The organism is Nocardiopsis sp. iso_237, assembly GCF_056173345.1.
Genome location: NZ_CM149669.1, coordinates 458,154 through 684,206, shown reverse-complemented (window position 1 = coordinate 684,206; position 226,053 = coordinate 458,154). Strand labels below are relative to the sequence as shown.

198 protein-coding genes, 1 tRNA gene, 1 pseudogene, 1 CRISPR repeat array and 1 riboswitch (2 of these 202 running past the window's edge) are annotated in these 226,053 nt (G+C 71.9%); of the genes and pseudogenes, 84 read left to right on the top strand and 116 right to left on the bottom strand.

Translation table 11 applies throughout. The annotated features are described in order from the left end of the window. Positions 1-366, top strand: partial view of a glucose-6-phosphate dehydrogenase gene (gene zwf / locus AC0VYM_RS03240; protein WP_475458763.1) — the 3' portion only. 1,056 nt of this gene lie to the left of the window's left edge; the window shows 366 of its 1,422 coding nt (coding positions 1,057-1,422); the start codon falls outside the window, past its left edge; its stop codon occupies positions 364-366. 140 nt (positions 367-506) lie between these two features. Here zwf and groL read toward each other — a convergent pair whose 3' ends face one another. The 3 genes from groL to thrC all read right to left on the bottom strand — a co-directional run bounded on the left by groL (position 507) and on the right by thrC (position 4,907). Then, positions 507-2,138, bottom strand: coding sequence for a chaperonin GroEL (groL, locus tag AC0VYM_RS03235; protein ID WP_378737781.1), 1,632 nt, complete (start codon positions 2,136-2,138; stop codon positions 507-509). A 457-nt stretch (positions 2,139-2,595) separates the two neighbouring features. Beyond that, a CRISPR array of direct repeats spans positions 2,596-3,051; the repeat unit is 29 nt; unit sequence GGGTCCATCCCCGCGTGCGCGGGGAGCAG. Between the two features lie 273 nt (positions 3,052-3,324). After that, a complete protein-coding gene (locus AC0VYM_RS03230; RefSeq protein ID WP_378737787.1) occupies positions 3,325-3,603 on the bottom strand; it encodes a ubiquitin-like small modifier protein 1 in 279 nt (92 codons plus the stop codon). Positions 3,604-3,647: 44 nt separating this feature from the next. After that, a complete protein-coding gene (gene thrC, locus AC0VYM_RS03225; RefSeq protein ID WP_475458760.1) occupies positions 3,648-4,907 on the bottom strand; it encodes a threonine synthase in 1,260 nt (419 codons plus the stop codon). Positions 4,908-4,920: 13 nt separating this feature from the next. Then, positions 4,921-5,061: riboswitch (SAM riboswitch) on the bottom strand. Positions 5,062-5,331: 270 nt separating this feature from the next. Between thrC and AC0VYM_RS03220 the strand changes: the two genes are divergently transcribed. After that, a complete protein-coding gene (locus AC0VYM_RS03220) occupies positions 5,332-6,777 on the top strand; it encodes an alpha,alpha-trehalose-phosphate synthase (UDP-forming) (RefSeq protein ID WP_475458758.1) in 1,446 nt (481 codons plus the stop codon). A gap of 188 nt (positions 6,778-6,965) precedes the next feature. Then, the gene (locus AC0VYM_RS03215; RefSeq protein ID WP_475458756.1) at positions 6,966-7,877 is read left to right on the top strand and encodes a MerR family transcriptional regulator; all 912 of its coding nucleotides are present in this window, start codon (positions 6,966-6,968) and stop codon (positions 7,875-7,877) included. Between the two features lie 127 nt (positions 7,878-8,004). Here the strand turns inward: AC0VYM_RS03215 and AC0VYM_RS03210 are convergent, their stop codons facing one another. The 3 genes from AC0VYM_RS03210 to AC0VYM_RS03200 all read right to left on the bottom strand — a co-directional run bounded on the left by AC0VYM_RS03210 (position 8,005) and on the right by AC0VYM_RS03200 (position 10,815). After that, positions 8,005-8,607, bottom strand: a complete 603-nt coding sequence (locus AC0VYM_RS03210; protein WP_475458755.1) for a GrpB family protein — start codon at positions 8,605-8,607, stop codon at positions 8,005-8,007. A gap of 114 nt (positions 8,608-8,721) precedes the next feature. Further along, a complete protein-coding gene (locus tag AC0VYM_RS03205; RefSeq protein WP_475458753.1) occupies positions 8,722-9,513 on the bottom strand; it encodes a class I SAM-dependent methyltransferase in 792 nt (263 codons plus the stop codon). A gap of 141 nt (positions 9,514-9,654) precedes the next feature. Further along, entirely contained in the window at positions 9,655-10,815 is a 1,161-nt protein-coding gene (locus tag AC0VYM_RS03200) for a S8 family serine peptidase (protein ID WP_475458751.1), read from the bottom strand. 229 nt (positions 10,816-11,044) lie between these two features. On the opposite strand from AC0VYM_RS03200, the gene AC0VYM_RS03195 reads away from it, so the two are divergent. Both AC0VYM_RS03195 and otsB read left to right on the top strand, forming a co-directional pair. Then, the gene (locus AC0VYM_RS03195; protein WP_475458749.1) at positions 11,045-11,329 is read left to right on the top strand and encodes a DUF3263 domain-containing protein; all 285 of its coding nucleotides are present in this window, start codon (positions 11,045-11,047) and stop codon (positions 11,327-11,329) included. A gap of 102 nt (positions 11,330-11,431) precedes the next feature. Continuing rightward, positions 11,432-12,277, top strand: a complete 846-nt coding sequence (gene otsB / locus AC0VYM_RS03190; protein WP_475458747.1) for a trehalose-phosphatase — start codon at positions 11,432-11,434, stop codon at positions 12,275-12,277. Here the strand turns inward: otsB and AC0VYM_RS03185 are convergent. Then, positions 12,246-13,277: a serine hydrolase domain-containing protein gene (locus tag AC0VYM_RS03185; RefSeq protein ID WP_475458745.1), complete on the bottom strand. Its 1,032-nt coding sequence runs from the start codon at positions 13,275-13,277 to the stop codon at positions 12,246-12,248. The two genes, otsB and AC0VYM_RS03185, sit on opposite strands and share 32 nt — an antisense overlap. Positions 13,278-13,525: 248 nt before the next feature. Between AC0VYM_RS03185 and argJ the strand changes: the two genes are divergently transcribed. After that, positions 13,526-14,686: a bifunctional glutamate N-acetyltransferase/amino-acid acetyltransferase ArgJ gene (gene argJ, locus AC0VYM_RS03180; RefSeq protein ID WP_475458743.1), complete on the top strand. Its 1,161-nt coding sequence runs from the start codon at positions 13,526-13,528 to the stop codon at positions 14,684-14,686. Between the two features lie 86 nt (positions 14,687-14,772). Here argJ and AC0VYM_RS03175 read toward each other — a convergent pair whose 3' ends face one another. Beyond that, positions 14,773-16,383 carry an MFS transporter gene (locus AC0VYM_RS03175; protein WP_475458741.1) on the bottom strand — a complete coding sequence of 537 codons (1,611 nt, stop codon included), beginning with the start codon at positions 16,381-16,383 and terminating at the stop codon, positions 14,773-14,775. Between the two features lie 166 nt (positions 16,384-16,549). Here AC0VYM_RS03175 and AC0VYM_RS03170 point away from each other — a divergent pair, with 166 nt between their 5' ends. Together AC0VYM_RS03170 and AC0VYM_RS03165 are read left to right on the top strand one after the other, a co-directional pair. After that, entirely contained in the window at positions 16,550-17,188 is a 639-nt protein-coding gene (locus tag AC0VYM_RS03170) for a TetR/AcrR family transcriptional regulator (protein WP_475458739.1), read from the top strand. After that, positions 17,178-17,513, top strand: a complete 336-nt coding sequence (locus AC0VYM_RS03165; protein WP_475458736.1) for a glyoxalase superfamily protein — start codon at positions 17,178-17,180, stop codon at positions 17,511-17,513. Before AC0VYM_RS03170 ends, AC0VYM_RS03165 begins: the two co-directional genes overlap by 11 nt. A 208-nt stretch (positions 17,514-17,721) precedes the next feature. On the opposite strand, the gene ptsP is transcribed toward AC0VYM_RS03165, so the two are convergent. The 6 genes from ptsP to AC0VYM_RS03135 form a co-directional block, all read right to left on the bottom strand. Further along, a complete protein-coding gene (ptsP, locus tag AC0VYM_RS03160; RefSeq protein ID WP_475458734.1) occupies positions 17,722-19,410 on the bottom strand; it encodes a phosphoenolpyruvate--protein phosphotransferase in 1,689 nt (562 codons plus the stop codon). A gap of 89 nt (positions 19,411-19,499) precedes the next feature. Beyond that, the gene (locus AC0VYM_RS03155; RefSeq protein WP_475458732.1) at positions 19,500-20,540 is read right to left on the bottom strand and encodes a zinc-dependent dehydrogenase; all 1,041 of its coding nucleotides are present in this window, start codon (positions 20,538-20,540) and stop codon (positions 19,500-19,502) included. 76 nt (positions 20,541-20,616) lie between these two features. Beyond that, positions 20,617-21,057 (bottom strand): PTS mannitol transporter subunit IIA, encoded by a 441-nt coding sequence (locus tag AC0VYM_RS03150; protein WP_475458730.1) that lies wholly within the window; start codon positions 21,055-21,057, stop codon positions 20,617-20,619. Next, positions 21,047-21,355 (bottom strand): PTS lactose transporter subunit IIB, encoded by a 309-nt coding sequence (locus tag AC0VYM_RS03145; RefSeq protein WP_475458727.1) that lies wholly within the window; start codon positions 21,353-21,355, stop codon positions 21,047-21,049. Before AC0VYM_RS03145 ends, AC0VYM_RS03150 begins: the two co-directional genes overlap by 11 nt. A 41-nt stretch (positions 21,356-21,396) precedes the next feature. After that, on the bottom strand, positions 21,397-22,509 hold the full coding sequence (gene mtlA / locus AC0VYM_RS03140) for a mannitol-specific PTS transporter subunit IIC (RefSeq protein ID WP_475458724.1): 1,113 nt from the start codon (positions 22,507-22,509) through the stop codon (positions 21,397-21,399). Positions 22,510-22,608: 99 nt separating this feature from the next. Beyond that, positions 22,609-23,370 carry a DeoR/GlpR family DNA-binding transcription regulator gene (locus AC0VYM_RS03135; RefSeq protein WP_475458722.1) on the bottom strand — a complete coding sequence of 254 codons (762 nt, stop codon included), beginning with the start codon at positions 23,368-23,370 and terminating at the stop codon, positions 22,609-22,611. Positions 23,371-23,733: 363 nt separating this feature from the next. On the opposite strand from AC0VYM_RS03135, the gene pfkB reads away from it, so the two are divergent. Both pfkB and AC0VYM_RS03125 read left to right on the top strand, forming a co-directional pair. Then, complete coding sequence (pfkB, locus tag AC0VYM_RS03130; protein ID WP_475458719.1) at positions 23,734-24,675, top strand: 1-phosphofructokinase; 942 nt, start codon at positions 23,734-23,736, stop codon at positions 24,673-24,675. Positions 24,676-24,752: 77 nt separating this feature from the next. Then, positions 24,753-25,022 (top strand): HPr family phosphocarrier protein, encoded by a 270-nt coding sequence (locus AC0VYM_RS03125; protein ID WP_378737825.1) that lies wholly within the window; start codon positions 24,753-24,755, stop codon positions 25,020-25,022. A 36-nt stretch (positions 25,023-25,058) separates the two neighbouring features. Here AC0VYM_RS03125 and AC0VYM_RS03120 read toward each other — a convergent pair whose 3' ends face one another. Next, positions 25,059-26,690 (bottom strand): AMP-binding protein, encoded by a 1,632-nt coding sequence (locus AC0VYM_RS03120; protein ID WP_475462917.1) that lies wholly within the window; start codon positions 26,688-26,690, stop codon positions 25,059-25,061. Between the two features lie 150 nt (positions 26,691-26,840). Continuing rightward, positions 26,841-27,596, bottom strand: a complete 756-nt coding sequence (locus tag AC0VYM_RS03115) for an SDR family oxidoreductase (RefSeq protein WP_475458717.1) — start codon at positions 27,594-27,596, stop codon at positions 26,841-26,843. A 628-nt stretch (positions 27,597-28,224) separates the two neighbouring features. Between AC0VYM_RS03115 and AC0VYM_RS03110 the strand changes: the two genes are divergently transcribed. From AC0VYM_RS03110 to AC0VYM_RS03095, 4 genes are all read left to right on the top strand, one after another. Continuing rightward, the gene (locus AC0VYM_RS03110; protein ID WP_475458715.1) at positions 28,225-31,017 is read left to right on the top strand and encodes a PEP/pyruvate-binding domain-containing protein; all 2,793 of its coding nucleotides are present in this window, start codon (positions 28,225-28,227) and stop codon (positions 31,015-31,017) included. Between the two features lie 9 nt (positions 31,018-31,026). Continuing rightward, positions 31,027-31,686, top strand: coding sequence for a TetR/AcrR family transcriptional regulator (locus AC0VYM_RS03105; protein WP_475458713.1), 660 nt, complete (start codon positions 31,027-31,029; stop codon positions 31,684-31,686). 123 nt (positions 31,687-31,809) lie between these two features. Next, positions 31,810-33,081, top strand: a complete 1,272-nt coding sequence (locus tag AC0VYM_RS03100) for an MFS transporter (protein ID WP_475458711.1) — start codon at positions 31,810-31,812, stop codon at positions 33,079-33,081. A 73-nt stretch (positions 33,082-33,154) separates the two neighbouring features. Further along, on the top strand, positions 33,155-34,171 hold the full coding sequence (locus AC0VYM_RS03095; RefSeq protein WP_475458709.1) for a nitronate monooxygenase: 1,017 nt from the start codon (positions 33,155-33,157) through the stop codon (positions 34,169-34,171). Here AC0VYM_RS03095 and fes read toward each other — a convergent pair. Beyond that, positions 34,168-35,511, bottom strand: coding sequence for an enterochelin esterase (fes, locus tag AC0VYM_RS03090; RefSeq protein WP_475458708.1), 1,344 nt, complete (start codon positions 35,509-35,511; stop codon positions 34,168-34,170). The genes AC0VYM_RS03095 and fes overlap by 4 nt on opposite strands. A 35-nt stretch (positions 35,512-35,546) precedes the next feature. On the opposite strand from fes, the gene fepB reads away from it, so the two are divergent. After that, positions 35,547-36,533 carry a Fe2+-enterobactin ABC transporter substrate-binding protein gene (fepB, locus tag AC0VYM_RS03085; protein WP_475458706.1) on the top strand — a complete coding sequence of 329 codons (987 nt, stop codon included), beginning with the start codon at positions 35,547-35,549 and terminating at the stop codon, positions 36,531-36,533. Positions 36,534-36,604: 71 nt separating this feature from the next. Here the strand turns inward: fepB and AC0VYM_RS03080 are convergent, their stop codons facing one another. The 5 genes from AC0VYM_RS03080 to AC0VYM_RS03060 form a co-directional block, all read right to left on the bottom strand. Continuing rightward, positions 36,605-37,405 carry an ABC transporter permease gene (locus AC0VYM_RS03080; RefSeq protein ID WP_475458703.1) on the bottom strand — a complete coding sequence of 267 codons (801 nt, stop codon included), beginning with the start codon at positions 37,403-37,405 and terminating at the stop codon, positions 36,605-36,607. Further along, entirely contained in the window at positions 37,402-38,376 is a 975-nt protein-coding gene (locus AC0VYM_RS03075) for an ATP-binding cassette domain-containing protein (RefSeq protein ID WP_475458700.1), read from the bottom strand. Before AC0VYM_RS03075 ends, AC0VYM_RS03080 begins: the two co-directional genes overlap by 4 nt. Positions 38,377-38,429: 53 nt before the next feature. Beyond that, positions 38,430-38,639, bottom strand: a complete 210-nt coding sequence (locus AC0VYM_RS03070; protein WP_475458698.1) for an MbtH family protein — start codon at positions 38,637-38,639, stop codon at positions 38,430-38,432. A 67-nt stretch (positions 38,640-38,706) separates the two neighbouring features. Continuing rightward, positions 38,707-49,032 (bottom strand): amino acid adenylation domain-containing protein, encoded by a 10,326-nt coding sequence (locus tag AC0VYM_RS03065; protein WP_475458696.1) that lies wholly within the window; start codon positions 49,030-49,032, stop codon positions 38,707-38,709. A gap of 308 nt (positions 49,033-49,340) precedes the next feature. Beyond that, positions 49,341-49,553: a hypothetical protein gene (locus AC0VYM_RS03060; RefSeq protein ID WP_475458694.1), complete on the bottom strand. Its 213-nt coding sequence runs from the start codon at positions 49,551-49,553 to the stop codon at positions 49,341-49,343. A gap of 313 nt (positions 49,554-49,866) precedes the next feature. Between AC0VYM_RS03060 and AC0VYM_RS03055 the strand changes: the two genes are divergently transcribed. Then, complete coding sequence (locus tag AC0VYM_RS03055; protein WP_475462916.1) at positions 49,867-52,380, top strand: penicillin acylase family protein; 2,514 nt, start codon at positions 49,867-49,869, stop codon at positions 52,378-52,380. Between the two features lie 41 nt (positions 52,381-52,421). Here the strand turns inward: AC0VYM_RS03055 and AC0VYM_RS03050 are convergent, their stop codons facing one another. After that, positions 52,422-53,294: an oxidoreductase gene (locus AC0VYM_RS03050; protein ID WP_475458691.1), complete on the bottom strand. Its 873-nt coding sequence runs from the start codon at positions 53,292-53,294 to the stop codon at positions 52,422-52,424. 80 nt (positions 53,295-53,374) lie between these two features. Here AC0VYM_RS03050 and AC0VYM_RS03045 point away from each other — a divergent pair, with 80 nt between their 5' ends. Continuing rightward, entirely contained in the window at positions 53,375-53,971 is a 597-nt protein-coding gene (locus AC0VYM_RS03045) for a TetR/AcrR family transcriptional regulator (RefSeq protein ID WP_475458689.1), read from the top strand. A gap of 36 nt (positions 53,972-54,007) precedes the next feature. On the opposite strand, the gene AC0VYM_RS03040 is transcribed toward AC0VYM_RS03045, so the two are convergent. After that, the gene (locus tag AC0VYM_RS03040) at positions 54,008-54,676 is read right to left on the bottom strand and encodes a DUF899 domain-containing protein (protein ID WP_475458687.1); all 669 of its coding nucleotides are present in this window, start codon (positions 54,674-54,676) and stop codon (positions 54,008-54,010) included. 426 nt (positions 54,677-55,102) lie between these two features. Here AC0VYM_RS03040 and AC0VYM_RS03035 point away from each other — a divergent pair, with 426 nt between their 5' ends. Next, positions 55,103-55,288 (top strand): hypothetical protein, encoded by a 186-nt coding sequence (locus AC0VYM_RS03035; RefSeq protein WP_475458686.1) that lies wholly within the window; start codon positions 55,103-55,105, stop codon positions 55,286-55,288. Here AC0VYM_RS03035 and leuE read toward each other — a convergent pair. The 7 genes from leuE to AC0VYM_RS03000 form a co-directional block, all read right to left on the bottom strand. Beyond that, on the bottom strand, positions 55,275-55,934 hold the full coding sequence (leuE, locus tag AC0VYM_RS03030) for a leucine efflux protein LeuE (protein ID WP_475458684.1): 660 nt from the start codon (positions 55,932-55,934) through the stop codon (positions 55,275-55,277). The genes AC0VYM_RS03035 and leuE overlap by 14 nt on opposite strands. 134 nt (positions 55,935-56,068) lie before the next feature. After that, the gene (locus AC0VYM_RS03025) at positions 56,069-56,800 is read right to left on the bottom strand and encodes a hypothetical protein (RefSeq protein ID WP_475458682.1); all 732 of its coding nucleotides are present in this window, start codon (positions 56,798-56,800) and stop codon (positions 56,069-56,071) included. Between the two features lie 95 nt (positions 56,801-56,895). Beyond that, a complete protein-coding gene (locus tag AC0VYM_RS03020) occupies positions 56,896-57,837 on the bottom strand; it encodes a M56 family metallopeptidase (RefSeq protein ID WP_475458679.1) in 942 nt (313 codons plus the stop codon). Beyond that, positions 57,834-58,214 carry a BlaI/MecI/CopY family transcriptional regulator gene (locus AC0VYM_RS03015; protein WP_475458677.1) on the bottom strand — a complete coding sequence of 127 codons (381 nt, stop codon included), beginning with the start codon at positions 58,212-58,214 and terminating at the stop codon, positions 57,834-57,836. Before AC0VYM_RS03015 ends, AC0VYM_RS03020 begins: the two co-directional genes overlap by 4 nt. Positions 58,215-58,270: 56 nt before the next feature. Further along, positions 58,271-59,542 (bottom strand): PQQ-binding-like beta-propeller repeat protein, encoded by a 1,272-nt coding sequence (locus tag AC0VYM_RS03010; protein WP_475458674.1) that lies wholly within the window; start codon positions 59,540-59,542, stop codon positions 58,271-58,273. Beyond that, the gene (locus AC0VYM_RS03005) at positions 59,532-60,497 is read right to left on the bottom strand and encodes a cytochrome c biogenesis CcdA family protein (protein ID WP_475458672.1); all 966 of its coding nucleotides are present in this window, start codon (positions 60,495-60,497) and stop codon (positions 59,532-59,534) included. The genes AC0VYM_RS03010 and AC0VYM_RS03005 overlap by 11 nt, the downstream gene beginning before the upstream one ends. A 5-nt stretch (positions 60,498-60,502) precedes the next feature. Next, positions 60,503-61,207, bottom strand: a complete 705-nt coding sequence (locus AC0VYM_RS03000) for a DsbA family protein (protein ID WP_475458670.1) — start codon at positions 61,205-61,207, stop codon at positions 60,503-60,505. A gap of 204 nt (positions 61,208-61,411) precedes the next feature. On the opposite strand from AC0VYM_RS03000, the gene AC0VYM_RS02995 reads away from it, so the two are divergent. After that, on the top strand, positions 61,412-61,855 hold the full coding sequence (locus AC0VYM_RS02995) for a hypothetical protein (protein WP_475458668.1): 444 nt from the start codon (positions 61,412-61,414) through the stop codon (positions 61,853-61,855). Positions 61,856-61,908: 53 nt separating this feature from the next. On the opposite strand, the gene AC0VYM_RS02990 is transcribed toward AC0VYM_RS02995, so the two are convergent. After that, on the bottom strand, positions 61,909-62,115 hold the full coding sequence (locus tag AC0VYM_RS02990; protein ID WP_475458665.1) for a hypothetical protein: 207 nt from the start codon (positions 62,113-62,115) through the stop codon (positions 61,909-61,911). A gap of 185 nt (positions 62,116-62,300) precedes the next feature. Here AC0VYM_RS02990 and AC0VYM_RS02985 point away from each other — a divergent pair, with 185 nt between their 5' ends. Beyond that, positions 62,301-62,495, top strand: a complete 195-nt coding sequence (locus AC0VYM_RS02985) for a DUF1918 domain-containing protein (RefSeq protein WP_475458663.1) — start codon at positions 62,301-62,303, stop codon at positions 62,493-62,495. Positions 62,496-62,616: 121 nt separating this feature from the next. Here AC0VYM_RS02985 and AC0VYM_RS02980 read toward each other — a convergent pair whose 3' ends face one another. From AC0VYM_RS02980 to AC0VYM_RS02950, 7 genes are all read right to left on the bottom strand, one after another. Then, on the bottom strand, positions 62,617-65,421 hold the full coding sequence (locus tag AC0VYM_RS02980; protein ID WP_475458661.1) for a PQQ-dependent sugar dehydrogenase: 2,805 nt from the start codon (positions 65,419-65,421) through the stop codon (positions 62,617-62,619). A gap of 155 nt (positions 65,422-65,576) precedes the next feature. Beyond that, positions 65,577-66,464 carry a sugar phosphate isomerase/epimerase family protein gene (locus AC0VYM_RS02975; protein ID WP_475458658.1) on the bottom strand — a complete coding sequence of 296 codons (888 nt, stop codon included), beginning with the start codon at positions 66,462-66,464 and terminating at the stop codon, positions 65,577-65,579. Further along, positions 66,461-67,720, bottom strand: coding sequence for a dihydrodipicolinate synthase family protein (locus tag AC0VYM_RS02970; protein WP_475458656.1), 1,260 nt, complete (start codon positions 67,718-67,720; stop codon positions 66,461-66,463). Before AC0VYM_RS02970 ends, AC0VYM_RS02975 begins: the two co-directional genes overlap by 4 nt. Then, a complete protein-coding gene (locus AC0VYM_RS02965; RefSeq protein WP_475458654.1) occupies positions 67,717-68,877 on the bottom strand; it encodes a Gfo/Idh/MocA family protein in 1,161 nt (386 codons plus the stop codon). The genes AC0VYM_RS02970 and AC0VYM_RS02965 overlap by 4 nt, the downstream gene beginning before the upstream one ends. 47 nt (positions 68,878-68,924) lie before the next feature. After that, on the bottom strand, positions 68,925-69,758 hold the full coding sequence (locus AC0VYM_RS02960) for an ABC transporter ATP-binding protein (RefSeq protein ID WP_475458652.1): 834 nt from the start codon (positions 69,756-69,758) through the stop codon (positions 68,925-68,927). Positions 69,759-69,760: 2 nt separating this feature from the next. Beyond that, complete coding sequence (locus tag AC0VYM_RS02955) at positions 69,761-70,816, bottom strand: ABC transporter substrate-binding protein (protein WP_475458650.1); 1,056 nt, start codon at positions 70,814-70,816, stop codon at positions 69,761-69,763. 141 nt (positions 70,817-70,957) lie between these two features. Then, positions 70,958-71,797: an ABC transporter permease gene (locus tag AC0VYM_RS02950; RefSeq protein ID WP_475458647.1), complete on the bottom strand. Its 840-nt coding sequence runs from the start codon at positions 71,795-71,797 to the stop codon at positions 70,958-70,960. Between the two features lie 162 nt (positions 71,798-71,959). On the opposite strand from AC0VYM_RS02950, the gene AC0VYM_RS02945 reads away from it, so the two are divergent. Beyond that, positions 71,960-73,009 carry a LacI family DNA-binding transcriptional regulator gene (locus tag AC0VYM_RS02945; protein WP_475458645.1) on the top strand — a complete coding sequence of 350 codons (1,050 nt, stop codon included), beginning with the start codon at positions 71,960-71,962 and terminating at the stop codon, positions 73,007-73,009. Positions 73,010-73,180: 171 nt separating this feature from the next. On the opposite strand, the gene AC0VYM_RS02940 is transcribed toward AC0VYM_RS02945, so the two are convergent. Further along, entirely contained in the window at positions 73,181-74,227 is a 1,047-nt protein-coding gene (locus tag AC0VYM_RS02940) for a LacI family DNA-binding transcriptional regulator (protein WP_475458643.1), read from the bottom strand. A gap of 204 nt (positions 74,228-74,431) precedes the next feature. On the opposite strand from AC0VYM_RS02940, the gene AC0VYM_RS02935 reads away from it, so the two are divergent. Beyond that, a complete protein-coding gene (locus tag AC0VYM_RS02935) occupies positions 74,432-75,199 on the top strand; it encodes a cupin domain-containing protein (RefSeq protein WP_475458640.1) in 768 nt (255 codons plus the stop codon). 263 nt (positions 75,200-75,462) lie between these two features. Beyond that, on the top strand, positions 75,463-78,453 hold the full coding sequence (locus AC0VYM_RS02930) for a 3-keto-alpha-glucoside-1,2-lyase-like domain-containing protein (RefSeq protein WP_475458638.1): 2,991 nt from the start codon (positions 75,463-75,465) through the stop codon (positions 78,451-78,453). Positions 78,454-78,484: 31 nt separating this feature from the next. On the opposite strand, the gene AC0VYM_RS02925 is transcribed toward AC0VYM_RS02930, so the two are convergent. Continuing rightward, complete coding sequence (locus AC0VYM_RS02925; protein ID WP_475458636.1) at positions 78,485-79,201, bottom strand: MerR family transcriptional regulator; 717 nt, start codon at positions 79,199-79,201, stop codon at positions 78,485-78,487. Positions 79,202-79,232: 31 nt separating this feature from the next. Continuing rightward, positions 79,233-80,783, bottom strand: a complete 1,551-nt coding sequence (locus AC0VYM_RS02920) for an alpha/beta hydrolase (RefSeq protein ID WP_475458634.1) — start codon at positions 80,781-80,783, stop codon at positions 79,233-79,235. 320 nt (positions 80,784-81,103) lie between these two features. On the opposite strand from AC0VYM_RS02920, the gene AC0VYM_RS02915 reads away from it, so the two are divergent. Both AC0VYM_RS02915 and AC0VYM_RS02910 read left to right on the top strand, forming a co-directional pair. Then, a complete protein-coding gene (locus AC0VYM_RS02915) occupies positions 81,104-82,081 on the top strand; it encodes a phosphotransferase family protein (protein WP_475458632.1) in 978 nt (325 codons plus the stop codon). A gap of 333 nt (positions 82,082-82,414) precedes the next feature. Further along, positions 82,415-84,502, top strand: coding sequence for a prolyl oligopeptidase family serine peptidase (locus AC0VYM_RS02910; protein WP_475458629.1), 2,088 nt, complete (start codon positions 82,415-82,417; stop codon positions 84,500-84,502). A gap of 59 nt (positions 84,503-84,561) precedes the next feature. Here AC0VYM_RS02910 and AC0VYM_RS02905 read toward each other — a convergent pair. Continuing rightward, a tRNA-Thr gene (locus AC0VYM_RS02905) sits at positions 84,562-84,634 on the bottom strand. 144 nt (positions 84,635-84,778) lie between these two features. Between AC0VYM_RS02905 and AC0VYM_RS02900 the strand changes: the two genes are divergently transcribed. Next, positions 84,779-85,126 carry a PadR family transcriptional regulator gene (locus tag AC0VYM_RS02900; RefSeq protein WP_475458627.1) on the top strand — a complete coding sequence of 116 codons (348 nt, stop codon included), beginning with the start codon at positions 84,779-84,781 and terminating at the stop codon, positions 85,124-85,126. Positions 85,127-85,257: 131 nt separating this feature from the next. Then, entirely contained in the window at positions 85,258-85,815 is a 558-nt protein-coding gene (locus AC0VYM_RS02895; RefSeq protein ID WP_475458625.1) for a hypothetical protein, read from the top strand. Positions 85,816-86,206: 391 nt separating this feature from the next. Here AC0VYM_RS02895 and rlmB read toward each other — a convergent pair whose 3' ends face one another. Together rlmB and cysS are read right to left on the bottom strand one after the other, a co-directional pair. Further along, the gene (gene rlmB / locus AC0VYM_RS02890; RefSeq protein ID WP_475458622.1) at positions 86,207-87,181 is read right to left on the bottom strand and encodes a 23S rRNA (guanosine(2251)-2'-O)-methyltransferase RlmB; all 975 of its coding nucleotides are present in this window, start codon (positions 87,179-87,181) and stop codon (positions 86,207-86,209) included. 167 nt (positions 87,182-87,348) lie between these two features. Beyond that, on the bottom strand, positions 87,349-88,752 hold the full coding sequence (cysS, locus tag AC0VYM_RS02885) for a cysteine--tRNA ligase (RefSeq protein WP_475458620.1): 1,404 nt from the start codon (positions 88,750-88,752) through the stop codon (positions 87,349-87,351). Between the two features lie 414 nt (positions 88,753-89,166). Between cysS and AC0VYM_RS02880 the strand changes: the two genes are divergently transcribed. Then, the gene (locus tag AC0VYM_RS02880; RefSeq protein WP_475458618.1) at positions 89,167-91,083 is read left to right on the top strand and encodes a DUF2637 domain-containing protein; all 1,917 of its coding nucleotides are present in this window, start codon (positions 89,167-89,169) and stop codon (positions 91,081-91,083) included. Positions 91,084-91,856: 773 nt separating this feature from the next. On the opposite strand, the gene ispF is transcribed toward AC0VYM_RS02880, so the two are convergent. From ispF to phoU, 3 genes are all read right to left on the bottom strand, one after another. Beyond that, positions 91,857-92,327 (bottom strand): 2-C-methyl-D-erythritol 2,4-cyclodiphosphate synthase, encoded by a 471-nt coding sequence (gene ispF / locus AC0VYM_RS02875; protein ID WP_475462915.1) that lies wholly within the window; start codon positions 92,325-92,327, stop codon positions 91,857-91,859. Between the two features lie 31 nt (positions 92,328-92,358). After that, the gene (locus tag AC0VYM_RS02870) at positions 92,359-92,841 is read right to left on the bottom strand and encodes a CarD family transcriptional regulator (RefSeq protein ID WP_026129182.1); all 483 of its coding nucleotides are present in this window, start codon (positions 92,839-92,841) and stop codon (positions 92,359-92,361) included. Between the two features lie 354 nt (positions 92,842-93,195). Continuing rightward, entirely contained in the window at positions 93,196-93,858 is a 663-nt protein-coding gene (phoU, locus tag AC0VYM_RS02865) for a phosphate signaling complex protein PhoU (RefSeq protein ID WP_378737916.1), read from the bottom strand. 124 nt (positions 93,859-93,982) lie between these two features. Between phoU and AC0VYM_RS02860 the strand changes: the two genes are divergently transcribed. Together AC0VYM_RS02860 and AC0VYM_RS02855 are read left to right on the top strand one after the other, a co-directional pair. Beyond that, the gene (locus AC0VYM_RS02860) at positions 93,983-95,176 is read left to right on the top strand and encodes a sensor histidine kinase (RefSeq protein ID WP_475458615.1); all 1,194 of its coding nucleotides are present in this window, start codon (positions 93,983-93,985) and stop codon (positions 95,174-95,176) included. Beyond that, entirely contained in the window at positions 95,173-95,871 is a 699-nt protein-coding gene (locus tag AC0VYM_RS02855; RefSeq protein ID WP_475458613.1) for a response regulator, read from the top strand. Before AC0VYM_RS02860 ends, AC0VYM_RS02855 begins: the two co-directional genes overlap by 4 nt. 242 nt (positions 95,872-96,113) lie before the next feature. Here the strand turns inward: AC0VYM_RS02855 and pdxR are convergent, their stop codons facing one another. Then, a complete protein-coding gene (pdxR, locus tag AC0VYM_RS02850) occupies positions 96,114-97,643 on the bottom strand; it encodes a MocR-like pyridoxine biosynthesis transcription factor PdxR (protein WP_475458611.1) in 1,530 nt (509 codons plus the stop codon). 67 nt (positions 97,644-97,710) lie between these two features. Between pdxR and AC0VYM_RS02845 the strand changes: the two genes are divergently transcribed. After that, positions 97,711-98,349: a pyridoxamine 5'-phosphate oxidase family protein gene (locus tag AC0VYM_RS02845; RefSeq protein ID WP_475458609.1), complete on the top strand. Its 639-nt coding sequence runs from the start codon at positions 97,711-97,713 to the stop codon at positions 98,347-98,349. 55 nt (positions 98,350-98,404) lie between these two features. Here the strand turns inward: AC0VYM_RS02845 and dtd are convergent, their stop codons facing one another. Further along, positions 98,405-98,830 carry a D-aminoacyl-tRNA deacylase gene (dtd, locus tag AC0VYM_RS02840; RefSeq protein ID WP_475458607.1) on the bottom strand — a complete coding sequence of 142 codons (426 nt, stop codon included), beginning with the start codon at positions 98,828-98,830 and terminating at the stop codon, positions 98,405-98,407. A gap of 47 nt (positions 98,831-98,877) precedes the next feature. After that, positions 98,878-100,728: a DUF2207 domain-containing protein gene (locus AC0VYM_RS02835; protein ID WP_475458605.1), complete on the bottom strand. Its 1,851-nt coding sequence runs from the start codon at positions 100,726-100,728 to the stop codon at positions 98,878-98,880. A 213-nt stretch (positions 100,729-100,941) separates the two neighbouring features. Here AC0VYM_RS02835 and AC0VYM_RS02830 point away from each other — a divergent pair, with 213 nt between their 5' ends. The 3 genes from AC0VYM_RS02830 (at position 100,942) to AC0VYM_RS02820 (ending at position 105,482) form a co-directional block, all read left to right on the top strand. Continuing rightward, positions 100,942-101,826, top strand: coding sequence for a neutral zinc metallopeptidase (locus AC0VYM_RS02830; RefSeq protein WP_475462914.1), 885 nt, complete (start codon positions 100,942-100,944; stop codon positions 101,824-101,826). Beyond that, on the top strand, positions 101,823-102,890 hold the full coding sequence (locus tag AC0VYM_RS02825) for a neutral zinc metallopeptidase (protein WP_475458603.1): 1,068 nt from the start codon (positions 101,823-101,825) through the stop codon (positions 102,888-102,890). The genes AC0VYM_RS02830 and AC0VYM_RS02825 overlap by 4 nt, the downstream gene beginning before the upstream one ends. Positions 102,891-102,965: 75 nt before the next feature. Next, on the top strand, positions 102,966-105,482 hold the full coding sequence (locus AC0VYM_RS02820) for a hypothetical protein (protein WP_475458601.1): 2,517 nt from the start codon (positions 102,966-102,968) through the stop codon (positions 105,480-105,482). A 74-nt stretch (positions 105,483-105,556) separates the two neighbouring features. Here the strand turns inward: AC0VYM_RS02820 and AC0VYM_RS02815 are convergent, their stop codons facing one another. The 3 genes from AC0VYM_RS02815 to AC0VYM_RS02805 all read right to left on the bottom strand — a co-directional run bounded on the left by AC0VYM_RS02815 (position 105,557) and on the right by AC0VYM_RS02805 (position 107,323). Then, a complete protein-coding gene (locus AC0VYM_RS02815; protein ID WP_017544166.1) occupies positions 105,557-105,856 on the bottom strand; it encodes a DUF2516 family protein in 300 nt (99 codons plus the stop codon). Positions 105,857-106,010: 154 nt separating this feature from the next. Then, positions 106,011-106,955, bottom strand: a complete 945-nt coding sequence (locus tag AC0VYM_RS02810; RefSeq protein WP_475458598.1) for a M56 family metallopeptidase — start codon at positions 106,953-106,955, stop codon at positions 106,011-106,013. Between the two features lie 5 nt (positions 106,956-106,960). After that, positions 106,961-107,323 carry a BlaI/MecI/CopY family transcriptional regulator gene (locus AC0VYM_RS02805; RefSeq protein WP_352387983.1) on the bottom strand — a complete coding sequence of 121 codons (363 nt, stop codon included), beginning with the start codon at positions 107,321-107,323 and terminating at the stop codon, positions 106,961-106,963. Between the two features lie 618 nt (positions 107,324-107,941). On the opposite strand from AC0VYM_RS02805, the gene AC0VYM_RS02800 reads away from it, so the two are divergent. From AC0VYM_RS02800 to AC0VYM_RS02790, 3 genes are all read left to right on the top strand, one after another. Continuing rightward, on the top strand, positions 107,942-109,186 hold the full coding sequence (locus tag AC0VYM_RS02800; RefSeq protein WP_475458595.1) for a YcaO-like family protein: 1,245 nt from the start codon (positions 107,942-107,944) through the stop codon (positions 109,184-109,186). Positions 109,187-109,408: 222 nt separating this feature from the next. Further along, positions 109,409-109,846 carry a hypothetical protein gene (locus AC0VYM_RS02795; RefSeq protein WP_352387985.1) on the top strand — a complete coding sequence of 146 codons (438 nt, stop codon included), beginning with the start codon at positions 109,409-109,411 and terminating at the stop codon, positions 109,844-109,846. Positions 109,847-109,848: 2 nt separating this feature from the next. Then, the gene (locus tag AC0VYM_RS02790) at positions 109,849-110,004 is read left to right on the top strand and encodes a hypothetical protein (RefSeq protein ID WP_352387987.1); all 156 of its coding nucleotides are present in this window, start codon (positions 109,849-109,851) and stop codon (positions 110,002-110,004) included. A gap of 57 nt (positions 110,005-110,061) precedes the next feature. Here AC0VYM_RS02790 and AC0VYM_RS02785 read toward each other — a convergent pair whose 3' ends face one another. Beyond that, a complete protein-coding gene (locus tag AC0VYM_RS02785) occupies positions 110,062-111,372 on the bottom strand; it encodes a cryptochrome/photolyase family protein (protein WP_475458591.1) in 1,311 nt (436 codons plus the stop codon). Between the two features lie 87 nt (positions 111,373-111,459). Between AC0VYM_RS02785 and AC0VYM_RS02780 the strand changes: the two genes are divergently transcribed. The 5 genes from AC0VYM_RS02780 (at position 111,460) to AC0VYM_RS02760 (ending at position 116,358) form a co-directional block, all read left to right on the top strand. After that, on the top strand, positions 111,460-112,431 hold the full coding sequence (locus AC0VYM_RS02780; protein ID WP_475458589.1) for a YbgA family protein: 972 nt from the start codon (positions 111,460-111,462) through the stop codon (positions 112,429-112,431). A gap of 171 nt (positions 112,432-112,602) precedes the next feature. Continuing rightward, on the top strand, positions 112,603-113,598 hold the full coding sequence (locus AC0VYM_RS02775) for an alpha/beta hydrolase (RefSeq protein ID WP_475462913.1): 996 nt from the start codon (positions 112,603-112,605) through the stop codon (positions 113,596-113,598). A gap of 120 nt (positions 113,599-113,718) precedes the next feature. After that, positions 113,719-115,017, top strand: coding sequence for a D-inositol-3-phosphate glycosyltransferase (gene mshA / locus AC0VYM_RS02770; RefSeq protein ID WP_475458587.1), 1,299 nt, complete (start codon positions 113,719-113,721; stop codon positions 115,015-115,017). Positions 115,018-115,051: 34 nt separating this feature from the next. Further along, complete coding sequence (locus AC0VYM_RS02765; protein WP_475458584.1) at positions 115,052-115,564, top strand: type III secretion system chaperone family protein; 513 nt, start codon at positions 115,052-115,054, stop codon at positions 115,562-115,564. A 47-nt stretch (positions 115,565-115,611) separates the two neighbouring features. Beyond that, positions 115,612-116,358, top strand: coding sequence for a phosphoglyceromutase (locus AC0VYM_RS02760; RefSeq protein WP_475458582.1), 747 nt, complete (start codon positions 115,612-115,614; stop codon positions 116,356-116,358). 64 nt (positions 116,359-116,422) lie between these two features. On the opposite strand, the gene AC0VYM_RS02755 is transcribed toward AC0VYM_RS02760, so the two are convergent. Further along, on the bottom strand, positions 116,423-116,785 hold the full coding sequence (locus tag AC0VYM_RS02755; RefSeq protein ID WP_475458580.1) for a DsrE family protein: 363 nt from the start codon (positions 116,783-116,785) through the stop codon (positions 116,423-116,425). Between the two features lie 13 nt (positions 116,786-116,798). Then, complete coding sequence (locus AC0VYM_RS02750) at positions 116,799-117,566, bottom strand: hypothetical protein (RefSeq protein WP_475462912.1); 768 nt, start codon at positions 117,564-117,566, stop codon at positions 116,799-116,801. 245 nt (positions 117,567-117,811) lie between these two features. Between AC0VYM_RS02750 and AC0VYM_RS02745 the strand changes: the two genes are divergently transcribed. Both AC0VYM_RS02745 and ygfZ read left to right on the top strand, forming a co-directional pair. Next, positions 117,812-118,357: a nitrobindin family protein gene (locus AC0VYM_RS02745; RefSeq protein ID WP_475458578.1), complete on the top strand. Its 546-nt coding sequence runs from the start codon at positions 117,812-117,814 to the stop codon at positions 118,355-118,357. 333 nt (positions 118,358-118,690) lie between these two features. Beyond that, positions 118,691-119,710: a CAF17-like 4Fe-4S cluster assembly/insertion protein YgfZ gene (gene ygfZ, locus AC0VYM_RS02740; RefSeq protein ID WP_475458576.1), complete on the top strand. Its 1,020-nt coding sequence runs from the start codon at positions 118,691-118,693 to the stop codon at positions 119,708-119,710. A 62-nt stretch (positions 119,711-119,772) separates the two neighbouring features. Here the strand turns inward: ygfZ and AC0VYM_RS02735 are convergent, their stop codons facing one another. From AC0VYM_RS02735 to AC0VYM_RS02720, 4 genes are all read right to left on the bottom strand, one after another. Further along, positions 119,773-120,687, bottom strand: coding sequence for an NADP-dependent oxidoreductase (locus AC0VYM_RS02735; RefSeq protein ID WP_475462911.1), 915 nt, complete (start codon positions 120,685-120,687; stop codon positions 119,773-119,775). 91 nt (positions 120,688-120,778) lie between these two features. Continuing rightward, positions 120,779-121,492 carry a type 1 glutamine amidotransferase gene (locus tag AC0VYM_RS02730; protein WP_475458574.1) on the bottom strand — a complete coding sequence of 238 codons (714 nt, stop codon included), beginning with the start codon at positions 121,490-121,492 and terminating at the stop codon, positions 120,779-120,781. A 13-nt stretch (positions 121,493-121,505) separates the two neighbouring features. Continuing rightward, positions 121,506-122,762 (bottom strand): MurT ligase domain-containing protein, encoded by a 1,257-nt coding sequence (locus AC0VYM_RS02725; RefSeq protein ID WP_475458572.1) that lies wholly within the window; start codon positions 122,760-122,762, stop codon positions 121,506-121,508. An 86-nt stretch (positions 122,763-122,848) separates the two neighbouring features. Next, positions 122,849-125,080: a hypothetical protein gene (locus tag AC0VYM_RS02720; protein ID WP_475458569.1), complete on the bottom strand. Its 2,232-nt coding sequence runs from the start codon at positions 125,078-125,080 to the stop codon at positions 122,849-122,851. A gap of 614 nt (positions 125,081-125,694) precedes the next feature. Between AC0VYM_RS02720 and AC0VYM_RS02715 the strand changes: the two genes are divergently transcribed. Next, positions 125,695-126,204 (top strand): hypothetical protein, encoded by a 510-nt coding sequence (locus AC0VYM_RS02715; protein ID WP_475458567.1) that lies wholly within the window; start codon positions 125,695-125,697, stop codon positions 126,202-126,204. Between the two features lie 79 nt (positions 126,205-126,283). On the opposite strand, the gene AC0VYM_RS02710 is transcribed toward AC0VYM_RS02715, so the two are convergent. From AC0VYM_RS02710 to AC0VYM_RS02685, 6 genes are all read right to left on the bottom strand, one after another. After that, positions 126,284-126,589, bottom strand: a complete 306-nt coding sequence (locus tag AC0VYM_RS02710; protein WP_475458564.1) for a DUF1416 domain-containing protein — start codon at positions 126,587-126,589, stop codon at positions 126,284-126,286. Next, positions 126,586-127,431: a sulfurtransferase gene (locus AC0VYM_RS02705; protein WP_475458562.1), complete on the bottom strand. Its 846-nt coding sequence runs from the start codon at positions 127,429-127,431 to the stop codon at positions 126,586-126,588. Before AC0VYM_RS02705 ends, AC0VYM_RS02710 begins: the two co-directional genes overlap by 4 nt. A gap of 372 nt (positions 127,432-127,803) precedes the next feature. Next, positions 127,804-127,890, bottom strand: coding sequence for a putative leader peptide (locus tag AC0VYM_RS02700; protein ID WP_355267795.1), 87 nt, complete (start codon positions 127,888-127,890; stop codon positions 127,804-127,806). Between the two features lie 116 nt (positions 127,891-128,006). After that, positions 128,007-128,330 carry a TlpA family protein disulfide reductase gene (locus AC0VYM_RS02695; protein WP_475458560.1) on the bottom strand — a complete coding sequence of 108 codons (324 nt, stop codon included), beginning with the start codon at positions 128,328-128,330 and terminating at the stop codon, positions 128,007-128,009. After that, positions 128,330-129,028 (bottom strand): LmeA family phospholipid-binding protein, encoded by a 699-nt coding sequence (locus AC0VYM_RS02690; protein ID WP_475458558.1) that lies wholly within the window; start codon positions 129,026-129,028, stop codon positions 128,330-128,332. Before AC0VYM_RS02690 ends, AC0VYM_RS02695 begins: the two co-directional genes overlap by 1 nt. A gap of 242 nt (positions 129,029-129,270) precedes the next feature. Continuing rightward, positions 129,271-130,425: a putative quinol monooxygenase gene (locus AC0VYM_RS02685; protein ID WP_475462910.1), complete on the bottom strand. Its 1,155-nt coding sequence runs from the start codon at positions 130,423-130,425 to the stop codon at positions 129,271-129,273. A 241-nt stretch (positions 130,426-130,666) separates the two neighbouring features. Here AC0VYM_RS02685 and AC0VYM_RS02680 point away from each other — a divergent pair, with 241 nt between their 5' ends. Next, on the top strand, positions 130,667-131,473 hold the full coding sequence (locus AC0VYM_RS02680; RefSeq protein WP_475458556.1) for an HAD family hydrolase: 807 nt from the start codon (positions 130,667-130,669) through the stop codon (positions 131,471-131,473). An 82-nt stretch (positions 131,474-131,555) separates the two neighbouring features. On the opposite strand, the gene AC0VYM_RS02675 is transcribed toward AC0VYM_RS02680, so the two are convergent. Beyond that, positions 131,556-132,236: a hypothetical protein gene (locus tag AC0VYM_RS02675; protein ID WP_475458553.1), complete on the bottom strand. Its 681-nt coding sequence runs from the start codon at positions 132,234-132,236 to the stop codon at positions 131,556-131,558. Between the two features lie 118 nt (positions 132,237-132,354). On the opposite strand from AC0VYM_RS02675, the gene AC0VYM_RS02670 reads away from it, so the two are divergent. After that, positions 132,355-132,840 carry a MarR family winged helix-turn-helix transcriptional regulator gene (locus AC0VYM_RS02670; RefSeq protein ID WP_475458551.1) on the top strand — a complete coding sequence of 162 codons (486 nt, stop codon included), beginning with the start codon at positions 132,355-132,357 and terminating at the stop codon, positions 132,838-132,840. A gap of 15 nt (positions 132,841-132,855) precedes the next feature. Here the strand turns inward: AC0VYM_RS02670 and AC0VYM_RS02665 are convergent, their stop codons facing one another. From AC0VYM_RS02665 to AC0VYM_RS02645, 5 genes are all read right to left on the bottom strand, one after another. Continuing rightward, the gene (locus tag AC0VYM_RS02665; RefSeq protein ID WP_475458549.1) at positions 132,856-133,791 is read right to left on the bottom strand and encodes an NAD-dependent epimerase/dehydratase family protein; all 936 of its coding nucleotides are present in this window, start codon (positions 133,789-133,791) and stop codon (positions 132,856-132,858) included. 229 nt (positions 133,792-134,020) lie between these two features. Then, positions 134,021-134,119 carry a 30S ribosomal protein bS22 gene (locus AC0VYM_RS02660; protein ID WP_013155353.1) on the bottom strand — a complete coding sequence of 33 codons (99 nt, stop codon included), beginning with the start codon at positions 134,117-134,119 and terminating at the stop codon, positions 134,021-134,023. Between the two features lie 220 nt (positions 134,120-134,339). Then, a complete protein-coding gene (locus AC0VYM_RS02655) occupies positions 134,340-134,975 on the bottom strand; it encodes a histidine phosphatase family protein (RefSeq protein WP_475458546.1) in 636 nt (211 codons plus the stop codon). A gap of 31 nt (positions 134,976-135,006) precedes the next feature. After that, positions 135,007-136,308, bottom strand: a complete 1,302-nt coding sequence (hemL, locus tag AC0VYM_RS02650) for a glutamate-1-semialdehyde 2,1-aminomutase (protein ID WP_475458544.1) — start codon at positions 136,306-136,308, stop codon at positions 135,007-135,009. A gap of 255 nt (positions 136,309-136,563) precedes the next feature. Further along, complete coding sequence (locus AC0VYM_RS02645; RefSeq protein WP_475458542.1) at positions 136,564-137,226, bottom strand: phosphatase PAP2 family protein; 663 nt, start codon at positions 137,224-137,226, stop codon at positions 136,564-136,566. A 271-nt stretch (positions 137,227-137,497) separates the two neighbouring features. Between AC0VYM_RS02645 and rraA the strand changes: the two genes are divergently transcribed. Next, positions 137,498-137,980, top strand: coding sequence for a ribonuclease E activity regulator RraA (gene rraA / locus AC0VYM_RS02640; protein WP_475458540.1), 483 nt, complete (start codon positions 137,498-137,500; stop codon positions 137,978-137,980). On the opposite strand, the gene AC0VYM_RS02635 is transcribed toward rraA, so the two are convergent. Further along, positions 137,977-138,693 carry a hypothetical protein gene (locus AC0VYM_RS02635; protein ID WP_475458538.1) on the bottom strand — a complete coding sequence of 239 codons (717 nt, stop codon included), beginning with the start codon at positions 138,691-138,693 and terminating at the stop codon, positions 137,977-137,979. The genes rraA and AC0VYM_RS02635 overlap by 4 nt on opposite strands. A 202-nt stretch (positions 138,694-138,895) precedes the next feature. Between AC0VYM_RS02635 and AC0VYM_RS02630 the strand changes: the two genes are divergently transcribed. Together AC0VYM_RS02630 and AC0VYM_RS02625 are read left to right on the top strand one after the other, a co-directional pair. Further along, positions 138,896-140,167 carry a sensor histidine kinase gene (locus AC0VYM_RS02630; RefSeq protein WP_475458536.1) on the top strand — a complete coding sequence of 424 codons (1,272 nt, stop codon included), beginning with the start codon at positions 138,896-138,898 and terminating at the stop codon, positions 140,165-140,167. Beyond that, entirely contained in the window at positions 140,164-140,811 is a 648-nt protein-coding gene (locus AC0VYM_RS02625) for a response regulator (RefSeq protein ID WP_475458533.1), read from the top strand. The genes AC0VYM_RS02630 and AC0VYM_RS02625 overlap by 4 nt, the downstream gene beginning before the upstream one ends. Positions 140,812-140,867: 56 nt before the next feature. Here AC0VYM_RS02625 and AC0VYM_RS02620 read toward each other — a convergent pair whose 3' ends face one another. From AC0VYM_RS02620 to AC0VYM_RS02585, 8 genes are all read right to left on the bottom strand, one after another. Continuing rightward, positions 140,868-141,479 (bottom strand): bifunctional DNA primase/polymerase, encoded by a 612-nt coding sequence (locus AC0VYM_RS02620; protein ID WP_475462909.1) that lies wholly within the window; start codon positions 141,477-141,479, stop codon positions 140,868-140,870. A 138-nt stretch (positions 141,480-141,617) separates the two neighbouring features. Next, positions 141,618-142,616: a porphobilinogen synthase gene (gene hemB, locus AC0VYM_RS02615; protein WP_475458531.1), complete on the bottom strand. Its 999-nt coding sequence runs from the start codon at positions 142,614-142,616 to the stop codon at positions 141,618-141,620. A 62-nt stretch (positions 142,617-142,678) separates the two neighbouring features. Beyond that, positions 142,679-144,370 carry a bifunctional uroporphyrinogen-III C-methyltransferase/uroporphyrinogen-III synthase gene (locus tag AC0VYM_RS02610; RefSeq protein WP_475458529.1) on the bottom strand — a complete coding sequence of 564 codons (1,692 nt, stop codon included), beginning with the start codon at positions 144,368-144,370 and terminating at the stop codon, positions 142,679-142,681. Positions 144,371-144,600: 230 nt separating this feature from the next. Continuing rightward, positions 144,601-145,572, bottom strand: coding sequence for a hydroxymethylbilane synthase (hemC, locus tag AC0VYM_RS02605; RefSeq protein ID WP_475458527.1), 972 nt, complete (start codon positions 145,570-145,572; stop codon positions 144,601-144,603). After that, positions 145,569-147,080 carry a glutamyl-tRNA reductase gene (locus tag AC0VYM_RS02600; RefSeq protein ID WP_475458525.1) on the bottom strand — a complete coding sequence of 504 codons (1,512 nt, stop codon included), beginning with the start codon at positions 147,078-147,080 and terminating at the stop codon, positions 145,569-145,571. The genes hemC and AC0VYM_RS02600 overlap by 4 nt, the downstream gene beginning before the upstream one ends. 142 nt (positions 147,081-147,222) lie before the next feature. Continuing rightward, positions 147,223-147,915 (bottom strand): redox-sensing transcriptional repressor Rex, encoded by a 693-nt coding sequence (locus AC0VYM_RS02595; RefSeq protein ID WP_475458523.1) that lies wholly within the window; start codon positions 147,913-147,915, stop codon positions 147,223-147,225. Positions 147,916-148,361: 446 nt separating this feature from the next. Then, the gene (locus AC0VYM_RS02590) at positions 148,362-148,628 is read right to left on the bottom strand and encodes a glutaredoxin family protein (RefSeq protein WP_475458520.1); all 267 of its coding nucleotides are present in this window, start codon (positions 148,626-148,628) and stop codon (positions 148,362-148,364) included. Positions 148,629-148,662: 34 nt separating this feature from the next. Then, positions 148,663-148,920, bottom strand: a complete 258-nt coding sequence (locus AC0VYM_RS02585) for a MoaD/ThiS family protein (protein ID WP_475458518.1) — start codon at positions 148,918-148,920, stop codon at positions 148,663-148,665. 109 nt (positions 148,921-149,029) lie between these two features. Here AC0VYM_RS02585 and AC0VYM_RS02580 point away from each other — a divergent pair, with 109 nt between their 5' ends. The 14 genes from AC0VYM_RS02580 (at position 149,030) to AC0VYM_RS02515 (ending at position 164,506) form a co-directional block, all read left to right on the top strand. Further along, positions 149,030-149,827, top strand: a complete 798-nt coding sequence (locus AC0VYM_RS02580; RefSeq protein ID WP_475458515.1) for a winged helix-turn-helix transcriptional regulator — start codon at positions 149,030-149,032, stop codon at positions 149,825-149,827. 229 nt (positions 149,828-150,056) lie between these two features. Continuing rightward, the gene (locus AC0VYM_RS02575; protein ID WP_475458513.1) at positions 150,057-151,082 is read left to right on the top strand and encodes a hypothetical protein; all 1,026 of its coding nucleotides are present in this window, start codon (positions 150,057-150,059) and stop codon (positions 151,080-151,082) included. 120 nt (positions 151,083-151,202) lie between these two features. Beyond that, positions 151,203-152,180 (top strand): mycothiol synthase, encoded by a 978-nt coding sequence (mshD, locus tag AC0VYM_RS02570; protein ID WP_475458511.1) that lies wholly within the window; start codon positions 151,203-151,205, stop codon positions 152,178-152,180. 282 nt (positions 152,181-152,462) lie between these two features. Next, positions 152,463-153,428: a phosphate ABC transporter permease subunit PstC gene (gene pstC, locus AC0VYM_RS02565; protein WP_475458508.1), complete on the top strand. Its 966-nt coding sequence runs from the start codon at positions 152,463-152,465 to the stop codon at positions 153,426-153,428. Further along, complete coding sequence (gene pstA, locus AC0VYM_RS02560; RefSeq protein ID WP_475458506.1) at positions 153,425-154,504, top strand: phosphate ABC transporter permease PstA; 1,080 nt, start codon at positions 153,425-153,427, stop codon at positions 154,502-154,504. The genes pstC and pstA overlap by 4 nt, the downstream gene beginning before the upstream one ends. Positions 154,505-154,519: 15 nt before the next feature. After that, positions 154,520-155,299, top strand: a complete 780-nt coding sequence (gene pstB, locus AC0VYM_RS02555) for a phosphate ABC transporter ATP-binding protein PstB (protein WP_475458504.1) — start codon at positions 154,520-154,522, stop codon at positions 155,297-155,299. A 103-nt stretch (positions 155,300-155,402) separates the two neighbouring features. Next, complete coding sequence (gene cas3, locus AC0VYM_RS02550; protein WP_475458502.1) at positions 155,403-157,889, top strand: CRISPR-associated helicase Cas3'; 2,487 nt, start codon at positions 155,403-155,405, stop codon at positions 157,887-157,889. Between the two features lie 31 nt (positions 157,890-157,920). Beyond that, entirely contained in the window at positions 157,921-158,280 is a 360-nt protein-coding gene (locus AC0VYM_RS02545; protein ID WP_475458500.1) for a hypothetical protein, read from the top strand. 136 nt (positions 158,281-158,416) lie between these two features. Beyond that, a complete protein-coding gene (gene casA / locus AC0VYM_RS02540; protein WP_475458498.1) occupies positions 158,417-160,090 on the top strand; it encodes a type I-E CRISPR-associated protein Cse1/CasA in 1,674 nt (557 codons plus the stop codon). 1 nt (position 160,091) lies between these two features. Next, positions 160,092-160,670 (top strand): type I-E CRISPR-associated protein Cse2/CasB, encoded by a 579-nt coding sequence (casB, locus tag AC0VYM_RS02535; RefSeq protein WP_475458496.1) that lies wholly within the window; start codon positions 160,092-160,094, stop codon positions 160,668-160,670. A 50-nt stretch (positions 160,671-160,720) separates the two neighbouring features. Then, positions 160,721-161,998, top strand: a complete 1,278-nt coding sequence (gene cas7e, locus AC0VYM_RS02530; RefSeq protein ID WP_475458494.1) for a type I-E CRISPR-associated protein Cas7/Cse4/CasC — start codon at positions 160,721-160,723, stop codon at positions 161,996-161,998. A gap of 5 nt (positions 161,999-162,003) precedes the next feature. Next, complete coding sequence (gene cas5e, locus AC0VYM_RS02525) at positions 162,004-162,768, top strand: type I-E CRISPR-associated protein Cas5/CasD (RefSeq protein ID WP_475458492.1); 765 nt, start codon at positions 162,004-162,006, stop codon at positions 162,766-162,768. After that, a complete protein-coding gene (cas6e, locus tag AC0VYM_RS02520; protein ID WP_475458490.1) occupies positions 162,759-163,463 on the top strand; it encodes a type I-E CRISPR-associated protein Cas6/Cse3/CasE in 705 nt (234 codons plus the stop codon). Before cas5e ends, cas6e begins: the two co-directional genes overlap by 10 nt. A gap of 77 nt (positions 163,464-163,540) precedes the next feature. Continuing rightward, positions 163,541-164,506, top strand: a complete 966-nt coding sequence (locus AC0VYM_RS02515) for a nucleoside hydrolase (RefSeq protein WP_475458488.1) — start codon at positions 163,541-163,543, stop codon at positions 164,504-164,506. On the opposite strand, the gene AC0VYM_RS02510 is transcribed toward AC0VYM_RS02515, so the two are convergent. The 3 genes from AC0VYM_RS02510 to AC0VYM_RS02500 form a co-directional block, all read right to left on the bottom strand. Further along, the gene (locus AC0VYM_RS02510; RefSeq protein ID WP_475458486.1) at positions 164,493-164,906 is read right to left on the bottom strand and encodes a PaaI family thioesterase; all 414 of its coding nucleotides are present in this window, start codon (positions 164,904-164,906) and stop codon (positions 164,493-164,495) included. The genes AC0VYM_RS02515 and AC0VYM_RS02510 overlap by 14 nt on opposite strands. A gap of 82 nt (positions 164,907-164,988) precedes the next feature. After that, on the bottom strand, positions 164,989-165,432 hold the full coding sequence (locus AC0VYM_RS02505; protein WP_475458484.1) for a GreA/GreB family elongation factor: 444 nt from the start codon (positions 165,430-165,432) through the stop codon (positions 164,989-164,991). 64 nt (positions 165,433-165,496) lie between these two features. Next, positions 165,497-166,756 carry an NAD(P)/FAD-dependent oxidoreductase gene (locus tag AC0VYM_RS02500; RefSeq protein WP_475458481.1) on the bottom strand — a complete coding sequence of 420 codons (1,260 nt, stop codon included), beginning with the start codon at positions 166,754-166,756 and terminating at the stop codon, positions 165,497-165,499. Positions 166,757-166,904: 148 nt separating this feature from the next. Between AC0VYM_RS02500 and AC0VYM_RS02495 the strand changes: the two genes are divergently transcribed. Next, positions 166,905-168,452, top strand: coding sequence for a PucR family transcriptional regulator (locus AC0VYM_RS02495; protein WP_475462908.1), 1,548 nt, complete (start codon positions 166,905-166,907; stop codon positions 168,450-168,452). Positions 168,453-168,524: 72 nt separating this feature from the next. Here AC0VYM_RS02495 and AC0VYM_RS02490 read toward each other — a convergent pair whose 3' ends face one another. After that, positions 168,525-169,142: a DUF47 domain-containing protein gene (locus AC0VYM_RS02490; RefSeq protein ID WP_357756546.1), complete on the bottom strand. Its 618-nt coding sequence runs from the start codon at positions 169,140-169,142 to the stop codon at positions 168,525-168,527. A 452-nt stretch (positions 169,143-169,594) separates the two neighbouring features. On the opposite strand from AC0VYM_RS02490, the gene AC0VYM_RS02485 reads away from it, so the two are divergent. The 3 genes from AC0VYM_RS02485 to purM all read left to right on the top strand — a co-directional run bounded on the left by AC0VYM_RS02485 (position 169,595) and on the right by purM (position 172,798). Next, positions 169,595-170,059 carry a sterol carrier family protein gene (locus AC0VYM_RS02485; RefSeq protein ID WP_475458479.1) on the top strand — a complete coding sequence of 155 codons (465 nt, stop codon included), beginning with the start codon at positions 169,595-169,597 and terminating at the stop codon, positions 170,057-170,059. Positions 170,060-170,103: 44 nt separating this feature from the next. Continuing rightward, the gene (purF, locus tag AC0VYM_RS02480; RefSeq protein WP_475458476.1) at positions 170,104-171,600 is read left to right on the top strand and encodes an amidophosphoribosyltransferase; all 1,497 of its coding nucleotides are present in this window, start codon (positions 170,104-170,106) and stop codon (positions 171,598-171,600) included. Positions 171,601-171,733: 133 nt separating this feature from the next. After that, complete coding sequence (gene purM, locus AC0VYM_RS02475; protein ID WP_475458474.1) at positions 171,734-172,798, top strand: phosphoribosylformylglycinamidine cyclo-ligase; 1,065 nt, start codon at positions 171,734-171,736, stop codon at positions 172,796-172,798. Positions 172,799-172,968: 170 nt separating this feature from the next. Here purM and AC0VYM_RS02470 read toward each other — a convergent pair whose 3' ends face one another. Beyond that, positions 172,969-173,196: a DUF3073 domain-containing protein gene (locus tag AC0VYM_RS02470; RefSeq protein WP_357756536.1), complete on the bottom strand. Its 228-nt coding sequence runs from the start codon at positions 173,194-173,196 to the stop codon at positions 172,969-172,971. Positions 173,197-173,449: 253 nt separating this feature from the next. On the opposite strand from AC0VYM_RS02470, the gene AC0VYM_RS02465 reads away from it, so the two are divergent. Further along, positions 173,450-174,283: a DUF8083 family protein gene (locus tag AC0VYM_RS02465; protein WP_475458471.1), complete on the top strand. Its 834-nt coding sequence runs from the start codon at positions 173,450-173,452 to the stop codon at positions 174,281-174,283. 716 nt (positions 174,284-174,999) lie between these two features. After that, positions 175,000-175,203 carry a developmental transcriptional regulator BldC gene (bldC, locus tag AC0VYM_RS02460; RefSeq protein ID WP_013155387.1) on the top strand — a complete coding sequence of 68 codons (204 nt, stop codon included), beginning with the start codon at positions 175,000-175,002 and terminating at the stop codon, positions 175,201-175,203. 164 nt (positions 175,204-175,367) lie between these two features. Here bldC and AC0VYM_RS02455 read toward each other — a convergent pair whose 3' ends face one another. Beyond that, positions 175,368-176,558: a hypothetical protein gene (locus tag AC0VYM_RS02455; RefSeq protein ID WP_475458468.1), complete on the bottom strand. Its 1,191-nt coding sequence runs from the start codon at positions 176,556-176,558 to the stop codon at positions 175,368-175,370. 585 nt (positions 176,559-177,143) lie between these two features. Between AC0VYM_RS02455 and AC0VYM_RS02450 the strand changes: the two genes are divergently transcribed. Further along, entirely contained in the window at positions 177,144-178,016 is an 873-nt protein-coding gene (locus tag AC0VYM_RS02450) for an N-acetylmuramoyl-L-alanine amidase (RefSeq protein ID WP_475458466.1), read from the top strand. A 407-nt stretch (positions 178,017-178,423) separates the two neighbouring features. On the opposite strand, the gene AC0VYM_RS02445 is transcribed toward AC0VYM_RS02450, so the two are convergent. Next, on the bottom strand, positions 178,424-179,638 hold the full coding sequence (locus AC0VYM_RS02445) for a PT domain-containing protein (RefSeq protein ID WP_475458464.1): 1,215 nt from the start codon (positions 179,636-179,638) through the stop codon (positions 178,424-178,426). A gap of 663 nt (positions 179,639-180,301) precedes the next feature. Here AC0VYM_RS02445 and AC0VYM_RS02440 point away from each other — a divergent pair. The 3 genes from AC0VYM_RS02440 (at position 180,302) to AC0VYM_RS02430 (ending at position 182,404) form a co-directional block, all read left to right on the top strand. After that, positions 180,302-180,997 carry a DivIVA domain-containing protein gene (locus AC0VYM_RS02440; RefSeq protein ID WP_475458462.1) on the top strand — a complete coding sequence of 232 codons (696 nt, stop codon included), beginning with the start codon at positions 180,302-180,304 and terminating at the stop codon, positions 180,995-180,997. Between the two features lie 106 nt (positions 180,998-181,103). Further along, a complete protein-coding gene (locus AC0VYM_RS02435) occupies positions 181,104-182,030 on the top strand; it encodes a M48 family metallopeptidase (RefSeq protein WP_475458460.1) in 927 nt (308 codons plus the stop codon). Positions 182,031-182,143: 113 nt separating this feature from the next. Then, complete coding sequence (locus tag AC0VYM_RS02430; protein WP_475458458.1) at positions 182,144-182,404, top strand: DUF6504 family protein; 261 nt, start codon at positions 182,144-182,146, stop codon at positions 182,402-182,404. A 60-nt stretch (positions 182,405-182,464) separates the two neighbouring features. Here the strand turns inward: AC0VYM_RS02430 and thrS are convergent. The 3 genes and pseudogenes from thrS to AC0VYM_RS02415 form a co-directional block, all read right to left on the bottom strand. Next, positions 182,465-183,703, bottom strand: a pseudogene (gene thrS / locus AC0VYM_RS02425) (threonine--tRNA ligase); the annotation flags it as partial. Between the two features lie 137 nt (positions 183,704-183,840). Then, positions 183,841-184,311 (bottom strand): NUDIX hydrolase, encoded by a 471-nt coding sequence (locus AC0VYM_RS02420; RefSeq protein ID WP_475458456.1) that lies wholly within the window; start codon positions 184,309-184,311, stop codon positions 183,841-183,843. 39 nt (positions 184,312-184,350) lie between these two features. Further along, a complete protein-coding gene (locus AC0VYM_RS02415) occupies positions 184,351-184,929 on the bottom strand; it encodes a GNAT family N-acetyltransferase (RefSeq protein ID WP_475458454.1) in 579 nt (192 codons plus the stop codon). Between the two features lie 57 nt (positions 184,930-184,986). Here AC0VYM_RS02415 and AC0VYM_RS02410 point away from each other — a divergent pair, with 57 nt between their 5' ends. From AC0VYM_RS02410 to xylA, 3 genes are all read left to right on the top strand, one after another. Beyond that, entirely contained in the window at positions 184,987-186,219 is a 1,233-nt protein-coding gene (locus tag AC0VYM_RS02410) for an ROK family transcriptional regulator (RefSeq protein WP_475458452.1), read from the top strand. 184 nt (positions 186,220-186,403) lie between these two features. Further along, positions 186,404-186,589: a hypothetical protein gene (locus AC0VYM_RS02405; protein ID WP_475458451.1), complete on the top strand. Its 186-nt coding sequence runs from the start codon at positions 186,404-186,406 to the stop codon at positions 186,587-186,589. Positions 186,590-186,695: 106 nt separating this feature from the next. Further along, positions 186,696-187,853: a xylose isomerase gene (gene xylA / locus AC0VYM_RS02400; protein ID WP_475458449.1), complete on the top strand. Its 1,158-nt coding sequence runs from the start codon at positions 186,696-186,698 to the stop codon at positions 187,851-187,853. A gap of 84 nt (positions 187,854-187,937) precedes the next feature. On the opposite strand, the gene AC0VYM_RS02395 is transcribed toward xylA, so the two are convergent. The 13 genes from AC0VYM_RS02395 to AC0VYM_RS02335 all read right to left on the bottom strand — a co-directional run bounded on the left by AC0VYM_RS02395 (position 187,938) and on the right by AC0VYM_RS02335 (position 209,313). Then, a complete protein-coding gene (locus tag AC0VYM_RS02395) occupies positions 187,938-188,609 on the bottom strand; it encodes a hypothetical protein (RefSeq protein WP_475458446.1) in 672 nt (223 codons plus the stop codon). Positions 188,610-188,619: 10 nt separating this feature from the next. Continuing rightward, positions 188,620-189,165 (bottom strand): hypothetical protein, encoded by a 546-nt coding sequence (locus tag AC0VYM_RS02390; RefSeq protein ID WP_475458444.1) that lies wholly within the window; start codon positions 189,163-189,165, stop codon positions 188,620-188,622. 339 nt (positions 189,166-189,504) lie between these two features. Further along, entirely contained in the window at positions 189,505-189,876 is a 372-nt protein-coding gene (locus AC0VYM_RS02385) for an STAS domain-containing protein (RefSeq protein ID WP_475458441.1), read from the bottom strand. A 309-nt stretch (positions 189,877-190,185) separates the two neighbouring features. Further along, positions 190,186-191,250: a methylmalonyl Co-A mutase-associated GTPase MeaB gene (gene meaB, locus AC0VYM_RS02380; RefSeq protein ID WP_475458439.1), complete on the bottom strand. Its 1,065-nt coding sequence runs from the start codon at positions 191,248-191,250 to the stop codon at positions 190,186-190,188. A gap of 68 nt (positions 191,251-191,318) precedes the next feature. After that, entirely contained in the window at positions 191,319-193,556 is a 2,238-nt protein-coding gene (scpA, locus tag AC0VYM_RS02375; RefSeq protein WP_475458437.1) for a methylmalonyl-CoA mutase, read from the bottom strand. After that, on the bottom strand, positions 193,553-195,505 hold the full coding sequence (locus tag AC0VYM_RS02370) for a methylmalonyl-CoA mutase family protein (protein WP_475458434.1): 1,953 nt from the start codon (positions 195,503-195,505) through the stop codon (positions 193,553-193,555). The genes scpA and AC0VYM_RS02370 overlap by 4 nt, the downstream gene beginning before the upstream one ends. A 190-nt stretch (positions 195,506-195,695) precedes the next feature. After that, on the bottom strand, positions 195,696-196,097 hold the full coding sequence (locus tag AC0VYM_RS02365; protein ID WP_475458432.1) for a spore-associated protein A: 402 nt from the start codon (positions 196,095-196,097) through the stop codon (positions 195,696-195,698). Positions 196,098-196,108: 11 nt separating this feature from the next. Further along, entirely contained in the window at positions 196,109-197,746 is a 1,638-nt protein-coding gene (locus AC0VYM_RS02360; RefSeq protein WP_475458430.1) for a serine/threonine-protein kinase, read from the bottom strand. A 163-nt stretch (positions 197,747-197,909) separates the two neighbouring features. Continuing rightward, a complete protein-coding gene (locus AC0VYM_RS02355; RefSeq protein ID WP_475458428.1) occupies positions 197,910-202,313 on the bottom strand; it encodes an FtsK/SpoIIIE domain-containing protein in 4,404 nt (1,467 codons plus the stop codon). Positions 202,314-202,518: 205 nt separating this feature from the next. Continuing rightward, positions 202,519-202,815 carry a WXG100 family type VII secretion target gene (locus AC0VYM_RS02350; RefSeq protein WP_378738097.1) on the bottom strand — a complete coding sequence of 99 codons (297 nt, stop codon included), beginning with the start codon at positions 202,813-202,815 and terminating at the stop codon, positions 202,519-202,521. A gap of 144 nt (positions 202,816-202,959) precedes the next feature. Further along, positions 202,960-203,613: a hypothetical protein gene (locus tag AC0VYM_RS02345; RefSeq protein ID WP_475458425.1), complete on the bottom strand. Its 654-nt coding sequence runs from the start codon at positions 203,611-203,613 to the stop codon at positions 202,960-202,962. Between the two features lie 50 nt (positions 203,614-203,663). Beyond that, positions 203,664-204,011, bottom strand: coding sequence for a hypothetical protein (locus AC0VYM_RS02340; RefSeq protein WP_475458422.1), 348 nt, complete (start codon positions 204,009-204,011; stop codon positions 203,664-203,666). A 58-nt stretch (positions 204,012-204,069) separates the two neighbouring features. Further along, positions 204,070-209,313 (bottom strand): hypothetical protein, encoded by a 5,244-nt coding sequence (locus AC0VYM_RS02335; protein ID WP_475458420.1) that lies wholly within the window; start codon positions 209,311-209,313, stop codon positions 204,070-204,072. Positions 209,314-209,567: 254 nt separating this feature from the next. Between AC0VYM_RS02335 and AC0VYM_RS02330 the strand changes: the two genes are divergently transcribed. After that, positions 209,568-211,052, top strand: coding sequence for a hypothetical protein (locus AC0VYM_RS02330; RefSeq protein ID WP_475458418.1), 1,485 nt, complete (start codon positions 209,568-209,570; stop codon positions 211,050-211,052). Between the two features lie 12 nt (positions 211,053-211,064). Here AC0VYM_RS02330 and AC0VYM_RS02325 read toward each other — a convergent pair whose 3' ends face one another. From AC0VYM_RS02325 to AC0VYM_RS02315, 3 genes are all read right to left on the bottom strand, one after another. Further along, positions 211,065-211,631, bottom strand: coding sequence for a hypothetical protein (locus AC0VYM_RS02325; protein ID WP_475458417.1), 567 nt, complete (start codon positions 211,629-211,631; stop codon positions 211,065-211,067). A 4-nt stretch (positions 211,632-211,635) separates the two neighbouring features. Then, positions 211,636-213,120 (bottom strand): outer membrane protein assembly factor BamB family protein, encoded by a 1,485-nt coding sequence (locus AC0VYM_RS02320; RefSeq protein WP_475458415.1) that lies wholly within the window; start codon positions 213,118-213,120, stop codon positions 211,636-211,638. 118 nt (positions 213,121-213,238) lie between these two features. Next, the gene (locus AC0VYM_RS02315) at positions 213,239-213,871 is read right to left on the bottom strand and encodes a YigZ family protein (RefSeq protein WP_475458412.1); all 633 of its coding nucleotides are present in this window, start codon (positions 213,869-213,871) and stop codon (positions 213,239-213,241) included. 278 nt (positions 213,872-214,149) lie between these two features. On the opposite strand from AC0VYM_RS02315, the gene AC0VYM_RS02310 reads away from it, so the two are divergent. Continuing rightward, positions 214,150-214,767: a superoxide dismutase family protein gene (locus AC0VYM_RS02310; protein ID WP_475458409.1), complete on the top strand. Its 618-nt coding sequence runs from the start codon at positions 214,150-214,152 to the stop codon at positions 214,765-214,767. Between the two features lie 25 nt (positions 214,768-214,792). Here AC0VYM_RS02310 and AC0VYM_RS02305 read toward each other — a convergent pair whose 3' ends face one another. Together AC0VYM_RS02305 and AC0VYM_RS02300 are read right to left on the bottom strand one after the other, a co-directional pair. Continuing rightward, entirely contained in the window at positions 214,793-215,500 is a 708-nt protein-coding gene (locus tag AC0VYM_RS02305; RefSeq protein WP_475458407.1) for a YidC/Oxa1 family membrane protein insertase, read from the bottom strand. 95 nt (positions 215,501-215,595) lie between these two features. Further along, complete coding sequence (locus AC0VYM_RS02300) at positions 215,596-215,895, bottom strand: DUF6412 domain-containing protein (protein ID WP_475458405.1); 300 nt, start codon at positions 215,893-215,895, stop codon at positions 215,596-215,598. A 247-nt stretch (positions 215,896-216,142) separates the two neighbouring features. Between AC0VYM_RS02300 and AC0VYM_RS02295 the strand changes: the two genes are divergently transcribed. Further along, positions 216,143-216,451 carry a hypothetical protein gene (locus AC0VYM_RS02295; RefSeq protein ID WP_475458403.1) on the top strand — a complete coding sequence of 103 codons (309 nt, stop codon included), beginning with the start codon at positions 216,143-216,145 and terminating at the stop codon, positions 216,449-216,451. Here the strand turns inward: AC0VYM_RS02295 and AC0VYM_RS02290 are convergent. Beyond that, complete coding sequence (locus AC0VYM_RS02290; RefSeq protein ID WP_475458401.1) at positions 216,448-217,368, bottom strand: sugar kinase; 921 nt, start codon at positions 217,366-217,368, stop codon at positions 216,448-216,450. The genes AC0VYM_RS02295 and AC0VYM_RS02290 overlap by 4 nt on opposite strands. Further along, complete coding sequence (locus tag AC0VYM_RS02285; RefSeq protein WP_475458398.1) at positions 217,365-218,963, bottom strand: N-acyl-D-amino-acid deacylase family protein; 1,599 nt, start codon at positions 218,961-218,963, stop codon at positions 217,365-217,367. Before AC0VYM_RS02285 ends, AC0VYM_RS02290 begins: the two co-directional genes overlap by 4 nt. A gap of 190 nt (positions 218,964-219,153) precedes the next feature. Here AC0VYM_RS02285 and AC0VYM_RS02280 point away from each other — a divergent pair, with 190 nt between their 5' ends. Continuing rightward, positions 219,154-219,534 (top strand): RidA family protein, encoded by a 381-nt coding sequence (locus tag AC0VYM_RS02280; RefSeq protein WP_378738126.1) that lies wholly within the window; start codon positions 219,154-219,156, stop codon positions 219,532-219,534. Between the two features lie 189 nt (positions 219,535-219,723). Here the strand turns inward: AC0VYM_RS02280 and AC0VYM_RS02275 are convergent, their stop codons facing one another. Further along, positions 219,724-220,374, bottom strand: a complete 651-nt coding sequence (locus AC0VYM_RS02275; RefSeq protein ID WP_475458396.1) for a class I SAM-dependent methyltransferase — start codon at positions 220,372-220,374, stop codon at positions 219,724-219,726. A gap of 198 nt (positions 220,375-220,572) precedes the next feature. Here AC0VYM_RS02275 and AC0VYM_RS02270 point away from each other — a divergent pair, with 198 nt between their 5' ends. After that, complete coding sequence (locus AC0VYM_RS02270) at positions 220,573-220,893, top strand: hypothetical protein (RefSeq protein ID WP_475458394.1); 321 nt, start codon at positions 220,573-220,575, stop codon at positions 220,891-220,893. Between the two features lie 336 nt (positions 220,894-221,229). Here AC0VYM_RS02270 and AC0VYM_RS02265 read toward each other — a convergent pair whose 3' ends face one another. Continuing rightward, positions 221,230-221,844 carry a TetR/AcrR family transcriptional regulator gene (locus AC0VYM_RS02265; RefSeq protein WP_475458392.1) on the bottom strand — a complete coding sequence of 205 codons (615 nt, stop codon included), beginning with the start codon at positions 221,842-221,844 and terminating at the stop codon, positions 221,230-221,232. Positions 221,845-222,037: 193 nt separating this feature from the next. On the opposite strand from AC0VYM_RS02265, the gene AC0VYM_RS02260 reads away from it, so the two are divergent. Next, positions 222,038-223,732, top strand: coding sequence for an MDR family MFS transporter (locus tag AC0VYM_RS02260; RefSeq protein ID WP_475458390.1), 1,695 nt, complete (start codon positions 222,038-222,040; stop codon positions 223,730-223,732). 36 nt (positions 223,733-223,768) lie between these two features. Here the strand turns inward: AC0VYM_RS02260 and AC0VYM_RS02255 are convergent, their stop codons facing one another. Together AC0VYM_RS02255 and AC0VYM_RS02250 are read right to left on the bottom strand one after the other, a co-directional pair. Next, complete coding sequence (locus AC0VYM_RS02255; protein ID WP_475458388.1) at positions 223,769-224,218, bottom strand: N-acetyltransferase family protein; 450 nt, start codon at positions 224,216-224,218, stop codon at positions 223,769-223,771. 132 nt (positions 224,219-224,350) lie between these two features. Beyond that, positions 224,351-225,619, bottom strand: coding sequence for a cell division protein DivIVA (locus AC0VYM_RS02250; RefSeq protein ID WP_475462907.1), 1,269 nt, complete (start codon positions 225,617-225,619; stop codon positions 224,351-224,353). A gap of 385 nt (positions 225,620-226,004) precedes the next feature. Here AC0VYM_RS02250 and AC0VYM_RS02245 point away from each other — a divergent pair, with 385 nt between their 5' ends. Then, positions 226,005-226,053: the start of a gamma carbonic anhydrase family protein gene (locus AC0VYM_RS02245; RefSeq protein WP_475458386.1), read on the top strand. It continues 515 nt past the right edge of the window; 49 of the gene's 564 nt are visible here — the first part of the coding sequence; it begins with the start codon at positions 226,005-226,007; the stop codon falls past the right edge of the window.

Below are 226,053 nucleotides of genomic sequence, written 5' to 3'. Positions count from 1 at the left end.
CGGTTCCAGCTGGAGCCGTGGTCGGGGGTGACCTTCGAGATGCTGCTCAACGAGCCCGGCGCGGAGAGCGACTCGGCGGCGCGCCTCGTGCTCGGGGCCGACGTGGGACGCCAACTGGGGCCTGGGCACGAGGCCTACGACCACGTGCTCCACGGCGCCGTGGTGGGCAGTCCCGAGCAGTTCGTGCGCTTCGACGTGGTCGAGGAGTCGTGGCGGATCGTCGACCCGCTGATGGACCTGTCGACGGAGCCCGAGCCCTACCCCCGGGGCTCCTACGGGCCGGAGTCGGCGCAGGTCCTGCCGGGGCCCCAGAGCTGGCACCCGCTGGCCGACGCGATCCGCCCGCGCGAGGGCTCCCGGGGCTGAACACCGGCGGGACCGGGCATCGGGAGGGGCCGAACGTGCGAAACCGGGCGGCCCCCTTGGGGACCGCCCGGTCGTCGCGGGCGAGGTCGCGTATCCGGACCTCAGGCGCCTACGGGCTCACGCCCGGTGTCACGGACCTGCTAGAAGTCCATGCCGCCCATGCCACCGGTCGGGTCGCCGGCGGGAGCCGCGGCCTTCTCCGGCTTGTCGGCGATAACGGCCTCGGTGGTCAGGAACAGACCAGCGATGGACGACGCGTTCTGCAGAGCGGAACGGGTGACCTTGGTCGGGTCGATGACGCCGTCCTTGAACAGGTCGGTGTACTCGCCGGTGGCGGCGTTGAGGCCGAACCCGGGCTCCAGGTTCTTGACCTTGTCCGCCACGACGCCGCCTTCGAGGCCGGCGTTGACCGCGATCATCTTGAGCGGCTCGGCGATGGCGCGACGCACGATGTCGGCGCCGATGGCCTCGTCACCGTCGAGGTCCAGCTTCTCGAACGCGGGGACGCTGGCCTGCAGCAGCGCGACGCCACCACCGGGCAGGATGCCCTCCTCGACCGCGGCCTTGGCGTTGCGGACGGCGTCCTCGATGCGGTGCTTGCGCTCCTTGAGCTCCACCTCGGTGGCGGCACCGGCCTTGATGACGGCCACGCCGCCGGCCAGACGCGCGAGGCGCTCCTGGAGCTTCTCGCGGTCGTAGTCGGAGTCGGTGCGCTCGATCTCGTTGCGGATCTCGTTCACGCGACCGGCGATGGCGGTGGCGTCACCGGCACCGTCGACGATGGTGGTCTCGTCCTTGGTGACGACGACCTTGCGGGCGCGGCCGAGCAGGTCGAGCTCGGTGCTCTCCAGCTTGAGGCCGACCTCCTCGGTGATGACCTGGCCGCCGGTCAGCACGGCGATGTCACCGAGCTGGGCCTTGCGGCGGTCACCGAAGCCCGGAGCCTTGACGGCGACGGACTTGAAGGTGCCGCGGATCTTGTTGACCACGAGGGTCTGGAGGGCGCCGTCAGCGACGTCCTCGGCGATGACCATCAGCGGGCGGCCGGACTGGAGGACCTTCTCGACAACGGGCAGGAACTCGTTGTTGTTGGAGATCTTCGAGTTGACGATGAGGATGTACGGGTCCTCGAGGACCGTCTCCATGCGCTCAAGGTCGGTGGCGAAGTAGGGCGAGATGTAGCCCTTGTCGAAGCGCATGCCCTCCGCGAGCTCGAGCTCGAGACCGAAGGTCTGGCCCTCCTCGACGGTGATGACGCCTTCCTTGCCGACCTTGTCCATCGCCTCGGCGATGGTCTCACCGATCTGGGTGTCACCGGCGGAGATGGAGGCGGTGGAGGCGATCTGCTCCTTGGTCTCGACGTCCTTCGAGAGGTTGCCGAGCTCCTCGTTGATGCGGGCCACGGCGGCCTCGATGCCGCGCTTGAGGCCGATCGGGTTGGCGCCGGCGGCGACGTTGCGCAGCCCCTCGCGGACGAGGGCCTGGGCCAGGACGGTGGCGGTGGTCGTACCGTCACCGGCGACGTCGTCCGTCTTCTTGGCGACCTCCTTGACCAGCTCGGCCCCGATCTTCTCCCACGGGTCCTCGAGCTCGATCTCCTTGGCGATGGAGACACCGTCGTTGGTGATCGTGGGGGCGCCCCACTTCTTCTCCAGGACGACGTTGCGACCCTTCGGGCCGAGCGTGACCTTCACGGCGTCAGCGAGCTGGTTCATACCGCGCTCGAGGCCGCGACGGGCCTCCTCGTCGAACGCGATCAGTTTGGCTGCCATTGAGTTCTTGTCCTCCCGTGACCGGGCTGATACGCGATGGGACGAGGCGTGCGCCCGCGACGGACGACCGCTTCCGCACCGGCAACCCTGCTGCCGGAGGTCCACGGTCTCGCAGCCTCGATCCGGTTAGCACTCGGCAAAGGTGAGTGCTAACCACTCCCTTTTTTAGCACTCGGCCATGGAGAGTGCAAACGATGTGGTCACGATTTCTCCATCTGGAGAAACAGCCGTGACCAGGACGAACTTCCCTCCCCACAGCGGTTTGAGCGCTCCGCGAACAGAAGGCGAACCCCTGGTGGACCTGGTGGCCAGGTAGGTACCGGCCCGGTGACCAGGGGTCCGCCGGTTCAGCCGTTGAGGCGGCGCATCGAACGGGCGCCCACCACCAGGGCCACCACGTGTCATCCCCGCGTGCGCGGGAGAAGCGGGCGACCGCTTTGGGGATTGCGCCGTCCGTGGGTCCATCCCCGCGTGTGCGGGGAGCAGATCGGGGCCTGTGTGGGTCCCCGGCGTCCGGTGGGTCCATCCCCGCGTGCGCGGGGAGCAGTGGATCTCGACGCGGACGTCTTCCCGGTGGTCGGGTCCATCCCCGCATGCGCGGGGAGCAGTGTGGGCTTCGGGGCCGCTTCACGGCCTGGACGGGTCCATCCCCGCGTGCGCGGGGAGCAGCACCACGACCGGCCGGGCCGCTTCCGCCAGGCGGGTCCATCCCCGCGTGCGCGGGGAGCAGCCGTTCGCGGTCCAGTACTGCCAGCCGGTCACGGGTCCATCCCCGCGTGCGCGGGGAGCAGCCGCTGTACGTACTTTTGTGCCACTCGGGGCGGGGTCCATCCCCGCGTGCGCGGGGAGCAGGGGTCTACTGGTCGTCGGGGTGAGTGAGGCCCGGGTCCATCCCCGCGTGCGCGGGGAGCAGACTTCTTGAACAGGCAACTTACCAGCGGCAAGGGGTCGTTTTTCCAACTTCTCGAAAGTTGGACACCGAGGACAAACCAACCATAGGCCACACGGCTCATCGCCTCCCGAACCCAGCCACGAAGCCACGGAACCTGATGTCGGCCCACTCCACCTGGACACGGACATCGCCACCCTCGTCCCAGAAGAATCCTCCTCCCAGGTTACGAGGGGCCGGACACACGGACGGGGCGGGCGCCCTCCGGCGCCCGCCCCGTCCGTGTGGTGCCGTCGGTCAGCAGCCCCCGGCGACGGCGGGGATGATCGAGATCTGCTGGCCGTCGCGGACCTCGGTCTGGAGGCCCTTCTCGAAGCGGACGTCCTCGTCACCGACGTAGACGTTGACGAAGCGGCGGACCTTGCCGTTGTCGTCGAGCACGCGGGCGCGGATGCCCGGGTGGTTGGCCTCCAGGTCGTCGAGGACCTCGGCCAGGGTGCCGCCCTCGGCGGTCACCTCGGACACGTCGTTGGTGTAGGTGCGCAGGATGGTGGGCACGCGGACGCTGACGCTCATGGTGTTCGTACTCCTGGGACGTGGGTGGTGGGAGGGGGCGCGGGTCAGGCCAGGCCCTCGGCCTTGAAGGCCTCGACGGACGGCTTGATGGTGGCGGTGACCCCGGAGTCGACGGCGTTGAGGGTCTTGAGCCCGTCGCCGGTGTTGACGATGACCGTCTCCGCCTCGGGGTCGAGCGTGCCCTCGCGGACGAGCTTGCGCAGGACGCCGGTGGTCACGCCGCCCGCGGTCTCCGCGAAGATGCCCTCCGTGCGCGCCAGCAGCTTGATGGCGTCGACGATCTCGTCGTCGCCCACGTGCTCGATCGCACCGCCGGTGCGGGTGGCGATGTCCAGCACGTACGGGCCGTCCGCCGGGTTGCCGATCGCCAGCGACTTGGCGATGGTGTCCGGCTTGACCGGCTGGATGACGTCGTGCCCGTCGGCCCAGGCCCGGGCGACCGGCGAGCAGCCGGTGGCCTGCGCGCCGAACACCTTGTACGGGCGGTCCTCGACCAGGCCGACCCGGATCAGCTCCTGGAAGCCCTTGTCGATCTTGGTGAGCTGGGAGCCGGAGGCGATCGGGATGACGATCTGCTCGGGCAGGCGCCAGCCGAGCTGCTCCGCGATCTCGTAGGCCAGCGTCTTGGAGCCCTCGGCGTAGTAGGGCCGCAGGTTGACGTTGGTGAAGCCCCAGCTCTCGCCCGCCTCGTCACCGATGAGCTCGGAGCAGAAGCGGTTGACGTCGTCGTAGTTGCCGTCGATGGCCACGACCTTGCCGCCGTACACGGCGGCCATCACGACCTTGCCCTCCTCCAGACCGGCCGGGATGAACACGCACGAGTCGAACCCGGCGCGGGCCGCGGCTGCGCCCACGGCTCCGGCGAGGTTGCCGGTGGAGGAGCAGGAGAGGGTGGTGAACCCGAAGGTGCGGGCGGCCTCGACGGCGATCGCGACCACGCGGTCCTTGAAGGAGTGCGTGGGGTTGGCCGAGTCGTCCTTGACGTGCAGGGACCGCAGGCCGAGTTCGGCGGCGAGGCGGTCGGCCCTGACCAGGGGGGTGAGGCCGGGGTTCATGTTGGGGAGGTCGGCCACGTTGTCGGGGACCGGGAGGAGGGAGCGGTAGCGCCAGATGTTCTTGGGGCCGCTCTCGATCTGCTCCCGGGTGACGGTCCCGAAGTCGTAGGCGATCTCCAGGGGGCCGAAACAGAACTGGCAGGCGAAGATCGGCGCGAGCTCGTAGCGCTCACCGCACTCCCGACAGGACAGGGCGGTCCCGGGGCCGAAGGCGCGGACGGAGGTGGGTTCAGCGGCGGCAATCGCCATGGCGAGGCGTCTCCCCTCATCTTTCCTGGTGGCCACCTTGACCCCAGGCCGGAGTTGGCACCTGCCTCGACGGGTCGCGGTGATCGCGGTTCCACATGTCGAGATGGTTGCCGGGGCTTCGCAGGGCCGGTCCCTCCACCCCTCTGGATGAGCAATATGAAGTTGTGGCGGTTCTTCTCCGAGAACGCACCGTCACTGTAACTGAGGTGCTGACCGATTTTCCACGCCGGGTGATCCGGATTACACAATCCGGCTCGCATGGTGAGACGGCACCGTCCACGTGGGGCGCGACCCGGAGGCGGCCTCCCCGCCCGTGTGACGGTGTCCACGGTTGACTCTGAGGGGGTTTGGGGCCGCTGCCCGCAGGCGAGACCTAGGGGAAGTGCGTGATCCCCGGACCATCCTTCGTCGAGAGGACGACCACGTGGACAAGGCTCAGATCCTCATAGCCTCCAACAGGGGCCCGGTCTCCTTCTCCACCGCCGACGACGGTTCCCTGACACACAGTCGGGGCGGCGGCGGACTGGTCTCGGGGATGATCTCCGTGGCCACCGAGATCGACGGGCTGTGGGTGTGCGCGGCCCTGTCCGAGGCCGACCGTCGGGCCGCCGCCGAGGCGCCGGGGGCCCGTCTGGACCTCGCGCACGACCTCGACGGCATGCGTGTCCACATGTTGGAACTCCCTGAGACGACCTTCTCGGGCGCCTACACGGGGGTCGCCAACTCGACCCTGTGGTTCGTGCAGCACATGCTGTACGACACCCCGAACAAGCCCTCCTTCGGCTCGGACTTCCGGAACCTGTGGGAGGACTACGCCGCCTACAACAACGCCTTCGCGGAGGCGCTGGTCGGCGGTGCGGCCGAGAACGCGCGCGTGGCCGTGCAGGACTACCACCTGGCGCTGGTGCCGCGCATCCTGCGGGCCCGCCGCCCCGACCTGCGGATCGCGCACTTCTCGCACACCCCGTGGGCCCCGCCCGAGTACTTCCGGATGCTGCCCGCCCAGGTGGCGCGGGAGCTGCTGGAGGGGATGCTCGGCGCGGACCGGCTGGGGTTCCTGAGCCCCCGCTGGGCCGACGCGTTCCTGCGCTGCTGCGCCGAGATCCTGCGCGCCGACGTCGACCTCGAACGCCGCACCGTGGAGTACGGGGGCCGGGTCGTCGAGGTGGGTGTGCACGCCCTGGGCGCGGACGAGGAGGGCCTGCGGGAGAGCGCCTCGGAGCCCGCCGTGGCGGACCGCAGGCGCACGCTGGGCGAGGCCGTGGGCGACACCCGCCTGATCGTCCGCGTGGACCGCACCGAGCTGTCCAAGAACATCGTGCGCGGCCTGGAGGCGTACCGGGAGCTGCTGACGGCGCACCCGGAGTGGCGGGGCCGGGTCACCCACCTGGCGTTCGCCTACCCGAGCCGGGGCGACGTGCCGGAGTACCGGGAGTACACGGAATCCGTGCTGCGGACCGCGAAGGAGATCAACGAGGAGTTCGCCACCCCGGAGTGGACCCCGCTGGTACTGGAGGTCAACGACGACTACCCGCGTTCGCTGGCCTCGTTCCAGATGGCCGACGTGCTGCTGGTGAACCCGATCCGGGACGGCATGAACCTGGTCGCCAAGGAGGGCCCGGTGCTCTCCGAGCGCGACTCGGTGCTGGTGCTCTCGCGTGAGGCGGGGGCGGCGGACGAGCTGGGCGACGCCGCGCTGCTGGTCAACCCCTACGACACCGTGGAGACCGCTGAGGCGCTGCACCGGGCGCTGTCGATGTCCGAGGGCGAGCGCAAGGAGCGCCGGGAGCGGCTGGCCGAGGCGGCCGTGGCGCTGCCGCCGCGCCGGTGGTTCCAGGAGCAGCTGCGCGCCCTGGGCGCGCACGGCTAGGCCGTGTAAGGGGTTCGGCTTCCTGCGCACGCTCCGCATGCTGATGCCCGCGATGCGGGGTGAGGGGCTCCTTCCGGTGAGCGATGGTCGGTGCCGGGTCGTCGCTGCCCGCGGCGGGTTGCACCTTCCGTAGCGGCATGTGGTCCTGTGGACCCACGTCCCGGTCCCTTGAGGAGAGGTCCCCGCTCATGCACCTGTCTTTCGTCCCGCCCCGTCAGGTCAGGATCGGTGACGCGGCGGCCTTCGCCGGCACCACGCCACGGGCGATCCGCCATTACCACGGGATCGGTCTGCTCCCCGAGCCTGAGCGGGGCGTCGACGGCCGCCGCCGCTACGGGTACGAGGACATGATCCGCCTGCTGTGGATTCGCAGGATGGCCGACGCAGGGATCGCCCTGGACGACATCCGTGACTCCTTCGAGACCGGCGCGACTTCCGGCGGTGCGGACGGCGGAGGCGGTATCGCGGGCGTCCTGGAGCGGTTGGAGGGGACCCTCGCCGAACAGGAGGCGGAACTGCAGCGGCAACGGACCGCCGTGCAGCGGATGCGCACCGAAGGCAGCCGGATGGGCCTGCTCTCCGACTTCGTCACCGACCGTCTCAGGAGCCTGCCCGAGGGCTCCCTGCGTCAGGCGGACCTGGACACTCTGCTGATCACCGAGCGGGTCTTCGGCCCGCTCGGCGCGGCCGTCCAGGCCACCCGCTTCATCGCCCTGGCCACGCATCCCGCTCTGCGGGAGGACTCCGACCGCGTCGATGCCGCCGAGGAGGCGCTCGACGACGGTGTCGCCGTCGACGATCCACGGGTGGCCCAAGTGGCCGCCGAGCGGCACGCCTTTGAAAGAGCCCTGCACGCCGTCATCGAGGAGTCCGGCCTGGACGAGGACGACGACGCCCTCTTCGACGCCTGGGACACTCTGCACCCCGCTCCCGCCGACGCCGACGACGGCGAGGACGTGATCGGCTCCGGCAGGCGGGAGGCCGGATCCATGAGCGCGTTCGAAGCCATCGGCAAGATGCCCTACGACGTCTCCCCGGCCCGATGGCGCTGTATGGAACTGGCCATCGAACTGTCCGCCCAGGACTCACCCGCCCCCTAGGACACGGCCAGACGGGGCTGGAACGACGCGAGGGCGTGTCCCGTGCTGGACACGCCCTTCGGCGGGGTCGCGTGGCGGTCGGACTCCGGTCATCCGGTTCGTCACCGGTCGTCCGGCCGGGGGTCGGTCAGTTGGTCCGGGAGACCGCCTTCCAGGCCTCGGCCTCGGCGAGGAGTTCGAGGACGATGTCGGACTTGGCGTCGGCGTAGTCCTGGATGCGCTTCCAGGTGCGCTCGGAGAGCTCGCGCTTGACGGCGGTGTAGCGCTCCCGGGCCCCGGCGTCGGCGGCGAGGTAGTCGCGGAAGAGCCGCATGCGGTCGACCTCCTCGCACCCCTCGCTGAAGACGTGGAGGTTGAGGTTGACGCTGGGGCCCTTGAGGACCCGGTGTTCGTACCAGTCGGGTTCCGCGATGACCAGGGTGTACCCCGCCTTCTCCAGGTCGGGGAGGTAGGCGGGTTCGTCGGCGGAGTCCGCGACCACCATGACCAGGTCGACGCAGGGCTTGGCGGCCAGGCCGGGCACCGCGGTGGAGCCGACGTGGTCCAGGGAGAGCACGCGGTCCCCGAGGGCGCTCCGGACACGGGACTCCTCCTGTCGGAACAGGTAGGGCCACTTGGGGTCGGGTTCGGAGAGGCGCACGCGACCGTTCACCAGGTTGCGTGCCATGGGGTCGGTGGCGACCCGCCTGTCTCCTCGTGAGGGCAGAGAGGGCGATTCGAGGGGCGACATTCCACAAAGCCTTGTCGTCCGGCGTACCCGCGTCAAGGCTTTCGACGTGCCTTACATATGCACGCGCATCCGTGACGCCACGGACTGTCGGAGCGGCATGACCGAACGCGACGGTCAGGGCTCGGGCGGGCCGTCGGGGGTGGAGACCACGAGGACGAGCGAGCCCTCCCACTCGGGCAGCTCGCGCAGGTGCCCGTGGCGCGCGTCCCACGTGCCGTCGCGGAGGTCGCGGGACAGGTCCTCGTGGAAGCGGGTGTGCGCGGCCTCGTCGACGAAGCTCCACGCCGAACAGGCCTGCCGGGCCCCGGGGTCGAGCAGTGCCTCGGGGCGGCCGTAGTAGGCCTCGTTGAAGCCGTCCGAGCAGTCGAGCGGAATCGGTACCCGTGTGACGGTGGTCGTGCCGCCCAGCCCCTCGGCCAGGGCCGACGGTTCCGGGTAGCGGCGCGCCTCGGTGTCCAGGACCTTCGGGCAGTACTCGTACAGCCAGAAGTCGCGCACCAGGGCCGGGTCGCAGGTCAGCACCGCCACGGGCCCCGTGGTCACCCGCCGGACCTCGGCCAGGCCCCGGGCGGGGTCGGACCACTGGTGGACGCTGAAGGTGGTCATGGCGGCGTCGAAGGAGCCGTCGGGGAACGGCAGCGACTCGGCGGTGCCGTCGACCGCCGCGGGCAGGTGCGCGGGGCGCCGGGCCCGCATGCTGGCCGAGGGCTCCACGGGGGTGACGTCGCGGTCGGTGGGTTCGTAGGAACCGGCCCCGGCCCCGACGTTCAGCACCGTCCGGGCCCCTCCCAAGGCGGCGTCCAGCAGTGCGGCGATCCTCGGTTCCGGTTGCCGGTGGTCGGTGTAGGTGCGGGCGATCACCCCGTAGTCCGCGTCTCCCGCGCTGCCGTCCCGCATCCGAACCATGCCGTCTCCCGCCGTCGAGGTGTGTGCCGGGTCAAGGTGGTGCCGCTGGGACCCTAACCAACGAAGGGCCGCGGCGTCACGGGGTTTTCGCCCGATCGGCCACGGCCCGCGGCACGCGCGTCACCTCACGCGCGGATCCGCCTACTTCTTGCGGCGGCGGCCGCCCTTCCTCCGGGAGGGGCGCTCCTCGGCCCGCGCCTGCTCGGCGCGCTCGGCGGCGAGCCGCTGGTCCTCCTCCTGCCGCTCGGCGTCCACCCCGTAGGGGTCCTTGGTGCTCCGGCGCACCCAGAGCACCAGCAGGATCACGATCAGCGCCAGCACCACGCCGACCAGGGCGAACCACATCCAGACCGGCACGGCCGGGGAGTCGTCCTCCACCAGGTTGTCGTCGATGAGCGGGATGGACTCAGCGTCCCCGGAGGCCTGCGCCACGGCCGAGGGCAGGTACAGGGAGGGCAGCCCCTCGGTGCCCTGCTGGGAGCCCTCCACCAGCGCGGCCCGGAGCTGCTCCGCGCTGAGCTGCGGGTACTCGGAGGTCAGCAGCGCGGCGGAACCGGCGACCACGGCGGCCGCGTAGGGAGTGCCGGTCACGTCGGTCTGACCCATGTCCGGACCGGCCGTGGACAGTTCGGCGCCGGGCGCGAGGAGATCGATCGACGCGGGCGGCGGCGAGCCGGGCAGGAGCACGCCCTCCTCGTCCACGCCGCCCACGGCCAGGACGTTGGGGTCCGCCTCCCCGCCCGCCGGGGCGACGACCAGGGTCGCGCTCCGCGCGGCCGACGCGGTGGCCGCCTGGAGGTCCTCGTCCTGTGCCACCTCGTCCGGGAGCAGGATGACCTGGGCCCCCTGGTCCAGGGCGTGGTCGATGGCCTCGGCCGGGCCGTCGCCGGTGGGCAGGACCAGCAGCCCGGCGCGCGGAGCCACACCCAGCACCCCACCGTCCGCGTCCATACCGTGCCCGTGTCCGACGACCAGGGCGCCCATCGCCGTGCCCACGTCGGTGTCGCCGCCGTTGCCCCCGAACTCGGTGTCGACCACCAGGTTGTCCCGCAGGTCGGGGTGGTCCTCGTCGACGGAGACCCCCGGCAGGGCCACGGTGACGCCCTGCCCCTGGCTGGTCTCCCAGGCCTCCTGGGCTCCGATGGACGCCAGGGCCCACTGCTCCGGCCGGAAGTCCGGGACGTCGTCGGCGGCGGCTGGAACCGCCGTCAGTCCCAGTACGGTGAGCGCCGCGCAGGCACCCGCCGTCGCGCCGATCACGTGGCGCTGGTGTGTCCTGCTACGGCTGTTGCCCCCGAGCACGTCTGGCTCCCTCGAACGTTGCGGTCGGTGCTGCGCCGGGCCTCCCCGGACCCTCGCAATTCTGTCATGAGCACAGGATTCAGGCTTGGACAAGTGACCTGGGGGGTAGGGAACGTAACTGTATCCCTGGTGCCAGTCCTGGGTTTTCCGCTCCTCATCCGGCATGTCGAGTCGCTAGCATGAGTCGCGCCGATCCGGACAAACCAATTACCCGTCCAGGGGGTGTCCCATGCCGAATATCGGTCCGTCCGACGACGGCCAGTCGGCCCTCGCCGAACGCGAACAGCGAATCCTCGTCTTCGAACGCCAGTGGTGGAAGTTCGAGGGATCCAAGGAACAGGCGATCCGTGACGAGTTCGGGTTCTCCGCGACCCGCTACTACCAACTGCTCAACGGCCTGGTCGAGCGCCCCGAGGCGCTCGCCTTCGACCCCATGACCGTCAAGCGCCTGCGCCGCCTGCGCGCGGACCGCAGACGTCAGCGCAACGCCCGCCAGCTGGGTATCCAGCTCTAGGACGGGCGGGGCCTCCGGAGACTCCGCGAGGCACGCCACCGCCCGGGCGCGGCACCCGCCCGGGAATCCCCACAGCGCAGCCGACACCGACAAGGTCCCCGCATGCCCTCGTCCCCAGCAGACGACCTGCCCGCGCCCACCACCGAGGCCGGGCGCGCCGCGCTCGGCGCACTGGTCTCGGAGCCGTCCGGGGCACTGGTCGCCTTCGACTTCGACGGCACCCTGGCGCCCATCGTGGCCGACCCGCGCGACTCCGCCCCGCAGCCCGGGATCGTGGACGCGCTGGCGGCGCTGGGGTCCCACGTGGGCACCGTCGCGGTGATCACCGGCCGCCCCGCCGCCACCGTGGTGCGGCTCGGGGGCCTGGAGCGGGTGCCGGGGATCGTCGTGCTCGGCCACTACGGCGCCGAGCGGTGGACGGACGGGCGCGTGGTCGCCGCCGACCCGCCGCCCGGGGTGGCCCTGGTCCGCGAGGAGCTGCCCGCCCTCATCGACGCCTCCGGCGCGCCGTCGGGCACGTGGATCGAGGACAAGGGGCGTTCCCTGGCCGTACACACGCGGCGCGCGGACGACCCCGAGCGGGCCCTGGAGCTGCTGTCCGGCCCCCTCTCCGAGCTCGCGGAGCGGGCCGGTCTCCAAGTGGAGCCCGGTCGGCTGGTCATCGAGCTCCGTCCACAGGGTGTGGACAAGGGCGCCGCCCTCACCTCCCTGGTGGAGGAGAGGTCCGCCCGGAGCGTCCTCTTCGCCGGTGACGACCTGGGCGACCTGCCCGCCTTCGCCGCCGTCGCGGCCCTGCGCGGCCAGGGGGTCCCCGGACTCACCGTGTGCTCCTCCTCCGACGAGGTGACCGAGGTCGCGGACGCCGCCGACCTCGTCGTCCCCGGCCCCGCCGGGCTGACCGACCTGCTCGGCCGGCTCACGACGAGGATTCGTGGGCTTGCGGGGTGAGCGCCGAACGCGCGGCCGTGCGCAGGTCCACCAGACCGGTCCGGTCGCGCCCGTAGTTCACGGCGTTGGTGAGCACGCCCACGTAGCGCCCGCTCTCGGGGTGCAGGAACAGGCTCGTGCCGGTGAACCCGTTGTGGTAGACCACGCCCTCCGGGGTGACCAGCCAGGCGAGTCCCCTGGACAGCCGGGCCCCGGCGTCCACCTGCGGTGACCAGCTCTCCCGGATGAACGACGCCGGGATGACCCCGCTCTCACCGTCGTGCAGGCGCAGCACCTCCCGGGCGAAGGCCCCGAGGTCGATCGCGTTGCTGAACACCCCGGCGTGCCCGGAGACACCGCCCATCAGCGCCGCCGCCTCGTCGTGCACCACGCCCCAGGAGGGCGCCGCGCCGACGAGACGCCGTTCGGTCGGCGCCACGCTGGGCGACCTCGCGAGCGGCCCGTAGGTGGTGGAGCGCAGGCCGAGGTCGGCCCACAGGTCGTCGGCCAGCCGGTCCAGGGTGCTGCCGTACAGGCGCTCCAGGAGGAGGCCGAGCAGGATGAACCCGCGGTCGATGTACTGGTAGCCGGGTTCCTCCAACGGGTCCGACAGGATCGCCTCGGCCAGGTCCTGGTCGGTGCCCACGTACCGTTCCATCCAGCACACCGGGTTGAGTCGGCTGGTGTGCGTGAGGATCTGCCGGGTGGTCACCCAGGCCCCGGGGAGGTCCTCGCCAGGAAAGTATTCGGACATCGGGGCGTTGATGTCCAAAACCCCCTCCGCGATCGCCCTGCCGACCAGGGGCCAGGTCGCCATCACCTTCGTCAGGCTCGCGACGTCGTACGAGACGTCGGGAGCGGTGTCGTGCTCACCGTCGGTCCGACCGACCGCCACGAACTCCCACATTCCACCGGTGCCGACCACGGCGGCCCCACCGGGCAACCAGTCCGCGTCCACCATCACCTTCAGGACGCCACGGATCCGCGCCCCAGTCTCCGTGAGCCAGTCACCATCACGCACAACACGCCTCCCCCCGAGCGGTCTCCCCCACTTCTCGGCGGATACCCCGTTCACTCCGGCTTGTCACACCCGTGCCGTCTCCGAACAGTACGAAACCCCCGCAGGTCATGGCCGTAACCACACCGCTTTGGCGTGGCGTCGTCCCTGGCCACGGGGAGGGACCGGAGCGGAGCCCCGAGTGCGGCTCCGGCCTCGGGCCGCGCGGGCGGGGCGAAGTAGGCTGGCGCCACGAAGTTCCGAGGAGGACGATGAGCAGCAAGACCCCCGTTCCCGCCGGTTTCGTCGGCGTGGCCGGAAACATCGGGATCAAGGACCCCCAGGACGACTTCTTCACGGTGGTCTCCCAGGTCCCCACGGCGGTCTCCGCCGTGTTCACCCAGTCCCGGTTCGCCGGGCCCAGCGTGCGGCTCAGCCGTGAGGCCGCGGCCGACGGCCGGGCCCGGGGCGTCACCGTGGTCGCCCGCAACGCCAACGTGGCGACCGGCCAGGTCGGAACGGCCGACGCGCGCGAGGTCCAGGAGGGTGTGGCCCGCGCCGCCGGGGTCGACCCCGACCAGATCCTGATCGCCTCCACCGGGGTCATCGGCCGCCCGTACCCGATGGACCGGGTCCGCTCCTACCTGGAGGACCTCCCGGCCGAGTTCCCCCCGGCCGACCTGGACCGCTCCGCCGCGGCCATGATGACCACCGACACGCACCCCAAGATCGCCACCGCGAAGGTCGGCGGCGCGACCCTGACCGGGATCGCCAAGGGTGTCGGCATGATCGAACCCAACATGGCGACCATGCTGACCTGGTTCTTCACCGACGCCGAACTGGAGCAGCCGGTCCTGGACGCGGTGTTCCGCCGGGTGGTGGACCGGACCTTCAACGCCCTGAGCATCGACACGGACACCTCCACCAGCGACTCCGCCGCGATCTTCGCCAACGGGTTGGCCGGGCCGGTGGACGTCACCGAGTTCGAGGAGGCCCTGTACGGGGTCGCACTGAGCCTGGTGCGGATGATCGCCTCCGACGGCGAGGGGGCGGGCAAGCTCATCGAGGTGCGGATGACCGGCGCTCGCGACGACGCCCAGGCGAAGCGGATCGGCAAGGCCGTGGTGAACTCGCCCCTGGTCAAGACGGCGGTGCACGGGGCGGACCCGAACTGGGGCCGGGTCGCGATGGCCGTGGGCAAGTGCTCGGACGAGACCGACGTGTTCCCGGAGAACGTGCGGATCGTGTTCGGGGACGTGGAGACCTTCCCGACCCAGGCGACGGAGGAGACCCTGGAGCGCGCCGCCCAGCACATGAAGGGCGACGAGGTGGTGATCAGCGTCGATTTGGGCATCGCCGAGGGCGCCTTCACGGTCTACGGCTGCGACCTGACCGAGGGCTACATCCGGATCAACGCCGACTACACGACCTGAGCCGGGGCCGCGAGGCCCGCAGAACACGCGAAGGCCCCGGTGGGAGCACCACCGGGGCCTTCCCGCGTCCTTCGGGTCCGATCCGATCAGATGTGGACTGCGGGGCCGTCCGTCATCCGGCCCGCCTTCATGAAGAGGGAGAGCCCGGCGGCCACCAGCATCACCACGGCGGCGATGCCGAACGCCAGCTGGAGCCCGTCCAGGAAGGCGAGGTTGCTGGCCTGGGTGATCGCGGCGGCCGTGGCGGCGTCCGCGCCCTCGGGCAGGACCGCCCCGCCCTGCGCGACGGTGCTCTGCATGGCGGAGAGGTCACTGGCGGAGGGTTCGGCCAGCCCGGCGTCGGCGTAGTGGGCGGGCAGTGTGGAGATGATGGTCGCGGACATCACCGCGCCCAGAACGGCCGTCCCCAGTGAGCCGCCGAGCTGCATGGCGGCCTGCTGGAGCGCGGAGGCGACCCCCGCGTAGCGCACCGGGGCGTTGCCGATGATCGCGGCGGTGGCGCCGGTCATCACCAGGCTCAGGCCCACGCCCAGCAGCACGAACGCCACCGAGACGTAGGGAACGCCGGTGTCGGCCTGCAGCCGGGACAGCAGGAACATGCCCGCCGAGGCGGACAGCAGCCCCGCCGTGGTGGGCAGGCGGGCGCCGACCCGGTCCAGGAGGCGTCCGGCGATGGGCGACGTGATCGCCATCATCGCGGTCATGGAGATGAGCTGGAGCCCGGTCTGGGCGGGGCTGAGGCCGCGCACGCCCTGGAGGTAGAAGGTGATGAAGAACAGCGAGCCCATGAGGCCCAGCGCCATCGCCACGGTCAGGACCACACCGATCGACAGCGACGGGTGCGCGAAGAGGGCCAGCGGGACGAGCGGCTGTTCGGGGCGGCGCTCCCACATGAGGAAGGCCGCGCCGAAGAGGACCGCCGCGCCCAGGGAGGCCAGGGTGACCGGGTGCGCCCAGCCGATGCTGGGGGCCTCGACCAGCGCCCACACCAGGGCGAAGATCGCGACGCTCACCAGGACGATGCCGGGCACGTCCATGCGGGACCCCGCGTCGGTAGCCCGGTTGGCGGCCAGCAGCCACAGGCCCAGGCCCAGGGCGACGGCGCCGACCGGGACGTTGATGTAGAACACGGCCTCCCAGCTGAGGGCGCCGACGAGGAGCCCGCCCAGGATGGGGCCACCGGCGGTGGCGGCGCCGATCAGGCTGCCGAACACGCCGAAGGCGCGGCCCAGCTTGGAGGGAGGGAAGCTGGCCCGGAGGAGTCCCATGGCGGAGGGCAGCAGCAGCGCGCCGAAAATCCCCTGGACGATCCGGAAGGCGATGAGCATGATGACACCGGACGACAGCGCGATCGCCACCGAGGAGAGCACGAACCCGATCACGCCGACCAGGTACGTGTTCCGGTAGCCGAAGCGGTCACCGATCTTGCCCGCCGTGATGAGGAAGACCGCGAGCCCGAGCAGGTAGCCGTGGGTGACCCACTGGAGCTCGGCCAGGGAGGCGCCCAGGCTGGCGCCGATCGCGGGGTTGGCCACGGCCACGATGGTGCCGTCGAGGGCGACCATCATGACGCCGAAGGCGATCGCGACGAGTGTGGCCCAGGGGCTCTCCGTGAAGCGGGGCCGTGCCTCGGCCGCGGTCGGAGGGCGCCGCTGATCTCTCGGATCTCGTGGACTCTGCTCGGCCTGCGTGGTCATGTGCGCCCCGTGTCTTCTCTTCTGGCTTCCGGTACCAGACGAGATTATGTCAGTGACTGACATTAGACAATCGCTGACTTTTGTCAGTGACTGACATCACCTCGATCCCGCGTGTATCCTCCAGGGACAGGAAGATGGCGTCTCACCCGGGAGTGGAGGCACGTCCATGAGCACGACGAGCCCCGAGAGCGTCGGGCTGCGCGAGCGCAAGAAGGCCGAACTGCGCAACACCCTCATCGAGTCCGGGCTGCGCCTCTTCCACGAGAAGGGCTACGAGGCGACCACCACGGAGGAGATCGCCGCCTGCGCCGGGGTCTCCCAGCGGACGTTCTTCCGGTACTTCGCCTCCAAGGAGAACGTGGTCCTGGAGGCGATCGAGGAGGTCGACGAGCTCCTCTGCGCGTTCGTGCGCGACCGCCCCGCCGACGAGCCGCCCTTCCGTGCGCTGCGCAACGCGATGCGGGATCACTGGGAGGTGCTGGAGCGCGAGGAACTGCACCTCCAGGGCAGCGCCGCCAACTTCATCTCACGGAGCCCCGAGCTCATCGAGGTGAACATGCGCTACTGCGTCCGACGCCAGTCCCGTCTCGCTCGCGTCATCGCCGAACGCGCCGGGGTGGACCCGGCCGACCACCGGCCCGCCCTGGTGGCGGCGGTCTTCTACGCCACGCTCAACAACGGGTTCCAGGTGTGGGCGGATTCGGGGTGCGGTGACAAGACGGACGGCTTGCTCCGGTGCTTCCTCGACCAGCTCGACCTGGTCCCCGAGGCCGTCTGCGGGAGCTGGGGACAGGATGGTGGCTGAGGAGGTCGTTCCCATCCTTCGGGTGGCCGACGCCGCCGTCGCCCTCCGCTGGTACCAGCGCCTGGGGTTCACCCTGGAGTGGGAGCACCGCTTCGAGCCCGGCTTCCCCACCTTCATGGAGATCGGCCGCGGAGGGATGCGGCTCTTCCTGTCCGAGCACACGGGCGACGCCCGCCCGGACACCCTCGTGTACCTGCGGGTGAGGGACGTGGACGCGATCGCCGCCGAGTTCGGCGCCAGCGTGGAGGAGGCTCCCTGGGCGCGCGAGACCGAACTCCGCGACCCCGACGGCAACCGTCTGCGCGTGGGCACCCCGAAGGACTGAACCACGTGCCCGCCGGTCGTCCGACCCCCTGCCCCAAGGTGCCGGTACGCGAGCGGCCTCAGCGGTTCCGTTCGCGTGGGCGCGGTGACCCGCTCGAAAGGGTCACCGTCCGGGTGTGGCAGCCCTCCTCACCGGAGTCGCGCCGGGACACACGAAGAGGCCCCGGCGACCAGGCCGGGACCTCTTCCATGAATTCAGACCACGAGGGTCAGAGGTCGGTGACCTCGGGGTGGGCCGCCTTCCGGACCGACTCGCGGGCCTGCGCCGGGGTCTCGGCGTTCAGGGCGAGGCTGGCCAGCGCGCGGCACTCCTCCTCGGTGTGCCGTGCCAGCGCGAAGCGCACGGCGGGCAGGGCCGGGGGCGCGGCGGAGAGGCTGGTGACGCCCAGACCCACCAGCACCAGCGCCAGGAGGGGGTCGGCGGCGGCCTCGCCGCACACCCCCACGGAGCGCTCCGCGCGCTGTCCGGCGGCACCCACCTGGCCGATCAGGGCCAGGAGCGCGGGCTGCCAGGGGTCCAGCAGGTCAGGAAGCGAACCCAGGGTACGGTCGGCCGCCATCGTGTACTGCGCCAGGTCGTTGGTGCCGATGGACACGAAGTCCACCCGGGACAGCAGCCGGTCCGCGAGCAGCGCGGCGGCGGGAACCTCCACCATCACGCCGACCTCGGTGATCCCCGCGTCGCGGGCGAGGGTCGCGAACTCCTCCGTCTCGGCGGGCGTGGACACCATCGGCGCCATCACCCGGACCCGGGTGTGCTCGCAGGCCTTCGTCGCGGCCGCGATGGCGGTGAGCTGGTCGGAGAGCAGGTTCGGGTGCACCCGGGTGGTGCGGAAGCCGCGCACGCCCAGCGCCGGGTTGTCCTCCTCCCCGGTCTCAGCGAACGCCAGGGGCTTGTCCGAGCCCGCGTCCAGGGTCCGCACCGTCACGGTGCGCCCCTTGAAGGCCCGGAACAGCCTGGTGTAGGCCTCGGTCTGCTCGGCGACCGTCGGCGGCTCCGCTCTGTCGAGGAAGAGGAACTCGGTCCGCAGGAGACCGATGCCCTCGCTGTCGTGAGCGGCGGCCTCGTCCGGGTCGCCCTCGCCCGCGTTGAGCAGGAGGGACACCGGCACACCGTCGGACGTCCGGCCGGGGCCGGAGCTCTCGGCCAGCACCGCGCGGCGCCGCTCGGCCCGCAGGCGGACCCGCTCGGCCACCTCGGGATCCGGGTCCACCTCGACGGTGCCCTGGTCACCGTCCACGGCCACCAGGGTGCCGTCGGTCAGGTCGGCGGCCCCCGGACAGCCCACCACGGCGGGCAGACCCAGGGACCGGGCGAGGATGACGGTGTGGCTGGTGGGCCCGCCCAGGCGGGTGACGATGGCCTTCACCTGGTTCGTGTCCAGGCGCACGGTGTCGGCGGGCGCGAGGTCCTCGGCCACCAGCACGTGCGGGTGACCGGGGTCCGGCAGCCCCGGCATGGGAAGCCCCAGGAGGACGGAGACCGCCCGATCCCGGATGTCGGCCAGGTCGGCGGCGCGCTCGGCCAGGTAGCCACCAGCGGCGAGGAGCAGGTCCTGGTAGCGGCCGCAGGCGTCCCGCACCGCCCAGGCGGCGGCCCGGCTCTCCGCGATGCCCTCCTCGACCTGGCGCCGCAGCTCCGGGTCCCGGGCCATGAGCGCCTGCGCGTTGAGCACCGCGGCGGCCTCACCGTCCAGCCCGGCGGCACGGCCTTCGAGGTCGGTGGCCACGCTCTCCAGCGCGGCGCGCGCGGCCTCCTGCTCGGCCCCGACGTCGGCCACCTCGGGCTCGACGTCCGGGAGCGAGGGCGGAGCCGCCATCCTGGCCACCGGAGCGACGGCCCCACCCGGACCAGCCGCGATGCCTTCCAGTGCCCGGGTGGGGTTCGTCTGCTCCATGTGTGCTCTCCTGAGGGGGTCTGTTTTCAACTAGCCAACCCGGAAACGGCTCGCGACGCCAGGGTGGATCCGGGATCTGTGGACAGGGGTCAGGGCTCGATGGTCACCTTGACGGCCGTGCCCGAGGCCACGGTCTCGATCGCCTTGTGGACGTCGGCCAGCGGCATCCGCTCGGTGATGAGGTCGGCGACCGGCACGGCGCCCGAGGAGATCAGTTCGAGGGCGCGCTTGTTGTGCTGGGGGCTGGAGCCGTTGGCACCGAAGATCGAGATCTCCTTGTAGTGCACGACGTTGGCGTCCAGCTGGATGACCGGGGCGTCCTTGGGCAGCCCGCCGAAGAAGCTGATCCGGCCGCTGCGCGCCACCATCTGGAGCGCGTCCTCCTGCGCCTTCCCGGAGGCGGCGGCGGTGATGACCACGTCCGCGCCGCGCTCGCCGGTGAGGCGGCGCACCTCCGCGACGGCGTCGGTCTCCTCGCCGCAGATCGCGGCGTCCGGCTCGACGAGGGCGGCGGACATGTCCAGGCGCCCCCGGTTGAGGTCCACCAGGTACACCTTGGCCGCGCCCTTGGCCCGGGCCAGCCGCACGTGCAGGCAGCCGATGGGACCGGCGCCCATGACCACGACCGTGTCGCCCTCGCCCACCCCGGCGATCTCCTGGCCGTTGAGCACGCAGGCCAGCGGCTCGGCCACGGAGGCCTCGGCGAGGTCCACGTTGTCGGGCACCCGGTTGACGCCGTCCACCGCGAGGACGGCCTCGGGGATGATCATGTACTCGGCGAAACCGCCGTCGTAGTGGTAGCCCATGGACTCCTGGTTGGAGCAGACCGTGAAACGGCCGTCGGAGCACTCCACGCACTTCCCGCAGGGGATGGCCGCGATGACCTGAACGCGGTCGCCCTCGGCCCAGCCGTCGACGCCCTCACCGACCTCGACGATCCGGCCGGCGATCTCGTGACCGATGACCCGGGGCGGGCGGATGTGGTGGTGGCCGTGCTTGGAGATCTTCACGTCGGTGCCGCAGGTGGAGCAGTTGGCGACGGCGATCTTGAGCTGCCCCGGTCCGGGGGTGGGCTCGGGTGCCTGCTCCAGACGGATGTCACCTGGGGCGTAGAAGCGGGCGACGAGCATGTTCGGGCCTTTCTGGTGGGGCTTGGCCGGGGCGGGTTCCTCCGCCCCGGCCGGTGGAGCGTTCTGTGGTTCGGGCTCAGCCCGCGGCGGGTGCGAGGAGTTCGAGGACGTCGTCCACGCTGGTGGCGGAGCGCAGGCGCGCCGCGCGCTCGGGGTCGGTGAGGACCCCGGCCAGCGAGGACAGCACCTTGAGGTGCTCGTCACCGGAGGCCGCGATGCCGATGGCGACGTGCACGGTGGGCCCGCCCCAGTCGATCCCCTCCGGGAACTGGATCACGGCCAGGGCCGTCTTCCTGACCATCGTCCGCGAGGCGTCGGTGCCGTGCGGGATGGCCACCCCCTCCCCCACGAAGGTGGGGATGGAGGCCTCGCGCTCGTGCATCGCGGGCACGTACCCGGGCTCGACGGCGCCGAGCTCCACGAGGAGGGCTCCGCACTGGTCGATGGCGTCGGCGCGGTCCTTGGCGGACCCGCCGAGCCGCACGGACTCGGCGGTGAGGGTGAGGTCAGTCGGCAAGGGTGCCACCGTCCCGGATGGCCGCCTCCACACGGGCGAAGGCGGGGTCGCCGAGGAACATCTGGAAGGGCACGACCACGGTGTCGGTGACACGGTGGCGGGCGCGGTCGACCAGCCCGGTGTGGCACAGGACGAGGTCGGCGTCCTCGGGGATGCGGTCGACCGGGGAGTGCTCGACGCTGACGCCGTGGGGCGACAGGGTCTTCTTGAGCTGCGTGGTGAGCAGGACGCTGCTGCCCATCCCGGCGTCGCAGGCGACGACGACCTTCTTGATGTCGGAACCTTCGATGGAGGCCATGAACGGTTCTCCCTGTTCTGTGGTGAGTGGGTTTCGGTGGACTACTCGCCCTGGTCGGCCTGGGCCTTCTCCGCCTTGGCCTTCTCCGCCTCGGCGGCCTCGCGTTCGGCCTTGCGCTCGGCCCGGCCGAAGCCGAGGAGCAGCGAGGCGACGGCGAAGGACGCCAGCGTTCCGACCACGACCCCGGCCAGGACCCCGATGTGGTCGCCGCGCGGGGTGACCGCCATGAGCGCGAAGATGCTGCCGGGCGCCGGGGTGGCGAGCAGGCCGACGTCGAAGAGGAGGAACGTGGTGATGCCGGACATGCCGCCCGCGATGGCCGCGAGGATCAGCTTGGGCTGGGCGAGGATGTACGGGAAGTAGATCTCGTGGATGCCACCGAAGAAGTGGATGATGATCGCACCGGGGGCGGTCGCCCTGCTCAGCTTCGGGCCGAAGAGCATGCAGGCCAGGAGGATGCCCAGACCGGGGCCGGGGCTGGTCTCGATGAGGAACTCGATGGCCTTGCCCTGGTCCGCGACCCGCACCACACCCAGGGGCCCGAGGACACCGTGGTTGATGGCGTTGTTGAGGAACAGGACCTTGGCGGGCTCGATGATGATCGAGACCAGCGGCAGGACCGAGAGGTCGATCAGGAACTGCACGCCCTTGCCGAGCCAGGCGGCGATGGTGGTGACCACCGGCCCGATGGCGTACAGCCCCGTGATGGCCATGAGGCCGCCGAGGATGCCCGCGCTGAAGTTGTTGACCAGCATCTCGAAGCCGCTGGGGGTCCTGGGCTGGAGGACCTTGTCGATCTGCTTGATCAGGTAGGCGGCGAGCGGACCGGCCAGCATCGCGCCGAGGAACATCGGGATGTCGGCGGAGACGATCACACCGATGGTCGCGATGGCGCCGACCACGCCGCCGCGCTTGTCGTAGATGAGGTGACCGCCGGTGTAGCCGATCAGCAACGGCAGCAGGAAGCCGATCATCGGGTCGACGAGCTGGGCCATGTGCTCGTTGGGCCACCAGCCGTCGGGGATGAACAGCGCAGTGATGAGGCCCCAGGCGATGAACGCGCCGATGTTGGGCATCACCATGCTCGCCAGGAATCCACCGAAGCGCTGGACTCTGGAGCGCACGGCGACGAGTCTGCCTTGCTGGGTTGACATGGGGGAACCTCCTGGGAGGTCCGGCGGGCGGTCTGCCTCGGCCGGGAAGGGAATGGCTGTGGGGTGGTCAGGCTGTGGGGTGTTCAGGCTGTGGGGTCGTCAGACGGAGCGGACGGAGGGACCGGCCGTCTCCAGTTCGTCCGAGAGTCCGTCCGCGAGTCCGTCGTCGGTGATGACCAGGTCGAGGTCCTCGACGGCGGCGAAACGGGCGAAGTGGTCGTTGCCGACCTTGGTGTGGTCGGCGAGGAGCACGGAGCGCCGAGAGGAGGCGATCATGGCCCGCTTGACCTCGGCCTCGGCCGGGTCGGGGGTGGTCAGACCACGTTCGACGGACACTCCGTTGGTGGCCATGAAGGCCACGTCGACGAAGCACTCAGCGAGGGCGCGCAGCGCCCAGGCCTCGACGCTGGCCTGGGTCCTGGTGCGCAGGCGCCCACCGAGGAGCATGAGGTTGATGTTGGTTCTGGGAGTGAGGGTGAGGGCTATCGAGAGGGAGTTGGTGACGACGGTGAGCTCGCGGTCCGTGGGCAGCTGTTCGGCCAGGCGCCCCGTGGTGGATCCGGCGTCCAGGAGGATGGCGCCCTCGTCGGGGAGTTCGTCGAGGGCGGCCTTGGCGATCCGCTCCTTCTCCTGGGTCATGACGGAGTCGCGCACAGTGAGAGCGGGCTCGAAGCCCAGTCGCTCGACGGGGATCGCGCCACCGTGGACCCTGCGCAGGACCCCGTGCCGCTCCAGGGCGGTGAGGTCGCGGCGGACGGTCTCGTAGGTCACGTCGAACTCCGAGGCGAGCCCCGTGACGTCGACCCGGCCGTCGTGGCGGGCGCGTTCGAGGATCACCTTCTGGCGCTCTTCCGCGTACATGTTGGATCACCTGTGTTTCGGTGTGGTTTTCGGTGAGTTTAATGGTGTTGCATGGGACACACAAGGGGTATCTCCCCCCAATATCCCAGCAACCCCACCAGGTTGTCAGCAGAGGGATCATCCGACCCTCGGGCGTCGTGACCAGGAGACCGCACAGCCCACACCGCCCCTGAGCGACCGAAGAGCACCCATCGGATCCGCGTCACACCATTGACACACACAGACAAACACACATAATCAAAGACAGAACCACATCCCTGATGGAGCCACCCACAGCCAGCCGAACCCCACCTCCTCGGGCGCACCCCTCCACCCCCGGAGGCACCCGGACCGGGCGCGTCACACCCCTCGAAGAGAGCACCCATGATCCTGACCCTCACCCCGAACCCGAGCGTCGACCACACCCTTGAGGTCGACCGCCTCGTCCGAGGCGAGGTCCTCCGCGTGCGCGCCACCCGCTCCCAGGCGGGCGGCAAGGGAGTGAACGTCTCCCGGGCCCTGTTCGGCAACGGGGTCCCCACCCGAGCGGTCCTCCCCGTCGGCGGTGGCGGCGGGGCCGAACTCGTCACCCTCCTCGACGACCTGCCCCGCGTCACCGTGCCCATCGCCGGGGAGACCCGCGCGAACGTCACCGTCACCGAGACCGACGGCACCACCACCAAGCTCAACGCCGCCGGCCCCACGATGTCCCCCGAGGAGATCGAGGCCCTGCTCGGCGCCCTGGAGGACGAGCTGACCCGCGCCCCCTCCTGGGTCGTGGCCAGCGGGAGCCTGCCCGCCGGGGTCCCCGAGGACCTGTACGTGCGCGTCGCCGGCCTGGCCGCCGCCCACGGCGTGCCCCTGGCCCTGGACACGTCCGGAGCGCCGCTGGCGGCCGCCGCCAAGGCCGGGTCGATCTCCCTGCTCAAGCCCAACCAGGAGGAACTCGCGGCGCTGGTCGGCCGGGAGCTGGCCACCCTCGGAGACGTCACCGAGGCGGCCCGCGAGGTCCTCGCCTGGGGCAACGAGTCGGCCCTGGTCACCCTCGGCGGCCACGGCGCCCTACTCGTCACCGAGCGGGACGCGCGTTGGGCGCGCGGACCGCGGGTACGCACCCTGAGTACCGTGGGCGCGGGAGACAGCGCGCTCGCGGGCTTCCTCGCCGGAGAGGGCTCACCCCACGAGCGCCTCCGTCAGGCCGTGGCCTGGGGGACCGCGGCCGTCGCACTCCCGGGAACGACCGTCCCCCACCTCGACGACGTCGCCACCGACGGGGTCAGCCCGGCCACCGAGCCCGACCCCGCCTGGCGGATCGACGCGTCGTGACCGCCCGTTCCACAGCCACAGACCGCCGTGAACGGGGCCGGACCACCCGGCCCCTCCCGACACCCCCAAGGACTGACATGCCCGAGCGCACCGTTGTCATCGGCTCCCTCCTCGGCCTGCACGCCCGGCCCGCGACCCTCTTCGTCCAGGCGGTCAACGAGACCGGCCTGCCCGTGACCGTCTCCCGCGCGGACCACAAACCGGTGGACGCCCGCAGCGTGCTCGCGGTGATGGCGATGGGGGCCTCGCACGGCGAGACCGTCACGCTGACCTGCGAGGACGAGGGCTCGGACGCGGCTCTGGACGGGCTGGTGGAGATGCTGGGCAAGGAACTCGACCCGAAGTAGCCCGAACCGGGGCGGGCGGCCGTCCCCGCCCGCCCCTCAGATCAGCCCCGCGTCGAGCAGACGGACGGCTTCCTCGCGCATCTCCACCTTGCGGACCTTGCCGGTGACCGTCATGGGGAACTCGTCCACCACGTGGACGTAGCGCGGCACCTTGTAGTGCGCGATCCGCCCCTCGCAGAAGGCGCGCAGGGCTTCGGCGGTGAGGGGCCGGGCGCCGTCGCGCATGCGCACCCACACCATGAGCTCCTCGCCGTACTTCTGGTCGGGGACCCCGATGACCTGCGCGTCCAGCAGGTCCGGGTGGGTGTACAGCAACTCCTCGACCTCGCGCGGGTAGACGTTCTCGCCGCCTCGGATCACCATGTCCTTGATCCGGCCGGTGATGCTGACGTAGCCGTCGAGGTCCATGACGGCGAGGTCACCGGTGTGCATCCAGCGGGCCGCGTCCACCACCTCGGCGGTCCGGTCGGGCTGGTCCCAGTAACCGAGCATCACGGAGTAGCCCCGGGTACAGAGTTCGCCGGGGGTGCCGCGCGGGACCGTGACCCCGGTGTCGGGATCGACGACCTTCACCTCCAGGTGCGGCCCCACTCTTCCCACGGTGGACACCCGGCGCTCCACCGAGTCGTCGACGCGGGTCTGGGTGCTCACCGGAGAGGTCTCCGTCATCCCGTAGCAGATCGACACCTCGGCCATGCCCATCCGGTCGATGACCTGGCGCATCACCTCCACCGGACACGGTGACCCGGCCATGATCCCGGTCCGCAGCGTGGAGAGGTCGTAGGAGTCGAAGTCGGGGAGGGCGAGCTCCGCGATGAACATGGCGGGCACCCCGTACAGCGAGGTGCAGCGCTCGGCCTGGACGGCGTCGAGCGCGGCGGCGGGGTCGAACCCGGGACCGGGGATGACCATGCAGGCGCCGTGGCTGGTGGCGGCCAGGTTTCCCATCACCATGCCGAAGCAATGATAAAAGGGCACCGGCAGACAAATACGGTCAAACTCGGCATACCCCAGCAGCTCACCGACGGAGTAGCCGTTGTTGAGGATGTTGTGGTGGGAGAGGGTCGCGCCCTTGGGGAACCCGGTCGTGCCGGAGGTGTACTGGATGTTGACCGGGTCGTCCGGGGAGAGCGTGGCCTCGACCGCGGCCAGCCTCGCGGGGTCGCCCTCGTCACCGGCCGCGAGCAGGGCCTCCCAGGCGGGACCGTCGAAGAGCACCACCTCGCGCAGCTCGGGGCACTCGCCGCGCACCCGCTCGATCATCGCCGCGTAGTCGGAGGTCTTGAAGGACGGCGCGGCGACCAGTACGGAGACGCCCGCCTGGTTGAGCACGTACTCCAGCTCGTGGGTGCGGTAGGCGGGGTTGATGTTCACCAGGACGGCGCCGACGCGGGCGGTCGCGTACTGCACGAGGACCCACTCGGACCGGTTGGGCGACCAGACGCCGACCCGGTCGCCCTTGGCCACGCCGAGGCCGAGGAGTCCCGACGCGACCCGCTCGACCTCGGCGCCGAACTCCGCGTAGGTGAGCCGGAGCCCGGAGGCGCGGTCGACCAGGGCGTCCCGGTCGGGGTGCGCGGCGACGCTCCGGGCCAGGTCACCACCGATGGTGTCACCGAGCAACGGGGTGGTCGAGGTACCGGAGGCGTAGCTGGGAAGGGCGTTCACACTCAAGTCCAGGCTCCTAGCCGTGCGCGCGACAGAGGGCCCCACGTCCGGGAGAGGTGCCGTTTCACCCCTTCCGCCGTGTAAGCCAGATCACACCTATCACGCGCTCCGGCCCCCGGGAAAGCCTTCCGCGACGCCCCCGGCCGTCGCCTACTCCCTGACCCGGTGGACCTTGTGCGCGGCCGCCTGGGCGCGCGGACGGACCACGAGCAGGTCGACGTTGACGTGCGGCGGCCGGGTGATCGCCCACACGATCGTGTCCGCCACGTCCTCGGCGCTCAACGGGTCCGGCACCCCGGCGTACACGGCCTCGGCCCCCTCGGCGTCCCCGCGCAGGCGGTTGAGGGAGAACTCCTCGGTCCTGACCATCCCGGGGGCCACCTCCAGCACCCGGACCGGTTCCCCGCACAGCTCCAGGCGAAGCGTGGCGGCCAGCGTGTGGGCCCCGTGCTTGGCCGCCACGTAACCGCCGCCGCCCTCGTAGACCCCGTGCCCGGCCACCGAGGAGACGACCAGGACGGTGCCGTCCCCGCTCGCGATGAGCGCGGGGAGGAGGGCCTGGGTCATGTTGAGCACGCCCAGGACGTTGACCTCGTACATGCGCCGCCAGTCGGCGGGGTCGCCGGTGGCGATGGTCTCGGTGCCGATCGCCCCGCCCGCGTTGTTGACCAGCACGTCGCAGGGGCCCAGGGCCTCCGCGAAGGCGTCGACCGCCGGACGGTCCGTGACGTCGAGGACCTGGGCGCGCGCCGAGTGGCCGTTTCCGGTGATCTCCTCGGCCAGCGCCTCGATCCGGTCGGCGCGGCGGGCCACCAGGACCACGTCGTAGCCCTCGGCGGCGAGCCCGCGCGCGGTGGCGGCACCGATCCCGCTGCTGGCTCCGGTGACGACCGCGGTCGCTGTCATGTGGTTCCTCCCAAGGTCAGGTGTCGCGCCGAGCGTATCGGGGGGCGCGGCCCCCGCCGCGTGGCGGGGCCGAGGGGAAAGCACGTGGAGTACCGGCCGGGGCCCACGGTCGGGACGGCACGGGGCAATGGACGGCACGGGTCAGTGGACGGCACGGGTCAGTGGACGACACGGGTCAGTGGACGACACGGGTCAGGGCTCGCAGCCCGACGGGGTGGTGCCGTCGGAGCGAGGCGCTGGGCTTCGAGGAGAACCCTGGGGCGGACCATGGGCCCGCGACGGAAGCCGGGGTGCCCGTGGCGGGGAGGAGGCAGCGGCAGGACCGGCAGGGGCCGAGAGCGCAGGGGGTTCTTCGCTCCCCCAGCGAAGAACCCGGAGGCCGAAAGGAAACGTTGCGTTTCCTATCATCTCGAACTACAGTTTAGGAAACGCATCGTTCTCTAGCTCGTGAGGGGGCGGACCGATGGCACCTGGAAGCCAGGAACCAAGAGGGGCCCTGCCGGAGGAAGCCGGCACCCCGAGGCCGAGCACGACCGACGGGACCCCACCGGCCCACCCGCTCCGACAGTCGACGGCGGCACTGCGGCTGGCGGAGAGGGCCCGACCCCGCACCCGACCGGGAGGCACCGTGAACCCCGACCCCACCGGCACGCCTGCGGTCGCCCCGCTGGACGCCTTCGGCGCCGACGATCTGCCCCTGGTCGGCGGCAAGGCGGCCAACCTGGGCGAGCTGCGCCGCGCCGGGCTACCCGTGCCCGACGGATTCGTGGTGACCACCGAGGCCTACGCGGCGGTCGCGGAGTCCGTGGGGCTGGGCGACCTCGTCCGCTCGATGGAGCGGGCCGCCCCGGAGGGCTCCGCACCACCGGCCCGCTCCGGCGACGGTCCGGTATCGACCGCGAGCGCACCCGCGTCCATGACGCTCCCCTCCCCGAAGGCGGACCCCGACGACCGCCCCGGAGCCGAGGGCCCACGGGCCACGCCGCCTTCTGACCCGGAGGGCTCCCTCGCTCCGGAGGGCCATCCCCTGGGAGGACCGTGGCCGGAGGAGCTTCGAGCCGCCGTGACGAGCGCGCCCGTCCCCGACGAGCTGCGGCGGAGCATCGCCCGGGCATACGAGCGGCTGGGGCCGGACGTCGCGGTCGCGGTGCGTTCCAGTGCCACCGCCGAGGACCTGCCCGGCGCGGCCTTCGCCGGGCAGCAGGACACCTACCTCAACGTGGTCGGCGCGGACGCGGTGGTCGCTGCGGTCCGTCGCTGCTGGGCCTCGCTGTGGACCGACCGGGCGGTGGCCTACCGCAGGGAGAGGGCGGTGGACCAGGCCGAGGTCCGCATCGCCGTCGTGGTCCAGGAGATGGTGGACTCCGAGGTGGCCGGGGTGATGTTCACCGCCGACCCGGTGAGCGGGGCGCGCGACCGGTTCGTGGTGGACGCTGCCTCCGGGCTCGGTGAGTCGGTGGTGTCGGGCCTGGTCACCCCGGACCACTACCTGCTGGACCAGCGCGGCCGGGTCGTGGAGTGGACACCCGGGCGCGACGAGGTGGTGATCCGGTCGGTGGCCGGCGGCGGGGTCCACCACGAGGAGGCACCGGGCCGGGGCGGGGGTACCGACCGGGGAGCGCCGGTCCGATCCGGACGGCCCGCCGAGACCGGCGCGGGCGCCGCGGACAGGGCGGACAGCCCGGGTTCGCGGCGGGCGCTGCTCTCCGGGGACCAGCTGACGATCCTGGCCGCGCACGCCCGGACGATCGCCGCGCACTTCGGTCGGCCGCAGGACATCGAGTGGGCCCTGTCCGACCAGAGGTTCCGGATCGTGCAGTCCCGCCCGATGACGGCTCTGCCGCCGCCCCCCACCCCGCTCAACCGGCGGCAACGACTCCAGGCGTCCATCCTCACCGAATACCTGCCCACCCGCCCCTACCCCATGGACGTGAGCACCTGGCTGGGGCGCGGACCCGCCGCGATGATGCGCGAGATCACCGAGTACTACGGGCTGGCGGGGGCCTTCACCGACTATCTCCGGGAGGAGGAGGGGGTGGTGGTCCAGCTCGTGCCGCCCTCCCCGCGTCCGACACCACTCATGGTGCTCACCCCCTGGAAGCTGGTCCGCAAGGCGCGGCGCTTCCGCTCCTCCGACTGGACGGCGGACCCGAGGCTGGCGGGCTTCCTGGAGGAGGCCGACGCCCTGGACGCCCAGGATCCGACCGCCCTGACCTGGCCCGACCTGGTGCGGGTGCCCGACCAGGCCCTGGCCCTGATGGGGCCCTGCCGTGACCTGAGGATCGACTACCTCCCCGGCAGCGGGCTGGCCCTGGCTCGGATGGCGCTGGCCGCGGCCGTCCTCGGGCACCGCTCCCTGCTTCCGGACCTGATGGGCGGCGCCCGTACCCGCACCGAGGACTCCAACGAGGCCCTGCGGACACTCGCGGACCGGGCCCGCGCCGTCCCGGAGCTGTACCGGCTGTTCACCGAACGGCAGCCCGCCGAGATCCTGGGCGCGCTGCGCGAGGAGGGTGCCGAGACCGCGTACGCCACCTTCCGCACCGAGCTCGACGCCTACCTGCGCGAGTACGGGCGCCGGGAGACCACCTCCCCGCTGCTGGTGAGCCCGCCGACCCTGGCCGAGTCCCCCGAGGTGGTCCTGGGACTGGTGCGTTCCCTGCTGGCGCGGGAAGGTCAGCCCGGGGCGGGTACCGTCTCCCGGTCCTCTGAGGCGCGGCGCCGGATGCTCGGGCACCCCCTGCTCCGTGGACACCGCGCCCGGGCCAGGGTCGAACGGTGGCTGCGGGAGGCCCAGGACGGCGTGGCACTGCGCGAGGACACCCACTTCTACTTCACCGCGTCACTGCCAGCCCTGCGCCGGGCCCTGCTGGAGATCGGGGACCGGCTCCACCGAGCGGACGTGCTCGCCGAACCCTCCGATGTCTTCCACCTGCGCATGGAGGAGGTGCTGGAGGTCCGGGACGTCGAGGCGATCCCCACCGCACAGGCTGACCGCCTGCGCTCCCTCGTGCGGGCCCGGGCCGCCAAGCGGGCCGAACTGGCCGGGGTCGCGATGATCGACCCGGCCGAGGCCTTCCCGCGCGGCGGCACCGGCGACGCCCTGGTCACGGGTGCTCCGGCCAGTTCGGGGAGGGTGAGCGGGCCGGTCCGGATCGTCCGGGGTGCCGAGGACTTCCCCCGGCTCCGGGAGGGTGACGTGCTGGTCTGTCCCTACACCAACCCGGCGTGGACACCGTTGTTCCAGCGGGCCGCCGCGGTGGTCGTCGACTCGGGGGCGATCGCCTCCCACGCGGCGATCGTGGCCCGGGAGTACGGGATTCCCGCGGTGATGGGCACCGGAACCGGGACGACCGTCCTCACCGACGGCGAGCCGGTGACCGTGGACGGCGGCAGCGGCCGGGTCACCAGACCTTCGTAGGATGCGAACATGTCCGCCGAGAGCACCGACCACCGCAAACGCCCCCGCCGAAGAGGGGAGGCCCTGGTCAACGCCATCCTCGAAGCCACCATCGAGGAGCTGGCGGAACAGGGGTACGCGGCACTGACCATGGAGGGGGTCGCCGAACGGGCCAGGGCGAGCAAGGCCTCGCTCTACCGGCGCTGGACCTCGCGGTCCACCCTGGTGATGGACGCGGTGTACCACCTGTTGCCGCACCCGTCCGACATCCCCGACACCGGCGGGCTCCGAGGTGACCTCCTGGTTCTGCTGCGGCAGAACGCACGGACCCTCTCCGGTCCGGCCGGAGCCGCGCTGCGCGGCCTGCTCGGTGAGGCCCTGCCGTATCCGGAGCACGCCGCGGAGATCCGCTCACGCTCGCAGGGCATGGGGCGGAAGATGATGGAGGAGGTGGCACGCAGAGCCGTGGCCCGGGGGGAGATCCCCGCCGAAGCGGTGGTCGGCGCCCGCCTGGACGTGGGTCAGGCGTTGCTGCGCAACCACTTCCTCTTCCGGTTGGAACCCATCCCCGACGATCTCGTGGTGGAGATCGTGGACACGGTCCTGGTCCCGCTGTTCCACACCCTTCCGCACGAGGATGCCGATCACGGCGAACGGGTGACCAGGGCGGACGCGCGGGCCTCACGGTGACGGAAGCGCCGGGAACCACTTCGGGAGCCCGGGAAAACGCGTGGAGTGGCGGGGCGGGGCGCTGTTAGCGTCGGCGAAACCCCACCGGCCCGGTGCACGGGTCCCGACGGAAGCGGGCCGCCCATGTCCCCCAGCACTTCCGATCCGTCCCCAGCGGACGAGGAGGCACCGCTTCCGAAGGGGAGCCGGTTTCCGCTCCTGGCGCGGCTCAGCGCCTTCACCCTGGTCAGTACCTCGGCCGACTTCGCCTACGGCGCGGTCTTCGTCACCGTGATCCTCGCGCGCGGGGCCGACCCCTGGGCCGTGGGGCTCATCCTGGCCGGGGGCCACCTCATCGGTTTGGTCATGGAGGCGCCCAGCGGCGCCCTGGGCGACCGGTACGGGCACCGCCGTCTGCTGACCCTCGGCCTCCTGGTGTGGGGGTCGGGGTTGGTGGCCCTCGGTCTGGCGGACGGACTCGTGTTGACCGTGGTGGGCGTGTGCCTGGGCAACATCGGCATGTCCCTGAAGTCCGGCACCCTGGAGGCGATCCTGATCAACCGGATCGGCTCCCACGACAGGAACGCCCGCATCACGAGGATCGTGCGGGTCGCCTCGGTGTCCACGCGCCTGGGTTCCGTGCTGGGTGCGGCCTCCGTGATGGTCGGGGGCACGTGGTTGTCGGCGGGCACGATGATCGCCGTGGGCGGCGCCCTCGTCCTCCTGTTGGGCGTGCTGGCCCCCGTGTGCTTCCCGCCGACCTCTGGGCGGCGGGACCGGCGGGTGGGAGCCATCGTCCTGGAGTCGGTGGTCCTGGTGGCCTCCCGCCGGTTCCTCCCCCCGGTGGTGCTGGCCCTGTCCCTGATGGTCGCGACCATGCTGCTCGTGGTGTCCTGGCAGCCCATGCTGCTGGCCGAGTACGGCGACGACGTGCGCCTCAACGGCCTGGTGCTCCTGGTCATGAGCCTGTCCCTGGCCGCCGGGGCGGCCTGCGCCCGCTGGGTGCACCCGGACCGTCCGCACGTGTGGGGCGCGCTGCTGTCGATGGGGATCGGCCTCCCACTGGTCCTGGCCGCCCACGGAGCGGTTCCGCTGGTGGCGGGCCTGGTGGCGGCGGAGTTCCTCATCGGGCTGGGTGGGGTGCTCTCCGGGGCCTGGTGCCAGCTGATGTTCACCGACGCCAACCGGAACACGATGTTCTCGGCGGTGACGGTGGTGACCCTGCTCGGCAGCGCGCTCACGACCAGTTCGTTCGGGTGGCTGTGGGACCTGTGGGGCATCGCCACCGCCGTGTCCGTCCTGGCCGTGTTCGCCTTCGCACTGGCCGCCGCCGCGCTGGTCCTCACCCGGCTCCTGCCGGGGTCGGCGGACTTCACCTGGGCCGTGCGGCGCAACGAGGACGCGGACCGGGACTGATCCGGCGCGCCTGTTAGCCTGCGCGCAGGTCACGCGGGTGCGTCCCGCACCGGACCCCCGGAAGGCGGGAAACATGGATCTGCACGAACTCCTCGGTGCGCGCCGCGTCCTCCAGGCCCCCATGGCCGGAGGCACGTCCACCCCCGCCCTGGTCCACGCCGTGGACGGCGCGGGCGGCCTGGGGTCCCTGGCCGCCGGGTACCTGTCCGCGGAGGCGCTGGCCGAACGGATCACCGGGGTACGCGGGCTGGGGACCGACGTGTTCGGCGTGAACGTGTTCGTCCCCTCGGGCTCACCGACGCCCGCGTCCGTGCTCGACGACTACCGGGGGGACCTCGCGGGGGAGGCCGACCGGCACGGGTCCGAGGTCGGCCCGTCCACGTACGACGACGACGCCTGGGACGCCAAGATCGACCTCTTGGCGAGCTCCCCCGTCACCGTCGTGAGCTTCACCTTCGGCTGCCCCTCCGCCCCGGTCCTGGAGCGGCTGCGCGACGCGGGTTCGGCCACGGTCGTCACCGCCACCACCGTCGAGGAGGCCCGGACCGCCGTGGCCCGGGGTGCCGACGGGGTGTGCGTCCAGGGTCTGGAGGCGGGCGGGCACCGCGCCACCTTCGACCCCGCCCGGGGCGACGACAGGCCCCTGCTCTCCCTGCTGCCCGACGTGGTGCGCGCCGTCGACGTGCCGGTGGTCGCCGCCGGGGGAATCATGGCCGAGGAGGACGTCGCCGCCGCCCTGGCCGCCGGGGCCACCGCCGTCCAGTTGGGCACGGCCTTCCTCCGGTGCCCGGAGAGCGGCGCCCAGCCCGCGCACAAGGCCGCGCTGGCTGACCCGTCCTTCACCGGGACCTCACTGACCCGCGCGTTCACCGGTCGTCCGGCGCGCGGACTCACCAACCGGTTCATGGCCGAGCACCCGGACGCGCCCGCGGCCTACCCCGAGGTCCACCACATGACGAAGCCGCTGCGTGCCGCCGCCGCGCGGGCCGGCGACACCGGGGGCATGGCCCTGTGGGCGGGGACCGGGTTCCGTCGGGCCCGGGAGCTGCCCGCCGCGGACCTGGTCGCCTCGCTCCGCGACGCCGTCTAGCGGGGCCAGTCGTCGGTGAGGGCCACGAGCGCGTCGGGCAGTCCGGCCCGCCAGCAGGCCCGGTCGTGGCCGCCGTTGTACTCGACCAGGGTCGCGAACCCGTCGTCGCGGCCCAGTTCCGCGCCCCGACGCAGCAGGGCCCGGTGCACGCGCCCGTTGGCCCCGATCAGCGACCACTCGCGCAGGCCCGCGCTGAGGTGCGCGCGGTCCGGCAGGACCCCGGCCTCGGACACCAGGCGCACCATGCGCTCGGACTCCCCCGTTCCCGGGACGTTGGGCCACCAGTAGGAACCGGACTGAGAGAGCACGCGCCCGAACCGGCCCGGTGAGCGCAGGGACGCGTGGAGCGCGGTGAGCCCGCCCAGGCTCTGACCGGCGATGAGGGTGCGCCTCGGGTCCTTGGTGATCGCGTACCGACCGGCCAGCCAGGGCAGGACCTCCTCCTCCAGGAAGGCGACGAAGGGGTCGTGGCAGGCCAGTTCCCGGGTGCGCGTGGCCGGGTCCAGGGAGTCGATCATGACGGTCAGCGCCGGAGGGAGCGTGCCGTCCTCCAGGAGGCCGTCGAGCAGCGGGGCCAAGGGCATGTCGTGCCAGGTCCGGCCGTCGAGGAGCACCACGACCGGCCACGGTGTCCCCTCGGGTGGGGCCTGCGCGGGTTCGTGGACGTGCACGGTCCGGGAGTTGTCCAGGTGCCGGGAGCGCAGGGTGTGCGCGGTGACACGGCCAGTGGGCGTACCGGGACGCACCGGTCGCCAGAGTTCGGCGGGGGCCTCGGGAAGGGAGACCACGGAGGTGTCGGCGTCGAGTCGTTCCCGGGCCAGGGGGTCGGGACGGCCGTGGGCGAGGGCGTCGAACCACCGGGCGACGGACGGGCGGTCCTCGGGCGCGGCCATCGCGAGGGCGCGTTCGCGGCGCAGCCGGGTCGGCGGGGAGAGCGTGCCCGGCGCGGCACCGCCGTCAGCCGGGATCGGGGCGACCGTGTAGGACGCGCGCCAGTCGGACGGCATCCGGTAGGTGAGGTGCCAGACGTCCGTGCCGGGCACGCGCTCCATCCGGTTCCGCTCGTAGGAGTCGGCGGCGGCGATCCGGTCCGCCACGAGGATGACGTCCGCCAGTTCGTCGCCTCCGCGCCAGAGGAACGTGGCGGTGCGGTGGCCGGTGTCGTCCAGCTCCCCCACCACGGGGGTGCCGCCCTCCCCGACCCTCGCCCAGAAGGTGTCGGGGTCGAGCGAACCCTCCGCCACCTCGTCGATGAGGGGCGACGTGCCGCGCGGGGGCCGTGTGGCCCGCGCCGGTCTCGGCGGCACGGTCGTGTGGTCGGTGCTGACTCCGCGTGACATTGACATAAGGATAGCCTTGCCTAACTATTGCTCCCATGAGACCCTATCGTCCCGCCCTCACCTCCGTGACCAGCGCAGCAGTGGTCACCCTCGTCCTCGTCACCGGCTGCGGCGGCGCCGACACCGCCCCCGAGAACGACGACACCGAGTCAACCCGGACCGTGTCCCACGTCTACGGGGAGACCGAGATCCCCGCCGAACCACTCAGGGTGGTCTCGGTCAGCGTGACCAGCACGGCCGCACTGCTCAGTCTGGACGTCCCGGTCGTGGCCTCCTCCACGACCTCCCCCGGCCCGCTCACCGACGACAACGGGTTCTTCAGCCAGTGGGCGGAGACCGCCGTCGACCGGGAGGTGGAACCCCTGCCCGGGCCCGAGGTCTCCATCGAGGCGGTCGGCTCCGCCCAGCCGGACCTGATCGTCGGCAACGGGTTCGGCGCGGACCAGGTGGACGAGGCCACCTACGACCTGCTGTCCGAGATCGCCCCCACCGTGGTCTACGGGGAGTCGGACACCCCCTGGACCGAGCTCACCGACCAGTACGCGGAGGCCTTCGATCGCAGGGACCGGGCGGAGGAGATCCACGCGGAGTACGCGGAGCTCATCGAGGACTCCGCCGCCGCGCTCACCTCCGAGCACGACGTCACCGTGCTCACCGGCACCCCGGAGGGGTTCAACGTCTTCACCGCCGAGTCGGCGCAGGGACGGCTGGTCGAGGAACTCGGCCTGACCCTGCACGAACTTCCCGACGACCTCACCGCCTCCGGCGCCCAGGGCGGCCCCGAGCGGTCCGACATCGTCCAGCTCTCCCCCGAACGCGCCTCCGACTTCGGGGACAGCACGCTGCTGTTCGTCAACCTCCAGGGCGAGGAGGTCGAGGACTACCCCGAGGCCGCCCCGACCCTGGGCAACCTGCCCGCCTACGAGGAGGACCGCGCCCACACCGTGGGAGCCGAGGCGTTCCGCCTGGACTACTACAGCGTCCCCCTCGTCACCGAACGCCTCGTGGAGGTCCTCGGCTGAGCCCGGAAGGGCCTCCGGCGGAGCGGGCGGTGGCCCTGCGACCACCGCCCGGACGGGACGGCGCCCCGGGGTCAGCGGGCGCTGATGAGGACGTAGCGGCGCAGGGCCAGCGGGGCGAAGACCGCGATGACCACGGCCGACGACAGCGCCGCGTACAGCACCGCGTTCTCCGCGGGCCAGCCGGTCGGCTGCGCCAGGCCCGGCGGCGGGGCGTTGCCGAACAGCTCCCTGGCCGCCGAGGCGACGGCGGTGACCGGGTTCCACTCCGCGACGACCCGCAGCGGCGCGGGCATGCCCTCGACGGAGACGAAGGCGCCCGACACGAAGGCGACCGGGAACAGCCAGACCAGGCCCAGGCTCTGGGCCACCTCGACGCTGCGGGCGGTCAGCGCGATGAACACACCGATCCACGAGGTCGCGAAGGCGAAGAAGAGCAGGAGGGCCACGCCCAGGACCACCTCGCCCGCGCCCGTGGTGACCCGCCATCCGATCGCCAGCCCGCACGCGGCCGTGACCAGTAGCGACAGGGAGCTCGTCGCCAGGTCCGACAGGGTCCGGCCCAGGATGACGGCGATCCGGGACATCGGCAGTGACCGGTAGCGGTCGACGATGCCCTGCTGGAGGTCGTTGGCCAGCCCGACCGCCGTGAAGGACGAGTTGAACAGCAGGGTCTGCGCGAAGATGCCGCCGATCAGGAACTCGCGGTACTGCGCGCCGCCCAGGCTGCCGCCGAAGACGAAGGCGAGCAGCAGGACGAACATCACCGGCTGGATGACCCCCGCGACCATGGATCCCGGGGTGCGCACCACGTGGAGCAGGTTCCGGTGGGCGACGACCCCGCTGTCGCTCACCGATCTCATCAGTGCGTTCACCGGGGACCTCCCACCAGGGAGGCGGGTTCGTCCCGCCCGGTGAGTTCGAGGAACACCTCGTCCAGGGTGGGGCGGCGCAACGCCACCTCCACGACGGGGACGCCGCCACGGCGCAGCGCGGCCAGCGCCTCGGTCAGCGCCGTCTGTCCCTCGGAGGTGCCCACGGAGAGCCGCCGGGTGCCCGGGTCCGTCTCCGGGCGGCCGTTGCCGTGGTCCGCGACGATCCCCGCGGCCGACTCCAGGTCGGCGGCGTCGGCGAGGACGAAGTCCATCCGCGCCCCGCCCATGTGCTCCTTGAGGGCGTCCGCGCTGCCCCGGGCGATCACCGTTCCCTGGTCGATGACCACGATCGTGTCCGAGAGCTGGTCGGCCTCCTCCAGGTACTGCGTGGTCAGCAGGACCGTGGTCCCGTCCTCCACGAGGGTGGAGACGATCTCCCAGGTGTCCATCCGCCCGCGCGGGTCCAGGCCGGTCGTGGGTTCGTCGAGCACGACCACCTCGGGCCGGGCCACCAGGGCCCCGGCCAGGTCGAGGCGGCGGCGCATGCCGCCCGAGTAGGCGCCCGAACGCTGGTCCGCGACGTCCCGGAGCCGGAAGCGCCGCAGCAGTTCCCGGGCGCGCGCGGCCGCCTGCGCGCGGTTCATCCCGTACAGGCGTCCCACCATGCGCAGGTTCTCGAAGCCGGTGAGCTTCTCGTCCACGGCCGCGTACTGGCCGGAGAGCCCGATGCTGCGGCGGACCGCACCCGGGTCGGCCACCACGTCGTGACCGGCGACCCGGACCCGTCCGCCGTCCGGCCGGAGCAGGGTGGTCAGCACGCGGACGGTGGTGGTCTTGCCCGCTCCGTTGGGGCCGAGCAGCCCGAGCACGTGCCCGCGCGGCACGGCCAGGTCGATGCCCCGCAGCGCGCGGTGTCCCCCGAAGGACTTGGTCAGTCCCTCGACGTCGATGACATGGTCGTCCCCGTCCACGTCACTCCCTTCGTGGGTTGGGGGCCCGGCCGCGCGGCCGGGCCCTGGTTCTCTCAGGCGGCGTCGAGCTGGCGCACCCGGTGGGGACGCATGTCGGTCCAGTTGGTGTCGATGTAGGTCAGGCACTCCTGGCGCTCGGCGGGGCCGTGGCGCACGACCCAGCCGGCCGGGACCGGGACGAAGGCGGGCCACAGGGAGTGCTGGTCCTCGGCGTTGACCAGGACCAGGAAGGAGGCGTCGGTGTCGTCGAACGGGTTCTGCATGGGGTGCCCTTCTGTGTTCCGAGCGGCGCGTTGTCACGGGCCGCGGTTGTCGGTGGTGCGTGGGGGTTCAGCGGCGGTGCGCCAGTGGTCGGGCCATCCGGTCGGCGAGGACCGGGCCGATCACGGACAGCGCCTCGGGTGTGGTCATGAGCGCGTGGGTGCAGGTCACGTCGTGGTCGTCGATCCGACCCCCGACGTAGGGCCGCCAGGTCCGCGCGAGGTCGACACCGGGAACGCCGTCCAGCGTCGCGGTGAAGAAGAGGAGGTCTCCGTCGAAGACGGGCGGCTTCCCGTGGCGCAGCAGGGTCACCTGCCGGTCGAAGCCGAGGAGCATGGCCTCGACCGCTTCCTTGGAGAGCTCTCCGAGGGGGTCGCCGTGGCGCCGGAACACCGCGATGGCGTCCTCGGTCGTCGGGGACTCGCCCAGGCCGTCGGCGTCCTCGGCGTAACCGACGGCCCGGAGCAGCGCGTCGAGGACCTGGGTGTCGTCCTCGAAGCCCGCTTCGGCGGACTGGCCGAACGGGTGCGAGTCCAGCAGGGCGAGGGTGGCCACCTCGTCGCCGGTCTCCCGGAGGTGTCCGGCGAGCGCGTGCGCGATGTTGCCGCCGAAGGACCAGCCGAGCAGGTGGTAGGGCCCCTCCGGCTGGATCTCGCGGATGCGCGCGGCGTAGTCCTCGGTGAGCGACCGCAGGTCGGTGGCGTGCTCGGTCCGGTCGCCGGGGCTGAGTCCGGGGGCCTGGAGTCCGTACACGGGGTGCTCCGCGCCGATGTGCCGGGCCAGCCCCGCGTAGGGCCAGGCGAGTCCTCCGGCGGGGTGCACGCAGAACAGCGGGGCGCCCTCGCCGGTGGGCCGGATCGGCAGGATCCGCCCGAGTCCGGTCCCGGTGGTCTCCCCGTCCGCCGCCTGGATGAGCCCGGCGACGGTGGGGTTCTGGAAGAGCATCGGCACCGTGACCTCCTGGCCGAGGGCGGCGCTGGCCCGCCGCACGAGACGCGCGGCGAGCAGCGAGTGCCCGCCCATCTCGAAGAACCCGTCGTGCACGCCGACCTTCGGCAGGTCCAGGACCTCCGCGAACAGCTCACACATCCGGATCTCGCGCCGGGTCCCGGGAACACCGGTCACCTGCGGCGCGTGCTCCGCGGGGTCCGGCAGGGCCGCGTTGTCGACCTTGCCGTTCACGGTCAGGGGCAGGGACTCCAGGCGGACGAACACCGCCGGGACCATGTACTCGGGAAGCCGGGCGGACAGGTGTCGGCGCAGCTCGGCGTCGCTGGGACCGGGGTGTACGAGCGGCACCGGGTAGGCCACGAGCCGCGCGTCCCCCGCGGCCGTGCGGCGGACCAGGACGGCGGCCTCGGCCACGCCGGGGTGGTCCACCAGCGTCGCCCTGATCTCCCCGGGTTCGATCCGGAAGCCCCGGAGCTTGACCTGGTCGTCGGCGCGGCCGACGAACTCCAGCGTGCCGTCGGCACGCCACCGCACCAGGTCGCCGGTCCGGTACATGCGTCCGCCGGCGGCGGCGAAGGGGTCGGCCACGAACCGCTCCCCCGTCATGCCGGGGCGGCTGCGGTACCCGCGCGCCAGCCCGGCCCCGGCGATGTAGAGCTCACCGAGCGCGCCCACGGGCGCGGGCTGGAGTCCGCCGTCGAGCACGTACACCCGGATGTTGCCCACCGGTCGCCCGATGGTCGGTCCGGCCTCCCCGCCGATGCCCGCGATGACGGCGTCCACCGTGGTCTCGGTGGGGCCGTAGAAGTTGTAGGCGCGCACGCCCGGGCGACGGGTCAGGTCGTCCCAGAGGTCGGCGTCGACCGCCTCGCCGCCCAGAGCCACCACCGAGAGCGCGTCCGAGTGGTCGAGCACGCCCTCGGCGATGAGCCTGCGGGCGTAGCTGGGGGTGGTCTCGACGGAGTCCACGCGATTGCGCGTCAGGTAGTCGGAGAGCCCGGAGGGGTCCCGGCGCACGGAGTCCTCGACCACGTGCAGTTCGTGCCCGTCGACCAGCCAGAGGATCGGGTCCCAGGAGGCGTCGAAGGCCACCCCGGCGGTGTGCGCGACGCGGAGCCTGCGGCCCAGTTCCTCGCTGACCGGGGTGAACAGCTCCTCCTGGTGGCTCAGGAAGAGGTTGACCAGCGACCCGTGCTCGACCTCGACGCCCTTGGGCCTGCCGGTGGAGCCCGAGGTGTAGATGACGTAGACGATGTCCGAGGCGGTGAGCGGGCGGACCCGTTCCCGGTCGGTCAGCGCGCCCGCGGTGCCGCAGTGGCAGTCGCCGTGCTTGTCGGTGATGGCGTCCACGTCCCGCACCAGCGGGGCGTCGGGGACCCGGTGGGCGAGCGAGGAGTCGGTGAGCACCAGTCCGGGTGCGGCGTCCTCCAGCATGGTGGCCAACCGCTCGTCGGGGTGGTCGGGGTCCAGGGGCAGGTACGCGGCGCCGCTCTTGAGCACGCCCAGGAGGCTCACCACCGTCTCCACCGAACGCTGGAGCAGGACGGCGACCACGTCCCCCGGACCGTTCCCGAGCTTGACCAGCGAACGGGCCAGGCAGTTGGCGCGGCGTTCGAGGTCGGCGAAGCTGAGCCGTTCCTCCCCGCAGACCAGGGCGGTCGCGTCGGGGGTGCGCCGGGCCTGGCCCTCGAACAGCTCCACGACGGTCTCGACCGGGAGCTCCCTGCGCAGGCCGTGGCCGTCCGCGAGGAGTCCCTCCCGTTCCTCGCCGGAGAGGATCTCCAGGCGGCCGAGCCGGGCCTCCGGGGTCCGGGTGGCCGCGTCGAGCAGCCGGACGTAGCGCTCCACGAGCCGCCGGGCCGTGCCGGGGTCGAACATCGCGCTGTTGTACTCCAGCGTTCCCCTGACACCGGCGGCGCCGCCGAGCGGTCCGGCCTGTTCGGCCAGGTCGAAGGAGAGGTCGAACTTGGCACCCAGCGCCGGGGCCCCCGGTTCGGGGCGCACGTCCAGGCCGGAGAGCTCCATGGTGGGCGTCTCGTTGTTCTGGAGGGTCAGGGCCGTCTGGAACAGGGGGTGCCGCCCGAGCGCCCGGGAGGGGTTGAGCCGCTCCACGATCTGCTCGAAGGGCACCTCCTGGTCGTCGAAGGCGTCCAGGTCGGCGTCGCGCACCCGCGCCAGCAGGTCCGTGAAGGTCGGGTTGCCGGAGGTGTCGGTGCGCAGCGGGAGGGTGTTGACGAAGAACCCGACCAGTTCGTCCAGGGCGGGGTCGGTACGCCCCGCGACCGGGCTTCCGATGACGATGTCGTCGCCCGCGCCCAGGCGGGTGTGCAGGGCGGCGAGACCGGCCTGGAGGACCATGAACAGGCTCGTGGACGTGGACCGGGCCAGCCGCAGCAGGCGTTCGTGCAGGTCCGCGCCGATCTCCACCCCCGTGCTGGCGGAGGGCTGGGAGGCGGTGGCGGGACGGGGCCTGTCGGAGGGCAGCCGCACCTCGTCGGGGGCCCCGGACAGGCGGCGCTCCCAGGCGTCGAGGCTGTGCCGGATCGCGCTCTCGGGGTCGCCGTCGTCGCCCAGGACCTCGCGCTGCCAGAGCGTGTAGTCCGCGTACTGCACCGGCAGGTCGCGGGCGAGGGCCGCGGTGCCGTGCACACGGGCGGTGTAGGCCATGGAGAGGTCGCGGGCCAGTGGCGCGGTCGACCACCCGTCACCGGCGATGTGGTGCAGGACCAGCAGCAGGACGTGCTCCCGGCCCACCTTGAACAGGTGGCCGCGCAGGGGCGTCTCGACGGCCAGGTCGAAGCCCCGGCCCGCCTCGCGGACCAGGGCACGCCGCAGCTCCTCCTCGGAGGCGACCTCGACGCACTCGCCGCCCGGGGCGACCGCCTCGGGGGGCAGCACCTGCTGGAGGGGTTCTCCGTCGGTGTCGGGGAAGACCGTGCGCAGGCTCTCGTGGCGTGCGGAGACGTCGTACAGGGCCCCGCGCAGCGCCTCGGTGTCCAGCTCGCCGGTGATCCGCACCGCCATCGGCAGGTTGTAGAGGGCCGCCGAGGTGTCCAGCCGGTTGAGGAACCAGAGCCTGCGTTGGGCGAAGGACAGCGGGATCCGCGCGGGCCGGGGCATCGGGCGCAGCGGCGGCCTGGACTGGCGCCCGGTGCCGAGCGCGGCGGCGAGACCGGCCACGGTCGGGGCCTCGAAGAGCGTGCGCACGGCGACCTCGGCGCCGACCGTGTGGCGGATGCGGGCCACCAGGCGCACCGCGAGGAGCGAGTGCCCGCCGAGGGCGAAGAAGTCGTCGTCGATGCCCACCTCGGGCACGTCCAGGACCTTCGCGAACAGCTCGCACAGCACCGTCTCGTCGCGGGTGCGCGGGCCGCGTCCGCCGCCGGTGACGGCCTCGGGCTCGGGCAGCGCCGCACGGTCCAGCTTGCCGTTGGGTGTCAGCGGGAGTTCGGGCAGCACCATGACCACCCCGGGGAGCATGGCGGCGGGGAGTCTGCGCGCCGCGTGGTCGCGGATCCCCCGGGTGTCGGGGCGCCCGCCCGGACGCGCGGTGACGAAGGCGGACAGGCGCGCGTCCCCGTCCCGGGTCCGGGTGAGCACCACGGCCGCCTGGGCGACGTCGGGGTGTTCGGCCACGACCGCCTCGACCTCACCGAGTTCGATCCGGTGGCCGCGCACCTTGACCTGTCCGTCGACGCGGCCGACGTAGCGCAGGGCGCCGTCGGGCCGACGGGTCACCAGATCGCCGGTGCGGTACATCCGGCTCCCGTCGGCGGCGAACGGGTCCGCGAGGAAGCGCTCGGCGGTCAGCCCCGGGCGGCCGAGGTAGCCGCGGGCGACCCCGGCCCCGCTGAGGTAGAGCTCTCCGACGACCCCCGCGGGGACCGGGCGGAGCCTGCCGTCCAGGACCCGCGCACCGGTGTTGGCGATCGGTCCGCCGATCACCGGTTCGGCCTCCTCGTCCGAGCGGGCCGTGACGCTGTCGACGGTGCACTCGGTCGGTCCGTACAGGTTGTGCGCGGTCAGGCCGGGGACGTCGCCCAGCTCGGCCCAGAGCCGGGCGTCGACGGCCTCGCCGCCCAGGGCGAGCACGCGCGGCCCGGTGCCGCCGTCGAAGAGCCCCAGCGCCACGAGCTGCCGGGCGTAGGAGGGCGTCGTCTCGACGGCGTCGACCTCCCGTTCGCGCAGGAGGGCCACGAGCCGTTCGGCGTCCCCCCTCACGGGGTCCTGGACGATGTGGAGTTCGTGGCCGTCCACCATCCACAGGAACGGGTCCCACGAGGCGTCGAAGGAGACCCCGGCCGTGTGCGCGACCCGCAGGGGTCGTCCCGCGGCGGCGACCGCCGGTCCGAACACGCGCTCCCGGTGCGAGTGGAGCAGGTTGGCCAGCGAGCGGTGCTCGACGACGACGCCCTTGGGGCGCCCGGTGGACCCGGAGGTGTAGACGACGTAGGCCGCGTCGCGGGGACCGGGTCGGTCCGGGACCCGGAGCATCGGTGTGTCCAGCGGCAGCGCGTCGACGTACAGCACCGCGCTGTCGGCGGGGAGGCGCGTCCGGTGGCCCGTCGTGGTGAGCACGTGCCCGGGCCGGGCGTCCGCGAACATGTGGTCGATCCGCTCGCGGGGGTAGGACGTGTCGACGGGCATGAGGGCGGCTCCGCTGCGGAGCACGCCCAGGAGCGCGACGGCCAGGTCGACCGAGCGCGGCAGCACCGTGGCGACGGTCGAACCGGGCCCGGCGCCCCGGTCGGCCAGGACGCGGGCCAGGCTCTCGGCGCGGGCGTCCAGCTCGGCGAAGGTCAGGGAGTGGTCGCCCGCGACCACGGCGATCCGGTCGGGCGTGCACAGGACCTGGGCCTCGAAGGCCTCCAGGATCGAGTCCGCGGCGCCGGAACGGGACGGTCCCGCCGCACCCGCGTCCAGCTCCGCCCGTTCCCCGGGGAGCAGGAGCTCCGCCTCCTCGACCGCGGTGCCCGGAGCCTCGGCCAGAACCGAGAGGAGGTGCGTGAACCGGTCGGCCACGGAGCGGGCGGTGCCCTCGTCGAAGAGGTCGGCGTCGTACTCCAGGTCACCGAGGAGTCCGTCCGCGGCACCGCCGGAGCCGAGGTGTTCCGTCAGGTTGAAGGTGAGGTCGAACTTGGCCTGCCGGGCGCCGGTGTCCTCCAGCACCGTGGTGTCGAGGTCGCCCAGGGACGGCCGCGCGGCCGGGATGTTCTGGAGGGCGAGCATCACCTGGAAGAGCGGTGGCCGCGAGCCGAGGCGGGTCGGGCGCAGCTCCTCGACCACGCGGTCGAAGGGGGCGTCCTGGTGGGCGAATCCGGAGAGGCAGGCCTGCCTGGATCGGATGACCAGGTCGTCGAAGGTCGGATTTCCGGACGTCCGCGTGCGGATGACGACCGTGTTCACGAAGAAGCCGACGAGGTCGTCGAGTTCCGCCTCCGTGCGGCCCGCCGTGGGTGTGCCGACCGTCAGGTCGGTGCCCGCGCCCAGGCGTGAGAGCAGTGCGGTGAGCCCCGCGTTGAGCACCATGAACAGGCTCGCGCCGTGCCTGTCCCCGAGCTCGTTGAGGCGTTCGTGGAGTTCGGGTGACAGGCGCAGCGGAACCGAGCCGCCGCGTCCGCTGGACCGTTCGGGGCGGGCGCGGTCCACGGGCAGGACGGTCTCCTCCGGGGCCCCGCGCAGGGCCTCGCGCCAGTAGGCGAGCTGACGGGAGAGCTCGCTCCCGGGGTCGTCGTCCCCGCCGAGCACCTCGTTCCGCCAGAGCGTGTGGTCGGCGTACTGGACCGGGAGGGGTTCCCAGTCGGGGGCCCGTCCCTGGGACCGGGCGGAGTAGGCGTCGGACAGGTCGTGGGCGAGCGGTCCCAGCGACCATCCGTCACCGGCGATGTGGTGCAGCACCAGCAGCAGGACGTGGTCGCGCTCACCGACCCTCAGGAGCCGCACCCGTAGCGGGGTCTCCACGGAGGTGTCCACGCCGCGGCCCGCCTCGGCCGCGATCACCCGCTCCAGGTCGTGTTCGGGGCACGACACGGCGGCGAAGTCGAGGGGGCTCTCCCCGGGCGCCAACACGTGCTGGCGCGGCTCCTCACCGTGCAGCGGGAACACGGTGCGCAGGGTTTCGTGCCGCTCCACTAGGTCGTCCAGCGCGGCGCGCAGGGCCTCGGTGTCCAGCTCACCGCGCAGCCGGAGCGCGGCCGGGATGTTGTAGGCGCCGGAGTCGGGCGCGTACCGGTTGAGGAACCAGAGCCCGCGCTGGGCGTGCGACAGCGGCAGCACCTCGGGGCGCTCCCGCGCCTCCAGCCGCGGAGCGGTCCCGGCCCCGTCCGGGAGCACCCCGACCAGCCCGGCCACGGTCGGGTTCTCGAAGAGTTCGCGGATGGCGGGGGCCGCGCCGAACTCGGCGCGGATCCGCCCGATCAGGCGGCTGGCCAGCAGGGAGTGGCCGCCCAGGGCGAAGAAGTCGTCGTCCACACCGACCCGTTCGACCCCGACCGCCTCGGCGAAGAGCGCGCAGAGCCTGCGCTCGCGCTCGTCGCGCGGCGCCCGGAAGGAGTCGGAGCCGCCGGACGGCAGGGGCAGGGCCCCGCGGTCGAGTTTGCCGCTGGGGGTCAGCGGCAGCTCGGGGACCCGGACGGTCGCGGCGGGCACCATGAACGCGGGTAGCCGGTCCGAGGCGTGGGCGCGGACCCCGTCCGCGTCGGCGGGGTCGTCGACGACCACGTAGGCCACCAGGCGGGTGTCGGCGCCCTCACCGACGGGGATCACGGCGGCCCGTCGGACGCCGGGGCTCTCCCGGACGACGGCCTCGACCTCGGCCGGTTCGACGCGCACCCCGCGCACCTTGACCTGGTCGTCGGCGCGGCCGAGGAACCGCAGCGTGCGGTCGGGCCCCGGCGAGACCAGGTCGCCGGTGCGGTACATGCGGCTGCCGTCGGCGGCGTAGGGGTCGGCCACGAACCGTTCGGCGGTGAGCACGGGACGGCCGAGGTAGCCGCGCGCGACGGACGCGCCCGAGACGTACAGCTCACCGGTGGCGCCCGGGGGGACGGGCCGGAGCCCGGAGTCCAGGACGTAGGCGCGGGAGTTGGCGACCGCCCCGCCGATGTGGGGGTGGCTCTCCGGTGTGACGGGCGCGGTCAGGCTGTCGACCGTGGTCTCGGTGGGGCCGTACAGGTTGTGCGCGCTGACGTGCTCCAGCGACGCGAGCGTGTTCCACAGGTCGGCGTCCACGGCCTCGCCGCCCAGGGCGACGACGGTGGGGCCGCCGGGCTCCGCCAACCCCTCGGCCAGCAGCGCGCGGGCGAAGGAGGGTGTGGTCTCGATGGCTTCGAGCCCGTGTTCGCGCAGGTGGGCGACGAGCCGCTGGGGGTCGCGGCGGACCTCGTCCCCGACCAGGTGGAGCTCGTGGCCGTCGACCATCCACAGGAAGGGGTCCCAGGCGGCGTCGAACGAGAGCCCCGCGGTGTGGGCCACGCGCAGCGCCCGCCCGTGGCGCTCGCGGGCGGGGGTGAAGACGAGTTCGCGGTGCGAGTGCAGGAGGTTGAGCAGCGACCGGTGCTCCACGGCGACCCCCTTGGGGGCACCCGTGGAACCGGAGGTGTAGATGACGTAGGCGAGGTCGGCGCCGGTGGCGGGCCGGGGCCGGGCCGACGCGGGCGGGCGCGGACCCCCTTCGACGGCGGCCCTGGTGGCCGGGTCGTCCATCAGGACGGTCGCGGGGGCGTCCTCGGGCGCTCCGTCCGCGGCTCGGGACACCGTGTCGCCGTGGGCGAGCACGAGTTCGGGACGGGCGTCCCGCACCATCGCGGCCAGTCGGCCCGGCGGGTAGCCGGGATCCAGGGGCAGGCAGACCGCGCCGGCCTTGAGCACGGCCAGCTGCGCGACGGCGAGGTCGGTGTGGCGCCCCAGCCGGACCCCCACCACGCGTCCGGGGGCGGCGCCGAGCGCGCGGAGGTGGTCCGCCCAGCGGTCGGAGAGGGCGTCCAGTCGGGCGAAGGTGAGGCTGCCGTCCGGTGCGACGACCGCGGTGCTCGCGGGGAACCGGGACGCGGTGATCGCGAACTCGTCCGCGACCGTCAGGTCGGGCAGTGCCCGCGCCGGGCCGTCGCTCGCGCTCGGCCGCGTCCGCGCCTCCTCGGCGGAGCGGACCTCCAGGGACCCCACCGGGGCGGAGGGGTCCTCCGCCGTGGCCCGCATGACGGCGAACAGGCGGCGCTGGTGGTCGACGAGCCCGTCGCGCGTGTACAGGTCGGGGCTGCCGTCGAAGTCGACGCGGACGTCCTCCGTGGCGCCGAGCCCGTGGAAGATGACGGACAGGTCCTCGACGGGGCCGACCGAGAGGTTGTGCGTGGTGGCCGGGAGTCCGGCGAAGACCAGCCGTCCCAGGGCCGGGATGATGTTCACCGACGGACCGGTGAGGCGGCGGCCGACGTTCGCGCCGCGACGCAGGTCCTCGCTCCGGTACCGCTGGTGCCGCAGCGCCCGCCGGGTGTCCAGGGCCACCTGCCGCAGGAGTTCCGACACCGGCTGGTCGGGGCGGACCCGGACCCGCAGCGGAACGATGTTGGAGACCGCCGCCGGGACCGTCCGTGAGTGCGACGTGCGGCGTGTGGTGACCGGCAGGCCCAGGACGACGTCCCGGGCGCCGGTGAAGCGGTGGAGGTAGACGGCGGTGGCCGTGAGGACCGCGGTGGGCAGGCTGGTGCGCTGTTCGCGGGCGGCGGCCTGGAGCCCGGCGGCGATCTCGCGGGGCAGGCGGTCGGTGACCCTGTGCAGGCCGGTGGGCATCCGCACGGGCGCACCGGCCAGTCCCACCGCGTCGGGGGCGTCGGCCATCCGCTCCGCCCAGAAGCGCCGGTCCGTCTCCTCGGTGCCGCCCTCCCGGTAGTCGGCCTCCTCCTCCAGGAGTCGGCTCAGCGAACCGAAGGGGCTGGGGCCCGGCTCGGTCCCGGCGGCCAGGGCGTCGTGGATCTCGGTGACCCGGCCCAGGACCAGCATGGCCCCGTAGCCGTCCAGGAGCAGGTGGTGGACGCGCTGGTAGACGAAGTGGCGTTCCGCGCCGAGCCGGAAGACCACCTCGGAGAACAGCGTCTCGCCCCGGACGTCCTGCGCCCGGTCGAGGTCGTCGCGCATCCACCGGCGGGCGGCCTCGGCGGGGTCGGTCTCGTCGGTGAGGTCCACGACGGTGGGCCACCAGTCCTCGGGCCTGCGGACCTCCTGCCAGGGCACCCCGTCCTCCTCACCGAAGCGCAGGTGGAGCGACTCGGTCTCCAGCACCGCCTGGCGGAGGGCGGCGCTGAGGATCGAGACGTCCAGCGGACCGTCCAGCTCCAGGTACTCCGCGATGGCGTACACGGGGTTCCCCGGGTCCATCTGCTGCGCGTACCAGAGCCCGGTCTGGGCAGCCGTGAGCGGCAGTCGGCGGGCTCGGCCGGTGTTCGTCATCGAAGACCTTCCAATCGCGTCGGCGCCTCTGCTCTTGCAGCGACGGGCCGCGGTTGCGGGGAATTGAATGCCTGTGTCCGGGATGCCTCGGGCGGGGAGCGGGGCACGCCAGCGGATCGGCCATCCCGGACGGGGCCGGGATGACCGCTTTCAATAGCTTGTCTGTGATCACTGGTGATTCGTGGTGAAAGTTCGGAAGGATTGCGTGATGCACGTCACACATAGCAATCAGATACTTACTAAAAGCCATATTCCGGACAGGGCAAAGGGGCCGGAGTGCACCACTCCGGCCACTTTGAAAGGAGTCGCTAGTTGTTGATCTGGTAGTTGCCGATGAAGACGGTGACCAGTCCGCCGTCCCCGAACAGACCCAGACCGCCGAGCAGTCCGCCCGAGGACGACGGGGCCCCGACGGCGGGGGCCGCGGCCGCCTGAGCGGGCGGGACGGCGAGGCCGAGGACCGCGGAGGAGGCGAGGACGGAGAGCAGGAGCGCGGAGACGCGTCGACGAACTGACGTCATGGCGGGGGTTCCCTTCGATGGTCGGTCGGGGGCTGTCGCCGGTTGGACGAACCGCCCCTCAGGGTCCATTCGTCGCCGAAGGGCCGGGGTATTGGTCCGTTCGGTCATGAAATCCGCCGAATGTCGCAACCGATCCGCGCCCCGCGCTGACGGCCTCCGCGGCACGGAACCGGGACCCGTCCGCATACGCTCGACTTCGATGCGCCCCGCCAGGGGGAACAGAGTTTTCTACCACTTGGTAACAATTAAATAGACTGCGATCGAGCCCTAGAGCACACGAGCGGAAACGCCCTAGGGTTCCGACATGGGTGTAATGCGGAAGCGTGTCCTTCTTCGTGTCTTTCTGGGCTTTGTCGCCACGGTCGCGTCTCTCGCACTGATCGCCTCACTCCTGGCCGTCTGGGCGGTACGGAGCTCCTTCCCGACCACCTCCGGCGAGCTGACGCTGTCCGAACTCGGCGCCCCGGTGACCGTGCTGCGCGACGAACACGGCGTGGCGCACGTGTACGCCGACGACGCCGAGGACCTGTTCGTGGCCCAGGGGTTCACCCACGCCCAGGACCGGTTCTGGGAGATGGACTTCCGCAGGCACGTCACGGCGGGCCGCACCGCCGAGCTCTTCGGCCCCGGCCAGGTGGAGACCGACGTCTACCTGCGCACCATGGGATGGCGGCGCGTCGCCGAGCAGGAGTACGACCTCCTGGAGGAGGACACCCGGCGCTACCTGGACGCCTACGCGGCCGGGGTGAACGCCTGGATCGACGACAACCAGGGCCTCTCGGCCAGCCTGGAGTACGGCCTCCTCGGGATCACCGCGGACGACCACACCGTGGAGCCCTGGACCCCCACCGACAGCCTCGCGTGGCTGAAGGCCATGGCCTGGGACCTGGGCGGCAACCTCCAGGACGAGACCCGGCGCGCCCTGCTCCTCGCCGACGGCCTCGACGAGGAGCTGATCGAGGAGCTCTACCCGCCGTATCCGACGGAGAAGCACGCCCCCATCACGGACACCGACGAGCACGAGGGGACCGGCTCCGAGGCCGACCTGGGCCGCGCCCCCGACCTGCCCGAGGAGGCTCTGGCGGCGCTGGGCGGACTCTCCGACGTGCACGACGCCGTCCCCGACCTCCTCGGCCCCTCCGACGACCCCGACCTCGGATCCAACTCCTGGGTCGTGTCCGGTGAGCACACGGAGACCGGATCCCCGCTGCTCACCAACGATCCCCACCTGGGTGCCTCGATGCCGTCCACCTGGTACCAGATGGGGCTGCACTGCACGGAGCTCACCGAGGAGTGCCCCTTCGACACCAGCGGGTTCAGCTTCTCGGGCCTGCCCGGCGTGGTCATCGGCCAGAACGAGTCCATCGCCTGGGGCTTCACCAACCTCAACCCGGACGTCATGGACCTCTACCTGGAGCGGGTCGAGGGCGACGAGTACGTCGTGGACGGGGAGAAGCGCCCCCTGGAGGTCATCGAGGAGACCATCGCCGTCTCCGGCGGGGAGGACCTCCAGCTGACCGTCCGGTCCACGCACCGCGGCCCGATCCTGTCCACCACCGCGGCCGGCTCCGACCTGCGGGAGATCGGCGCGAACCCCCGTGAGGGCGACGATTCCCCCTACCAGGTGTCCCTGCGCTGGACCGCGCTCCAGCCGGGCACCACCGCCGACGCGATCTTCTCACTGAACCGCGCCCGTGACTGGGACACCTTCCGCGAGGCCGCGAGCAAGTTCGACGTGCCCTCACAGAACCTCGTCTACGCGGACAACGAGGGGAACATCGGCTACCAGGCCCCCGGTCTGGTGCCGGTACGGGGCAAGGGCGACGGCCGCTGGCCCGCCCCCGGCTGGGACTCCGACTACGACTGGGAGGACGAGTTCCTGCCCTTCGACGAGCTGCCCAGCGTGTACAACCCGGAATCCGGGGTGATCGTCACCGCCAACGAGGCGGTCGTGGACGAGGACTACGAGCACTTCCTGACCTCGGACTGGAACTACGGCTACCGGGGCCAGCGGATCAACGACCTCCTGGACGAGGCCACGGCCGAGGGCCCCGTGGGCGTCGCGGACATGGAGCGGATCCTCGTGGACTCGCTCCACACCAGCGCCCTGGAGATCACCCCGTACCTGCTGGACGCCCCGGTGGAGGGAACCACGGCCGAGGCCCGGGACCTCCTCGTCGACTGGGACCACCGCAACGAACCCGACTCCGCCGCCGCCGCGTTCTACAACGCGACCTGGCGCCAGCTCCTCCCCCTGCTCTTCGACGAACTGGGGGCGCACGGCATGGACGGCCGCTCACGCGGGATGCACGTGGTGTCCCAACTCCTGGAGGACCCCGACTCGGTCTGGTGGGAGGGCGCCGAGGTCAGCGGACGCGAGGAGGTGCTGGCCGCCGCGATGGACGCCGCCGTGGAGGAGCTCACCGAGCTGTTGGGCGACACCCCCGCCGACTGGCGCTGGGGCGACCTGCACACCCTGACCGCCACCCACGACTCGTTCGGGACCTCGGGGATCGGACCCGTGGAGTGGCTGTTCAACCGGGGCCCCGTGGAGAGCGCGGGCGGCTCCGACCTGGTCAACGCCACCGGTTGGAACACGGCCGAGGGATACGGCATCACCACGGTTCCGTCCATGCGCATGGTCGTGGACCTCGCCGACCGGGACTCCTCCACGTGGGTCCACCTGACCGGCAACTCCGGGCACGCCTTCCACCCGAACTACGACGACCAGCTGGAGCTGTGGGCCCGGGGTGAGACGCTTCCCTGGGCGGTGACCGAGGAGGCGGTCCGGGAGGCGCACACGGACGCACTCACCCTCGTTCCGTGACGTCGGACGGCCCCGAGGCGCGACGCTCGGGGCCGTGCGCGTCACAGCGGGAACGAGGTCCCGGTCATCTCCTCGGACAGGTCCCACAGCCGCCGGGCCGCTTCGGTGTCCAGGGCGGCTCCGCTCCGGCCGGACGGGCCGGGCGCGCCGTTCACGAACAGCCCGGTGGGCCCGGCGAAGAACGCTCCGGGGACGTCCTGCGTGGCCGCGTAGACCGTGGGCAGTGCCCCGCCGGACGCGCTCTGGGCGAAGATCCGGTTGCCGATCCGCAGGAGCCCGTCCTGCAGGCGGTTCTCGCTGCGGCTCTGGAGGTTGGTGGCGGCGTAGCCGGGGTGCGCGGCGGTGGCCAGCACCGGTGAGCCGACTTCGTCGAGCCTGCGCTGGAGCTCCAGGGTGAACAGGAGGTTGGCCAGCTTGGACTGCCCGTAGGCCCGGTAGGGGGTGTAGCGGCCCTCCAGGTTGGGGTTGTCGAAGTCGATTCCCCCGGACAGCCGGTGCAGGCCGGAGGAGACGGTGACCACGCGCCCGGTGACGTGTTCCAGGAGGAGGTTGGTGAGGGCGAAGTGGCCCAGGTGGTTCACGCCGAACTGGGTCTCGAACCCGTCCGCCGTGCGGGACTCGGGGACCGCCATGAGGCCCGCGTTGTTGATCAGGAGTTCGAGGTCGCCCTTCCATTCGGCGGCGAACGCGCGGACCGAGGCCAGGTCGGCCAGGTCCAGGCGGCGGACCTCGGTCTCGCCCGGGATCTCGGCGGCGGCGCCCTCCCCCTTGGCGGTGTCGCGGACGGCCAACACCACCCGGGCGCCGCGTCCGGCCAGGACCCTGGCGGTCTCCAGGCCCAGGCCGCTGTTGGCGCCGGTGACGACGGCGGTCCTTCCGGTCAGGTCGGGCAGGCTCACGCTGGTTCGGCTCATACCGCCAACGTAGGCAGCCCATCGGAAGTTGTCAATGACAACAATGCTGTCATTGCAAACATTGGACTATGCTGATGGGCATGGCTGACCGCCCCTACCACCACGGCGACCTCCGCTCCACCCTGCTGAGCAGCGCCGAACGCACCCTGGCCGAGCGCGGCCCCGGCGCCCTCTCCCTGCGCGAACTCGCGCGCGAGGCCGGTGTCAGCCACGCGGCGCCCGGCCGCCACTTCAAGGACAAGCAGGCGCTGCTCGACGCCCTCGCGCTCGACGGGTTCCAGCGGCTCCAGGCCGCTCTGGAGCACGCCAAGGAGGCGCAGGACCAGTCGGAGGCGGACACCGGCTCCTACCTCCTGGGGCTGGCCCGCGCCTACGTCGGCTTCGCCCTGGCCAACGCCGCCCTGCTCGACCTGATGTACGCGCGCAAGCACGACAGCGACATCTCCGACCAGCTCTCCGCGGCCGTCGGGGACATGATCGCCATCGTCCTGAACACCATCTCCGAGGGTCAGCGCACGGGGGAGATCGCGGAGGGCGACCCCATGACGATCGCCTTCACCGTGGCCTCCACGCTGCACGGGTTCGCCTCGTTCAGCGCCAACGAGACCGTGGAGAACGTCGAGGAGGGGCTCCAGGCCGTGATCCGGGTCCTGATGACCGGCCTCGTTCCGCGCTGAGCCGACCCGGCGCGGAGGCGCCGGGTCGGCGCGGGATCAGTCTCCGTACTCTCCGTGCAGCCGCCACCAGGCGTAGGGCTCCCCCTGGGGGACGCCCTCGGGGCTGTCCTCCCAGAGTTCCTGGCGGCCCAGCGGGGTCAGGTCGAGGAGGCTCCAGTTGGTGCCCAGCTTCTCCACGCCCCGGCCCTGGGTGAAGTAGGTCCGGTACACGGACGCCTCGTCCCTGATGAACACGCTCAGCCCGAAGTTCTCACCGCCGTCCACGGTGACGCCCATGTCCTCGTTGAAGCGGCTTCCGAAGGACGAGTACCAGGGCACCGTCCACCCCATCCGCTCGCGCACGGCCGCGATCTCCGGGTAGGGGGCCCTGGACACCAGGGCGAGGGTGGTGTCCCGGGCGTTGAGGTGCGCGGGGTCACCGAGGTTGTCCACGACCATGGAGCAGCCCTCGCACTGGTGGTCGGAGCCGGGCGGGAGCATGAAGTGGTAGACGATGAGCTGTCGGCGCCCCTCGAACAGGTCCGTGAGGGAGGACTCCCCGTTCTCACCCGTGAACACGTACTCCCCGGGCATCCGGACCGCGGGCTGCCTCCTGCGCTCGGCCGCCAGCCGGTACTGCGCGCGGGTCAGCTCCTTCTCCTTGGCGATCAGCTCCTGGTGGGCCTCGTTCCACTCGGCCGGTGAGACCGCGTCGGGCACGTACATGGCTTCCTCCTCGGGCGGTTCGGCGGGGGCCGCTGAGGTGTGGAGGGCCCGTCCACCGGTGCCCCCACCGTGCCACTGACGTACGACCATCGTCGGCAGGCCCGACAGAAGGCACCGTCGTGTCGGTCGGTCCGCGTGGCGGACACGACGAAGGCCCACCGGAGAGTACCCGGTGGGCCTTCGGAACGTCGAGGGGCCGGTGCGGCGGTCGCCTCACGGCGGGTGGCACAACAGGGCTCCTGACCACCACTGGGGTGCGGTATTCCCTGAAGGCTTTGATTAGAGCCCGGGGGACACTTGAACCGCACCGACCCGAACCGTGTAACGACACCACCCCCGGGGCTATTCCGCGAGCCCGGAGAAGTTTTCCGAACCCCCTGAACCGGCCGGGACCTGGGCGTGTTCGCCGGATCCTAGGCTGAACCCATGGACGAACCCGGACGACGGATCCGGCGGCTCCCCAAGGGCCGGGCCGCCCCGCTCACCGATCTCACCCTCTGGGTGACCCTCTCCGGGCTCTCCCTGGCCGAACTCTCCGGGCAGGACGTCCACTCGTTCCTCTCCGGGGCCGCTCGACCGCCGCTGCCCCCGGACGCCGTCAGGCGCTGCTGACGGAGAGCTTCACCGCGAAGCCGAGGAAGAGCGCGCCCGCCGCCGAGGTGGCGCCCGCCGTGAGTCGCCTCCGCCGTCCGAAGGCCGCCGCCAGCCGCGTACCGCTGAAGATCAGCACGGACAGGTAGAGCAGGCTGAACGCCTGGAGCAGCAGCCCCAGCACCAGGAACGACAGGGCCGGGTAGGCGTAGGCGGGATCGACGAACTGCACGAAGAAGGAGATCAGGAAGAGGATCATCTTCGGGTTGAACAGGGACACCACGAGCGCCCGGTGGAAGGGGCGCTCACCGGTGGTGGGCCTCGCCGCGTCGGCCGCCCGCTGCTCCTCGGCGCGCTGGTGCCGCGAGGTCCAGATGGCGTGGGCGGCGCGCAGCATCCCGATCGCCATCCAGACCAGGTAGGCGGCTCCCGCGTACTTCACCACCGTGAACAGCAGCGGGTTGGTCTGGAGCAGGGTCGCCGCACCGGCCGCCGCGAGCAGCATCAGCAGGGTGTCACCGGTGAACACCCCGGCGGCGGCCCTGTAGCCCGTGCGGGTGCCCCCGCGCGCGGCGACGGAGAGAACGTAGAGGGAGTTCGGCCCCGGCAGGAGCACGATGAGGACGAGTCCCGCCAGGTAGGTCGGCAGGTCGGTGATACCGAGCATGGACGCAGTGTTTCATCCGGCCCCCGGACACGCGGACGTCGGGTCCGCGCCACCTGCCCACGCCCCCCGGTGCGACATCTCGGTGCCCGTGACAGGAGGGGCGCCGTCGCAACGGCCGTCCGCTGACCACCCGCTCAGCGCGGGTCCGCCGACCCGTCGGTTCCGGATCCGCCCGGGTCCGGGCCGCCGGTTCCGGCGACCGCGTCGTCAAGGGTGACCAGGTCCAGGAGTTGGCGGGCCTCCGAGAGGGCCTCGGCGAGCTCCACCCGGCCGGTCTCCGACACCTCGAAGAACGCCTCCTCCATCCATCCCCGGGTGGTCGCCAACCAGGCGACCACGCGCTCGTCGCGGTCCCGGGGCGCGGTGTGCGCGACCTCGCCCACCAGCTCGACCAGGGTCCACAGCGCCCTCGGGGTGCTCCGGCCCCACCACGACTCCAGGTACGGGCCGGGGTCCTCCCCCGACTCCGCGAGCGTCGTCCACGGCGCGTGCCCGCGCTCCTCCTCGGTGAGACCGAGCTCCCACCAGACGGACAGGCAGGCCCGCAGCGACGCGCGTTCGTCCTCGGGCCAGTCGGTCCACCCGGCCTGACCGAGTTTGGCGAAGAGCCCGTGGAGGTCGGCGTCGCCCCGGAGGGAGAGCTCCAGCAGCCGGGGCAGGAAGTGGCGCAGGTCGTCCACGTCGCCCCACGTGTTCAGGGCCTTGTGGGAGTACCGGCGCAGCCGCTCGGCGTCCAGCTCCCGCAGCGGAGCCCCGAGCAGGTCACGGTGGTCGTCCTCGGTGACGCAGTGCTGGCACCCCTCGACCCTCTCGGGTCGGGGGTAGCGCGCGAACACCCGGTACACGTCCTCGATCTCGCTCTGCACGACCCCAGCATGACCCAACGGCCCCGGCGGCGCCACGGATGCCGATGGCCGTGTCTGGTCGGGACGGGTCGCGCGCGGGGCCGCTCCCCCGGCGCTCAGCCCACGCAGTCGCAGTGCGGGACGGCGACGTTCAGCGCGGTGGCCAGCACCGTGAGCACCAGCGGCAGGACCACCACCAGCGCGGCGAAGAGGTAGGTACCCGGTCCCGCGGTCGCCCGGGCGGGGCGCACCTGTCGGCGCACCCGGCGCACCGGGCAGGCACCGGTCACCGACAGCGCCGGTTCGGGTCCCCGGCCCCCGGCCATGATCCCCAGGGCGTGGGCGAGGGCGTGCGGCCCCGCCTCACGGGCGGCGTGGTCGTCGGCCACCCACTCCACGAGTTCGGGGACCTCCCGGGCGGCCGCGCGCAGCAGCGGGACACCGGGGAAGGCGGTGTCCAGCAGCCTGGTCCAGGTGACCAGGAGGTGGTGGCGGCCGTTCAGGTGGGCCCGCTCGTGGGCGAGGACCGCGCGGAGTTCGGGTCCGGTCAGCCGGTCGAGCGCGCCCCGGGTGACCACGATCCCGAAGCGGCGTCCGGGCAGGCAGTAGGCGGCGGGTTCGGGATCCTCCACCAGCCAGACCCGGTTCAGGTGGAGGACGCGGCGGTCACCGACGGCCGCGAGGGCCCGGCCGTGTTCCCGGGTCCAGGCGCGTCGGCTCCGGCCGCGGCGCGCGGCCGTCCACGCGAGGCGGGCCAGGCCGAGGGCGCCGAGCAGTCCGGCGACCGCCACCCCGCTCTCCGCACCGTTCTGCTGGACGGCCTGGTAGAGGTCCACGCACGCGGCGACGAAGGCCTTCACCCCCGGGCCCATCACCCGTGTGGCCAGGGTGGCGAGGAGGACGGCGGAGGCCAGCAGCCACACGACCGTGGTGAGTGTCCAGAGCGCGAGCATGGCCCTGGCGCTGGCGCCGAGCCCCTCCTGGAACGCGCGCAGGACCCGGGGCCCCGCCGTGCTCCACAGCAGGACCGCCGCCAGGGCCACCACGGACCAGGTCACGGGTCGTCCTCCGGCCGGGGGATGTCGGCGAGCAGGTCGCGGAGGAGGTCGAGGTCGCGCGGATCCATCCGGTCCACGAACCGCAGCAGGGCCACCTGGGAGTCCCCACTGTCGTCGAGGGCCCCGTGCATGCGGTCGGCCGCGTACGAGGCCCGGTCGCGCAGCGCGCGGTAGAACCACAGGCGGCCGGTGCGTTCCCGGTCGACCCAGTCCTTGCGGCGCAGGTTCTCCAGGACCGTGGAGATGGTGGTGTAGGCCGGTTCGCGGTCGGCCAGGTCGTCCACCACCTCGCGCACGCTCAGGGGGCGGTCGGCGGCCCACAGGACCGCCATCACCGCGGACTCCAGTGACCCGAGCCCCGGAACCGTGTTTCTCATGGCCCACCGTTCGTCATGCGCTTCTCCGTCCAAGAATAGGCAACCCCGGGCCCCGTTCAGCGGACGGGCAGCGCGGCGAGCACACTGCCCCCGTCCTCGGGGACCGGCATGATGGCGGGACCGCCGGGGAGCGCGGCCACCGGGATCCGGTCCGCGGTCTCCCCGCCGAGCCCGGCGGCGACGTCCCCGGTGGCCGCGTCGACCACGCGCCCGGTCCCGCCCTCGGGGACGTCCGTGTAGAGGGTGCCGCCGACCAGACCGGCGAGCCGTTCGGCCGGGAGGGCGGGCAGCTCCCAGACCGGAGCGGGCTCGGTGGCGGCCAGGCCGTACAGCCGGGCCTCCCCTCCCCCGGCCGGGGCTCCGAGGACCACCGTGCGGCCCCGGCCGTCTCCGAGCAGGCGGGGGCGGGTGCCGGGATCGAGGGTCAGCAGGCGTTCACCGGTCCGGAGGTGGTGCACCGTGTACAGCAGCGCCTCCCGGTCCTCGTCCGCTCCGGCCTCGTCGGGGTCGGCCGTCCACTCCAGGACGACGGCGGCACCGGAGTCGCTGGAGGGCCGGGGTCCGTACCCGACCGCGACCGGCCGGTCGCCCAGACGGTCGGGGACCGCGAGGTCGGCGTGGGTCCACAGCCCCTCCCCGTCGGGCCCGACGGCCCGCAGCGCGCCGTCCCGGTGCAGCAGCAGCGTGCCGTGGTGTTCGTGCAGGACGGCGTCCCCGTCGTCCTCGTCGGCGACGACCTCTCCCGTGGCCGCCGCCAGCGCCGTCCTGGGGCCGGTCTCCTCGGTCATGACGCTGCCCGACACGGCGGCGAACACCAGCCCCGGTCCGACCAGCGTCCCTGGGACCTCGGTCGGTCCCCACCGGAGCTCCCCGGTGTCGGGGTCGTGGGCGGAGGCGGTGGTCACGTGGGCGAGGACGCCGCCCTCGGGGTCGGGTTCGCGGTCCAGCAGCACGACGAACTCGTCCCCGCCCTCCTCGGCGCGCGTGACCGTGAAACCGGTGCAGCTGGGGTCCCGTTCGGTGGCCCAGCGGGTGACCCCGTCCCGGTCCACGCCGAGGAAGTGGAGCGGACCTCCGGCCCTGTCCTGGGACACCCCCACGAAGGAGGAGCCCGCCGCCCTGGGCTCGGAGGAGAAGGGCGCCGTCCACAGGGCCGCCCCCTCCAGGGGGTGCGGGAGGGGGCCGGTGACGGCGGGCGGGGGTACGGCCGGGGTGTCGCGCGGTTCCACGCCGGGCGTTCCGTCCGGTCGCGGAGCGCAGGCCACCACCAGGAGGAGGGCCGCCAGAGCGACGGACCGCCCCGTGTGCTCCCGCGCGCTACTCCGCACGCCCGGTCGCCCGTCCGGGGTTCGGGGAGCCGTGCTCCTCGGCTTCCTCGGCTCCCGCCGCCTCGGTGATCTCCCCTTCCCCGGTCCCGTCCTCGGCGGTCTCCCCCTCGGTGGTCTCCTCCTCGTCGCGGTTCCGGCGCCGGGAGCGGACGGCGGTGACCGCCACGAGGGCGACCACGACGGCCAGCGCCACCAGGGCGATGAGGTCGGTGCTGGTCCCCAGCCGCGCGAACTCGCCCTGGGCGCGGTCGGCGGCCTCCGCCATCCGGTCGAAGCCGGGGAGCGAGGTCATCGAGGCGGTGCCGTCGAAGACCACGAACAGCACGCCGATCCCCACGAAGAGGGCGCCGGACAGCAGGGCCGTCGTGTGGGTGCGGAGCGGGCCCAGCTCGACGGTGCGGCCGCGCAGCCACTGCCGTCCGCCCAGGTCGAAGTGGTCCCAGAGCAGCGCCAGGAAGAACATCGGCAGGACCATGCCCAGCGCGTAGGCGGCCATCAGGAACATGCCCCGGACGGGGGTCCCGGTCGCCGCCACGGTGAGGACCGCGCCGAGGATCGGTCCCGAGCAGAACCCGGCCAGCCCGTAGACGGCGCCCAGCCCCAGGACGGACAGGTTGCCCCGGCCTCCGGCGAAGCGGTTCTGCGCCCGCGCCAGGACGCCCCAGGTGAAGCCGAGCCCGAGGATCTGCGCGACGCCGAAGGCGATGATCAGGCCGCCCGCCACCGAGATGAGGAGGTCGCGGTGCCCGTAGAAGAGGACGCTCACCATGGCCGAACCGGCGCCGAGCGGCACCAGGGTCAGGCAGAGCCCCACGTAGAAGACGCCCGTGCGCAGCAGGAGCTGCCCGGTGTCGCGGAAGGCGTAGGCGAAGAACGACGGCAGCAGCAGGGCGCTGCACGGACTGAGCAGGGCGAGCAGTCCGCCGAGGACGGCGGCGACGAATCCGATGTCCATGGCGGTCACTCCCCGGCCGCGGCGAGGGCGGTGTCGACGCTCTGGACGAACACGTCCAGGGGCTGCGCGCCCATGATCGGGTCACCGTTGACGATGAAGGCGGGGGTGGCGCTCACCCCGATCTGCTGGCCCTCCATGAAGTCGTGGCCGACCTCGATGCTGGTCCGCTCGGATTCCATGTCCTCCTGGAACCGGCCGGCGTCGAGCCCGAGGTCCGCGACGATCCCGTCGAGGATCCCGTTTGGGTCGTCGGCGGACTTGAGCTCGTCCTGCTTGGCGAACACCGCCTCCTGGTACTCCCAGAACGCCTCCTGCTTCCCGGCGGCGGCAGCCCCGAGGGAGAGGTCGGTGGACAGGTCGCCCAGGTAGGGGAACTCCCGCCACTCGATCCGCAGGTCACCGGAGTCCACGTACCGCTCGATCAGTTCGGGCTGGGTCTCCTGCGCCCAGGAGGCGCAGTAGGGGCAGGCGAAGTCCGAGTAGGCGACCAGGACCACGGGGGCGTCCTCGCTGCCCAGGGCCATCGGGTCGTCGGCGTTACGGCGGGCCAGGGCCTGGCCCCACTCGCGTTGTTCGGCGTCGATGTGGTCGACCGCCGAGGCCGCGTCGGGGGTCCCCTGTTCCTCTCCGCCGCCCTCCATGCGCAGTCCGATGACCACGGCGACGACCAGGGCGACCGTGACGGCCCCGCCGATCAGCAGCGGCGACATCCCGCCCTTCCCGGTGCCCCTGCGTGTGGCCGCTCCCTTGGTCCCCGCACCCTTCCGGCCCGAGTCCTGTGGCTTCCTGGCGTCCTTCGACATGCCGCTCCCCCCGCTTTCTATGACAGATAGAGAGTACTCTATGCTCCATAGAAACCGCGTGGGGCGTGCCGTGCGCCGACCCCCGCGCCCACTCTCCCGGAAGGACGGACCATGCGCGACTGGGGAACCCGCCAGTGGGCGACCGCCGCGGCAGGGACGGCGCTGACGCTGCTGGTCCTCGGCCTGCCGGCGGTGCTCATCCCGAACGGGATCTTCGCCCGTGAGATCGAACCCACCTGGTGGTCCCACCCCGTCTGGGTGGCCACCTCCGTGCTGTCCGGGCTGCTTCTGGCCACGTACACCCGACCCGTCCCGGAGGGCTCCGAGGGCCCGGGCGGGCGGCGGGGACTCGGCGGCGGGCTGCTCGCCTGGTTCGCGATCGGCTGCCCGGTCTGCAACAAGATCGTCCTGCTGGCGCTGGGCACCAGCGGCGCGATGGCCTGGTTCGCGCCGATCCAGCCGTTCCTCGCCGTCGCCGGGCTCGTCCTGCTGGTCGTCGCGTTGCGGGCCCGGCTCCGCGCGAACGCCTCCTGCCCCCTCCCGACCCCGGCCTGACGGTCACACGGGGACGTGCGGGGAGACGGGGGCGCGGGCGTACGGCGGTCGAGCTACTCCCCGGTGATCAGCCGGGACACGTAGAGCACCGCCCCGGCGGCGAGGGCGGCGACGCCCATCGAGGCCACGAGGGAGGCCAGGCCGAGAATCACCCCCTCCAGGGCGACCCAGGACTCCAGGAAGTCCCGGATCGGGGTCCGTGACAGCACGAACACACCCATGAAGACGACGAACGCGATGATCGGGGAGAGTTTGTCCACCCGTTCATTATGCGAGGGGCCCGCCGGTCCCCACGCCCGGGTGGCCCCCTCCCCCATGTGTCACCGTTCACCCGAATGCGGCGGTGTTTCCCCAGGTGGACCTGGTTCGTCCGGGGTTGTGAGCGGGTACCACCCGACTGTGACCAGCCTGGGGGAGGCCGGTCGTCGAACCGTGGGGAGTACGGATGCGCGCCACCGTCGGAGACCAGCTGCACACACACGGGGTGACCAGTTCCAAGGGCGAGCACGAGGCCGAGATCATCGACGTCCTCGGGGCGGACGACGGTCCGCCCTACCTCGTCCGCTTCGCCGACGGCGAGGAGCGGGTGGTCTACCCGGGCCCCCGGACGGTGGTGCTCCCCCGGACCCCGAGCGACTGACCTCCGCCGACGCGCGACGCACCACGCGGCGCGTGGCACACGCCGAAGGGAAGAGGACCCCTCCGGCCCGAGTGCAGGTCGGGCCGGAGGGGTCGGTACCGGGGGGAGCGGCGGGGTCCGCCTACTCCTCGGTGGCGGCGGTGATCCGCCAGACCTTCCCGTTGGCCTTGGACAGCAGGTACAGGCCGCCCTCCGCGTCCTGCCCGAACCGCAGGTCCACCCGGGAGTCGCCCGCCAGTTCCCGCATGTCGGTGGGCTGACCGGCCGCGTCCACCAGGCCCACCCGGTAGAACGGCGCCCGGTCGCCTCCCCGCGCCATGTCGGCGGTGTCCGCGAACCGGATCTCGCCGCTGACGATGTCACCGAAGAGGTACCGGCCCTCCAGGGCCGGGTACGGGCCGCCCCTCGGGACGAACCCGCCGACCAGCGACACCCCGGAGTTCCGGCCCAGGGACACCACGGGATAGGTGTAGCCGTACTCCGCGTCGTCCTCCGGCAGCGGGTAGACGTTGGACGGGTCGGACCGGTCGAAGCGGAACCCGCCCTCCCGCTCGTTCCACCCGAAGTCGTCTCCCGGCCTGAGTTCGTAGACGGAGTCGATGGACTGTTCACCGATCATCCCGACGAACATCCGCCCGTCCTCCGGGTCCCAGGTGAACCGGTGCGGGTTGCGCATACCCAGGCCGTAGACCTCGCCCAGGGCGTCGGGGCCGTCCGCGAACGGGTTGTCGCCCGGGATGCCGTAGGCGCCGCCGGGACCGTCGTCCCCCTCGGGGTCGATCCGCAGGACCTTCCCCTGGGGCTGGCCGGGGTCCAGCGGGTTCGGGCTGAAGTCGGGCACCTCGTCCCCGTCCCCGGAGGCCACGTAGAGCAGCCCGTGGTCGGGGTCGCCCGGCGCGGCGGTCGGGTCGAAGCCGATCTGCTGCATCCCGTGCAGGAACCGGCTGTACCCGATCCGCAGGACCTCGCGGCGTTCACCGGAGAAGACGTCGGCGGCCGGGTCGTCGGCGGTCCACTCCGTGACGACGCCGTGCACCCGGGTGTCCTCGGGCGGCGCGTGCGTGGGCGTCCGGGTCTCCAGCGCCGCTCCGGCCTCGGTGTGCACGGTGTAGAGGCGGCCGTTCTCCGCGAACCCGGGGTGGAAGGCGGCGAAGCCCAGCCCGGTGCCGAGTGAGGGCCGGATGACGAAGTCGGGGAACTCGTCCCAGGCGTTCAGGTACTCGGTGGCCGCGCCGGTCTCCTCGTCCACCAGGTAGAGCGGGCCGTTGAGGTCGGGGACGGCCAGGCGCCCCGATCCGCCGTCCGGCCCGGGGACCTCGGAGACGAAGTTGATCCGCGCGCCGCCGTCGCCGTCGGTCTCGGGCAGCCGGGTGAGCTCCTCCACCTGGAGGGTGACCCCGGAGGGCAGCGGGGTCTCGGGGATCGGCGTCTCCACCGGCCCCTCGCCGTCGTCCACGACCTCGCAGTCGCCCGCGTCGCCGCTGGGCACGCGCAGGTTCGCGCTGTGCGGGTCCACGGCCACGTCGTCCACGAGCAGGCGTCCGGCGCTGTCCGCCCCGTTGAGGGCGAAGAACCGGTCCAGTCCGTCCTCGACCGACTCGCGGAGGGCGAACTCCGTCTCCTCCCCCACGGGCAGCCGGGTCGTGGTGCGGTACGGGCCGCCCCTGCTGTAGGCGCGCACGGTGTCGGCGCCGTTGTCCACCACCATCCACACGCACTGCCAGGCGCCGGACGGCCAGGATCCGGCCTCGGCGAAGGTGTCGCCGTCCCGGACGTTGAGCACGTCGGAGTTCTGGCTGTTGGCCTGCGCCCGCATGTCGTCGAAGCCGCTCGGGGCCGCCACCTCGGTGAGGCCCAGGGAGGTGTCCAGGTCGGCGTCCCGGTGCATGCGGAAGAACAGCGTTCCGGTCGCCCCGTCCGCGATCTCCGGCACCGCCCGGTCGGCGGCCAGGCCGTCGCCGGTCATCTCCAGGACCCGGCGGTCCTCCGAGGGCCGCGTGGGGTCGGGCACGACCCGCGCGTCGGCGTCGGCGCGCCAGCCGTCCTGGCCGTCGAGCGCCGCCGCGTCGTAGTCGTCGAAGTCGACCACCTCGGCGTACTCCGGCGCGGGGTTGGCCGTGGAGTCCGTCTCGGGGGCCAGGTGGACGTTGTCGAGGTGGGTGTCGCCCGAGGGCGGCTCGTCGGCGTCGTTGAGCAGGAGGAACGTGAGAAGCGGGCCCTCCCCCGCGGTGCGGAAGGCGAACTCGGTGTCGCCGTCCGGGCCCCGGGCCGGCGCGGGTTCGCCGCCCGCGTCCGCGACGTGCACCCGGTAGGTGTCGGCCGCGTTGTCCACGACCAGCCACACCGCGTGGCGCTCACCGTCCGCGATCTCGGTGTCGAGGACCTGTTCCCCGTCCCCGTCCCGTGCCACGAGGCCGCGTTCGTCCAGGGTGACGTGCGGGCCGAAGTCGTCCGGGTCGAAGGGGTGGCCCGTGGTGTCGGCGCCCAGCCCCGGCGTGGGGTTGGCGCTCAGCCCGATGTCGAGCCCGGTGGCCGCGAGGTCGTCCGCGACGAACTCCCAGAAGACGGTGCCGGTGGCGTCCGCCTCCAGGGCCAGGTCACCGAGTTCGGCGTAGGCGTTGCCCCGGTACCGGACCGGCTCGGGGCGTTCGGACAGCAGGATGCTCAGCGCCTTGCCGGAGAGCGAGGCCGGTGCCTCCTCGGAGACCACCGCGCCGTCCGGGGCTCCGGGGGTGTTGACGTGCCAGGGGCCTTGGCCGCGCAGGCTGCCGTTGGCGTAGTCGTCGAAGACCGCCAGGGGCCGGAAGCCGTCGGCCGCCGCGTCGGGCGGACCGGTGGTGGGGCCCTCCGACGCCGTGACGGGTGCCGCCGACATGAGGGAGGCGAGGAGCACGCAGGCGGTGGCCGCCGCCGCGGTCCTCGGCACGGGTGGTCCGGCTGGTCTCGGGTGGGGGGACACGGGATCGGCGCCTCGCATCGTCGCTGCTCCTTCGGGGGGTGACGGAGTGTGCTCGCCGGGGAGGGTGACGCGGGGGTCAGCGGGGTCCGGCGCCGACCCCCGGGAGGTCGGCGCCGGACGGGTCAGGTCCGCAAGGCGGGCTGGGCGAGGTGGGGGGCGATGACCTCACCGAAGGCGCGGACGCAGTCCCGGACCACGTCCGCGAAGGGCGCGTCCCACACCCGCTGGTGGAACACCTCGATCTCGACGTCCCCCCGGTACCCGGTCGCCTCCACCGCGCGGGTCAGGGACGCGAAGTCGACGTGCCCCTCGCCCGGCAGCCCCCGCCCCAGGAGCGCGCCCTCGGGCAGCGGGGTGAGCCAGTCGCACACCTGGTAGGAGACGATCCGGCCCTCCGCACCGGCGCGCGCGATCATCGGCAGCACCTGCGGGTCCCACCACACGTGGTAGGTGTCCACGACCACCCCGACCGTCTCCGGGTCGAGGTCGCCGACCAGGTCGAGGGCCTGCCCGAGGGTGGAGACCACCGCGCGGTCGGCGCAGAACATGGGGTGCATCGGTTCGACGCCCAGGCGCACCCCACGCGCCCGGGCCTCCGGTTCGAGGCGGTGCAGCGCCGCCCGGACCCGCTCACGGGCCGCCGCGAGGTCGCGGTCCCCTGGCGGCAGCCCGCCGACGACCAGCACGAGCACCGGGGCCGACCCCGGGGCCCCGGCCTCGGCCAGCGCGGCGGTCTCGTCCAGCGCCCGGAGGTTCTCCCTCCACTGTTCGTCGGCGGTGCCCGGATCCGTGACGAACCCGCCCCGGCACAGGCTGGAGAAGCGCAGCCCGGAGTCGGTCAGGCGGGCGGCGGCCTCGGCCAGGCCCGTCTCCGCGACCCGGTCGCGCCACAGTCCCACCGCCCCGACCCCGGCGGCCACGGCGTGGTCGATCGTGGCCGCCAGGTCGGCCCGCTTGATGGTGGCCTGGTTGAGCGAGAACCGCTCCGTGCCCGTCCGAACGGCACTCACGTCCGCGCCTCCCTCTCCTCGGTCACACCGTGTGTCATCAGCAGGTTCCGCCACCTCCGCGCGGCGAGCGCGGGGTCCGCGAGCGCACCGCACGCGTCGGCCAGTTCGATCACCCGGGACAGGTGCGGCAGGCTCCGGGCCGAGTGCAGCCCGCCCACCATCGACCACCCCGGCTGGAGCCCGTTGAGCCAGGCCAGGAAGGCCACCCCCGTCTTGTAGTACTGGGTGGGCGGCGCGAAGACCTGCCGGGACAGTTCCTCGGTGGGTCCGAGCACCCGCCGGTAGGCGGCGGTGTCTCCGGACTCCAGCGCGGTCAGCGCCGCCGACGCCTGCGGGGTGACGGCGGCGAACGCGCCCAGCAGGGCGTCGGAGTGGTGTTCGCCGTCACCGAGGATCAGGTCCACGTAGTTGTAGTCGTCGCCCGTGTACATGCGCACCCCGTCCGGCAGCCGGGAGCGCAGGGAGCGCTCGGCCGCCGCGTCGAGCAAGGAGAGCTTGATCCCGGCGATCATGTCCGCGTGGTCCTCGATGAGGCCCACCACGGTGTCCATGGCCTCGGCCGTGTCCCGTGACCCGAAGTACCCGGACAGGCGGGCGTCGAAGGCCTCGCCCAGCCAGTGCAGGACCACCGGGGTCCGCGCGGCCCCGAGCACCTCCGCGTAGACCTTCGCGTAGTCGGCGGCGTCGCGGGCGGCCGCCGCCAGGTGCCTGCTGGCCATGAGCACGACCCCGGAGCCGGTGGACTCCACGTGTTCGAGCTGCGACCGGTAAGCGCTTACCACCCCGGCGAGACTGACCGGGGCGTCCGGGAGCTGGTCGGTGTTGACCCCCGAGACGACGAGGTCGCGGGTGGGCACCCCGTGCTCCCGACCGAACTCCGTGGCGGCGCGCGCCGTGCGTTCCACCAGTTCACGGGTGGCGGCGTAGTCGAGTCCCATGTTCCGCTGGGCGGTGTCCATCGCCTCCGCTACGCCGAGGCCCAGCCCCCACACCCGTCGTCGGAACCCCAGGGTGGAATCCCAGTCCACCTCGGCGGGGGCGCCGGGCACGTTGGCTCCCCAGGGCACGGGCACCACGTGGGCGGCGGCGTAGACCGACCGCACCCGGTGGTGTCCGCGCGGGGCGACCGGCTCCGGCGCGGCCGCGAGGGTCAGTCGGTCGACGCGGCCCGAGGCGCGCGGCAGCAGCACCCGGGGCGGGTCCGCCGGGTCCACCGACTCGGCCGACGGATCCGCCGGGTTCGGGGCACCCGTCATGACCGCGCCTCCGCGTCCCCGCCGAGCGCGATCCGGCGGCCCGTGGCGGCGGACTCCAGGCCCCGCTCAGCGAGCAGCACCCCGCGCGCGGCCGACGCGAAGTCGAACCGGTGCGGCCGTCCCGCCACGAGGTCGCGCAGGTACTCCTCCCACTGCGCGCGGAAGCCGTTGCCGAACTCCGCGTTGTCGGGCACGCGGCTCCAGTCCGCCCGGTAGTCGTGGGCGTCCGCGAGGTCGGGGTTCCACACCGGGCGGGGCGTGGTCTCACGGGTCTGCACCCGCCCGTTGAACAGCCCCACCACCGCGGAGCCGTGCGTGCCGTCCACCTGGAACTCCACCAGTTCGTCGCGGTCCACCCGCACGCACCAGCTGGAGTTCATCTGGACCACGGTGCCCTCGCCCACCTCGAAGATCGCGTACGCGGCGTCATCGGCGGTCGCGGTGTAGGCGGCTCCGTGCTCGTCGACCCGCTCCGGGATGTGCGTGGCGGTGTGCGCGTACACCGAGCGCACCGGCCCGAAGAGGTGCTCGAAGACGTAGTTCCAGTGCGGGAACATGTCCACCACGATCCCGCCGCCGTCCTCCTTGCGGTAGTTCCAGCTGGGGCGCTGGGCGGGCTGCCACCCGCCCTCGAACACCCAGTAGCCGAACTCCCCGCGCACCGAGAGGACGCGGCCGAAGAAGCCGGACTCGACCAGCCGCCTCAGCTTCAGCAGCCCCGGCAGGTACAGCTTGTCGTGCACCACGCCGTTGTGCAGGCCCGCGCGCTCCACCTCACGGGCCAGCTCCTCCGCCTCCGCGTGGGTCTCGGCGGTCGGCTTCTCGCTGTAGATCGCCTTCCCCGCCGCGATGGCCCTGCGCAGGGCGGGGACCCGGGCGCTGGTGAGCAGGAAGTCGGCGTAGACGTCCAGCCCGTCGTCGGACAGCGCCGCGTCGAGGTCCGTGGTGTACTCGTCGACGCCGTGCCGCAGGGCGATGCGGTCGAGCTTCTCCTTGTCGCGCCCCACGAGGACGGGGCGGATCGGTACCCGGGAGCCGTCGGGCAGGGCGAGCCCGCCCTCGTCCCGGATGGCCAGGATGGACCGCACCAGGTGCTGGCGGTAGCCCATGCGGCCGGTGACACCGTTGAGGATGATCCCGATCGTCTGTGTCGTCATGTCGTGCAGGTCCTGTCCAGTTGCGGTCGGTCGACCGTGGCTCGGGGTCAGTCGGCGGTGGCGGTGGAGCCCAGGAGTTCGCGGATCCGGGCGGTCACGCGCTGGAACTCGGGGTTCTCCAGGGTGGGTTCGTACTCGCGGTGGCCGGGGATGGCGATGTCGAACTCCTCGATCACGCGGCCGGGGCGCGGCCCCATGACCACGGAGCGGGAGGCCAGGTACACGGCCTCGGCCACCGAGTGGGTCACCAACACCACCGTCATGCCGGTGGCCTCCCAGATCCGGCGGAGCTCCACGTTCATGTTCTCCCTGGTCAGCGCGTCGAGGGCGCCGAAGGGCTCGTCCATGAGCAGCACGTCGGGTTCGTGCAGGAGGGCGCGGCACAGGGAGACGCGCTGCTGCATGCCGCCGGACAGCTCGAAGGGCATGGCCTTCTCGAAGCCGGTCAGGCCGGTCATCTCCATGAGCTCGTCGGTGCGTTCGCGCGCCCACGCCTTGGGCAGCCCGCGCATCTCCGCCTGGAAGAGGATGTTGTCGCGGGCGTTGCGCCAGTCCAGGAGCGCCGCCCGCTGGAAGACGAACCCGACGTCGCGGCGGGGCCCCTCCACGGGCGTCCCGCGCAGCGTCACCCCGCCCGCGCTGGTCGCGGTGAGCCCGGCGATCACCCGTAGGAGGGTGGACTTCCCGCATCCGGACGGGCCCGCGATGCTGAGGAACTCGCCGTGCTGGATGGTGAGGTCGATGCCGCTGAGCGCGTGCACCGTGCGGTCCTTGGTCCGGAAGGTGACGTCGACCCCGTGGATGTCGACCATCGGGCCCGGTTCGCGGGGCGGTCCGGCCCCGGCGCCGTCCTGGGCGCGGTCGGCTGTCCTGGCGAACATGCTCACTGTCCTTCCGTGGTGAAGGAGGCGTCGAAGTAGGTTCCGGTCTCCTTGGCCTCGTTGATCAGCCCGGCCTCCGCGAGGACCTCGATGGTCTCCCGCCAGTCCTCCTCCGAGGTGTGGCCGGGCTCCAGGCCCTCGCTGTTCTGGGTGTGGAGGAGTTCGACGGTCCCCTGCCACTGCTCCAGGAGCACCTCGCCGCTGGGCATCTGCGGGTTCTGCCCCTCCATGGAGGCGACCGCGTCCTCCGGCGACTCCTGGGCGGCGGTGAAGGCCGCCGTGGTCGCCGCGACCATGCGCTGGACCAGGTCGGGGTCGTCCGCGATCGTGGAGCTGTGGGCGAGCAGCCCGTTGCTGAAGAAGCTCAGCCCGGCGTCGGCGTAGCGGAGGTAGTCGACCTCCTTGCCGCTCTCGGCGGAGATCTTGGGGCCCTGGTCGTGGCCGAAGCCGATCAGGGCGTCCACCTGGCCGGAGATGAGGGCCGCGTTCTTGCCCGCCGAGTCCAGGTTCTGCTGCTCGACGTCGTCCTCGGAGAGGCCCACCGCCTCCAGGTACAGGGGGAAGGTGAGGGTGACCGCGTCTCCGGCGGAGACCGCGATGGTCCTGCCCCTGAGGTCGTCGGGCCCGGAGATGCCGGTCTCGGAGAAGTACTGCACGGCGGCGGGCGTGGACTGGAGGTAGACGGCCACGGAGCGCACGTCCACGCCCTCGTCCACGTTGGCGAGCAGCGCGGGGGTGTCCGCCCAGCCGAAGTCGAAGTCCTGCTGGCCGACGGCCTGCACGGTCCGGGCCGAACCCTGCCCGGCCTCGATCGTGAGATCGATCCCGTGTTCCTCGAAGATCCCCTCCTCCACGCCGTAGTAGAAGGGGGCGTGTTCGCCGTAGGGGTACCAGTTGAGCTGCAGCGTCACGGCGTCGGTGTCGCCGGATCCGGCCGTCTCGCCGTCCCCGCCGCCGCAGGCGACGAGGGCCAGGGCGCTCGCCCCGGCGGCGAGGGCGGTCAGGGCCGGACGCGAGGTGGTGCCGTACCGCGTGGTGCGGGAGGGTCGGGTGGCCATGAGGGGTCCTTCGGGAGTTCCGGGAGCTGCTGGGCAGGCGTGGAGCCTGGGTGGCCCGGGGGTCCGGGCTTTCGGGTGTGCGGTGGGGTGTGCGGGCGACGGGCGCCGTGAGCGGCGCGGGCGCGGGTCGGGTTCGGGGGTTCAGCCCCGGTTGCGGCGCGTGGCGTGCCAGGGGATGAGGAGCGTCTCCGCGACCTGGATGATCGCGAACAGCAGGACGCCCAGCGCGGACATGATGATCAGCGCGGCGAAGAGCATGGCGGTGTCGATGTTGCCGTTGGCCTGGAGGATCACGAAGCCCAGGCCGGAGTTGGCGCCCACGAACTCGCCCACGACGGCGCCGGTGACGGCGAGGGTCGCGGCGATCTTGAGGCCGGACAGCAGCTCGGGCAGGGCGGCCGGGAACCGGACCTTCCAGAACGTCTTGAGCCGGGACGCGCCCATGGTGGAGGTGAGTTCGAGGAGTTCGGGGTCGACCGAGCGCAGGCCGCTGATCCCGGAGATCACCACCGGGAAGAAGGCCATGAGCACGGCCACGAGGATCTTCGGGCTGGCGCCGAACCCCAGCCACACGACGAACAGCGGCGCGATCGCGATCTTCGGGATGACCTGGGCGAAGAGGATCAGCGGGTAGAAGGTCTTCTCCAGAGTGGGCGAGTAGACCATCAGCACCGCGACGAGGACGCCGACCACCGACGCGATGACGAACCCGGCGACGGTCTCCCCCGTGGTGACGAGCGTGTGGCTCCAGAGGTACTCGGGGTTGTCGGTAAACGCTTTCCAGGTGTCGACGGGCGACGGGATGACGTAGGGCTGGACCAGGCCCGTGGTCGTGACCGCGAACCAGGCCACCACCAGCAGGGCGAGGAACGTGGCGGGGTAGACCGCCGCCGCCCCGATCGAGGGGCGACGTCCACGGCGCGTCCCCGCGGAGGCCTGCGTGGGCGAGGGGGCTGGGGCGGACTGAGTCTGTGGAGTCATACGGACCTCGTGTCGCACTTCGGGGGATGGCGGAAGAAGCCTCGGCTATGATGGAAAGCGCTTACCCAGACGATCCGGAAGCGGGATAGCGCTTTCCCGTTTCCGGAATATTAAGTTCGCGTAGGTGGGGTGTCAATGCCCCCACGAGGGACGGGACGGAAAATGCGCAAGACGAGGACCAGGGCATCCAGCGGAAACCCGACCCTCACCGACGTGGCCGCGAGGGCCGGTGTGTCCCTGGCGACGGCCTCCCGGGTACTCAACGACAGCGACCGCAAGGTCGGCCGCGAACACCGCGAGCGGGTCCTGAGCGCCGCCCGCGAACTCGACTACCGGACGGACCTGTCCGCGCAGGCCATGGCCCGGGGCAGCGCCCCGGTGCTGGCCCTGCTCGTCAGCAGTATCGACGACCCGTACTTCTCCGCCCTGGCCGCCGGGGTCGCGGACTCCGCCCGCGCCCACGGGGTGATCGTGACCATCGCCATCACGGCGCGCGACAGCGAACGTGAGCTCACCTCCGTGCGCACGATCCGGGGCCAGCGGCCGCGCGCCATCCTCGTGGGCGGCAGCCGCATCGCGGGCAACCCCCACACCGACGCGCTCCTCGCGGAGCTGCGGGGATTCGCGGACGGCGGCGGGCGGACCCTCTTCCTGAGCCAGTCGGTGGGAGGCCTCGGCGCCGTGCACCCCGCCAACACCGCCGGGGCCAGGGAGCTCGGCACCGCGATCGCCGGGATCGGGTACCGCGACGCCGCGATGGTCACGGGCGCGGGGTCCCTGGAGACCGTGGCCGAGCGGACGGAGGGCCTGCGGCAGGGACTCGCGACCCGGGGCGGCGGGATCTCCGTGGTCGAGAACGACTCCTTCGACCGCTCCGGCGGCTACCGGGCCACCCTCCGGCTCATCCGGTCCGGCCGGATCAGGGAGGTGGACGTGTTGTGCGCGGGCAACGACTTCATGGCGGTCGGCGCGATGACCGCCCTGCGCGACAACGGCATCCAGCCGGGCCGCGACGTCGCCGTCACGGGGTTCAACGACATCGAGACCGCCGCCGACGTCACCCCCCAGCTCACGACCGTGCGCTTCCCGCTCGCCGCCATAGGGCGCCAGGCCGCCGACCTCGCCCTGGACCCCACGGCCCCGCTCACCGAGGACGTCTGCGTGCCGGGCCAGGTCATCCTGCGCGACTCCTGCCCACCGCTCGCGAGGTGAGCCGGCCGGACGGCCCACACCGCACCCGACCGGGAGCCCTCCCCGCCTCCGGCAACCCTGACCAGGCGTTCGACCTTTCGCGGGCCAGGTCGCCCTCGCGGCGCGCCCCCACCCGGCCCCTGTGGGGCCCCAGTGCGGGGCCCGCAGGCGGCACGCCCCCTCAGCGGGGGCTCATCCGGGGGCCGGTCCGGTGGAGTCGCGCACGACCAGCTCGGTGCGCACGGTCAGGACCGCGCCGGGCGGATCCTCGCGGGCGCCCAGCGCGAGCAGGCCGCTGGTGCGGCCCGCGTCGGCCAGCGGAATGCGGACGGTGGTCAGCGCCGGAACGGCGTCGCGACTGAACGGGAGGTCGTCGAACCCGGCCACCGAGACGTCCCCGGGAACGTCCAGCCCGCGCGAGCGCAGTTCCGCGAGGGCGCCGAGCGCCGCGTTGTCGTTCCCCGCGACCACCGCCGTGAGCCCGGGTGCGCGACGCAGCAGCTCCGCCACCCCGGCCCGCCCGGACTCGCGGTCGAAGTCGCAGGTCACCACGGGACAGCTCTCCCCCGTCAGCCCGGCGTCCGCCAGGGCCCGGAGGTGGCCGTCCAGCCGCAGCCGCGAGGTGGTGCGGTGCTCCGGACCGGTGAGGTACCCGATGGCGCGGTGCCCCGAGGCGACCAGGTGCGCGGTGAGACCGCGGGCGCCCTCGCGGTTGTCGAAGTCGACCGCGACCACCCCCGGCAACCGTTCTCCGTCGCGACCGGTCAGGAGCGGGCGCCCGCACAGGACGACGCGCGATCCGGCGGAGGTGAACTCGGTGACCTGGTCGACGAGGGCGTCACGGTGGCCGGGGTCGTTGACCGATCCCCCGGTGAGCACCACGGCCCTGGCCCGCTGTCTGCGGAGGAGCCTGAGGTAGCGCAGCTCGCGTTCGGCGGAGCTCGCGGTGTTGCACACGACCGCCAGGACGTCGCCCTCGGCCATGGCCCCCTGGATGCCGCTGGCGATGACCCCGAAGAACGGGTCCGCGACGTCGTGCACCAGGACGCCGATCAGGTCGGAGCTGGCCGCCGCCAGGGCACGGGCGTTGCCGTTGACCACGTAGTCCAGCTCGGTGACGGCCCGGTGGACCCGTTCGGCCGTCGCCCGGGCCACGGGGTAGTTGCCGTTGAGGACCCGGGACACCGTGGCCGGTGACACCCCGGCCCGCCGCGCCACGTCAGCGAGTGTGGTCGCCATCTCCGCCCTGGTCCCCCGTTCCGGAGCCTCCCGACCGCGCCGCCGCCTGCGCCGCCCGGGGAGGCGTTCCCAGCAGTATGGCGAAGTTCCCCGCCCGGCGCAGGCGGCGGTCTGATGCTCTTGGGGACCTTGACAACGGGCGGGAGGCGAACGTACTTTCTCGGCATAGAAAGCGCTTTCCCCCCCTGCGCCCCGGGAGCCGTGGTGAGCCCGTTACCCCAGCCGAACAGCCCTGACGCCCCGACACCGCCACACGGCCTCCCCGCGCTGCCCGGAGGGATCGGGCTGTCCGGACTGCGCGTCTACGACTGGCCAGCCGCACCGGGGAGCGACGACCTGTGCGGCGGCTCCCCCCACCTCCACCTGGCCTGCACCGAGGCGTACGCGGTGACCGGCGGCTCGGGTGCCGTGCAGACCCTGACCATGACCGGCTTCGCGTCCACACCGCTCACCGAGGGCGACCTCCTCTGGTTCACCCCCGGAACCGTGCACCGCCTCGTCAACCACGGCGACCTGCGCATGATCGTCCTCATGCAGAACGCGGGCCTGCCCGAGGCCGGGGACGCCGTCCTCACCTTCCCCTCCGACGTCCTGGCCGACCCGGCCGCCTACGCGAGGGCGGCCGCCCTCGACCCCGCCGACCCCGAGGGCTCGGCCCGTGAGCGGCGCGAACTCGCGGTCTCCGGCTTCACCCTGCTGCGGAAGCGCCTGGAGTCCGGCGACACCTCCGCACTGACCGACCTCCACACCGCCGCCCTGCGCCTGGTCTCCGCCCGCCTGCCCGCCTGGCGGACCCGGTTCGAGCACGGACCGGCCGCCGAGGTCGCCCGCACCGCCGCCCACCTCGACGCGCTCGCGGAGGGCGACACCTCCCACCTGGTCTCCGCGTCCGTCCACCGGGGCGGAGCCGTCCCGGCCTGGGGCATGTGCGGACGCCTCGACAAGTACGAGAGAACCGAGCCAGCCGAGTGAGGCGGGGGATGACCGGGACGCCGGTCATCCCCCGCCCTCGTTCCACCCCTCGTTCCACCCCGCCCGAGCACCCGCACCCCGGCCCCGGCAGCCGCCTCCGCCCCCAGTCCCGGGCACCGCCGCTCCGCCACCCCCCGACCGTCAGGCAGGCGCGCCCTTCCCCGCGCACTTCGCCCTGCCCCTGCCGTGCCCGCGGCCCCCTCCCCCCCTCCGCGGCCACACCGAGTTCAGCACTCACCCGACCCGCACGAGGGAGTCTGTTCATGTTCCTGAGACCACGCCGCTCCCTGGCGACGACCCTGGGGTTCGCCCTGGTCGCCGGGGCCTTCCTCCCAGCCGCCCCGGCGCTGGCCTTCCCCGCCGACCTACCTCCACAGGAGCCCGGGGTCACCCTCCGGGTCTTCGACGTCGGCTTCGAGCCCGAGCAGATCTGCACCCTGGTCGAGGGGCAGACCCCCAACGTCGACGTCCTGCGCGAGACCGTCGACTACGAGACCACGGAGGAGTTCGGCGGCATCGCCAACAACTTCATGGCGCACGTGATCGGCAACCTGCACGTCCCCGAGGACGGGACCTACGACTTCCGCCTGATCAGCGACGACGGTTCACGCCTGTACCTCGACGGCGAGGAGATCATCGAGAACGACCAGCGCCAGCCGCCGACCGCCGTCGACGGGACGGCCGAGCTCACCGAGGGCGCGCACGCCCTGCGCATCGACTACTTCCAGGGGGCCTTCGACAAGGCGCTGCGGCTGGAGTGGAGCCCGCCCGGTCAGGACGGCTTCGTACTCGTCCCCGAGGACGTGCTCACCACCGACGCGGACGTGACCCGGGTGACCTCGCCCGGGGTGAAGGTGTGTTCGGACGCCGGTATGAGCCCCGGCGACGGGGCGCCCCTGGCCGACGTGCACCCGAACTACACCCTGACCGACCTGCGACCGGAGGGCTTCGAGCCGAAGGTCACCGGCATGGACTGGTTCGACGACGGCCGGATGGTCATCACCACCTGGGCGGGGCGGGAGAGCTTCGACGGCGCCGTCGAGGTGGTCGACGGCACGGTCGGGGAGGACGCCGACCCCGGGAACGTCACCACCGAGGTGGTCGCGACCGACATGAACGAGCCCCAGGGGGTGCTGGTCGAGGACGGCGAGGTGATCGTCGCGGAGAAGCACCAGCTGAGCCGACTGGTCGACGCCGACGGTGACGGCTACTACGAGGACACCGAGCAGATCGCCACCTGGCCGAGCGGCGGGACCTACCACGAGTTCGGGTTCGGGCTCCTGTCCGACGACGACCACTACTACCTGAACCTGTCGGTGGCCATCACCCCCGGCGGCAGGACCACGGTCCCCCAGCACGTGGAGAACCGGGGCACCTCCATCAAGGTGGACAAGGACACCGGCGAGGTGGAGTACGTCGCCGGCGGCCTGCGCACCCCCAACGGCATCGGCTGGGGCCCCGACGGCGGGATCCTCGTGGCCGACAACCAGGGCGACTGGCTGCCCGCGTCCAAGATCGTCGAGATCGAGGAGGGCGCCTTCTACAACCACTACACGACCCCGGCGGGGCCCTTCGACGACCAGCCGGTCACCCAGCCCGTCCTGTGGCTGCCGCACAACGAGATCTCCAACTCCCCCACCAACCCGGTGCTGGTGGAGTCCGGGGTGTTCGAGGGCCAGACGGTCTTCGGTGACGTCACCTACGGCGGGATCCAGCGGGCCTTCCTGGAGGAGGTCGACGGCAGGAAGCAGGGCGCCGTGTTCCGGATGACCCAGGGCCTGGAGTCCGGGGTCAGCCGCCTGGCCGTCGGCCCGGACGGAGCCTTCTACGTCGGCGGCATCGGTGGCGGCGGCAACTGGGAGCAGCCGGGCAAGCACCCCTACGGCCTCCAGAAGCTGACGCCCGCCTCCGAGGACGCCATGGACATCCTGTCCATGGAGATCACCGAGACCGGGTTCGACCTCACCTACACCAAGCCCGTCTCCGACGACGTGGTCGAGAACGCCGCCGAACGCTACGACGTGGCCCAGTGGTCGTACAACCCGACCTCGCAGTACGGCGGCCCCAAGCGCAACCAGGAGACCCTCCCCGTCACCGGCGCTTCCGTATCCGACGACGGGCACACGGTCAGCCTGGACATCGGCGGCCTGCGCGAGGACCGGGTGGTGCACGTCCGCTCGCCCCGCCCGTTCGAGGCCGCCGACGGCACCGAGCTCTGGAGCACCGAGGCCTGGTACACCGTGCACGGCATCCCCGGCTACGAGGCGCCGCCCAACGAGATCGGCCTGTACGAGGCCGAGGACGGCACGCTGCGCGGCGGCGCGGGCATCGCCGACGAGCACCCGCACCACACCGGCGAGGGCTTCGTGGACGGCTTCAGCAACATCGGCGCCTCCCTGACCTGGGACGTCCACGTGGATGAGGCGGGAACCCACCCCGTGACCTTCCGCTACTCCAGCGGCCCCAACCCGTTCGTCGGGCCCAAGACCATCTCGTTGGACGTCAACGGCGAGGACCTGGGACAGATCACGGTCGAGACCACCGAGGTCTGGCAGGCCTGGGCCGACCACGTGGAACAGCTCGACCTCCGGGAGGGGTCCAACACGATCACGGTCACCGCCGGTGAGGACGACGACCGGCACGTGAACTGGGACCACCTGCGCGTCCAGCAGGAGCCCTGCGCCCCGGCCGCGCCCGACGAGGGGTACCGGATGCTGTTCGACGGCACCCCCGAGAGCCTGGCCGACTGGGAGATGGCCGGTCCCGGCGACTTCGTCTCCCAGGGCGACTGCACGATGCGCTCCGTCGGCGGTCTGGGCTTCACCAGCTATCCGGAGGAGTTCACCGACTACAGCCTGACCCTGGACTGGAAGATGGGCGGGGACGACAACTCGGGCGTGCACCTCGGGGTCAACGACCCGCAGGGCGACCCGGCCGCCCGCAACCGGGGCTTCGAGGTCCAGATCGACGCCACCGACGAGCCCCACCTCACCACCGGCGCCATCTACAACTTCCAGGGCGCCGACATCGAGGCCCGTGACGAGGCCCTCAACCCGCCCGGTGAGTGGAACACCTACGAGATCGTCGTCGAGGACCACCGGGTGCGGGTGTACCTCAACGGGACGCTGGTCAACGACTTCGACAGCGAGGGCGCCGACCCCGACCGGGACCTGACCGGCCGGATCGGCCTGCAGAACCACCACACCGGTTCCGACGTGTGGTTCCGCGACGTGCAGATCAAGGAACTCGGCTGACCGACGGGGGCGGGGCGCACACGTCCCGCCCCTACTCCGGGTCCCCCTCCAGGATGAGGAGGGCCCGGCGCATGACGTCCCGCTGCGCCTCGTTGTAGAGGTCGGCCACGGACATCATCGCGGCCTTCTCGACCACGGCCCGGGGCATCGTCAGCCGCGAGCCCGGGTCGCTCAACCAGGGGTGGTTCCTCCGGTGCCCCTCCAGGATCACCGCCACCCGCTCCGCCAGACGCTGACGCGCGTCCGCGCTCGCGTCCGGCGGCAGGGCGTTCATCTCGTGGTCGAGGTCGGTGGGTTCCGCGTCGATCATGCTCCGCAGGTCCGCCACCGCGCTCTCGTCGTAGAACCTGCTGGAGATCGCGATGACCGCACGGTCGGCGTCGCTCAGCCGTTCGGCCACGCCCTCGAACCCCGCCGGGACGTCGGTCGGTGTGCCCTCGCGCAGCAGCGCCGCCACCTCCTCCCGTGCCCGACGCAGGCGCTCGATACCGGCCTTGAGTTCGGCGTCCAGGGCCCGCAGGGCGTCCGCGGAATCGGCGGGCCCCATCCGGTCCACCCGGGCCAGCGGTACCCCGAGCTCGCGCAACCGGCGGATCTGGAGGACCCTTGCCAGGTGCCGCGCCTGGTACTGCTTGTAGCCGTTGGCCCGGCGTTCCGGCTGGTCGAGCAGGCCGACCCGGTGGTAGTGACGGATGGTGTTCACCGTCGTCCCCGCCATCACGGCGAGCTCACTCGTGCTCCACCCCATGGACACCCCTCTCACACTCCGGTGTACCGCATCAGAGCGTGCAGGTCGCGCCCGGTTCGGGCACCTCCAGGTCGATCAGGTACCTGGCGGCGGCCTCGTCCACGCACGCGTTGGTCCCCAGGGAGACGACCCCGTGCCCCTCGCCCTCGACGGTGAGCAGCGCGCTCCCGAGGGTGTCCGCCAGCTCGATCCCGCCCGCGTGCGGGGTGCTGGGGTCACCGGTGATCGACACCACCAGCGTGTCGGGCAGTCCCTCGACGTCCTCCGCGTAGGGGAATCCGAGATCCGGCTCGGCGGGCCAGGCCTCGCATCCGTCGCGCGCGCCCTCGGTCACGTCCACCCCGGGGTCCATGAACGGCGCCTGAGCGTAGGTGGCCTCCCGCAGCTCACCGCCCTGCTCCGGGGTCAGGCGCTCCTCGTCCATGCAGTTGATCGCGTGGTTGGCCTCCAGCGAGTTCGGCCACCGCCCGTCGGGGCCGCGCAGACCGAAGTCGTAGATGAGCTGCATCAGGGTGTCACCCCGCCCCTCCTGGACCTCGGCGATCCCGTCGATGATCCGGGGCCAGCTCTGCGGCGAGTACAGCCCGGCGATGACACCGCCGACCGCCCCGTCGAAGTCCAGCTCGGACTCCAGAGCGGGCACGGGGTCCTCCCGCAGGGGCCGCACGATCTCCTGGAAGCGCTCGGTCGCCTCGTCCGGATCCGTGCCGAGCGGGCAGTCCGCCTCGGCCGCGCACGCCACGGCCATCTCGTCGAACGCCGCCTGGAACCCGGCGTACGCGTTGACCCGCCGCTCGAAGCTGCCCTCCAGCGGGCTCATCGCGCCGTCCAGGACCATCGCGCGCACCCGGTCGGGGAACTGCTCGGCGTAGACGGCCCCCAGCCGGGTGCCGTAGCTCTGCCCGAAGTAGGTCAGCTCCTCCTCGCCCAGGACCGCCCGCAGCACGTCCATGTCCCGTGCGGTGTCCCGGGTCCCCAGGTGTTCGAGGACCTCCACACCACCGCTGCCCTCGGCGCACCGTTCCATGATCTCCCGGGTGTCGTCCTCGGTGAAGCTCACCGTGGTGCCCTGCGACCCCAGCGGCACGACCCCGGTGTCGGCCTCCTCGTCGGTGTAGCAGTCCACCGCGGGCGTGGTGGCGCCGACACCGCGCGGATCGAACCCGACCAGATCGAAGCGCTCGGTGATCTCGCTCTCCGCGAGCCCCGCGAAGGCCAGGGCCGCGCCCACGACCCCGGAACCCCCCGGACCGCCGGGGTTGTAGACCAAGGAGCCCGTCGACTCACCCCGCGCGGGCACCCGCAGCACCGCCACCGAGGCGCGCTCCCCCTCGGGGTCCTCGTAGTCGAGCGGCACCTCCATGCGCGCGCACTCGGCGCCCGGCGCAAGATCCAGGAGCGCGGCCTCCCCCGCCGTGTCCGGGTAGTCGGCGCACCCCTCCCAGGAGAGTTCCTGGGCGTGGAACCCCTCCAGCGCGGAGTCCGCGGCCTCCTCCGTCGCGCACCCCGCCAGGACCCCGGTCAGTGCCAGCGCACCGGCCCCGGCCCTGATCAGCCTTCCCCCTCGTCGACGATGTTCCACGTCCACCCCTCCAGTACGTCAGCACGTCGGGGCCAAGCAGACACCCTGTTCCCAGAACAGGGTCAAGCCCGTTCCCGGCACGGTCGGTTCCGGCGGCGGGACGGGCGGGGGATCGCTCCGCACCGGGCGACCCCGCGCCCCTCCGGGCCGACACGTCACGGGGGTCCTCCGCCATCCGGGGCGTCACGGGATGGCCCCGGCGACCGCGAGCACTCCTCACGCTGGGTGCTCTTCGTCATCCTGTTCTCCCCGGTCGGGGGGCGAAGCGGGTCGAAGCCGCCACCGCACCAGCACTCGTACGACCCTGGGAGGATGCACGCATGACGCAGGAGCCCAGTGCGAGCATCCATCCGCTCGACGCGCATCGCGATCCGTCCGACACCGCCCGCGTCCGGGGCCTGGCCGCCGAGGTCGCGGCCCGCTATGGCGGCGAACTCGCGCGCATGCGGCGCGCGAACGGTTACTCGAACGCGACGTGGGTCGGTGACGGTCTCGCCGTGCGGATCGCGCACACACCGGTCGACATGGCCCGCGAGGTCGCGCTCGCCCGTGCTCTGCCACGAGAGGTCGGGCACCCCGAGATCCTCGGGGAGGGCACCACGGAGGGCCACGGCTGGATCGTGACCGCGGAGGTTCGCGGCCAGAACCTGCACGAGGCATGGCCGACGCTGACTCCTGCGGAGCAACGACGGGCGGTCTCTCAACTGTGGGCTCGGACCCGGATCGTGCACGATGCGAGCGCGTCTCTCAGGCCGCGCGTCGCCTCGCACGGGGGTTTCGTTCCGGCGTCGCTCGACGATGCCACGGCGGCGGCGGGACGCGCCGAGGTGGCGCTGGGGCTGTCCCGCGCCCAGCGGTCGCGGCTCCACGAGGTCGTCGAGGGCTACTTCCGGGCCGCGCCCCTGGTCGAGCAGACCGTCAACCACGGCGACCTCGCCCTGATGAACGCGCTGTGGGACGGCGAGGTCGTCGCCCTGCTGGACTTCGAGTTCGCCGTGCTCGGTCCGGTCGAGATCGACCTGTGCCGACTGGTGTGCGAGGCCCGAGTGTCCGAGGGAGGCCAGCGCGTTGATTCGGAGGCGGGCGCCGCCGCCGTCGGGATCGCCGCCCGTCACATGGACCCGATCCATGGTCGCGCGCTCGTCCACGGCGCCGCGGTTCTCGACCAGCTCCGCGACCTCGACATCTGGCTCGCCCCTGACAGAGCCGAGGAACGTGTCGAGGACCGGCGCCCGGCCCGCCTGCTCACGGACCTGCTCGACGCCGAGGGCGGCTATCTCGCGCCCCTGCTCGGGTGACCGGATCCGGCACGCCTCGTCTGGGGGCCTCGACGTGCCCGGTCTCCGTGGCGGCACTTCGGCGCGCCACCCCGTTGACTCGCGGTTTACCTCCGTGAACAGCGGGAACTACCGTGAGTGCCCAATTGACATCTCTCAGCAACTGGAGGTTCTCATGGAGGAACTGCCCACGCAGCTCGGTCTTCCGGTCATCCTGTCGGACGAGATCATCGACGTGGAGGGATGGCGCCTGGAACTGGTCGAGGGCGACCAGGACTGAGCACCGGGTGACGGTCCGGGGGCGGCGGGCTCTCGACGGGGCCCTCTCCACGACGCGGGAAGGACGAGGGACCTGTGGACGCAACGGATGCGGGGCCGGTCACCGGTGTCCCCCGCACGTACCGGGGTTCGACGCAGGAACGGCTGCACGGACGCGACGTCGCCGATCCCTACCGCTGGTTGGAGGACGGGGAGGACCCCGACTGCGCGGAGTGGTTGGCGCGGCAGTCCGCTCTCCTGGAGCACCACCGGTCCTCGTGGCCGGGCCGTGCGGCCTTCCGAACGCTGTTGGAACGAGCCTCCGCCCCCGGCGCACGCCCGCCCGTCTGGCGCTCGGAACGCCGCTTCGACCTGCGGGCCCACCACGGCCGCCAGCTCCCCGAGCTGAGGGTCCGCGACCGCGACGGCGCCGAACGCACGCTCGTGGACCCGCTGGCGGAGGACCCCTCCGGGACGACCACACTGGACGCCTGGCGCCCCTCCCCCAGCGGAGACCTGCTGGCCTACCAGACCTCACGCCGGGGTGACGAGCGTCCCCGGCTCCGGGTCATGGACGTCACCGACGGCCGCGTCGTGGACGGCCCGATCACCCCCGGCCGTGCCACCCCGGTGGCCTGGTCGCCCGACGAGACGGGCTTCTACTACGTGTCCGACCGGGTGGAGGGCGCACCGGGCCGGTCCCTGCGGTTCCACCGCGTCGGCGCGGCCCCGGACACGGACCCCGAACTCCTCACCACCGACCTGCCCCAGATGTCGGTCACGACCAGCCCGGACTCCGGGTGGCTCATGCTCAGCGCCGCACCCGGAGCCACCTCCGGCAACGTCCTGTGGCTCGTCCGCGACGCCCACCCGGCCAGCGCGGTCCGTCCGGTCCTGGTACACGACGGCACCGCGGACGGCACCCGCGCGGTGCTCCGCTTCGCCCCCGGCGACCGGATCTACGCGATCACCGACTCCGGCGCCCCGTTCGGCCGCCTGTGCGCCGTCGACCCGGACGATCCGCACTCCACACGGTGGCGCACCGTGATCGACGAACGGCCGGGCCGTGTGCTCGCCGACTGCGCGATGCTCGCCGAGTCCCGCGTCCCCCGGCTGCTCCTGGCCTGGTCCCGGCACGGATCGAGCGAACTCTCCCTGCACGGTGCCGACGGGGCCCTCCTCGGTGACGTCACCCTTCCCGGGTCGGGCAGCGTCTCCCGGCTCACCGCGCCTCCCGAAGGCGGGCAGCGGGCCTGGTTCACCTACACCGACTTCACGAGCCCGCCCACCGTCCACCGCTTCGACCTGGGCACCCGGCGCTGCGTCGCCGAACCCGAGCCGACACGTCGCGGTTCGGCCCGGGCCGAACCGCGTCCCCGCGTCCACGAGGTCGTCTACGCCTCCCATGACGACACACGGGTGCGGATGCGAGTGGTCGTCCCACCCACCGGGGAGGGGCCGTATCCCACCCTGCTGACCGCCTACGGCGGGTTCGGCGCCTCCACCCCTCCCGCCTACTCGCCGAGCATCACCGCCTGGGTCCGGGCGGGCGGTGCCTACGCGATCGCGAGCGTGCGCGGCGGAGGCGAACAGGGCACCGCCTGGCACGAGGCCGGGCGCGGGCGCAACAAGCCCAACGCCGTCGCCGACTTCGTCAGCGCCGCCCGGTGGCTCGTCGACCAGGGGTGGACCACACCGGCGCGGCTGGCCATCAGGGGCGGATCGCACAGCGGACTGCTGGTCGCGGCCGCTCTGACCAGCAGCCCCGAGTCGTACGCCGCCGCCGTGGTCTCGGACGCGGTCACCGACATGCTCCGCTACCACCGCTTCGGACTCGGGCACCTGTGGACCGAGGAGTTCGGTACGGCCGCCGACCCCGAAGAGTTCGCCACCCTGCTCGGCTACTCGCCCTACCACCGGGTCCGAACGGCGACCGCCTACCCGGCGGTCCTGCTGACCTGCCCCCGGGTCGATCCACGGGTGGACTCACTCCACACCCGGAAGCTGACCGCGGCGCTCCAGCACGCCTCGCCCCCCGACCCGCGTCGCCCCGTGCTCCTGCGCTGCGAGTCCGACGTGGGGCACGGTCAGCGTTCGCTCTCGCGCTCGCTCGACCTACAGGCGGACGTCCTCGCCTTCTGCGCCGCGCACACGGGACTGCGCCCACCCGCGGAAGCTGCGTGATCCCCGGTCCCGGAAACGACTCCGGCCCGGTCGGGTGACCGGGCCGGAGGAAGTATGAGAGCCGACGAGGGGACTTGAACCCCTAACCTATCGCTTACAAGGCGATTGCTCTGCCAATTGAGCTACGTCGGCCGACCGCCGGGGCGCCTGGCCCCGGTACGTCCAAGCAGAATGGTACCGGGTCCGGCGCCGACTGGCCTACTCGGACTTCCCAGCGGTCACTGTGTCAACGACATCGACGAGACAAAGAGCCGGTGGGCTATATAGAGTTCTCCTATGCCACCACTGAGGCTCACCCTCCAGACCCAACTCGTTCTACGCGAGTTGTTGACGTCACCTGACAAACCTGTGTACGGGTTGCAACTCTGCGAAGAGATCGGACTTCCCGCAGGCACCGTCTACCCGATCCTCACCAGGCTCCTGGCCTGTGGTTGGGTCTCAAGCCGCTGGGAGACGCCCGAAGAGCAGGCGGACGCTGGCCGACCCCGGCGGAAGTACTACCAACTCACGGCGGACGGTTGCGCCGAGAGTCGGGTGGCCTTGGCGGAAGCACACCAGCAGAACGCGGCCGTACGCAGACTGTGGGAGCTGCGCACTCCCGAAGAGGGGCCCGCGCAGGCATGAGTTCCGATACCCCCCCGAAACCGACCCTCCCACGTCGGCCACCCATGAACGAGGAGCGAATTCGTCGGCTCCGCGGTGAACAGAGCTCTCCCCGATCGATCGCCCGCCGCACACTCGGTCTGCTCCAGACCGTGCGCGAACTCCTCCCCCAGACTCTCGGCCCCTTCAATTACCGCGTCCACCCCTTCGGGCTCGACGCCGCCGGGATCATCTGTCGCGCCCTGGAAGCCGCGTTCACTCTCATGGAATCCATCGCGGCACCCGCAGCGGAGGAACGTATGGAGGACAGCAAGCGTGTCTGTGCGGTCCTCGCGGACCACTGCAAATCGCTGCGCCAGGGTCGAAGCGAAGAAGTGCTTACCAAGATCAGGTCGGCGGCGGATGACCTCAAGATCGCCGAGGCGATGCTCGACGACATCGCCAACGGGCGGATTCGTTCCTATCGGCACGGTGCCGAAGACACCGTGCCGCCTCGCACGCCACGCCACTCTCTGCCACTGCTGCGCCGAGTTGCTCGTGCACTCGCACTGGTCCTTCCGAGTCAGCACCGTGAGGACTGGATCGAAGAACGAATCAGCGACCTCCACTATCTGCCCGCAGGCAGAAGAATCATCTACGTGGTGCAGATGGCGGGAGCGATCCCGGGCCAGGCGCGAGTCATGCGCAGAACCGATCGCGAAGCGGCGTAGCCCCCTCCAGGTCGGCAAGGATCTGACGCATGCCCAACGCGCGCTCAACCACCCGACTCCCACGACTCAAGAGAAAGTTCCACGACCATGTCCCGAACCGACCCGACACAGTCCGAACCCAACGGAGAAGGGCCTGAGTCGGTGCACGTCAGCACACGATTCGCGGTCATAGCACTCTGGAGCCTGGTCTGCGCCGCGATCATGTGGTGGGTCGCTTGGCGCTCCGGCACACCCGACGGGACCGCACCTCTGGTGGCGGTGGGCACCCTGGGGGGAGCGTTCTTTGCCCTGAAGCAACTGATCCGTTGAATGCGCGCCCCAGCGGCAGCCGTCACCCTGACATGATCAAGCCCCTGCCGAGGCGGCAGGGGCTTCCGAATACGACCTTCGGCTAGCTGGCCTCGACTCCGCGTCGGCGGGCCACCTCGTAGAGGGAGACACCGGCGGCCACGGAGGCGTTCAGGGACTCGGCGCCGCTGATCGGGATGCTCGCGACCACGTCGCAGACCTCGCGGACCAGGCGGGACAGACCCTTGCCCTCGGAGCCCACGACGATCACCAGCGGGCCGGTCGCCAGCTCCAGGTCGGGCAGCTGGGTGTCGCCACCCGCGTCCAGACCCGCGACGAACAGCCCCGCCTTCTTGTAGATCTCCAGCGTGCGGGTCAGGTTGGTGGCCTGGGCCACCGGCAGCTTGGCCAGGGTTCCGGCGGAGGTCTTCCACGCGGCCATCGTCACGCTGGCGGTACGGCGCTCCGGGATGAGCAGGCCGTGCGCGCCGAAGGCGGCGGCGGAACGCGCGATGGCGCCCAGGTTGTGCGGGTCCGTGACCCCGTCCAGGGCGACGATCAGCGGCGGGGTGTCCGACGCCAGCGCCTTGTCGAGCAGCCCCTCGGCCGCCCAGTACTGGTACGGGCGGACCTGGAGGACGATGCCCTGGTGGGTGGCGCCGGGCAGGCCGTTGCTCTCACAGCGGCGGTCCAGGTCGGTGCGGTTGACCTCCACCACGTCCACGCCCTGGGCGCCCGCGAGCTTGGCGGCCTCGTTGACGCGGTCGTCCGGGTCCAGGCTGTTGGCCAGGAACAGGCGGGTGGCGGGCATGCCCGCGCGCAGGGCCTCCACCACCGGGTTGCGGCCGATGAGGAGGTCGGAGTTGTCCGGCCGGTTGGGCGAGCGCTCCTTGCGGGGGCTGTCCGAGGCCGCGGGGCCGCCGGTCTGCCCGGCACGCTTGTTGGCCTTGTGCCGCTGCTTGCCGTCGTACCAGTGCCGCTGCTCCGCGGGCAGGGTCCCGCTCTTGGCCTCCAGGGAACGCCGGCCCTTGCCGCCGCTGCCCTTCGTGGGGCCCTTCTTACTCTTCTTCGCCGGCATGGTCGCCGCCTCCCGTTACGTGTCGCGAGCATGCCGGAAGGACTCTTCCGGCCGATGGGGTAGCCGCGGCGCCGAGGGGCGGCGGCAAACTCCCAGCCTAGTGCCGACCCGGCACCACACGCGTCGGTGCCGGGGCCGGGGTGTCCCGGCCCCGGACACGGAGGAGCTCAGCCCTTGCGCAGGTCCCAGCGCGGCCCCTGCGGGGTGTCCTCCACCACCACACCGGCGTCCGCCAGCTGGTCGCGGATGGCGTCGGCGGCCGCGTAGTCCTTGCGTCCGCGCGCGGCCTGGCGCTGTTCGAGCGCGACGGCCACCAGGGCGTCCACGACCTCGGTCAGCCCCTGGTCCCCGCCGCCGCACCACTGCTCGCTCAGCGGGTCCAGGCCCAGCACGGAGAGCATGACGCGGAGTTCGGCGGCGAGCTCCTGGGCCCGTTCCTTGTCACCGGCGGCGAGCGCCGTGTTGCCCTCGCGCACGTGGCCGTGGACGATCGCCAACCCCTGGGAGACGCCCAGGTCGTCGTTGAGCGCCTCGGTGAAGGCGGGTGGGACGTCGGCGGCCGGGGTGATCGTGCCGAGCACCTCGACGGCTCGGGTGAGGAAGCCCTCGATCCGCTGGTAGGCGGCGGCGGCCTCCTGGAGGGCGGCGTCGGAGTACTCGATGGTGGACCGGTAGTGGGCCTGGCCGAGGTAGTACCGCAGCTCGACCGGGCGCACCTTGCGCACCACCTGCGGGATGAGCAGCGAGTTCCCGATGGACTTGCTCATCTTCTCGCCGCCGATGGCGAGCATGCCGTTGTGCAGCCAGTACTGGGCGAAGCCGTCACCGGCGGCGCGCGACTGCGCCTGCTCGTTCTCGTGGTGCGGGAAGATCAGGTCGATCCCGCCGCCGTGGATGTCGAAGCTGGGGCCCATGTACTTGGTGGCCATGGCGGAGCACTCCAGGTGCCAGCCGGGACGGCCGCGTCCCCAGGGCGTCTCCCAGCTGGGCTCGCCCGGCTTGGCGCCCTTCCACAGGGCGAAGTCGCGCGGGTCCCGCTTGTCGCGGTCCGGGTCGGAGTCGGCGGACTCCACGACCTGGTCGAGGCGCTGGTTGGAGAGCTCCCCGTAGGCGGGGTGCGAGCGCACGTCGAAGTAGACGTCGCCCGATCCGTCGTCGGCGGCGTAGGCGTGCCCGGCGTCGATCAGGCGGCGCATGAGCTCGATCATCTCCGGCACGTGGCCGGTGGCGCGCGGCTCGACAGTGGGCGGCAGGCAGCCCAGGGTGTCGTAGGCCCAGGTGAAGGCGCGCTGGTTGCGCTCGCTGACCTGCCACCACGGGACGCCCTCGTCCGCGGCGACCCGGATGATCTTGTCGTCGATGTCCGTGACGTTGCGGCAGAACGTCACCGCGTATCCGAGGTGGGTCAGCCAGCGGCGCAGGATGTCGAAGTTGACACCGGACCTGATGTGGCCGATGTGCGGGGGTGCCTGCACGGTGGCACCACACAGGTACAGGGAGGCACACCCCTCACGGATGGGGGTGAAGTCTCGGACCTGTCGGGCACTGGTGTCATAGAAGCGCAGACTCACGTTGTCAAGACTATCCGTTCTCCCCTCACCGGGGCATCACAAACCAGTAAGCACCACCGGTTCGGTACGGGGTTCGGGGCGAGACGCGGTCCGGATCGCTCCGGACAGCCCGGAGAACTCATATGGGGCGAGCCGTATCGCCCCCGCCCACATGTGAGATGACCCGGTGTTCCGACCCCTCCCCGGTGTGGGATCGCCCGGCACGCTCCGCCAACCGGGACGGGTCGGCGGCAGGCACCCTTCGGCACCAGCGTCGGGAAGCAGCCGGAATCGGCCGGAATCTCGTGTTCGCGGCACTGCCTGGACTACGCTTCGGTGACGATGGCCCCTTTCAACAACGCCCCCGAGACAGGGACACGGAACGGTCGGACCGCGAATCGCGGCGCGGGAGCCGGTGCTCTCGTCGGTGGCGCCGTGTTCGTCAGTGTCATCGCCCTGTGCGCCCTAGTCATCGCCTACAACGGCATCTACCGGTTCGCCCTGATCGTGCACCACGAGGGCGGCTTCCTCCCGCACGTCTTCCCGGTGACGTTCACCCTGCTGGTCCTCATGGCCTTCTGGGTGAGCTACGTCCTGCGCGCGGCCCCGCCCAGCGAGCGCCTCTGGGTGGACGTCGTCCTCATCCCCCTGCTGATCCTCGCCGCGGCCGTGCCGATGGTTCTGCACAGCATGAACATGGTGGACCGCATCGCGGCGAACCACGAGGGGATCGTCCAGGTGGTGGTCGCGGTCGCCCCGCTGGCCGCCCTGCTGGTGGCGTTCCTGCTGTGGATCACCGTGCGCGCGCACGTCCGCAGACGCAACAGCCGCGGCCGTCCGCGCGCCAACCCCGCCGACGACCGCGCCACCGTGCTGCGCGGGCGCCCGAGGCCGGAGGACGCCCCGCCCCGCGACCGGGACGGGACGGAGGCGCTCAAGACCCGGCTGCTGCGCCTGGGCTCGGACGGGACGGACGAGTCCGACGAGGACGGTGAGGACGAGTCCCGGGTGGCGCCGCTGCCCGCCCGTACCTCCACCCTGCGCCGTGACCGCGAGGAGCAGGAGGAGGAGAAGGAACGGAAGGAGCTCCTCGAACGCGAGGACCGGGAGCGCGCCGAACAGGAGGAACGCGAGCGGGAGGAACAGGAGCGCGCGGAGCAGGCCGAGCAGGAGCAGGTCGAACGCGGGCGCGCGAGCGAGGCCGCCGTCGAGGCCGGTCCCGTGGACCTCCCCCGGGACGACCGTTCCGACGCCGACGACCCGGACTCCCCGACGGAACCGGTCGCCGCGGTGGACGCCGGGGCTGGGGAGGCCACCGAGGCCTCCGTGCCCACGCTGCCGCTCCCCCGTCGGGCCCGTGACAGCGACAACCCGATCAAGCGCGCGGCGGCCGAGCCGCCGGTGGTGCCCGCCCCGACCCATTCCCCCGAGTCCGAGTCCGAGCACACAGCCGGGCACGGGTCCGAGGGATCCGGGGACCCGGCCGCCCCGGACTCCGACCGCCTCGCCGACGAGGGGTTCGAGCACGACTCCCCGGTGGCCGACCCCAGCACGGACGAGGCGGAGGCACCCGTCCCCGCTCCGGTCGTTCCGGAGCCCGAGCCGGAGCCGGAGCAGGCCCCGGAGGCGGAGCCGTTCGTCGCGGGGGCCGGGACGGAGGGAGGAACCGGTTCCGAGGAACCCGGGGAAGAGGTGTCTCCGGAGGCCCGCCGGGGCGGCGGCCCCGTGGAGCTGTGGCCCGAGGGCGAGACCGGGTCCGGCCCCCTGCCCGAGATCGAGGACCTTCCCGCCGTGGCGGAGGAGGAGACGGGCGCGGAGCCCGAGTCCGTGGACGACCACGGCGGGTCTCCGCTGTGGGAGCCGCCGTCCGAGGACCCGACCCCCTCTCACCTGGCCGACTACGTGCCTCCGGTGTGGACCCCTCCCGAGGACGACACCCCGGCCGAGCCCGCTCCCCTGGTGGGTCGGGCGACCGGTGACGCCGAGGCGACCCCGGCCCTGGACCACGACACCGGCCCCTCGGTGCGGGCCGCCTTCCGGATGGGTTCGGTTCCGCCCGGTGCGGCCCGACCGGAGCCGGAGCCGCTGCCCGAACCCGAGCCCCTGCCCGAGGACGAAGCGGAGGTGGAGGCCGAGGCGGAGCACGATCCCGAGCCGGAGCCCGAGCCGGTGGCGCGACACGAGCCCGAGCCGTTGACGGAGCGCGCGCCCCGCACCGGTCCGCGCTCGCTCAGGTCCATGGAGAAGCGGCCCATGGTGCTGAAGCCGAAGCGTCCGCCCATGCCGGACTTCGCCTCGGGCCCGCCCTCGCGCCGCGTGCGCAGTGAGCCGCTGCCTCCTGAGGACCACTGAGCAGGACGTGCGCCCCGACCTCGGACGGGGCCTGAACAAGGGACGTCGGCCCCGGAACCACGGGTTCCGGGGCCGACGTACGTCCGGGACCGGGGCGGCGGGGACGCGTGGCCGGGGCGCCTGGGCCGCTGAGCGGCGGGGCGCGTGGCCAGGGCGCCTGGGCTGCTGAGGGGCGCCTGGGCGGGCCTGGGTGAGGGCAGCACGGAGCGGGCGGGAGCGGAGGATCCCCCGAAGTCGACGCTACGCGTGTCTGAGGGGGCTCCACCAGAGTCGGTCCGTTCGCCTGTGGACAACCCGCCCCGCCCTGTGGACGACCATCCGGATCGTGCTCTCACACGGCTGTGAACGGCGGGTTTCGGTCCCCTGACCAGGCACTCCGTCACGGACCGGATACCGGTCCCACAGCGGCGCTTCGAGGGATTCCCGCGAGACCGAGCGACCGAAGGTCCCCACCCCGGCGCCGGGCACCGCAGGGGCGCGCTCCGTCACGGACGGACACCGGCCATCAGAACGGCGGGAGGAAGCCCCCTCAGGAGCCTCGGCGGCCGGAAGGACCACCTGGCGCCACCCGGACACCCGACGCGACCAGTCACGGGCCCCGCGCCGCCCTCGACAGCCACCGCCCCGTGCGGGCTGACGGGGGGCCGCACGGCAGCGCTCCCCGGTGCCGGACACCGCAGGCCTGGCGCGGTGGGTGCTCGGACGCGTCCGTGGCCCCTGCTCAACGCACGGAGGGCGGCCCCGCAGTCGCGGGGCCGCCCTCCGTGCGTGTGTCAGTCCCTGGGAGCGCAGACGGCCGTGGCGACGGCCGCGATGCCCTCGCCCCGACCGGTGAGGCCCAGGCCGTCGGTGGTGGTGGCCGACAGGCTCACCGGCGCACCCACGACCTCGGAGAGGGTCTTCTCCGCCTCGTGGCGCCTGGGAGAGAACTTGGGTCGGTTGCTGATGATCTGGACGGCCACGTTGCCGATCTCGAATCCGGCCGCGTGCACGCGGGCGACGGTCTCGGTGAGCAGGGCCGCACCCGAGGCGCCCTTCCACCGGGGATCGGCCGTGCCGTAGTTGGATCCGAGGTCACCGAGTCCGCAGGCGGACAACAGCGCGTCGCACGCCGCGTGGGCGGCGACATCACCGTCGGAATGGCCGCTGACACCGTCTTCACCCGGCCATTCCAAACCGGCGAGAAAAAGTGTCCGTCCAGGAGAAAACGGGTGGACGTCGGTACCGACGCCCACCCGAGGCATTTTCGTCATGAATTACGTGATTCCGCGAGTATCAGTTCGTCAGAACCTCGTCGAGGAGGGCTTCCGCCTTGTCCTCGTTGGTCTTTTCCGCGAGTGCGAGTTCGCTCACAAGAATCTGCCGGGCCTTGGCCAGCATCCTCTTCTCGCCCGCGGACAGGCCACGTTCCTTGTCCCGGCGCCACAGGTCCCGAACGACCTCGGCGACCTTGTTGACGTCGCCGGACGCCAACTTCTCCAGGTTCGCCTTGTAGCGCCTGGACCAGTTGGTGGGCTCTTCGGTGTGAGGTGCGCGCAGCACCTCGAAGACCTTGTCCAGGCCCTCCTGCCCCACCACGTCACGAACGCCGACATCCTCGGCGTTCGCGGCCGGCACACGCACCGTCAGATCGCCTTTGTCAACCCTCAGAACGAGGTAGGTTCTGTCCTCGCCCTTAATGGTGCGAGTCTCGATCGCTTCAATACGAGCAGCCCCATGATGGGGGTAGACAACAGTGTCGCCGACCTTGAAAGCCATGTGACAGGTACCCCTTCCGCTACCACAAGGATACCACGAATCTGTGACTTAACGTACCTATTAGGTTTGCGAACACGCAGGTCAGGCCACACATTTTAGGCCTTGACAAAGTGTACCCGAGGAGTCCCGGCCACCCGGTCGGAGCGCTCCCGAGAGGCCTCCACCCCTGCTGGCCAGCCGAAGCGCGGCTTGACGCGGGCGCGGATCGGGGTAGGGTTCGCCCCCGCCCGGACACCCTCCGCGAGCGTCCAGAGCGATAAAGGTCACGATTTCGGATCGGGTCGGCCCGCCCGTGACCCGTCCGGATCCCCGGGCCCGGCCAACCCGACCGCACCGCACGTCATGACCCCGTCATCAGGCCTCGGGCTCGTAGTCCTCACGCTTCTCGCCCGTCACCATGTAGACCAGGTTGTCCGCCACGTGCACCGCGTGGTCACCGAAGCGTTCGTAGAACCGGCCGACCAGGGTGACGTCCATGGTGGCCTCCACCCCGTACTCCCAGCCCGGAGCGAGGATGCGCTGCAACAGCTTGCGCCGCAGCCGGTCCATCTTGTCGTCGTCCTTGTCCAGTTCCAGAGCGGTGTCGGGGTCCCGCTCCATGATCACCTCACCGGCCTTGATCACCAGGAGCTCCGCCTGGTGGCCCATCTCCAGGACGATGGAGCGGACCGGCTTGGGGATCGCGGAGTCCGGGTGGCGGCGCCGGGCGATCTTGGCGAGGTGAACGGCGTGGTCACCCATCCGTTCGAGATCCCCGCGCATCGAGAGGGCGGTGATGATGGTCCGCAGGTCGGAGGCGACCGGCTGCTGCCGCGCCATCAGGCTGAAGGCGGTGTCCTCGATCTCCTGGTCGAGGCGGTTGAGCTCCTCGTCACCCGAGATCACCTCCTGAGCCGCGTTCAGGTCACTGTCCAGCAAGGCCGTGGTGGCCCGCGCGACTGCGTGCCTGGCGAGCCTCGTCATCTCGACGAGGCGTTCACTCAGGCTGTCTAGGTCCTCATGGTAGGTATCGCGCATGTCCTCAATGCTCCCAGTCTGTGTTTGAAGGATCGGCCAAGAGTTGGTGAACGATGAAAGAACCTCGGTTGTGTCACATGCCCTGACCGGGTAAAGCCCCAGTCCGCACGTTTACGATCGAATCGTGCAAGGGGAACTTCTCGCCGCGGTCGTCGGCATCATCGGGCTCGTCGCGGGCGTCGCCATCGGCGTCGTCGCCGCCAGCCCTCTCTTCCGTACGCGCACCACGGGCGAGGAGGCGCCGTCACCACGCCACGACGGCAGCACCCTCCCCCAGGGGGTGGCGGAGGTGCTGTCCGCGCTTCCCTCCTCCGCGGTGGTCCTCGACTCCGGCGACCGCGTGCTGCGCGCCTCCTCCGCAGCCAGGGCCTTCGGCATCGTCCGAGGGGAGGAACTGGTCATAGGCGAACTCCTCACGCTGGCCCGCAAGGTCCGGCGCGACGGGGTGATCCGGGAGACCGACATCGAGGTGGCCGTCCGCAAGTTCGGCCCCGACGCCACGTCCTTCGCCGTGCGGGTCGCCCCTCTGGGCGGCACCGGCCTGGTGCTGGTGCTGGCCGAGGACCAGACCGAACACCGCAGGGTGGAGGCGGTCCGGCGCGACTTCGTGGCCAACATCTCGCACGAGCTGAAGACCCCCGTGGGCGCGCTGTCCCTCCTGGCGGAGACCGTACAGGACGCCAGTGACGACCCCGAGGCGGTGCGCCGCTTCACCGGGCGCATGCAGACCGAGGCGTCCCGGCTCACCGCGGTCATCCAGGACCTGATCACCCTCTCCCGCATCCAGGGCGCCGAGCCCATCGCGGAGCCCGCCCCGGTGGACCTGGGTTCGGTCGTCGAGGAGGCGATCGACACCGTGCGCATGCCCGCCGACGCCAAGGGCATCGAACTGGTCGGCAGCGGCGCCGAGGGGCTGACGGTCCTGGGCGACGAGGCGATGCTGGGAACCGCCCTGCGCAACCTCATCGCCAACGCCGTGGCCTACAGTCCGAAGAACACGCGGGTCGCGGTGTCCGTCGGGACCTCGCGGAGCAGCGTGGACATCAGCGTCGCCGACCAGGGGATCGGCATCCCCCAGCAGGACCTGGAGCGAATCTTCGAGCGGTTCTACCGTGTGGACGCCGCTCGGAGCCGGGCCACCGGTGGTACCGGTCTCGGTCTGGCCATCGTCAAGCACATCATGACCCACCACCGTGGAGAAGTGACCGTGTGGAGCAAGGAGGGGTCGGGTTCGACGTTCACACTGCGTCTGCCCAGACCCGAGAGCCGGGAGCTCGACGCGACCCGGAACGACAACCACCAGGAGACGGCACAGTGACGCGCGTACTCGTAGTAGAGGACGAGGAGTCCTACAGCGACGCCCTGTCGTACATGCTGCGCAAGGAGGGCTTCGAGGTCGCGGTCGCGCCCACCGGGACCGTCGCTCTGGAGACCTTCGACCGGACCGGCGCCGACCTGGTGCTGCTGGACCTCATGCTTCCCGGGCTGTCCGGCACCGAGGTGTGCCGGACCCTGCGGCAGAAGTCCAACGTCCCCGTCATCATGCTCACCGCCAAGGACTCCGAGATCGACAAGGTCGTCGGTCTGGAGCTGGGCGCCGACGACTACGTGACGAAGCCGTTCTCCTCCCGTGAGCTGGTGGCGCGCATCCGCGCGGTGCTGCGCCGCCGGGGCGAGGACGAGATCGTCCTGCCCGCCGCACTGGAGGCCGGCCCCGTCCGGATGGACGTGGAGCGGCACGTGGTGACGGTGCGCGGGGACAGCGTGCAGCTCCCGCTGAAGGAGTTCGAGCTGTTGGAGGTGCTGCTGCGCAACGCCGGGCGGGTGCTCACCCGGATGCAGCTCATCGACCGCGTGTGGGGCGCCGACTACGTCGGTGACACCAAAACCCTCGACGTGCACGTCAAGCGTCTGCGCGCGAAGATCGAGGAGGACCCGGGCAGCCCGCGGTACATCGTCACGGTGCGCGGCCTCGGCTACAAGTTCGAGCCCGTCACCGTCGAGGTCGAGTAGGGCGCCGGGCGGGCACGGAAGGTCCCCCTGCGGGTCCCTCTCCCCTTCCCGTCCGGCTCCTCCCCTTCGTGTCCCGGGTCGCGGTGCCGCCGCGACCCGGGACCTCGTGTGTCCGGGGCGCCCGCGCCGCGCTGTCGCGCCCTCTTGAGGGCCTGACCCGCGCCGCCGGGCGCGTCCGGTGCGCCCCCGGACCTGGGGGACGTCCACGGCCTCCGGTACCCGGGGCCCTCAGGGACGTCCGCTCACTCGTCCCGGGCCGCCGCGCTCCCCGGCTCCCGGTCGGCGGGCTCGGCGCCCGATACGCCGCGTACCGACGGCCGACCGCTCCCCGCGTGGCGTGCCACGGCGCGGGCCAGGACCTCGCACGCGCGGCGGAGCTCCGTGCCGCCCGCCGTCCCGTAGCCGATGACCAGGCCGTGCACGCCGGGGTCGCCGTGGCTGGCGCGGCTGGTGTCCTCCACCAGGACCCCCTCCTCGGCCGCCGCCGCGATCACGGGCGCCACCGCCTCCTCGGGCAGGGTGAGCAGCACGTGCAGCCCGGCGGTGTCCCCGCCGATCCGGGGGCCGAGGTGTTCCACGAGCAGGGCGCGGCGGCGGGCGTACTCCAGGCGCATCCGGCGCAGGTGCCGGTCCAGGTCCCCGCGTTCGAGCAGGAGGGCCGTGGCCGCCTGGACGGGTCCGCTGGTGCGGTCGGACAGGTCGGCCCGCACCCGGGCGAGGCGGTGCAGCAGGTCGGGTTCGGCCACGATCCAGCCGATGCCGAGGTCGGGGTCGAGGGTCTTCGAGAGGGTGCCGAGCAGTACGACCCGCTCGGGGTCGAGCCCGTACAGGGCGGGCAGGGGCGCCACGTCGTAGCGGAACTCGGCGTCGTAGTCGTCCTCGATCACCACGGCTCCGGTCCGCCGGGCCCAGGCCAGGAGGCGTTCGCGGCGGGGCACGGGGAGGCGCCCGCCCAGCGGGTACTGGTGGGCGGGGGTGGTGTAGACGAGCGCGAGGTCGTCGGGCAGGTCGTCGGGGCGGATCCCGTCGTGGTCGACGGGGCAGGGAACGATCTCGGCGCCGCGTGCGGCCAGGATGGTGCGGGCCTTCCCGTAGCCGGGCTCCTCGACCCCGGCGCGGAAGCGGACTCCGGGGGACGCCGCCGTGCCCGGCCACCCCTCCGCTCCGGCGGTCATGGCGCCGACCAGGTCGATCCCGTTCCCGGTCCCCCGGGTGACCAGGACGTTCTCGGGTCCCACCCGCACGCCCCGGGTGCGGCGCAGGTGTTCGGCCAGCAGGGCGCGCAGCCTCGGGTCCCCCTGGGGGTCGGGGTCGTCCGAGGGCGGGACCTCGGCGGCGTGCCGCCAGGCCCGGCGGAGTGCGGCGCGGTCGTGGTCGCGGACCCAGGCCGCGCCGGGCCGCAGGTCCACCGCCCCGGCACGGCGGATCTCGTCCCGTGAGGGGCGCCCGCGGACGGGTTCGGCGGTGCGCGGGGGCCGCGGCCGGGCGGGGGCGGACGGTCTCGGCAGGGGGCCGTGTTCGGCCACGAAGGTGCCGGAACCGTGGCGGCCGTCGAGCCAGCCCTCCGCGTAGAGCTGCTGGTAGGCGTCGGTGACCACCGTGCGGCTGACCCCGAGCTGCCCGGCCAGGGCCCGGCTGGAGGGCAGCCGTTCACCCGCCCTGAGTGCTCCGGAGGCCATGGCCTCCCGCAGCGCGCCGGACAGCTGCGCGGTGAGGGGCGTGGGGTCGGCGCGGTCGAGGCGGACCGGCGGTTCGGTGAGGTGTCGCGGCAAAGTGGTCTTTCACTTCCTGCCAGAAGTGGCCATGGTTGGGGTATCCACTTCTGCCTACCGTAGACGCATGCTCTCCACCACCGAACGCACACGGCTCAACCGCGCCAAGCACAAGACCCGGACCGACCGCGCCGAACTGTACGACCTCCTCGACGAGGGCCTGGTCTGCCACATGGGCGTGGTCGTGGACGGTTCGCCCCGGGTCGTGCCCACGGGGTACGGGCGGATCGGCGACACCCTCTACCTGCACGGGTCGACCGGAGCCCGGTCCCTGCGGGCGGCGGGCGAGATGTGCGTGACGGTCACCCTGCTGGACGGGATCGTCCTGGCCCGCTCGGGCTTCCACCACTCCGTGAACCACCGGTCCGCGATGGTCTTCGGAACGCCGCGCGCGGTCACCGACGAGCAGGAGCGCTGGGACGCGCTGCGGGCGATCACCGAGCAGCTCGCTCCCGGTCAGTGGGAGGCGGCCCGCCAGCCCGACGCCAAGGAGATGGCGGCCACCAGGGTGCTGGCGCTGTCCCTGGAGGAGGCGTCGGTGAAGGTCCGCACGGGCCCGCCCGCAGACGACGAGGAGGACTACGCCCTCCCGCTCTGGGCGGGTGTGCAGCCGGTCCGCACGGTGTTCGACCCCCCGGTCACCGACCCGGCCCTGGTCCACGACCTCCCCGTCCCGGAGCACGTCCTGGCGCGCGTGACCCGGTGACCCGGTGACCCCGTGACCCGGTGGGCGCGGCGGGACTCCGGCCGCGCCCGCGCCCTCAGGCCTCCACGATGACCGTGAAGGGGCCCTCGTTGGTCAGGCCGACGGACATCTGGGCGCCGAACACGCCCGTGGCCACCTCGGCGCCCTGGTCGCGCAGCTCGCGCACGACCGCGTCCACCAGGGGCTCGGCCACCGGTCCGGGCGCGGCCGCCTGCCAGGTGGGACGGCGGCCCTTGCGCGCATCGCCGTAGAGGGTGAACTGGCTGACCACCAGCAGCGGCGCCCCGACGTCGGAGCAGGACTCCTCGCCCTCCAGGATCCGCAGGGTCCACAGCTTCCTGGCGACCTTGCGGGCCTCCTCCTCGGTGTCGGTGTGCGTGACCCCCACCAGGGCCATCAGTCCGGGACGGGTGATCTCTCCGACCACCTCGCCCTCCACCGTCACCGAAGCGTGCGACACCCGCTGCACGACAGCGCGCATGGTCCTCCCCCGTTCCCGTGTGTGCCCCGCCCCTGATCGGGGCGGTGCTACCTCGATCGTTGCAGCTGGTTGAGCAGGCGCATACGTCGGGTGTTGGTGATCAGACCGGTGAGGGTGACCACGAACGTGCTGATCGAGTCCGAGAAGTCCTCGATCCGCCACTCGCGCGGGCCGGTGTACCAGTGCAGGCCGTCACCGTCGAGCTCCTCGGGACTGAGGTCCGCGATGGCCGCGGCGGCCAGGATGTTGGCCCAGCGGTCGACGTCGTCGAAGATCACCGCGTAGGGGAGGTAGCGCGAGTACAGCTCCACCCGTTCGCCGGGCGGGGCGCTCTGGGCGCGCTGGCTGAGCAGGTAGTCGCGGAAGCCCATCGTGTGCGCGTACACCGAGCTGCCGAGCCTGGTCTTGGCGGGCATGTACTGCGCTCCCGCGGTGACGGCGGCACCGGCGATGACGACGGCCAGCCCGGTGAAGGCGGCGCTGGTGAACACCGCGAGCACCCCGGTCAGGACCACCCCGACGGCGGTGAGCGCCATGCCCACGGTGGTCCAGGTCCCCCGCACCCGGCTGGGCGACCGGGAGAACCACCTGAGCCGGACCATGTCGCGGTACAGCTCCTCGCGGACCCGGTCCACGCGCGCCGGGAAGTCGTCGGAGTGGCGGGGGGAACCGAGCTCGGACAGGCGCACGGTGCGGCGCTCCCCGAAGAGGGCGTCCAACAGGAGCCACTCGGAGGAGAGCAGGGTCTCCTCCGTCGGCCCGTCCAGGCGGACCAGCCGCCAGTCCACCGACGTGAAGTGTTCGTGGGGCAGCTCCTCGACCCGGATGTGACCGCGTACGGCCAGGTCGAGGACGGTGCCGGTGAGGTCGGCGATGTCCACGCGCTCGTCGACCAGCGTGCCGATCTGACCGGGGTGGACGTCGTCCGGCGGGGCGAAGCGCATCCGGCCGTGCTCGCCGCGGGCCACGGGGGCGTGGTCGCCCTCCGCCGCCTCGCTGCGCAGCGCGCGTTCGTCGCGGCCCCGGAGGCGGATGAGGGCGATCAGCCCGCCGACCAGGACCAGCAGCAGGAGTCCGAACACGCTCGCGGTACCCGGTGTCACCTGGAAGGCGGACGCCAGCGACCACCGGCGGTTCAGGAGGGGTTCGCCCTCGGCGGTGCCGGGCGGGTAGTTCACGACGATGTCCAGCCGGTCGCTGGGGGTCATGTCGGCCTGGAGGAAGTGCGCGACGACCGCGTCCCCGCCCATGTCCGAGGCGGTGCAGTACATGGCGCTGCGGGGTTCGCCCGCCAGGCACGACAGCGCCTCGGGGGGCTGTGGAGCGGTGACGGTGACGTCGGTGGAGCGGACGTCGTGGCTGTAGGCGCCCACGGCCCGCCACTCCAGCTGGACCCCCTGGGCGACCTCGCCCACGGTGCCGCTGACCCGGTAGCTGAGCCGCACCCCGCGCGTGCCCTCGGTGGGGATGCGCACGAGGAGGGCGCCGTCGGTCTCCTCGGTCTCCACCTGGAGGGTGGAGCCGCCGGAGTCGACCGCCGAGACCCCGTTGATCTCGAACCGGCGGTCGTGGTCGGTGTCGTAGAGCATCGTGGCGGTGAGGGCGCGGGTGAAGGTCTCCGGCGCCGGGCCCTCGAACCGGATGGACTCCTCGCCGTGCAGAATGCCGAGTTGGTCCAGTTCCAGACGGATATCGTTGGTGATGACCGCGTCCGTGGCGGAACGTCGGTCGATGACCGTCGGTTCGTGCCCCGGTACTGTGGTTGCCGGTGCGGTCGCCGTCACCGCGTGCGCCTGCCCTCCCGGCCACCCCGCGGCGACCACCACGAACGGCGAGGAGAACACGAGAAGGGCCGTCGCCATCGCGACGGCCGGGCGCCAGGAGCCGACCCACCACATGACGCGAGAGCTTATCCGGTCCGTGAGCGGACCGTATCCATCGGGCGCCCTCCCCGGCGTCGCGTACCGGACCCCCGCTGGTGGCTCCGTCGACCACCCCTCCGGCGTGGCCGGACCTCCCGCGCGGAACGGGGGCGCGGTCGCGTGCTGACCCGACGACGGAACCGACCCGTGTCCGACCCGTGGGCGGAGCGCCCCGGCTTCCTCCAGCGCATGGGGCTGGGAGTCTCGCTGTCCCTGGGCACGGGGCTGGCCGCCGTGGGTTTCACGGGCTTCCTGGCGTTCTCGGCGCTGCTGCCGACGGCGCAGCCCGCCTGGGGCGGGCCCGTGGGACCGGACGCCACCCAGGTGCTGTCGGCCGAGGCGGCCTCGGCGGAGTCCGACACGGCGCGGATCGAGGACCCGCTCGGGCAGAACCCGCTGTACGCCAACGGCGAGCTGGGCGAGGTCACGTGTCGGCCTCCGAAGATGGACGCCGAGGACCCGAAGTCGGTGGAGACCTTCGTGCACTCCATCGCGGACTGCCTGGACGCGGCGTGGGGCGCGTACTTCCATGAGGCGGGCATCCCGTTCTCCTCCCCCAACCGCGTGTACTGGTACGCGGCGGGGAACAGCCCGTGCGGCCCCTTCCCCAAGCAGGGGACGGCGGCCTTCTACTGCCAGGCCAACCAGGGCCTCTACCTGGGGGTGGAGGACATCGTGGCGGCCTCGGCGGGCAGTGACGAGGCCGAGGCGTACACGTTCCTGCTCAGCCACGAGTACGGGCACCACGTGCAGGGGCAGTCGATGATCCTGGCCGAGTTCCGCTCGCTCCGGGCCAACGCCGACCAGGAGACGGCGGACGAACTCACCCGGCGCAACGAGCTCCAGGCCAACTGCCTGGGCGGGGTGTTCGTCGGCTCCGCTGAGGAGTCCCTCGGTTACGGGAAGTCGGAGCGAGCCAATATCCTCGACTCCGTCGGGCTCCGCTCCGACCACGCGGGCACGAGCACGCACGGATCGGTGGAGAACGGTCGTCTGTGGACCGCGCACGGTCTGGACCGTCTCGACCCGGCGGCCTGCAACACCTGGGAAGCCCGCGAGGAGCTGGTGCGGTGAGCGGTGACCACGGACCGGGAGGCTCCGACGAGCCCCGCGGACCCGGCCCGGGCGGTTCCGATCCCGCCCTGTCGGCGGCGTTCACCCGGCTGGAGTACTCCCGCAGGGCCCACCGCACCAACCGCAGGGTGTTCAGCGCGGTGTGCGGCCTCCTGGTGGCCCTGCTCGCGCTGTCGCTGCTCTCCTGGACCAGCGTCAACGAGGGCGAGTCCGCCATGGACACGGTCTCCGAGCCGGCCGACGGCGGGGGCGACGACAAGCCCGGCCAGCCTCCGAGCCCCACCGCCGACGCGCCCACCGGTCAGCTGGGACTACCCGGGCGCACCGTGCCCGACCGGCCCTCCGGCCACAGCGCGCTGGTCGCCAACCCCATCTACGACACCGGTCGGCTGAGTCCGCTGCCGTGCCCGGTACCCGAACTCGACGTCGACGACCCCGGCTCGATGGAACGGTTCCTGCACCTGGTCGCGGACTGTCTGGACGACGTGTGGAAGACCCAGTTCGACCGCGCGGGCATCCCGTTCGCCCCGCCGGACCGGGTGTTCTGGGACGAGCCCGGGGTGAGCCCCTGCCGTTCCTACCCGTCCCCGGCGGGCGCCTTCTACTGCCGGGCCAGCGCGTCGATCTACATCGGCACCTCGGACGTGGTGGAGAAGTGGAACGGCTCGGACGACAGCGTGGTCTACGCGTCCCTGCTGGCCCACGAGTACGGGCACCACGTGCAGGGCGAGTCCGGGCTCCTGGAGTACTACCACGAGCAGCGCCAGCTGGAGGAGGACGACGCGGGGCGCAACTCCTGGACGCGCCGCAGCGAACTCCAGGCGAACTGCCTGTCGGCGGCGTTCCTGGGGTCCGTCCGGGTGAGCTACCCGCTCTCGGAGGGGGACCTGTCCACGCTCCTGGACGACGCCTCGGCCACCGCCGACCGCCCCGACGGCCCCGAGGAGGAGCGCACGCACGGTTCCTCGGACAACAGCGTGTGGTGGACGCGGACCGGTTGGACCGAGCAGTCGGCGGGGGCCTGCAACACCTGGGACGTGAGTGACGAGGGAATGGTCAAGTAGCACGCCTGGTCACGGGTTGTCCACAGGCTCCGGCTTTCCGTGTTTCATCGCGACTGTGCGTGGCAGGATGCTGACATGCCGGACACCCCCGAACCCTCCGGCTCGTACGAGCCCGAGCACCCTCGCCCCGTGTCTCCCACCCTCTCCGTCACCCGGACCCCCGCCGCCAGGCACTCCCCCGCGGACACCACGGTCACCACCGTCGTGCCCCCGGTCGCGCCCACCGCCGAACCCCGGTCCGCTCCCACCCGCAACTGCGTGGAGCTGCGCGTGCACGGGGTCAGCGGCGGCCAGGCCGAGGAGCTCCTGGACGTGGAGCCCGCCATGCGCGTGGGCGGCGACCGGCTCGCGGGCTTCTTCCGCTGGCGGCGTGAGCCGGACACCCAGAGCGTGCCGGGGGTTCGGCGCGAGATCTTCGCCTGGGGCAACCTGACCTCGGGCAGCTCCTCCCGGGCCTTCTGGCTCCTGCTGCTGCCGTTCATGATGCTCAACGTGGCGTACTGGATGCGGCCGGGCCGGATGGACCGGGGCCAGACCGGGGTCCGCAGGGCGGCCAGCATCGCCTACGGGGCGGGGGTGCGGCTGCTGGCGCTGTCGTTGACCGTGCTCATCACCCTGGCCTCGGCCGGGGTCGGCATGGACCTGGTGGGCTGGCAGTGCGCCGGGCTGGGTGACGCGTGTGTCCAGGCGCGCCCGTGGCTGGCCTTCCTCGCCTCGTCCTCCTCGCCGCTGTCGGCGCCGGGTTGGGGGCTGCTGGTGGGGGCGGTGCTGCCCGCCGCGGTGATCGTGGTGCTGTGGCGGCTGTCCCGGAGGACGGCCGCCGACTACGAGGTGGTGACCGGCCCGGTGCCGCCGGACCACGCCGAGGACGCTCCCCTGAGCCACCCGGACTTCTGGCGCAACAGCGAGATCATGGCCCGGCTGAGGTCGGTGCACATCGCCCTGGCGGTCGGTACCGTCGCGGCGCTGCTGCTGGTGCCCGCCTTCCTGCACGACCTGTCGGCCCGGTCCGGGGGGTCGGCCGCCGAACCGGGCGCCTGGTGGGTCGGGGCGGTGCTGACGTTCCTGCTCGCGACCGTGGCGGCCGCGAGCACCGCGAGCGTGCTGGTACCCGGGCTGGATCCGCGGTGGAACGCCCGGGCCGACCGGTTCTGCCGGGTGCTGCGGGACACCGTGCTCGTCCTGGTGGTGGCCGTGGCGGTCTACACGGTGTGGCCGCGCCCCGGCTGGGTGGCCGAGGGGCGGTTGCCCGGCAGCGGCACCATGCTGAACACGCTCTTCGCCACCCAGGGCGCGCTGGTGCTGATGCTGCTGGTGGCGGCCCTGGTCCTGTTCTCGGTGGACCGCCCGCACGAGCGGACCGCCATGCGGGGGCTGGCCGGGCCGTCGACGGCGGCGCTCGGAACGCTGCTCGGTGGCGGGTTCTCGGCCGCGCTGGTCTACCAGGGGTCGCTGTGGCTGAGCGGCTGCGGTTCCATGAGCGCGCCGGAGGCCGACTGTCTGGCGCTGTCGCCGCCGACCGCCTACTCGTGGCTCCAGCTGGCGTTCGCCTTCGAGGCGGTGATCGTGCTGGCCGTGGTGGCGGTGCTGGCCCTGCGCCTGCGCGGGGCGGTCCGCGCGCAGCTGCCGGAGGTGACCTCGCTGTACTCGCGGAGTGTGCGGGACCGCCGGACCTGGGACATCGCCAAGGCCAGGGCGGCCGGGCGGATGACCGAGGTGCTGCCCGCGGTGCTGGCCGCGCTGTTGCTCCCGGTGGTGCCGCTGGTGGGGCTGGCGCTCTACTCGATCATCACCGGGAACCTGGTGGCCGGTCCGGTGGACGCGCCCACGGCCGTGGCCGGGGAGTTCCAGGGCGCGGTCCAGAGCGCGTTGGACGCCCTGGTGGGGGTGGGGTCGCTCCTCGGCGGAGCGAGCCTGGTGGCCCTGGTGTGGATCGGCCGGAGCGCGTACCGGGACCGGCCGACCCGGCAGGCGGTCGGCGCGGTGTGGGACGTGGGAACCTTCTGGCCGAGGGTCGCGCACCCGCTGGCCCCGCCCTCCTACGCCGAGCGCGCGGTGCCGCAGCTGACCGCGAGGGTGGCGAGGATGGCCGGTGAGGGCACCGACGTGGTGATCTCCGGCCACTCGCAGGGTTCGGTGCTGGCCGCGGCGACCGTGTGGCAGCTGCCCCGGAGCTGCCGCTCCCGGGTCCGCCTGATCACCCACGGCTCACCCCTGGACCGGCTGTACGCGCGGTACTTCCCCGCCTACTTCGGACCGGCGTCCTTCGCGGACCTGACCGGGAGGGTGTCGGCCTGGCGCAACCTGTGGCGGGTCACCGACGCCATCGGCGGTCCGGTCAGACGCCGTGGCGCCGCCGGGGCGGGCGAAGGCGGGGGCGAGGCCCTGGAGGTGGTGGACCAGGCCGAGCCGCTGCCCGACCCGCGCTCCTACGACGCCCCGCCCGGGGAGGCCCGACGTCCGGAGATCCTGGGTCACTCCCACTACACGAGCGATCCGGCCTACGCGGAGGCGCTCTCCGAGGTGCTGCCGCCGGTGCCCTCGCCGCCGAGGGACGCGCCGCCACGGGCCTCGGCCCCACACGGCGGGTGAGGCCGGTCCCGGGCCGGGGCGGCGTCACGCGGTGGCGGGCGCCACCGGAGGCCGGACGGCTCGGCCGCCCCGGGTTACCAGGGGCCGTAGGGACCGTTGTTCTGGTTGCCGCCCACGCCCTTCACGGCGGGCCGGACGTCCAGCAGGAAGATGAGGGTCGCGACGAGGCCCAGGATGACGAACATGCCCGTACCGGTCAGGACGGCGAGCAGGGAGACACCGGAGGCCACACCGGTGAGGATCACCCACAGCTTCTTGGTCTGCTTGTCCATCACCACGAAGGCCTGCTCGGGCGTCCTCAGGGCCTCGATGAACGCGTACAGGCTGGCCACGAAGGTCACGAGGTAGATCAGCTGCCAGATCCAGAAGAACAAGACTCACTCCAGTCGCCACACGCGTCCGAACGGGGTTCCGCCCGCTCTCCACGTTAAACGGACCGGACGCGAGGATCGTGCCCGAGGGAGGGGCAGATCACGGACCGGGTGCGCGCGGGGTGCTCCGGACCACCCGGCGCGGCGTGCGCGACGGTCAGATGGGGATGTGCCAGAGACAGGTCACGGTGGCCAGCAGGAAGGCCGAGGCGCCCATGATCACGGCGCCCGCGTGGTACGGGAGCTCGTCGTCGGGGCGCAGGAGCCGGTTGACCCGGCGCATGACGGTGGGCTCGGCGGCGTGCACGGCGGCCATCGCACCGGCGGGCACGGGCGCGGGCCCGGCGGCGCCGAAGCGGAGCAGCGCCATGGCCAGCTCGCGGGAGGAGCTCCTGCGGCGGGCCTGGTCGTCGGCGCACATCTCGATGAGCAGCGCGACGCTCTCGTAGTAGGTCCGCACCAGGCGCACGCGGGGGAAGGCCCGCTTGAGGGAGGAGAACGGGAGCAGGACGAGGTCGTGGCGTTCGCGCAGGTGGGCGTGCTCGTGGGCGAGCACCGCGGCGAGCTCGCGGGTGTCGAGCACCTCCAGGGCCCCGGCGCTGATCACCACCTGGGAGCGCAGCACCCCGGGCAGGCAGTAGGCGGCGGCCGCCGGGTGGTCGACCACGCGCGCGCCCGGGACGTCGGGGTGTTCGCTGGCCACCAGTTCGAGCAGGTCGTGGTGGCGTCTGCGGACCCGGACCACCTGGACGAAGGAGGCGACGAGCCCGGAGAAGAGCACGAGGGTGAGCGCGGTCGCGAGCACGACGGCGGCGAGGTGGCTCAGCCCCTCGATCCCCTGTGAGAACTCGGAGATGATGAACTGGCCGGTGAGGAGGTCGGTGGCGGCGGCCAGCAGGCCGCCGGCGGCGCCGAGCTCGTAGGAGGACAGACCGTAGGCCAGCAGCGCGCCGATGGTGGACACGCCCCAGGCCAGGCCGAGCGCCTGCCAGGCGATGACCGCCGTGTAGGGACCGCGGGAGGGCCACTTCGCCCGGTGGAGTGCTTCCATGGCGACGAGGCAGCTGACCGCGACGAGAGTGAGGAGGGCGGCACTGACCATAGGGGCTAGTTCCTTGGCTGCTCGATTTCCGCGAGTGCGCGACGAAGCGCTTCAGCCTCCCCGCCGTCCATGGACTGGACGAAGGCGGCCAGGGCCGCGTCGCGGTCAACCGTCTGACCGAGCGCGTCGAACATGAGCTCCGACACGTAGTTCTCACGGCTGGCCGCTGGACGGTACCGCCACGCACGACCTTCGCGTGCCCGGTCGACGACCTTCTTCTTGGCCAGTCGGTCGAGCACCGTCATGACGGTCGTGTGGGCCAGGTCCCGATCAGCGAGAGCCTTCCCGACCTCACGAACCGTCATTGGTTCGTTGCGTGCCCACAGTACATCCATCACCGCGCGTTCAAGTTCGCCGAGCCGATTCATGGTCACAAGTCTACGACCGGTAGTACGACACTCGGCAGTACCCCCCATATAGCGCGTGACCTGCCTAGATGCAGGTACTTTGATCCTGGTCGGGATCGCGTGCCGCATACCGGTCCGACCGTCCCGGCCCAGGCTCACCGCCCTCCGGAGTGGTTTCATGTCACGCACCAGCACCGGGGACGCCCCGATCGACCGGCGCGACCGCTCCAGGAAGCGGGAAGCGACCGGCAACCGCTTCACGCGGCACCGCGACGGTTGTGCCTGTGGCCACCATATTCGCCACCCATTCACACAAACATGACATTCCCCCGATACCACCGGGCCGTGTTTGTGTCCCAGCGAGACAGGGGTATTCCCCTCGATGCCAGAATGGCGACCGAACGAACAGGGATGGCAACAATGGGTATCCGAACGTGGGACTCAGTCGGCGGCGGCCCTCACAACCGTCTGACGGACCTGGAGGAGCAGGAACTCCAGCAGATCGAACAGGCCCAGTCGACCCAGGAAACCGACGCCTAGCACCGGTCCGCGTCCGGGGCGGCGCCTTCCTTCGACGGAACGCCCCGGACCCCGGCGCCCGACCCGACCGGAAAGGCACTGCCCCCACCGGGCCGCTCGATGACCACGACCACCCCGGCACACCGCACCCATCAGGCCGGAGAGCGCGCCTTCTCCCTGGACCGGGCCCGCGAGCTCGCCGAGCAGACCCTCACCCAGGCCGGACTGCGCGCCCGACTGCACGACCTGGACGGCGCCTGGCGCTGCCACCTGCACCGCTTCGACGGCACCCCGGCCGGTGTCGGAGCGGGCAAGGGCGGGAGCGAGCAAGCCCGCGTGGGCGCGCTCTTCGAAGCCCTGGAACACCACCACAGCGACGCCCACGCCATCACCGCCGAACAACTGGTGCTGCGCTCCTCCCAGGAGCTCGTGTCCGAGGAGCTGGCCACCGACCCCGCGATACGCCCCCTGACCCTGGCCCCGCCCGCACTCCTGGCCTGCCGCACCCACACCGCGCTGGACGGATCCGGCGCGGGTACGGACGTGCCGGTGTACCTGCACACCCCCTCCTACCTCGCCGCGACCCCCCATCAGCGCCGTGCCCTGGGCGACGCCTTCGACTACTCGACCGTGGCGCGCTACAGCACCAACAACGGGACCGCCATCGGCGCCACCGCCACCGAAGCCTTCGTGCACGCCCTGGCCGAGACCGTCGAACGTGACGCCCTCTCGGTGCTGCTCTCCTCCACCTTCCTGGCCCCACACCCGGCGCCCCTGCGCGTGGTGGACCCGACGAGCCTGCCCGAGGACCTGCGTCAGCTTCACACCCGGGCCCAGGACCGCTCCGGCACCGCGGTGTGGCTGTTGGAGATGACCACCGACCTCGGCATACCGGCGTTCCACGCCTACGCTCCCGCCCGCCAGGGCCACCACATGGCCGGGTACGGCGCCTCCCTGTGCGCCACGCACGCCGCCCGTCGTGCCCTGGAGGAGTTCGTGCAGATCCTCGCGATCTTCGAACACGAGGAGCACCCGCCCCCCGACCTCGCCGCGCTGTCCCGCCACCCCGCTCTCCTGCGCGCTGGCCGGGCCGATCTCACTCCCCGCCTGGACTCCGCGAGAGTGCTCGCCTTCACCGCCACCACAGCGCCCGTGTCCCCTGCCGGACACCTGGCCGAGTTGGTGCGCGTGCTCACCGCCCACGGGCACCGCCCCTACGGGCGCATCCTCCACGAGGCCGCCAACGGAGTGAGCACGGTCTCGGTGTGCGTACCCGGCCTGGAGCGCTTCTTCGCCGTCACCAGCGGCCAGTGCGTGGTCCCTGGTCCGCGTGCCCGCGCACACATGACCCGGGCGGTGGACTGAGGTTCGACCGGGCGATTCTGGAACCACATTTCCACAGGCCGGATATCTTGGGCATCATTTCTCATGCAGCCTTGTGTCGAATTCACGACCGGTGGTACCACCCCTCGTGACACCCCCACGTCAATTCGGGACGGTTTTCCCGGAAGGGGTCCGAGACCTGACGGGCCCCGGGCACGGACCCCCGTCCACCGCGCCCCAGGCGTCCGACGTACGCTCCGTTCCATGGGACACCGGCATCCGAGCAAGCTCAAGAACCCAGAGGTGAGTCATGCGCGTGCCCGCTGGCTGTTGCGCGCGGAACTCGCCGGATGTGACGCCTGCCGCGCCGAGGGCGACGAGGACGCCCTGTCCGACCTCGCGTCGGGCGGTGTCTTCGACTCCCTGATCACGGGTTTCGTCCTGTCCCGCGTCCAACAGTGGCACTCCCCGAGCCGCCCGTCCCAGTACCCGGCCACGGTGTACCGCATCGCCCCCATCGACGAACGCGACTTCTGGCGGCCCCCGACCCAGCACTGCATGCGCGTGTGCACGGTGACGGGGGCCGGGGGCGACGGCGTGGACACCCTCCCCGCACTCCGGGAACTGCGCCTGATGTCGGCCCGGGACCGCTCCCTGGTCCTGGACGACGTCATCGACGGTCTGGCCGAAACGGAAGGTTGACCTTGAATCCCGTGCTCCGGCTTCCCCTGCTGCCCGATCCCGGCACCCGCATGTCCCCCAAGCACGACAAGCCCATCGTCGGTCAGTGCGAGAGGTGCGGTGAGTACCTCAACGCGGGGGTGCGCACCTGCCCCAACTGCGGGCACTACAACGGCTGAGCCGTTCCGCCCGGGGGACCGCCCCCGGGCGCTCCCCCGTCCCGGACACGGGTCCGGTCACCGGCCGGGGTCCGCGATCGGGGCCGGGTAGCCCTCGACGCCCTCCCCGTCCCCCTCGTTCCAGGGCCGGTGGGCCCGCGCCCCCGACAGCTCGGCCAGCTCGGGGACGTAGCGGCGCACGTAGACGCCCTCGGGGTCGAAGCGCCGCGCCTGCCGCGAGGGGTTGAAGGCCCGGTTGGGCCGGGTGTCGTTGCCGGTCCCCGCCGTCCACTGCCAGTTCCCGTACTCGTTGGCGACGTCCCCGTCGGTGAGGTGCGCGTCGAAGTGCGCGCCCCCCTCACGCCAGTGCACCCGCAGCGTCCTGGTGAGGAAGGCGGCGGTGATCATGCGGGTGCGGTTGTGCATGAAGCCCTCCCGGAGCAGCTGCCGCATGCCCGCGTCCACGATCGGCACGCCGGTCCGGCCCTCCTTCCAGGCGGCCAGGGCGTCCGGGTCGTGCCGCCACTCGCGGTCACGCGCCCGGTAGTCGCGGGTGTTGATCCACGGGAAGGCCGCCGTCACCTGGTGGTGGAAGTCGCGCCAGGCGAGCTGGCGCACGTACGCGTCGCCGCCCGGCAGGTCCCGCGCTGCGGTGGCGACCTCCAGCGGGGAGAGGCAGCCGAACCTGAGGTCGGCGGAGAGGCGGGAGGTGGCGGCACCGGGGAGGTCGTCGTTCCGGTCCCCGTAGTCGGCCAGTCCCCCGTCGGTCCAGGAGCGCAGGCGCGCGCGTGCCCGGGTCCAGCCGCCGGTCTGCCGTTCCGGGGCGAGGGAGCCCGCACCGGCGGAGTCGTCCGCGTCGAGCGGGTCGCCCGGTTCGAGGCCCTCGGGCAGTTCCAGGCGCTCGGGCGCGGGCAGCACCTCGCGCCACCGCTCCGCCTCCCAGGCCCGCCAGTAGGGGGTGAACACCTTGTAGTGGTCACCGCTGGCCGGGGTCACGTCGCCGGGCGGGACCACGGTCAGCCCGGGGTGGGCGCACACCTCCAGCCCGGTGGCGTGCAGGGCGTCCAGGCGCCGGGACGCGAACCGGCTCACGCCCGCGCTGAGGTGGACGGTGCGGGCCCCGGTCTCCCGGGCCAGCCTCCCGACCTCGGTGGCGGTGTCGCCCCGGCGCAGGAGGAGGTCGCCCCCTCTCTCCCGCAGGGCCGAACGCAGGTCCGCGAGCGCCTCTCCCAGGTAGGCGCGGCGGTTGCGGGCGGCGCGCGCCAGGAGCCCGGGTTCGAGGACGAAGAGGGGGACGACCGGGCCGGGGGCGCGCAGGGCGGCGCTGAGCGCGGGGTGGTCGTGCGGGCGCAGGTCCTGCGTGAACAGGACGATGACGGGGGTGCCCACCAAGGACTCCTTCACTTTGCGAGACCATCACACTACTGGGTGTGTTCCTTGGTGGTTACCCGACGCCAGCGGGGGTAGGGCCCCACCATGAACCCGCCTTCCCGACCGGTCGTCGGCGTCTCCAGCTGCCTCATCGGAGCGCCCGTGCGCTACAACGGCGGGCACTCGCGCTTCCGGTTCCTCACCGACGAGCTGGACCGGCACGTGGACTGGCTGCCGGTCTGCCCGGAGGCGGAGATCGGACTCGGCGTCCCGCGCCCCACCCTGCGCCTCCAGGAGCGCGCGGACGAGCACCCCGGCGAGGCCCGGGTGATCTCCAGCAGGGGCGGCGCCGACCACACGGACGACCTCGCGCGGGTGGCCGACCGGCACCTGCGGGAGCTGCGCCGCCTGGACGGCTACGTCCTCAAGAACAAGTCACCGAGCTGCGGCCTGTACGCCCTTCCGGTCTTCGACGACCACGGCGACCGGCAGCGCGGGACCGGCCGGGGGGCCTTCGCCGCCAGGCTCACCGCGCTGCTGCCGCACCTGCCCGTGGAGGAGCAGGGCCGCCTGTCCGACCCCGTCCTGCGCGAGCACTTCGTGGAGCGCGTGTTCGCGCACCACCGTCTACGGACCCTGCTGGAGGACGCGTGGCGCCCGCGCGACCTGGTGGCGTTCCACACCCGGCACAAGCTCCAGCTGATGGCGCACTCCCCGGACGGCTACCGGGAGACCGGCCGGATCGTGGCCCGGGCGGGCACCGGCGACCCCGAGGAGGTCGCGGCCGCCTACACGGAGGCCTTCCACCGGACCCTGGCCGTCAAGGGCAGCCGGGGCAAGCACGCCAACGTGCTCCAGCACGTCCTGGGGATGGTCAGCCCGCTGTTGGACGACACGCGCCGACACGACCTGCTGGCCGGGATCGAGGAGTACCGGGAGGGGCAGGCCCCCCTCAGCCTGCCGGTGGCACTCCTCCGGCACCACTGCTCCGCCGAGGCCGTGACCTGGGCCAACGAGCAGACCTACCTGCGCCCCTACCCGGAGGCCCTGCGACTGCGGCACCCGGTGTCCGTCTGACCCCACCGGAGACGGACCCGGGGGAAGGGGACGGAAGGGGGGTTCGGGGGCGGCGCCCGACAGTACGCCGCAAATTCCATGCCCAGCGAACACATTCGACTACAGTGGGTCACAGTTCTCGGCCGCGTCGTGCGCGGTTCCCGGTTGCCCCCGACCCCCGAGGTCCCCGACGTGTTCGTCACCATGCCCCGACGCGCCGCAGTGCTCGTCTCCTCCTGCGCCGTCGTGCTGCTCGCCGCGTCCCTGGCCACCGCACCACCGGAACAGCTGGTCGAGAGGATCGGCCACCACCTGGCCGCGCCCGAGCCGGAGCTGACCCACGGCCACGCGATGCTGCCCCCGGGCCCCGGCCCCGCCCCGGCACCCATTCCCCACCCGGGGCAGGTCGCCGTCTGCGAGGAACCCGGCCGCGACCAGGTCGTCACCCTGCCCGACCCCGGAACGCCCGGAGACGAGGGGCGGCCCGTGTGGATCCGGCGCCCTCCCGGGCCCGACAGCACCGACCTCCCCGTCCTCTATCTGCTGCACGGGTCCGCCTCCACCCACCACACCCTCATGGACGCCGGTCTGGGGGCCCGCCTGGACCGGCAGATGTGCCGCTCGGGGGTCGAGTTCGTCGTCGCGGCCCCGTACGGACAGGAGAGCGGGGGCTCCACCACGGAGTGGGGCGACGCCCACGACGGCCGCTTCGCGCTGGAGAGCTTCGTCACGCGGGACACCGTCGACGCGGTCGAGGGCGAACACCCGCGTCCCCGGTCGCTGCGGGCGATCGGCGGCTTCTCCATGGGCGGCTACGGCGCGGCCGCCCTGGCCCTGCGCCACCCCGACCTCTACTCGCAGGTGGTCGGCTGGGCGGGGTACTACCGCGTGGACGACCCGCACGGGATCTTCGGGGAGGACACCGCACCGCACTCCCCCGACCGCCTCCTGGGCTCGGAGGAGGTGCGCGACCTCCGGTTCATGCTGGTGGAGGGGCGCGCGGACCACACACCGCTCCAGGAGGGCAGCATCCAGGGGGAGGCCGCGCGCTTCTCGGCGCTCCTCGCCGAACACGGTATGACGGTCGACACCCTCCGGCCCCGCGGCGGCCACGACCTGGAGACCTGGCGCAACACCTTCCCCGAGGCAGTGGACTTCCTGGTGTCCGGGTGGACGTCTACACCGTGACCACGGCCGGGTCAACCCCGGCCCCCTCGGACGGTCCGGTGGGGAACAGTGTGTACCTTCGTCGCTGTTGACGACTACGGCTCGCACACTCGTTGCTTACACGACTCGGAGGAACCACCGGTGTCCGGACCCCTGCCGCTGGGACGCAAGACGGCGGTTCCCTCAAGGATCGCGACCGTCAGTCTGCACACCTCCCCGCTCGACCAGCCCGGCACCGGTGACGCGGGGGGCCTCAACGTGTACGTGGTCGAGGTCGCCCGGCGGATGGCCGAACGCGACGTGGCCGTGGACGTGTTCACCCGCGCGACCAGCGCCGATCTCCCCCCGGTCGTGGAGCTCGCGCCGGGCGTGAACGTGCGGCACGTGCCCGCCGGGCCCTACGGCCGCCTCGACAAGAACGCCCTCGCGGACCACCTGTGCCCGTTCGTCTTCGGGATGCTGCGCGCCGAGGCCCAGGGCGACCCGGGCCACTACGACCTCGTCCACGGCCACTACTGGCTCTCCGGCAAGGCCGGGGTGATGGCCGCCCGCCGGTGGGGCGTGCCCATGGTGCAGTCCATGCACACCATGGCCCGGGTGAAGAACGCCGCGCTGGCCGAGGGCGACTCCCCCGAGCCGGAGGCACGGGTGCGGGGCGAGGACCAGCTGGTCCGCCAGGCCGACCGGCTCATCGCCAACACCGACGACGAGGCGCGGCAGCTCACCGGCTTCTACGGCGCCCGGAACGAGCAGATCAGCACGATCCCGCCCGGGGTCGACCTGGAGACCTTCACCCCCGGTTCGCGCACGGAGGCGCTGGAACGGATCGGGCTGCCCCGTGACGCCGAACTCCTCCTGTTCGTGGGCCGCGTCCAGCGGCTCAAGGCCCCGGACGTGCTCATCCGCGCCGCAGCCGACCTGCTCGAACGCGACCCCTCCCTGCGTTCCCGCCTGGTCGTCGGGATCGTCGGCGGGCTGTCCGGGGGCGGCCGGAACGAGCCCCGCCTGCTCACCGACCTCGCGCGGTCCCTGGGCGTCGCCGACGTGGTGCGGATCGAGCCGCCGCAGGACCGCGCCCGCCTGGCCGACTACTACCGGGCGGCGACGGTGACCGTGGTCCCCTCCTACTCCGAGTCCTTCGGTCTGGTCGCCGTGGAGTCGCAGGCCTGCGGCACCCCCGTGCTGGCCGCCCGCGTCGGCGGCCTGACCACGGCGGTGGCCGACGGTGCCTCCGGGGTCCTGGTGGACGGGCACGACCCCCGGCACTACGCCGCCGAGCTGCACCGGATGATCACCGAACCGGCCTGGCGTGCCAAGCTGGCCGGAGCGGGCCCACGGCACGCCGCCACCCTGGGGTGGTCGCGGACCGTGGACGAACTCCTGGACGTGTACCAGGACACCCTCAACCCGCGCGGTCTCCGCCTGGCCGAGGCCCGTTGACCGGGGCGGGAGCGACGTGACGAGAGGCGAGGACGTGGCAGCGGAAACAGAGCACGAGAGCGCCGTCAGGGCGATCACCGAGGCCGTCACGGAGGCCGGCCTGGAGGTCGAGCGCCCCCGCGAGGGGTCGTTCCTGGTGACGATCCCCGGTACGGCCAAGCTCAGGACCATGGTGTGGCTGGAGGCCGGTCCGCACAGCCTCACCCTCACCTCGTTCTTCTGCCGCCAGCCCGACGAGAACCACGCCGCGTTCTACCAGTGGCTGACCCGGCGCAGCTCGGACATGTACGGGATGGCGTTCGTCTCGGACGACGTCGGAGACGTGTACGTCCGGGGGCGCCTGCCGCTGGGCGGGGTGACCCCCGCCGAGGTGGACCGGTTGCTGGGCTGTGTGCTCACCTACTCCGACGAGAACTTCAACACCGCGCTGGAGTTGGGCTTCGCCACGGCGATCCGCAAGGAGTGGAAGTGGCGGACCGCGCGCGGCCACGACACCCGCAACCTGAGCGCGTTCGCGCACCTGGCCGAACCCGTCACCGAACAGTAGGCCCCGCCGTGGGCGGCCACCCGGACGGGATCGCTAGGCTTGCCCCCATGGGAACTCTGGTACTGCTTCGACACGGCGAGAGTGTCTGGAACGCGAAGGGCCTGTTCACCGGCTGGGTGGACGTGGACCTCTCCGCGCAGGGCGAGGAGGAGGCCCGCCGCGGCGGCGAGCTCCTCAAGGCCGCCGGGGTGACCCCGGACATCCTGCACACCTCTCTGCTCAAGCGCGCGATCCGCACCGCGAACCTCGCACTGGAGACCGCCGACCTGCACTGGCTGCCGGTCGAGCGCTCCTGGCGCCTCAACGAGCGCCACTACGGCGCCCTCCAGGGCAAGGACAAGGCGCAGACCCGTGAGGAGTACGGCGACGACCAGTTCATGGTCTGGCGCCGCTCCTACGACACGCCCCCGCCGCCCATCTCCGACGACGACCCCTACTCGCAGGCCGGGGACGCGCGTTACGGGCTGCTCCCGCCGGAGCTGCTGCCGCGCACCGAGTGCCTGAAGGACGTCCTGGACCGCGCCCTTCCGTACTGGTACGACAACATCGTCCCGGACCTGGCCGCGGGGAAGACCGTCCTGGTCACCGCGCACGGCAACTCGCTGCGCGCCCTGGTCAAGCACCTGGACGGGATCAGCGACGCCGACATCGCGGGGCTGAACATCCCCACGGGCATCCCACTGGTGTACGAGCTGGACGACCGGTTCCAGCCCACCAACCCGGGCGGCACCTACCTCGACCCGGAGGCCGCCAGGTCCGCCATCGAGGCCGTGGCCAACCAGGGCAAGAAGTAGCCCGGACCCCGACCTCCCGTGCCCGCGCCGCCGACCGGTGGTGCGGGCACCGTCGTGTCCGGGGTCAGTAGACGAGGGCCTGGGCGCCGTCCCGGAGGGTCTCCTCCACGAAGGTGGCCGCGCCCGCGACGCGCACGCCCTCGATCAGGTCCTCCGGGGTGAGCTCCCGGCGGGCCGCGCACTGGGTGCAGACCGTGACGGCCCCGGCGGCGAGCACACCCGCGAGCAGGTCCTGGAGCGGGGCGGCGTGGGGGAGGGCGAACTCCTCGGCCCGGCCGGGCACCGCGAACCACGAGGCCTCGCCGGTCAGCCAGAGCGACACGTCCGCGCCGCTCGCTACCGCCGTCGCCGCGACGGTGAAGGCCTGGTTGCAGCGCTCCGGGGAGTCCGCACCGGCGGTGACCTTGATCACCAGGGAACGAGTCATGCGGTCAGCCTACTCAGAACGCGGCGGCGGTCACGACGGCGCCACCGATCGCGCAGAGGGCGAGGGCGGTCAGGAGCAGGATCGCCTCGCGGCGTCGGGGCGAGACGCGGGCGGGGCCCTCCTCCACGCCGTGCTCGACGGTCAGCGGGGCGCCCTCGGAGGCGACCAGCACCACCCGGCCGTCGCGCACGTCGACCTCGCCGGTGACGCGCACGCGCGCCCCCTGGCGGATGATCCACTCGCGGTACTCGAACTCGATGGTCTCGCCCCGGAAGACACCGGAGATGCGGCCGCGGACGCGCGGCAGGAGGTCGTCGGCGGCGGCCGCGACCCCGGGCTGGGGGCGGCCGACCAGGCGCTTGAGGCAGAGCTCGGGGTCGCGGGGTTCGACCCCCGCCGGGTCGACGTAGACGCGCTCGACCGCACCGGTCCGGCCCTCGGCGACCAGGCCGAAGAGCTCCTCCGAGCCGTAGTCCGCGATCGAGTCGCAGGCCCGCTCGGTGACGGCGCCCTCGGCGCGGTCGCGGACCAGCGGACGGTAGTGGCGCAGCACCTCGTGGCCGTGCCACACGCACTCGGAGCCCGCCAGCCCGGACTCGATGGGACCGGACGGCCCGACGGCGGCCACACCCGTGAGCGTCACCCGCTGGCCCTTGAGGGGCACCAGGGCACCGGGCAGGAGCTGGGCCAGCCCGCGCTGCCGCAGCCAGCGGCGCAGCCCGACGACGGTCAGCGGCAGGAGGACCACCGCGACGGCGAGCAGCGCCACACCGATCACCATGAACACAGGCAGCCCCTTAGTAAGCGCGTCGGAGGTCAAGGACGACTGCGGGCGCCGAGCCCCAAGGACACACCGCGTCTGCTGACAATCTTTACCAGTTCTCCAGGAAAGCGGGGCCAATTGGGCATGTCCAGTCCAAGGCTGCTCGATGCCGCGGATCGCACACGGCCGGGTCGTCACCGGAGGGGTCGGGGCGCCGCGCAGCAGGGCGTGTATCCGCCGAGCATGCCCTAGGCTCGTTGGCTATGGATGCTGAGGTACACCCCGATCTGGAGAAACTGTCGTTCCTGTTCGGACGCTGGGAGGGCGTCGGCGTCGCCGGTTACGCCGACGAGGAGGAGCTCCAGTTCGGCCAGGAGGTCGAGTTCGAGGTCAGGGACGGAGCTCCCTACCTGGACTACCGGAGCCGGGCCTGGCGCATGAAGGCCGACGGAACGCTCGGAGAGCTCATCACCGAGGAGTCCGGCTACTGGCGTGCGCTGTCCGAGGAGGACACGGCCCAGTACGCCAAGGACGACGAGAAGAACATCATCCACCTGGAAGTGCTGATCGCCCACAACGAGGGCTTCATCGAGTCCTACCTGGGCAACGTGTTCGCGAACCGGGTGGAGATGGCCACCAACGCGGTGATGCACACCATCACCGGCCTGGAGGTCCAGGCCTCGCACCGCCTCTACGGGCTGTTCGGTGAGGACCGGGACACCCTGGGCTACGCCTGGGACCTGGCCGCGCGCGGGCACGACCTGCGCTCGTACATGTCGGCCCAGCTCAAGAAGGTCGGAAGCAAGTAGGGCCGCGCTCCGACCCGTGGTCGGAGGAGGGCATGGGCGAACCCCGGGCTCTGTCCCGCGTGTGCGGGGCCGGTCGGACCAGGTCCGGCAGCCCGGGGTTCGGGTGTCCGTCAGGTATTCGCGCGAACGACGTCGGGCGAACGCTCAGCGTCGTCCTAGCGGACGGCCACCTCGCCAGTCCTCGAATGAATCATTTCTCGGACCACCTCCTTTCCTGCGTGCTCCGAAGGTACGTCCCGTGGCCGGGGTGGGGCAAGTGATTTTCGGAGCTCCGTCTTCCCTGTTCAGAAGGGGTGCCCCGGGGCGTTTGGCGGGCCGGATAACCTCGGTTCCATGACTTCGCCGCTGCTGACCACACCGGGTGCCGTGAGCGCCGACACCCCCGACTCCGACGTCGCCGCGCACTACGGCGACCCCTCCCACGAGGCCCGCGCGATGGAGCGTTCCAGCGCCTGGGTCGACCGGAGCAACCGTGGCGTGGTGCGCGTGACCGGACCGGACCGCCTGGGCTGGCTCAACGACATCACCAGCCAGCTGACCCGGAACCTCGCCCCCGGTGTCGCCACCGAGTCGCTGGTCCTGGACACCCGGGGCCACCTGCGCCACCACCTGTCCCTGGTGGACGACGGCGAGACGACGTGGATCCACACCGAACCCGGCGGCGGACCGGCGCTCGCGGAGTTCCTGGACTCGATGGTGTTCACGCTGCGCGTGGAGGTCGAGGACCTGTCCGACGCGTTCTCCGTGCTGACGGTGCTGGGTCCGGAGCGCTCCAAGGTGGCGGCCGTGGCCGAGGGCGTGCTGAACCGCGCCGCCGAGGACCAGATCGACCTCTTCGTGCCTTCCGGCGACCTCGTGGCCGTCGCGGAGAAGCTCACCGCCGCCGGGGCCCGCCCGGCGGGCATGTGGCCCTACGAGGCGCACCGGATCGCCGCGCACCGGGCCCGCCCGGGGCTGGACTCGGACGAGCGGTCCATCCCGCACGAGATGGACTGGATCGGCTCCGCCGTGCACCTGGAGAAGGGCTGCTACCCCGGTCAGGAGACCGTGGCGCGGGTGCACAACCTGGGCCGACCGCCGCGCCGCCTGGTGATGCTGCACCTGGACGGGACCGTGGAGCGGCTGCCGAAGCTGGGCAGCGACATCGAGCTGGACGGGCGCAGGGTCGGCCGGGTCGGGACGTCCTCCCGCCACCACGAGCTGGGCCCGATCGCCCTGGGCCTGGTCAAGCGCACCGTCCCCGTCGACTCCGACTTGGTCGTGGACGGGATCGCCGCGGGCCAGGAGGTCGTCGTGGACCCGGACACCGGCGCCAACGCCGACCTCAGCGACTTCCGCAACAAGCCCAGGTAGTCGACCGGAACGGGGCGCGGACCGGTGACCGGTCCGCGCCCCGTCCGGGAGCCGCGCGGGCGTCAGACCGTGAGGACGATCTTGCCCCGGGTGCGGCCGGTCTGGTTCAGGCGCCAGGCCTCGGCCGCCTCCGCCAGCGGGAACGCGCGGTCGACGTGCACCTTCAGCGCGCCCGCGTCCGCCAGAGCGGAGAGTTCCACCAGGTCGTCGTGGTCGGGCCGGACCCACAGGTACTGTCCGCCCTCCGCGAGGACCCCGGGGTCGGCGATCGAGACCACCCGCTCCCGGTGTTCCGTGACCGGGAGCGCGGCCACCCCGCCGCCGACGAAGTCCAGGACCGCGTCCACGCCCTCGGGCGCGAGCGCCCGCACCCGTTCGGTGAGCCCGTCCCCGTAGGTCACGGGTTCCGCGCCCAGCGCGCGGAGGTGGTCGTGGTTGCGCTCGCTCGCCGTGCCGATGACCCGCGCGCCCCGGGCGACCGCGATCTGCACAGCGAACGCCCCCACGCCGCCCGCGGCGGCGTGCACCAGCACCGTGTCACCGGAACCCACCGAGACGCGCTTGAGGGACTGGAGGGCGGTGAGCCCCGCCAGGGGCACCCCGGCCGCCTCCTGCCAGCCCAGTGACGCGGGCTTGGGCGCGATCAGACGCACGCTCGCGGAGACCAGCTCGGCGTAGGTGCCGTTCTTGGCCCAGTCCTTGCGGAGGTAGCCGTAGACCTCGTCCCCGACCGCGTACTCCCCCGCGTCGAACCCGACGGCCTCGACCACACCGGAGACGTCCCACCCCGGGACGAGCGGGAAGTCGGCCTCCATGACGGGGTCCAGACCGCCCGCCGCGAGCTTCCAGTCCACCGGGTTCACCCCGGCCGCGCGCACGCGGATCAGGACCTCCCCCGGGGCGACCTTGGGATCGGGCAGGTCCACCAGGGCCAGGTCGTCGGCGGATCCGTACTGCTGTAGTGCTATTGCCTTCATGTCGGGTGACAAGGCGGTGACGGAGTGATTCATTCCTTCCGGACGCGATCGGGCCCGGTGGGAGATCCCACCGGGCCCGATCGGGTGTGACCTAGCGCAGGGCCGCGGCCAGGCGCTCGTCGTGCAGACGCTCGCCCCAGGCCGGGGGGAGCGGGTTCAGCTGGCCCACGCGCCAGCGCAGCAGGAGGTCGGCCAGCTGCGGGTTGCGCGGCAGGGCCGGGCCGTGCAGGTAGGTGCCCAGGATCTGGCCCTGGTAGGCGCCCTCGGTGTGGTCGTCGTTGCCGATGCCCTTCACCGTGGTGGACAGCGGTCTGGCCTGCGGGCCGATCGCCGTGCGCCCCTGGTGGTTCTCGAAACCGGTGATCCGGCCGACGCCCAGGGCGGGGTCGACGTCCGCGACGATCTCGCCCACCGCGCGGGTCTGGCCGCGGGTGCTGCGGATGTCGAGGATGCCCACGCCCGGGAGCGGGTTGGCGTCGTCGTCGCCGTAGCTCTCACCGATGATCTGGTAGCCCGCGCAGACCGCGAAGACGCAGGCCCCGCGGGCGGCGGCCCGGGCCAGACCGCCGTCGGCACGCAGCCGGTCGGCGGCCAGGATCTGCGGCCGGTCCTCGCCGCCGCCGAGCAGGTAGATGTCGCCCTGCTCGGGCACCGGGTCGCTGGAGTGGACGTGCACGATCTCGGTGGGGATGCCGCGCAGTTCCGCGCGGCGCTTGAGGATGAGGACGTTGCCCTGGTCCCCGTAGGTGCTGAGCAGGTCGGGGTAGATCCACACGATCCGCAGGGCGCTGCTGGTGTTCGACATGGGTGTGTGTCTCCTACTGGACGCGGCCGTACGCCGTGCGGATCTGCTGGAAGGCTGTGTAGTTGGCGATGACGTCGACCTTGGTGATGTCGGGGCGCTCGGCCTTGAGCTTGCCCAGCACCTCGTCCACGCGGTCGGCGACCTCGAAGGGCACCTCGTCGGTCTCCAGGCGCAGCGCGAGGTCCGTGCGGCGCTCGCCCATGACGAACACCCTGCGGTCGCGCAGCACCGTGTAGTCCACGTCCCAGAGCCAGGAGGTGTCCTTGCCGTCGGGGATCTGGGCGTTCACCGCGAGGATCACGGGGACGCGGGGCGGGTCCAGGACCGCGAAGGACTCCAGCCATCCGGCCGGGTTCTTGGCGAGCAGCAGGCGGACCTCGACGCCCATGGTGACCACGGAGGTGTAGCGCCCGGCCACCGAGGTGACCTCGCGCAGCCGCTCGATGGTGCGCTCGGGGTGCATGCCGTACCCGGCGGCCGTGGCGGCGGCGATCGCGGCGTTGGCGCGGTTCGCGTCACCGGGCAGGTTCATCCGGAGCTTGGTCTGCTGGCCGTCGGGGGCGATCAGCACGTCGTTGTCGTTGTCCACCGCCCAGGTGGTCCGGGGCCGCGCCAGGCCGCACTCGGGGCACTCCCAGTGCGGGTCGACGTCGCGCTTGAGGTGACCGCCGCACTCGGGACAGCACCAGGAGTCCTCCTTCCAGCGCTGCCCGGCCGACACCCAGGTGGCGTTCGGGGCGCCGAGCCCCGCCCAGGCCACGAGCGGGTCGTCGGCGTTGGCGATGACGTGGGTGTTGCTCTGCGAGAGGGCGGTCCGCCACTTCTTCGCGAGCAGGTTGATCTCCGAGGCGCGGTCCATCTGGTCGCGGCTCAGGTTCATCAGGACCACGAAGGAGGGGTTGGTGGCCTTGAGCACCTGCGGAAGGTACTTCTCGTCCACCTCCAGCACACCGTTGACCGCCGACTTGTTGTCGGACAGGGCGGTGATGTGCCCGGTGGGCATGTTCGCGCCGTACTCGTTGGTCGCCACGTCCCCGAACTCGCGCAGGGCCTGCGCGATGAGCCGGGTGGTGGTCGTCTTGCCGTTGGTGGCGCTGACCAGGGCCAGGCGACGGCCCTGGGCGAGCTTGGCGAGCAGGTCGGGCTCGACCTTGAGGGCGACGCGCCCACCGATGACGGAGCCGTCTCCGCGTCCGGTGGCCCTGGACAGGCTGGCTGCGCTCCTGCCCAGTACCGAGGCCAGTTGGGCGCGCAAGGGAAGCTCGCTCATCAATTCTCCACGATCGGTAGATCACCCGCACGGACGCGCTTCGGCGGCGGGCGATGTGTCGGGCCAAGCTTATTGTCCACCGAACCTCAGACCCGCCAGTCCAGGCGCTCGGGCGGCGGCCCGAGGTTGGGCGGGGCCTTCTCCGGGTCGGTGCGGCCCACGGTCCCGGCCGTCTCCGCGACGCCGTGGCCGTTGGATCCGCTGGTCGCCCCGGGGGTGTCGTCCCGAACGGTGCGGTCCGGTCGGAGGGGGACCTCCGCCGGTGCGGTGCCCCCGAACGGCTCGGAGCCGCCCGCGTGCGCCTTCCGGGGCTCGCCGGCCCCGGTACCGCGCCGGGACACCGGTGCTCCGGCGGTGGCTCTGCCGCCACCACTGGCCCCAACGTTCCCGCTGGTCCCGGTGTTCCGGTTGTCGTCCACCGTGGCCAGGGTGGCCGTGGACAGGGTGAGGATACCCGGGTTGGTGTCAGCGAGGATCGGCCCGCCCCGGGTGAGAACGAGGGCGGCGGTGGACGGCAGCTCCCGCAGGGACCGCGCGTCCAGGCCGAGCGGGCGCGTTCCCGGTTCCTGCTCCACGTCGGGACGCGCCGGGGTGTCGATCTCGGCGGCCTGACTGGTCACCCGCCCCCACGCCGTGGTCGATCTCACATGGCGGACCAGGTCGAGGGGGGCGATCGCGGCCGTGGCGTTGCGGATCAGCGCCCCGGACTCGGTGTGCGGGGAGGGGAAGAGGAGGTCGTCGTCCTCCTCGTCGTCGGCCGGTTCCACCACCGTGCCGCCCACGGCCGCGCCGATGACCTCGGTGAGCCGGTGCACCTCCAGGTCCCGGGGGTCGGCCGCCACGGCGACCGCCGCCGCCACCGCTCTCCCGACCTCCTCCGCGTCGTCGTCCAGCCCCATCACCACCGGCAGGCAGCTGGGGTCGGTGAAGCGCGCCAGGGCGGCGGGGACGGCGGTGCGGAACAGCAGGACCACCTCCACTCCGCCCTCCGACGCAGCGGCCAGGACCTGGTCCACCTCCTCGGCCGGGAGGGTCTCCGCGCCGCAGACGACCACGCTGCGGGTCCGAGGGGGCCGGGCCCTCGGGCGTCGTCCGGCGGAGGCCGGCTCGGGCGAGCGCGCCTCCAGGAGTTCGCTGAGCGCGGCCACCGCGTAGGTGCCGTAGACCCGGGCGGCGCCCTCCCCCGAGGCCCGGTCCGTCGAGATGATCTTGACCTGGGCGTAGGCCCCGTCGTCGGCCCTGGTGCCCACGGCCTCGAAGGGGCTGAGCCGGTTCTCCAGCGTCCAGGCGCGTTCACGTATCCCCGGGTCGTCGGCGCACCGCTCCCGTACCCGGGCCCGCTCGGCCTCGGACAGCAGGGCCAGGGCGGCGTCGTCCTCGGCGGTGTCGTCCTCGGGGGTGACCAGGGCGCGCAGCCCGCCGATGAGCCGGGCGACTCCCACCTCCGGACCGAGTACCTCCAGCAGGCGCAGCAGCAGGGTCTCGTCCGCGTCGGCGTCCTCCAGCCGCCCGGAGGCGGCGGCCGCCGCCGAGAGGACCCGGGCGCGCTGCCCGGCGTCCAGGTTGGTGCCGAGGGTCATCCGGGGCAGGTCGGCCGGGAGGACCCAGCGCCGGGGCCCCACCGCGCAACGCCTGGCCAGCCGGACCAGCTCGCTGGTGACCGAACGCCCGGTGAGGTCCACGACGGTGAGGTCGCCGCCCTCGCGCAGCCGGGAGATGCCGACCGTGGTGAGCAGCGCCGACCATCCGGCGTCGCCGCCGCCGACCACGAGCACCGACGAGACGTCCGGGGGCACGGTCACGCCGTACCAGCGCGGCTGGGCCTCGTAGGCGCGCGCGGCGGCCTGCCACTCGGTGTACCGGCGCGCGTGTGCGCGCTGCTGGTCGTGCAGGGCCCGCTCCCGCGCGGCCCGCTCCTCGGCCAGTCGCGCCTCGGCGCGTTCGAGCCGGGTGGCCATCACCTGCCTGCTCTGGAGCAGCGCGAAGACCAGCGGTGCCGCGATCGCCGCGCAGGCGAACACACCTCCCAGGGCCAGGCTTCCGGGGAGGATCCGCAGGGTCCACAGCAGCGGGCAGAGCAGGGCGAACAGCCCGAGCCCCGCCAGGGCGTAGTGGAGCGGCCGGTTGGTCTGGGCCTCGCTGTCGAACTGTCCGGCGACCCACTCCTGGCTCAGGGTCTCCGCGTCCGCCGGCGCGGGGCGGCGCGGGGCCGGTCCCGGCGGCGGCAGCACGACCCTGTGCCGCCAGCCGAGGTAGGTGCGTCCCGCCTCGCTTCGGGGCGTGCTGGCCGCGGCCGCCGACGACCGTGGTGTGGGCACCGTCCGAACACCTCCTGACCGGCGGGGGAGTACCGCCGGGATACCTTCACGCGGGGGTTCCGGCCAGGGGGGTCGGAGGTCGGGGCTGGGGGCCCGCGCCCGGCGTGCTTGCCACGGGCCGCGCCCCTTCGCGGGAGGGCGCCGGGGGCGTCCGGACCCTGCGGAGAACACGAACCGTGACCTTCAGTGAATCAGGGCCGCCCACCGCTTTCCAGTCCCCGTCCACACCTGTGGACAAGTACCTCCGCCCCACCGGGAGGAACCCGTCCGAAGCGCCGCCCGAGTGAGTGGGGGCGCGGGCACGAGCGATCGGGACGGTCCCCTGAGTGCCCCGATCCGGAACGGTTCCTCTGCGCACGCTGACCGCACGGGGAGTCAGGAGACGACCGGGCACCGAAGGCACCCAGGCCCGGACGGAGCACGGCCATGGGGACGGGTCAGTCCGACGTCACGGGCCCGAACGGGCGCGCGGTCCCGGGACACGGGTCGACATAATGATGGTGGCCTCGTGCCGGGGGCTCACCCGGGAGGGGCCGCCTGGGCCTCTCTCCCCCATCCCCCTCACACGCCCCGCCCAGGTGCTCCCGGGCGTTGCGGTCGACGAGGAGTCCCCCATGGCCGTTCAGACGCACGCGCTCCCGCTCCTCGGGATGCTCCTCCAGAGCGCCGCACTCGTTCTGCTGGTCCTGGCCGGGCTCTGGAACCACCGGCGAAAGCGGTTCGGGTGGAGTGAGAGGGCTCTGGCGCGCCAGGAACCCGTCACGGAGGAACGACGCCGGGTACGCCCCTTCCTGCGCGACGGGACGGTCGCCCCCGACCCCGAGCTGGCCCGCCTCACTGTCAGGGTGGCCGAGCACCGCGTGCGCAGGCTGGAGAACCCCTGGCTGATCAACGGCGTGAGCCTCAACGCCCTGGGGGTCAGCCTGTTCGCGATCCACTACTCCTACCCGGGCCCGGCCCTCTGGGTGGCGTTCGCCCTCTTCCCCGCCGCCCTCAGCGCCCCCTTCATCCGACAGGTCACGCTGGACCGGGCGCGACGGGCCCTGGAGGCCAACCGGGAGCTGGCGGAGCTGCATGAGGGCTCCGAGGAACCCCCGGAGCACACCGTGGCCAGGGAACGCTGAGGGCACGCGAAACGGCGCGGCGCCGGTGCCGGACGAAGTGATTCGTCCGGCACCGGCGCCGCGCGCGGTGGTACCGCTGTCAGGCCTCGACCTGGACGTCGATGACCTTGCCGACCTCGGCCGTCACCCTGTACTCCCCGGTGAAGCCCTGGGAGGCCAGGACCCGCAGCTTCCACTCGCCGTCGGCGGCGAAGAAGCGGAAGGTGCCCTCGTCACCGGTGGCGACCTCCCCGACGAAGTCGTCGGAGGAGTTCAGCAGACGGGCGTAGGCGCCGCGCAGCGGCTGGCCGTCACGGGTCACCGTGCCCTGGATGACCGCCTGGTTGCCCGCGTCGACGTCGGCGAGGGCGACGCCCCCCTCGGGTGCTCCGCAGCTGTCGCTCACTTGGCCTCAGCCTCTCCGAGCTCGACCGGGACGCCCACCAGGGAGCCGTACTCGGTCCACGAGCCGTCGTAGTTCTTGACGTTCTCCAGCCCGACGATCTCGTGCAGGGCGAACCAGGTGTGCGAGGAGCGCTCGCCGATCCGGCAGTACGCGATGATGTCCTTGTCGAGGTCGACCCCGGCCTCGGTGTAGAGCTCGCGCAGCTCGTCGGCGGTCTTGAAGGTGCCGTCCTCGTTGGCGGTCTTGGCCCACGGGATGTTGCGCGCGGTCGGGATGTGCCCCGGGCGCTGCGAGGTCTCCTGCGGCAGGTGCGCGGGGGCCAGCAGCTTGCCGGTGAACTCGTCGGGCGAGCGGACGTCGACCAGGTCCTTGGTGCCGATGGCCTCCACAACCTCGTCACGGAAGGCGCGGATCGAGGAGTCCTGCTCCTTGGCCGAGTACTCGGTGGCGGCCCGCTCCGGGACCTCCTCCACGAGTTCGCGGGAGTCCAGCTCCCACTTCTTGCGGCCGCCGTCGAGCAGGAGGACGTTGTCGTGGCCGTAGAGCTTGAAGTACCAGTAGGCGTAGGCCGCGAACCAGTTGTTGTTGCCGCCGTACAGGATGACCTGGTCGTCGTTGCCGATGCCCTTGGCGGACAGCAGCTTCTCGAAGCCGGTGCGGTCCACGAAGTCACGGCGGACCGGGTCCTGGAGGTCCGTCTTCCAGTCGATCTTGACGGCGCCGGGGATGTGGCCCTTGTCGTAGGCGGACGTGTCCTCGTCCACCTCGACCAGGACGACGTTGGCGTCGTCCAGGTGAGCCTCCACCCAAGCGGCGTCCACGAGGACGTCGGAGCGGCTCATGAGGAACCTCCTGTGCTTTCTGTGCGGTGTCGCGTGTGCGGTCGGTGCGTCGCGTTCCGGGGGCGCGGTGCCCGGAACAGGGGTTTCTGGGCGGCCTCCCCGCCCCTGACGGCCACCGGATCGTTCACCGGGGACGCGGAAGGGCACGGGAGAGGCACTACGCGTGGGAGAGGGCGGTCGCGGCGATGGTGAGCCGTTCCGGGCACGACGGAGGATGTTCCCGGGGTCACCGACGGTGGCGACGGAGGAGAGGGAACCGTCAGGTGTCGTCGGGGTCCGGGACGAACGACGGGTGTACGCCGTCGTTCCCAGCGCGTACTCGGAAGGGGCCGGTCGCACGGAGCGAGCGGGGGCTCGGAAGGCCCGTCCGCCCTAGGGACACGGACAGAGCGCGGCAGCGACGCGGCAGAAGTCCACCGCTCGTCGCTTCGTCAGATACGCGCTCGTCAAGGAAGTCACGTCCTAGACGCTACAGCCCGCACCGCGATCTTGTCACGGGTGTCCTGGATCACAGGACAGGCGTCCCAGAATGTGGGACGCCTGGGGGCGGGGGCGCCGGAGCGGGGGCCCGCCCGTCAGCGCACGGCCTCGCCCAGAGCGGCGATCACGTCGGCCTTCCGGGGCTGGCCCCCGGCCCTGCGGACCACCCGGCCGTCGGCGTCCAGCACGAACACCGTGGGAGTCCCCTGGATCTCCAGCCGACGCACGAGGTCCAGCCGGGACTCGGCGTCGACCTCCACGTGGGCCACCCCCTCGACCATGCCCGCCACGTCCTCCAGGACACGGCGGGTGGCGCGGCAGGGCTGGCAGAAGGCGCTGGAGAACTGCACGAGGGTGGCCCTCGCGCCCAGCTCGGCTCCGAGCACGTCGGGGCCGAGCGTCTCCGCCGCCGGGGCCATCAGACGGCCTCGGAGCCCATCAGCGGGACGTCGGTGCCGGTGCCGGTGATCTTGAGGCCGTTCGAGGTGGCCTCCATGTCCTTGGCGGTCAGGCCGAAGGGCAGCTCGGGCACCTGGGCGCTGAAGGTCAGCATGTTCGAGACCATGTCGTCCACGTTGAGGGGGACGTCCGCCACCGCGATGTCGACCGGGGTCACGTGCAGGGTGTCGCCGTCGACGCTGAACTCGCCCGCGCTGGAGACGGAGACGCTCCGGCCCAGCTCCGGCACGGCCAGCTCGCCGTTGATGCGGGGCTCACCGTTCTCGGTGGTGATGGTCATGCCCTCGGGCAGGTACGGGTTGAAGTAGGCGTAGGGCACCACGAAGGAACCGTCCACCTGGCCCGCGGTCACCGTGGGCTGGTCCATGAGGTCGCTCAGCGGCGCCTCGACGTCGGAGGCGGTGGCCTCGATCTTCTCCACCGTCACGCCGTCCATCGTGGCGCTGTCGGCCTGGATGTTGACCTCGGTGTAGGTACCGCTGATCACCTGCGGGAGGAAGGCCCACCCCTCGATGGACACGTCCGGGTCCTCGGACATCTCCATCTGGTCGGCCAGACGTCCGGCCAGGGTGCTCTGCGCGAACGAACGCGCTCCGACGTCCGCCACCACGACGAGCGCGGCGAGCAAGATCAGGAAGACGACAAGGAACTTACGCATCGGGGCTCCCAGCAACTTTCTTTGGCTCCGGCGCGGCTCTCGGCTGGGTCATCCGGCCGGTCTCGGTCACACGCCATCGGCACCCGACGGGCACCGGTCATGAAAAACCTGTAGGGAAGGGTACTTCACCCGGGATGGGACGCGGGGCGCGCCGCATTGGTTGCGCCGGGGGCGTGACCACGGGCGGTACGCGGCCCCTCCGAACCGCGCCGGAGGGACCGAAGAAAGCGTGGAACGCCTGCTCAGCGGGGCATCAGCATGGCGGCGAGGCCGTCCGTGGCGGCGGCTCCGGAGAGGGAGAGCTCGATCACGTTGGTGGCCACCACGTGCCCGGAGAGGCGCCGTGTGAACTCCATAACGTGCGGCTGCTGCTCGTGCTCCTCCTGGGCGAGTTCGTCCCGGTAGATCGCGTAGACGATGCGCTGGAGGGGGGCGCTGGGCACGGTGTGCGAGGCGAACAGCAGGGTGTCGGGCTCGCGCTTGGAGACCTCGGCCACGACCGCGTTGGCGAGCTGGTCGAACCCGCCGCCCTGGCCGTCGGCGAGCGTGTAGATCGTGATGACGCCGCGGACCTTGCTGGGCGGGGCGGCGGGCGCGCCCTCGTAGAGGTCGTCGTAGTTCTCGGCGTTGCGGCGCTTGCGGCGCACGGGCTCCTCCTGGGGCTCGTCGTCGAGTTCGTCTTCGTCGTCGTACTCGTCGTCGTAGTAGTCGTCGTACCCGTCGTCATAGGGGTCGCGGCGCGGCTTGGCGGCCAGCGCCCCGGCACCCCAGAGGGAGGAGACGGCGCCGAGGACCAGCAGCGGACCGAGGGCGCCCAGCCCCATGCGTCCGACCACGACGGAGAGGAGCACGGCGAGCGCGACCAGACCCAGCACGGCCAGGTCGGTCCGGCCGGGGCCGCGGATACCGCGGCGCGCGACAGCGACGACCGCGAGAACGAGGAGGACGGCGACGAAGCCCTGCACGCCGTTGATGAGCGAGCGAGGGATCAGGTCGTAGTGCTCTCCCAGCGGGGGGAAGGCCGCGTCGAACCGGCCGCTGATGCGGTCGACGCTGAGCACCACCAGGGGAACGATGGTCAGGGCGGTGACGATGAGGCGCGTGGCGAAGCGGCCGTTGGGTGAACGGACCGCGAACTCCAGGGCGCCCCAGGCCGCGTAGAGCGGTCCCAGGAGGCTGACGCCGATATGGAACAGACGGAAGGTGACCTGACCGAAGTCGAAGAGCACCCCGATGACCGCCGCGCTGAGGCCGACCGTCACCCCCAGGGACGCGACCAGCCAGGCGATCGCGGAGACACTGGGACGGCGTTGGGCATACGCGGTCAGCGCGGCGGTGGCGCTCCAGCCCACCAACGCGCTGATGAATGTCAGTCCTACCGTGACCATCCCGACCATGATGCTGCACCGCAAAGGGTGGATGTGCACCGCGTGCACCTTCTCCGGGACGGTGACCGGGAAGATCCCGCAGAGTGGGGGCCAAAACCGCGCTCTACACTGTGACCTTCATCACCAGGTTTGGCGCTCTCGCCCTGTCGCGGCCCGGCACCCGCAGGTGGTCATAAGCTCGCAGTACGCGGGGAAGCGCCACCCCGGACATCCGGAGGGCTGCCTCCCCCACCACAGCCAGGAGAGAACCGTGTCACACGACGCCGTTTCCCCGAAACCGGTCGGCCCCGGAGCCGCTTTCTTCGACGTGGACAACACGCTCATGCGAGGCGCGTCGATCTACCACTTCGCCCGCGGCCTGGCCTCCAGGGACCTGTTCACCACCCGGGACCTCATGCGCTTCGCGTGGGGGCAGACGGTGTTCCGGGTGACCGGCAGCGAGCAGCCGGAGCACATCAACGCCGCGCGCGAGGCCGCCCTGGCCTTCGTCGCCGGACACGGTGTCGAGGACCTGGTCACCCTGTGCGAGGAGATCTACGACGACACCATGGCCGACCGCATCTGGGAGGGCACCCGCGCACTCGTGCAGGAGCACCTGGACGCGGGCCGTCCGGTGTGGCTGGTCACCGCGACCCCGGTGGAGCTGGCGCAGATCATCCGCCGCCGCCTGGGGCTGACCGGCGCGCTGGGCACCGAGGCCGAGTGCGTCGACGGCGTGTACACGGGGCGGCTCAACGGCGACCTCATGCACGGTCCGGCCAAGGCCGTGGCGGTACGCGCGCTGGCCCGCAAGGAGGGTTGGGACCTGGCGGCCTGTTCGGCCTACAGCGACTCCTCGAACGACCTGCCGCTGCTGTCGTTGGTCGGTGACCCGCACGCGGTCAACCCGGACGGCGACCTGCGCCGCTACGCGCGCACCCACGAGTGGCCGGTGCACGACTTCCGCAAGCACCGGGCGGCCCTGAAGGTGGCCCTGCCCGCCGCCGTGGCGGGTGCCGTGGCCGGAGCCGTGGCCGTGCGCGCCGTCAGACACCGCAGAGCCCTCAGCCTGCGCTGAGCACGACGGGACCGCCCCCGGCGCCCCGGACGCCCCGCTGGCGCGCGACGGCGGCACACGCGAGCTCACGGGCGCACCGCCGTCACCGCCGCCGGTAGAACACGGGCAGGGCGCTCATGCCCTCGGCCCGCAGGGCCGCGCGGACCCTCTTGAAGAAACTCGGCCTGATGAGCTGGGCGAGGAGGAAGCGCACCGGCCCGCCGGGCAGGCGCACGTGGTTGACGAGCGTGTAGGGCGCGTCGTCCAGCGGTTGGAGCAGGGTGGAGTTGTCGACCCCCGTCTTGTCGACGTACCAGCGGGCCAGCTCCTCCCAGACCGCCACGGCGCGCTCGGGGTCCGGAGCGGTGAAGTGGTTGAGGAGGTAGGTGGCCGAGGGGTCGTCGCCGGTCACCCCGATGCGGCGGGTGTTGCGAGCGGTCATGACCAGCTCTCCGTCCAGCTGGCGGTAGGCCTCGGAGTCCAGCACGTCCGCCACGCGGTCGGGTGCGGCCACGGTGACGAGCAGGACCGCGTCGTAGCCAGGGGAGCCCTCCAGCGGCGGCATGAGCACGGCCTCGTAGACCGTGGTGGAGACGACCGGGGGCAGCTCCTCCAGCTCGTCGGCGAGCACCCGGAACCGCGCCAGGGCCCGCTCCCGGTCCGTGTCGCGCCGGACGAGGGCGCCGTGCCGGGGAGGGGCCACGCGCGCGCCGACGTACACGTAACCGTACGGATGGGGATCGAGGAAGCCGGTCCGGTCCGGTTCCGGGCTGTTCCTGGGCATGGCGCCTCTCCTCCGTCGGTCAGGGCGGGGAGCCCCGTCACGGTGCGTACCACCGACCCTAACCCCGAAGCTTCGCCTTTCCAAACAGTTCGGAAAGACAAATCATATGATCGTAGACATGACTGCAGACAGGGCACCGGAGTCCCCCGACGAACGGGACCGCGCACTCGTGGCGGAGCTGGGCGTCATCCCACAGCTGGAGGTCTACTTCCGCCGGGTGCGCGTGGAGATGCCCGCCGACGTCGCCGAGGCGTTCTCACGGCACGGACTGACCGCGCGGCACGGCGGAGTACTCGGCCAGCTGGCGGTGGTGCCGTCGATCGGCGTCTCCGATCTGGCCAGACGGATGGCGGTGTCCCTGCCGACCGCGAGCGAACTGGCCGGGGACCTCAGACGCGCCGGACTCGTGGTGGCGGAGGAGGACCCGGACAACCGCAGACGCACCCTGCTGAGCCTGGCCGACGACCACCGGGCCTCGGTGGAGACACTGGTGGCGGCACGGGCGGCGCCGCTGCGGCGCGCGATGGAGCGCCTGCCGGAGCGGGACCGTGAGGGGTTCGCGGCCGGGCTGCGGGCCTGGGCCGATGAGATGCGCGACTGGTGAGACCGCGCGGGGCCGCTACCGGCCCAGGGTGGCGCGGGCCAGGGCCAGCACGTGGATCGGGCGGAGCCCCGCCCCCCGGGGCGAGCCGCCCCGGCTGTGCGCGTAGGACTCGAAGGCCTCGATGGAGCTGTAGGAGGGCACCCAGTCCAGGGCCCGGCACAGCGGCGCGGGGTCCAGACGCGGGGCGCTCAGCCCGCCGCGCACCGCTCGGGCGGCGCTGGAGCTGGCGTAGTCGATCCGGCCGTGCCTGGCGACACCGCGCAGCACCCTGAGGCCGCGTGCGGGCACCGGGAGGCGCTGGCCGCCGACGCGGCGCAGGCAGTCGGAGAGCGGGACCTCGTCGGCCCCGGAGACGTCGAAGAAGCCGGTCTCGTCACTGAGCGCCATGCGCACGAGCGCCTCGGCTCCGTCGTCCTCGTGCAGGAACTGCACACGAGGGTCGCGGCCCATGACGGTGGGCACGACGCGCGAGTCCATGTAACGGGTGAGGGGGGTGTCCACGGAGGGACCGATGAGGTTGGCGAACCTCAGGACGGCCACGGACAGGTCCGGGCGGCGACGCTGGAGGCCGCGGGTGTGCCGTTCGACCTCGGCCGCGTCGTCGGCGTCCAGGGTGGCGCTGGAGCGCACCACCAGCCGCCGGACGGTGGAGGAGCGCTGGGCCGCGCCCAGGACCCGCATGGTCCCCAGGAGGTTGTCCTCCCTGTTGGGGTCCTTCGCGGTGTCCAGGCCCAGGTGCAGGACCAGGTCGGCGCCGGACTCGGCGACGATGCGGTCCAGGCTGCCGTCGTGCAGGTCGACGTGCTGGAACTCGACCCCCATGGTGCCGTTCGGCGGCGGAGCGGAGTCCGCGCCGATCACCCGGTGCACACCGGGCCCCTGGCTCAGGGTCTGGGCGACCCCGGCCGCGAGGGGGCCGGAGACCCCGGTGACGAGTACGACACGAGCCATGGAGACACGTTCCTTGGAAGGAGACGGTGGTGGTCCGGATGGGCCACGAACCGCTCACCCCCGTCGGAGGCGAACCGGTGAAGATGACCCGTGAGTCACAACAGTGGTACACCCGGAAAATTCCGTTCCCCGGCTGACGCCGGGCAAGGGAAGTGAAGTGTCTCCGCGTCCGGGGCGTGCCAGCGGCCCGCCCGCGCCCGCGGAGAGACGACCTACGTCGCGAACGCTCCTACTTCTTGTTGCGACGCGCCACACGCGTGCGCTTGAGCAGCTTGCGGTGCTTCTTCTTCGCCATCCGCTTGCGGCGCTTCTTGATGACGGAACCCATGGGATCACCTTCTCGCTGACGAGTGAGTACGGACATGCCGAACCACTGGTGACGAACACCTGCTGGCTCGGATGCGGTTGCTGGGCTCGCCCGGGCACACGCGCGCGCAGCGCGGGTGGCCGGTGCGACCGGGGCGGGCCCCGGGGAGGACGACGGTCACTGGTACACACGTCTACCGCACCCGTGGGCCCAGCTTACCGCTACGGGCAACCCGGGCGGATCACGCCCCTGGAAGGGACGGACCGTCGCCGTAGAGGACGGCTGCCGGTTCGGCGTAGCTGACGCTGGCCAGCCGCTGATCCGCGAAGGTCAGCGACGTGACACTGGCGAGGTTACATTCCCGCAGGTCCGGCCGGTGCCACAGGCGCCTGCCCTCGGCCGCCCGACGGGACATCCAGATCGGCAGCTGGTGGCTGACGCACACGGCCTCACGCCCCCAGGCGGCCCGCCGGACGACCTTGATGACCTCGACCATGCGGTTGACGATGTCCTGGTAGGGCTCGCCCCACGAGGGCCGGAAGGGGTTGTACAGACGCCGGAGCACCTGCGGATCGCGCGCCGACTTGGCGGACAGCGCCATCCCCTCGAACTTGTTGGCCGCCTCGATGAGCCGGTCGTCCAGGGTCACCGAGAGGTCGAACGCCTTCTGGAGCGGGACGGCGGTCTCCTGGGTGCGGTCCAGCGGCGACGAGTACAGGGCGGCGATGTCGTGGCCCTCGAACCAGTCGGAGGCCATCTCCGCCATCCGCTGGCCCCGATCGCTCAGGTGGTAGTCGGGGAGGCGGCCGTACAGGACCTTCTCGGGGTTGTACACCTCTCCATGCCGGAGGAGGTGGACGACGGTGGTCGTGGTCATCGTGGAGGATCCTTCCGAGGTGCGGGTCGGGTCAGCCCTGGGACTGGGCCTGCGCCGCGGCCCGGGCGGCCGCGGGCAGGGCGTCGACCACCCTGCCGACGGCGGCCTCGTCGTGCGCGGACGAGAAGAACCACGCCTCGAAGGCGGCGGGCGGGAGGTAGACGCCCTGTTCGAGCATGGAGTGGAAGAAGGCGGCGAACACCTTGGTGTCCGTGGTGCGGGCGCTGTCGAAGTCGGTGACCTCGCGGTCGGTGAAGAAGACCGTGAAGAGGTTGCCGCCGCCCTGGATCCGGTGGGTGACGCCCTCGGCGCTGAGCGCCTTGGAGATCTCGCTCTCCACCTGGGCGGAGACCCGGTCGATGTGCGCGTAGACCTCGGGGGTGGCGCCGCGCAGCGTGGCCAGACCGGCCGCCGTGGCCAGCGGGTTCCCGGAGAGCGTCCCCGCCTGGTACACGGGGCCGTTCGGGGCGAGGCGGTCCATGATCTCGGCGCGTCCGCCGAAGGCCGCCGCGGGCAGGCCGCCGCCCATGACCTTGCCGAAGGTCATGAGGTCGGGGGTGACGCCCTCCAGACCGAACCAGCCGGAGGCGCTGACCCGGAAACCGGTGAGGACCTCGTCGAGGACCAGCAGGGCGCCGTGGGCGTGCGCGATCTCCTTGAGGCGGGCGTTGAACCCGGCCTTGGGCGGGACCACGCCCATGTTGGCGGGGCAGGCCTCCGCGATCACGCAGGCGATCTCGTCGCCGTGCTCGGCGAAGGCGCGCTCCACGGCCTCGACGTCGTTGTAGGGGAGCACCAGGGTGTCGGCGGCGCTGGCACCGGTGACGCCCGGGGAGTCCGGCAGGGCGAACGTGGCCAGGCCGGAGCCGGCCGCGGCCAGGAGGGCGTCGACGTGGCCGTGGTAGTTGCCCGCGAACTTGATGATCTTGCTGCGTCCGGTGAACCCGCGCGCGAGGCGGATCGCGGACATGGTGGCCTCGGTCCCGGAGTTGACCAGGCGGACCTTCTCCACGGGGGTGCGCTCGACGATCAGCTCCGCGAGCTCGACCTCGCCGGGGGTCGGGGCGCCGTAGGAGGTCCCGGCCGCGACGGCGCCGTGGAGGGCCTCCACCACACTCGGGGCGGCGTGCCCGAGGACGAGCGGCCCCCACGAGCAGACGAGGTCGACGTACTGGCGACCGTCGGAGTCCGTGAGGTAGGGGCCTTCGCCCTTGACGAAGAACGGCGGGGTGCCGCCGACCGCCCCGAAGGCGCGCACGGGCGAGTTCACGCCGCCGGGAACAACGGCGGCCGCCCGCTGGAAGAGCTCTGCTGAAGTCTGTTGAGTACCCACCTCACCAGTGTGTCAGCTGTGCTCTCCCCCGCGACCGTGACCCGCCCCGCAACGCCCGCGGGCCCCTCCGGAGCCGGTTCCCGCACACCCTCAGTCGCGCCGGATCACCCGCACGAGCCGGTGGACGCGCCGTCCGTCACGCGTCGAACCCCGCGACGCCTGACAGGGGTCGCACGTTCCCCTCCGCCCCGCTTGGCCCGGAACGCACGCGTGCCCCGCCGGGGGGACGGGGCACGCGTGGAGGGGGAGGGTGGATCAGACGTTGCTGTGGGCGTTCGCGCGGGTCCGCCCGGCCTCGGGGCCGTGGTCCGCGTCCTGGGCGCGCAGCAGGGGGCGCAGGCGGTCGTTCTCGGCCAGCTTGTCGACGAGGGCGGTCATCGGGCGGGCGGCCAGCAGGGAGACCAGGGTGGCGACGAGGGCACCGACGAGGAGGCCCACGGTGACGTCGTGCGGGTAGTGGGCGCCGACGAACACCCGGGAGAAGGCCTCCAGGACGGCGAAGACGGCCGCGACGACGGCGAAGCGGCGCCAGGCGATGATCACGGCGGCGGCCGCGGCGCCGGCGATGGCGGCGTGGTTGCTCGGGAAGGACCAGTCACCGATGGGGTCGCACGTGGCGATGGTGTTCAGGTCCGTCATGGCCTGGCAGGGGCGCATCTGTTCGAAGAACGACTTGATGGTCCGGCTGACCGCGTAGGCGATGACGGTGGCGACCGGCGCGAAGAGCGCGAGGCCGACCAGGCGCGAGCTGACGGACCGGGCGCGCCACCAGGCCATGAGGAAGAGGATCGCGAACACACCGAGGAACAGGTCGGTGCCCCACTCCGCGGCCGTCTGCATCCAGGGGTCGAGTCCGTCGGCGAACTCGATCACGGACCGTGACCAGGAAGCGCTGACGGCGAAGATGTCGGAGACCATCTCTCTCCAGGGGTCGTACGGGGAGGAGAGTCGCCCTGACGGCAGGGGGAAGACGGGGCGACGTCCCGGTGACGGGACTCCCACGAGCGAATGACGGGAAGGTCCTTATCCTGTCATCCGTGGAACCCCTCTGAGACCGTGGAAGCCCGAACACCAACGAAAGAGACACGGCCCATCGACCAAAGAGGGGAACGGGCCCCGGTCGGGAACCGCTGCTCTACCGACCAGTAACTTGGGCTCGTCCACTCACTCCTCACGGACCGGAGCTGTCATGGCCACGGACTTCACCACGGCGGACCTGATCGACGACCACGGCGACACCCTGCGCAGCTGCTCCACGCAGTTCCGCCAGTTCGGGAGGCACGAGGTGTTCTCCGGGCCGATCCGCACCGTCCGCTGCCACGAGGACAACGGGCTGGTCAAGCAGATCCTCAACACCCCCGGTGAGGGATCCGTCCTGGTGGTGGACGGCAACGGCTCCCTGCGCAGCGCCCTGATGGGCGACATGATCGCCGAGGCCGCCGTGCGCAACGGCTGGGCCGGGGTGGTCGTCAACGGCGCCGTCCGCGACACCGCCGCCCTGGGCGGGCTGGAGCTCGGGGTCAAGGCCCTGGGCTCCAACCCCCGCAAGTCCCTCAAGGACGCCGCCGGACGCCAGGACGTACCGGTGACCTTCGGGGACGTCACGTTCGTCCCGGGAGAGTGGCTCTACAGCGACCACGACGGCATCGTGGTCAACGCCACCGAGATCTAGCGCACTCCGTCGCGCCACGACTGGCGGCCGACGAAGGGCACCGCGCACCCCAGCAGGATCACGGGCATCAGCAGCACCCCCGTGAGGGCCGCCCACCGGGGCTCCGGGAGCAGGAGGCCCACGGCCCCCGTGAGCACGCCGACCGCCACGACACCCCCGCCCACGGACCAGCGCGCCCGGCTCCACCAGCGGACGGCGGGGGTGTCGAGACCCTCACGGGCACGCACCACCGGGACCAGCAGGCCGAGGGCGACCAGGAAGACCGCCAGCAGGAGGGCCATCAGCTGGTCGGTGGACAGCGGCAGGGCGCGCCCGGCCTCCGAGTGCAGGATGACCACGTGCACGGCCAGCAGGAACGCCGCCAGCACGGCCAGGTGCAGGTCCAGCAACCGGCCCAGCGAACGCCCGGACCAGAACACCGGCAGCCGGAGGGCGCGCTGGAACCCGGCCCCCAGACGCGCGCCGAGGGTCAGCGCCGCGACCAGCAGCAGGATCGTCCCCGGCGCCGCCGTGGTGAACAGCCAGCGGGGCGTCATCGTGGGCTCGCCGTCGAGCCCGACCTTCCCGCTGGGGACCACCTCCGGGATCTCCGGCCACAGGGTCACGGTCACCGCGACGGCGAGCAGCGCCATGAGCGAGGCGAGCACCGCCCCGACCCACGGAACGGGGACGGCCCCCCTTCCGACAACGGTTTCCGCCGAGTTCGCCGCCATGCGACTCCCACCTTTCGATTCGCTCGATTCGTCGATGGGAGAAACGTTAGGAATTCCGCGCGGCGGACACATCGGGCCCGGGGCACGCACCGGTCATGTGCCTGGTCGGGGGCGGGACATGCCGGAGGTCATGGTCGGAACATGCCCGTATCCATGACCCTCCGGGCATTTCCGGGCACCGCCTCGCGGCTACTCTCGAAGAATGCGGAAGAAGGATTCCCTGCCCGACCTCTCCTCGTGGGTGGCGCTCCGCGCCGACCGCCCTCCCCGGGTCCTGAACCTGCTGTTCTGGGCCGCCGTGGTCTCGACCGGACTGACCTACGGGTTCGTGTTCCTCGTCGCGCCGGAGACGTTCCCCTCCGGCGACCCGGTGGTCGACGTGGTGATCCCGGTGATCATCGCGTGTCTGGTGGTCTCCTGCGCGCTCTGGCCGCTCCTGGCCTGGTCGCCCTCGGCGGGGTGGGGGCACCGCGCGGCCAGCGTCCTGTTCCTGGCCGTGTCCGTGTTCTCGCTGGCCTCCAACAACTACACCGTGCTGGTCCTGGTGTGCCTGGCCACGATGAACGCCATCGCCGTGTTCGGGATCGCCGGGGCCTGCGGCTACGCGGCCTTCCTCGGCGGGGTGAACCTCCTGCTCGTCCTGCTGCTCCCCGGCGACCCGCTGCTCATCGGCCTCGTGACGACCGGCAGTGCGCTGATCCTGGTACTGGCGTCCGGCCTGGTGTACGTCGCCCTGCTCGTGGCCTCCCAGCGGGCCGAACGGACCCGGGAGCTGCTGGCCGAACTGGAGGAGGCCCACACGGAACTGCGCCGCCACGCGGAGCGCGTGCGTGAGCTGACGGTCGCGGAGGAGCGGGCGCGCATGTCGAGGGAGATGCACGACAGCACCGGGCACTACCTGACCGCCCTGGCCATGACGCTCTCGAACGCCCTGCGCTTCTGCTCCGCCCGCCCCGACGCCGCCTGGGAGGAGGTGGAGCAGGCCCGGGAGCTCGCCCGGGACGCCCTCACCGACACCCGCCGCTGGGTGCGCGCCCTGCGCCCGCTCCAGCTGGAGGGGCACGCGGGCACGGCGGCCATGCGGGCGATGGCCGAGTCCTTCGACGGCGGCGGTGCGCGCGTCGTCTTCACCGACTCCGGGTCCTGGCCGCACCTGTCCCAGGAGGCGGAGCTGGTCTGTTACCGGGCGCTCCAGGAGGGGCTGACCAACGCGATGCGCCACGCGGGCGGCGACCGGATCGAGGTGGAGGCGGGCGGCTCGGCGCAGGGCGCGTACGTGTCGGTGACCGACAACGGCACCGGCGCCGCTGAGGGGGCGGCCCGCGGCGGATTCGGCCTGCGGGGCCTGCGCGAGCGGGTGGCCGCCGTGGACGGTTCACTGAGCACCGGGAACCCGCCAGGGGGCGGCTTCCGGCTCCTGGTGACCGTCCCCGCCGAACAGGCCGCCCCGGCCGTGGTCGGGGGTACCGGATGAGGCCGGTCTCGGTGCTGATCGTGGACGACCAGGTCCTGCTGCGGCAGGGGCTGCGCAAACTGCTGGAGATCGAGGAGGGCGTCGAGGTCGTCGGGGACGCGGCCGACGGGGTGGAGGCCCTGGAGTTCCTGGCCTCGGTGCCGCCTCCGGACGTGGCCCTGGTGGACGCCCGTATGCCGCGCATGGACGGGATCGAGTTGATCACCCGGATGCGCGCCGACCACCCGGGGGTGCCCGCCGTCATCCTGACCACGTTCGACGACGACGCGCTCGTCTTCGGCGGGCTGCGCGCGGGCGCCCGGGGCTACCTGCTCAAGGACGTCCCCCCGGACGAACTGGTGCTGGCGATCCGTCAGGCCGCGCGCGGCGAGACCGTCCTGGGCGGTCCGGCCGCAGACCACCTGGTCGCCGCCCTCACCGCTCCTCCGGCGTCCGAGCCCTCCCCGGCACGACCCGCCGCGCTGTCCGGGCGCGAGTGGGAGGTGGCGCGCATGGTGGGCACGGGGGCGACCAACCGGGAGATCGCCCGCACCCTGTTCATCACCGAGGGCACGGTCAAGAACCACGTGACGAGCATCCTGCGCAAGCTGGACCTGCGCGACCGCACGGCGCTGGCCCTGTGGGTCGGTGACCGCCGCGCCTGAGCGGGGCTCCGACCGGAGTCACCCGCGTGCCGGGGGCGTTCAGGTACCGGAGGCGTTCAGGCGCCCGGGACGGCGAACTCCTCGCTGGCGTCGTTGAGGATGTCGAGGACCGCGATCGGGTCCGGCAGGACCACGGCGCCCTCCACGTCGCGGGGGTTGCGGATCCAGGTGACGCGACCGCCGGAGGGCAGGGCGGAGGGGGCGCCCAGGACGAAGCTGTCCCGGCAGTGCCAGCGCAGGCCCGGCATCGCCTCGACGGCCTCGGGGACGCAGTCCAGGTGGCACGACCACCACTCGTCCTCGTCCATCGGGGAGCGGGTGGCGACGAAGAACATGTAGCGGGAGTCCAGGGCCGCGACCGGGCCCGCGGGTACGCCCGCGCGGCCCATGCGGGCCAGGGCCATCACACCGGCCTCACGGGGGACGTCCAGGACGTCGAAGACCCGGCCGGTCGGGAGCACGATGTTCGCCCTCGGGTCGGCCGTCCACCACCGGCGGATGGTCTCGGTGTCGGTGCTGGCCTCCACCCCCCAGGCGGCGGTGACCGGGTGCGCCGCCGGGTCCGGGCAGCCCATCCGGTCGCACGTACACGCGCGGTCCTCACCCGGGGACGTGCCCCGCACCACCGGCCAGCCCAGCTCGGCGAAACGCAGGGCCGACTCCAGCATGCTGTCCGTTGCGTGGCGTCGTTTACGTCGGTACAACACGTCGGCCATCTGGGTCTCCCCGGTCGTGATCGGTGCGGGCGCGGCCGGTGGAAGGGCCGGGCGCCCGGCGGCCGCGACCGGGGCGTGGGCCTGGACGCGTCAGCGCAGCAGGCGGGCCGCCTCGGTCGCCCAGTACGTGAGGATCTGTTCGGCCCCCGCGCGCCGGTAGGACGTCAGCGTCTCCAGGATCGCCCGCTCCCGGTCGAGCCAGCCCTTCTCGGCCGCCGCCTCGATCATCGCGTACTCGCCACTGACCTGGTAGGCCGACACGGGCACCGGAGAGGTCTCCGCGACCTTGGCGACCACGTCGAGGTAGGCCAGCCCCGGCTTGACCATGACCATGTCGGCGCCCTCCGCGACGTCCAGGGCCACCTCGCGCAGGGACTCGCGGACGTTGGCCGGATCCTGCTGGTAGCCGGAACGGTCCCCGAACTGGGGAGCGCCCTCGGCCGCCTCGCGGAAGGGCCCGTAGAACACGGAGGCGTACTTGGCCGCGTAGGCCAGGATCGGCACGTGCGGGAATCCGGCGCGGTCCAGTCCGGCGCGGATCGCGCCGACCTGGCCGTCCATCATGCCGCTGGGGGCGACCACGGCGGCACCGGCCTGGGCCTGGGCGACGGCGATGGACGCGTACCGCTCCAGGGTGAGGTCGTTGTTGACGTGCCCGTCCTGCTCCAGCGGACCGCAGTGGCCGTGGTCGGTGTACTCGCACAGGCAGAGGTCGGCCATCACCACGATGTCGTCCCCGACCTCGTCCGCGAGGTCGCGCAGCGCCACCTGGACCACACCGTCGGGGTCGTCGGCCTGCGACCCGACGGAGTCCTTGTGCTCGGGGATACCGAACAGCATCAGGCCGCCGACCCCGGCCTCGACCGCCTCCCGGGCGGCCTTGCGCAGGCTGTCCCGGGTGTGCTGCACCTGACCGGGCATCGAGGAGATCGCCACCGGTTCGGTGAGCCCCTCCTTGACGAACATCGGCAGGATCAGGTTCTCCGGGAGCACCCGGGTCTCCGCGACCAGACGACGCAGCGCCGGTCCTCGGCGCAGTCGGCGCGGCCGGGCGACGGGGAACTCGGCGTCATGGCTGGCGGCGGTCATGGGTACTCCCGGATGGGCTGGGTGGTGGTCGGGAACCGAGGGCACGGTTCGGGGTTCACTGCTCAGAGCTTGCGGCGGCGGCCGCGGCGCTTCTGGCTCGGCTTGAGGACCGGCTTGCCCGCGTCGATCGCCTCCTGGCGCTTGGCCGCACCGTACTCCGAAAGCGCCTCCGCGAGGGCGGAAACCGAGGCTTTCGGCGCGACCACGTCCACACGCAGGCCGAACTCGATCGCCGTCTTCTCGGTCTCCGGGCCGATCACGGCGATCGCGGTGGTGTTGTGCGGCTTCCCCGCGATCCCCACGAGGTTGCGGACCGTGGACGAGGACGTGAAGAGCACGGCGTCGAAGCCGCCGCCCTTGATCGCCTCGCGGACCGGCTGGGGCGGGGGCGCCGCCCGGACGGTCCGGTAGGCGGTGACGTCGTCGATCTCCCAGCCGAGGTCGGTGAGTCCGGCGGCGAGGGTCTCGGTGGCGATGTCCGCGCGCGGCAGCAGGACCCGCTCGATGGGGTCGATCTCGGCGTCGTAGGGCGGCCAGACCTCGACCAGCCCCTTGCTGGACTGGGCGTCCTCGGCGGGCTCCAGGTCGGGCTGGATACCGAAGTCGCGGACGGCCTGCGCGGTGGCGTCACCCACCACGGCGACCTTGACCCCGGCGAACGCGCGGGCGTCCAGGCCGTACGACTCCAGCCGCTCACGGATGGCGCGGACCGCGTTCACGGAGGTGAAGGCCACCCACTGGTAGCGGCCGGTCACCAGACCGCGCACGGCGCGCTCCATCTGCTGCGGGGTGCGCGGGGGCTCCACGGAGATGGTGGGCACCTCCTCGGGCACCGCGCCGTAGCCGCGCAGCTGGTCGGAGAGGGCCACGGCCTGCTCCTTGGTGCGGGGCACCAGGACGCGCCAGCCGAACAGCGGCCGGGTCTCGTACCAGGACTGCTCGGCCTGGCGGGCCACCGGGGAACCGACGATCATCAGCGCGGGCGCCGTGACGTGGTGGTTCTTGGCGTCGGTGGACTTGAGTTCGGCCACCAGGCGGCCCAGCGTCGAGGTGACGGTGGTCTGCCGGGTGGTGCCCCCGGCGCGCACGACCGCGACCGGGGTGGTGGCGGGGCGGCCACCGGCGATGAGGGCCTTGCACACGACGTCGAAGCCGGGTCCCCGGTGCTCGGGCGCCTCCTCCGGAGGGGCGTCGGCGCCCAGGATGACCAGCGGGGCGTCGCTGGCGGCGGCGTCCTGCCAGTCGACCTCCCGGTCGCCGTGCGGGCGGGCGTGCAGCACGCGCAGCTCGGCCTCGTCGTCCCCGAGAAGGGAGATGCCGCCGAAGGTCGGGACGGAGGTGATGGAGGAGACCCCGGGGGCCACCTCGACCTCGATCCCGGCCTCGCGGCACGCGGCGACCAGGGCGGCGCCCCGGCAGCCGAAGAACGGGTCGCCCGAGTACAGGCGCACGACCCGCTGACCCTCGCGGGCACGGGTGACGGCGAGCGCGTTCACGTCGCCACCGCACTCGGCGGCCTCCACCACCGTGACGTCCTCGGAGCAGTGCGCCAGCAGTTCCTCACGGAAACCGGCGAGCTCCTCGGCGGCGGGCTCCCTGAGGGTGACGACCACGTCGGCCCGGCTCAGCAGCTCGGCCCCGCGCAGAGTCAGCAGGTCGGCGCCTCCCGGACCGGCACCGACCAGGGCGACGTGACCGGACCCGCGCTCGCGGCGACGCGGTTCCTCCGGCTGGGGTCTGGCGTTGGCGTTCACGTACTGGCTCCTCGTGTGTGGGTCGCCCGCGCCCCGGGGTGCGGAGTCCGGGGCGGTGACAGGGAGGTGGTGGTGCGGTGGTGGCCGGACCCTCTCTCGCGGGCGACGGGCGACGGTGCCCCCGCTGCGCCCCGCTCCGCGGCCTCGCACGGCGGCGGCCCACCCGGGGTCGGCCGTCCGTCGGGTCTGGTCAGCGGCGTGCGAGGCGGACGCGGTCCGGGGAACACGGTCTAGGGGGTGTCCCGCTCGGCGAAGGCCTCGGCGACGATGCGGTCGGCGCCCTCGGCGATCATCTGGCGGGCCAGGTCGCGGCCGAGCCCGACGGCCGTGTCGAGGTCCTCCGGCGACGCCATGTCGATGGTGCGTTCACGGCGCACGGCGGTGGCGCCGTTGGTGGCGACCACGGCGGCGCGCAGGCGCAGGCGGCCCTCGGCGTACTCGGCGTAGGCGCCGACCGGGGCGGCGCACCCGGCCTCCAGCTCCGACAGCACGGTGCGCTCCGCGACGACCTCGGCGCGGGTGGCCGGGTGGTCGACGGAGCCCAGGTAGGCGAGGTCGGAACCGGCGCGTTCGGTCCGGCACTCGACGGCCAGGGCGCCCTGACCGGGGGCGGGCAGCATCTGCTCGGGTGCGAAGACGTCGGTGACGTCGTCACGGCGGCCGACCCGGCCCAGTCCGGCGTAGGCCAGGACCACGGCGTCGAGTTCACCGGAGGTGACCTTGCCCAGGCGGGTCTCGGCGTTGCCCCGGATGGGGACGTAGACGAGGTCGGGGCGGAGCGCGGACAGCTGGGCGACGCGGCGCGGGGAGCCCGTGCCGACCTTGGACCCGGCGGGGAGGTCCGCGAACTTGAGCCCGTCGCGGGCGCACAGGGCGTCGCGGGGGTCGTCCCGCTCGGGGATGGCCGCCAGGACCAGTCCCTCGGCGGGGGCGGTGGGCAGGTCCTTGAGGGAGTGCACCGCGAAGTCGATGGTTCCGGCGACCAGCTCGTCGCGCAGGGCGTTGACGAACACGCCGGTGCCGCCGAGCTGGGTCAGGTGGGCCTTGGTGACGTCGCCGAAGCTCGTGATGAGCTCCAGTTCGATCGCCTGGCCGGTCCGCTCGGTGATCGTGTCAGCGACGCCCTGGGACTGGGTGGTGGCCATGGTGCTGCGGCGGGTGCCGAGCCTGGCGGGTACGGAGGTCGTGCCTTCTGCGGTCATGCCTTCTCCTGTGCGGGCCGCGCGGCGGGGCTGCGGCGCCCGGGACAGGTCTCCCCGTCCGGGGCCTTCGGGATCTGGAGGTCGAGGTCGAACAGCTGGCGCAGGGCGGCCTCGTAGGACTCACCGTCCGGGGCCGCAGCCAGTTCCTTCACGCGCACGGTCGGTCTGTGCAGCAGCTTGTCCGCGACGCGGCGCATGGCGCGGCCGATCTCCTCGCGGGTGCGGTCGTCGAGGTCGTCGGGGAGGCGGCCGTGGAGGCGGGAGAGCTCGGACTCCACCACGTCGCGGGCCTGGGCGCGCAGGGCGACGACGGTGGGGGCGACCTCGTTGGCGCGGCGGATCGCGCGGAACTCGTTGACCTCCTCGTCGACGATCCCGCGCACGACCGGAAGGGCGTTGGAGTGGCCGGGGTCGTGGTCGGACCCGGTGGCGACGGCCTGGCGCAGGTCCTCGATGTCCACGAGGTGGACCCCGGGGAGCTCGCGCACGCCGGGGTCGATGTCGCGGGGCAGGGCCAGGTCCAGGAAGACCAGGGGGCGGGTGCGGCCCTCGGTGGCGGCGGCCACGGCGTCGGCGGTGAGCACGAGGCCCTGGGCTCCGGTGCAGGAGATGACGAGGTCGACCTCGTTGAGGGCGGCGGCGGCGTCGGTGAAGGGCACCGAACCGGCGCGCACGGTGTCGTAGGCCTCGTTGAGGCACTCGGCCAGCCGCGCGGCGCGCTCGGGCGTGCGGTTGGCGACGACGACCGTCCCGGCGCCCTGGCGGGCGACGGTGTTGGCGGACAGGGCGCTCATGGAGCCCGCGCCGAGGACCAGCACGCGGGAGCCGGTGAGCGGACCGGCGGGGAGGGCGGCGCCGAGGGTGCGGGGCTCGGATCGCTCGGAGACGTCGGTGGTGCGGGGGCCCTGGCCGGACATGGGGCAGCCCGCAGGCGGGGTGACCTCCGCGGCGGGCAGCGACGGGTCCGGGGTGACCGCGAGGTCCCGGGTGGCGATGGTGAGGCCGAAGCTGACCATGTCGGCCCCGGCGTGGTCCAGGTGGGTCTCGGTGTGGGCGCGCTTGCCCACGCGCAGGGCGCGCTGGCCGAGGTCGTTGAGGACCCGTCCGACCGAACCGGTCTCCTGGCCCTCTTTGAGGGCGTCGCGGACCTGGCCGAGGATCTGGCCCTCGCCGACGACCATGGAGTCGAGGCCGCAGGTGACGGAGAACAGGTGCTGGACGGCGTTGTCCTCGAAGTGCGCGTAGAGGTGCTCGTTGAGCTCCCCGAGGGTGACGCCCGTGTGCCAGGAGAGGAGTTCGGTGATGGCCGCGACCCCGCCGTGGAGGTTCTCGACGTCGGCGTAGACCTCGGTGCGGTTGCAGGTGGAGACCACCATGACCTCGTTGACCGCGTCGGAGCCCACCATCTCACCGACCGCCCTGGTGCGTGTCTCGCCGTTCAACGCGACACGTTCGAGCAGCGCCACCGGCGAACTCCGATGGCTCAACCCCACGGCCAGGACACTCATCCGCACTCCTATGCAGGCACTATGTCTCTCCATGTTCGGGCACGGTCGCGGACCACCGCCGTCTACCCCCCGAAACGCGGCGTACGCTCGCTCTTCGCCGCCGCTCGGGCCTTGGGACCCCTGCCCCAGGACCCGGTCCGTCTCATGTCACTTCCAGCCCCGACCCGTACGTCCGGCCGTCGCCGTCGGCCCTGCGCTGCGCGTGGAAGGCGAGGATCTGGAGTTCGATGGACAAGTCGACCTTACGCACATCGACCCCGTCCGGCACATTCAGCACGACGGGGGCGAAGTTGAGGATGCTGGTCACTCCGGCTTCCACGAAGCGGCTGGCGACACCCTGCGCGGAACCGGCCGGTGTGGCGATCACGCCGATCGACACGCCCTTGGAACGGACAACCTCCTCCAGGCTGTCAATATGCCTCACGTCCAGCGACGCGACGGACCGCCCGACCACCTCCGGGTCGGCGTCGAGCAGGGCCGCTATCCGGAACCCCCGGGTGCCGAAACCCCCGTAGTTGGCCAGTGCGCGACCCAGGTTGCCGATGCCGACGATGGCCACCGACCAGTCCTGGGTGAGACCAAGCTCACGCGAGATCTGGTAGATGAGGTACTCGACCTCGTAACCCACGCCTCTCGTCCCGTAGGAACCCAGATGGGAGAGGTCCTTGCGGAGCTTCGCCGAGTTCACTCCGGCGGCACCGGCCAGCCCCTCGGAGGAGACGGTGGCGGTGCCACGGTCCTGGAGGGCCTGGAGGGCGCGGAGGTAGACCGGCAGCCGGGCGACGGTGGCCTCCGGGATTCCCCTCTCCCGGGGCCGAGGCGGACGTGTTGTCACAGGGTGGCGCTCCTGGGGGGCGGTCGGTTCGGGCGGGTGCGGGGTGTGGGGCGCGCGGTTCCGGCGCCGACGGCCCGGAACACGCGTCTCCCCCGCCCTACGGGTCGTGGGAACCTCAGATTACGTGCTTGTGAAAGCACGCACAAAGTGGGGTCCGGTGTGAGGCCCCACGGGCGAGTTCCCACAAATGCACCCCTGGGAGCCCGGCGCGGAACACGAGATCACATCACGCGCATTCCGGATAGGGCGCAGCGCGCGCGGCGACTCGGAGGAAGAAGTCGCGGACGCCCCGAAGCCGCCCTCCGAAGGATCACGGAAGTGGCGGTAAGAGACGCGCAGGCGGTGCGGAAAAGGCGCCGCCGGACATTACCGGTGACACCGCCACGGGTCGGCGGCGCCATTTCCGCTCCCGTCCCGTTCCCGGGGAGAGCCCCCGCGAAGGGCGCTCAGGAGGAGAGCGCGGAACGCAGCCGGTCCTCGGACACCCGCCAGAAATCGTGCTGCCGACCGTCCACGAAGGTCACCGGGATCTTGTCCCAGTACTCCTCGCGGTCGGCCTCCGGGACCTCCGCCAGGTCCTGCTCGGCCCGGCCGGTCCCGAGGTCGTCCGTCACGCGCTCGATGACCGACCACGCGTCCTCGCACAGGTGGCACCCGGCCCTGCCGAGCATGACCACGCGCGCCTTCCCCGCCCACTGCTGGGTTTCCGTCATGTTTCGCTCCGATTCCGCCACGTCCTCGGCCCCCTCACCCGCCCGCGAAGGGCGGTAGGACCTCGATCACAGTCCCGTCCGTGACCGCGACCTCACCGTGCGCCCGCCGCCCCACGGGACGCTCGTCCACCAGGAGCGACGAAGCCCCCAGCACACGCCGGAAACGGTCGTCGGTGTGCAGGAGACACGCCGCTTCGAGGGCGGCCGCGAGGGTGTCGGCTTCGACTGTCTCCTCAGCCGTTCCGGCGGCCTCCTTCGCGGAAGCCCAGTACCGGATAGTGCACTTCGCCATCAGTTGATTATCCTTGGTGTTGCTCGGAGGCGACGTATTCGACAAATCTTCACCGGGGGCAATGGCGCCTTCGATCGCCCGACACAAGCGGGCCGACGAGAAGAGACGCATGAGCCATCTGCTGTTACTCACGAACTCGAACGAACCGTCCGACCACGTTCTTCCCGCCCTCGGACTCCTCCTGCACTCGGTGCGGGTGGCTCCCGCCGAGGCCGGGGCCCTGCTGGCCTCCGGAGCCGGCGGGAACCCGAGCGCCCCGGTTGACGCCATTCTGGTCGATGCGCGAACGGACCTGGCGGCGGCCCGCAACTTCTGCCGACTGCTCGACACCACCGGACTCGACTGCCCGCTGCTGGTGGTCCTCACCGAGGGCGGCGTCGCGGCGCTGACCCCGGACTGGCAGGCCGACGACTTCATCCTGGTCACCGCCGGTCCCGCCGAGGTGGAGGCCCGGCTGCGCCTGGCGGTCGGAGCGGCCGAGGCCGGGTCCGACGACCCGGACGAGATCCGCCGGGGCGACCTGGTCATCGACGAGGCCACCTACATCGCCCGCCTGCGCGGCCGCATCCTCGACCTCACCTTCAAGGAGTTCGAGCTGCTCAAGTTCCTGGCGCAGCACCCCGGGCGGGTCTTCACCCGGGCGCAGCTGCTCCAGGAGGTGTGGGGCTACGACTACTACGGCGGGACCAGGACCATCGACGTCCACGTGCGGCGCCTGCGCGCCAAGCTGGGCTCGGAGTACGAGTCCCTGATCGGCACCGTGCGCAACGTGGGCTACCGCTTCGTGCCGGACCCGGTCTCGAAGTCCGGGACGGCCCAGAAGCAGTCCTCGGAGGCGCCGGAGGCCTCCGAGGCGGCGGAGACGGCGGAGGCCGTTCCCGCCACCCGTTCCGCCGGGGCCTCCTAACGACCGGCCGCACCACCCCGACCCTTCCGGGGCGCCCGCGCGGGCGCCCCGGAACCGTGTCCGGGGATCGGCCGGATTGGAGCGGCGCGCACCCTCGTGCTCGGCGCCCCCACGCCCTAAGATCAGTGGGGCACCCGACGGACGGGGCTTGGCAGGCGTGGCGGAGGCCCGTCGCCGGGTGCGGCCCGAGCCGCTGACGGCGCGCCCCCGGAGGAGTGAGATCGCACCGATGCCGACCCCCGCTACCCACGCCCCCCACAGACCCCGTCTCAGCAGCGTCCTCGGCGCGGCCTTCGTCGGTTCCACGTTGATCGCCGTGATGTCGCCGGCGCACGCCGACCCCGCGCCCTCCGCCGTCATCACCTTCGCCAGGGGCGACGACACCGTCGTGCTGGGCGAGGAGGCCCCGCCCAACACGCTCTCGGTCACCAACACCGGGACCGTCCCGATCTGTCTGCTCGACCTGTCGACCGACGCCTCCGAGTTCCCGGCGGGCGCCCCCACCGCGTCCGTGATCGCACCGGACGTGACCACCGAGAGCACGGTCTCGGGCGCACCCCGGCAGGACACCGCGGTGACCGCGACCCTGCGGTACGCGCCCGCCCCCGAGGAGGGCTGTGAGGGCGTGGACGAGGAACAGGCGAAGGAGGTCGTGTCGAACCCGTGGACGGTGACGGTCACCGACCCCGAACCCTCGCCGACCCCCACACCCACGGAGAGCCCCTCGGAGCCCACGGAGGAACCCACCGAGGAGCCGTCCGGGGAACCCACCAGGACCCCGAGCCCGTCGCCGACGCCCTCCCCCACGAACTCCGCCAGCCCCACGCCGACCCCGTCCCCGACCCCGTCAGGGACGCCCACGCCCGCCCCGTCCGCCAGTGAGAGCAGCGCCGGAGGCGGCTCGGGCAACGAGCGCGGCCCGGCCAGGACCCCGAACCGGCCTCCGCGCTCGACCGTGAGTGCCGCCCCCACCAGCGACGCGACCATCCCCACGCTCCCCCGCAGCGAGGCGGACCTGCCCGACCTCGCTCCGGGAGAGGCCGAGGACCTGGCCGAGCTGCCGCTGGTGACACCCACCGCGAACGAGGACGCCGAGACCGAGATCGCCGCCGACCACTCGGACATGGGCCCCTCGATCGCACCGGCCGTCCTGCTCGCGGCGTTCCTACTCGCCCTGCTGCTGGCCACCCCGCTGGCTCCCACCCGCCGGGTCCGCCTCGGCGCCGGATACCAGGGCAAACGACGCAAGGGCTGACACGCCTCCCAGTGGACCCGGGGTTCCGGCCCCGGGTCCACGCACCGATTCGGCCGCTCGGGGCATCAGTTCGGGCGTCGACATGGGGAATTCGGCCAACACGATCTAGGATTCTGGCTCATGAGTACCCCGCTAGTCACTGACAACCTCGCACCGGAGCTGGTCGGGCCCGTACTGGCCCTGGCCGAGGCCGCGCGTGCGCAGGACGCGGCCGCCGCCCTGTCCGAGCACACCCTGCTCCGGATCAGACACGGAGCCCCGTCCGGCAGCAGCCGCTTCCACGTGGTCTCCCACGACGACCGCGTCGTGGGCTTCGCGTTCGTGGAAAGAGGCCAGGGCGAGCCGGACTCCGGCGAGGTCGTCGTGCACCCCGAGCACCGCAGGAGCGGACACGGTTCCGCGCTGCTGCGCTCGATCCGGGAGGACGCGGGCCCCCACGGGGTGCGGGTGTGGGCGCACGGACGCACGCACGGAGCGGTGACGGTGGCGGAGTCCGAGGGCTGGACTCCGGTCCGCGAACTCCACAAGATGCGCATGCCCCTGCGCGACCTCGGCCCCGAGGTCCCGGGCGGACCGTGGACCGCGCCCGAGCTGCCCGAGCCCGTCCTGCGGCCCGAGGTCGCGGACCAGGTGCGCATCCGGCCGTTCGTGGTCGGCCAGGACGAGCAGGCGTGGCTGAGGGCCAACGCGCTCGCGTTCGCGGACCACCCCGAGCAGGGCTCGCTCACCCTGGACGACCTGCTCCAGCGCGAGGTCGAGGACTGGTTCGACCCCCGAGGGTTCCTGGTGGCGTCCACGAACAGCGGCGCGATCGCCGCCTACCACTGGACCAAGACGCACGCGGACGGCGCCGGACTCAGCGACGACGAGGCCGTCGGCGAGGTCTACGTGGTGGGGGTCGACCCCGCGTGGCAGGGCACCGGGCTGGGCCGCGCCCTGACCCTGGCCGGTCTCGTCCACCTGCGTGACGCCGGGCTGCCCTGGGTGCACCTGTACGTGGACGGCGACAACGAGGCCGCGGTGCGCCTGTACGAGTCCCTCGGCTTCTCCATGTGGGACACGGACGTGATGTACGCCCCCTCCGACCCGCGGAGCTGAGTGCCGTCGCGGGCCGCCCCCAAGGCCCGCTCGACGTGCGGCTTGTCACATTCACCGGGCCAACCCTTGTGCGCCACAAGAGTGCGACGCCGCGTTCACCTTCCGTTCACCTTCTCTGGGACAACTGGTCACTTCCTGCGCCTACCTTCGCATTCGGCGCGGTTCGGCTGTTTTCCGCGCGTTGACCGTGGCACCACGGTCGGGTCTCGCGTGGTTCACCGCCGTCCCGCTGGGACGCGGACCGATGACCAGCCCCGCAAACCTTTCCGAACCGGAGAATCCATGACGACCACGGACGCGCCCAAGGCGGCACCGCCGCCCGCGGGCAAGCGCCGGATCGGCGATGTCGTTTTCGCCGGGCTCGCCCGAGGATCAGGAATCCTGATCCTGCTGATCCTCGCGGGTGTGGCCGCCTTCCTCCTGGTCCAGGCCTGGCCGTCGCTGCTGGCCAACACCTCGAACTTCCTGACCGACCAGTCATGGAACGCCAACGTCCGGGAGAACCCGTCGTTCGGTGTGGCCGCGCTGGCCTTCGGCACCGTCATGGCCGCCGCGATCGCGCTCCTGCTGGCCACTCCGGTGGCGATCGGCATCGCGCTGTTCATCGTCTACTACGCGCCCCGGCGGCTCGCCACCACGCTCGGCTACCTGGTCGACCTGCTCGCCGCCATCCCCAGCGTGGTCTACGGCCTGTGGGGCATGATGGTCCTGGCCCCCCAGCTGGTCCCGGTCTACGAGGGCATGACGACGTACCTCGGCTGGATCCCCCTCTTCGCGGGCCCCGCCTCCACCTCCGCCCGCACGCTGCTCACCGCGGGCATCGTCCTCGCCGTGATGATCCTGCCGATCATCACCGCGATGTCCCGCGACGTGTTCCACCAGGTCCCCCAGGGCCACCGTGAGGCCGCGCTGGCCATGGGCGCCACCCGCTGGGAGATGATCCGCCTCGCGGTCCTGCCCTTCGGCAAGTCCGGGATCGTCGGCGGCGCCATGCTCGGCATGGGCCGCGCGCTGGGCGAGACCATGGCGGTCGCCATGATCCTCTCCCCGTCCCTGGCGATCTCCTTCAACCTGCTCCAGAGCGGCAACCAGACCATCGCCGCGCACATCGCCCTCCAGTACCCGGAGGCCACCGGCTACGGCGTGTCCGCGCTGATCGCCGCGGGCCTGGTCCTGTTCGCGATCACCCTGGCCGTCAACATGGGCGCCCGCTACGTCGTGGCCCGGGGCAACAAGGAGTCCGCATGAGCATGACGACGACGCAGCCTCCTGCCCCCGACGCGGGAGCTCCCGAGAACGACCTCCGCTCGGGCGCCCTGCCCACCCGCTTCCCGCTGGTCCTGCTGGTCGCCTGCGGCATGGTGGTCGCGGGCGTGCTCGCCGCCTTCTCGTCCTTCGGCGTCATCCTGTGGGCGCTGCTCACCGCCGTCTCCTACATCGTCATCGTCGTGACCGCCTCGGCGCGGATCGAGGGCGGCCGCAAGGCCAAGGACCGCCTGGTCACCTCGCTGGTCTACTCGGCGTTCCTGCTCGCGATGGCGCCCCTGGTGTCGCTGCTGTACACGGTGGTCGGCTACGGGCTGGACCGCTTCGACGGCTACTTCCTGTCCGTGTCGATGAACGGCGTCCTGCCGAGCATGGACGCGGGCGGCGTGTACCACGCGATCGTCGGCACCCTGGCGATCACCGGCATGGCGACGCTCATCTCGGTGCCGATCGGTGTGCTCACCGCCGTCTACCTGGTCGAGTACGCCCAGGGCCGCCTGAAGAAGGTCATCACGTTCTTCGTGGACGTCATGACCGGCATCCCGTCCATCGTCGCCGGCCTCTTCGTGGTGGCGCTGTGGATGATGCTCTTCGGCCCCGGCAACACCAACGGCGCGGCGGGCGCGATCTCCCTCGCCGTGCTGATGATCCCGGTCGTGGTCCGGTCCAGCGAGGAGATGCTCCGCCTGGTCCCCCGCGACCTGCGCGAGGCCTCCTACGCCCTGGGCGTGCCCAAGTGGCGGACGATCACCAAGGTGGTGCTGCCCACCTCCGCCGCCGGTCTGACCACCGGAATCATGCTCGCCATCGCGCGCGTTATCGGAGAGACGGCGCCGCTGGTCCTCACCGCGGGATCGTCGGCGGTGTCCATCAACTGGAACCTGTTCGACGGGCAGATGATGAGCCTGCCGGTGTTCATCTACTCGCAGTTCCGCATGGGTGGGGCCGTCAACTACGAGAGGGCCTGGGCCGCAGCGCTGACGCTGGTCCTGACGGTCATGCTGCTGTTCGTCCTGGCCCGTGTGATCGGCCGACTCTTCGCACCCAAGACCCGCTAGATCGAGGAACTTCCTGTGGCGAAACGAATCGACGTCTCCGGACTGCACGTCTACTACAGCGACTTCCTCGCGGTCGAGGACGTGTCCATGACCATCGAGCCCCGCTCCGTGACGGCGTTCATCGGCTCCTCCGGCTGCGGCAAGTCGACCTTCCTGCGCACCCTGAACCGAATGCACGAGGTCACCCCCGGCGCCCGCGCCGAGGGCAAGGTCCTCCTGGACGACCTCGACATCTACGGGCGCGAGGTCGACCCGGTGATGGTGCGCAGCGAGATCGGCATGGTCTTCCAGAAGGCCAACCCGTTCCCCACAATGTCGATCTACGACAACGTGATCGCGGGGGCGCGGCTCAACAACAAGCGGATGAGCAAGTCCGAGGCGGACGGGCTGGTCGAGGAGTCGCTGCGCGGCGCCAACCTCTGGGAAGAGGTCAAGGACCGCCTGCACAAGCCCGGCTCGGGCCTGTCCGGCGGCCAGCAGCAGCGCCTGTGCATCGCGCGCGCCACGGCCGTGAAGCCGTCCGTCCTGCTCATGGACGAGCCCTGCTCCGCCCTGGACCCCATCTCGACGCTGGCGATCGAGGACCTCATTCACAAGCTGAAGGAGGACTACACGATCGTGATCGTCACCCACAACATGCAGCAGGCCGCCCGCGTCTCCGACCGGACCGCCTTCTTCAACCTGTCGGCCCCGGGCAAGCCCGGCAAGCTGATCGAGATGGGCGAGACCAACCAGATCTTCACCCGCCCGGAGAAGAAGGAGACCGAGAACTACATCACCGGCCGGTTCGGGTAGGTCGACCACGGAGCGGTTGCACTCGGAGTCGTTCTGTCACTGCCCTGTGCTTACCTGAGGGGGTCCCGTTGATCGGGGCCCCTTCTGCGTTGGAAGGCAGGACATGCGACCCCCCAAGAGAGACTCCGAAGAGCCCGCCGAACAACTGATCGAATCCCTCGCGCTGACGGCCTGGGCCAAGTTGGGCCAGGCCCCGGACGCCGAACCGCACGCGCTCATCTGCCACGCCCTAGACACCTACGCTGCTGCCGAAGCGCTGTACGAGATCTACCTGGGCCCCGAGGTTCGCCGCGAACTGGAGAAGGGGCTCGCTTCCCTCGCTGACCCCGGTCTGGATCCGGTGGAAGCGAAGCAGCAGGTCCGCTCCTGGATCTTCCTCCTGTGCGCGCTGCACGACCTCGGCAAGCTCTCCCCCGCCTTCCAGGCGCTCCGGAAGGACCGAGCGGTCCTCTACCTACCTGCCGCCGTTCACCAGGACCTCGATGGCCCCTGGGAGAAGAGGCGACACGAGCGGATCACCGGCGTTCACATGGTGAGATGGCTTGACAAACAGGGTGCGCCCTGGGCGGTCAGGTACAACATCGCTGACGCCCTGGGCGGCCACCACGGTTGGCTGCCAAAACCACAACAGAGCAGTCAGGCCCGGGCGCAGACAGGCGACCTGGGAGGCGAGCGCTGGGATCGGGCTCGACACCGCTTCGTCCGACTCGTGGCCGAGACCGTCGGCCTCGATCCGCGTACCGAGGGCTGGCGGGAGACTCACCTGACACCCGTCGCGGCCGTTGGGCTGGCCGGGCTGACCATGGTGTCCGACTGGACCGCCTCTGACGAGAAGGTTCCCGACGGAGGGAGCTACCCCCGCCTGAGCACCCCTACGGCAGCCGAGCTACCCGGATACCTGAATCGCGCCCGAGACTGGATCCACGCCAATCTCCGCCGGGTCAACTGGGTTCCTTGGGAACCTCTGGCAGACCACTCCTTCGGTGCGCTGTTCCCTGAGCAGAAGACCCCTCGCCCCCTGCAGGAAGCCGTCGCCCGGATTCTCGACGGAGTCACTGCCCCCGGCATCCTCATCGCTCAGGCCCCGACCGGAGAGGGCAAGACCAAGGCTGGTCTCCTCGCCACCACGACGCTCGCCGCGCGGCTCAGCCGCAAGGGTGCCTACCTGGCTTTCCCCAACAAGTCCCTGGCCCGAGACGTACACGTGCAGGCGAACGCACTACTAGAGGTCTCGGGGTCGGCTCTGCGCTCGAACCTGCTGTACGCCAAGGACGAGAACGATCCGGCGAACAACCCCGACCAGTTCGAGACACTGCTGCCGAATGACGTCTGCCCGGAGGACTCCGAGGTGCGGGGCTGGTCCCGCAGAACCTTCAGTGTCAACCGGGGAACGATCTTCCCCTTCGGCACAGGAACGGTCGACCAGTTACTCAAGGCCGCGATTCGCGGCAGGAACGTGACCGTGCGCCTGGCCGCGCTGAGCAACAAGATTCTACTGCTGGACGAGGTGCACTCCTATGACGCGCACATGTCGGCGCTTCTCGACGCGCTGCTCTGGTGGTGCGGCAGGATGGGCGTCCCGGTCGTCATGATGTCCGCGACGCTGACCGACACCCAGCGCGGGCGATTGGTCAAGGCCTGGCGCGACGGTGCCCGGCACAGCCGAGGTCTGTTGCCCGAAGAGGGGGAGATTCCGGCCGAAGCACAGTATCCCTGGAAGCTCACCTGGGCACAGGCCGAGGGGAAGCCCGAGATCCTGCCGGTGGAACTGTCGAAGGACAATCCTCGCCGCGACATCGTGCGCAAGCCCGTCCGCAACGACCCTGACCTGATCGCCAGGGAGGTCCTCGAACGGCTGCGGGAAGGGGGATGCGCGGCTGTCATCCGTAACTCTCCGGCGGCTGCTCGCAAGGTGCACGAAGCGCTGGCGCGGCGCCTGAAGCCCTTCGGCGAGAACGCGAGGCTCCTCTTTCTGACGGGGCAGCGCATCGACCAGAGCCAACGCCGGGAAAACGAGGAAACACTCAACGACCTACGCGGGCCCGGATCGGTCGGACTGGAGGCAGACAACCCCCCGCTCGTCATCGTGGTGGGAACCCAGGTCCTGGAGCACGGCATGGACGTGGACTACGACTTCATGGTGACGGACCCAGCTCCGGTGGACCAACTCTGTCAGCGGTTCGGCCGCCTCCACCGCCACCAGGGTCGGGTCAGGCCGGAACCCGTGGCTGCCCCGGAGGTCCTGGTGGTCGGATCCAAAGTGGGCGGGAACGGGCGCGCCTTCCCACCGGGTACCGCGAACATCTACTACAAGAGTCTGCTCCTGGCAACGGAGGGAGCGTTCTCCGTTCATACGACCGTCTCTCTGCCCGACGATCTCCCCGACCTGGTGCGCAGGGTCTACGAGGACCACGCTAGCTTGCCGCAGGACTACCTGGCGGAGGTCTTGGTCGAGGAGCGCGAACGGCGGCGCAGGGTGAACTTGGAGGGCGCTGACGCGCGTATCAGGGCGATCAAGGCCCTGAAGGACGGAAGGCGGATCCACACACTGACCTATGACCCCCCTTCCAACCGGAGCACCAGAGGCTGAGCCCGGAGCCACGACAAGCGAGGAGTCACACATGCGGCACCACGGAGCCCCGGAGGAACTGATGCTCGTTCCGCTGTGGGAGTCAGGGAGCACACACCGGACCCGCCACGGAGTCGATGTGGATCTCCGGGCCGATCAGTTGGACACGGCCACGATCTCCGCTCTGCGGGCCGCGGCCCTCGCGCTGACGGCCGACGAGGAGATCAGCGAGGAGGCTCTACGTGACCTCAGGGACCGGCTGCCAGTACCCCAGGCTTTCGAGGAGTCGGGCTGGTTGAGTGAACACCGTGCGCTGGTCATGCGCGGCGATGGCACGGCCACCGTCGGAGCACTCACTTTTTCCTTTCACCTGGTGTACGGGCTGGAAGTAGTGGATCCGCAAGCTGAGTGACCATTCGGAGAACCGAAATTCCGGGGCAGGTATCCAGTTCCGGATCACAACAGAACGAAACTCCGATAGGGTCATTCGCAGATTTATCTCTCCCCCCTGGCATGACCCCAGGAATCATCACTGATGGCCGATCGGCATGGAAAGAAGAGCGTTGAAGTTCGATCTTCTCCAAGAACCCTGGATACCCGTGATCACACTCGCGGGCGCACCGGAAAACGTCGGCCTGGAAGACGCCCTGAACAGGGCACACGAATTCCGGTGGCTCCAGGGTGAGACTCCCACCGTCACCGCTGCCCTCCACCGTCTACTCCTCGCCCTGGTCATCCGCGTTCACTTCGACGGGTTGGGTCTGACCCCGTGGGAGGAGCACTGGTCCGAGCTGTGGTTCCGGGGTTCGCTTCCCACGGACCCGTTGGACCGGTATCTCGACGGCCACGGAGACCGCTCCGGACACCGTGACCGGTTCGACCTGTTCGGGACACGTCCCTTCTTCCAGACAGCCGACGTCCCCGAGGACATCATCGGCTCAACCGCGAAGTTGAGCATGTTTCGTGCGGCGGGCAACAACGCCACGCTCTTCGACCACACGACCGACGATGCCCAGACGGACCTGAGCCCGGCAGAGGCGGCCCGGTGGCTCGTCACGGTACAGGCCTTCGACACCGGAGGACTCAAGTCCGGCAAGCGCCCCTCCCAACCCTCCGTCGGCAACGGTTTCGCGACGGTCGTCGTCGAGGGTTCGAACCTGCGCGAGACCCTTCTGCTCAGCCTGCCCTGGATCGATGACTCAACGGACGTGCAGTCCGGCCCGCGTGATCTGCCCGCTTGGGAAGGCGAACAGGCCGTCTTTCGGGGCTCGGAGGAAGCCGACAAACGCGGCCGGTCCCCCTACGGACAGATGGATCTCCTCACCTGGCAGTCACGACACGTTCTGCTACGTGGCCAGGAAGGCCACGACGGCGTGGTCGTCCACGACGCAGTCATCCTGCCCGGCCCAAGGTTGGGTTCGGCACTCGAAGAGTTCGAACACATGGCCGCCTTCCATCGCACCTTCTCCAAGAAGGGTGCTCGCGGCAAGGTCGTGTCCGATCCCTGGAAGCCGGTACAGCTGGAGGAACTTCGTGGGGTGTGGCGGTACTGCCGCGAACTTCTGCTCACCGACGAGGACAACGACACACGGCGGGAACACCTCCGGCCCAGAATCCTGGACAAGGTGGCAGCCCTGCACGAGGAGGAGGACGGGTTGCCGGAGTCCACGGTGTACACCGTGCGCGTCCTGGGCCAACAACTCGACCCCAATCGCGGCGCGGTCCACACCTGGTTGGAGGAGGCCGTCCCCGCCCCCGTGGCCCTGCTTCGAGCGAAGCCATGGGAGACACGGCTGGGCCCCCTCATGGGTCTGGCGGTGGAGGTAGCCGATCAGGTGGGGGAGCAGTTGAAGACCCTGGAGCGGAACTATCACGCCCTGTTGCGTGACCAGCCGAAGGCGGAACGCAGGCTACTGGAGCAGTGGTTCTGGCCCAGGCTGGCTGAGCACTTCAACCGCTACCTGGTGGACCTCGGCGAGAATATCCGAACTGATCAGAACGCCGCCTTCCCTCTGACTGAAGAATGGGCCGACACCGTTCAGGTAGCGGCGGATCAGGCACGGCACCGTTGGGTGGAACTCCTTCCCCGAACTGCCCCGAGAAACATGCTCGCCCTGGCGGAGTGCACCACCGAATTCCGAGAAGAGGTTCGGCAGATCCGAGTGAAGTTCGACAAGCAGTTGAAGAGTTACGACCCCCGGCTGGGGGTGGAGGGTGAGTGACATGAGCAGCTCGGGACAGGTGTCCGCCGACATCCGTCAGAGCAGGAAGAAATTCGTCCACGGACTGTACGCGTTGGGGTACGACCTGGACTCCCGGGAGCCAGCCCGGGTGGCACGCGCACGACGCGTCCTCGCCCGGGTTCGCCGCAGTGCCAGCGACCCCCACTACCTGCCGGACCTCGTCGACCTCGTCAACCGGCACTCACCAGAGCGAACCGAGAAGGACGTCTGGATGTTCGTCGCGGTCCTGTTCTCCCTCCATCCGAGGTCCGCATCGAGTGGCAGTCGACGTCCTCTGGGCATCGCTATGAAGGACTGCGGAACCGGCTCCTCCGCCGACGCTCGCCTGCGGCAACTCCTCACCTCCGACTGGAGCGTCCTCCAGAACCGGTTGCGTCAGGCCGTACGCATGCTCCAACAGGAGAAGATCGCCCTGGACTACGTCAGACTCCTCGACGATCTGGTGGAACTACACCAGGCACCGGTCGGGAGCGCGCGAGCGCACCGGGTGCACCTGCGCTGGACCGAGCACTTCCTCAGTGGGTGGGACGACCGTGAGACGACGGCCCCCACGTCGTAACGTCCCTCCCACTCGCCCCCTTGACAGCACACACCGCACGGAGTCCGTACGTGAACATCGAACTGCACCTGCTCCAGTCCTTCCCCACCAGCAACCTGAACCGGGACGACGTCGGCCAGCCGAAGAGCGTCACTTTCGGAGGGGTCGCGCGGGGCAGGGTATCCAGCCAGTGCCTGAAGCGCTCGGCCCGGACGCTCTTCCCTCAATACGGACTCGACCGTTCTGAACTCGGTGAGCGCACCAAACGCCTGCTACTCATCACCGCTCGGTTGCTCGACGGAGCGTCCGACGCCGACGTCCCCTCCGACGAGGCACGCGGAATCGTCCAGCAGGCCTTGGCGTGGATGGGCTTCGCGATCGCTGAGAAGGACCTCACGCAGTACCTGTTCTTCCTGGGCCCCAAGGCCGCCGAAGAGCTCGCCGCGTACTGCCGCGAGCACTGGGACGACCTCGCTGAGCAGGGCGACAAGCGGCGCAAGCTCATGAGTGACCTCGAGACGGCTCAGGAGAAGCACAAGCTGGCCGAGGGCAGCGAGGACAAGAAGAAGGCCAGGACCAGGGTCACCAGCGTCGAGACCAGGATCAAGAAACTCGACGAGGTACCGGCCGCAAAGAAGAAGGAGACGAAGAAGGCCGCCGACCGCGTCCTCAGCGCCGGCCGCTCCGTGGACATCGCGTTGTTCGGGCGGATGATCGCGAACAACAAGGACTTCAACGTCGACGCGGCCTCCCAGGTGGCACACGCCATCTCCACGCACGCGGTGTCCACCGAGTTCGACTTCTTCACCGCCGTGGACGACCTCAAGGCCAACGAGGCCGACCAGGACGCCGGTGCCGACATGATCGGCGTGGTGGACTTCAACGCCGCCTGCTACTACCGCTACGCCAACGTCGACCTCGACCAGCTCCGGCGGAACCTGGCGAAGGGTTCGGGGGCCGCACCCGACGCCCCGGAGATCAGCCAGCTCATGGACCGGGCTCTGGAGGCCTGGATTCGCGCGTTCGTGAACTCCACTCCCAGCGGCAAGCAGAACTCGATGGCCGCGCACACGCGACCCGACACCCTCATGATGGTGGCCCGCGAGCACGGCTCCTGGAACCTGGCCAACGCCTTCCTCAAGCCAGTGGAGGGCACCGCGATCATGGAGGACTCCACGGAGCGTCTGTTCGCCCACTTCAGGAAGCTCAGGGAGTTCTACGGTGACGGGGAGATCAGCGAGGTGGCCGCCTCCTCGTTGTCCGGTGAGGTCAGCGGACTGAAGGAGGGGGAGACCGTGCCCTCGCTGGACGCTCTGGTCGAGCGTGCCGTGGCTGCGTCGCACGGGTGAACCACGTGGACACACAGACACTCGCCCTGCGTATCGACGCCCCCATGCAGTCCTGGGGCGTGCGGTCGAGGTTCGTCAAGCGAGACACCGCCTCGGAACCGACCAAGTCGGGGGTGGTCGGGTTGTTGGCTTCGGCACGCGGCATCGACCGGGACGACGACGCGGCACTCGGGGAGATCTCGAAGCTGAAGTTGGGTGTCCGGGTCGACAGGGAGGGCCTGCTGGAGCGCGACTTCCACACCGCGCAGGAGGTCCCCAACACCATGGGAACCAGCCATCGGACCGTGATCAGCGATCGCTACTACCTCGCGGACGCGCTGTTCCTGGTGGTGTTGGAGGGCCCGGCCGCGCTGCTCCAGGAGCTAGAGGAAGCGGTGCGCCGACCGCACTGGCCCCTCTTCTTCGGCCGGAAGGCCTTCGTCCCTGCGGCTCCCCTCGTGGAGCCCGTCGCCGAACGTGGGCGATGGGGTACCGGTCTCTCCCAGCGACCCTTGGGAGACGTGCTTCGGGACCATCCCTGGCTGGAACGGGACCCCGAGCGCCAGCGGGAGATGCTGGGGCTCGAACCGGACCAGCGGAGGTTGCGGACGGTGGTCGACGTCCGCCCCGACCACGAGTACGCCGAGCGGCGGCACGACCTGCCTATTTCCTTCACCGAGGGGGCCCGTCGGTACGCTTCGCGCGCCGTGCGGGTCGACCAGGTCCATCTGACCGACGGCATGATCAGCGGCCACACCACCGGTGCGGAAGGAGAGACCCCGTGTATCTGAGCCGAGTCCCGGTCAACCCCCTGTCACCGGCCTTCCGGCGGGACTACGCCGATGTCCACGACATGCACCGCACGCTGATGGCCCGGTTCCCCGAAGCCCCGGACGGCGTGCCCGCACGGGAACACCAGGACCTGCTGTGGCGGCTCGAAGGGCAGGGGCGCGAGCTCGTCATGTACGTGCAGAGCAGGGATCATCCGAACTGGGGTTCGCTCCCGGAGGGGTACCTCAGCGGCCGTGCCCTGGTGAGGAGCCTCGCACCGGTCCTCTCAGCGGTCACGGACAAGGCCGAGTTCAGCTTCCGCCTGACCGCCAACCCCACCCGGAGCGTGTCTCCGCCCTACACCGGGCAGAAACGCCCCCGAGGCGTGCGACGCCCCATCCACGACCCCGAACTCCAGGTCCGGTGGCTGGTCCGTCAGGGGGAGCGCCACGGCTTCGCCCTCCTGGACTCCTCCGCCGGTGCTCCGGACGTCGTGGCCCTGCCCCGTCCCCCGGCCGTCGGGTACAAGCAGGCTCCGGAGAAGCCCCAGGGGCCGGACCGGCTCAAGATCACGGTGGCCTCGGTGACGTTCGACGGTCGGCTGCGGGTCACCGACCCCGAGGCGTTCCGAGCCGCGCTGGGCAACGGGATCGGTCGGGCCAAGGCCTACGGCTGCGGCCTGCTCAGCCTGGCTCCCGCGCGCAGGGCAGGTTAGACAGCCGGGATCCGGGCTGATAGACACGCGATGCCCGGATCCCGGCATTTCACCCTCCCTGCGGAAGGACTCGACTGATGGCCGTTCCCCTGGTGATCGACACCGACACCGCGCAGGACGACTGCGTGGCCCTGCTGGTCGGGCTGCTGGACCCGGCGGCCGACCTGCGGGCGGTGACCATGGTCGCCGGGAACGTGGGCTTCGACCAGCAGGTCCGCAACGCCTTCCTGACGCTGAACGTCGCGGGCGCGCGCTCCGACGTGCCCGTGTACCTGGGGTGTCGGCGTCCCCTGGTGCGCGAGTGGGTGAGCGCCGAGAACGTCCACGGGGACGGGTCCGGAGGGCTCTCGATGGACCAGGACGGGCTGGAGCCCCGTGGCGAGCACGCCGTGGACGCCCTGGTGCGCCTGGCCGCCGAGAACCCCGGTGAGCTGTCGATCGTGGCCATCGGTCCGCTCACCAACATCGCGGCCGCGGTGGTCCGGGACCCCGACTTCGCGGGCAACGTGAAGTCCCTGTACGTCATGGGCGGGTCCAACAACGGGCGGGGCAACATCACGGCCGCCGCCGAGTTCAACTTCTACGTGGACCCCGAGGCCGCCAAGGCGGTGTTCGCGGCCGGGTTCGACGTCACCGTGGTCCCGTGGGACCCGCTCACGCTGCGGCACGCGGTGTTCGGGCAGGACCGGCTGGACCGGATCGCCGCGCTGGACACCCCGCTGTCCCGCTTCTTCACCAGGATCTGCGCCGCCACCCTGGAGTTCGACCGCAGGGTGGGGATCGACGGCACCACGCACCCGGACTCGCTGACGGCGGCGGTGCTCCTCCACCCGGAACTGGTGCGCTCGGTCTCGCCGTACCACGTGGACGTGGAGACCGCCGGGGAGCTCACCCGCGGCTACTCGGCCATGTCCTGGGGCGTCCACGGGCTGGAGCCCAACGCGCGGGTCGTCGAGGAGGTCGACGCGGACGGCTTCTTCGAGTACCTGCTGTCGCTGCTGTCCCGCGACACCGAGCCGCCGAGGACCGTCAGCGGTCTGTGAGGGCGATGGTGCCCTGCGCCGCCGCCACGGTCCTCTCCCCGTCGTCGACCATCACCAGGTCGCAGCGGCACACGGCTCGGCGGCGGGTGGACTCGACGACGTGCGCGCGGGCGCTGAGCAGGACCCCCTGGGCGGGGCGCAGGTACTCGATGGAGAACCCGCTGGTGAGCACCGAGGGGCCCAGCACGGTGCCGCCCGCGAAGGTGAGCGCGTTGTCGGCCGCGTAGGCGAGCACCCCTCCGTGCAGGAAGCCGTTCTGCTGGCGGAGCTCGTCGCGGACGTCGACCTCCAGCACGGCCCTGCCGGGCTCGAAGACGGCGATCCGGGCCCTGACCAGCTGGCTGAAGGGCTGGGCGGCCAGGACGCTGTTGGCGAGCTCCGGGGTGATCTCCTCGGCCATGGGGTTCCTTCCTGAGGCGGGTACCGCCACCCTAGGCGCCCGGGGCGGGGCCGTCCCGATGTGAGCGGCCCCGCCACCGGACTCAGGGAACCTCGGCGACCTCCGAGCCGTAGGGGACGGCGCGCACCAGACTCACCCTGAGTGTCCGCCCGTTGGGTGCCGTGTAGGTGCGCTCCTCCCCCTGCTCGGCGCCGAGAATCGCCTGGCCCAGGGGTGACTCCGGAGAGCAGACCGGCATGCCGTCGGAGTCGGCCCGGTCGCGCACCCCCAGCAGGAAGGTCTCGGGGTCGGGGTCGGTGCCGTAGCGGACGGTGACGACCATCCCGGGCTCCGCGATGCCGTCGTCCGGAGGGGCCTCACCGATGACCGCGTCCCTGAGGATCTCCTGGATGCGGTTGACGCGGGTCTCACGGGCGTCCTTGTCCTCGATGAGGGTGAAGCCCCCCGTTCCGGGGGCGGACATGCCCGTGAGGACCGCCAGTTCGGCGGTGAGGCGTTGGTGGGTTCCCGGGGTCAGCCAGGCCATGGGGTCTCCTTGTACGAAGGCGCCCCGTCGGGGTTCGACGGGGCGCGGACGGGTTCCTGCCGGATCAGCGGGTGGGGTCGAAGGGGCGCAGCGCCGGGGACGGTGTTCCGGTGGCGACAGTGCGGGCCAGGAGGCGTCCGGTGACCGGCCCGTGGGTGAGTCCCCACATGCCGTGTCCGCCCGCCACGTAGAGCCCCGGGACGTCGGTGCGGCCGATCAGGGGCAGGCCGTCGGAGGTGACGGGTCTGGAACCCACCCACTCGTCGGTGCGCTTCCCCAGGTCCACGCCGTCCAGGTAGGGCGCGGCGGACTCGGTGATCGCCCGGACCCGCTCGGCCCGCAGGGGCGCGTCGATGGCGCGGAACTCCATGGTTCCGGCCACGCGCAGGCCCTCGCCGTGCGGTGTGCAGGCCACCCGGACCTCGGGCAGGTAGACGGGGCCGGGAACGATCCGCTCCGTGGGGACCATGAAGCTGTAGCCGCGTCCGGCGCGGAGGGGCACGTTGACGCCCCAGGGTCGGGCCTGGCGGCCGAGCCACGCGCCCGTGGCCACCACGACGGCGTCACCGGTCTCGGTCTCACCGTGCGCGGAGTGCAGCCGGAACCCGCCGTCGCGGGCGGCCTCCACCCTGGTCACCCGGAAGCCCTCGACCACGCTCCCGCCGCGTTCGCGCACGGCGTCCGCGAGCGCGTGGGTGTACACGCCGGGGTTGACGTACCGCTGTCCGTCGATGCGCACGCCCGCCTGCACCCGCGCGGAGGCGAGCGGGTGGGCGGTGCGGGCGGCCTCGCCCTCCAGGGCCGCGTAGGTGAGCGGCAGGCCCGCCTCGCGGGCGGTGTCCAGCTCCATGAGGAGCCGGGCCGCGTGCTTGCGCGAGCTGAAGAGCGCGGTGATCGGGGACGACTCGACCCTGGCGTGCACGCCTCCCTCGAAGAGCTCGTCGAAGGCGTCCAGGCAGGCCGAGCTGAGCGGCACGTTGCCGCGCAGCGCCCGCTCCCAGGTCGACTGCCTGCTGTTCAGGGCGAACGAGGCCAGGAAGTGCAGGAGTCCGGTGTCGGTGGTGGGCGGGACGGACAGCGGGGCCCGGGGGTCGAGCAGCGCCCTCAGCCCGTTGCCGAGTACGCCCGGCTCGTTCAGCGGGATGGCCAGGCCGGGCGAGATCCAGCCCGCGTTGCCCCAGGACGAGCCCGAGGCCACCGTGTCGCGTTCGACCACGGTGACTCCGACCCCGTACTTCTGGAGGAACCAGGCGGTCGAGAGACCGACGATCCCGGCCCCGACGACGATGACGGTACGCGGTGCGCCCGCGCCCTTCCCGGACATGGCGAGTTCTCCTGTGCTGGACGTCGGGTGCGAAGCCGCACCCGCCCAGAGTCTCTCCCGGAAGACCGCGGCGTCCCTTGTCCACGGGGAACAATCTCGGCGTACGCTGATGTGGGGATCACACAACGTGTCCAAGGGAGTGGCGTCGATGGTGTTGCTGGACCGGCTGGTCACCATCCTCGGCACGTACGGCACCCGGCTGGTCGGCCCCCGTCCCGCCCCGGACACGGTGCTGCGCGGGGTGGCGGTGCACGACCCGGCCGACCCCGGCCCGGAGGAGGCGGACGTCCTGCTCGCCGTGGGCGTCCAGGACCCGCTCCACGCCGTCGAGCTGGCCGAGCGCGCCCGGTCCTTGGCCGTGGTGGTGCGGGTCGTGCGGGAGGGCGGGGTGGACCCGCACGGGGAGGCCGCCGCCCGCGCCCGGGGCCAGGGGATCGCGCTGCTGACCGTGGACCCGTCGGTGTCCTGGGGACAGGTCGCCGGGGTGGTCTACGGGCTGGTGCTGGAGGGCGGCGAGACCGAGGCGGGGCGCGGCCCCGCCGACCTGCCAGCGCTGGCGGACACGATCGCCGCGCGGGTCGGCGGGCCGGTGACCATCGAGGATCCGCGCCTGCGCGTCCTGGCGTACTCGAACCGCCAGTCCGAGGCCGACCAGGCCCGCTGGGACACCATCCTGGGGCGCGGGGTCCCCGAGGCGCTCCAGCGCCGTCTGGAGGCCACCGGGGTCATCGCGCACCTGGCCTCGTCCACCGAACCGGTGTTCCTCCCGCCCGAGCCCGCGCTGGGGATGGGCGGCCGCACGGCGGTGGCCGTCCGGGTCGGCCGGGAGTTCCTGGGGTCGCTCTGGGCGGCCTGTCCGGGACCGCTGGACGCCGAACGCTCGGCGCTGCTGGCCGAGGGCGCCCGCACGGTGGCCCTGCACCTGCTGCGCACGAGGGTCAGCGCGGACCTGGAACGCCAGGTGGAGTCGGATCTGGTCAGCCGTCTGCTGGAGGGCGCCATGGACCCGACCGAGGCGGCCGGGCGGCTGGGGCTGGCCGCGACCCCGCACCGGGTCGTCGCCCTCCAGGCGCACACACCCGACGAGCGCCACTCCGCCACCCTCATGACCTTCGAGCGGGCCACCACCGGTTTCGGCTGGTCGCGCCAGGGCCGGAGCACGGTGTTCGGGAGCACGGTCTACACGGTCCTGCCCTGCGGGGCCGACCCATCCCCGGCCCGCGCGTGGGTGGCGGAGACCACCCGGGGGCTGCCCGGGCACGTGGTGGTGAACGCGGGGATCGGCGCGCCCGCCGACCTCGCCGGTCTGGTCGCGAGCCGCAGGGAGGCGGACGAGAGCCTCACCCTGCACGCCGCCCGCCCCGAGGGCGCGGCGGTGGCCTACGACGAGTCCTGGGGCGACGTGCTCATCCACCGTCTGCGGATGGCCTCGGCGTCCGGGCGCCGACCCGCCGACGGACCGGTGGCCGCCCTGACCCGGCACGACGCCGAGCACGGCACGGAACACGCGCGCACCCTGCGCGCCTGGCTCCGGGCCCAGGGCGACCCCAACGCGGCCGCCGAGGAGCTGGGGGTGCATCCCAACACCGTCCGGCACCGGATGCGGAGGATGGCCGAGGTGACCCCGCTCGGCCTGGACCAGCCCGACATGCGACTGGCCCTGGCCATCGCCCTGGAGGCCCACGCCGGGGAGTGAGGGCCGACTGGGGGCGCGGGGGTGTCCGGGGCCGGTTCGGGGACCGCCGGATCAGGGGTCGGGGGCCGCCGCCTAGCCGTTCTTCACCACGATGGTCTCCACCGTGTTGGCCACGTGCTCGAAGGCGTCGGCGGCGGTCTCCAGCTCCTCGATGACGTCCTTGAGCTTGAGGACCGTCAGCGCGTCGTACTCGCCGCTGAAGAGCTTCGCCAGGAGCTTGCGGTAGATGCGGTCGGCCTGGTTCTCCAGCTGGTTGATCTCGATCCAGTAGCGGGTGAGGTCCTTCATGGACCGCAGACGGGGCATGGCCTCGGCGGTGAGTTCGGCCGCCCTCTCCAGCACCTCGATCTGGTCGATGATGCCCTTGGGCAGCTGTTCCAGCCCGTACAGGTTGATGAGGTCGACGGCCGCCTCCATCGAGTCGATGACGTCGTCGAGGTTGGAGGCCAGGCGGTAGATGTCCTCCCGGTGCAGGGGAGGCGCCGAACTCTTGTTGAGTCGGCGCATGATCGCGTGGGTGGCGTCGTCACCGGCGTGCTCGCAGGCACGCATCTTCTCGGTGATGGCCTCCCGGTCGGCCCCGTCGCTCATCAGCTCCACCAGCAGGCGGGCTCCGATGACCAGGTTGTTCGCCGAGTCGGTGAACATCTCGTAGTAACTGTCATCACGCGGGCGCAAGCGCAGGCGCACGTCGTTCTCCCGATGGTGCGGTGGTCTTCCTTGGTGGATGTTAAGGGCGCTGACCAGCTGCTTCAGCGCGACAGTGCGGGATGCTCACGTCCGGACCCCGATTGGGGGAGGCGGGTCCGGGTATGGTCACCCCTCGTTCATCTGTCTGTGTCGACGCGTGGAACGCCATCTGCGCGGGTCCCCTCGCAATCCTCCCAATCTCGGACGACACCGGGACGGTTCGGGACGCTACCGTGTCCCGCTCCCCCTGGCCAGCGGGGCGCTGAGACACGAATCACTCGATCACCCGGAGACCGACAGGCAGTTCCCCCTGAATCCCCTTATGTCCACCTTCGGTCCATCGCCCGGTAATGACAAGCACCCCTGGCGTCAACCCTGCCCCACGCGCCGGAGCCGAGGCCGTGACCTCGACGAACCCGACTCCGTCGCCGCCCCGCCCTAGGATCTCGTGCATGCCTTCAGCCCTGACCCCGAGCTCCGTGCGCCGGTTGCGCTCCGCCCTGGACGAACAGCTCTCCGCCCTGGGCGAACCCGCCTTCACGGGCACCGACGAGGAGGCCGTGGCGGCGGCCGCGCGGGCGGTCCTGCGCGCCGAGGAGCCGCTCCGCCCCGTGGTGAAGGCCGCCGTGCGGTGCAGCCTGGCCGTCCTGGCGGACCGCGTTCCGGGCCGCAGCCTGGAGGTGCGCGTCCCCCCGTACGGCGCGGTCCAGGTGATCGAGGGGACCACGCACACCCGGGGCACCCCGCCGGGGGTGGTCGAGACCGACCCCCTCACGTGGCTGCGGCTGGCCGTGGGCGGCGCGGACTGGGAGGGAGCCGTGCACGACCACGGGGTGCGGGCCAGCGGTGTGCGCTCCGACCTGTCCGCCCACCTGCCGCTGTGGTCGGACGAGGGGACGGGTCGGGGTTCCGTCTGACCCCGAGTGACCCCCCGGCGTCGGGCAGCGGCTAAGCTGTGCGTGTGTCGTACTCCGACGGCCGGCTCTCCATGGACCTCGATCCGCTCGAACGCGGCCCGCAGGACGCCTGCGGCGTTTTCGGGGTCTGGGCACCCGGCGAAGAAGTCAGCAAGCTCACCTACTTCGGCCTCTACGCTCTTCAGCACCGCGGGCAGGAATCCGCGGGCATCGCCACGAGCGACGGGGAACGGATCGTCGTCTACAAGGACATGGGACTGGTCTCCCAGGTCTTCAACGAGGCGACGCTCGACTCCCTGAAGGGCCACCTCGCGATCGGCCACTGCCGTTACTCGACCACCGGTTCACCGGTGTGGGAGAACGCCCAGCCGACCTTCTACACCGCGCGTGAGGGGGGTCTGGCACTCGGCCACAACGGCAACCTCATCAACACTCCGGAACTGGCCGCGATGCTGCCCGACCAGCGCCGGGGCGCGACCACCGACACCGAGGTGCTCACCAACCTCCTGGCGGCCCGCGCCAAGGAGGGGCACACCCTGGAGGACGCGGCCCTGGAGCTGCTTCCCCAGGTGCGGGGCGCCTTCTCCCTCGTCTTCATGGACGAGGACACCCTCTTCGCCGCGCGCGACCCGCAGGGCATCCGCCCGTTCGTCCTGGGCCGCCTCGGGGAGAACTCCGGCTCCGGCGGCTGGGTGGTGGCCAGTGAGACCGCCGCCCTGGACATCGTGGGCGCCACGGTCGTCCGCGAGATCGAACCGGGCGAACTCCTGGTGATCGACGGCGACGGGGTCCGTTCCCGCCGCTTCGCCCCCACCCAGCGCAAGGGCTGCCTGTTCGAGTACGTCTACCTGGCGCGCCCGGACACCACCATCAACGGGCGCAACGTGAACTCCACCCGCGTGGAGGTGGGCCGCCGCCTGGCGAAGGAGCACCCGGTCGAGGCCGACCTCGTGATCCCGGTCCCCGAGTCCGGCACCCCCGCCGCGGTCGGGTACGCCGAGGCCAGCGGCATCCCGTTCGCCCAGGGGCTCGTGAAGAACTCCTACGTGGGGCGCACGTTCATCCAGCCCAGCCAGACCCTGCGCCAGCTGGGCATCCGGCTCAAGCTGAACCCCCTGCGGGAGGTCATCGAGGGCCGCCGCCTGGTGGTCGTGGACGACTCGATCGTGCGCGGCAACACCCAGCGGGCGCTGGTCCGGATGCTGCGGGACGCCGGGGCCGCCGAGGTGCACGTGCGCATCTCCAGCCCGCCCGTGCTCTGGCCCTGCTACTACGGCATCGACTTCGCCACCCGCGCCGAACTCATCGCCGCGAACCTGTCGGTGGAGGAGATCGCGGAGTCCGTCAACGCGGACTCGCTGGCCTACGTGGACCTGGAGGAGCTCATCGCCGCCTCCGAGCAGCCCAAGGACCAGCTGTGCCGGGCCTGCTTCGACGGGGTGTACCCGTTGGAGGTCGACTCCGACTCCCAGGGCAAGTACCTGCTGGAGAAGGCCTGCGGCACCCCCGAGGGCTCCACCCTGGCCACCAGCCACAAGTAACGCGCGCGGCGGGCCGCGGCCCGCCGCGTCCGGCGGGACACCCCTTCCGGACCCTCCGGCGTGCCCTGGGACGGGCACCGGAGGCTCGCTCAACAGCGAACACCGCACACCACCGATCACGAGGAGAACTCGCGTGGCAGCCGACAGCACAGGGGCGACGGGCGCGTACGCGGCCGCGGGCGTCGACATCGCCGCCGGTGAGCGCGCCGTCGACCTGATGAAGCGTCACGTCGCGCGCACCCGCCGACCCGAGCAGGTCACCGACGCCAGTGGTTTCGCCGGTCTGTTCCGTCTGGACACGGCCAGATACCGGGACCCGGTCCTGGCCACCTCCACCGACGGCGTGGGCACCAAGGTCATGCTCGCCCAGCAGATGGACAAGCACGACACCATCGGCATCGACCTGGTGGGGATGGTCGTCGACGACCTGGTCGTCAGCGGCGCCGAGCCCCTCTTCATGACCGACTACATCGCGACCGGCGCCGTGGTGCCCGAGCGGGTGGCCGAGATCGTCGGCGGTATCGCGGAGGGCTGCCACCAGGCGGGGTGCGCGCTGATCGGCGGCGAGACCGCCGAGCACCCGGGCGCGATGGACCCGGACGAGTACGACCTGGCCGGGGCCGGCACGGGTGTGGTCGAGGGCGACGCGATCCTGGGCCCGGACCGGGTGCGCGAGGGCGACGCCGTGATCGCGATGGCCTCCTCCGGTCCGCACTCCAACGGCTACTCGCTCATCCGCCACATCGTGGACCAGGCTGACCTGGACCTGTACTCCGAGGTTCCCGAGCTGGGCGGGGTCCTGGGCGAGGTGCTGCTCACCCCGACCCGTGTCTACGCGAAGGACTGCGTGGCGCTGACCGCCGAGGTCGAGGTGCACGCGTACTCGCACATCACCGGCGGTGGCCTGGCCGCCAACCTGTCCCGGTCGCTGCCGGAGGAGCTGGACGCCGAACTGGACCGTTCCACGTGGGCGCCGTCACCGGTCTTCGCCTACCTCGCGGAGAAGGGCGAGGTCAGCCGGGAGGACATGGAGGCCACGTTCAACATGGGCGTGGGCATGGTGGCCGTCGTCGCCGAGGACGACGCCGACCGTGCGCTGGGCGTGCTCGCCGGGCGCGGCGTGGAGGCCTGGCGCCTGGGCGTGGTGAAGGGCGGTTCCGGACGGGCCGTGCTGAACGGCGAGTACCGGAGCGCCTAGGTGGTGCCGGTTCGCGCCCGAAGGACGCGAACATAGCCGGTGCGAACCACCGCAGTGGTTCGCACCGGCTATATCCACCTGTCCGCGACGGTCCCGCGACGGGGACCGTGACCGCTACAGGTCAGCGGTTGTTGTCCGAGCGACCCGAAAGACTCGACCGGTTCCGACGTCTACTTGTCGGAGTCCGAGTACTTGTCGGCAAGATCCGCGTAGCGGTCGATCAGGTCGTCCTGAGGTTCCGTGTAGGAATCGTCCGGACCCGACGGCCCGGAGGGAGACCCCTCGTCCTCAGCGACACCCAGCTCCGACCGCAGCCGCTCAAGGTCGGTCCCACCGGAGCTGTACTTGAGCTTCCGGGCGACCTTCTGCTGCTTGGCCTTGGCTCGGCCGCGCCCCATTGGCTCGACCCCCTCAACGATTGGGTTCCGACGAACCCCAGATCACTTACTAACCCGCACTACCAGGCTGACGGCCGTCAAACGCGACTGACGTCTGGCGCCAGCTTACGTACACATACAACCGTACCTGGTCGGACCCCACCGTGCCTACGCCACCCGGGTGTGACGGATGTGGTGTGCGCACGGAACCCCTCCCTGCCTGGCCGTTCTCACGGTGAGTGCCAGACGGAACGATCTGTGCCACGATGCGATCGTGCTGCCCTACACCGCGTATCTGCGCGTCTACCAGCCGATCACGGCCTTCTCTCCTCGTGACCGTCGGTACTGGGAGGGGTACGCGGAGTCCCCGGACCGACCCAAACGCGTGAACGCCCTCGCCGCGGAGCACGCGGAGAGTCTGGGCCGGACCATCGCGACCCCGCCGGTGGTCGCGCCCGCCGAGGAGAGCGGGGACGCCTACCTGCGCCGGGTGAACGAGCGGTTGTACGTGTGCCCGTGGCAGACGCGCCTGCGGTCCTGGCGCGCGTTCGGGGAGTTCACGGAGTCCATGCCCCGCCCGATGGTGGAGGCGTTCGTCCCGGCCAGGGAGGCCGACCGCGCCGAGACGGGATACCGGCAGTGGCGCGACTCGGGCGCGCTGGCGGAGCCGGGGATCCTGTCCAGCAACTGGACGATCCCGATCCCGTGGTTCGTCGCCTTCGAGCCGCAGGAGCGCTGCCTCGTCCTGTCCGCCGGACCCACCAGGACCCTGCTGTACCTGACCAGGACCGCGCTGGCCCGCCGCCGCCTGGAGCACACGGCGGCGGTGCTGCGGGAACGTGTCGGAGAGCACGCGGTCTCCTCCTCTGCGGAGCGGCTCACGGAGTGGCTGGCCACGACCGCGCACCCCGAGTCCCTGCTCGAACTGGACTACGGGGGGCTGCCGCACCTGCTGAGCGACGAGCACCTGAGCGAGGACCACTCGGTGGCGGAGGTGGCCGAGGCCGTGGAGTCGCTCGCCAGGGGCGAGGGCTCCCGGGTGAAGGAGCTGCGAGCGAGGCTCACGCGGCGCTGGAGGTCGGTGCGCGCCCTGGAGCACGCCAACTGACCGTCATGTTCCGGTCGACCTTTCTTGGACACTTCGCACGCCCTGTCGTCATCCCGACCGGGGTGCGAGCCGGGACACGGGGGCGCCACGCCGTACCCCAACCTGGTACACCAGGTTTCTCGGCCGCACGAAACCGTCTTTTCGCACGTGACGGCTGCGCACGCGTCCACCCGCCGAGAACGCCCCTCCAAGCGTCGTGAAACTGGGCATAACGCCCGATAGGGATCGGCGTAGACTGTAGCGAGTCGACCACAGAGAGCACTCAGAGTAACCAGGAAACCCTGCCACGCCGAGGATCCGCGTGGCCCGACCCCCCTGCCGCAGCGGACCGGCCGCCCACCCCGCCGTTCCGCCCCACACCACCCCGAACGGCGACCGACCAGGGCCCGCGCCCTCCTCCCCCAGACTCGGCCCCCGGGTTTCGGTCAGCCCCGCCCTAGCACTTCGGGTTCTCCGGATCGAGAAAAACGAGGCCCGAGAACGAAGTTTTGACCGAATACGCCACATGCCACTAAACGTGTCGCTAGAATCACTTAGCGTGACGCGGCCACGGGCGGCTTTCAATGGCCTCCCACGTGCAAAGTTGCTTGGAGTGGTCGCGCAAACACCTCGGGTGATATCAATAGGACTCAAGTGGGACTATTGGACATCCGGGCCAAGTGCCAGGAATCAGGCTCAAGGATCGGCACACAGATCCAGGAGGAGAGGCCGTACACATGTCGACTCGCACGCCCGAGGCGGAGCCCCTGTTGACCCCCGCCGAGGTTGCCACCATGTTCCGCGTTGACCCCAAGACCGTGACACGCTGGGCCAAGGCGGGCAAGCTGACCTCGATCCGCACCTTGGGTGGCCACCGCCGCTACCGCGAGACTGAGGTCCGCGCCCTGCTGGCCGGAATCCCCAGCCAGCGCACGGAGTGATCTCCCCGGTCTGTGCCGATTCCGGGGGGAACGGCTGGACGCGTTCCGGCTGCTGACAGATTTCTCAGGGCGGGCCACCCGTACGGGGTGGCCCGCCCTCCCTCACGCACCGCCCGGGGCACGGGTCCCCGCCCCGGCCCCCGACCGGGGCGGACCGGCCGCGGTCAGTCCTCGATCTGGTCATCCATGGCGGTGGTCCGCTTGCGGGCCAGGAAGGTCGCCGCGGCCCCGCCGCCGACCGCCACCACCGCCGCGGTGACCAGCGCCGCCAGGGAACTCCCCGTGGTGGCCAGCCGCTGGCTCGCGGACGCGGTCTCCCGTTCCCCCTCACCGCGCTCCCCTTCACCGGGCGCGTCCGCCGCGATGTGGGTGGAGCCGATCGCCCAGGAGTCGGCGAAGTCCACCGTGAACCCCTGACCCAGCTCGGGGTCCCCGACCTGGACCGACACCGAGAACGAGGAACGCACGCCCTCGCCCTCCCAGTCCTCGTCCTCGTCGTCGAAGGTGCCGGAGCTGGTCACGAAGCGGACGCTGACGGGCACCTCGACCAGTGTCCGGCCCCTCTCGTCGAGGACCTCCAGGGTCTCCTCTGCCAGGTGGTCGCCCTCGAAGTCGGTCACGGGCTCACCGAACGCGGTCAGCTCCCCGTACTCGAAGGTCGTCTCGGTCGCCCCGTCGTAGGCCGCGGCCGCGCTGGTCCGCACGTCCGTGAGGGAGAACTCGACCGCGTTGGAGTCGGCGGAGACCGTCTCGGACTCCTCCTCACCGAGGACCACCACGTCCTCCTCGGAGGGTGTGGCGCTGGCGCCGGGCTCCTCCGAAGGGTCCTGGAAGGGCGTGTCCGGGGTGGGCCGGTCCGACCACCGGGGTCCCTGGTCTCCGGACTCCCCCTCCTCGGGCCCGCCCCCGTCCTCGACGGGTGGTTCGGTGCCCCTCTCGGGCTCCGGCGTCGGAGTCTCCTCGACCTCGCCGCCCGCGCCGTCGACCGGGTCGATCATGCCGAGGCCGATGAGGTCGTCCACCCCGATCCGGACCGTCGCCCGATCCACCGCCGACTGGGCCAGGGCGCCCCTGTCGTTGACCAGGGTTCGGCTCTCGCCCTCGACCCGCGCGAACCGCGCGAGGTCGCCCACGACGGGGTCGGCACCGGCGGCGTCCTCGGTCTCACCACCGAAGCTGATCGCGGTGGAGTATCCCGAGACGAGGTCACCGTCACCGACCCAGGCCTGCGCGTTGGCCCAGACCAGCTGGTTGGCGGAGGCGGGGGAGGCGGACGCGACCCCGAGCGCGCCGAGGGCGGTGAAGAGGGTTCCGCCCACCAGGAGGCGGCGAACGGACATTCTGGCGGGAGTCACCACGACACTCCTGTTGCATCTGGGGGATGACCGGCCCTGGGGCCGGTCCCGACCCGGCGCCGTGGCGTCGTGTCGGGGTGTTCCGACCGGCCTCGCGGGCCGGGGGCGGTGTTTCCGGGGCGGGGTGTGCGCACTCCCGCGCCGGTCGTGGACGGGTTCGTTGTGGAGTGCCGTGTGCGGAACGCTCCACACGGCGAGCCTAGTCGCTTGATCACAAAACGGAAACCGTTCCGTCGCCGTCGGGCGGCGTTTCACGGCCTTCGGAGCGCCGCCGACGCACCGTTGTGAGCCGGTGGAACGCCGAACCGAACGGAACAGTGCTCCAGGGGGCGTGGCGGGTGAGCGGTGATGGGGGCCGAGCGCGATCCCCTCGGCGGGCCACCCGGGCCCCCGCCGCCGGAGGTCCGTCAGCGCTGGTCGCCGTGGGTGATCCCACCGGCTCCGCGCCCGCCCCGGGGGCAGGACACGGCGCGGGCGCGCGCTCCCCGGGACACCGGGGCGGGGCGGACTCGCGCCACGGCGAGAGCCTTTCGTCCGTGTTTGTGCGGGTACGGCGGGGTCACGGACAGCGGCTAGGTTTGAGGCATGCTCGTCTGCGCACCCACAGGGCGCCGGAGCCGCGCCACACGCGCCCTGGCCCTGCTCTCGCTCGCCGTCGTCTGGACCGCGGGCTGCTCGTCCCCGGCGGGCGGCGCACCCGGAACCGACCCCACGGCGGCGCCTCCGCTCCCCGGCCCGGAGGACGGGTCCGGCGCCCCCAGCACCGACGACGAGGCGCCCCCACCCGGCGAGGGCCCGCTCGGTGACCGGGTCGTGGTCATCGACCCAGGTCACAACGGGGGCAACGCCGACGCCCCGAGCGAGATCAACGCGATGGTGCCCGCCGGCCCAGGCGAGAAGGCCTGCGACACGGTCGGCGCCGAGAGCGTCAACGGCTACCCCGAACACGAGTTCACCTGGGAGCTGTCCCTGCTCGTCCAGGAGCGGCTGGAGGCGGACGGTGCCACGGTGGTCCTCACCCGCGAGGACGACGAGGGCGTGGGGCCGTGCGTCAACGAGCGTGCCGAGATCGGCAACGAGAACGACGCGGACGTCGCCCTGTCCATCCACGCGGACGGCGGACCGGGTTCGGGACGGGGCTTCCACGTCATCACCCCGGGCGAGGTGAGCGGGTTCACCGAGGAGATCGTCGAGCCCTCCGCGCTGTTCGCCGAGGACCTCCGCCGCGAGTACCTGGAGGGCAGCGGGATCCCCTACGCCGACTACCTGGCCGAGGACGGCCTGGACGAACGCACGGACCTGGGCGGGCTGAACATGTCCACGGTCCCGAAGGTGTTCCTGGAGGCGGGCAACATGCGCAACGCCGAGGACGCCGAGCTCCTGGAGGACCCCGAGTGGCGCGAGCGCGCCGCCGACGCCATCGCCCGCGGTCTGGCCACCTACCTCCTGCGCGGGTAGGCGCCGCCCCGAACACACGGAGGCGGGCCCCGGGGATCTCTCCCCGGGGCCCGCCTCCGTCAGTCGCCCCGAACCGTCCGGGCCGGTCGACTCACGCGGCCGGACGGTCGGAGGTCCGACTAGGGAGTGTTTTTTGGATGCTTTCGCCGGTGGCGGCGGAGCCGCCATCGATGCGAGCGGCCGTCGCCCCTACTGTGCACTGCTACGCAAGCTCCGCAGCCTCGCACAGCGGGGGCCCGGCAATCTCTCGCAAGACGTGGAGTGAAGCTGCCCCTACTGTGCGCTGCTACGCAAGCTCCGCAGTGTCGCACAGCGGGGGCCCGCCCGGGTTTGGCTGTCCGAGCTTCATCGGCGCAGCGAGAGGCAGCCTGGTGGACGCGAGCGCGGAATGATCCAAAAAACACGACCTAGCCCTCGTTGGTCTCGGGGGCCTCTTCGCCGTTCTTCTTCTTGCGACGCGCCAGGTAGGCGGCGGCGCCACCGCCGGCGGCGATCGCGGCGCCGGCCGCGATCAGCCCGGCGAGCGGAGAGCCGGTCTGGGCCAGGGGCTGGGCGTCCTTGGCCTCGGTCTTCGGGACGGTGTCCGCGTCGCGCTCCTTGACCGGCGGGTTCTTGGCGTCGTCGTCGCCACCGCCGTTGTCCCCACCGCCGTCGACCGTGCCGGTCGTGATGCCCGCGGCGCTCTCGGCGATCAGGAAGCCGGAGACGATCTCGTCACCGACGCTGAAGGTGATGTACATGTCGGTGATGGCGTCGTTCCAGACGAAACCGGCGTCCTCGGTCTCGTGGACCGCGCTGACGGGCTCCAGCGACACGGAGAGCTCGACGGTCTCGCCCTCGACGTCGGCCTGGAGGGTGGAGGCGCCCAGGACCCCGGCGTCGAAGCCGTGGTTGACCGCGCCGTCCCAGCCCTGGCTGGTGGAGACGCTCGCACCGTTGATGGTGGCCTCGAGCAGGACGTCGCTGCCACCGTCGACCAGCTCGGAGTTCTCCTCGTCGAGCTCGATGACGTCGGCGGAGGCGGTCGTGCTCTCGGCCTCGTCGTCACCGTCCTCGGCGGGGGCGGAGGGCTCCTCGGTCGGCTGCGGGGCGGGCTCCTCGGTCGGCTGCTCGGACGGCTCGTCCGTGGGCTGGTCGGTGTCGCCGTCGTCCGGGACGTCGGTGTCACCCTCGCCGTCGCCGTCCTCCGGGGACTCCTCGCCCTCGGACGCGTCGTCGTCGCCCTCGTCCTCGCCGTCCTCGTCGTCGTCCGGGGTCTCCTCGTCCTCGTCCTCGTCCTCCTCGGGGTCGAGGATGCCGGGGAGGTCGGCCTCGGTGATGACGATGCGCGCGGTGTCCACCACGGCGGTGCCGGTGGCGCCGCTGGAGTTCACGGTGGCCGTGGTGGTGCCCTCAACGGTCAGCCAGTCGCCGATGGCGCCGCTGAAGGTGTCCGAGACCGTCTGGTCCTTGGTGATGTAGGTCTGCGTGGGGGAGGAGGCGCCCAGGGCCGAGGCGTAGCCCCACCCGTAGGTGTCGGCGTGGGCGGGCGAGGCGGCGCCCAGCGTGAGAGCACCCAGCGCGGCGAAGGCGACACCGCCCTGGAGCACGCGGCGTGCGGAGATTCGAGAAGCGTTCTTCAAGATCAATCCTCGTTTGGATCGTCCAGGCCCACATGGGTCGGGGCCAGGCCTGGTCTGGGCTTCCACCGCCGGAACACAAAGGCGGGAAGTCTCGGAACGCGGAATCACGGACCAGGGTCGAATGGGGGACGGTCAAGGCACACAGAAGCCCATGACCTGCGAAAATAGAGAGCGTGCACGGTTTCGGCCCGCAGAGGGCAAGAGCCGGAAGAACCGGCCGAGTTGCTTTCCATTCCCTACGGAGACAATACAGTCCAAGTAATGATCAAATGCATGATCACTGATCTCAAAAACATCACGATGAACGGTTGAACGCACTGAGTAACCACTCTCGGCAATTCCGGTTATTCTTTTGGATTCCGGTAAACCTTCTCTCGGCCGGGGCGTCTTATAAGGAAGACCCCGACGGAAGGGGCCTGGTCAGTGCCCGGGTCGCGTCCGCACCCGGCCAGAACCACCGGCCGGTATGGCACGGGTCACCTCCCCTCGGCATAATGCGAACCGTGTGTTCCCCCCGGCGCTCCCGCGTCCGCACTCCGCGCGTGTCTCCGCTCGGCGGAGAACGGAGTCCGGCCGCTCGGCGGGGCCCGGCGGCCGTCCGAACGGCCCCGGAGGCACACGCGGACGCGTGATACCGCACCTACGAACCTCGTGAACTGCACAATGGGGACCATGCCTCTGACACCGGCGGACATCCGCAACAAGAAGTTCCACACGGTGCGTCTGCGCCCGGGTTACAACGAGGAGGACGTGGACGCGCTCCTCGACCGGATCGAGGCGACGCTGGTCGCGCTGGAGGGCGGGCCGCGCACGGGCCCGCTGCTCACCGCGGACGAGATCCGCAACTCCCGGTTCCGCACCACCCGGATGAGCCCCGGCTACCGCGAGGACGAGGTGGACGACTTCCTCGACCTCGTCGTCGCCGACCTCGCCGGCCGCGGCCTGGGCCAGCCCGCCGCGACGCCTCCCCTGCCCCCGCACCCGGGTCAGGCCGGACCCGGCCAGCCCCCTCCCGGCCAGGGACCGGGGTACGCGGACCCGCACCGCTCCGACCAGCCGCCCGGCGGCCCGGCGGGCGGCCCTCGGATGGCGCCCGGGGACATCAGGGAGAAGCGCTTCGCCACCACCCGGCTGACCACCGGCTACAACGAGCAGGAGGTGGACGAGTTCCTGGACCGCGCCGAGTACACCCTGGAGGTCCTCCTCCAGGGAAGGCCGGACCGGGCCACGCTCACCGCCGCCGAGGTGGAGCGCGTCCAGTTCGCCACCACCCGGGCGCGCCCGGGGTACGACCCGGCCCAGGTGGACCACTTCCTCGACGAGCTCGCGGAGGAGTTCCGCCGGTACGAACACCCCTGAGCCCGGACACGCCGCCCCCAACCACACCACACGAAGGGAAGCGGAAAGTAATATTTAGGCACAGGGAGTAGTCATCCCCTGTCAAGGGCGGCCCGAGGGGAGCAGTATGCGACATTCCATGCCGTCTTGGGGGACCTCCCCGACCAGCGCGGTCCACGGGGTCCCCGGCTGCACCACCGTCCCCGGACCGTGGTCGGCGCACCAGCCCTCCCCGCACGCGAGCGAGCCGTACCCGGCCGACGCCGACGAGGAGGTCGTCCCGGCCTCGGCGCACCCCTGGGAGAGACCGCTGCTCGCACTGTGCGTGACGGTGACGCTGGTGCTGACCGCGGTGCTGTTGCGGCTGGTGTGGTCAGTGTCGGGTTCACTGCTGTGGACGGCGCTGTCACTGGCCGCGGTACCGCTGGTGTGCTGGTCGGCGCGCGGCCTGCGGTACGCCCGCGAGCGCGCGGAGTCGGTCCGGATCTCGCCCACCCAGTTCCCCGAGGCCTACCGGGTGGTGGTGTCGTTGGCGCGGGACATGGGGCTGCCCCGGGCCCCGGAGGCCTACGTTCGCCCAGGGCCGGTCTCGGTGCGCGCGGACGCCGCCGCGCACGGGTTCCGGCGCTACCTGGTACTCCCCGACGCCGTCTTCGACGACCGGGGCCTCCCCCAGGACCGGGAGGCCCTCGCCTTCCTCGTCGCGCACCAGGTGGGCCACGTCGCCGCCGGGCACACGGGGTACTGGCGGCGGGTGGCCACCCTCGGCGCCGACCTGGTCCCCGGCCTCGGCTCTGCGCTGTCCCGGGCCTCCGAGTACACCGCCGACAACCACGCCCACGCGCACGTGCCCGAGGGCGCGCACGGGGTGCGGCTCTTCGCCGGGGGCCCGTCCCTGTACCCGCGTGTGAACCTGGGCGAGATGGCCGCCCGGGCCCGCACGGACCGGGGCTGCGCGCTCCTGCTCTACCACCTGCTCTCCCGGCGCCCCAGCAACACCCGCCGGATGGCCGCCCTGCGCGACCGCGACCGCCGGGGCCGGGTGTTCCTGTAGCCCACAGGCGGGGATGGCGACCGCTCCGACCAGGGACTTAGTCACGAAGCGCGACCCTCGCCACCCTCAGGAGGCTTGACTCATTCGAACACACGTTCGATAGACTGTGCCTCGTGAGTCTCCTGAACGACCAGATCAACGTCCGTTCCACCGACCGTGGCCACCCGGCGCAGTTCACCTGGCGCGGCCACACCTTCCGCGTGCGCCGGATCATCGGTGACTGGCCCGCCCGGCCCGGAGCCCCGGGCGTACCGGCCACGCACATCCATCTGCTCCGGGTCTCGGCCGAGTCCGAGACCGGGCAGCCCAGCATCATCGACATCTCCCGTGACGCCGCCTCGGACCGCTGGACCATGCGGCGCCAGTGGAGCTGACGGACGCGTCCCGGGCGCGGGCGGCCGCCCGCCGGGCCGATCCCCGGCGGGCGGACCGTCTCAGGGCCAGAGCTCGGTGGTGTGCGCCCCCACCAGGGCGCGGACCCGCTCCACGAACGCGTGCGCGGGCACCGGGTCCAACCGGCGGCCGTCCCGCAGCCGCACGGCCACGGTGCCCGCCAGCGCCTCCCTGCCGCCGATCACCGCCTGGTACGGCACCAGCCGGGACGCCCTGACCCGCGCGCCCAGACTGCCCCGCTCCGGTCCGGCGACCTCCGCGCGCAGACCCAGTTCCACACACCGCTCCACCAGCCGCTCCGCGTCCGCGACCTGGTCTCCTGAGACCGGCACGGCCACGACCTGCACGGGCGCCAGCCAGGCCGGGAACGCACCGCCGTGCACCTCGATCAGGTGGGCCACCGCCCGCTCCACGCTGCCGACCACGCTCCGGTGCACCATGACCGGCCTGTGCCGTGCGCCGTCGGCCCCGACGTAGGTCAGATCGAACCGCTCCGGCTGGTGGAAGTCCACCTGAACGGTGGAGAGGGTGAACTCCCGCCCCGCCGCGTCGGTGAACTGCACGTCGATCTTGGGCCCGTAGAAGGCCGCCTCGTCCTCGGCCCTTTCGTAGTCCAGCCCCGAGCTCTCCAGGACCTCGGTGAGCAGGGCGGTGGAACGGCGCCACAGCTCCGGGGCGTCCACGTACTTGCCACCGGGACCGGGCAGGGACAGCCGGTGGCGGGTCGCGGAGATCCCCATGGCCGCGTGTGCCCGCCGCACCAGCTCCAGCGCCGCGCCCGCCTCGTCCACGACCTGCTCCAGGGCGCAGAAGACGTGCGCGTCGTTGAGCTGGATCGCGCGGACCCGGCCCAGCCCGCTCAGGACCCCGGAGCGCTCGGACCGGTACATCCCGCCGAGCTCGGCCAGACGCAGCGGGAGTTCGCGGTGGCTGCGTGACCGGGATCGGTAGATCACCGCGTGGTGCGGGCACAGGCTCGGCCGCAGCACGAGCTGTTCGTCACCGCCGCCCAGGTCCATCGGCGGGTACATGTCGTCGCGGTAGTGGGACCAGTGCCCGGAGATCTCGTACAGCTCGCGTTTGCCGAGCACCGGCGAGTACACGTGCTGGTAGCCCGCACGCCGCTCGGCGGCCCGGACGTACTCCTCCAGGGCGTGGCGTACGGCGGCGCCGTCCGGCAGCCAGTAGGGCAGGCCGGAGCCGATCAACGGGTCGGTGCCGAAGAGCTCCAGCTCACGGCCGAGCCTGCGGTGGTCGTGCTGTGCGGTCATCTCGTTCCTCCTGGTGTGGGACGAGTGAACGCAGGACGAAGGCCCCGGGGCACTCGCCCCGGGGCCTGTCGAAAAACACGGTTCAGCGCGCCGGGACGGGTTCCGGCGTCGTCGTCATGGTGGCGCGCTGCATGTCGGTCAACGTATCACCGGACGTAGTACGGTTCGCTGCCGTCACCGCGGGCCCAGCGGATGCGTTCGAGGACGCGCTCGGCCATGGGCGGCGTCTCGGACTCGGCGAACCAGTCCACGTCCAGGCTCTCGTCACCGTCGACCCTGGGCTCGCCCCCGACCGGACGGCACCGGAAGGCGAGGTCGAGGAACTGCACCCGGTCGCCGTTGGGGTAGGTGTGCGGTTCCTGACCGACCACGGTCACCAGGCGGTCCACCTCGACCCGCACCCCGGTCTCCTCCCACACCTCGCGGACCACCGCCTGGGCGGGCTGCTCCCCCGGTTCGAGGATGCCGCCGGGAGTGGCCCAGCGTCCGTCGTCGGAACGCTGGTGCAGCAGCACGCGGCCGTCGTCGTCGAGCACCACTCCGGTCACCCCCACCAGGGGGAGGAGGGAGTGGCCGACGTGCTCGCGCAGCTGGGTGACGAAGTCCGGGACGGGCATGCCACCGACACTAGCGCCGACTCCGGCGAGTCCCGCTGATCAGCCACGCCCGCGTCGGAGCTCGGCGTACTCGTGGTCCAGGATCGACATCAGGACCGCGTCGTGCCAGGCGCCGTCCCAGCGCAGGTGCTGACGCCACACGCCCTCGCGGACAAACCCCGACCTGGCGTAGGAGCGTTCGGCGTTGACGTTGAAGGCGAACACCTCCAGGGCCACCCGGTGGAGCCCGGCGGTCTCGAAGGCGTACTCCAGGACCAGGTCAGTGGCCTCGGTGCCGTAGCCCTGGCCGGTCCACGCCATGGAGTTGAGCGCGATCCGGTAGTGCGCCTCGGCGTTGTCCGGGTCCAGGTCGAGCAGCGCGCAGTCCCCGAGGGCCGTGCCGTCCGAGGAGCGGATCACCCAGTCGGCCCGGTCGTTCCGGTGCTCCCACTCCGCGAACACGCGGCGCAGCTGTTCGGGGGTGAACTCCTGGTGGGTGCCGGTGAACCTGCGCACCTGCGGGTCCATGTCCACGAGCGCGGGGATGAGCTCGTCCGCGCAGGCCGCGCCGAGCGGTTCCAACCGCACGCGCTCCCCCACGAGGACGGGTTGGTCACGGAAGACGTCTGAAGGCACCATGATGGGAATCCAACCAGCGCCCCCACACGCGGGCAACGGGAATACGAGGGGGTACGGGTGGCGGCCGGTACGGGCACGGCGGGTCTCCACACCATCCGTGAGAACAACCTCCGCGCCGTGCTGCGGACCGTCAGGGCGCTCTCCCCCTGCTCACGCGCGGCCGTCGCCGCGGCCACCGGACTGAACAAGACCACCGTGTCCAGCCTGGTCAGCGACCTGATGGACCGCGGGCTGGTCCGGGAGACCGGGCAGTCGCCGCAGCGCCGGGTGGGCCGCCCCGGAGTCCTGCTGGCCCTGGACGACCGTTCCGTGGCGGCCGTCGGCGTGGAGGTCAACGTCGACTACCTGTCGGTGGTGGCCGTGGACCTGGCCCACCGGGATCTGGTGCGGCGGCACGTGCCGCTGGACGCGCGCTCCGTGGGGCCCGAGGCCTGTGCGGGCCGGATCGCGACGGCCCTGCGGGAGGTGGCCGGGGAGCCCGAGATGGAGGGCCGCGCGGTGGTCGGGGTGAGCGTGGCGGTTCCCGGGCTGATCGACTCCCCCACCGGCACGGTCACGCGGGCGCCCAACCTGGACTGGCGGGACGTTCCGCTGCGCGGCCTCCTCCGCTCCGCGCTGGAGGGCTCCGCCCTGGCGGAGGCGACCGTCCTGGTCGACAACGACGCCAACCTCGGCGCCATGGCCGAGTACCGGTTCGGATCCCTGGCCGGGCTCGCGGACCTCGTGTACGTGACCGGCGAGGTAGGGATCGGCGCGGGGGTGCTCACCGGTGGTGAGCTGCTGCGCGGCGCGGCCGGTTTCGCCGGGGAGATCGGCCACCTGGAGCTGGCCGCCGACGGGCCGGAGTGCTCGTGCGGGCGGCGGGGCTGTCTGGAGGCGCTGGCCGGGATCGGGGCGATCCTGCGTGCCGCCCTGCCCGACCGGGTCGCGGACGGCCCCCTGGAGAGCCGGGACGTCGCGGCCCTGGTCGGCCTCGTGGTGGAGCGCGCGTCAGCGGGTGACGGCGCGGCCGTCGCCGCCCTGGAACGGGCCGGAACCTGGCTGGGACGCGGGGTGGCGACCCTGGTCAACGTGGTCAACCCCGGGGCCGTGGTGTTGGGCGGGTACTTCGTGCCCTTGGCCCCGTGGCTGCTCCCCAGCTGTCGTGCGGCGGCCCGGGCCCACTCCTTCGCGCCCGAGGCGGGCGGCTGCCGGGTGGAGCCCTCCTCCCTCGGGATGAGCGCGGCGTCGCGGGGCGGCGCCGCCGTGATGATCCACGGCCTGGACTCGGGTGCCCTGCCGCTCCCGTAGGCGGAAACGCGGTGGCCTCCAGAGCCTCCCCTCGCCATGATCGCCTCGTGGTTCCTGGAGACCGACCGGCTCACGCTGCGACCGTTCGCGGCGGCCGACACCGACCACCTGGTCGCCCTCGGCGATGACCCCGAGGTGACGCGCGGTCCCGGCCCTGGTCCGTCTGGGCTGCACGGAGCTGGGCGTGGAGCGGGTCACCGCGAACACCATGGCCGTCAACACGCGTTCCCGCCGGGTGATGGAGGAGTCGGGACCGGTTCTCGCCTGGACCTTCACCGGGGACTGGCCGGAGCCGATCGAGGGGGCCGAGCACGGCGAGGTCGAGTACGGGCTCACCCGCGCCGCGTGGGAGGGGCGCAGACGGGCGTGACCGCCGCCCGAACCGGGGTGGCGGAGACCGTTGACAATTAGTTGTGACTCTAGACAAACTGGCCGGGTCCGGCGCCCTCCACGGATCGAACCCCCCGGGAGCACACATGACCGACCTCCGCCCCACCCCTGAGGACCGCTTCAGCTTCGGCCTGTGGACCGTGGGCTGGCGCGGCGTCAACACCTTCGGCGATCCGGTGCGTCCGGCGCTCGACCCGGTGGACGCCGTGCACCGTCTCTCCGACCTCGGCGCGTACGGCGTCACCTTCCACGACGACGACCTCATCCCGCCGGGCAGCACCCCCGATGAGCGGGAGGCGATCCTCCGGCGCTTCCGGAGCGCGCTCGACGAGACCGGGCTGCGGGTGCCCATGGTCACCACCAACCTGTTCAGCCACCCGGTCTTCCGGGACGGCGGGTTCACCTCCAACAGCCGGGACGTGCGCAGGTACGCGCTGCGCAAGGTCGTCCGCAACATCGACCTCGCGGTCTCCCTGGGCGCGCGGACCTTCGTGTGCTGGGGCGGCCAGGACGGCGCCGAGACCGAGGCGGGCAAGGACCACCAGGCCGCTCTGGACCGTCTGCGCGAGGCCTTCGACCTGCTGTGCTCCTACGTCCTCGACCAGGGCTACGACCTGCGCTTCGCCATCGAGCCCAAGCCCAACGAGCCGCGCGGCGACGTGCTGCTGCCCACGGTCGGCCACGCCCTGGCCTTCATCGAGCGGCTGGCCCACCCCGAGATGGTGGGCGTGAACCCGGAGGTCGGCCACGAGCAGATGGCCGGTCTGAACTTCGCGCACGGGGTCGCCCAGGCACTGTGGGCGGGCAAGCTCCTCCACATCGACCTCAACGGGCAGCGCGGCGTCAAGTACGACCAGGACCTGCGGTTCGGCGCCGGAGAACTCAAGGAGGCCTTCTTCCTCGTCGACCTGCTGGAGCGCTCCGGGTACGACGGTCCCCGCCACTTCGACTTCAAGCCGCCGCGCACCGAGGACGTCTCCGGCGTGTGGGAGTCCGCCGCGGGCTGCATGCGCAACTACCTCCTCCTGAAGGAGCGGGCCGCGGCCTTCCGCGCCGACCCCGAGGTGGCCGCGGCCCTGGCCGAGGCCCGGGTGGCCGAGCTGTCCGAACCCACGCTCTCCCCGGGGGAGGGCGTCACGGACCTGCTCCGCGAGGAGCTGGACCTGGAGACGGTGGGACGGCGCGGCTACCACTTCGAGCGGCTGGACCAACTCGCCCTGGAGCACCTGCTCGGCGCTCGCTGACAGGGGGCACCCCCGGCGGACGGGGGACGTTCGCCGGGGGGACGCGGAGGCTCGCGGTCACCCGAGAGGTCCCGGGTCAGTGGACTACGGCGTCCGGGGCTCGTTCTCCCGGTCGGCCGCGCGCTCGTCGTAGAGCCTCGCGAAGTCCCGTGCCCGCTGGCGGTAGCGCCTGGTCCAGGGCCCGAGGAAGAGCAGGTACGCCAGGAACAACAGGGTGAACGTCGCGCTGAAGAGGAAGTCGAACCCCAGGCCGTCGAGCGCGTAGTTCACGATGGTGAGCGCACCGAACATCAGCATTCCGGCCACGCTCAAGACGTTGACGGTCCTCGGGGAGTTGATCTTCGCCTCCGCCTGGGCGGCGACCACCCGCGCGATCCGGTTGACCTCCTCCCTCTCGTGCAGGCCGCCGCGGCGCAGCTGACGCTTGGCCTCCAGCAGGTCCACCGGATCGGTGCCCGGACGCAGGATGGAGGTGCCGAGGGTCCGACGCAGGAACCAGGGCATCAGCCACACCATGAGGGCGCCCACGATCACCGCGGGGGCGGTGGCACCGATGAGGACCGGGACGAACGAACTCCAGTCGTCGAGCAGGATCACGCAGAGGACGAGCGGGGGGAGCAGCGTCAGGAGGAGGACGACCGACATGACCCTGGCGGCGTAGGCACGCGGGTGGTTCTGCGCGTAGACCTGCATCTGGCCGAACAGGGCCCTGGGATGTCGGCGAGCGGACGGGGGGTGCGTCGTGTGCTCGTTCATGCCGAACCCACTACCCGGAATTTCCGTTACCAATCCGATACCTTTCGCTGGGGGTTCGATGACCGTCCCCCCGCGCACGGGCGTCGTAGGCGTCGGCCACGGCCCGTGCTCTTCGCCTGCCCCGGGTGTCGACGGGGACGGAGACGGCCACCATCACCACGAAGAGGAGGCCCGTCGCCAGGAAGAACACGGACATCCCGCTCCAGGCACTGTCCGAGGTGTACAGGTTGAGCGCGTTGAACAGGTTCAGCGCTCCGAGACCGCACAGCAGCAGGACCGACGGCCACAGGCGCTGCCTCAGGACCAGCGCGGCCAGGTCCCTGGCGACCCGGTCCACCTCGGGCACGCCGGTCAGCTCTCCCGACCGGAGCACCCTTCTCGCGGCGCGTCCGTCGGCCGGGCTGGATCTCACCAGGCGCCTGCCCAGGGAGAGGTGCACCAGAGCGGCGGCGAGGACGGTGAAGAGCGGGAGGCCCAGGACCGCGCCGACCGCGGCCAGGCCGATCAGCAGGCGGACGGAGAAGTCGCTGGCACCGAGGACGAAGCCGAAGACCATGGTCAGGAGCGCGAGGAGAGCGAAGCTGACTCCCGCGACGATCCTCGCGTTACGCGGGTCGTAACCGACCTGGAGGAGGAGGCGGCGGAGGGGGTCGAGGAGGCGGCGGGGGGACCGGGGGGAGGGGGTCGTGTCGTCGATGGACCCATTATCCCCGAAGGAGGCGGGTGAGGCCGGTTGTCCACAGGGGAGGGCCGCGCCGCTTCGGGGCGGTCACGGCGGGGCGACACCCGATCCTCTCCGGACAGGGCACCGAGCCTGCCGGAGGAGGGCACGGGAGAGGAGGGGTGTCAGCGGCGGCCACGGTCCCGGGAGGGGCCCACGGAACCCTGGATTCCGCTAGCCGGCCTGGCGTTTGGCCTCCAGGGCCTCCATCGCCGCGACGGCGGTGGCGACGGTCTGGTGGACGGGAACCTGACGGTGCAGGCCGACCAGTCGGACGACCTTGGTGACGCGTTCGTTCAGTGCCGCCAGTGACAGGGAACCGTCCCGCTCACGGACGTTCCGATAGGCGTTGATGATGACGTTCAGCCCGCTGGAGTCCATGAAGTCCAGGGCGGACAGGTCCAGGATCAGCCACGGACCGTGGTCCTCGATCGCGGTCTTGATGTGTTCCTGGAGGTCGGCGGCGGTCGCGATGTCGAGCTCTCCCTCGATCGCGACGATGACGCTGCGGCTCTCGAACCGCGTGCTCAGTCCAAGCCTGTGCACGTTCACTCCTCCCGGCCCCACGTTCAGATGGTGAGGGGTCCCTCGCTTAACCATACGCAGCCCGGCCGGGAACGACTACCGGACCCGGCTCCACTCCCACAGAGCCGGTCCGGTGAGGGGAGACACTTGCGCGCCCGAGCGGCCTGGTAAGTCGTTGGACACACACGGTATAAGCGAACCGCTCCCACGGGAATGGCATCAGGCAAGAAATTTTCGCCTCATGGGCGAGAACCCCCTCCGCCCAGGGCGATACCTCCCGTTCACCCTGGGTCATTTCACGACATGGTAACCGGTGTTGCCTCGTGCCCCTCAGGCACTCCCACCGTCACTCTCGGCCCGGTCACGGTCCGTTCGACCCTCCGCGTCACCGTCACCCTGGGTGAAGGAGTCCAGCAGGGAACGCGCGGCCAGGGTGGCGGTGGTCTCACCCGAACGCACCCGTGACTCCATCGTCGGAATGAGGTCGGCCACACCCGCGTCCCGCAGGAACGTGTCCATGAGCTGGTCCCGCACCTGGTCCCACATCCAGCTCACGCCCTGCTCGCTGCGCCGGTCGGCGAGGGCGCCGTCGCGCTCCAGCACCCGCCGGTGGTCGAGCACCGTGTCCCACACCTCGTCCAGTCCGTCACCGGTCAGGCCGCTGCACGTCAGCACCGGCGGCCGCCACTCGGGGTGGACCGGCTGGAGCAGGCGCAGGGCACGGGAGAGCTCCCGGGCGGCCTTGCGGGCGTCGTCGGCGTGCGGGCCGTCGGCCTTGTTCACCGCGACCACGTCCACGAGTTCCAGGACGCCCTTCTTGATGCCCTGGAGCTGGTCCCCGGTCCGGGCCAGGGTGAGGAACAGGAAGCAGTCCACCATGGCGGCGACGGTGACCTCGGACTGGCCGACCCCCACGGTCTCCACCAGGACCACGTCGAACCCGGCCGCCTCCATGAGCAGCATGGTCTCCCTGGTGGCGCGGGCCACCCCGCCGAGGGTGCCCGCCGTGGGCGAGGGCCGGATGAACGCGTCCGGGTCCACCGCGAGGTCGGCCATGCGCGTCTTGTCGCCCAGGATGCTGCCGCCGGTGCGGGTGGAGGAGGGGTCGACCGCGAGTACGGCCACCCGGTGCCCGCGCGAGGTCAGCCGGGTGCCGAGCGCGTCGATGAAGGTCGACTTGCCCACGCCGGGTACCCCGGTGATCCCCACACGTTGGGCCTTGCCGGTGTGCGGGAGCAGCCGCACCAACAGCTCCTGGGCGGCGCGCGTGTGGTCCGGGCGGCGCGACTCCACGAGGGTGATCGCCCTGGCCAGGGTCGGCCGGTGCCCGGACAGCACCCCCTCGGCCAGGGCGTCCACGTCCACCGGACGCCTCCCGCGCACCGCCACGTCCACTCCCCTCCCGGCCGGGTCCCGGCCGTTCGCCTCCGGCCGGGCCGCTCCGGCCCGCCCGCGCTGAACAGTCAGCCCCGCTGCCCCGTGCCCTCCGGGTCCAACCGTTCCTCCAGCTGGTCGAGCAGGTCGATCGCGGCCTCCGCGATCACCGTTCCGGGTGGGAAGATGGCCGACGCCCCGGCGGCGCGGAGCTCGTCGAAGTCACCCGGCGGGATCACCCCGCCCACCACGATCATGATGTCCTCGCGGTCGAGTCCGGCCAGTTCCTCGCGCAACGCGGGCACCAGGGTCAGGTGTCCGGCGGCCAGGGAGGACACCCCGACCACGTGCACGTCGGCCTCCACGGCCTGGACGGCGACCTCGGCCGGGGTCTGGAACAGCGGGCCCACGTCCACGTCGAAACCGAGGTCCGCGAAGGCGGTCGCGATCACCTTCTGCCCCCGGTCGTGGCCGTCCTGGCCCATCTTCGCCACGAGGATGCGGGGGCGGCGCCCCTCGGCCTCCGCGAACTCGTCGACCCGGGTGGTCACCCGGTCCATCAGTCCGGCCGCGTCGGAGCTCCCGGCCGCCTCGTTCCTGTACACACCCTGAATCGTACGGATCTGGCCGGAGTGGCGGTTGAAGACCTTCTCCATGGCGTCGGAGATCTCCCCGACCGTCGCCTTGGCGCGGGCGGCGTCGACGGCGGCGGCGAGCAGGTTGTTGGTGAGGGACGCGTCGGCCCTGGACTCGCGCCCGGCCGCCTCGGTGAGGGCGTCGAGGGCGGCGCGCACCCGGTCGTCGTCGCGCTCCTCGCGCAGGCGGCGGAGCTTGTCCAGCTGCTCGGAGCGGACCCTGGAGTTCTCCACCTTGAGGACGTCGATCTCGTCGGCGGAGTCGGGCCGGTACTTGTTGACCCCGATCACCGGCTGCCGTCCGGAGTCGATGCGCGCCTGGGTGCGGGCGGCCGCCTCCTCGATGCGCATCTTGGGCAGTCCGGCGTCGATCGCGGCGGCCATGCCCCCGGCCTTCTCGACCTCCTGGATGTGCGCCCACGCCTTCTCGGCCAGCTGCTGGGTGAGGCTCTCCACGTAGTAGCTGCCGCCCCAGGGGTCGACCACGCGCGTGGTGCCGGACTCCTGCTGCAACAGCAGCTGGGTGTTGCGGGCGATGCGCGCGGAGAAGTCCGTGGGCAGGGCGAGCGCCTCGTCCAGGGCGTTGGTGTGCAGCGACTGGGTGTGGCCCTGGGTGGCCGCCATGGCCTCCACACAGGTGCGCGCGACGTTGTTGAACACGTCCTGCGCGGTCAGGGACCAGCCGGAGGTCTGGGAGTGCGTGCGCAGGCTGAGCGACTTGTCCTTGGCGGCTCCCAGGTCCTTGACCAGGCGGGCCCACAGCAGGCGGGCCGCGCGCAGCTTGGCGACCTCCATGAAGAAGTTCATCCCGATCGCCCAGAAGAACGACAGCCGGGGCGCGAAGGCGTCCACGTCCAACCCGGATCTCTGACCGGCGCGGATGTACTCCACGCCGTCCGCGAGGGTGTACGCCAGCTCCAGGTCGGCCGTGGCCCCGGCCTCCTGCATGTGGTAGCCGGAGATGGAGATGGAGTTGAAGCGCGGCATCCGCTGCGAGGTGAAGGCGAAGATGTCGGAGATGATCCGCATGGACGGCCGCGGCGGGTAGATGTAGGTGTTGCGGACCATGAACTCCTTGAGGATGTCGTTCTGGATGGTCCCCGACAGCTTCTCCGGGGGCACCCCCTGCTCCTCGGCGGCCACGATGTACAGCGCCAGGACGGGCAGCACCGCGCCGTTCATGGTCATGGACACGCTCATCCGGTCCAACGGGATCCCGTCGAACAGCTGGCGCATGTCGTAGATGGAGTCGATGGCCACGCCTGCCATGCCGACGTCGCCGGCGACCCTCGGGTGGTCGGAGTCGTAGCCCCGGTGGGTGGCCAGGTCGAAGGCGACCGAGAGGCCCTTCTGCCCGGCGGCGAGGTTGCGGCGGTAGAAGGCGTTGGACTCCTCAGCGGTGGAGAAGCCCGCGTACTGGCGGATGGTCCACGGCTGGTTCACGTACATGGTCGGGTAGGGCCCGCGCAGGTAGGGCGGGATGCCCGGCAGCCCGTCCACGAAGTCCAGGCCCGCGCGGTCGGCGGGCGTGTACAGCGGCTTGACGCCGATCCCCTCGGGGGTCTCCCACTCCAGGGCGTCGGCGGCCTTGCCCGTGGATTCCTCCAGGGCGCGCCGCCAGTCGGCCGCGCCCCGGTCGGCGCCGGTGAAGGCCGGAAGGCACGGGTCGACGGCGGAGAAGTCGGGGATCATGCGGTCTCCCCCTGGGTGGAGTCGGTCGTGGTGGTCGGGGGGTCGGTGAGGATCACGTCGACCAGGTCGGTGAGCAGGGCGACGGCGTCGCAGCCCCTGTGAGCGAAGGCGTCCACCCCGGCCTCCCGGTAGGCGTCGCGGGGCGCCCCGGCGAGCAGGACGCGGCGGGCCCCGGCTCCCTTGAGCGCGCGGGCGACCTCTTCGGCGTGCTCGTCGTAGAGCCGGTCCGAGGAGCAGATCACCGCGACCCGGCTGCCGGAGTCCGCGAAGGCGCGCGCGGCGGACGGCGCGTCGTCGAGGGGGCCCGGGTCGCCGGCCTCGATCCCCCCGGCGGCGAGGAGGTTGGTGGCGAAGGAGGCGCGGGCGGTGTGCGCGGCGACCGGCCCGAGGGTGGCCAGGAACGCGCCGGGCCGGTGGCCCGTCGCGGCGGTGTGGGCGTCCGAGCGGTCCCGCAGGGCCTCGTAGTCCTGGGCGTAGCGGCGGACCGGGAAGCCGCCCCGGACCGGTTCGGGACGGGCGGGGTCGGGATCGCGGACCAGGGGTTTCTCGTTCGGGTCGGGGAACTCGCTGACCCCCGTGAGCGGGGCCGTGCGGCGGGCGAGGTCGTGGCGGCGGCGTTCCCAGAGGCGGTCCACGGCGGCGCGGAGTCCACCGTGTTCGATCGCCGCGCCGATGCCCCCGGCGCGCTCCAGTTCCTGGAAGAACGCCCAGCCCGCGCCGTAGAGGTCGCGGGTGAGGGCCTCGACGTAGAACGATCCCCCGGCCGGGTCGATGACCTGGGCCAGGTGCGACTCCTCGATGAGGAGCGACTGGGTGTTGCGGGCGATCCGGCGGGCGAAGTCGTCGGGGAGTCCCAGTGCGGAGTCGAAGGGCGCCACGGTGACCGCGTCGGCGCCGCCCACCCCGGCGGCGAAGCAGGCCACCGTGGTGCGGAGCATGTTCACGTGCGGGTCGCGTCGGGTGAGCATCGCGTCCGAGGTGGTGGCGTGCAGGCTCATGCCGCGCCGGTCGGCGGGCACCCCGCAGGCCTCCAGGACCTGGTTCCACATGGCGCGGACGGCGCGGAGCTTGGCGATGACGGAGAACTGGTCGGCGTTGGCGGCGAGCCGGAACTCGATCCGGCGGGCGGCGTCGGCGGGGGCGATCCCGGCGTCCGCGAGGGCGCGCAGGTAGGCGGTCCCCGCGGCGACGGCGGAGCCGATCTCCTGGGCCTCGGAGCCGCCCGCGTCGTGCACGAGCGTGCCGTCCGCGACGAACAGGCCGAGCCCGGGGTGGCGGGCGGCGTGTTCGGCGGCGAAGCGGGCGGTGTCCGCCACGTCGGGGCGCTCCCCGGCCAGGGCCGCCGCGCTGAGGGGGTCCAGGCCCAGGTGGGAGATGACGCGGCCGTCGGGGACGTCGGCGTCGGCGTGCGCCCGGAGCAGGGCGGTCGCGGCGTCGAGGGCGTGGGGACCGGGTGCGGACAGCACCACGGGGGCGAGGTCGAGGTAGACGTCCGCGAGGGCCTCGCCCAGGCGGGAGAGGGGGACCCCGCCGGGTTCGGCGGTGTCGGCGCCCACGGCCACCCACAGCGAGCTCACGCCGTTCATGAGGTCGCCGTGCATGCGGCGGCGCAGTTCGGCGGGGTCGGCGTCGGTGTGCCGGGCGCGGATGTCCCAGCCTCCGGCCACGCCTCCGCCGGGTCGGTGGCCGCGTGTGAAGGGGGGAAGTCCGGGGTAGCCGGGGTCGGCGGCGGGCGGATCGGCGGTGTAGAGGGGTTCGATGTCGAACCCGTCGTAGCCGTGCGTGGCGAGGACGGACTCGGGGGTGTCCGCGAGCCGTTCCTCGGCGACACCGCTCTTGCGCAGCACCCCGGCGACGAGTTCGCGCCACCGCTCACGTGTGGCCGCCGGGAAGCCTTCGGCCAGGTTGGGGGCCGCGGTACCGGCGGCCCCGCTCTCAGGGACGTCCATACTTCGAGATGGTAGAGAACCGCGTTCGGTTCCGTTGATCCGGGGTGTGGTGCTCGGCACAGGATCGACCTCCACCGCCCTGACCTGTGTGTTGGCCAGGCCGGACACGCGGGCCGCGCCGCCCCCAGCATATGACATGGGTCACGGACACGCCCGCGCGGTCGAGCCCTCCCCCGGCGCCGCCGCCGGGTCAGCCGCAGTTGGTCCCGTTGCGCACGACCCACTCGCCGCCGATCGAACCGCCCCAGTCCACGCACTGCCCGGCCGCGTCCAGGTAGACCGGACCGGCGTAGGAGGTGAAGCTGCCCGGGTCGGTCTTCCAGGAACCGGAGTCGGAGCGCTTGAGTGCGGCGTCCATGTCCATCGCGGAGCCGGGGCTGGACCGCGTCACGACCACGCAGTTCCTGCCGTTGGAGTTGTTGTAGGCCAGGTGGACCGTGCCTCCGGAGACGGAGGCCGAGTTCACCACCCCGTACCCGCTCCCGCACTCCCCGTTGTAGGAGTCGGCGGAGGCCGGGGCGGGGCTGGCGAAGGCCGCGACCAGGACGACGGTGAGCCCGCAGGAGATCCGGCGGGTGAGTGACTTCAGCACTTCTGCTCCTCCTACCAGGGCGGGGTTCCGCTACCGCTGGTCTTGTGGTGCTCCACGAGTCGGGTGATGGTGACGGTGCCGCCGCTCTCGGTGTAGGTGACCTCCGCCGAGACGGTGCGGCTGCCGGAGTTGGCGTAGCCGGTGAGCGCGCCGGGGCTGGAGGAGACCGATCCGGCGGCGCCGTCGGCCACACCGCCGCCCTGCTCCTGGCAGAAGCTCCACGCGCACACCACCGTGGCGCCGTCGAGCACCGCGTACCGGCCGGATCCGCCCTCGGGCTGGAAGGCCACCACGTGGTCGCCGGACGGGCGCTCGCCCGACGCGCTCACCCCGGCGCCGACGGTGGCCATGGCGGTGGTCGAACCACCGTCCTCCTCGCCCTCGTCGTCCTCGCCGTCGTCCTCGCCGTCGTCGGCGTCCTCCGAGGGGTCGTCCGACGGAGAGGCCTCCTCCGTGGGCTCCTTGCCGACCGGCCCCGGACGGCGCTGTTCGTCGTTGGAGCCCTCCTTCACGGAGTCGCCGCCCGGCTCCTCCTCGTCTCCGGAGAACCACGAGGCGACGGGCAGCGAGTCCCAGTTGCTGGCCAGGGCCACGCCGCCGAAGCCGAGTCCGGCGATCAGCAGGAGGGCCCCCAGGCCCGCCCCGACCAGGGCCAGGGCCCTGCCCCCGCCGCCGCTCCGGGGCGCCGCCACCGCGAACTCGCGTTCGGGCGCGGTCTGCACTCCGTGCCAGTTGTTGTCGACCAGGGCGCCCATCACGCTCCCGGCCGCGGCGGCCGAGGCCACCGGGGCGAAGGACCGCCCGGGGTGGGTCACGGACACCATCTCCGAGACCAGCTGGAGGGCCGTGGGCCGCTGGGAGCCCTCCTTCTGGAGCGCGCGCCGCGCGAGGTCGGCCAGCGGACCGGTGAACCCCTCGGTGTCCGGTTCCCCGCTGATCACCCTGTGGGCGATCGCGGCCGGGTCCCCGCTGCCGAAGGGCGGTCGCCCGGTGGCCGCGTAGGTCACCAGGGCGCCCCAGGCGAAGATGTCGTCGGTGGTGCTGGCGGGCTTGCCCTGGTAGTGGTCGGGGCTGATCCACCCGGGCGAACCCATGACCGATCCGGTGCGGGTGAGCGCCGTCTGGTCCACCGCCCGGGCCACCCCGAAGTCGAGGACCCGGGGCCCTTCGGGCGACAGGACGATGTTGGCGGGCTTGAGGTCGCGGTGCGCGATGCCCGCCTCGTGGATCTGGGCGAGCGCCTCGGCCACACCGGCGGCCAGGCCGATCAGCAGCTGTTCCTCGAGCGCGCCGTGCTTGCGCATGTAGGCGCTGAGCGTCATGCCCCGCACCAGCGGGGTGACCAGCCAGGGCCGGTCGGCACCGGTGTCGGCGTCCAGCAGGGGGACCGCGCACGCGCCGCCCACCCTGCGGAGCAGTTCGACCTCACGGGTGAAGCGCGCCCGGAACTCCTCGTCGGCGGCGTACTCGGGGTGGATGAGCTTGACCGCGACGATCTCGCCCCCGTTGGCCTGGGCGGCGTACACGACGCCCATGCCGCCCGCGCCCAGGCGTTTGAGGGGCTGGTAGGGACCGATCCTCGCGGGGTCGGTCGAGGTCAGGTCGGTGGCGGTGACCGGAAGTGAGACGGCTGATGGGGTTGGGTTCACTGGGAACAGATCCTGATCGGCATACGGGTGGGACGGTTGACTCTGGCAGCGGGGTCAGGCGCCCACCGAGAACAGGGGTGGCGAAGGGGGATCAAGGGGAGTAAATGGATCCTAGCGCCTTTAACCTCGCGCACAAGGTACCTTCGCCCCCCGGCTCCGGCGGTCACGGCATGGGCACCCTCACCTGCTGGACCCTGCCGTCACCCAGGTGCAGGTAGGCGGTCCCCGGGGTGAGCCTCGGGCTGGACACGCCCTTGGGCAGCCGCAGCCCCAGGACCTCGCCGTCGGCCTGGCTCTGCGGGGACAGCAGCGCACCGATGCGGTTGCGCTTGAGGTGGACGTGCCAACCGTTGAAGCCGCCCTGGAGCGCCTCGTTGGTGCCCGCCGCGACGATGCCCCATCCCGCGCCCACCATGCCGCGCGCGATCCGCGTGAACTCCTTGCCGAGGTCGCTCTGGAGCAGCAGCTCGGCGTCGTCGATCACCACGACCGCCGTGTCCGCCTCGAAGCGCCCGAGCGCGTCGTGCAGCTGCGAGAGCCTCGGTTCGGCGGCGTCGATGACGGCCCGCACCCCGCGCTCGTTCCGCAGATCGGCCAGGCGTGAACCGCGCGGCGTGACCAGCAGCAGCTCCGTCCCTCCCTCCAGCAGCGACGCGGCCATGGTCGTGAGCATGCTGGACCGACCGGACTGGGGAGGGCCGCTCACGAGGAAGGTCGGGATCCGCGACAGGTCGGCGGTGACGGCGGTGAGCTCGTTTCCGCCGACCCCGATCAGGGCGTGCAGCGGACGGGGCCGCTGGGTGCGGTAGCGGGCCATGTCCGCGTAGCTCAGGCGGTCCGGCAGGACGTCGACGCGGAACGGCCTCGGTCCGCCGCCGGGACCCTGGCGCTTGGAGACGAACTCCGCGATGCGTGCGAGCTCGGCGCCCTGGGCGGCGCCCTGCGGGTTCTTCGTCAGGAGCGCGATCTGGACCTCCAGCGCGTCGCCCGCGCGGAAGGCCCGGCCGTCCGGGACCTCCTCCGGCAGCGCCCGGGCCTGGAGCCCGGCCGAACTGTAGTCCCCGCTGTCGTTGCAGCGCAGGACCAGCAGGTCCTCCGTGGTGGAGGAGTACTTCGTGCGCGTCAGCAGGCGGTCGCCGGTGGCGACCACGTGCACGCCCACGCCCGCGCCGTCCCGCATCAGGGTGGTGACGTCCTCGACCAGCGCCCCGTAGTTGTACTCCCCGAAGGCCTGCTCGAAGGCGTCGAGCCGGTCGATGAAGAGCACGATGTGGGCCGGTCGCTCCTGGGCCGGCAGCTTGGCCCGGAGCTCCTCCAGGTCGGCGCAGCCGTGCGCGGCGAGCAGCTTCTGCCTGCGGTCCAGCTCCTCCCCGAGCAGCCCCAGCAGGCGCACGACGCGGTCGCCCTGGGTGCGCTGGGCGACCGCCCCGCAGTGCGGCAGCCGCTCCATCGGCAGCAGGGCTCCGTTGCCGCAGTCCAGGCCGTACATGTGCACGTCGTCGGGGTGGTGGCCCAGGGCGAGCGAGGCGGCGAGGGTGCGCAGCGTCTGGGAGCGGCCGGTCCGGCCCGACCCCATGACGTGCAGGTGTCCGGTCCTGGCCAGGTCGAACGTGTACGGCATCTGGCGCTGCTGCGCCGGGACGTCGATGAGCCCGAGCGGAACAGGGCGCACCGCCCCGGCCTCGGGCTGCGGGGGCCGCCCCCGCAGGAGCGTCGACAGGGTCAGCGACGTGGGCAGCGCCTCCAACCAGGGGCTGGGCTGCCGCCGCGCGCCGACCCGCTCGGTGGCCTCGCGCACGGCCGCGACCAGCGCCGTGAGGTCGGTGGCCTCCACGTCGCCGCTCTGTTGGCTCTCCTTGGCGGCGATCGGAGCGGGAAGCGCCAGGTCGGACCACTTCACCGGGTGGGCGACGGGGGCGGAGGCGTTCTCGACGGCCACGATCCGTCGACCGCCGACCCGGCCCGACTGGAACGGCAGCAGCGACGCGTGACCGAGCCGGGCGTAGGCGCGGCCGGGGGTGTCGATCCCGATGTGGGCCGACTCCGCGGCGTCGATGACGTCGCGGCTCTCCGTCTCGTCGGTCATCCGCAGCGCGATCCGCAGGTTGGTGTTGGCGCGGATGTCGTTGGTGACCACTCCGCCGGGGCGCTGGGTGGCCAGCACCAGGTGGATGCCGAGGGAGCGGCCGCGCTGGGCGATGTTGACCAGGCCCTTGACGAAGTCCGGGAGCTCGCGCGCCATGGACGCGAACTCGTCGATGACCAGCATCAGCCGGGGCATCTGCGGCATGCGCGGGTCGCGGTCCAGGAGTTCGAGGTAGTCCTCGATGTCCTTCGCCCCGGCCTTCGCCAGGATGTGCTCGCGGCGGTGCAGCTCGGCGCCGAGCGAGACCAGGGCGCGCCCCACCAGGTGGGTGTCCAGGTCGGTGACCATGCCGACGGTGTGCGGCAGGTCCACGCAGTCCTTGAACGCGCTGCCGCCCTTGTAGTCGACCAGTACGAACGACATCGACTCGGGGCGGTTCACCGCCGCCAGCGACGCCACCAGCGTCTGGAGGAGTTCGGACTTTCCGGAACCGGTGGTGCCCGCGATGAGCGCGTGGGGGCCGTCCCGCCGGATGTCGACGGCGAAGGCGCCGTCCAGGCCGACACCGAGGGTGGCGACCGTGCTGCGGCCGCCGCCCGCCCAGTGGGCGGCGATGGCGTCGCCGTTGGGCGGCTCCAGGCCGATCACGTCGAGCAGGCGCGCGCTGCGCGGCAGGGAACCGCCGGACTCCCCGACGCTGCTGTCGCGCAGGGGCGCCAGGGCCCGTCCGAGCCGGTCCGCCCAGGCGGCGGAGGGAACGTCGGCGCGCACGTCCTCGACGTTGTCGAAGGAGGTCCGGCGCAGGCGCATCCCGTGCGGGGTGATGCTGACGACCGCCCGGCACTCCTCGGGCAGCAGCCGCTCCTCGGCGTCCAGGCACACGACGTAGATGCCCACGTCGGGGCCCTCGCGCAGCAGCTGCACGACCCCGGGCAGCGAGCGGATCCGGCGGGCGCCGTCGAGGACGACCACGATCGCGGGCTCGTCGTCGACGGCTCCGCGCGCGGCCTGGGCCCTGGCCTCCAGGATCATCAGCAGCTCGGAGACGCGGCGGGCGCACGTGGTGGCGTCGATCCCGATCCGGCCCAGCGAGAGCTGGGGCAGGTCGCCGCGCAGGTGCGGGACGTAGCGGGTCCACCGCCAGCGGGTGTGGTCGCCCTCCATGGACAGCAGGTAGAGCTGGAGTTCGGCGGGGCTGTGCAGGGCGACGAGCTGGGCGACCAGCCAGCGCTCCAGGGCGTGTGCGCCCTCGCCGGTCCCGGCCACACCCACGACCCCGTTGTCCTTGACCGACACGCTCACCGGCACGTCCCGCATGTCCCAGGTGACCTCCTTGCGGTGGTCGTCCTTGGTGGGGTCCATGAGGACGACCTCGGAGGGGATGCTGCCGGTGCCCACGCGCAGCTGGGTGAAGTCCTCGTCGATCTTGCGGCGCTCCCACAGCCGGGAGCGCGGCCCGGTGGACAGCAGCAGGACGGCGGCGGGGTCGGGGCAGGTGTCGCGGAGGCGGCGCTGCGCCAGGACCAGGGCGTCGCGGGCGTCCTTGGTGACCCGCTCCGTCTTCTCCTCGAACTCCAGGAGCTGCTTCTCGTAGCGGGCCTTGGTGGTCTTGCGCTGCATCAGCTGCATGAACAGCACGGAGACCGGCGCCAGCAGGCCGATGAGGAGCATCTGCGGGCGGTTCATGATGAGCGCGCCGCCGACCGCCATGGTGATCGGCATGAGGATCATCATGAGCAGCTGGGCGATCGGCCGGTCCGGCGGCTCGGGTGGGCTGGGCAGCTTGAACTTGGTCTTGGTGGGCGCGGGGTGCAGCCGGGGCGGACGGTTGTAGTCCAGGCCGGTGCCGTCCTCGGAGGTGACGACGGAGGCGTCGGGCCGGTGGTTGGGCCACGCCTCGAAGAGGGTGCCGCCCAGGGTGAGCTGCTCCCCCTGCGGCCACGCGGTGTCCGGGGCGACCTCGTCGCGCTCCAGGTACGCGCCCTGACCGGTGCTGGTGGCCCGGATGGTGACGGTGCCGTCGGGGGACACGCGGATCCGCGCCCAGTGGCCGTCGGCGTCCACGACGAGCACCGCGCTCTCGTGGTCACCGACGACGTAGTCGCCCGGGTCGAGCCGGACGACCCGCCCCGCGTCGGGGCCGGAGACCACCCGGACCTCCACCACGCCGGGGGGCTCCGCCTTGACCTCGGCGGGACCGCCCACACCGATGACCGACCCGTCCAGGATTCCCGCGTCCGCGAGGGACACGGACGGATCGACCCGCCGGTCACCGACGTAGAGCGGGACCTCCTGGCCGTTGACGCGCGGCACCGTGCGGACCACCGGGTCCACGACCTCGGTGAGCTGGCGCACGGTGGCGCTGGGGTCGGCGTCGACGAGCATGTCCAGACGCAGGGGCGAGGAGGCGACGGGGCCGGAGCCGTTCGGCCCGTCCACGGACGGGCCGGTGGCTGGGGTCGCGGTGAAGAGAAGGCGCACGGTGAGGACTGCTTCCGGGTCTCTGCCCTCGGGGGCGGGTCGCGTTGGTCGACGCTGTGGTCGGTGGGAGCCGCGCGTCCGCCCCGCGCCCGCGCGGGAGCCGTGAGGGGGAGGGAGGGGTCCGGCGCGGGCGTTCGGGGCGGGGCGGCTCGGTTCGGGGCGGGTGCCCGCGAGGAGCGCGTGGTTCGGGGGCGGCGCGGGGCCGTCAGCCCTTGAGGCCCTCGCCCAGCTTCTCGTCGGTCTCGCTGAAGGTGGTGCCGACCTGCTTGAGGTACTTGGCGATGCCGTCGAGGCCCTTGTTGACGTCCTCGAAGCCGCTGTTGAAGTCCTCGAAGAACGGACGGAAGTGCTTCTCCGCCGCAGGGGTGCTGTAGCCGTCCGAGATCAGCGCGTCGACCTTGTTCTTGATGGACTGGAGGCGCTCGGTGAACTCGTTGAACTCCTGGGTGAGGGAGCCCGAGGTCTCCTCGGTCTTGTCACTGTCGACGTTGTACGCGGGCATGTGTGTCTCCTCGTGTGTGTGCTCTCGGGGCGACCGCGCCGGGCCGAGGGGCCGAGAGCCCTTCTGTGATCATTGTGGCTGATACCTACTCAGGGGTGATGGTTCACCCCTGGTGCCACCGGTCCCGCACCGTTCGGCGGGGGCTCAGTCCCCCTCGTCGGCGGGGACGTCGCGCTCCCAGAACCGCGCCGACGCGGTGATCGCGTCGAAGAGGTCCAGGACCTCGTCGACCTCCCGGGAGTTGGGGCTGGTGCAGCTGACCAGGATGCGCTTGTCCAGACCCGGGTACTCCAGTGCCGTGTGCATGGCCACCGTGCGCAGGATCGCCTCGTCGGTGTCGTAGTCCGTGACGCCCTGGATACGGCCGCACTGGCCCAGGCCGGACTCGGTCAGGTCGACGACGGTCTTCTTCAGCCAGGTGCCCTCGCGGGCGGTGGCGGAGTCCTGGTAGACGTAGTCGACCAGGCGCAGGGGGTCGATGGTGTGCTCGCCCCGGCCCGCCGGGAAGGCGAACACGCAGACGGTCGCCATGAAGAACCCGTCGTCGTACTCCTCGAAGGTCCCGGAGGCCGAGATCAGCCCGGACCCGGTCGCCTCGTCGGTGACCCTGGCCATGTCGGCGATCAGCTCGTTGAGCGCCTCCGCCTCCTCCGGCCGGTTCCCGTACTCCTCCAGGACCTTGGCCCGCATCTCCGCGAGCGCGTCGCCGGACAGGTCGTACTGCTTCCAGCCTTCCGGAAGCGCGTAGTCGAACAGGAGGTCCCGCTGCGGGACGTCCTCCTCGAACAGGTAGGGCATGGCGGTGGTCCTCCTCGTGCGGCCGGGTGCGGCTCTGTGCGGTCAGGCGGCTAGACGGCGGCCTGGTTGGGCGGCCCGGCCGGCGGCTGGTCGCCCTTCTTCTTGTCGGTCAGGCTCTTGCCCAGCTCCTCGTCCGCCTCCTCGAAGGTCTCGATGACCGGACCGATCGCCTGGGTCAGGGCGCCCAGGTCCTCGGCCTGGCGCTCGTAGTTCTTCTTGCAGTCCTTGCCGTAGTCCTTGGCCTTGTCGACCAGGTTGCCGGGGCCGATGTCCTCCGCCCGGTCCTCCGGGCTCTGGTACGAGTCGTTCTCGCTGTCCGTAAAGGCGTTCTGAATCCTGATCAGCGACGACTCCATCTGCTTGAGCGCGTCCATGTCGATCCGGACGATCCTTGCCATCTGTCTCCCCTTCCTGGTTCGTACGGTGTCCGGCCGTGCGGTGTCAGCCCTGGTCCTGCTACTTCTCGTCCTCGGGGTCGCCGTTCCGAAGCTTCTTGAGCTCGCCCCTGAGCCTCTCCCTCTCCTCCTTGGCGTCCTCGAGGAAGCGGTCCACCCGCGCCCGTTCCTTGACTTCCGCACCCGTCTCGTCGTCGGAGGGGGCGGTGTCCCTGCTCTCCTCGTACTTCTTGAGGTTCTTCTCGTCGAGCAGCGCGTCGAGCGCGTCGATACGCTCCTGGACCTCCTTCTCCTCCAGGGCCCTCGCCTCCTCCGCGCGGAAGTCCTCGTGGTACTCGTCCAGGTACGCGTCGCGGAGGTTGTTGCGCATCGCCTGGTGCCCCAACTCCAGCGGGAGGTTGGGCAGGCCGTCGGCGCCCCCGTACCTGCCCTCGGCCGCCGCCTTGGGGATCGCCGTGCCGAGCTGCATGAAGGACTGCACCACGTAGCTGGGGTTGGGCAGGCCGTCCGGACCGAACGCGATGCCTTCGGAGAGCCAGTCCTGCCCCAGCGCCTCGGCCCCGAAGTGTCGGAGGAAGTCGAAACCCGTTCCGGCGACCACGTTGAGGATGTTCTTGAACATCTCGAAGGGGATCGCCTGGACACCGGCGGCCCGTGTGTCCCTGAGCGTGGTGACCGGATCGGAGTCCGAACGCCGGGACCCACGTGGGGTGTCTGCCGAACGGTCGCCCTCAGGAGTGGCGCCGTCGTCGTCACGGCTCGGCGAGGGGGCGCCGTCGTCCCCTCGCGCGGGGTCGGTGCCCGCTCCGTCCCGGACGGGGTCGGCGGTGTCGGGCCGGGTCGGGATGTCCACCCGGTGCTGGGTGCCGTCCGGTGCGTTGATCCGCACGTGGCCCTCGGTGACCCGCAGGTCGGGCCCACCACCGCTCGCGTCGACCCGCACCCCTCCCCTGGCGTCCCTGAACGTGGTCCCGTTGGCTCCGTCGACGACCTCGGTCCGCCCGGAGGCCGACCGGCCGCCCGCGACGTCCCCGCCGGTCTCGAACCTGATCTGGTCGGGCGAGGTGATCGGGTTCTGCCACCGGAGCCCCCCGTTGCCCCGGTACAGGGGACTGCGCGCTCCGCCTCCCTCGGGCCGGGCGGTGACGTCGATGCTCTGGGCACCGTTGCTGCCGCGCGTCCCGTCGGGGCTCGTCGACACCTCCCACGCGTCGGAGTCGCGACCGGTGCCCCGCGCGCTCAGGCCGTCGGACGTGACGTCCACGGTCCGGTCGCCGGAGTTCACGGTGCCGGGTTCCCGGCCCGGGCCCATCGTCGTGTGGATCCCGTCGCGCCCGGCCCAGACGCTCGTCCCCTCACTCGTGGAGACGGAGGACTCGTGCGTGGAGCTCTCCCCGAAGGGCGGGCGGTGTTCGCTGTCGCTCCTGGTCTCGGCCACCCTCTCGCCCGGGATGGCACCGCCTTCGTCCGTACGCGCGGTCGTGGTCGCCTCTCCGTCGGACACCCGTACCCGGTCTCCGTCGGTGTCGCCCCTGAGCCCTTCGGGCCCGGAGACGCTGAGCCGTCCACCACCGTTGTCGGCCCGGTGGCTCCCGTCCCTGGTGTTCACCGCCACGGAACCGTCGCCTCGACGCGTCACTTCCAGGGAGTTCTCCCTTCCCCCGGGCGCCGCCACGCTCACGTCCCCGTCTCCGGAGGTGCGCACCGACCAGCCGTAGGGGTTGTCGACGCGCAACGCGGGGGCCGCTCCCGGCCCGTCACCGCCACGCCCCGGTTCGATCGTCACGCTGGTGAGCGTGCGACCGTCCGGGGAACCGATCACCAGGGAGGGGGTGTTGGTGGCCGGGTCCAGGGGCAGGCTCGGGTAGGTCTCGCCCAGCACGGGCGTGCCGTCCATGTTGTAGGTCCGTTGGCGGCCACCGTCGACCACGTGGATCGCGCTCGTTCCCTGGTGGTCCACGATCTGGACCCGGGAACCGTGGTCGAAGCCGACCTGCCCCGGCTCCGCGGTGACGTTCCCGGACCTGAACACGGGACGGGTGCCGCCCCGGCCGTCGGTCACCTGCCTGAGGGTGGCGTCGTTCCCTTCCCCGTGGGTGGACGACCGGAGGTCGATGCCGCCGTCCGCGCGGATCTCGGCGCTGGAGGGACCGCCCCTGACGCTGCCGGTGCCGTCCTGGCGTAGTTCGAAGTCGACGCCGCGGTCGGCGTGGGACAGGTGTGCCGAGTCGGGCCTGACCTCGGCGCGGGCACCGCCGGATTCGACGCGGACCGTCCCGTCGGCGCGGTCGAAGCCGTGCGAGGCCCCGCCAGGAACGTCGACCCGGTAACCGTCGACGCCCACCTCGGCGTTCCTGCCCGTGGTCGGGTCGGTCGCGTGGGAACGCGGAGCGCGTCCCGTGCTGTCGACGGCGGCCCGGGTGACGTCGGGACCGCTGCCGTTGGTCCTCAGGTCGACGGGGCCGTCACCGGTGTGGCTGACCCGCAGGCCGTCCGCGTCCCGCCGTACGGTGAGTCCGTCCTCGGTGCGAACCTCGCTGCCGTTCGGGTCCCGGGAGACGGAGACGTCACCGTCGCTCGTGGACACCGTCAGCTCACCGTCGCGGTAGGAGGCACGGCCCCTGCCTCCGGGACCGGTCACCTCCAGGTCGCCCGTGCGGATCGTGCCGTCCCGCTGGGTGCGAACGGACGAACCGTCGGCGGCGGAGACCTCGAAGCCCCGCTCCGTGCTCCGCACGCCCGTGCCGTTGACCTCGGCCCCGTCACGGGTCACGTTCATGGTGAAGTCGGAGCCGCCCTCGCGGGTGGCCGGATAGCGGTAGGCGGTGTTCTGCTCCCCGTCCGGTCCACGCGAGGTGGTGAACTCCCCCTGGCCGGTGGTGCGCGTGTGGGTGACGGTCGAACCGTCCTGGGTGGAGGCACCGGAGCGATCGCCACGCGGGGCGTCGGAGGCCCGCGTGCCCTCGCCGTGCCGAGCAGGCGCGGACTCGCCGGAGATCTGCCCCGGGGTCCCCCGCTCTGGCGTGTTCGGGGCCTGCTCGGCGCGGTGCGCGGGGTTCGGGTCGCCACCGTCCGACCGAGACTCGGAACGCGCGTCGGCGCGTGCCCCGGCTTGGGGAGCGGCGTCGGGTTGGCCGTCGCGGTTCCCGGGCGAGACGTCCACGTCGCCCGGCTCACCGATCCGAGTCCGGGGGGAAGCGGGCGGCTGAGGCGTGTTGGTGCCGCCCCCGGACCGGGTGACCGGCGCGAAGTCCTCCCTGGGTTCACTACTCGGGCCTCGCCCGCCCTGGCTCTCTCCGGAGTCACGCGAGCCAGGTCCGTCGGTGTCGGTCGCGGAGTCCCGCGCACCGCCCGCGCCGGACGGCCCGTCACCGAACTCGGGCGTCAGGTCACCGGAGCGCCCCTCACCCGTGGCGGGTCCGCCGTCCTGGCCTCCCGCCGGACTCGCACCACCGTCACCCATGGATGTGGGCGAAGGAGCCGCCCCCGGGGGTCCGTCACCGAACTGCGACGTCAGGTTGCCGGAACCACCATCACCCACAGGGGCGGACGACGCACTCGGGCCCGAGGGTCCGTCACCGAGCTGAGGTGAGGGACCGAACCCGCCCTCGCTCGCGGTGGCGGGCGAAGCGTCAGCAGCCGAGGGCCCGTCACCGAACTGCGGTGTCTGGCCAGCGGAACCACCATCACCCGCAGCGGCGGACGAGGCGCCTGAGCCTGAGTTCCCGTCACCGGACTGAGGCGAGGGATCGCCCCCACCAGTCGCAGAGGACGCTGCGGAAACATCCGGACCACCCGCGCCGGGCAGCCCGTCACCGTGCGACGGCGCCGGGTCTCCGGAGCGCCCCTCACCCGTGGCGGGACCGCCGTCCTGGCCTCCCGCCGGGCTCGGGCCGCCGTCATTCACGGAGATGGTCGAAGCGGCCGCTCCCGGGGGTCCGTCACCGATGTCGGGCGACAGGTCACCGGGGCGGCCCTCGCCCGTGGCGGGACCGCCGTCCTGGCCTCCCGCCGGGTTCCGGCCACCCTCACCGCCACCGCCGTCGCCGTCCGCCCCGCCGGAAGCGGGTGCCAGGTCCGGGTCCGGTCCGTCGACGCCGCTGAGATCCGGCGCCGGGTCGCTCCCTCCGCCACCGGAACCGCCGTTGTCGGAGCCGCCGCCGAAGCCGGGCAGCGAACCGTTGTCCTTGAGCACACCGACCGTGGAACCGGCGGCGCTGGTGCCGAAGGCCGTCAGCGCCTCGTTGGCCATGTTGAGGTCGCTGAAGCTCTTGCCCTCACCCGCGACCTGGACCGTGACCGACGAGGCCATGCTGGCCGCGCTGTCCTTGACGATGGTGGTCGCGATCTTCCCGCCCGTGGTGTTGGCAGCCCGGCTCACACCGTCGGCCGTAGATCTGGCCACCCGCTTCAGCGGGACGGGTACCGAACGGCTGGCGCCGTTGCGGACCGAGGAGGCCGCCCCGCGCACACCGCCCGCCACACGCTGTCCCCCCATGCGGGTGGCCGTCGCGCCGGCGGCCCTGCCGACCGCGCGTCCACCGCGCAGCAGAGCGCCGCCGGGGACCAGGGAGATCGCGTCCATGCCCAGGGTGAACAGCGACTCCCGGTTGAAGCCGAGCTTGCCCTCCTTGTGCAGCGAGGCGGCGCTGATCGCGAGGACGGTCAGGGCGAGGGCGATGCCCAGGCCGGGGATGAAGATGGCCGCCAGGCCCGCGACGACCATGGCCACCGCGTACAGCAGCGGGTTCTCCTCGACCCACGTGACGATCTTGTCCAGCCAGCCCCAGAGCTTGCGCGGGCTGCCCTGTTTGGCCTCCTCCAGGGCGTCGGCGCACTCGCGGGCGGCCTCGTCCATGTCGTTGAGGACGCTGGTGAGCCTGGTGATGAAGGCGTCCCGGGCGGGGTCGTCGCCGTCGACCTTCTCCTTCCAGGCCTCGGAGTCCTTCAGGGCGTCGTGGGCCGTGGCGGCCTGGCGGGCGATCGACGCGCTGTCCAGCCGCGCGGCGCCGAGGGAGGTCTGCCACCGGTCGAGGGCCTTGTAGCCCTTCTCGTAGGCGTCCTGCGCCTTGTCCAGGTGCTTGGGCAGTTCCTTGACGAGCTCCTTGAGCGCGGCGACCGTGTCGCCCTCCCCCAGCTCGTCGCCATCGAGGCGCCGCATGTCGGCGGCGGCGTCCTTCGCCGCGTCGGACAGCTTCTCGTAGAACCTGCTCAGGCCGATGACGTCGTCCGTGTCCCACGGGACGGGATCCTCGGAGCGGTCGAGCAGATCCCACCGGAGGTAGTCACGAGGTTCTTTGGCCACGTCCGCAGTACTCGCCTTCCAGGTCCGACAGGGCACCGTCGTGTTCCGCCCACAGGGGCGCGGCACGAACAGTCGGGGGGCTTCGCGGGCCTCGGGGGCATCGGGCACCGCGCGAGTCCGACATCATAGACTCCCACCCTCATGAGTTAACAGATGCGCCGAAAGCCCTCCGAGTTCCCGTGAACCGGAAGAAGACTTTCCGCATCATCTCCTCCGGGCGACCCACCAGTAGAGACAGCAACGGGAGAGAGCGAGTGAACCTGACAGCGGCGGCACGACCCCTCGAAGCACGGTCGGCGGCGACGCGGACGGTCCGCACCGCCACCACCCTCGCCGTCGGCAGCTCCCTGCTGGCGGCTCTTCTGTCCGCGCTGGGCGCGACCCCTGCCGGAGCGGACACCACGGGCACCTACGACATGTGCCCGCAGGTCTACTACTACGTGGTCCCGGAGGGCTCCCCCGGGCTGGAGGCCATCGCCGACCTCATCCTGGACGACGCCGAACGCGCCGACGAGATCCACGAACTCAACGCGGGCCGCACCCAGGCGGACGGTCAGGCCCTGGGTGAGGACCGTGCGGTCCAGACGGACTGGCGGCTGGTGGTCCCCTTCGACTCCGGCGGCGACGGTGTCTACGAGGGCCGCGACCCCCTGTGCGTGGTCGCGGTCGACCAGGCCAACGCCCAGGGGGTGGCCCCGCCGAGCCCGCACCCGGCTCCCCCCGCCTACACCCCGCCGCCCGAGGAGGAGCCGTCGGCGCAGGAGGGCGAGGTCACCGACGTCACCCCGCAGAACGACAAGCCCAAGATCGACCCGCGCCTCCTCGCGGCCGGTGCGGCCGGACTGGTCCTGCTGACCCTGCTGACCCTGTTCTGGCAGCCGATCGGCCGGGCCATCGCCTGGCCGTTCCGGAAGATCGCCGCGCTCCCCTGGCGCAGGCCCCGCAAGCCCCGGTCCGCGCGGATCGCCGCCGCGACGCGTCGCCGCCGGGCCGCGACCGAGCTCGTCACGGCGGATCCCGACGCGGTCCACCGTGCGGGGGGCGCCCACGCCGACCTCCTCGGAGCCCCCGCCGAGATCCCTGCCAGGCCCGTGGCGATCCTGACCACGCCCGGGGAGACGACCGCGATCGTCCCCGCCGGGGCGACGCCCCCCGCGACCTCGTGGCGGGTCGTGGACACCACCACGTGGCGCTACGCGCGCGGTTCGGGGGCCTCGGGCCCGCTCAACTTCGCCGCGTCCACCCACACGATGGTCCGGCCCGTGGTCAACGGGGTCCTGGCGTGCCTGGGCCCCCTGGAGGACGGGGACGCGCTCGTCCACGTCGACCTCACCCGGGTCCGCGGCCTGCTGGCGGTGGACGGCGATCGGACGGTCGCCGCCGACGCGGTGCGCGTGGTCGCCGACGCGCTCCGCGCCAAGGGGCTGACGGTCCGGGTCCTGAAGTCGGGCCAGCCGCTGCACACGGTGGTACCGGCGGCGCTGCCGGACCTGACCGTTCCGGACCCCGTCCAGAGCCTGGAGCACAGCGCCGAGCATCCGCTCGTGGTGGTCGTACCGCGACCGCTGGGGACGTCCGACGAGCACGTGCTCGGCAACATCCCCCCGAACACCCTCGTGGTGGGCACCGGGGAGTCGGTGCACGCGCGCTGGCAGTGGGAGGCCCACGAGGACGGCACCCTCGACACGGGGGCGCTCGGCCTCAGGGTGGTCCTGCGGATGCCCGAACGCCGCCAGTGAGCGGGTCGGGCGTCAGTCCGGGTCCCCGGCGCGTTCCTCGCGCCGGATCTCCCGGACGCGCCCGTAGCTGACGGCCGCGAAGGGGAAGGGGACGCGGAGGGCGTTCGGGTCCATGCCCTCCGCGAGCAGCGCCCGGACGAGTTCGTCGGGGGTGTCGGTGCGGGCCGTGACGTACCGGCCGTCCCGGCCGACGATCTCGACGCCCTCGCCCGCGCGGGCGTTGGTCAGGTTCAACCTGCTCAGGCGCCACACGTGACGCCCCTCGAAGCGGGCCCGGCCGACGTACCCGATCTCGTCGGCCCGGAGCCTGACGCCGCGACGGCCCGCGTTGACCTCCAGCACGCCGCTCGCGACCCGCATGTGGACGCTGGAGACGTACACGAGGGTTCCGCCGATGACGGCGGCGAGGAACAGCACCGCGAGGAAGGGCCACCAGAACGGCCCCTCGTCCACGATCAGGATGCCCGTGCCGACCACGCCGACGGCGGGGCCGACCACCATGCCCACGATCCGCAGCACCGGGTTCGTGACGACGCTCCGCTCGTAGCCGGGTCGGGGGAGGTGGGTCCGGTCGCTCATCGGATCAGCTGGCGTCGTCGGAGGGAGCGGGGGACCCGGACTCCTCGGCGTCCACGTCCTCCTCGGTGTCCCCCGGGGCGGGGCCCACGACGAAGCGCTGCCGGTCCTGGACGAGGATGGCGTGACCGGTGTCGGTGACCGCCTCCACGTAGGCGGAGAGCTCGTCCCCCACCACGTCCATGGTCTCCGCGTCCAGCACCAGCTGGAGGTCGCCGTCCTCGTTGGAGCGTGAGTCCCCGTAGACCAGGCCGCCGTGGGCGAAGGCCGGGGAGATCGAGCCGTCGTCCTCCTCCAGACCCCAGCGGACCTCGCCCCGGACCAGGTCGACGGCGACCATGGTGGCCTCACCGCTGGCCTGCGAGAGCAGGAGGGTTCCGGTGTCGGAGTCGTGGAGCAGGCCGGGGACGCCGGCCTCGTCGAAGTGCCGGGAGACCGGGTTGGTGCCCGCCTCCTCCAGGGTCCACAGCGGCTCTCCGTCGACGGTGTCGTGGGCGGAGAGCACCGAGGGCGCCTCGGGCTGGGCCCAGCGCAGCAGGATCGTCGCCGGGACGTCCTCGTCCTCCTCGCCATCCCCGGGTTCCTCAGGCTCCTCGGGCTCCGGTGCGGGGAACACACCGAGGATCTGCGGGAGGGGGACCGGCGCGGTGGCGGGCAGCCCCAGCTCCTCGTCGCTGGCGGCCACCGACCACAGGAGTTCGCCAGCGTCGTCGGGGTCGAGCGAGTGGGCGCGCAGGACGGAGTCCCCGGAGTCCAGCAGGACGGTGTCGTCCCAGGCGGCCACCGGGACGCCCAGGCGCTCGGGGTCGTCCGCGCTGGCCTCGGTCTCCGCCTCCGGCGCGGTCTCCTCGTCAGTGTCCTCGTCCGCCTCGGCGTCCTCGGACTCGGACTCGGGCTCGGGCTCGGACTCGGGCTCGAAGGAGTAGGACCACAGCTCCTCACCCTCGGCGTCCAGCACCGAGAAGTCGCCGTGCGGCTCCTCCGCGCTCCACTCGGCCGGGCGGCGCACCGCGACGCCGTCCAGGTAGAGGTCGCCCTCCTCCGCCGGTTCCCAGAGCCGCCGCCCCTCGGCGTCCAGGACGAAGGGGGTGTCGTCCGCGTCGGTCATGAGCAGGACGGTCTCGCCCCCGGTGTCGGTGTCGAACCCCCGGAAGCGCGCCTCGCCCTCCCAGAGGGTGTCGCCGGTCGCGGCGTCCTGGAGCAGGTGGCGGTCCTCACCGCCGGAGCTGATCAGGAAGGCGCCGCCGACCGGGCTGATCCGGACGCCCAGGGGGTCGTCGAGGATCTCGTGGGAGTCCACGTCCTCACCGTGCAGGTGGCGCAGGACCTCGCCCTCGATGCCGGGGGGCACCTCTCCCTCGAACTCCGTGGGGATCGGAGGGGGCTCCTCCTCCGGCGCGGGGGCGGGCGGCTCCGGCTCACCGGTGCACCCCGCGACCAGCAGCGCCGCAAGGCCACAGGTCAGCGCCTGAAGCACCCGTGAGCTGCGCATTGACGGTATCTCCCCACGAAACGATGACGTTTACGGCAAATCCTAAGCCGGGGGGCGGCCAGGTGGATACACGGTGTCGACCACTCGTTACGGGCCTGTGAGCGCGCCGTTCCCGGGTTCAGGGACCGGTTTCGGGCTCCACCTCGATGGTGGTGACACCCCTCACCTCGAACTCGCCCCGGCCTCCGGTCAGCTCCGCGAGGCGGACCTCGAATCCGGGCAGCTCGGCCTCGGGCAGCGCCACCTCGATCCGGACCCGGTCCTCGTAGGCGACCTCCCGGACGGTGAGCGAGGAGTCCCGCAGGTCGCTCTCCAGTCGGCCGCCGAGGACGTAGTCGGCGAACACGTCCACCACCAGGAGCTGGCGCCGCTCCAGCAGGCCGAACTCCTCGACGGCCGCGGAGACCGCGTTGCCGTAGGCGCGGATGAGCCCGCCCGCACCCAGTTTCGTCCCACCGAAGTACCGGGTGACCACCGCGACGGTGTCGGTGATCCGACGGTGGCGCAGTACCTCCAGCATGGGCACCCCGGCGGTCCCTGCGGGCTCGCCGTCGTCGCTGGACCGCTGGACCCCGCCGTCGTCACCCAGGACGTAGGCGGTGCAGTTGTGGTTCGCGCTCCAGTGCTCCTTGCGGCGCTCGGCGATGAACGCGCGGGCGGCGTCCTCACCGTCCACCCTGGCCATGGCGCAGATGAACCGGGACTTCCTGATCTCGATCTCGTGTTCGCCGCCGCGCTTGATCGTTCTCATGTCGCCTGTTCAGAAGGGTTCGTGGTGGGACGCACCAGTCTGCCATCCCCGGAGGGGGCGGCCTCCCCCGCCCGCTCTGCTGGTACGGTCCCCTCACCGGAGGGACCCAGGAGCGCGCCGGGAGCCCCCGCAGCGGGGGCCGGGCGCGCGGTCGCGCCCTCACGGGGGCGGCGCCGACCCTCCGACACCCACCACAGTTGCCGCACTCGTAGTTATCCCACATGCACTTTGGGTAACGTTGCGGACAGCCACAGCACTGATCACCGGGGAGTCCCGACATGCGCACCACGCCACCCGCCGTCGGTCTGGTCCTGACCGCCCTTCTCGCCACCGGGTGCACCCAGGGCGCGCCCTCCACCAGTGACGGAGCGGCCGCCACGGAGAACCCCGCCGTCCAGCCGACCACCTCCCCGAGCGTGACCGCGTCGATCTTCCTCCCGCCGGGCGAGAGCGCCGGGGCGATCACCTACGACGAGACCGCGGTCCCCGAGGGGGCCACCGCGGACGTCCAGGTCCGCGTCCAGGACGGTTCCACGTTCGTGCAGTTCACCGGGACCGGCCTGGAGGCGGACCGGGACTTCGGCGCCCACGTGCACACCCGCCCGTGCGGTGACGACCCCGCCGACGCCGGGCCGCACTACCAGAACGAGGTGGACCCGGCGGCGACGGAGGACGAGCCCTCGGCCGACCCCGAATACGCCAACCCCGAGAACGAGGTCTGGCTGGACATGACCACCGACGACAACGGCAACGCCTTCATCACCTCGACGGTGGACTGGGAGTTCCGCGAGGGCGAGGCGCACTCCCTGGTGCTGCACGACGAGCACACCTCCACCCACGAGGGGCACGCGGGCACCGCCGGGGACCGCCTCGCCTGCGTGACCGTCGAGTTCTGACGCCCGCGGACGGTCCCGGCGGCGATCAGTCCGGGAGCACCCTGCGCAGCACCACCTTCTCCGCGAGCGCCCAGGTCGTGGAGGCGAACAGGTAGATCCCGGCGGCCAGCGGCACGAACGCCGCGATGACCACGGTCGTGAACTGCATGTAGGACAGCGCGGCGAGCATCGGGGGCTGCGCGGGGTTCTCCCTCATCATCGGCAGCACCACGTAGCGGCGGTTGGCCCAGGCCACCACGGCCAGGAGCACCAGCAGCGCGGCGAAGACCGGGGGGACGAGGGACCCCTCGACGCTGGTGACCAGCGTGGAGCCCAGCTCGATCCCGCCGAAGGTGTGGGCGAGCAGCGGCTCCTCCCCCGGTCCGGCTCCGATGAACAGCCCGTACAGGGCCACGACCAGCGGGATCTGCACGAGGCCCGGCAGGCAGCCCGCCAGCGGCGAGGTGCCCGCCTCCGTGTAGACCTTGCGCTGTTCCGCGAGCATCCGCTCGGGGTTCTTCCCGTGGCGTTTGGTGATCTCCGCGAGCCGGGGCGCGATCCGGGCGCGCTGCTTCTCCGCGCGCACCTGGGCCACCCCCAGGGGCAGGAGCAGGAGGCGCACGGCGACGGTCAGACCGACGATCGCCAGCCCCGCGGCCAGGGCCCCGGCGAGCGGGGTGAGGGTGGAGGTGAGGGCGGAGAGAACCGCCGAGAGCATGCTGATGACGGCCGCGATCGGCCCGAAGGTGTACAAGGTCGGGACCCTTCGTCTGGGTGGAATGTTCAGACGTCAGGCCGCTCGGAGCCGAGCCACGGCGGAGCGCGCGCAAGGGCGCGTCAGGGCGTGGGTCAGCGAGCGGCCGGAAGGGCCGCGCCGGGGGCTCGGGGACGCGGTCTGCCCGCCGCGTCGGGGTCGCACAGGGTGAGGACGGGGAGCTTCCTGGCTCTTCGGCGCATCGCGTGCGCCGTGCCGGTGGCGGTGTCGCCCACCGGCCACAGGGCCGTGCCGCGCAGGGCCAGCCAGGTCAGGGCCGCACCGACCGCCACGACCAGCAGGGTCAGGGCGGCGCCCTCCACACCGGGGAGCGGGAGGTCGGCGGGGAGGAAGCCGAGGGCGAGGAATTCGAAGAAGGGCAGCAGGTACTGCACGCGCGCCCTCCCTTCCCGTCCGTTGGCACCATCGTACCCAAGCCCTCACCAGCGCGACGAAGGCACCGTCCACCCTGTGGAGAAATCCGCCGACACTCCGCCGTGGCTCCCCACCTTTCGCGTGATCCTGTAGCTAAATGACACAGAGTAACCATCTCCGCACTCGGCAGCGCCCTTCGGTGCCCGTCCGCGTCTCCAGTACCTGTGCCTCAAGGGCTCGCGCGAGCCCGGTGAAAAGGGGAATCCCGTGCCGATCCGCCCTGCCAACCTCGCCACCATGTCCGCGACCATCGCCGGAGCGATCTCCGGGATGGCCAGCAAGGAGGAGACCGCCCCGGTGCGGGTCACCTTCGAGTCCGGCCACGAGCAGAACGTGGAGAACGGCGGCTGCCGTGTCCTGGAGACCGGCCAGGGCGGGGTGGTCGAGATCGAGGGCGAGTCCCGGTTCGCGCTCTTCGCCGGCACCAGCTGTCAGGGCAGCCGCAGCCTCGCCTCCGGTCAGGGCTCCGTCCGCTTCGGCACCCCGGTCCTGGCCGGGGCCATCGTCATCGGCTAGCCGTCGGCGCGGATGCCGGGGACCCCGTCCGGGACCCGGTCGAGGGTGTCCCCGCGGGAGCGCAGCACCTCGCCCGCCGCGGCGTGCCCCAGGCTCAACCGCCGCTCCGGTGTGAGGCCGTCGAGCAGGCCCGACAGGAAACCGGCGGCGAAGGCGTCACCGGCGCCGACCTCCTCCACCACGTCCACCGGCGGGGCGGGCACGAACACCGTGTCCGCCCCGTCGAAGCTCGTCGCCCCCCGCCCGGAGTCCTTGACCACCAGGGTCGGCACCTCCGGGAGGACCGCCCGGACGTCCTCCACGGCGGGGGTGCCCCACAGGCGTTCGGCCTCGTCACGGCCGACGAACACCACGTCGGCGCGGCGGGCGAGGTCCAGCAGCACCGGCCCGGCCTCGCGGGCGTCCCAGAGGGCGGGCCTGTGGTTGACGTCGAAGCAGCGCAGCGCGCCGTTGCCGGACCGCCGGTCGAGGAGGTCCCGGACCAGCGCGGCGGCCCGCGAGGACAGCGCGGGGGTGATCCCGGACAGGTGCACCAGCCGGGGACCCCGGGACCACACCTTCTCGCCGTCCGCCACGGACATCATCGAGGCCGCCGAGCCCCTTCTGTAGTACAGGACCCCCGCCCCGCCCGGAGCCGTGTCCTTCACGTACAGGCCCGTGGGGAGGTCCGGGTCCACCTCGACACCGCGCACGTCCACGCCGCAGCGGGCGACGGCGTCGGTGACCATCCGCCCGAAGGGGTCCGCGCCCACCCGGCTGACCCAGGCCGAGCGGTGGCCGAGCCGGGCCAGGGCCATCGCCACGTTGGACTCGGCGCCGCCGGTGCCCACCGTCAGACGGGCTCCCTCGGCCAGGGCCTCGGGTGAGGTGAGCACCGCCATGGTCTCCCCCACGCACACCGCGTCGATCCGGGTCATCGGGCGTTCCTCCGAACGGATCGGCCGGGGAGGCGGTCGGTGCGGCGCCCGTCCCGGACGGTGAACTCCCCGGCGATCATGACGTGCTCGATCCCCACGGGGGTCTGACGGGGCTCCTCGTAGGTGGCGGGTGAGTTGACGGTGTCGGGGTCGAACACGGCCAGGTCAGCGACGGCGCCGACCTGGATGACCCCCCGTTCCGCGAGGCCGAGCCGCTGGGCGGGCCGTGAGGTGAGGTGGCGGACGCACTCCTCCAGGCTGAGCAGGCCGAGCTCGCGCACGTAGTGGCCGAGGTAGCGGGGGAAGGTGCCCCAACCGCGCGGGTGGGGCCGTTCTCCGACGAGGATGCCGTCGCTGCCCGCCGTGTGCGCGCCGTGGCGCATGATCGTGCGGATGTTCTCCTCGTTGCCGACCTGGAGGAGGCATCCGCTGCGGAGCTCGTCCGCGATGAGGAGGTCGACGAACACCTTCCCCGGCGCCTCGTCGCGGTCCCTGGCGAGGTCCGAGACGGAGGAGCCCACCGCCCAGGACAGCGCGGGGTCGGCGGTCCCGGTGACCACGAGGGTGGTCCAGTCCATGGGGACGCCGTGGTTGCCGTCCGTGCCCGCCTCCTCGATCTCCCGCAGGACGCGGGTCCGGGTGGCGGGGTCGCGCAGGCGGGCGAGGGTGGCGGCGGTCCCGCCCTCCTGGGCCCAGGAGGGCAGCGGGGCGGCGAGGTAGGTGGCGCTGGCCCGGTAGGGGTAGGTGTCGAGGGTGACGTCCAGGCCGTAGCGGACGGTGGCCTCGTCGATGGCGTCGAGCACCTCGGGGGCGCGGCCCCGGTTCTGCGGGAAGTTCACGTGGCAGTGCGCGAGGTGGAGGGGCACGTGGGCGCGGCGGGCCACCTCCAGGCACGCCTGGTAGGACTCCACCACGCGCGAACCGTAGTTGCGGTGGTGGGGGCAGTAGTAGCCGCCCGCCGCGCGGACGGGTTCGAGGAGGGCGACGATCTCGTCGTCGCTGGCGTACATGCCGGGGGTGTAGGTGAGCCCGACGGAGAGTCCGTGCGCGCCCTCGGCCATGCCCCGGGCGACCATCGCGCGCATGCGGTCGATCTCGGCACCGGTGGCGGGGCGGTCGTCGTTGCCCAGGACCGCCATGCGGACGTTGCCCTGGGGGACGAGGTAGGCGGCGTTGGTGGGGGAGCCGCGGTCGATCAGGTCCAGGTACTCACCGACCCCGCGCCAGGAGTAGTCGAGTTCGGGGGTCCCGTTCCACGCGGCGATCTGTTCGCGGATGGGTTCGGCGGTGGCGTCGGTGACGGGCGCGTAGCCGAGCCCGTCCTGACCGAGCACCTCCAGGGTGACGCCCTGGAGGACCTTGGCCTCGTGGGCGGGGTCGGCGAGCAGGGCGAGGTCGGAGTGGGCGTGCATGTCCACGAACCCCGGGGAGACGGCGAGGCCGGACACGTCGACGACCTCACCGGTGGTCCTGGCGCTCCCGGGTGGGACGATGTGGCTGACGCGGCCGTCGCGCAGGACGAGATCTGCGTGGCGGGAGGGCCCGCCGGTGCCGTCGATCACCCGACCTCCGGCGAGTACGGTCTCGGGCTGCACTGTTCCTCCGTTCGGGGTCCCCGACCCCCGTTCGGCGGTTCCGCCGTCGGAGGGTCGGTGTGGCCCAAGATACGCTTCAGGAAAGATAATTGGTAACTTTGTTGCCAATAAATGTGCTCGCGGGCCGCCCGCGTGACCGCACGATCCCCGGCGCGCACGGGAGCACGCGAGACCCGACCGAAGGAGACGCATGTCCAAGAAGGCGGTCCAGACCGACAAGGCCCCCGTTCCCGCCGGTGCCTACAGCCAGGGCGTCGTGGCGGGCGGCTTCCTGTACACGGCCGGGTTCGGCCCGCAGGACCCCGCGACCGGCCGGGTGGCGCCGACCGTGGGCGAGCAGACCGCGCAGGTGCTGGCCAACGTCGCCGCCGTGCTCGCGGAGCACGGCCTGACGCTGGACGACGTCGTCAAGTCCACGGTCCACCTGGAGAACCTCAAGGCGGACTTCCCGGAGTTCAACGCGGTCTACGAAGAGCACTTCACCGCCCCCTACCCGGTCCGCACCACGGTGGGATCGGACCTGGCCAACATCCTGGTCGAGATCGACGTCGTCGCCAAGCTCCGCGACTGACCGGCCCGCCTCGGGCCGCTTCCCGGTCGTGTCCCGATCGCGTCCCGGCCACCCGCCCCGAGGGCCGAAGCCCCGGCGGGCGCCCCGGGTACGCACCAGGCCGACCGGCCGCCCCCGACATCGGCTCCCCGGGGGCGGCCGGTCCCCCCGCGGGACCCCGCACGGCCCGGTCGGCCCGAGCGAGCGCCCCTAGGCCCGACGGCGCGCCCGCACCACGAGGTCGTGGACGGTGTAGATGGTCCCGTCCAGAACCTGCTCGGAGGGACGCGCCTCGTTGACGAGCACGTCCCACTCCCCCTCCATGAGCGCGGCGGTCACCGCGTCACCCTCGTAGAACAGCTCCGGGTACGGCGGACGCGGCACCCCCGCCTCCAGATCGCTGGGGTGGTGGGCCACCACCAGGAGTTCCCCGCCGGGCGCCACCGCGGCCGCCAGGTCCGCGAACAGCAGCGCCCGGGCGTTCGGGTACAGGTGCATGAACTGGACCGTGACCAGCTCGTACTGGGGGGACGGCGGGGCCCACCGGGTCACGTCCGCACGCAGCCAGGTGATCCGCTCCGCCACCCCCGCGCCCGCCTCCACCGCGTGCGCCGCCGCGCGGTCCAGCGCCACCGACGAGATGTCGACCGCGGTCACCCGCCAGCCGCGCGCGGCCAGCCACAGGGCGTCCGCGCCCTCACCGGCGCCGACGTCCAGCGCCCGCCCGGGCCGGACCCCCTCGATCTCGCTGACCAGGTGCCGGTTGGGCCGCCCGCTCCAGATCCGCTCGCTGGAGCGGTACCGCTCGTTCCAGAACTCCTCGTCCATCTCCTCGGACAGGGAACCGTACTCGTCGGCCATGTCGACCACCTCCGCCCCCAACTCTGCTCAGCCGGACGCGGTGAAGCGAGTTCCCTTGCCGAACCGGCAAAGGAGTCCCGTGAAAGGGGTGGAGAAGCCGGGCCGTAATTTCACATAAACCACAGAACTCAGCCCCCTTCACATGAATCCCACCGACCGTCCGCAAATCCCCCCGGTGACACCAAAGGACGAAGAAACATGATCATCTGGCGCGGCTGGGGCATTCTGGTCCTACTCATCGCTGCGGCCATCGCCGTACCCTGCGGCGTCATCGCCGGGCACCTCATGGGTCCCCAGGCGTCCGGCCTGGGCGGTGCCGTCGGCTGTGTCCTCGCCGCGGTCGCCGTCCACTTCGTCGGCCGGAAGCTGAACGCCCCCAAACAGAGCTTCCACCCGGCCACCGGGCAGCCCGTCGAGCACCGCAACGCGCACACGCTCTTCTTCGTGCCGATGCAGTACTGGGCGTTCATCCTGCCGGTCGTCGCGGTCGGCGTCGCCGCCACCGCCTTCCCGCTCTAGGGAGTGTTTTTTGGATGCTTTCGCCGGTGGCGGCGGAGCCGCCATCGATGCGAGCGGCCGTCGCCCCTACTGTGCACTGCTACGCAAGCTCCGCAGCCTCGCACAGCGGGGGCCCGGCAATCTCTCGCAAGACGATGAGTGAAGGTCAGCCCGGGTTTGGCTGTCCGAGCTTCATCGGCGCAGTGAGAGGCAGCCTGGTGGTCGCGAGCGCGGAATGATCCAAAAAACACGACCTAGGGCGGGGACTCCCGGGCCTCACGGCCCGGGAACGCCCCCGCCCCTCCTCTGCCTGGGAGGGGCGGGGCGCGTCAGAGGCGCGGCCTGGGACCGGCCGCCTCAGGAACCCTCGGGCTCCGGTTCACCGAAGTCCTTCAGGCACAGCTCCAGCAGGGCCAGGACCCGCTCCTTGAGCTGTTCGCGGTCGTGCGCCCGCAGCGCGCCCGCCCCCTCCACGCGGCGCACCCGGCCCACCCCCAGCAGGACGGCGGCCACCAGCGACGCGTGCACGCGCGCGTCCGGTCCGCCCAGGTAGACGGCGAGGGGATCGATCAGCGCGCTCTTGAGACGCCCCTGGTAGACCGCCTGGAGGTCGGGGTCACCGGCGGAGTCGTCCAGCGACAGCTGCAACGGGGTGCCCTCGCCGTGCAGGCGGCCGACGGAGTGCTCCGCCAGGCGCACCGTCAGGTCCTCGGGGGCACCCTCCTCGATGAGCCGGGGAAAGACGCCGTCCTCACGCAGGATCTCGGTCAGGAGACCGGCCTTGGAGCCGAAGTAGCGGTTGATGAGCGCGACGTTCACCCCCGCGTGCGAGGCGATCTTGCGCGAGGAGACCGCGCCGTACCCCTCACTGGTGAACAGTGTCTTGGCGCTGGCGAGAATGCGCTCCCGGGTCGCCTCACGGCCACGCGTCGGCGCCTCCGCACCGGTTCCGGTCTGTTCCGGACGCTCCATCTGCACACCCCTTGGTGGCCGTGATTCTGGCTTTCAGTACTCCAGGTTGACACCTGGGTACACCCCACGCATACCGGAAGCGTCGGAGAGATACCGATTTGACAGGTCAACAGCGTTTACATATACCTGACGTGGATGCTTGCCCCCGGTGTGCTTGCCGTGGGGCTTTCGTGCGTCCGGAATCGGGGGCCTCATGGAACAGTCAGTGCAAGGGACATCCACCGCACGGGGCTCCTCCCCCGGAACCGCCCCCCAGGACCTCACGGCCCCCCGCCCCCTGCCCGAACCCGCGACCGAGTACCCCCCGCGCCAGGTCGTGCGGCGGATCATGGTCGGCCTGGTGCTGGCGATGCTCACCTCGATGCTCACCAACTCGATCATCGGCACCGCGCTGCCCACGATCATGGGCGAGCTCGGCGGGCAGGACCGGCTGGCCTGGGTGGCGACCGCGGCCCTGCTGACCATGACCGCCTCCACCCCCGTGTGGGGCAAGCTCTCGGACATCTGGGGGCGCAAGCTCCTCTTCCAGATCGCCCTCGGCGTCTTCATCGTCGCCTCGCTCGCGGCGGGGTTCGCGCAGGACATCAACTGGCTGATCGCCGCCCGGGCGCTCCAGGGCCTCGGGGTCGGCGGCCTGGCCACACTGCCCAACATCATCCTCGGCGACGTCGTCTCGCCCCGTGAGCGCGGCCGCTACAGCGGCCTGATCGGCATGGTGTTCGGCGTCTCGACCGTGCTCGGACCGCTGGTCGGCGGATTCCTGGTGGACAGCCCCCTCGGCTGGCGCTGGTGCTTCCTCATCACCGTCCCGCTCGCCGTGGTGGCCTTCGGCGTCATCCAGTTCATGTTCCGCATGCCGTTCACACCGCGCCACCGGCCCACCGTGGACTGGCTGGGCGCGGGGCTCATCTTCAGCGCCGCCAGCACGGTGATCGTCCTGCTCAGCCTGGGCGGCACGCAGATCCCGTGGAACTCCGCCCCCGCGTACGCCATGGGCGCCGCCTCGGTGCTGCTGACCGTCGCCGCCGTCCTGGTCGAGCGCCGCGCCAAGGAGCCGATCATCCCCACCCGCCTGTTCCGCGACCGCACCTTCGTGCTGGCCTCGGCTGGCTCGGTCACCGTGGGCATGATGATGTTCGGCCTCATCATCTACATGCCGCAGTTCCTCCAGATGGTGCACGGCATGACCCCGACCGTCTCCGGTCTGATGACCCTGCCGCTGGTGGCCTCGTTCCTGCTCACCTCGATCGGCTCCGGCTTCGCGATCAGCGGGACCGGCCGGTGGAAGGCCTACCCCGTCGTCGGCATGGTGCTGTGCGTGGTCGGGTTCGTCGTTCTGAGCCTGACCCAGTTCGACACCGGGCTGACCACGGTGGTCGTGGGACAGATGCTGGTGGGCCTCGGGTTCGGCCTCAACATGCAGATCCTGCTGCTGGCCACCCAGAGCTCGCTGCCGGTGCGGGACATGGCCTCGGGAACCGCCTCCGTCACCTTCTTCCGCAACCTGGGCGGGGCCATGGGCGTCGCCGCCTTCGGCGCCGTCATGGTGAGCCGCCTCAACGCGGAACTCGCCACGGCCGCGACCGCCGCGCAGGAGGCGCTCGTTGTGGACACCGCCAACGGCACCGACTCGGGCGCCCGTGAACTGACGGTGGGGCTGGAGCAGGCCGCCGAGTCCGCGCAGGGCTCACCGGAGCTGGTGCACTCGCTGCCCGGCCCCGTGCGCGACGTGGTCGTGGGCGCCTTCGACCACGCGATGCAGGGGGTGTTCGTGGCCGGGATCCCCATCGCCGCGCTCGGCCTGATCGCGGTCTCGTTCATGAAGGGCGTGCCGCTGCGCGGCGGCGGGCCCAAGCGGGCCCGGAGCGCGGACGCCGCGGAGAAGTAGCGGGCCGGGGTCACGGGCCGAAGGCGGCGCCGGGGCTCAGAGGTAGCGGCGGAAACCCGCGGCGGAGGTGTCGAAGCCCAGGGCGGCGTAGAAGAGGTGCGCCCCCTGGCGGCTCTCGTGCGAGAGCAGCTCGATCTTGTAGCAGCTCGCGTGCGCGGCGCGGTCCACCGCGTCCTCCATGAGCGCCCGGCCGATGCCCTGGAGTCTGGTGTCGGGATCGACGACGAGGTTGTCCACCACCGCCCAAGGCTGGGCGTCATGGGTCAGGTTGGCCACCACCAGCAGGTCCAGGGTCCCGATGATCTGGCCCCGGCGCTCCGCCACCAGCACGGTGCGGTCGGGGTCGTTCTCCATACGGGTCCAGGCGCGTACGGCGGCGGAGGACATGCGAACATGAGCGCTCTGCGTGTGGGTGGTGTCACCGAGTTCGCGCAGGAGACGCAGGATCGCACCGAGGTCGGACCGTATGGCCGCGCGGATAATCATGGCTGTCGGCATCGTAGCCGACAGCCTGCGACAAGGCGGACGTCACCCTACAACTGACCACAAAACACCAAGGGCGGGACTGGCCGGTCCCGCCCTCGTGACACACCCACCGGACGCCGGTCCGGCGCCGTGTCAGGGCTTGCGGATGATCCGCACGCCCTCGTCGTTCGCGGGCGGCTGCTGCTGCCCGCCCTCGGGCCGACGGTACACGCCGGTGATCCCCGGGTCACCCCCGGCCGCCTCCGCGGGCGGAGCCGCCGGAGCCTGCTGCGGACCGCTCGGCTGCTGGTAGGGCTGCCCCGGGGCCGGAGCGTCGAAGCGGGCACCCTGCGGGGGCTGTGGAGCGACCGCCCTGGGCTCACCGCCCTTGCCCTCGTCCTGCCTGGGGGCCTGCTGCGCCTCGGGCTTGGGAGCGTCCTGCTGCCCCTGCCCCTGCTCGGGCTTCGGGAGCGGCGCGATGCGCACGGTGGCCTGGTCCGGTTCCTGCTGGAGCGGGGGAAGCTTGGTGGTGGCCTCCTCCTTGTGCTCCGGCTGGGCGGCGGGCTTGGGAGCCTCGGGGGCCTTGGCCTCCGGAGTCTTGGCCTCGGGAGCCTTGGCCTCGGCGGCCTTGTTCTCGGCGGCCTTGTTCTCGGGGGCCCGGTTCTCCGGCTTGACCGCAGGCTTGGGCCGCACCGGGTTCTGCTGGCCGGGGTTCTGCTGGCCCGGGTTCTGCTGGCCCTTGGGGGCCTCGGCCGGAGCGGGCGCTGTCTCCTCGCGGGACAGGCCGGTCTCCAGGGCACCGGCCTTGTCCTCGGCCGTGACCAGGTCGGCCAGCGTGGAGTGCATGTCCTTCAGGCGGCGCAGCGCCTCGGCGTGCGTGGCCGTCAGCGTGGCCAGACGACGGTCGGCCGTGTCGTGGATCTTCTTGGCGCGGGCCTCGGCCTCGCTCAGGCGGCGGTCGCCCTCCTGCTTGGCCTGCTCACGGAGCTGGTCGGCCTCCTTCTTGGCCCCGCCCACCATCTCGTTCGCCTCGGAGCGCGCGGCGGAGACGATCCGCTCGGCGTGCTCCTCGGAGTCCTTGCGGTGCTTGGCGACCTCCTCCTGGGCCTTCTTCTGGGCCTCCTTCACCTCGGTCTCGACCCGGGAGCGACGCTCCTTGGCCTCCTCCTCGGCGATGCGGAGGATCTCCGCCATGCGCTCGCTGATCTGCTCGTGCTCAGGCTTGACCTGGGCCTTCTCGCGGGCGATCGCGAGGTCGCGCTTGTACTGCTCCAGTTCGTCGTCCATGCGCTGGAGACGCTCACGGAGGTCCTTGAACTGATTGTCCATTCGGACGTAGTAGTCGTCGACGTGCGCCTTGTCGTAGCCGCCCTTGCGCACCGTCGGGAACCGGTCTTGTTGCAGTCCGCCGCCCGGCAACATATCGCTCATGTGCCTTTCATGTCCTTATACACCGTTGCTGCACGTCGCAGATGGTGAGAGATGGTGAGAGTCGCCCCGTACCCATGTGACGCCGGAGCACCCGTCGGACCGTTCGGTCTGGCTCGCCCGCGGATGCCCCCGTCGAGCTCCGGCTCGGCACGATGAGGGGCACCGGCCGAGAGCGGAGCGTGACGCCGTGGGCACCGTCCAAACGACCAAGGTAGGCACGTGCTGCGCCACGGCGTCAAGAGCCGTGACGGGTACATCGCCGTGCGGACCCTGGTCACGTTCTTACTAAGGTATGCGCGATCATCCCCGTACGGGGGCGTAGCGGTCAACTTCCTACCCTCCGACCCCAGGGGACCCCCAGCGAGAGGACCCACGCATGGACAGCGCGACCGACGGACCCGTGATGGAGCCGCGCCCGGAGGCGA

Excerpts from the sequence above, each read along its gene's own strand:
- groL (WP_378737781.1), bottom strand. The coding sequence starts at position 2,138 with ATGGCAGCCAAACTGATCGCGTTCGACGAGGAGGCCCGTCGCGGCCTC.
- AC0VYM_RS03230 (WP_378737787.1), bottom strand. The coding sequence starts at position 3,603 with ATGAGCGTCAGCGTCCGCGTGCCCACCATCCTGCGCACCTACACCAAC.
- thrC (WP_475458760.1), bottom strand. The coding sequence starts at position 4,907 with ATGGCGATTGCCGCCGCTGAACCCACCTCCGTCCGCGCCTTCGGCCCC.
- AC0VYM_RS03215 (WP_475458756.1), top strand. The coding sequence starts at position 6,966 with ATGCACCTGTCTTTCGTCCCGCCCCGTCAGGTCAGGATCGGTGACGCG.
- AC0VYM_RS03210 (WP_475458755.1), bottom strand. The coding sequence starts at position 8,607 with ATGTCGCCCCTCGAATCGCCCTCTCTGCCCTCACGAGGAGACAGGCGG.
- AC0VYM_RS03205 (WP_475458753.1), bottom strand. The coding sequence starts at position 9,513 with ATGGTTCGGATGCGGGACGGCAGCGCGGGAGACGCGGACTACGGGGTG.
- AC0VYM_RS03195 (WP_475458749.1), top strand. The coding sequence starts at position 11,045 with ATGCCGAATATCGGTCCGTCCGACGACGGCCAGTCGGCCCTCGCCGAA.
- otsB (WP_475458747.1), top strand. The coding sequence starts at position 11,432 with ATGCCCTCGTCCCCAGCAGACGACCTGCCCGCGCCCACCACCGAGGCC.
- argJ (WP_475458743.1), top strand. The coding sequence starts at position 13,526 with ATGAGCAGCAAGACCCCCGTTCCCGCCGGTTTCGTCGGCGTGGCCGGA.
- AC0VYM_RS03175 (WP_475458741.1), bottom strand. The coding sequence starts at position 16,383 with ATGACCACGCAGGCCGAGCAGAGTCCACGAGATCCGAGAGATCAGCGG.
- AC0VYM_RS03170 (WP_475458739.1), top strand. The coding sequence starts at position 16,550 with ATGAGCACGACGAGCCCCGAGAGCGTCGGGCTGCGCGAGCGCAAGAAG.
- AC0VYM_RS03165 (WP_475458736.1), top strand. The coding sequence starts at position 17,178 with ATGGTGGCTGAGGAGGTCGTTCCCATCCTTCGGGTGGCCGACGCCGCC.
- ptsP (WP_475458734.1), bottom strand. The coding sequence starts at position 19,410 with ATGGAGCAGACGAACCCCACCCGGGCACTGGAAGGCATCGCGGCTGGT.
- AC0VYM_RS03155 (WP_475458732.1), bottom strand. The coding sequence starts at position 20,540 with ATGCTCGTCGCCCGCTTCTACGCCCCAGGTGACATCCGTCTGGAGCAG.
- AC0VYM_RS03145 (WP_475458727.1), bottom strand. The coding sequence starts at position 21,355 with ATGGCCTCCATCGAAGGTTCCGACATCAAGAAGGTCGTCGTCGCCTGC.
- mtlA (WP_475458724.1), bottom strand. The coding sequence starts at position 22,509 with ATGTCAACCCAGCAAGGCAGACTCGTCGCCGTGCGCTCCAGAGTCCAG.
- AC0VYM_RS03135 (WP_475458722.1), bottom strand. The coding sequence starts at position 23,370 with ATGTACGCGGAAGAGCGCCAGAAGGTGATCCTCGAACGCGCCCGCCAC.
- pfkB (WP_475458719.1), top strand. The coding sequence starts at position 23,734 with ATGATCCTGACCCTCACCCCGAACCCGAGCGTCGACCACACCCTTGAG.
- AC0VYM_RS03125 (WP_378737825.1), top strand. The coding sequence starts at position 24,753 with ATGCCCGAGCGCACCGTTGTCATCGGCTCCCTCCTCGGCCTGCACGCC.
- AC0VYM_RS03115 (WP_475458717.1), bottom strand. The coding sequence starts at position 27,596 with ATGACAGCGACCGCGGTCGTCACCGGAGCCAGCAGCGGGATCGGTGCC.
- AC0VYM_RS03105 (WP_475458713.1), top strand. The coding sequence starts at position 31,027 with ATGTCCGCCGAGAGCACCGACCACCGCAAACGCCCCCGCCGAAGAGGG.
- AC0VYM_RS03100 (WP_475458711.1), top strand. The coding sequence starts at position 31,810 with ATGTCCCCCAGCACTTCCGATCCGTCCCCAGCGGACGAGGAGGCACCG.
- AC0VYM_RS03095 (WP_475458709.1), top strand. The coding sequence starts at position 33,155 with ATGGATCTGCACGAACTCCTCGGTGCGCGCCGCGTCCTCCAGGCCCCC.
- fes (WP_475458708.1), bottom strand. The coding sequence starts at position 35,511 with ATGTCACGCGGAGTCAGCACCGACCACACGACCGTGCCGCCGAGACCG.
- fepB (WP_475458706.1), top strand. The coding sequence starts at position 35,547 with ATGAGACCCTATCGTCCCGCCCTCACCTCCGTGACCAGCGCAGCAGTG.
- AC0VYM_RS03070 (WP_475458698.1), bottom strand. The coding sequence starts at position 38,639 with ATGCAGAACCCGTTCGACGACACCGACGCCTCCTTCCTGGTCCTGGTC.
- AC0VYM_RS03065 (WP_475458696.1), bottom strand. The coding sequence starts at position 49,032 with ATGACGAACACCGGCCGAGCCCGCCGACTGCCGCTCACGGCTGCCCAG.
- AC0VYM_RS03060 (WP_475458694.1), bottom strand. The coding sequence starts at position 49,553 with ATGACGTCAGTTCGTCGACGCGTCTCCGCGCTCCTGCTCTCCGTCCTC.
- AC0VYM_RS03055 (WP_475462916.1), top strand. The coding sequence starts at position 49,867 with ATGCGGAAGCGTGTCCTTCTTCGTGTCTTTCTGGGCTTTGTCGCCACG.
- AC0VYM_RS03050 (WP_475458691.1), bottom strand. The coding sequence starts at position 53,294 with ATGAGCCGAACCAGCGTGAGCCTGCCCGACCTGACCGGAAGGACCGCC.
- AC0VYM_RS03045 (WP_475458689.1), top strand. The coding sequence starts at position 53,375 with ATGGCTGACCGCCCCTACCACCACGGCGACCTCCGCTCCACCCTGCTG.
- AC0VYM_RS03040 (WP_475458687.1), bottom strand. The coding sequence starts at position 54,676 with ATGTACGTGCCCGACGCGGTCTCACCGGCCGAGTGGAACGAGGCCCAC.
- AC0VYM_RS03035 (WP_475458686.1), top strand. The coding sequence starts at position 55,103 with ATGGACGAACCCGGACGACGGATCCGGCGGCTCCCCAAGGGCCGGGCC.
- leuE (WP_475458684.1), bottom strand. The coding sequence starts at position 55,934 with ATGCTCGGTATCACCGACCTGCCGACCTACCTGGCGGGACTCGTCCTC.
- AC0VYM_RS03015 (WP_475458677.1), bottom strand. The coding sequence starts at position 58,214 with ATGAGAAACACGGTTCCGGGGCTCGGGTCACTGGAGTCCGCGGTGATG.
- AC0VYM_RS03005 (WP_475458672.1), bottom strand. The coding sequence starts at position 60,497 with ATGGACATCGGATTCGTCGCCGCCGTCCTCGGCGGACTGCTCGCCCTG.
- AC0VYM_RS03000 (WP_475458670.1), bottom strand. The coding sequence starts at position 61,207 with ATGTCGCCGCTGCTGATCGGCGGGGCCGTCACGGTCGCCCTGGTCGTC.
- AC0VYM_RS02995 (WP_475458668.1), top strand. The coding sequence starts at position 61,412 with ATGCGCGACTGGGGAACCCGCCAGTGGGCGACCGCCGCGGCAGGGACG.
- AC0VYM_RS02985 (WP_475458663.1), top strand. The coding sequence starts at position 62,301 with ATGCGCGCCACCGTCGGAGACCAGCTGCACACACACGGGGTGACCAGT.
- AC0VYM_RS02970 (WP_475458656.1), bottom strand. The coding sequence starts at position 67,720 with ATGACGGGTGCCCCGAACCCGGCGGATCCGTCGGCCGAGTCGGTGGAC.
- AC0VYM_RS02965 (WP_475458654.1), bottom strand. The coding sequence starts at position 68,877 with ATGACGACACAGACGATCGGGATCATCCTCAACGGTGTCACCGGCCGC.
- AC0VYM_RS02960 (WP_475458652.1), bottom strand. The coding sequence starts at position 69,758 with ATGTTCGCCAGGACAGCCGACCGCGCCCAGGACGGCGCCGGGGCCGGA.
- AC0VYM_RS02955 (WP_475458650.1), bottom strand. The coding sequence starts at position 70,816 with ATGGCCACCCGACCCTCCCGCACCACGCGGTACGGCACCACCTCGCGT.
- AC0VYM_RS02950 (WP_475458647.1), bottom strand. The coding sequence starts at position 71,797 with ATGACTCCACAGACTCAGTCCGCCCCAGCCCCCTCGCCCACGCAGGCC.
- AC0VYM_RS02945 (WP_475458645.1), top strand. The coding sequence starts at position 71,960 with ATGCGCAAGACGAGGACCAGGGCATCCAGCGGAAACCCGACCCTCACC.
- AC0VYM_RS02940 (WP_475458643.1), bottom strand. The coding sequence starts at position 74,227 with ATGGCGACCACACTCGCTGACGTGGCGCGGCGGGCCGGGGTGTCACCG.
- AC0VYM_RS02930 (WP_475458638.1), top strand. The coding sequence starts at position 75,463 with ATGTTCCTGAGACCACGCCGCTCCCTGGCGACGACCCTGGGGTTCGCC.
- AC0VYM_RS02925 (WP_475458636.1), bottom strand. The coding sequence starts at position 79,201 with ATGGGGTGGAGCACGAGTGAGCTCGCCGTGATGGCGGGGACGACGGTG.
- AC0VYM_RS02915 (WP_475458632.1), top strand. The coding sequence starts at position 81,104 with ATGACGCAGGAGCCCAGTGCGAGCATCCATCCGCTCGACGCGCATCGC.
- AC0VYM_RS02900 (WP_475458627.1), top strand. The coding sequence starts at position 84,779 with ATGCCACCACTGAGGCTCACCCTCCAGACCCAACTCGTTCTACGCGAG.
- rlmB (WP_475458622.1), bottom strand. The coding sequence starts at position 87,181 with ATGCCGGCGAAGAAGAGTAAGAAGGGCCCCACGAAGGGCAGCGGCGGC.
- ispF (WP_475462915.1), bottom strand. The coding sequence starts at position 92,327 with ATGCCTCGGGTGGGCGTCGGTACCGACGTCCACCCGTTTTCTCCTGGA.
- AC0VYM_RS02870 (WP_026129182.1), bottom strand. The coding sequence starts at position 92,841 with ATGGCTTTCAAGGTCGGCGACACTGTTGTCTACCCCCATCATGGGGCT.
- phoU (WP_378737916.1), bottom strand. The coding sequence starts at position 93,858 with ATGCGCGATACCTACCATGAGGACCTAGACAGCCTGAGTGAACGCCTC.
- AC0VYM_RS02845 (WP_475458609.1), top strand. The coding sequence starts at position 97,711 with ATGCTCTCCACCACCGAACGCACACGGCTCAACCGCGCCAAGCACAAG.
- dtd (WP_475458607.1), bottom strand. The coding sequence starts at position 98,830 with ATGCGCGCTGTCGTGCAGCGGGTGTCGCACGCTTCGGTGACGGTGGAG.
- AC0VYM_RS02835 (WP_475458605.1), bottom strand. The coding sequence starts at position 100,728 with ATGTGGTGGGTCGGCTCCTGGCGCCCGGCCGTCGCGATGGCGACGGCC.
- AC0VYM_RS02830 (WP_475462914.1), top strand. The coding sequence starts at position 100,942 with ATGGGGCTGGGAGTCTCGCTGTCCCTGGGCACGGGGCTGGCCGCCGTG.
- AC0VYM_RS02820 (WP_475458601.1), top strand. The coding sequence starts at position 102,966 with ATGCCGGACACCCCCGAACCCTCCGGCTCGTACGAGCCCGAGCACCCT.
- AC0VYM_RS02810 (WP_475458598.1), bottom strand. The coding sequence starts at position 106,955 with ATGGTCAGTGCCGCCCTCCTCACTCTCGTCGCGGTCAGCTGCCTCGTC.
- AC0VYM_RS02805 (WP_352387983.1), bottom strand. The coding sequence starts at position 107,323 with ATGAATCGGCTCGGCGAACTTGAACGCGCGGTGATGGATGTACTGTGG.
- AC0VYM_RS02800 (WP_475458595.1), top strand. The coding sequence starts at position 107,942 with ATGACCACGACCACCCCGGCACACCGCACCCATCAGGCCGGAGAGCGC.
- AC0VYM_RS02795 (WP_352387985.1), top strand. The coding sequence starts at position 109,409 with ATGGGACACCGGCATCCGAGCAAGCTCAAGAACCCAGAGGTGAGTCAT.
- AC0VYM_RS02780 (WP_475458589.1), top strand. The coding sequence starts at position 111,460 with ATGAACCCGCCTTCCCGACCGGTCGTCGGCGTCTCCAGCTGCCTCATC.
- AC0VYM_RS02760 (WP_475458582.1), top strand. The coding sequence starts at position 115,612 with ATGGGAACTCTGGTACTGCTTCGACACGGCGAGAGTGTCTGGAACGCG.
- AC0VYM_RS02755 (WP_475458580.1), bottom strand. The coding sequence starts at position 116,785 with ATGACTCGTTCCCTGGTGATCAAGGTCACCGCCGGTGCGGACTCCCCG.
- AC0VYM_RS02750 (WP_475462912.1), bottom strand. The coding sequence starts at position 117,566 with ATGGTGATCGGTGTGGCGCTGCTCGCCGTCGCGGTGGTCCTCCTGCCG.
- AC0VYM_RS02745 (WP_475458578.1), top strand. The coding sequence starts at position 117,812 with ATGGATGCTGAGGTACACCCCGATCTGGAGAAACTGTCGTTCCTGTTC.
- ygfZ (WP_475458576.1), top strand. The coding sequence starts at position 118,691 with ATGACTTCGCCGCTGCTGACCACACCGGGTGCCGTGAGCGCCGACACC.
- AC0VYM_RS02735 (WP_475462911.1), bottom strand. The coding sequence starts at position 120,687 with ATGAAGGCAATAGCACTACAGCAGTACGGATCCGCCGACGACCTGGCC.
- AC0VYM_RS02730 (WP_475458574.1), bottom strand. The coding sequence starts at position 121,492 with ATGTCGAACACCAGCAGCGCCCTGCGGATCGTGTGGATCTACCCCGAC.
- AC0VYM_RS02725 (WP_475458572.1), bottom strand. The coding sequence starts at position 122,762 with ATGAGCGAGCTTCCCTTGCGCGCCCAACTGGCCTCGGTACTGGGCAGG.
- AC0VYM_RS02715 (WP_475458567.1), top strand. The coding sequence starts at position 125,695 with ATGGCCGTTCAGACGCACGCGCTCCCGCTCCTCGGGATGCTCCTCCAG.
- AC0VYM_RS02705 (WP_475458562.1), bottom strand. The coding sequence starts at position 127,431 with ATGAGCCGCTCCGACGTCCTCGTGGACGCCGCTTGGGTGGAGGCTCAC.
- AC0VYM_RS02695 (WP_475458560.1), bottom strand. The coding sequence starts at position 128,330 with ATGGCCCCGGCGGCGGAGACGCTCGGCCCCGACGTGCTCGGAGCCGAG.
- AC0VYM_RS02690 (WP_475458558.1), bottom strand. The coding sequence starts at position 129,028 with ATGCGTAAGTTCCTTGTCGTCTTCCTGATCTTGCTCGCCGCGCTCGTC.
- AC0VYM_RS02685 (WP_475462910.1), bottom strand. The coding sequence starts at position 130,425 with ATGGTCGGGATGGTCACGGTAGGACTGACATTCATCAGCGCGTTGGTG.
- AC0VYM_RS02675 (WP_475458553.1), bottom strand. The coding sequence starts at position 132,236 with ATGCCCAGGAACAGCCCGGAACCGGACCGGACCGGCTTCCTCGATCCC.
- AC0VYM_RS02670 (WP_475458551.1), top strand. The coding sequence starts at position 132,355 with ATGACTGCAGACAGGGCACCGGAGTCCCCCGACGAACGGGACCGCGCA.
- AC0VYM_RS02665 (WP_475458549.1), bottom strand. The coding sequence starts at position 133,791 with ATGGCTCGTGTCGTACTCGTCACCGGGGTCTCCGGCCCCCTCGCGGCC.
- AC0VYM_RS02660 (WP_013155353.1), bottom strand. The coding sequence starts at position 134,119 with ATGGGTTCCGTCATCAAGAAGCGCCGCAAGCGGATGGCGAAGAAGAAG.
- AC0VYM_RS02655 (WP_475458546.1), bottom strand. The coding sequence starts at position 134,975 with ATGACCACGACCACCGTCGTCCACCTCCTCCGGCATGGAGAGGTGTAC.
- AC0VYM_RS02645 (WP_475458542.1), bottom strand. The coding sequence starts at position 137,226 with ATGGTCTCCGACATCTTCGCCGTCAGCGCTTCCTGGTCACGGTCCGTG.
- rraA (WP_475458540.1), top strand. The coding sequence starts at position 137,498 with ATGGCCACGGACTTCACCACGGCGGACCTGATCGACGACCACGGCGAC.
- AC0VYM_RS02635 (WP_475458538.1), bottom strand. The coding sequence starts at position 138,693 with ATGGCGGCGAACTCGGCGGAAACCGTTGTCGGAAGGGGGGCCGTCCCC.
- AC0VYM_RS02630 (WP_475458536.1), top strand. The coding sequence starts at position 138,896 with ATGCGGAAGAAGGATTCCCTGCCCGACCTCTCCTCGTGGGTGGCGCTC.
- AC0VYM_RS02625 (WP_475458533.1), top strand. The coding sequence starts at position 140,164 with ATGAGGCCGGTCTCGGTGCTGATCGTGGACGACCAGGTCCTGCTGCGG.
- AC0VYM_RS02620 (WP_475462909.1), bottom strand. The coding sequence starts at position 141,479 with ATGCTGGAGTCGGCCCTGCGTTTCGCCGAGCTGGGCTGGCCGGTGGTG.
- hemB (WP_475458531.1), bottom strand. The coding sequence starts at position 142,616 with ATGACCGCCGCCAGCCATGACGCCGAGTTCCCCGTCGCCCGGCCGCGC.
- hemC (WP_475458527.1), bottom strand. The coding sequence starts at position 145,572 with ATGACCGCAGAAGGCACGACCTCCGTACCCGCCAGGCTCGGCACCCGC.
- AC0VYM_RS02600 (WP_475458525.1), bottom strand. The coding sequence starts at position 147,080 with ATGAGTGTCCTGGCCGTGGGGTTGAGCCATCGGAGTTCGCCGGTGGCG.
- AC0VYM_RS02590 (WP_475458520.1), bottom strand. The coding sequence starts at position 148,628 with ATGACGGAAACCCAGCAGTGGGCGGGGAAGGCGCGCGTGGTCATGCTC.
- AC0VYM_RS02585 (WP_475458518.1), bottom strand. The coding sequence starts at position 148,920 with ATGGCGAAGTGCACTATCCGGTACTGGGCTTCCGCGAAGGAGGCCGCC.
- AC0VYM_RS02580 (WP_475458515.1), top strand. The coding sequence starts at position 149,030 with ATGAGCCATCTGCTGTTACTCACGAACTCGAACGAACCGTCCGACCAC.
- AC0VYM_RS02575 (WP_475458513.1), top strand. The coding sequence starts at position 150,057 with ATGCCGACCCCCGCTACCCACGCCCCCCACAGACCCCGTCTCAGCAGC.
- mshD (WP_475458511.1), top strand. The coding sequence starts at position 151,203 with ATGAGTACCCCGCTAGTCACTGACAACCTCGCACCGGAGCTGGTCGGG.
- pstC (WP_475458508.1), top strand. The coding sequence starts at position 152,463 with ATGACGACCACGGACGCGCCCAAGGCGGCACCGCCGCCCGCGGGCAAG.
- pstA (WP_475458506.1), top strand. The coding sequence starts at position 153,425 with ATGAGCATGACGACGACGCAGCCTCCTGCCCCCGACGCGGGAGCTCCC.
- cas3 (WP_475458502.1), top strand. The coding sequence starts at position 155,403 with ATGCGACCCCCCAAGAGAGACTCCGAAGAGCCCGCCGAACAACTGATC.
- AC0VYM_RS02545 (WP_475458500.1), top strand. The coding sequence starts at position 157,921 with ATGCGGCACCACGGAGCCCCGGAGGAACTGATGCTCGTTCCGCTGTGG.
- casA (WP_475458498.1), top strand. The coding sequence starts at position 158,417 with ATGGAAAGAAGAGCGTTGAAGTTCGATCTTCTCCAAGAACCCTGGATA.
- casB (WP_475458496.1), top strand. The coding sequence starts at position 160,092 with ATGAGCAGCTCGGGACAGGTGTCCGCCGACATCCGTCAGAGCAGGAAG.
- AC0VYM_RS02515 (WP_475458488.1), top strand. The coding sequence starts at position 163,541 with ATGGCCGTTCCCCTGGTGATCGACACCGACACCGCGCAGGACGACTGC.
- AC0VYM_RS02510 (WP_475458486.1), bottom strand. The coding sequence starts at position 164,906 with ATGGCCGAGGAGATCACCCCGGAGCTCGCCAACAGCGTCCTGGCCGCC.
- AC0VYM_RS02505 (WP_475458484.1), bottom strand. The coding sequence starts at position 165,432 with ATGGCCTGGCTGACCCCGGGAACCCACCAACGCCTCACCGCCGAACTG.
- AC0VYM_RS02500 (WP_475458481.1), bottom strand. The coding sequence starts at position 166,756 with ATGTCCGGGAAGGGCGCGGGCGCACCGCGTACCGTCATCGTCGTCGGG.
- AC0VYM_RS02495 (WP_475462908.1), top strand. The coding sequence starts at position 166,905 with ATGGTGTTGCTGGACCGGCTGGTCACCATCCTCGGCACGTACGGCACC.
- AC0VYM_RS02485 (WP_475458479.1), top strand. The coding sequence starts at position 169,595 with ATGCCTTCAGCCCTGACCCCGAGCTCCGTGCGCCGGTTGCGCTCCGCC.
- AC0VYM_RS02470 (WP_357756536.1), bottom strand. The coding sequence starts at position 173,196 with ATGGGGCGCGGCCGAGCCAAGGCCAAGCAGCAGAAGGTCGCCCGGAAG.
- bldC (WP_013155387.1), top strand. The coding sequence starts at position 175,000 with ATGTCGACTCGCACGCCCGAGGCGGAGCCCCTGTTGACCCCCGCCGAG.
- AC0VYM_RS02450 (WP_475458466.1), top strand. The coding sequence starts at position 177,144 with ATGCTCGTCTGCGCACCCACAGGGCGCCGGAGCCGCGCCACACGCGCC.
- AC0VYM_RS02440 (WP_475458462.1), top strand. The coding sequence starts at position 180,302 with ATGGGGACCATGCCTCTGACACCGGCGGACATCCGCAACAAGAAGTTC.
- AC0VYM_RS02435 (WP_475458460.1), top strand. The coding sequence starts at position 181,104 with ATGCGACATTCCATGCCGTCTTGGGGGACCTCCCCGACCAGCGCGGTC.
- AC0VYM_RS02420 (WP_475458456.1), bottom strand. The coding sequence starts at position 184,311 with ATGCCCGTCCCGGACTTCGTCACCCAGCTGCGCGAGCACGTCGGCCAC.
- AC0VYM_RS02415 (WP_475458454.1), bottom strand. The coding sequence starts at position 184,929 with ATGGTGCCTTCAGACGTCTTCCGTGACCAACCCGTCCTCGTGGGGGAG.
- xylA (WP_475458449.1), top strand. The coding sequence starts at position 186,696 with ATGACCGACCTCCGCCCCACCCCTGAGGACCGCTTCAGCTTCGGCCTG.
- AC0VYM_RS02395 (WP_475458446.1), bottom strand. The coding sequence starts at position 188,609 with ATGAACGAGCACACGACGCACCCCCCGTCCGCTCGCCGACATCCCAGG.
- AC0VYM_RS02390 (WP_475458444.1), bottom strand. The coding sequence starts at position 189,165 with ATGGTCTTCGGCTTCGTCCTCGGTGCCAGCGACTTCTCCGTCCGCCTG.
- scpA (WP_475458437.1), bottom strand. The coding sequence starts at position 193,556 with ATGATCCCCGACTTCTCCGCCGTCGACCCGTGCCTTCCGGCCTTCACC.
- AC0VYM_RS02370 (WP_475458434.1), bottom strand. The coding sequence starts at position 195,505 with ATGGACGTCCCTGAGAGCGGGGCCGCCGGTACCGCGGCCCCCAACCTG.
- AC0VYM_RS02350 (WP_378738097.1), bottom strand. The coding sequence starts at position 202,815 with ATGCCCGCGTACAACGTCGACAGTGACAAGACCGAGGAGACCTCGGGC.
- AC0VYM_RS02345 (WP_475458425.1), bottom strand. The coding sequence starts at position 203,613 with ATGCCCTACCTGTTCGAGGAGGACGTCCCGCAGCGGGACCTCCTGTTC.
- AC0VYM_RS02340 (WP_475458422.1), bottom strand. The coding sequence starts at position 204,011 with ATGGCAAGGATCGTCCGGATCGACATGGACGCGCTCAAGCAGATGGAG.
- AC0VYM_RS02325 (WP_475458417.1), bottom strand. The coding sequence starts at position 211,631 with ATGAGCGACCGGACCCACCTCCCCCGACCCGGCTACGAGCGGAGCGTC.
- AC0VYM_RS02320 (WP_475458415.1), bottom strand. The coding sequence starts at position 213,120 with ATGCGCAGCTCACGGGTGCTTCAGGCGCTGACCTGTGGCCTTGCGGCG.
- AC0VYM_RS02315 (WP_475458412.1), bottom strand. The coding sequence starts at position 213,871 with ATGAGAACGATCAAGCGCGGCGGCGAACACGAGATCGAGATCAGGAAG.
- AC0VYM_RS02310 (WP_475458409.1), top strand. The coding sequence starts at position 214,150 with ATGCGCACCACGCCACCCGCCGTCGGTCTGGTCCTGACCGCCCTTCTC.
- AC0VYM_RS02290 (WP_475458401.1), bottom strand. The coding sequence starts at position 217,368 with ATGACCCGGATCGACGCGGTGTGCGTGGGGGAGACCATGGCGGTGCTC.
- AC0VYM_RS02280 (WP_378738126.1), top strand. The coding sequence starts at position 219,154 with ATGTCCAAGAAGGCGGTCCAGACCGACAAGGCCCCCGTTCCCGCCGGT.
- AC0VYM_RS02275 (WP_475458396.1), bottom strand. The coding sequence starts at position 220,374 with ATGGCCGACGAGTACGGTTCCCTGTCCGAGGAGATGGACGAGGAGTTC.
- AC0VYM_RS02270 (WP_475458394.1), top strand. The coding sequence starts at position 220,573 with ATGATCATCTGGCGCGGCTGGGGCATTCTGGTCCTACTCATCGCTGCG.
- AC0VYM_RS02265 (WP_475458392.1), bottom strand. The coding sequence starts at position 221,844 with ATGGAGCGTCCGGAACAGACCGGAACCGGTGCGGAGGCGCCGACGCGT.
- AC0VYM_RS02260 (WP_475458390.1), top strand. The coding sequence starts at position 222,038 with ATGGAACAGTCAGTGCAAGGGACATCCACCGCACGGGGCTCCTCCCCC.
- AC0VYM_RS02255 (WP_475458388.1), bottom strand. The coding sequence starts at position 224,218 with ATGATTATCCGCGCGGCCATACGGTCCGACCTCGGTGCGATCCTGCGT.
- AC0VYM_RS02250 (WP_475462907.1), bottom strand. The coding sequence starts at position 225,619 with ATGTTGCCGGGCGGCGGACTGCAACAAGACCGGTTCCCGACGGTGCGC.